The following is a 230,686-nucleotide window of genomic DNA, read 5'->3' as shown; positions in this document are numbered from 1 at the left end:
GGGACGGCTGACCAGTCACACGGGCGCACGGGCGATCGGCTGCATGCGCGCCGGAGGGGAACAGCGTGATCACGAGAACGGCACAAGGTTGACCCCCACGTGCGACGCGCGGCTCCCCCCGCACCGGATGACGCGCACGAGGCATCGGCACGATCTTGGCGCAATGCGGCGAGCCGCACAGCGGCGCCGGCGTTGGGGACATCCGCCGGGTCAGGGCCACGGCCCGCTCGCGATCCTGGACGAAGCCGCCTAAAGGATCGCTGCATGACGACTACCTCGGGCCTCGCCATCGTTACAGGCGCCTCGTCCGGCATCGGCGCGGAGATCGCACGGCAACTCTCGGCGCGCGGGCAGCCGGTGCTCGCAATCGGCAGGCGGGCGCACCGTCTCGAGGAGCTCTCCGCACGGGCGGGCGCCGCCGGGCACGCGCCCATCCACCCGCTCGATCTCGACATCGCCACCGAGGGCGCAGCCCTCCGCATGCGGGATCGGGCGCGCGAGCTGGGCGGCGCTGCTTGGCTCGTCAACAACGCGGGAACGACGCGGCTCGGGCCCTTTCTGGAGGGCGACCCGGCGGCGCTGGCGATGCTGGTGCGGCTCAACTGCGAGAGCGTCGTCGCGCTCTGCGCGGCGATCGTCCCCGACCTGGTGGCCCGCGGCGGAGGGCGCGTGCTCAACGTCGCGTCGCTCGCCGCGTTCCAACCGACCCCGGGTCAGGCGGTGTATGGCGCCACCAAGGCGTTCGTGCTCTCGCTCTCCGAGAGCCTGGCCGCGGAGCTCGTCGGGACCGGCGTTACGGTGACGGCCCTGTGCCCGGGGCCGGTGACCACCGAGATCTTCGACGCAGGCGCGCCTGGCGTGCCGCGCAGGAAGATGCCGTTCGAGCTCACCGCCGAGGAGTGCGCCGCCTACGGCATCGCGGCGGCGGATCGGGGGGATGTGGTCGCCGTCCCGACCGCGTTGAGCAAGGCGACTGCCCAGCTCTCCCGTGTCTTCCCTCGCGCGGTGGTACGCCGGCTCTCGGCGCGGATAGGGCTCTCGATCCTCGGCTATGGCGCTCGGGCGCGAGGCGCTCGATGATAGGAGGCGACCGATTGGTCGGAACAGGGCTCCTGCACGCTGCGTCATCGTGATAGGCTCCGCGCTAGCGTCGGAAATCTCGCCTTGTGGCTTCCGGACGCCTACGAACCCATGCAACGACAAGCACGATCTTACGCGCTCGCTTCCCTCCTCGGCCTGGGCCTGTGCGCCGGCGGGTGCGCGCAGTTCCTCGGTCTCGACGAGTTCTCCGACCAGGCTCCAGGCGGCACGGGGGGGGCCGACGGTCTGGGGGGTTCTGGCCCCACGGGTATCGGCAGCGCGGGAGGCACTGAGGATGAGGAGCCCTCATGCACGCCGGACGTGTCGGAGGTGTGCTACGCCGGACCACTGGGCACCAGGAACAGGGGCGTGTGCCGGGAAGGAATGCACACCTGCGGCGCCGACGGGACCTGGGGCGCCTGCGTGGGCGAGGTGCTGCCCGCGGTGGAGCGCTGCGATGCCGCGGACGATGAGAACTGCGACGGCCTCGAGTGCATCGTGTGGGTGACAGGGTACGAGCAGACCGGCGACGTCCACCCCATGGGCATCGCGAGCGATGCCGAGGGGAACGTATTCGTCAGCGCCGCCTTCTTCAAGACGATCCTCATCGGCGAGGAGACCTTCTCGTCGGCCGATAGCACTGACGTGCTGCTCCTCAAGCTGAGCCCTGCCGGAGAGCTCCTGTGGGCCAAGCAGTTCGGGGACATCAGCGCGGACAACCCGTGGGGTCTCGACGTCGACTCCCATGGAAACCTGGTTGTGGTCGGCGAGACGACCAGCGGGGCCCTCGACCTCGGCGACGGTCCGCTGCCAGCGGGGGCGTTCGTCGCCCAGTTCGACACGTCGGGTGAGCACATCTGGAGCAAAGGTCTGGGAGGGAGCAGCAGGTTCACCGCGGTCTCGATCGCTCCAGATGATGACATTGTCGTGGGGGGACATTTCTACTTTCCAATCGACTTCGGCAGCGGTGCGATCGAGCCTGCCGGCGGCGCGGACATCATCGTGGCGAAGCTCGACGGTGCAACGGGCCTCGTGACCAAGCCGGGCTGTTGGGCACGAAGGTTCGGTGACACGGGATCTGACACCACCAGCGCCGTTGCGGTCGATGCATCGGGGAATATCTTCGTAGCTGGGAGTTCCGACGGGGAGATCGACTTCGGCACGGGTAGCCCGCTCTCTCTCGAGGAGAGGCATTTCGTCATGAAGCTGACACCGAGCGGGAGGACCGATTGGGTCACGAAGCTCGGTGGATCGGGCCTCGTGTCCGCCTCTGGCCTCACTGTGGACGCGTCGGGGCGTTCCGTTGTGGTGGGAGCCTTTTCCGGTGAGCTACGCGTGCAGAATTTCACTCTGACCGAAGCAGATCGCGGAGATGCCTTCCTGGTGCAACTCGAGGCGGATGGCGCGGTTGGCTGGGTGCGCGCATTCCACGGCGCCGGCGCTCAAACGGCATCTGGAGTCGTCGTGGACCAGCTTGGCAATCTCGTCGTCCGTGGATCCGCCGAGAAACAGCTCGATCTCGGGGGCAACCCGCTCGTGGTGAACGACAACCCAGGCTTCATCGTCAAGCTGACGCGCGAAGCCGAGCTCGTATGGCGTCGCCTTCTGCCCGCGCAGACCAACGTGACAGCCGTCGTCAGCTCCCCCGCCGGTGAAACGCTCTTTGCGGGCTGGACCAAAGCGGTGGATGCCGACCTTGGCACAGGCCCCCTTCCCGGAACCAGCGACGGTTACAAGCAGCGCCTCGTCATCGCCAAGCTGGGCCGGTAACAATCGCCAAGCTGGACCGGTAAGAAGCCACCTCCCCGGCGGGCGGATCTCCGCATGGACCGAGGCCTTCGCGTGGCGAAACGCCCCACTGTGGCGCGCGCGCCGAGATGCCCGCTCCCGATCAGGCGGGGCCATCGGCCTCCCGCGCGCAGATCCCCGCCTCCCCTCGGCCATCCGAAATGGCACCCGCGTTGTCGCATGGGACCATCGGTCCCACGCGAGCAGGTCTCGGCCTTCCCTTGGCTGTCCGAGATGGCACCCACGTTGCTTTGCTCGTCGAACACCCCGACACGGGGCCGGAGGTCATTCGATGAGCAAGATTCTGCGTGGGATCGCGGCAGGCTACGGAGCGAAGAAGCTCGGCGGCGGGTGCTTCAGCACCATCCTCATCTTCGTCCTGCTCTGGTGGGTGCTCGGCCACTTCGGCATCTTCCGCTGAGCGCCGCCCGCGCGCCGCTCAGCGCGACCGGCCCTTCTTCCGCTGCGCCTTGCGCGCGAAGAACGCCCTCCGCGCGTCCGACGATTTCGCGCTCTGCCGCTTCTTCACCTTCGGCGGGAGCTTCGCGAGCGGGACGTCGCTCACGACGTCGCTCGCGCCGCGCGGTCCACCGAGGAGGCCGCGCGACGTGAGCGACGCGCGCTGGTACGTGATGAGCTCGCCCGCCTTCTCGAACGAGTCCTCGCGCACGCAGACAAGGCCCGCCCGCACGAGCCCGCCGAGGAGGTGCTCGAAGTCGCGACGCTCGAGCGAGCCGTCGGCGAACGCCTCGCGGTAGAGCCGGCCGGTCGGCTGCTCGCTCTCGCGAAGCGCGGCCAGGATCTTCGCGATCGCCTGCGCCTCGTCGCGGCTCGGCGCCCGGAACTCCCGCGCGGCGCAGGCGGCCGGCGCGCAGACGTCGCAGAGGCCGCAGGGCTCGCCCGTGTCCTCCTGGTCGCCGAAATGGCGGACCAGGTGGAGCATGCGGCAGCCGTGGCCCTCGGTGAACCGCGCCATCTGCACGAGCTCGGCGAGCTTGTGGCGCCGCTGCGCCTCGTAAGGCCCGCGCCACCCCGGCTCGCCCAGGGCGACGCCTCCGTCCGGATCCACGCGCGCGCCGCCGTGGATCCAGAGCTTCTCGAGGGCCTTGTCCGCCACCTCGGGGTCGATGCCGAGATCACCCAGGATCGCCTCCTTCGGGCGGGGCTCTTCCGACAGGACCTCTTCGATCCGCTGGAGCATCGCCGGATCAGGGTAGTCGCGCTCGTGGAAGAACTCGTGCATTCGCCGGTCGACATACGAGTGCATCAGCACGGCGCGCGAGGGGAGCCCGTCGCGGCCAGCCCGGCCGATCTCCTGGTAATACCCCTCGACGCTCCCGGGCAGCCCGGCGTGGACGACCGTGCGGACATCGGGCTTGTCGATGCCCATGCCGAAGGCGATCGTGGCGACGATGATCTCGGTGCTGCCGTCCAGAAAGGCCGCCTGGATCCGGTCGCGCACCGGGGCGGCGAGGCCCGCGTGGTACGCCTCGGCCGGGAGATCCTCCGAGAGGCCGGCGGCGAGCGCCTCGGCGTCCTTCCGCGTCCCGGCGTAGACGATGGCCGGCGTCCGGCCCTCCTGCCCGAGCAGCGCGCGCACCCGGGCGAGGCGCTCTCCCGGGCTGACCTCGAGGATCTCGATACCCAGGTTGCTCCGCCTGAAGCCGTGAATGAACCGCGCCGCGGACGCGAGGCCAAGCTGCTCGACGATGTCGTCCTGCACGACCGGCGTGGCGGTGGCGGTCAGCGCGATGACCGGCGCGGGCCGGAGCGCCGGGAGCCGCTGGCCGAGCATCCGGTAATCAGGGCGGAAGTCGTGGCCCCATTTCGAGATGCAATGGGCCTCGTCGACGGCGACCAGCACGGGCTTCCGGCGGGCGAGCAGCTCGGGGAATCCGGGCACGCGGAGCCGCTCGGGGGCGATGAAGAGGAAATCGAGCGCGCCTTCGAGATAATCAATGCAGGCCTTCCGGGACTCGGCCCGGCTCCGGCCGGAGTGGATCCGCTCGGCGGCGAAGCCGCACGCCCGGAGCTTCGAGGCCTGATCCTCCATGAGCGCGATGAGCGGGCTCACGACGAGCGTCGTGCCGCCTCGGGCGATGCCGGGGAGCTGGTAGCAGAGCGATTTGCCGGCGCCGGTGGGCATGACGAGCAGCACGTCGCTCCCCGCGGCCGCCGTCCGGCAGACGGCCTCCTGGTAGGGGCGGAAGGCGCTGAAGCCGAAGCATTGGTGGAGCAGCTCGACGAGATCCTCCGGCCGGCGCGCTGGAGACGAGGCGACCGCCGGCGAGGACGCCGTGCCCGCCCCACGCACCGGAGAGGACCCGATGGCCGCCGCACGCGCGGGCGACGGCGCTACCACCGCGGCTCGTGCCGGCGGTGACGGCACTGCCACAGATCGCGCGGGTGACGGCTCTACCGCCGCACGTCGCGCCGGCGGCGACGTCACTGCCTCAGATCGCGCGGGTGACGGCTCTACCGCACGTCGCGCCGGCTTCGTCGCTACTACCGCGGGTCGCGCTGGCGACGGCGCCGCCGCCGCACGCGACCGCGCCCGAGCCGGCGCCGATGCTGCAGCCGCCTCCGCGACCGCCTGCAGCGTGCCAGGCGATGCATCGCCCGGGACGACCGCTGCGCTGCTGCCCGGAGCACGGCGAGGCGTCGCCTCGCGGCCTCGACCGGCCCCCGGCGCAGCGGCCGCGGCGCGGCCGCCCTTCCCGCGCGACCGCGCCTCGCTGCGCTCCTGAAACGGCGACGCCCCGGCCTCCGCGGAAAGCGCACCGTCCCCTGCCGTACGCCGCCCCGCGCTCACCTCCGCCACCACCTGGCGCACGTACGACTCGATGCCCGCCATGAACGACGGCAGATCGCCCCCGCCCCGGGCCATGCGGGCGAGCTTCGCCTCCCAGGCGCCGGTCATCGCGGGGCTCTTCACTTCCGCGTGGACGACCTCGATCAGCCCGACGCCCTTGTCGGTCGCGTGCAGCAGCTTGCCCTGACGCACGATGTACTCGCGCCGGAGGAGCGTCTCGATGATCGCGGCCCGCGTGGCCGGCGTGCCTAGGCCCGAGTCCTTCATCGCCTCGGAGAGCTCCTTCTCTTCGAGGCTGCTGCCCGCGTTCTCCATGGCGGTGAGCAGCGTGGCCTCGGTGAAGCGCGGCGGCGGGCGCGTCTTCTTGGCCTGCGCCTCCGCGTCGAGCACGAGCTGCACCTGCCCCTTTGCGAGGCCCGGCGGGAGCCGCTGATCCGCGGTCTCACGCTCGCCCTCCCCGCCCTCCCCGTCGCGCGCATCGCGCGCATCGCGCGCATCGCGCGCATCGCGCCCATCACCGTCCGATTCGCCCTTCTTGCGCGGCTTCGCAGGCGGCTTGCCGAAGCCGATGTCGAGCACCTTCCACCCGACCTTCTCCACGACGCTGCCCGCGCTGTGGTAGCGGTCCACGATCGGCTCGCCACCGCGCGCGCCCGCGCCGCCGCGCGTGGTGATCGCGGTGATGACGGTGGTGATCGAGGTGACGTGATCCTCGTGCCACGCCGAGAGGAGGCGCCGGCAGATGAGGTCGAAGATCTTCTGCTCGTCGGCCGAGAGCTCCGCGCGCGAGGACCGAGCCCCCGTGGGGATGATGGCGTGGTGATCCCCGACCTTGCCGTCATCGACGAAGCGCTTGCCGAGCGGCCGAGCCCCCGTCCCCGGGGCGAGCATCCCCCGATACGAGCCCTCGATCGCCTGCACCACCGCGCCGAGCGTGCCGGCGATCTCCGTCGAGAGGTGCCGGCTGTCGGTGCGTGGATAGCTGATGAGCTTCCTGCGCTCGTACAGCGCCTGGGCCACCTCCAGCGTCTTCTGCGCAGAGAAGCCGAAAAGGCGGTTGGCGTGCCGCTGGAGCTCGGTCAGGTCGTAGAGCAGCGGCGGCGGGAGGCGGCGGGACTCCGATCGGACCGCGTCGATGCGCGCCTCGCCGCGCCGGGCCCGGTCGATGATGCGCCGCGCCTCCTCGCCGTCCGGCGGCAGGCGCCTCCGCGACGGCGCGGTCTCGGGCCGCTCGCCGGCATTCGGCGGCTCGCCGGCGGCCGGCGGCCCGCCGGGCAGCGGTTTGTCGTTGAAATACGTGCCCTTGTAGGACTCGTCGGCCGCGCCCGAGCCGTCCTCCCGGAGCGGGCAGAAGGTCGCGACGACCTCGAGGTACGGCTCGGGGACGAACCGCCGGATCGCGAGCTCGCGCTCGACGACCATGGACAGCGTCGGCGTCTGCACGCGGCCGACCGAGAAATCCTGGTCGAAGACCAGGCTGTAGGCGCGAGAGAGGTTCATGCCGACGAGCCAGTCCGCCCGGCTACGCCCGCGCGCCGCGTCGGCGAGGCCGTCGTAGCCGCGCGCGTCCCGCAGCCGCCGGAGCCCGTCGCGGATGGCGTCGGGCGTGAGGGACGAGATCCAGAGCCGCTCGACCGGCTTCTTGCACCCGGCCGCCTCGTAGATGTACCGGAAGATGAGCTCGCCCTCGCGGCCCGCGTCCGTGGCGCAGACGACGCGCTCGACGTCGCGGCGGCCCAGGACTTTGCGGACGATCTCGAACTGGGCCCGCGTTCCCGGGAGGACGACGAGCGGAAACTGGCCGGGGAGCATCGGGAGGAGGTCGAGGCGCCAGCGCTTCCAGGCGGGGTCGATCTGGTGCGGCTCGGCGATGGCGACGAGGTGCCCGATCGCCCACGTGACGACGTAGCCGCCGCCCTCGAGGAGGCCCTCGGCGCGCTTCGAGGCCCCGAGCACCGCGGCGATGTCGCGGGCGACGGCGGGCTTCTCTGCGACGACGGCGATCATGCGGCGACCAGGCGAAACGTGCGAAACGTGCGAAACGTGCGAAACGTGCGAAGACCGAGGGCGGCGGGCGTCGCCCGCGCCTCACGCAGGTGCGTTGATAGCGCGAGCCGGGGGCGGGCGGTATGGGGAAGCGAGCGGGCAGCGAAGCCCGCGCCCGACCGGCGCCTTGACACGCTGGCGCCGAGCGGGTTCACGTAGTCTCTGGACGCTTTCCGCCGCACGAGGGCGCGACGGCTCAGGGAGAGGGGCATCGAGATGCGAGACCTGAAGGGGATCGTCGAGGTGGAGCTGCTCGTCGAGGAGAGCGGCGCGCTCACGCCGACGCGGGAGTACGTCCATCGAGAGACGACCTATGTCGAGGGGCGGTCAGGCCAGCGCTATGCGCTGCGCGTGCGGAACCTGACGGGCGCGCGCGTCGAGGTGGTGCCCACGGTCGACGGCCTCGACGTGCAGAGCGGCAAGGACGCGTCGTTCGACGCCCGCGGCCTGGTGATCAGGGCGCACGAGTCGTTCGATTTCACCGGGTTCCGCATCAGCCAGTCCGAGGTCGCGACGTTCCGGTTCGGGAGCATCGAGCAGTCGTACGCCGCGCAGATCGGCAAGCCCCGCAACGTGGGAGTCATCGGCCTGGCGGTGTTCGAGGAACTCGCGCCCCTGCCGCCGCCACCCCCGCCGCCCTTCACCCCGCCCCCGCCGGCGTTCGGCGGGCCGCAGGGCGGCGGATTGCCGCCGCCGGCTCCGGGGGGGTATGGAGCGCCCGCGCCCGCTGCTCCGCCGCCAGCCCCCGCGCCGGGCGCCGCGCCCGCTCCCGCAGCGCCGAAGGGGCTGGGCACGACCTTCGGCGAGCGGCGCGAGTCGCGCATCACGTCGACGCAGTTCACCCGGGCGACCCCCAAGCCCGCCGCTGTGCTGGTGATCCGCTACGAGCAGCGCGACGGGCTGAGGGCGCTCGGCATCGACGTGGACGGGCTGCACCAGCGCGAGACCGCCAGCCCCTTCCCCACCGAGACCGGCTTCGCCAAGCCGCCGCCCGGCTGGAAGGGGTGAGTCTGGCTCAGTGCTCGTCGCCGGTCAGCACCCCGGCGCCGGCGCCGGCCGGGACGAGCGTGGGGATCTCCTCGGCGGGATCGGGGGTCCACGCGTAGAACATCGACGGGTCGAACCCCTGCCCGTTCGCGCTGGCGGGATCCGTGTTGAGCAGGACGTTCGTGTCGGTCCACGTGAGGTCGGAGCCGCCGTAATCATCCGTGGCGGCCTCGGCGTCCTGGAGGTAGTTCCCGTCAGCGTAGATGGAGCAGCCAACGCCCTTGCCGATCATGTAGTCGCCGAGCCCGACGGCGAAGTTGTTGAACACGTGGGCGTGCCCGAAGCGGACGCGGGGGTGGCGCTGGTTGCTGTGATCGAACCAGTTGTGGTGATAGGTCACGTGCAATCTGCCCGTGTCCTGCGCGCCGTTGTCGTCGTTGTGGCCGAGCAGCATGGACTTGTCCGTCTCGTGGAAGTGGTTCCACGAAACCGTGACCCAGTCCGAGCCGCGCTTCACGTCGACGGACCCGTCGTGGCTGCGCTCGAACGTGTTGTGATCGATCCACACGTGGTGCGAGAAGCACGGGACGTTGATGGAGTCGTCCGCCGAGTTGACGAACGTGAGGTTCCGGATGATGACGTTCGATACCGGCGTATAGCCCTCGGGCGTGGCGGCCGTGCAGGTCTCGCCCGTGCTGGCCGCGAGCTCCTCCGTCCAGCCGCTCACGTCGAAGCCGAATCCGTCGATGGTCGCGTCCGCGCCCACGCCGATGAGGGTCTTGTTGGAGCGCACGCGCAGCATCGGCGCGCCGCCGCCCACGATGGTGCCCGAGATCCGGACGACCCTCGGCGCGTCGTCTCCGAGGGCGGCGACCAGCTCGGCGTAGGTCGTCACCGTGACGACCTCGCCGCCGGAGCCGCCCGTCGTCGTGGCCAGACCGTCGGCGTTTACGGCCGCGAAGCCGATCAGCGACGCGTCGGCGGGGCCGCCGCCCGTGGACGACGACGTGGTCGCGCTCGCGCCGCTGCCGGACGTCGAGGCGGCGCTCGCGCCGCTGCCGGACGTCGAGGCGGCGCTCGCGCCGCCGCCGGATGTCGAGGCGGCGCGAGCGCCGCCGCCGGATGCCGAGGAGCTCTGGGCGCCGCTCGCGACGCCCCACGCCGTCCCCGTCGACCCCGCCGCGGGCCCGCCGCCGCCTCCGCTCGAGGCCGTGTCCCCTGCCCCGGCGCTGACGCTGCAGCCCGTCGCGATCGCGGCGCATCCGAGCGCCAGCGTCGCCAAGCACAATGTCCTGTTCTTCAAGGGTCCTCCTCTCATGGCCTCAGATCCGCCCGGCCCCCGCGTAGCTCATGACCAGCGCCGGAACGCTCCCCGCCGGGTCCGCGGTGTAGGAGTACATCGCGGCAGGATCGAACGCCGTGCCGCGCGTCTCGCAAACCGGCGTCGCGGGAGGCGGGGGATCGTTCGGGTCCTCCGACGGCGGAGGCGCCATGTTGGTCTCGATGACGTTGTTGCGTTCCACGATGTCCCCCGGCTCGGAGTCCGCATACCCCGCCCGGCACGGGAACCACGTGTTCAAGAAGTAGCTGCCCTCCACGACGACGTCGGCCTCCATGCGCGACGCGACCCCGTAGGAGAGGTTGTTGAGGTAGTAGTTGTTGAACACGTGCACCTGGCCGAAGCGGACGCTCGGATGGCGCGTCTGGGTCCCGTCGAACCAGTTGTGGTGGAGGGTGACCTTGAGGAAGCCGGCGTCCGCCGAGGCCGCGTCGGAGTGCCCGATGAGGATCGTCTTGTGGTGGTTCCTGAAGACGTTCCACGACACGGTCACGTACGACGACTCCCGGACGATATCGAGCAGGCCGTCGGCCGCGTTCATGAACGTACAGTGATCGATCCAGACGTTCGTCGTCTCGGTGGTGATGCCGATGGCGTCCTCGTTCGCGTCCTGGAACGTGATGTTCCGGATGATGACGTTCTTCTCCCGGTACAGGTACAGCCCGCCGCCGACGATCTTCGCGTCGGCGCCGAGGCCGACGATGGTCTTGTTCGAGCCCACGTCGTTCATGCCGGACAGCTCGATGGTCCCGGAGATCTGGATGATGCGCGGCTCGGTGCCCGCCATCGCTTCCAGGAGCGACTCCGCGTCCGAGACCGTCACCACCATTCCACCTTCGCCGCCGGTCGTTCCGCCGTTCAGCGACGCGAACCCGACGGGGCCGTCCTCGGGGTCGGGCGGCGGCGGATCCGGCGGCGGATCGCCGCCGGTCGACGCGCTCGACGTGCCGCTCGCAGCGCTGGAGGCGGAGCCGCCGCCCGTGGCGCCGCTGCCCGCCGTCGCGCCGCTGCCCGCCGTCGCGCCGGTGCCGGCCGGGGGCGAGCCCCCGGAGCCACCGGATCCATCCGCCGCCGGAGAGGTGGCTTCGCCGCCGCCGCACGCGCACAGGCCGAGCGCCAGCAGCGCGAGCGGGAACACGAGAGACCGACCTGACTTGCTGCTTGAGGTCATCATTCAGCTTCACCTCTGCCTCGACTGGGATGCTGGCGTCATCGTGCTATCCGTCGTCGAGGCAACGGACGTCGGACCATCGATGGCTGGCGCTCGCCGGCGGCGCCTCATTCGGGCTTTCGCGGCGCGCCGTGTCTGTCCTGCGCGACGCGCAGCGCGCAGCGCGAAACGCACACGCAACCGTCGTGCCGTTCGCCGCCGTGTCGGCGCCATCACGGCTTAATTAGAATTTCTCCGCGGGAATGGCCGCCATAGCCAGCGCTGACGCGAGCGGCTGTCCACGAGGCGTCGGCGGAGCTCCCGCCGATGGCTGGTGGTCAACGCGCGGTTGACATGGGGCGCGTCGGCGCCGTCAAGCACGTCAACCCGCGGTTGACTCGGCGAGCTCACGGCGCGCTGCGACAAGGGCGTTGACGCCGGAAGCACAGCGCGGTTTCCAGCAGCCCGGAATGCCCGTCGGGGGACGGCTTGGAGAAGGCGGCATCGTAATTGCCTGTCTCCCCTTCACGGACGAGGTGCGGCTCCGGCAGGTCCGGCGGCCGGCACCTCACGCGTGGTCTGGCTGCGCGATGCGCTGGGCGCCACGCCAGGGCGCGCGCGCATCGAGCGCAGCGACGGTGAGCCGCGGTGGGCGGTCGTTGCCCGCCCGAGCTCGGCGCATGGAGCGCCCGGGGGCGGTGGTTCCGTTCGAAAGGGTGTGTTCATGAAAGGCGCTGTTCTCTCGTCGGTCCTCCTGGGTTACACGGTCCTGGTCGGCTGCTCCGGCGCAGCGAGCTCGCCCGGGCCGAGCGACGGGGCGGCCGGACAGGGCGGCGCGGGAGGCGGCGCTCCGGGCGGCACGAGCGGCCAGGGCGGCGGCGCAACATCGAGCGGCCACGGCAGCTCGTCGGGCGCGGGCGGCAACGGCGGGGGCGCTGGCACAGGCGCGGGCGGCCAGGGCGGTGGCGCAACATCGAGCGGCCAGGGCGGTGGCGCAACATCGAGCGGCCAGGGCGGTGGCGGCGGCGCGCCGCCGGTGCTCGGGGACGGGCCGGACGGGTTCGCGAGCGTGGAGGGTGACGGCGTCAGGACGACCACGGGCGGCGCGGGCGGGCCGGTCGTCACGGTCACCACGACCGAGGAGTTCCTCGATTACATCGCGCGCCCTGGGCCGTACGTCGTCCAGGTCTCCGGGACGATCGCGCTGCCCACCGGCACCACCGACGGCATGCACGACGTGACGTCCCACAAGACGATCCTCGGCCTCGGCGCGGACGCGACGCTCACCGGCGGCGGCCTCAAGATCGGCCTGCCGGTGGACAACGCCATCACCTCCCCTCCGCCGGACGCGGTCCACAACATCATCATCCGCAACCTCAAGATCACCGGCGCTTCGGACGATCTCATCAACATCCAGATGTTCTCTCACCACATCTGGATCGATCACTGCGATCTCTCGAACGGGGGCGATGGCGCGCTCGACATCAAGCGGGGCTCGGATCTCATCACCGTGTCGTGGAACCACTTCTACGACCACACGAAGACCTGCCTCCTCGGGCACGACGAGCTAGGCGCCTCTCAGGACATCGGCCGGCTCCGGGTCACCTATCACCACAATTTCTTCGATCGTTCCGATCAACGCAACCCGCGGGTTCGCTTCGGCGAGCCCGTGCACGTCTACAACAACTATTACAACGACAACAGCTATGGAATCGCGTCCACCTGGAACGCCGGGGTGGTCGCCGAAGGCAACTATTTCTTCAGCGTCAACAACCCCGGCCGGGTGATCTTCGAGGACAACAATCCTGGCCGCATGGTCGCTCGGGACAACACCCTCGTCGAGTGCAACCACGAGATCGAGGTGGCTGGCCCGGTCGTCGAGCCGAGCACCTACTACGACTACACGGTGGACAGCAGCGCGGATGTCCCGGCGATCGTGATGGCGGGCGCGGGCGTGGGCAAGATCGACCTTTGAAGCTTCCCTGAAAGGCGGACCTCTCGGAGCGGGGTCCACCTCAACAACGGAGATACCAGTGCAGATTCGACTCCTCCGCGCTCGCCGCGCGTCCGACGCGGCCGCGCTGGCGATGCTCATGATACTTGCGGCATGCTCGACCGATCCCGTTGGAGACACGGCGACCAGCGGCTCGGCAGGCGGCCCCGGCGGCTCTACCATGATCGGCTCGGGCGGCGCCGGCAGTTCCGGCGGCGCCGGCAGCTCCGCCACCACCGGTTCGGGCGGCTCAGGCGGTTCGGGCAGCTCAGGCGGTTCGGGCGGCTCAGGCGGTTCGGACGGCTCGGACGGCTCAGGCGGTTCGGACGGGACGGGCGGCTCGGCCACCGTCGGTTCCGGCGGCTCGGCCACCGTCGGTTCCGGCGCCTCGGGCGGCGCCGGCGGCTCGGGGCCCGTCGAGGACGTGGGCACGGTGATCAAGGTGACGACCCTCGACGCGGACGGCCCGGGATCGCTGCGCGAGGCGATCGAGACGCCGGGGCAGCGCATCATCGTGTTCGAGGTCGGCGGGATCATCGATCTGAACAAGGCCCGCCTCAACATCACCGAGCCGCTCGTCACGATCGCTGGCCAGACAGCGCCCTCGCCGGGCATCACGCTGATCCGCGGCGGGATGAGGATCACGACGCACGACGTGCGAATCCAGCATCTCCGATTCAGGATGGGCGACGCCGGCGCTGCGCCGGCGTCGGGGTTCGAGCCCGACGTCACGACGGACGGCCCCTCCGCGTACAACATCGTGATCGATCATTGCTCGGTGGCGTGGGGTGTGGACGAGAACCTGTCCGTCTCGGGCCCCCGCTTCGACGGCCCCGCCGGCACATCGCACCGCGTAATCCTCAGCAACAACATCATCGCCGAAGGGCTCCACGAATCCGTGCACGCGAAGGGCGCGCACTCGATGGGCACCCTCGTGCACGACTACTGCACCGACGTCACCGTCGTCGGCAATCTCTACGCCCACAACTACGAGAGAAACCCCTGGTTCAAAGGGTTCGCGACGGGGACGATCGTGAACAACGTCGTGTACAATCCCGGGAAATGGGCGATGCGGCTGGGCCCCGTCGTCAGGGAGTGGGAGAGCTCGGGCATCGCGCCGGAGCCTCCCAGGGTCAGCATCGTCGGCAACTACATGCAGCACGGCGTGGACACGCTGCCAGGACTCCCGATGGTGGGCACCAACTCGATGGGCTCGGCGTACCTGGAGGACAACATCGTCGTCGATGCGAGCGGTGAACCGGCGCCGCTCGCCTCCCCCGAGATCGTCATCCTCCCCGAGAAGCCCGTGTGGCCCGACGGCCTCATCGCGCTCCCCGCGGCGTCGGTCGTCGACTCGGTGCTCGCGCACGCGGGCGCGCGCCCCAGAGACCGCGATGAGGTCGACCTGCGCATCATCGAAGACTTCGTGTCTGGCGGCGGCATGCTCGTGAACAGCCAGGACGAGGTGGGCGGCTACCCGGCGGCAGCGCCGACCTCGCGCCCGCTGGTCGTCCCGACCGAGGACATCGAGGGCTGGCTCGAGAGCTTCGCGGACGATCTCGAGTGATGAGCGCTGGCCGTCCCTGGCGGCCGCGGCGATCGCCGGCCGCACCGGGCAGCTTGGAGGCCGCGACGGCTCACAACCGGGCGGCGACGGCGATGGCATCACGCTGCCGGACGGAACGAACAGCCGAATCCTGGTGTCGATCGCCCAGGCGTTCGGCGTCGAGGTCGAGTCGCTCGGCTCCCAGCCCGACCCGAAGCTCACCAAGGGCGAGCTCGCGTGAGCACGCCCGGTCGCGGACGCACCGGCGAGCGTCCACCGTGTCAACCCGCGGTGGACAGCCCCGGGCGACGACGCAGGGCGCCCCGCCACGAGAGATGGGGCGGAAGGAGCCTTTGGGAAGAATATGCCAGTCAGCATGCCACGAGGGCACCCTCGGGCCACCCCGCGCCCCGGGGCACGCGCCTTGCTGCGATGCCCCCGCGAACGGCGCGCAGGCGCCTGAGCCCGCCGCGCGCATCGTGGGAGTTCAGCCAATATTTTGGTGACGCAGGGCGCTCGCTGACGCGCCTGCTGGCTCCTGTCCGGGAGAGCGGGCGCCGGCAGAGCGATCGTGAGGGCGTCACCTGGAGTCTGCTTACGGGAGGTAGCATGCGGAGAGCGTCCTTGGTGTGTTCCGTCGTGACGTTGGCAGCGCTATCGGGCTGCGCGGCGAGCATTGACGGCGACAGCGGTAGAAGCAGCGGCGATACGGGCACGGGGGCCGGCCCCGGAGTTGACGACTTCGGCGGCGCGACGGGGGGCGAGCCCGGAGGCGACTTCACCCCTGACGCCACGACCGGCGGAGAGGAAGTGGACTGCGGGCGTCAGAACTTCAACGTCGAGCGCAAGCCGGCCAGCATCCTGCTGGTCCTCGATCGCTCGGCGTCGATGCAGGACGATCCGAGCGGGGACGAGGGCACGCCGTCGAAATGGGATATCGTCGTGCCCGCCTTGCAGGAGGTGATCGCGGCGACGAACGAGGCGGCCTCCTGGGGACTGAAGGTCTTCCCGCAGGGCGACAGGACAGGCTCCTGCACGGAGGAGAGCTTCCCGCACGATATCCTGATCCCGATCGCGAGCGACAACGCGCCTACGGTGAACCAGGCGATCTCCAGCACGACCCCGGAGGGGGACGGCACGCCGACGGGCGACGCCATCAACAAGGCGGTCGAGTACCTGCAATCGATCCAGAACGACGACCCGAAATACATCCTGCTGGCGACGGACGGCGACCCGTCGTGCCCCACGAGCGACTCGGACGAGTTCGCGGTCCAGTCGGTGACGAACGCGGCTGCCGCCGGATTCCACACGTTCGTGGTCGGGATCGCCTCCCAGGAGAGCAAGGTCAAGGCGCTCAACGGCCTCGCCGTCGCGGGGCTCGAGCCGCGAGCGGACCCGGATCCGCTCGCGCCCAAGTTCTACCTCGCGGCCACGAAGGACCAGCTCGTGACGTCGCTGCTGACGATCACGGGAGAGATCTCGACCTGCCTGTTCCCGTTGAGCGCGCCGCCGCCCAACCCGGACCACGTGGGCGTGTTCGTCGGGGACCAGGCGGTCACGCACGACGCCACGGGCATGAACGGCTGGAACTACACGGGGCCCGACATGACGACCATCCAGCTGTACGGCGCCGCGTGCGAGCAGGTGGCGAGCAGCGGCGCCGGGTCGGTCAAGGTGATCTTCGGCTGCAAGGACGACCCGATCTTCTGAGTTGCCGAGCGCGAGCCGGTCGGGCGCTGCGCTCGGCCGGCTCGCAGATCCGGCTCGTAGATCCCAGAGAAGAGATCGCCGTCGCCTGGGGGCGCCCTCCCCTGGAGCTCCGCGCTCGGATCAAGAGGTCATTCGCGCCTTCCCACGACTACTTGGCGAACCACTTGTTGACCGAGCCGCACTCCCGCTGAAAGCCGGCGCCGAGATCCCAGCAGACACAGCCCCGGGCGCTGCCCGAATCGTCGCCGATGCACGAGGTCCCCTCCTCCGCTGCGGTACAGGGGCTGTTCCGGATCGACGCAGCGCTGCCGTTGCCGCCCACGGCGCTGCAGTCAACCGCGACCGGGTTGATCGGGTACTGCGCAGGATCCGGCGGCAGGCACGGCTCGCAGTCGGCGACGCCGTCCGAGCAGGCACAGGTGCGCGAGCCGAGGTCCTCGATGCCGCACGCCGAGGGGCACATGCCCGTGAAGGCGCACGCGTCGTTGTCATCGAACTCCAGCGGCCCCGGGCACGAGCCCGAGCCGCCGGCCCCGCTCGCGCTGCTGGTCGCGCCCGTCGCGCTGCTTGCGGCGTCGCTCGCGCTGCTGGTCGCGCTCTGATCTGCCCGCGCGCGGAGCGCCTGCGCGTCAACCGCGTTCGTCAACTCTGCCCGCGCGCGGAGCGCCTGCGCGTCAACCGCGTTCGTCAACCGGTGTCGACATCGCGTTGACACGCAGGCCGCAGCGCACGTCCGCGCCGGGGTCCGAAGCTCCGCCGCGCGTCCTGGATCGGCGCTTGCATTCTCCTGGACGCAGAGGCTGGACGCAGAGGCCAGCTGAACGGCGTGAAGCGTGGGTTCGTGGTTGCCCCCTCGACGGGTCGCGTGGCGGGATCGACGCCGCCGGCTGGCGTCGATCGCTTCCGGGCCGCGGGTCGTCCATCGTGATCCAGAACGAGAGGTAGCGAGATGAGATTCGGATTGCAGTCAGCTTTCTCTTTGTTGCTCGTGATCGGCGCCGCTGGCGCCTCCCAGCTCGGCTGTTCGGACGACGCGGCGACGCCGGACGACGGCCAAGGGGGCAGCAGCTCGAGCAGCAGCTCCGTCGCGAGCGGCGGGAGCACGAGCGCCGCGAGCGGCGGCGGCAGCAGCTCGAGCAGCACGACCACGAGCAGCACGTCAGCGAGCAGCACGTCAGCGAGCAGCACGTCAGCGAGCAGCACGGCCGCGAGCACCACGTCGGCGAGCAGCACGGCCGCGAGCACCACGAGCAGCGGCACCGGCGGCACGGGCGGAGAGGAGCCGCTCGGCGACGAGCTCCCGATGGAGATCCCGACGCCCACGAACGGCAACGGCGAGATCAGGAACGCGACGACGGTGCTCAAGAACGCCGCCCACGGCGGGCAGGACGTCTACGACTTCAACAACCAGAAGATCGGCGTGAACAACACGGAGGACTGCGACGACGGCGAGGGCCAGAAGACCGTGTTCGAGGTCGAGGACGGCGTCACCGTGAAGAACCTCATCATCGCCGGCGGCCTCCCCGGCGGCAACGGCATCGTCTGCAAGGGCGACTGCACGCTCGATCACGTCTACTGGGAGGACGTCTGCGAGGACGCGGCGACCAACAGCGCCGACGGGGCGACGATGCACATCAACAGCTCCATCGCCCTGCACTCGGCCGACAAGATCTTCCAGCACAACGCGAAGGGCGGCTCCACGACCATCGTCACGAACTCGTACATCGCCGACTTCGGGAAGCTCTGGCGCTCGTGCGGCGACTGCACCGCGAACGGCGGCCCGCGGCACCTGATCATCGACAACGTCAGGGTGGACCGCGTGAAGACGACGGTCGCCGGCGCGAACCAGAACTACGGGGACACGGTCACGATCACGAACCTCTACGTCAAGGGGGGTTACGACGCGGACGACGACAAGCCGAAGATCTGCCAGGAATACAAGGCCGTCACCGATCACATGGGCGAGTCCGAGAAGCTCCACGGCGGCGCGAGCCAGTGGGACACCGCCACGTGCCGCGTGAGCAAGAGCGACGTGAAGAGCTGGTGATCGCGCAAGGGGCAGGGCTCCCCCCGGCGCGACCCCCCGGCGCGGACCGCTGCGCCCGATCGTGGGGTACTTACCCCACCCTGCCGGAATGATGGAACCGCCAAGGCGCCATAAGACGCCAAGATTTTTGTGTTTTTCTTGGCGTCTTATGGCGCCTTGGCGGTTCAAAAGACCCAACGTACCCCACCACCCCGCGCCCGCGATGACCGCACCATCCCCTGACGAGCCACCGCCGCTCCGCTACGCGCCCGCGTCGAGCTTCCGGCGCAGGTTGTCGCGCGCGCTCGCCTCGAGGCGGGCGTGGAAGTGCGGCGAGAGGAAGATCCGCTCGGTCGCGAGCAGCTTCTCGAAGAAGCGCCGCCGGCCTGCAGCGTAAAACTCGGGCGGCACGGCGCTGTACTCCGCGGCGATCGCCCGGTCGTACGCGTCGAACACCGCCGCGTCGCTGCCCAGGATGGCCATGTCGCAATCGAGGAAGAGGGCCTCCTCCTCGCCGACGTCCGCCGGCCCGAGGGCCCCGTGGCGCGCCGTGAGCAGGATGAGCCGCTCGATGAGGCCCTCGTCGAGCCCCTCACCGGGCAGCCAGCGCGCCACCGCCTCGCGCGCGAGCTCCGCGCTGCGCGCCTCGTTGTCGTGGCGGCCGGGCACGTACACGGCGTCGTGGAAGAGCGCGGCCAGGAACACCTCCCGCGGCCTCCGCCAGCCGACGTCGCGGGCGACCTCGCCCATCCAGCGGAGCACCTCGCGCACGTGCGCCAGGTCGTGGTACGCGCGCCCAGGCTCGCCGTAGGCCGCGCGCACCGCGCCCCACAGCGGCTCGGGCAGGACCAGGCCGCCCGGGGCCTCCGGCGGCGCGTCACCGGAGGCGCGCGCCTCGCCCGCCGCGATCCCACCGTCCGGCCTCACGCGAGCACCAGATCCTCGGGGCGGAACAGCTCCCCGTCGTACGTGGCGACGCTGCCCTTCTCCGTGGCCTTCGCGTGGTTCTTCGCGAGGTTGGCGCGCCCCTGGATCTCGCGATCCGTCAGGAAGCAGTCGACGTCGGCGACGCATAGCCCGGCCGAGATCGTCGGCGACCGCTCGACGCGGCGGTAACGGCGGCGGGCGAGCCGCTCCTGGAGCGCGCGCAGGAAGTCCACCGCCCACGCGCGCGTCGCGTTGGGCAGCGTGATCATGTACTCGTCGCCGCCGAACCGGTACGCGTGCCCGTGCGCGAAGACGTGCGCCTCGATGCTCTCCATGAGCGGCGGGAGCACGTGGAGATCGACCGCGGTCTCGGTGTGCTGGACGTTGAACTCCTTGAAGTCGTCGATGTCGATGAACGCCACGGCGATCGCGGCGCCGCGCAGCGCGCAGCGCGCCCGGTAATGCGCCAGGTCGGGGAGGAAGAGCCCGGGCGCCTCGAGGATGTGGAACTTCTCGTCGAACTCGCGCGGCCGGAGCGGCGGCGCCTCCGGCATCACGGCCTCGGCGTGCCGGATCGACATGTAGTCGGTGAGCTGCGGCACCTTGAGCGCGCGCGTGGCCGCGAACCAGGGCGCGGCCATCAGCTGCTCCAGCCCGTGGACCTCGCGCCGGAGGTGCCGGATCGTCTCGGCGTTCACGGCCTTCTGCAGCGGCTCCTCGATCGCCGTGGCGCTGTCGCGCCGGAGGTCGATCAGGATGCGCTTGAGCAGCGGGCCCTGCGTGTCGTGGATCTGCGCGTGCGGCGGGCGCAGCTCGAGCTGCCGCCCGAGGAGGCTCAGCTGTCCGATGAGCTCCGTCACCTCCGGCGGCTCGTAGCCGCGGAACTCCTGCCGGATCACGTCCGCCACGTCGCGGCGGAACGCCTCCGTGAAGCGGGTGACGCACTGGGACAGGATCTTGGCCTCGGACTGCGTGAACTCGAGCACCTCGCGAGGATATCCTGGCGGCGTGCGTCCAGCGCCCCGGACGCACCGCGCGCTGGAAATCCGCCGAAAATTCGGAGATGCTGCCCCGTCCCCCTCCCGCGCGATCAATGCACGACCCCACCCGGACGATCACGACCCTCCGAAGCGACGCGGTCGAGCTCCCGGACCTGCGCATCCTCGTCACCCCGCAGAAGAGCCCGCCGATCGAGGCCGCCCTCGGCGTCGCGCCGCTGGTGCTCGGAACGAGCGGCGAGTGCGACGTCATCATCCCCGACTCGCGCGTCTCGCGCCGCCACTGCCAGCTCCGGTTCTCGCCGCGCGGGGTCGTCCTCACCGACCTCGGCAGCAAGAACGGCACGTTCATCAACGACGTCCTGATCGTCGAGGGCTTCCTCACCCCGGGCGCCATCGCGTCCCTGGGCGGCGTGCCCCTCACCGTGCGCGTCGGAGGCGCCCCGGTCGTCGTCCCGCTCTCCACCTCGGCCAGCTTCGGCGAGGCCCTCGGCAGCAGCGTCCCCATGCGCGCGCTCTTCGCGCGCCTCGAGCGCGCAGCGGCCACCTCGGAGACGATCCTCCTGCTCGGCGAGTCCGGCACCGGCAAGGAGGTCCTCGCCCGCGCCATCCACGAGGCGAGCCCGCGCAGCGGCGGCCCCTTCGTCGTGTTCGACTGCAGCGCCGTCGCCCCGAACCTCATCGAGGCCGAGCTCTTCGGCTACGCGAAGGGCGCGTTCACGGGCGCCCAGAGCGCGCGCGCCGGCCTGCTCGAGGAGGCGAGCGGCGGCACGCTCTTCCTCGACGAGATCGGCGAGCTCCCGCTCGATCTCCAGCCGAAGCTCCTGCGCGCGCTCGAGGCCCGCCAGGTGCGCCGCGTCGGCGCCGCCGCGTACACGTCCTTCGACGCCCGCGTCATCGCCGCCACGCACCGCGATCTCCAGGGCCGCGTCGCGTCGGGCACGTTCCGCGAGGATCTCTACTACCGGCTCGCCGTCGTGGAGACCGTCGTGCCCCCGCTGCGCGAGCGCAAGGAGGACATCCCGCTGCTCGTCGAGCGCTTCCTCGCGGCGCAGGTGCCGCCGCGCTCGCTCGCCGACCTGCCGCCGAACGCGCTGGAGCTGCTCCGCGGGCACCACTGGCCGGGCAACGTGCGCGAGCTCCGCAACACCGTCGCGCGGCTCATGCTGTTCCCGCACCTCGCCGAGGAGGCGATCGTCAAGGTGGCGCCGCGGCCCGCCGACATGGGCGTCGGCCAGTTCGCCGCGCTGCCGCTCCGCGAGGCGCGCGACATGGTCGTCGAGCAGTTCGAGCGCACGTACATCGCGATGAAGCTCCGGGAGAGCGGCGGCAACGTGGCGCGGGCCGCCGCGTCGATGGGCGTCTCCCGGCAGCTCGTCCACCGGCTGATGGAGCGCTACGGCATCCGCAGCAAGGGCTGACGGGGCGCGCGGCGCTGCGCGGTGCTCGGGACGCGCGGCGCGGCGCTCAGAACGCGCCGCGGAGCGAGAGCCCGGGGCCGCCCGGCGAGAACGAGAAGCTCGCGACCGGCGCGGCGGGCGCGACGGGATCGAGCTGGAAGTAGAGCACCGCGCCCAGGCCGGCCGCGAGGAACCCCACGCCCGCGGAGATCGCGCCGGCCTTCCACGTGAGATCGATCGCCTCGACGTCCTCCGCCGGGCATCCGGGCGCGCACCGCGTGCGGAGCTCGCTCCGATCGAGGTGCCCCTTGACGCCGAGAAACGCGCCCACGCCGAGCCCCGCCGCGCCGACGCCGACGAGCACGAGCGGCCAGCGCTGCCGCACCGGCGGCGCGTCGGCGCCGGCCGCGGGGCGCGACGGCGTCGGCGCAGGCGCAGGGAACCGCACCGCGATCGGCAGCGCCTTGTCGCCCGGCGGCAGCGTGACCACGGTGACGACCCGCGTCCCCGCCGCGTCCTCGAAGGTCAGCGTGTGGCGCCCGGGATCGAGCTCGATCGGGTCCTTCGGGAGCGCGTCGACAAGCGGCGCGCCGTCGAGGAGCACCCGGACCCGGCCCGGCGCGTGGCCGTCCGCGGACGTGGCCGACAGCGCGACGCTGGGCATGTCGCGCTCGACCTGCTCGCTCCAGCTCTGGCAGTCGCGGGCGAGCGTCGCCGGGCACGAGCTCACGCAGACGCGGAGCTCGGCGCGGGCGCGCAGCAGCGCCCTGTCGCGGACGAGCTGCTGCGCCTGCTCGTACGAGGCGGCGCACGTCTCTCCCACACCCTGAGCGCGGGCGCGTGGGCCCGCAAGGAGCGTGGCGGTCGCGGCGAAGGCGGCGAGGAGGCGCCCGTTCATCGCAGCGCAGGCTACACGCTTCCGTCGTTCACAGGCACTCTCGCTTGATCCGCCGGATGCCGTTGGCGTCCAGATAGTAGGGAGGCACGCAGCGCGACCGCGGCCGCGCGCTGCGCGCGGGGGAAGCGGCGCGCACGCCCGCGGCGCGATCCGGCGCGGCCGCGCGCGCGGCCGGCTCCGGCGCCGCGGCGGCGCTCGCGGAGGCCCCCGGCGCGGCTGGCTCCGGCGAGGCCGCGGATGCTCCAGGCGAAGCCACGGACGCTCCAGGCGCCGCCGCGGACGCCGCCGACGAGGCCTCTTTCGCCTCCGCAGCCACCTCCGGCGTCCCCTCGCTCGCGGCAGGCGTCGCCACCGCTGGCGGCGAGGCGACCGACCGCGAGGACTCGCCGGCTCCGGCGCGGTCGGCCTGCGGCGCATCGGGCGCTGGACGCACGCTACAGCTCCTGCCGAGGGCCACGGCGAGCACCAGCGCGCTGGCCCCGAGCGCGAGCGTGGACGCGCGGACGAGCTGCGCGCTCGCCAGCCGCGGCGGCGCCGCCGCGGCGACCGGCGTCGCGAGCGCCGACGCCGCGGGCCGCGCCATGTCCTCGACCGTCCTCGTCATCGTCGGGACCGTCACCGAGGTCCGCAGCGCGCGCCCGCGGCCGCCAGACGGCTGCGCGAGGCGCGTCTCGGCGTCCCGCGGCGACGCGTCGTCCACGACGGCGGGTCTCGTCGGCGGCGGCGCTGGGGCCGCGCTCCGCTGCGACGTCTCGATCGCGGCGAGGCTCTTCGCCCGCGCTTCCAGGAGCGTCCCCGCCGTCGCCTCGACCCACGCCCCGACCGCGCGCGGGCTCGCCGGCGGCAGCGCCTCCTCCAGCGCGGCCGCCATCTCCAGGGCGGTCGCGTAACGCCGGGAGGGATCCCTGTCGAGCCCGCGGAGCACCACCTCGTCGAGCGCCTTCGGCACGTCGCCGTACACGCTCGGCGGCTGGACGACGCCCTCCAGGATCCGCCCGAAGATCTCCGCGTCGCACTCCCCCGTGAACAGCCGCTTCCCTGTGAGCACCTCCCACAGGACCACGGAAGCAGCGTAGATGTCGGCGCGGCGGGTCAGGGGGGCTCCGCGCAGCTGCTCCGGCGCCATATAGCTGAGCTTGCCCTTGAGCTGCCCGACGCGGCTCACCTGGCTCCGCACCGCCGCCCGCGCGATCCCGAAATCGAGCACGCGCGCGATGCCGTCCTCGCCGACGAGGATGTTCTGCGGGGACACGTCGCGGTGGACGATCTGGAGCGCGGCGCCCTCCTCGTCGGTCGCCTCGTGCGCCGCGTGCAGGCCCGCGAGGGCGCCGGCGATGATGGCCGAGCCGATCGGCTGCGGCACCTGGGCCCCTCGCCTTCCGGCCTCGCGCAGCAGGCTCGAGAGCGATTCCCCGGCGATGTACTCCATGACCACGAAGAGCTCGTCGTCGGCCTGCACGCTGTCGAGCGTGGTGACGACGTTCGGGTGGCGGATGCGCACCGCGAGCCGCGCCTCGTCGAGGAGCATCGACGAGAACTCGGGGTCCCTGGCGAACTGCGGGTGCAGGCGCTTGATCGCGACCGTGCGGGCAAAGCCATGGGCGCCCACGAGCCGCCCGAAATGGACGGACGCCATCCCCCCGGAGGCGATCACGCCATGGAGCGTGTACCGATCGAGGGTCCGCCGCTCGCGCTCGTGAGCAGGTGCCATGGTGGCTCTGTTCTACAACATCTCGGCAGCGTTGCCGGACGGTAACCTGCGCGCCGCGCTCGCGTCAGGCGGCCAATGACGCCGGGCGGCGGCGAGGGCGCTCGACGCCGCAGATGGGTGTCTGACCGCCCCTGCCGAGGTGGGACCGATGGAGAAGCAACTGCGTGTGTCCACAGTGTCAACTCACGGTTGACATGGATCGGGCTGGCGGCGCGCGCGCCGGTGGGCGAGGCCGAGCGCGCGGCGCGGCAGGGGCGCGGCGGCCTCGTGCTACTGGGGAACCTCGATCACGCTCTCGCAGGTGAAATCGACGCTCAGCTTCGCCACCGTGTCCGCCTGGACCGTGGTGCACGCGTCGACACACAGCACGATCTGCGTCGGACTCGCGGGCTCGTCGTAGCGCCAGGCGCCCTCGGTGGCGCAGCTCTGGTCGTACACGAGCTCCGTGGTCGCGCTCGATCCGCTCGTGTAGAGCACGCGGACCTTCTCCTTGTCGAAGGAGCTCCCGTCCGGCGGGAGGGGGATCGCCATCGTGCACGAGACCGAGGCGCCGCGGATCCGGTCGACCGCCGCCTTGAAAGCGGCCGTGGTCTGCGACGGATCGCCGGTGTCGATGAGCACGGCGCTCTCCGTGCCGCCGGCCGCGGCGATCTCGTGCAGGTCGTCGAGGGTGTCCGGCGCGCCGTCGATCGGCGGGTTCTCGACCCCGATGACGTAGGTCGGGACCCCCTCCGCCAGCGCCGCCTGGGCGTCGGCCACGACGGCATCGATGGTGTCGGACGCCTCGTCGCAGCCCTGCGGGTAACCGTCCGTCACGAGCACGATCGCGTATTTCCCGGGGTTCTGCTGCCGCTGCGCCTCGATGAACGCGCTCGTGCCCCGCATCACCCACGCGGTCGGCGTGCCGCCGCGCCAGTCGTCCGAGCTCGCCGGCTCGATCGCGTCGATCGCCTCGGTGAAGGCCGCCGAGGGGAGCGGCGTCAGCGGCACGTCCGGCGTCGCGTAGATCTCGGACGAACACTTGTCGTCGTCGGCGGGAAAGAACGAGAGCGAGGCCGTCAGCCCTTCGGACCCGGGATCCGAGAAGAACTGCTTGGTCGCGGCGACCACGGGATCCCACTTGAGCGACTTGTCGTGCCAGTCCTTGTCGCCCTTGCCCATGCTGCCCGACACGTCGAACGCGAATGCCAGGTACACGGGCTGGAGGGACGCCGCCGCCGTCTGGGTGGCGCACGCTCCGCCTCCGCCCGTGGGGCTGGCGCCGCCCGCGCCGCTCGATCCGGGCCCGACCCCGGCGCCGATGTCCAGCGAGCCCCCCTCGCCGGAGCCGGAGCCAGCGCCGGAGCCAGAGCCAGCGCTGCCGCCAGAGCTCGCCGCTTCACCTTCTCCCCCGTCGCTCGGGCTGCTGCCGCACCCGAGCCCGACCGCAGCCACGGTCAGCACCGCCGTGGCAACTCTAAGCAATTTCATGCATCCACTCCTTGCACCACCGCGCGCCGGCACCGCGCCGCCTTCATCAAGCCACCTGGATTGCGCGTGGTTCCAGGCCTCGGCGCTTCCTCTCTAAAGCACACGAGATGCCAGCACACGAGATGCCAGGGCGCGGGGGCTCGGAGGGCGCTCACTTCACGGGCGCAACGTGGGAGATCAGCACGCCCATGTTCTTGATGAACGACTCCACCGAGATGCCCATCGGCGACTCCTCGGCCGGGTACGTCGCCGGCGCCTTGGCCGGGTCGTAGGGCGACGTATCGTTGCGATCGCCGACGTGCGTCGTGGCGTAGGTGTCCTCCACGAACGGCTCGGCGGCGCCGGGACCTTCGTAAGGGTTCGTGATCATGGTGATCTTGGTCGGCCAGTAGCCCTCCGCGCTGAGCTCGCCGACGAGCTTCTGCGCGTCCTCCGCGGTCACCGGCGCGGTCGTCATCATGGCGCCGGCGTACAGGTCCTCGAGCTTCACCTCGCGCAGCGAGAAGTACCGCGGCAGCGCCACCGGCCCCGTGATCTTGAGGGGCGAGCCCGCCGTCAGCGCCTCGGGCGACATCGCCGCGAGCTCCTCGTAGCGGGCGCGCATGGCGTCCACGTCGAGCTTGCGCGCCTGCCCATAGTGCCCGATGGGCTTCGCAGGGTCCTTGTCGAAGTAATACTCGCCGTTGACGACGTTCGAGCCGCGCCGGTGGACGTAGAGCGGAATGTCGGTCCCGATCTCGATGTACGTGGGGTGCGTTCGGTCGGGGAAGATCTCCAGGAGCTCCGGCGGCAGCTCGACCTTGTCCAGCCAGTCCAGCGCCTCGGGCACGCGGGCGATGAACTTCTCGTCCCCGGTCATGTTGTAGAAATTGAGGAGCTGCTGGATGTTGTTGGCCGTCGTGTGTGTGGTCAGCGCCTCCGGCTCGTAGGTGCGCGCCCCGGCCGGCTTGCCGTCCTGCGTGAACTGAAGGCCCCACGCGGGCTGCGGCGCGGGCTGCTGCAACGCGACGAAGTTGTCCATGGCGCGCTCGATGTTCCCGAGCAGCCGCGACTCGCCCAGGGCGAGGTGGCACATGATCAGGAACTTGATGTTCTCCCCAGCCACATCATCGTTGAAGGTGATGTGGCTCGTGTAGTCGGGCTCGCCGCCCTTGCCCATCAGCGGGAAGCGCTGCGGCCAGCCGCCCCCCTCGTACTGGCTCTCGGTGACGAAGCCGATCGCCTTGTAGAGGGGCTCGCGGAACCGCTCATCCTTCTTCTCGAGGTACATGCGCAGGAGGAGCTGCGAGGCCACGGCGGTGCCCGCGTCGTCGAACGTCGCGTTGCCGTAATAATGCTGGAACTCCTCGAGCCGCCAGCCGTTCTTGCCGATGGTGTCGTACCAGTCCTTGAGCGACTCCTCACCGGCGAAGTCATAGATGTAGTTCCAGCCGCCGGCCTCGTGCTGGGCCTCGATCAGGGCGAGCGCGACCTGCTCGGCGGCCTTGTAGTAGAGCTCGTCGCCGGTGGCGTGGTAGGCGTCCAGGTAGAGGTGCCCCATCGACGGCGTGCCGGGCGGCTGCACCCACAGCATGGTGCGCTTCGCCTCCATCTCGCCCCAGCTCCTCGAGAGATCCGGGAGGTAGCTCCACACGTAACCGCCGTTGTACGCGACCTCCTCGCTCATGAAGGTGGCCGCGCGCTTCATCGCGTCGACGTACGGGACCATCTCGGGCGGCACTTCTGGGCCGGGACCAGGCCCCGGCTCGCTGTCCCCCCCGCAGGCAGCCAGCGCGAAGGGCAAGAGGATCGACATCGCGAACGTTCTGCGTTTCATAGGCTCCTCAATCGCACAGGGCCGCTGCGCCGGTCGCAGGGCCCGTCGAAAAGACATGATGATCGTGGTGAACAGGAGAGGCGGATCGGATTCCCGCGCTCAGGACATGTACTCTTCGCGCGCGGGGGTAAACACATCGAGCACGACAGACGGCTCGAACGCCCAGGCCTGGTGCTCGACGCCCCCGCGGACCACGAAGCTGTCCCCGGCCCGCCCCTCGAACTCCTCGTCTCCACACGAGAACTTGAGGTGTCCGGAGATGATATAGACCAGCTGATCGTGGGGGTGGCTGTGGCGCGCCCCGGCCCAGCCGACCTGCATGTGATGCTCGACGAGCATCATGTTGGGGTTGTGGGCCAGCACCCGGCGCCTCAGCCCCGGCTCGGGCGTGAAGAACTCCACCGCATCGCCCGACACGCGAGCCAGGCTCGGGACATCGCTTTTCTTCAGAACACTCATGCTTCCTCCAGCGCTTCGCGGCGGCTCCGCTCAGGCGCGCTTCTCGATCCCGGCCCGCGCGGACCGGACCACAGACAGGAACTCCCGCGCGCGCTCCGTGAGGACCTCGTCGCGGCCGGCCTCGAGCGCGGCCGTGTCGACGAGCTCCCCGCCGACGCCGAGCGCCACGGCGCCGGCCTCGATGAACTCGCGCGCGGTCGCGAGGTTGACCCCGCCGGTCGGCAGCAGCTTCACGTGCGGGAGCGGCCCCCGCAGCGCGCGCAGGTACTTCGCGCCGCCCATCGCGGAGCACGGGAACACCTTCACCGCGTCGGCGCCGGCGCTCCACGCGGCGATCACCTCGGTCGGGGTGAGCGCCCCGGGGAAGACCGCCTTCCCGAGCTCGCGCGCCGCGTGGATGACATCGAGGTTGAGCCCCGGGCTCACGATGAACTGCGCGCCGGCCTCGATGCACCCGCGGGCTGCGTCCGCGGTGAGCACCGTGCCCGCGCCGACGAGGACACGGCTCCCCATCTGCGAGGTGATCTCATGCATGACGGCGAGGGCGTCCGGGACCGTCATCGTGATCTCGAGGACCTCGATCCCTCCGGCGCACAGCGCGCGACCGGCCCGCACGGCGAGCGCGCCGCTCGACGCGCGCACCACGGGGACGACGCCGATCTCCTCGATGCGGCGGACGACGTGCTCTCGGTCCATCGCATGATTCATCGCATGATTCATCGCTTGCTTCATCGCTCGATCCTCGCGCTGGCCCCGCTCATCGCCCGCCGCACCTCGGCGAGCGACGCCATCGAGGTGTCGCCTGGCGTCGACATCGCGAGCGCCCCGTGCGCGACGCCGCACTGGAGCGCCCACTCCGGGCTATGCTCCGAGAGGAGCCCGTAGATGATCCCCGAGGCGAACGAGTCGCCCCCTCCAACGCGGTCGAGGATCTCGATGTCTCGCTGAGCGACCTCGTAGAACTCGCCCTTGCAGTACAGGATGCCTCCCCAGCCGTTGACGCTCGCGCTCCTCGCCGTCCTGAGGCTCGTGGCCACGACCGAGATGTTGGGGTACGTCGCGACGACCTCCGAGATCATCCGGCGGAATCCCGTCGTGTCGAGCTCGCGATAGCCCTCATCGACGCCGGGCACCTCGAAGCCGAGCGCCGCGACGAAGTCCTCCTCGTTGCCGAAGAGGCAATCGACGTACGGCATGAGGGCGCGATTGACCTCGCGCGCCCTCTTCTGGCCGCCGAAGTTCTTCCAGAGCGAGGGCCGGTAGTTGAGATCGTAGGAGATCCGCACGTCGTGCTCGCGCGCGACCTCCATGGCCTCGCGCGCCACGCCGGCGGTGCTCTCCGAGAGCGCGCAGAAGATGCCGCCCGTGTGGAACCAGCGGGCGCCGCGCTCCCCGAAGATGGCCTTCCACGGGAGGTCGCCGGCCTTCAGCCTGGAGGCCGCGCTGTGGCCGCGATCCGAGCACCCCACGGCGGCGCGCGGCCCGAACCCGCGCTCCGTGAAGTTGAGGCCGTTGCGCGCCTCGCGGCCCACGCCGTCGTAATCGACCCAGCGCACGTGGAAGGGGTCGACCCCGCCCTGGAGCATCAGATCCTCGATCAGCCGCCCGACCGGGTTGTCCGCGAGCGCCGTCACGATGGCTGTCCGCAGCCCGAAGCAGCGCCTCAGCCCCCGCGCCACGTTGTACTCTCCCCCGCCCTCCCCGATGTCGAACGTCCGCGCGGTGTGGATCCGCCGCTCTCCCGGATCGAGGCGCAACATGACCTCTCCGAGGCTCACCTGGTCCCACGCACAGCCCTTTGCACTTCGGATCTTCATCTTCACGCTCCTCAACGGCTCATCCACCCGCCGTCGACGACCAGCACGTGGCCGTGGACGTACCTGCTCGCCTCCGAGCACAGGAACAGCGCAGCTCCCGCGATGTCGCTCGGCTCCCCCCAGCGCCCTGCCGGGATGCGATCGAGGATCTGCCGGCTGCGCGCCTCGTCGGCCCTGAGCGCCGCCGTGTTGTCCGTCGTGATGTAGCCCGGGGCGACCGCGTTCACGTTGACGCCCCTCCCGGCCCACTCGTTCGCGAGCGCCTTGGTCAGCTGCGCGATCCCCCCCTTGGACGCCGCGTAGGCCGGCACCAGGATCCCGCCCTGGAACGAGAGCAGCGACGCGATGTTGACGATCCTGCCCGACCCTTGCTCGAGCATCAGCTTCCCGGCGAGCTGCGACAGGCGAAACGCGGACGTCAGGTTGACCTCGATCAAAAGGTCCCAGTCCTCCTCGGAGTACTCGACGGCCGGCGACCTCCGGATGAGACCCGCGTTGTTCACAAGGATGTCGAGGCGCCCGAGCTCTGCCTTCGCCCTCCGGACGAGCTCCGCGTGCGAGGCGCGATCCGCGAGATCCGCGGCCATGCCCGTGGCGCGCCGCCCGAGCTTCCGCACCGCTGCCATGGTGGCCTCGCCCGGCTCGTCCTTGCCGTGACAGGCGATGTCCGCGCCCGCCGCCGCGAGCGCCGTCGCGATCGCGGCGCCGATCCCCGTGGCCGAGCCCGTCACGAGCGCGACCTTGCCGTCCAAACGAAACGGATCGTTCGTCATTGTCTTATCCCTGCTTCAACCGCGCGGGCTCGAGCCGCGGCACGAGCGCGTGAATGATGGCGAGCGCGAGCACGTAGGCAGACGCCGCCATGATGAACAGCGTCGAGTAGCTCCCGGTGAGCTGGAGGACGCGGCCCGCGATCTGCGCGATGAGCATCCCGCCGATGGCCCCGGCCATGCCCCCGAACCCGACGGCCGACCCCACGGCCTGCGACGGGAACATGTCCGTGGTGAGCGTGAACAGGTTCGCCGAGAAGCCCTGGTGCGCGGCGGTGGCGAGGCCCAGGAGCAGCACGGCGACCCACAGCGAGTCGGTGCGCGTCGCGAGGAACACGGGCGCCACGCCGAGCGCGCAGGCGAGCATGGCGGTCTTGCGCGCCGCGTTCGCCGTCCAGCCGCGGCGCATCAGCATCGAGGAGAACCAGCCGCCGGCGATGCTGCCCACGTCGGAGAGCAGGTAGATCGTGACGAGCGGCGGGCCGATCTGGAGGAGGTTCAACCCATGCTTGCGGTTCAGGAAGTCGGGGACCCAGAACAGGTAAAGCCACCAGAACGGATCCGTCATGAACTTGCCGATCGCGAACGCCCACGTCTGCCGGTGCGGGATCAGGCTGAGCCAGCCGATCTTGCCGGGCGCCGGCGACGGCTCGCTCGTGATGTAGGCGCGCTCCTCCGGCGTGACGCGCGGGTTCTCCGCGAGGGGGCGATACAGGATCATCCACGCGACGATCCAGAGCGCGCCGATCGCGCCGGTCAGCGCGAAGGCCGCGCGCCACCCCCAGGCCACCGCGATCCACGGGACCACGAGGGGGCACACGATCGCGCCGATGTTCGTGCCGGAGTTGAAGAGGCCGGTCGCGAGCGCGCGCTCCTTCTTGGGGAACCACTCCGCGATCGTCTTGAGGGCGCCCGGGAACATGCCGGCCTCGCCGATGCCGAGGGCGAACCGCGCCGCGGAGAGCCCCCCGGCGCTCCCGACGAGCGCGTGCGCCGCCGCCGCGAGGCTCCAGAACCCGACGGCGAACGAGAACCCGCGCCGCGTCCCGATGCGATCCATGAGGCGGCCCATCGTCAGCATCCCGATGGCGTAAGCGGCCTGAAACGACGTGACGATGTTGCCGTAATCGATGTCGTTGTAGCCGAGCTCCTTCTGCAGCGTCGTCTTGAGGACGCCGAGGACCTGCCGATCGACGTAGTTGATCGTCGCGGCCGTGAACAAGAGGGCGCAGATCACCCACCGATAACGCCCGATGCCGGCCGAGAGCGACGCGGCGCCGGCGCCCGTGTCGCGCGGCACCTCCGCGGGCGTGTCGGCGATGGCCGTCGTGGACTCCGTATTCATCACCATGAAGCTATCCTCCTGAGTTCGACCCGCCTGACGCTGGCCGACTCCCCCATTGCCTACTTGAGGCTCGCCTCGAGCCCGGAGCCGCGCTGGGCGAACTCCGGCTGGACGTTGACCACGCCGAACACCCGATCTTCGCGCTCGCGGTGCGCGGCCATGAGCCAGACGAAGTTGATGGAGTGCCCAGGCGCCGCGACGTTCGGGTGATACCCCGCCGGCATCAGCACGGCGTCGCCGTCCCGCACCACCGTGACGACCTCGGGCGCCTCGGGAGCCGTGTAGACGAACTGCACGCCGAACGCCGGCGGCGGCATGTCGAAATACACGTACATCTCCTCGAGCAGATCGGTGTGCTCGTGCGGGGGCCAGCTGGTCCAGTGCCCCGGCGCCGAGCGCGTGAAGCCCGCGACGATGCGGCCGGCCTGCACGTTCTTGCCGAGCAGGATGCTGAGCTCGCGCGTCGTGGCGTCGCCGCCCGCCTTGAACTTGAGCGACGGGTTCTGCTCGACGTCCTTGTAGCGGACGACCTGGAGGGGGTAGTCCCCTTCCACCTCGGCGCCGCACTCGACGAGATCGACCGACGAGCTCGTGCGCACCTCGACGGCCGAGCCGCGAGGCACGTAGAGGGCGTCGTACGGCCCGAGCGCGATCACCTCCCCGCCGTTCACCTTCACGGCGCACTCGCCGGCCATGCAGAGGAGCCCTACCTCGCGTCCAGAGGTCTCGAATCGCGCCTCTGGCATGGTCCCGTCGAGCAGGATCCGACCGTAATAAAGGCGCTTCATCGGGCTGTCTGCCGGCGTCACGGAGAGCTTTCGCCCCCTGTGCGACGCCGTCGCGCGGACCACGACCTGCCCAGCGTTCACTGGCTTCATGGACAAAACCTTTCCCTCGCTTCGTTAACGGAATTTACGAATGGACGCGGTGAATCCCCCGAGCCCCGCGGCTGCGTCAGAACGCCGGGCTGGCCTTGATGTTCCACTCGACGTTCAGGCCAATGAAATGCTCCCAGGTGCGCTGGCTGAAGACGTCGTCCTGCGGATAGAGCGCCTTCGCGCCGTCGTCGCGCCGGGTCACGAGCCAGATGAACCGGAATTGAGGGCGCTTGAAATCACCCTTGCCTGCCGCGTTCAGGAACGGCACGAGCCCGAGGCGGACGAGGCCCGCGCTGTGGTGGCTCGCCGCGGGGTGCGCGCCCGCCGCCCCGGGGTCGGCCGGCGGCGGGACCCTCCCCCGCCGCTGCGCCTGGTACGAGGCCTCGACGGCGACGCCTCCCCAGTCACGCAGGTAGAGGTGCGGCCGCACGAGCAAGATGCCCTCGTCCAGATCGGCGAAATCGAACGGCTCGCTGGCGTTGCGGAAGGAGCGCACGTATCCCGCGGCCATGAGGCCGAGCGGCCCCGTCTCGTAGTTGCCGCTCAAGGTGAAGAGGAGCTCATGCGCGCCGGTCGCGGTGCCGTCCGGCGCGGGCTGGGTGGGAGCGCCGAACTCGCCGTGGGCCGCGAGGCCGCCCGCATAGCGGAGGAACAGGTGCAGGTGCCCGTTGTTCACGCCGGTGAACGGGCTGATCTGCGCGCCGACGACGTACCCGGAGTCGCGCGGCAGGCGCTCGACCACGCCGGCCTCCGCCGTCTCGCGCGTGCCCGACGGCAGCTGGTGCAGCTCGCCATACAGGACACCCTTGACGCCGCCCTTCTCCCCGAGCGGGACGGTGTGGCTCGCCTTGACGCTCGCGATGAGCCGCTGGCGATCGAGGAGGTTGACGTTCGCCGCGCCAGGCTGGTTGAGCGCCGGCGGGCGCTCCACCGTCTGGAGGTAATACGGCGAGAGCGGCCTGTTGACGCCTGCGTGCGCCGCGAAGTACGTGCGCTTCGAGGGCAGGTCGTAGCGGACGCCACCGCCCAGCGTGTTGAGCCAGTCGAGCGGCCAGAAATCGAGCAGCTCGGCGTTGTCACCGCGGTACAGGCGCGAGCCGACCCACACGGACAGGCCTTTGACGCCGAGGTCTCGCTCCTCGACGAAGGCGTTGCGCACCGACATGTTGATGTTCCACGGCCGCGCGTTGTTGTAGTGGAGGACGGGGGCGTCCACGACCAGGCGGACGGCGACGCGCGTTGTGGCGCCGGTGGACTCCCAGTGATCCTGCCGCTCCAGGTCCATCTGGATGTACGTGGACTCGTCGAGGCGCGAGCCTCTCCAGACGATATCGGCGTCTCGCCCCGGCCCCATCTCGGCGTCCGTGGCCGCGACGACGCGGCCGACGCCGCCAAAGAAGAAGCCGCTCTCCGGCACTGGCGCCGGTGCGGGAGTCGGAGGGGGCGGCGGCTGCCCGTTCACGGCTGCTGGAGGCGCCTCGGGCGCCGGCGTCGGAGTCGCCGTCGGCTGCCCGTTCACGACCGCTGGAGACACCCAGAGCGCCGCGCCGAGCAGGGCGGAGACTGCGCCGCGCCACGGAGCGCGGCGGGCATCGTGCTCAGCGTCGCAAGAGAGATGGATGATGGGATTCAAGGTGCGCCGATCTCGTGGTGTGTTGGAGCGGCAGCAGCGCAAGCAGCGGGTTGTCGTCAGGGCGAAAGGAGCCCGACGAGCACGCTTGGCGTGGCTCGCTCATCGATTGGAATGCTCGCAGCGGTCGCGCTCAGGCGCGCTTCCCCGCGTCCGTCAACGTTCACAACGGCACCAAGCAAGCGATGGGCCAGGGACGTTCGGCTCGGTCGCAGCGCCACGATCCAGGCGTCCTCGCCGCGGCCAGAGTGCGAATCCAGCTTCAGATGGGCAGCTGCCGTGGAGAGCCCGTAAACCTCGAGTTGACACGGTTGACGTGACCGTCACCAGCGGTTGACGCGCACCTCCCGCGAGGAGCCCGCGCGGCGCGCGGCGATGGCGGCTCCTCGCGCGGGGCGCCGCCGCAGCGGGGGTCGTCGAGCCTCCGGATCCCGCGGGTGGCCAGACCAAGGGGCCGGGGGCGGCGCGGGTGGCCAACGTCTTGCGTTGCCATGGCCTTCGCGGTAAGGGGGCGGCAATGAGTGGTCCCGAACTCGGCCGCCTCATCGACGAGGTCGATCGCACGGTGGACGTCCAGTTCGCCGCAGCCGGCGATCTCGATGAGCTGAACCGCCTGTATGCCAGCCTGCTCGGGCGCCGCGGGTCGCTCAATGCGCTGATGAAGCAGCTGCCCGGCGCGGCGCCCGAGGAGCGCAAGGCGCTCGGCCAGCGCCTCAACGCCGTCAAGGGCCGCGTGGAGCGCGCCCGCGAGGAGGCGACGGCGAGGATCAAGCGCGCTGCGCGCGATCGCGAGCTCTCCGCACCCCCCCTCGATATCACCCTGCCCGGCCGCTGGCGCGCGCCCGGGCGGTCGCACCCGATCATGCGGACCCTCGACGAGATCGTCGATATCTTCGTCGGGCTCGGGTTCGACGTGGCCGAAGGGCCGCAGATCGAGCTGGCGCGCTACAACTTCGATCTCCTCGGGTTCCCGGCGGATCACCCGGCCATGGACATGCACGACACGTTCTACATGGCCGGCGATGCTGGCCAGAACGTGCTCCTCCGGACGCACACGAGCCCGGTCCAGGTGCGCGAGATGCTCTCCCACCCTCCGCCGGTGATGATCGTCGCGCCCGGCGTCGTGTATCGCCGCGACGACGACGCGAGCCACAGCCCCATGTTCGTGCAGATCGAGGGGCTCGTGGTCGACCGCGACGTGTCCCTCGCCGATCTGAAGGGCCTGCTCGAGGTCTACAGCCGCCGGATGTTCGGCGAGGCCACGAGGACGCGCTTCCGGCCGAGCTACTTCCCCTTCACCGAGCCCAGCGCGGAGCTCGACGTGTCCTGCCTCGTCTGTTTCGGTGAGAACCGCGCCTGTCCGCAGTGCAAGGGGACCGGCTGGCTGGAGGTCCTCGGTTGCGGCATGGTCCACCCGACGGTGCTCCGGAACGTCGGGATCGACCCGGAGGAATACACGGGGCTGGCGTTCGGCATCGGCGTGGATCGCACGGCCAACATGAAGTTCGCCGTCGACGATATCCGCGCCTTCTACGAGAACGACGTCCGCTTCCTCGGAAGCCTCTAGGCCACTGCCCCTCGCCCGCAGCCCCGATTCCCCATGTTGATATCCTACAAGTGGCTTCAAGAGATCCTCGGCGCCGATCCCGGCGTCGACGCGGTGACCTCGGCGCTCGGCCGCGGCGGGCTCGAGGTCGACCGCGTGACGCACGTCGGCGCCGCGCTGCGCTCGGTGGTCCTCGCGAGCGTCGTCGCGACGCGGCCGCACCCGGCGGGCAAGAAGGGCCTGACGGTGGTCCGCGTGGACGCGGGCGGAGGCGGCGAAGGCGTGGAGGTCGCGTGCGGCGCGCCCGTCATCCCGGCGGCTCCGGCGCTCGTCTGTTACGCGCCCGTCGGGGCGCAGGTGCTCGACCGCACCGGCGCGCTGGTGACGTTGACCGAGAAGGCGGTCGCCGGCTTCACGTCGCCCGGCATGCTCTGCGCCGAGGACGAGCTCGGGCTCGGGTCGAGCCACGAGGGGCTTCTGACCGTGGAGGGCGGGCGTCCGGGGCAATCGCTGCTCGACTGGGAGCCTCGCCTCGAGGACTGGATCATCGAGCTCAGCGTCACCCCGAACCGGCCCGACGCGCTGGGGCACCTGGGCGTGGCGCGGGACGTGGCTGCGGTGCTCGGCATCCCGTTCCGTCCGCCCGCCGTCGCCGCGCCGCAGGCGAACGGCGCCGGAGCGCCCGCGGCCGTGCAGACACGCGCCGCCGTGGAGGTGCGCGACGGGGATCGCTGCCCCCGGTATGACGGGCAGGTGATCGAGGGGGTCAGCGTGGGCCCCTCGCCGCTCTGGGCGCGGGTGCGGCTCGGCCGCCTCGGCGTCCGGCCGATCAGCAGCATCGTCGACGCGACCAACCTGGTGATGCTCGAGCGGGGGCAACCGCTCCATGCCTTCGATCTCGACACGCTGCGGTTGCCGATCGCGATCCGGAGGGCTCAGCCGGGCGAGGCGTTCGTCGCGCTCGACGGGCAGAAGCTGTCCCTGGACGAGGACGACCTGGTCATCGCCGACGCGGACCGCGTGGTGGCCCTGGCGGGCGTCATCGGCGGCGCGGACAGCGGCGTCACCGCGACGACGAGGCGGGTGTTCCTGGAGTCGGCGTACTTCGAGCCGCGCGGGATCCGCAGGTCGGCGCGCCGGTACGGCTTCCACACCGAGGCGTCCCACCGCTTCGAGCGGGAGGTGGACCTCTCGGGGGTCCCCCTGTCGCGCGACCGCGGGAGCGCGCTCATCTGCGAGCTCGCGGGCGGCGAGGCGGCGGGCGAGCCGATCGACGCGTACGTGGCGCCGCGCGCGCCGCGCCGCCTGACGCTGCGGCTCCCGCGGTACCAGCGGATCATCGGGGCCGAGGCCCCGGCGCGGGCGCGCGAGATCCTGGAGACGCTGGGGCTCTCGGTGCTGGAGCAGAAGGCGGACCGGCTCCTCGTCGAGGTGCCGGAGCACCGGCCCGACATCGCGGAGGAGATCGACCTCATCGAGGAGGTCGCGCGCGTCGCTGGTTATGACCAGATCCCGAGCCGGCTCCCGCGCGTGGGGGCTGCGCCGGCGGGCGCCCGCGGCGATTACCGGCTGCGGCGCAAGGTGCGGCAGATCTGCACGGGGATCGGGCTGCACGAGGCGGTGACGTACTCGTTCCTGTCGCCCCAGGAGCTGAAGGCGGCGCGCTACGACGACGGCTCGCTCCTGCGGCTGCTCAACCCGCTCTCCGAGGAGAAGTCGGTGATGCGGCCGTCGCTGGTCCCTGGGCTGCTCACGGTGGTGCAGCGCTCGCAGCGGTACAACGTGCCGCGGGTGCGGCTGTTCGAGGTGAGCCAGGTGTTCCTGCCGTGGCAGGGCGAGGCGGGCGGCGCGAGCCAGCTGGCGCGGGTCGAGCGGCCGCCGGTGAACGAGCCGACGCGGCTCACGATCTTCCTCGCGGGGCCGCGCGACAGCTACCTGACGCGGCCCGAGGACGTCGATTTCTACGACGGCAAGGGCGCGGTCGAGGCGGTGGTCGCGGAGCTCGCGGGCAGCGTGACGCCGGCGTTCGACCTCGCGGGCGAGGCGCCGCCGTGGGCGCACCCGAAGAAGGGCGCCCGCGTGCTGCTCGACGGCCGCGAGGTCGGGTACGTGGCGGAGCTGCACCCGGACGTCCGCGAGGCGCTGGAGATCACGAGCGGGGCCGTCGTGGCGGAGCTGGATCTCGCGGCGGTGGCGGCGGCGTACAAGGCGCCGGTTGCCGCGAAGCCGAGCCGGTTCCCGGCGATGCGGCACGACGTGGCGCTGCTCTTGCCGCTCGATGTGCCGGCGGGCGAGGTGCTCGAGGTGCTGCGGGCGACCGCGGGCGAGCGCTGCGAGAAGGTCGAGATGTTCGACCGGTACCGCGGCGACGAGCTGCCGGCGGGGACGCACTCGCTGGGGTTTGCGCTGTGGTTCCGGTCGGCCGAGCGGACCTTGACGGACGACGAGGTCGACAAGTGGACGAAGGCCGCGGTGGACGCGGCGAAGGCGCGGTTCGGGGCGCAGCAGCGCTGAGGGCCGGCGGCGGGCGAGGGGCCCCAGACGAGTAAGGGCTCTCAGCGGCTCGGCTCGGCTGAGTCAGGCCAAGGCTGGAGCGAAGCTCAGCGTCGGCACCTTGAGACGGCCACCCACGTCCCTGTCCGGCCCGAGCTCGAAATCGCAGATCGTCACGCTCGCGATAGCGTGTGGGGCAGCGGACCGGGCGATGTGTTCGCTGTGGGCCTGGAGAAAGCGCTCTTGCGCTACGACGGCCAGCGCTGACACAAGATGGAAGTGCCGACGTCGGCATCGCTCTACGGCGTATGGGGGAGCGGATCAAGCGATGTCTTCGCTGTCGGCTCGGGCGGCACGCTCTTACGCTATGACGGCATCTCATGGATGACGCTCAACTCCACGACGAACCTCCAGCTCAACGCCGTGTGGGGCCAGGACCGAATCGCCTTCGTCGTCGGCCAGGACCCCGCTATCTACCGTCACATCGGACCCCCGCCGGCGCGGTTGCAGCGCTGCCTCTCGTTCTGAGGAGGCGCCGGCGCGCGCCTCGACGAGCAGCGGCCCCCGTCCCCTCCTCGGCGCCACGAAGCCGTGTCCGCGACTCGACGCGACCCGACCCCCACCCCCGCGACCTGCGCTCCCGCTACTTCAACGTCTCCCTGATCTTCCCCGCCGTCGGCTCGATCAGCTGCTCCTGCTCGCGCTTGCTCTGCAGCGCCGCCTCGGCCGCATCCCTCGCCTTCCGCTCCTCCTCGGTGGCCTTCACCTGAGCGTGGCGCGCCTCCGCCTCCAACCGCTGCGCCGTGTTTGCGACGCCGACAGCGCGCTGGACGCGAGGACTCCCGTGCTTCCGCTGGTCGTCGAGGGAGGCGCGACGGTGTCATCGCCGGCGAGCCCGGCAGACCCCGGGGGTCCGCCCTGGCTGTGCCCTGGGCTTCGGGGTTGGGCAGGGCGTTCGTCGGAGGACGTTCCCTCGCGGATGTGTCCTCGCGTACATTCGCACCGCGTACGGTGTTCACCATGGCGCTCGCCGGGACGAGCTGCACTGCCGTCGGGCGAGGGAAAGCGAGGGGAGAATGCGGAGGCTGGACATGGAGCTCAATCCGGTGGCCTCGGGCGGACGGCAACGCGGAGGAGCGATTCGTCATGTAGCAGCGATGGTGTTCGTGATGGTGTTGATCGCCATCACGGATGCATGCCTCCAGGGTGGGGTCGAGTGCGGCTACGGTTACGGGTTCTGCCCGATCGGCCTTCGCTGCATCCCTCAGGACGATGGCAGCCGCCTTTGCACCACATGCGGCGACGGCGTCGTCGATGGAGCACGCGGTGAGATCTGCGATTGCGGTACAGGCGACGTCAGGCCCAATGACACGCAGTGCAACGGGCGACAGAATGCGGAGTCTGGCGGATATTGCCGGAGCGACTGCAAGTTACGCTGCGGCGACGGCGAGGTCGCAGCGGATGAAGCCTGCGATACCGACGCGCCCGTTACTGCGTCCTGCGCGGACCTGCGCTACGATTTCGGTCGACCCGGGTGCGCAAGCGCCTGCGATGAGCTATCCGCGACTCCGTGCAAACTCTGGAACTGGCGTCGCAATGACCCCGACACAGGGATTATCGGCTTCGGCATGAGCGGCGTGTGGGGAAGCGGGCCGGACAACGCCTTTGCTGTCGGCGTCAACGGCACGATCGTGCACTACGACGGCCAGAGCTGGCAGACGATGACCTCACCAACATTGGCACATTTCAATGGCGTGTGGGGAAGCGGACCGGACAACGCCTTTGCTGTCGGCATCAACGGCACGATCGTGCACTACGACGGCCAGAGCTGGCAGACGATGACCTCACCAACATCGGTACATCTCGGTGGCGTGTGGGGAAGCGGACCGGACAACGCCTTTGTTGTCGGCGAGGAGGGTACGATCCTGCACTATGACGGCCAGAGCTGGCAGACGATGGCCTCACCGGCATCGGCATGGCTCAATGACGTGTGGGGAAGCAGGCCGGACAACGCCTTTGCTGTCGGCAACGTGGGCACGATCGTGCACTACGACGGCCAGAGCTGGCAGACGATGGCCTCACCAACATCGGCACATCTCAGTGGCGTGTGGGGAAGCGGACCGGACAACGTCTTTGCTGTCGGCATCGACACTGCCACCTTTGAGGGTACGATCCTGCACTACGACGGCCAGAGCTGGCAGACGATGGAATCGCAAACATCCGAACATCTCTATGACGTATGGGGAAGCGGACCGGACAACGTCTTTGCCGTCGGCAGCGGAATCTTGCACTACGACGGCCAGAGCTGGCGGCCGATGAACTCGCCACGAGCGGGAGATGTGTTTGGCGTGTGGGGAAGTGGGCCGGACAACCTCTTTGCTGTCGATGGCGGTGGCGTAGTTATGCGCTACGACGGTCAGAGCTGGCAATTCATGGACTCAAAAACATCCGAATCCCTATCTGACGTATGGGGAAGCGAGCTGGACAACGTCTTTGCTGTCGGCAGCAGGGGCGCGATCGTGCACTACGACGGCCAGAGCTGGCAGACGATGGAATCGCAAACATCCCAATTCCTATTGGACGTGTGGGGAAGCGGGCCGAACAACGTCTTTGCTGTCGGCAGCGGAGGCACGATCGTGCACTACGACGGCCAGAGCTGGCAGACGATGGAATCGCAAACATCGGTAGAGCTCTGGGGCGTGTGGGGAAGCAGGCCGAACAGCGTCTTTGCTGTCGGCAGCGGGGGCACGATCGTGCACTACGACGGCCAGAGCTGGCAGACGATGGAATCGCAAACATCCGAATATCTCTTTGACGTGTGGGGAAGCGGGCCGGACAACGTCTTTGCTGTCGGCGACACGATCATGCACTATGACGGCCAGAGCTGGCAACCAGTGAAATTGCACGCATCGGCACGGCTCGTTGGCGTGTGGGGAAGCAGGCCGGACAACGTCTTTGCTGTCGGCAACACGATCATGCACTATGACGGCCGGAGCTGGCAGACGATGGAATCGCAAACATCGGCAGCCCTCTTTGGCGTGTGGGGAAGCGGACCGGACAACGTCTTTGCTGTCGGCGATGCAGGCGCTCTCTTGCATTACGACGGTAGCTCCTGGCTGAAGCTCAATTCGAGGACAGAATTTCCGCTCCATGCCGTGTGGAGCTCCGGCAGGTACACCTTCGTCGTAGGCGACGGCGGCGCCATCTACCGGCACACCGGGCTGCCATTGAAACGGTAGCGACGCAGCGCCCGTTCAGCGGACGCGCCGGCGCAGCTCCCCGTCAGCCAGCGCTTCCCGGCGCGGCCTCTCGACGCACCTCGACCGCCACGCTGCACCCCCGAGCCGACCCCCCCCACCGCCCGCCCCACGGCGCGCCTCCTACTGCAGCGTCTTCCCGATCTTCCCCACCGTCCGCTCGATCAGCTCCTCCTGCTCGCGCTTGCTCCTCAGCGCCGCCTCCGCCGCCTCCCTCGCCTTCCGCTCCTCCTCGGTAGCCTTGACCTCCGCCTGCCGCGCCTCCGCCTCGGACCGCTGCGCCGTGTCCCGCGCCGTCTGCGCCACGCCCGCCGCCACGCGGGCCCGCTCCGCCTCGGCCTCGGCGCGCTCCCGCGCCTCCTCCGCCTCGCGCTGGATCTGCTCGGCCCGCCGCCGCTGCGCCTCGCTCTCCTGCTGCGCCCGCTCCGCCGCGCTCCGCTGCGCCTCCTCGCTCGCCAGCGCCTTCTTCAGCGTGTCCTCCGCTGTCCGGATCTCGTCCAGCTGCGCCGTGATCACCTGGTTCTGCCGGCTCAGCTTCACGATCCCCGCCCCCGCTGCGACGACCAGCAGCGACAGCGCCGCAATCACCCCGGAGACGGCGCGCCGGCGCCCGCGCTGCGTGTGGTCGGCCAGGTTGAGCACCGCCTCCAGGAACAGCCGCTCCCGCTCTGGCAGCGCTCCCCGGTAGCGCTCGCGAAACGCGCGCGCCTCCTCGGCCACCTTGCCCCGCCAGAGCGTGTCCGCGGCCCGACCGCTCGAGTCCCAGAGCCTCGCTGCCGCGCGCAGCCGGTCGAGGAACGCCGCGTCTTCCTGGTTCTCGTCGAGCCAGCGCCTGAGCGTCGGCCACCGCTCGATGAGCGACTCGTGCACCAGCTCCACCATGCTGCCCGCGCGGTCGCTCCCCGCCTCGATCGCCAGGAGCCGACCGTCGGCAAGCAGCCCCACCACCCGCTCGATCTCCCCTGGATCCCCGGGCAGCTCGCACAGCTCGCCCAGGCTGGCCACGGCCCGCGTCCGCTCCGGCGTCACCAGGCGCTCCAGGACCGCCCGCGCGAGCTGCGCCTGGCGCTTGCTCATCCCGGCCAGCAGCGTGTCCGCGTGGCTGGCCAGGGCGCCGGCCACACCCCCGATCGCCTCGTAGCTCGCCCGCGTGAGCAGCCGGCGCCCCCGATCGCGCATCTCCCACAGCCGGCCCGCGGTGAACTGCAACAGCGGCAGCGCGCCGCGCGTGGGCTCCAGCGCATCGAGGATGCCCTCGACCATCGCCGGATCCTCGATCTCGTGCCGCGCCGCCTCGATCGGCCTCATCAACGCCTCGCGCAGCCCCTCGCGCCCCATCGGCCGAAGGAACACGAGGCCGCGGGTCATCGCCGCCATGAAATGCTCGTGCTCGGCCATCCGCTCGAGGAAATCCGACCGCACCGACAGGACGACCCGGAGCGGCGAGGAGGCGTCGTCGGCGATCCCCTCGAGGCACGCGAGGAACGCCGCGCGCTCGCCGGCCGCGGCGCCGAGCGTGAAGATCTCCTCGAACTGATCGATGAACAGCACGAGGCGCTTCTGCGCGCGGCCGGCCCCCCCGCGCAGCGCGGCGCCGAGCACGCCGGGCTCGGCGCGCAGCCGCTCGATCAGCGCCGCGCGCGTCGCCGAGCCGCCCTGCGGGGCGAGCGCCCGCCAGTCCGTGCTCAGGGTCACGGCGGGGTGGTCGAACAGGTCCGCCAGCACCGCCATCGGCTCGCGCCCGGGCCGCACGACGAGCGCCTCCCAGCCCTCGCCGGAGCGCTTGAGCGCCGGGATCACCCCGGCACGCACGAACGACGACTTCCCCACCCCCGAGACGCCTGCGATCGCGAGCAGCGGCTGATTCCGAAGGCGCGCGACCACGCCCGCGAGATCCTGCGCGCGGCCGAAGAAGCGGTCGGCGTCGGCCTCCTGAAAGGACGAGAGGCCCGCGAACGGGCTCTCGTCCGCGCCGAGGAGGACCTCACGGCGCCCGGGCTGGAGTGGCAACAGCTCGGCCAGGAGCTCCTGCGCGGAGGCGAACCGCTCGGACTTCCGCTTGCGCAGGCAGCGATCGATGATCGCGCCGAGCGCGCCGATCTCCTGGTGGCGCGCGCCGACCTCGGGCATCGGCTCATCGAGGTCCGGCACCGCGAGGAGGTCCATCCTGCTGCACGGAGCGAGCGGGTGGGCGCCGATCACGAGCTCGTGGAGCATGACGCCCACCGCCCAGACATCGCTCGATGGGTCGATGTCGATCCCCCGCCATTGCTCGGGGGACATGTACGCCAGCGTGCCGATGATCGCGCTGTCGCGCGTCAAGCGCGTGTCCCCGGAGACGGCGCGATCGGCCGAGAGGATCGCCTCCTCCTCGAACAGCTTGGCGATGCCGAAATCGACCACCTTGATCGCCCCCGACGCGTCCAGCATGACGTTCTCGGGCTTCAGGTCGCGGTGGACGATGCCGGACGCGTGCGCGCTCGCGAGCGCGCGCACGATGGGGACCACCATGTCGACGGCCAGGCCGGGAGGCACCGGCGCCGTCGACACCTCCTCGCCCGCGTCCACGGGCCTGCGCTGGTTCATCCAGGCGCGGAGGCTCTGCCCATCGATGTACTCGAGCACCATGTACGGGAACCCGTCGTGCTCGTTCACGTCGTGGATCGTCACGATGTGCTCGTGCTTGCAGCGCGCGGTGGCCTGCGCTTCGACCAGGAAGCGCTGGACCCCGGCGCTGCTCAGCACGGTGAGGAGCTTGATCGCGACGAGGCGAGCGAGCCGGGTGTCGCGCGCCAGGAAGACCACGCCCATGCCGCCTCGCCCGAGCTCGCGCAGGAGCTCGTAATGGCCGATGCGCGCGCCGGCCGAAGGCGGCGGCCTGGCCCGCGACAGCAACGAGCGCGGCGGGGCCGCCTCCGCGGTCATCGCGTCGCTCTTCACCTCGCCCTCGCCGGCGCCCGTGACCGCGCCGTCCGCCCTGACCGCCTCCGTGGCGGACAGCCCGGCCCTGTAGAGCGACACGCCGGCGATCGCCGTGCTCGCGTGGGCCTGGTGCTGCTCGCCGGCGCCGCCGCTCGCGCGGACCGGCGCGAGCGCCGTGCTCGCGTGGGCCTGGTCTTCTCGCGGCCCGTCGCTCATCGCAGGGCGCTCTCCCTCATCGCGCGGGGCCGCACGTACATGCGTCGGATGGGCTCCCGGGTGGCCGGATTGACGGACATCTCCCCTCCTTCCTGCGAGACGGCGCGACCCTCGACGTCGCGCTGACGGCCCGCCGCGACGCCAGCCGCCAGCGCCGCCGTGAGAGCATAGCCATTGTCCGTGTGCACCAGCATACCCTTCACGCGCGGCGGCTCACGCCCGCTCCCCTGCGCAGCGCGACCTCCGCGGGGCCACCGGGCTCGGGCGTCCGAGGTAACCGACGGCTCTCTGGAACCGGCCACTTCACGGGCAGACCTGCGCGGGTGTAGTCTCGGCCACAACGTCTGCTCGCCGCACCAGGGGGACCCGGGGCGAGCGCTTGACGAGCGCTCGTTCGAAGCTTCACGGCGGCCTGGAGAGGAAAGGCCGATGGCTGCCATCACGACGACCCGCAAGCGCCCCATTCAGGTCGGCCTCTCCTGCGTGAAGCGCCTCCTGCCCGGCGCTCTCGTGGCCCTGTGCGCCGCGCCTGCGGGAGCCCAGGTGCCGCCGCCGCCAACCGCGGAGCCGTCGCCCCCGTCGCCGTCGCCGGCTCCAGCGCCGCCGCCAACCGCGGCGTCGTCATCGCTGCCGCCATGGCACCGGGGCGTCTCCGAGGAGCGGAAGCAGAAGGCCCAGGCGCTCTTCGAGGAGGCGCGGGAGCTGCACCGGCGCATGATGCTCGCGGAGGCGCGGGCGAAATACGAGCAGGCGCTGGCTTCCTGGGAGCACCCCGAGCTCCGGCTCTACCTGGGACGAACGTTGAAGAGCATCGGCCTGCCGCTCCAGGCCTACGACAACCTGAGCCTGTCCCTGCGATGGGGACCCGGGTTGCTCGCTCCCGAGGTGGAGCAGGAGGCGCGCGAGGCGATGCGCGCGCTCGTGGAGCAGGAGCTCGCCGTCATCCGGATCTACTGCGACGAGCCGGGCGCCGCCGTGCTGCTCGACGGCAAGCCGTGGTTCCACGGCCCGGGCTCCGAATACCGGATGGTGACGCCCGGAGAGCACATCCTCACGGCGAGAAAGGCTGGCTATTTCACGGTCGTCAAGCCCATCGTCGTGCTCGCCGGCAAAGAGGCCTCGGGCCAGCTCGCGCTGAGCGTCGATACCGTCGTCACCAACCAGCGGTGGCCCGCATGGGTCCCTTGGGCCACGCTCGGGGCCGGCGCGGCGCTGGGCGCCGTCGGTGCCGGGCTGAAATGGCATGCCGGAACGGTTCACGATGAAGTGGATACGAAGAACGACTGCACTCCGTCGTGCCCGCCTTCGCCCAACGACAAGTACGAGGGCAGCGTCATTGAGGACCGACTCGCGATTGGCGCGCTCATCGCGGGCGGGGCGACCGCGCTCACGGGGACGGTCCTGCTCTTCATGAACATGCCACAGTCCTACCGCACGGAGGATCGCGGCGGCGTGAAGCTCGAGGTCCGCCCCGCCGCGTCGCTCGCCGCCGCGAGCGTTTCTGCCCGGCTCGTGTTCTGATCGACCGGCTTCCCCGGCACTCGCCGGAACGCGCGGCCCACGCGACGCTGGTCACCGCGGCCCCCCTCCCTTATGCTCGCGACGCCGCGACATAACGACGGGAGGCCTTATGATCCAGCGTCGCCCCAATATCCTCGTCATCATGACCGATGAAGAGCGTTATCCCCCGGTCTACGAGACCGACGCCATCCGAGATTTCCGCCGGACCGAGCTCCCCGGTCAGCAAGCGATCCGCGCCCGGAGCACCGAATTCCACCGCCACTACGCGGCCTCCACGGCCTGCGCTCCGAGCCGCACCAGCCTCTTCACGGGCCACTACCCGACGCTCCACGGGGTGCGAGCCACCGACGGCGCCGCCAAGTCGGCGTTCGATCCAGCCATGTTCTGGCTCGATCCGAGCACCGTCCCCACCATGGGCAATTACTTCCGCAAGGCCGGGTACCGCACGTTCTACCGCGGCAAATGGCATATCTCCCACGCCGACCTCACGGCGCCCGACACGCGCTCGCCCCTGGCCTCGAGCGACGACCAAGGCGCGATCATCGAGCCGATCACCAGGCTCTATCAAGGCGCCGATCGCCTCGCGCCCTTCGGGTTTCAGGGGTGGATCGGCCCCGAGCCTCACGGCATGGCGCGGTCGAACTGCGGCCTCCTCCGCGACCCGCTGTACGGCGATCAAGTCGAGGCGCTCTTCACCGAGCTCGAGGCGAGCGCGGACGACGCGCCGTGGCTCCTGGTCGCGCCGTTCGTGAACCCCCACGATATCGTCCTCTTCGGTGCGCTCTGGCTCTCTTTTGGCTATCCATTTCACGACGACACCGTGCCCGAGATCCCCGAGCCGCCCACCCAGGGCGAGTCCCTCCGCACGAAGCCGAGCTGCCAGGCGGATTACGTCGATAAATATGGCAAGTTCATGGCGCCCCAGCCGCAGATCCCCGCCTATCGACGATTCTATTATTACCTCCACAAGCTCGTCGATCGGGAGGTGCAGCGCGTCTTCCGGCGGCTGCAGGCGTCGCGCTTCCGCGACGACACCATCGTCGTCTACACGTCGGATCATGGCGACATGCTCGGGGCGCACGGGGGGATGCACCAGAAATGGCACAACGCGTACGACGAAGCCCTCCGCGTTCCCCTCCTGATCAGCGGGCCGGGCATCCCGGCGGGCGGGCGCGTCGAGCACCCGACGAGCCACGTCGATCTCCTGCCCACGCTCCTCGGGCTCGCCGGGATCGACGCCGATGCGATCCGCGCGTCGCTCGCCAGAGACCATACGGAAGCTCAGCCGCTCGTGGGCAGGGACCTGTCGGGCGCCCTCCGCGGCGGCGCGCTCAAGGACGATCCGATCTACTTCATGACCGAGGACGAGGTCTCGGAGGGGCTCGATCAGACGACGCTCATCGGCCGGCCGTACGAGGCGGTCCAAGAGCCGGCGAAGGTGGAGGCGGTCGTTGCGCGCCTCGACGCCGGCGACGGGCCGCGGCTCTGGAAATACGCGCGATCGTACACGCGATCGCTCATCGGCGACGCCGCCGCGGAGAGCGCGGGGCGGGATCGATCCGAATACGAGCTGTACGACCTCGACGCCGATCCGCTGGAGACGAACAACCTGGCCCATCGGGGCAACGGGACGCGCACATCTCGCGCCGCCGAGGAGCGCCTCGAGGCGATCCTGTCCGGGCAGCGCGCGGAGAAGGCGCGGCACCCGAAGCATCGATGACGCCTCGGAACCTTCTCGCCCCGCGCATGTCATGAGCGCTATCCACGGAGGTCTTCGTCATGGGTGAAGCTTTCCACATGGGCGGCTGGGGCATGTATCCCACGCTCGTCTTCGGGCTCCTGCTCCTCGCCGCATCCGTCCGTTATGCCATCTCGCCCGAGCGGCGGTTCGTGCCCCTCCAGGTGAGCCTCGGTATCCTGACGCTGGTGGCCGGCGGGCTCGGGTTCGTCAGCGGCACCATCAAATCGCTCACGTACATCGGCGCTGTGGATCCCGACACGCGCTGGATCTGGCTGGTCGGCCTCGGCGAGTCGCTCAACAACATCGGGCTTGCGCTCGCGCTCCTCGTCCTCGCGTCCATCGCCGCCACCGTGGGGGCTTATCGCTTCTCGCAGATGGAGCCTGCTCGCTGACGCGAGAGCGCCTGGCGGCGATGCCATCCTCATCCAGGTGACCACGGCGGCGTCGCCGAGGCGCCACAGGCGAGCCCGGGCGCCGCATGGCGCCGCGGCGCGACGGCTACGGGCGCCCTGCTGCCGCGGGCGCGACGCGCCGCTCGATCCCGAGGAACAGCAGCGGCAGCGCGATCGTAAACACGATCGACAGCCCCGCGACGACCGGCATGCCATCGAGGCGGTGATCCGGCAGCTCGTGGAGCATCCTGGCCGCCGCAAACGCGGCGATCGCGGACGCCATGTGCTGCACGGCCGACTGCATCGAGGTGAAGCGCGCCCGCTCGGCGGGGCGCGGCACCTTCGACGTCAGCGTGTTGTACGAGACGTTGCGGAACGTCATGCCCAGCATGAAGACGATGAAGATCGCGAGCACCGGCAGCCCCGGCGTATACGAGACGAACCCGGCGTAGAGGACGCTCGCGAGCACCACCGCCCCCACCGAGCCCGTCTGAAATGCGCCGAGGCGGTCCACCAAGGGTCCCACGGCCCGCATCGCGGCGAAGCTCACCAGGCCCCCCACGAAATAGAGCAGCCCGAGCCGCTCGCGCGGATACCCCAGATTGTACTGCACGTAAGCAGAGATGTTGGGGATCACCAGGAACGACGCCACCGTCAGGATCGCCGTCGTCGCATACGAGAGCAGCACGATCGGCCGGCCGAGGAGCGCGCCGAGCTCGCCGAGCGCGCTGCCCGACGGCGGCGCGCCGGTCAGGTGCTCCCGCATCGACGGCAGGAGGAAGATGGCGAGCCCGGCGACGAGCAGCCCGAGCGCCGCGACAGCGAAGAACGGCAGGGGAAAGCCCCCGCGGCGCGCGAGCTCCAGCCCGGCGGGGACGCCGAGCACCGAGGCGACCGAGAACGAGCCCATCACGACGCCCATCGCCTTGCCGCGCCGCTCGGGCGGGATGACGTCGGCGACGATCGAGAACGAGACGGACGTCGCGGGCCCGCCGAACGCCCCTGCGAGCACGCGCGCCGCCATGAGGCTCGGGAGCCCCGTCGCGAAGCCCCCGGCCGCCGTGCCGGCGACGAGGCCGAGCATCGCCACGGCGAGCGCGCTGCGCCGGTCGAAGCGGTCGAGGAAGAACGCGCCGGCGAGGCCCGAGACCGCGGCCGCCGCCGTGTAGCTGCCGCCGATGAAGCCGATGCTGGACATCGGGATGCCGAGCGCGACCGCGAAGTCGGGCCCGAGCGGCATCACCATCACGAAGTCGAGGATGTTGATGAACTGGACCGCAGCGACAAGGAAGATGATGCTCGATTCAGAGCGCGGTTTGGACACGAGGGTCGACTCTAATCGACTCCAGGCGCGCCCGCCCCGCCTCGGCACGAAAAAGCGCCGCGACGCGCCGCGCTCACGCCCAGACGCACACCCGCGCCGCTTCCCTGCTCTACTCAGCCTGTGCGGCGGCTCGCACGTTGCGCGCGTTGCTCCCGGCGCAACGCCACGTTGCGCGCTCGCACCGTTGTCCCTCCATGAGGTCCACCTTACGATGAGACGATGAGCCCCATGGATCGCCGCACCGCCCTCGGCGCCCTCGCCGCAACGCCTGTCGTCGCCGCGTGCGACCCCTCCGTGCCTTCACCCGACCGCACCGACGAAGCCGCGCTCGCCGCGGCGGACGTCGTCCGCGACGTCGCGACGCTCGGGTTCCCCTGGGAGACGCTCGATCCCTTCCTGTTCTGCGTCCACCACGACGACGCGTACCCGGCCGGCAACGAGCGGATGGGGCCGGCAGCCTCGCTCGCGGGCCGCGCCATCGGGCGCGACTTCGCGGGCAAGGACGGCTGGCGCATGTACCACGGCGACGTGGTCCCCGGCTTCCCGCAACACCCGCACCGCGGCTTCGAGACCGTGACCGTCGTGCGGCGCGGGCTCGTCGATCACGCGGACTCGCTCGGCGCGGCCGCGCGCTACGGGCGCGGCGACGTCCAGTGGCTCACGGCGGGGGGCGGCATCGTCCACGCGGAGATGTTCCCGCTCGTCGAGAAGGACGGGCCCAACCCGCTCGAGCTCTTCCAGATCTGGCTCAACCTGCCGCGCGCCGACAAGCTCGCCGAACCGCACTTCGTGATGATGTGGGGCGACACGATCCCGAGGCAGATCGCGCGCGACGCCGCGGGCAGGACGACCGAGATCACGATCGTCGCCGGCCGCCTCGGCGAGCTCCGCCCGCCGGCCCCGCCGCCGAGGTCGTGGGCGGCGCGCGCGGCGTCCGACGTGGCGATCTGGACGCTCAAGATGGCCCCGGGCGCGCGGTTCACGCTGCCGGCCGCCTCCCCCGGCACGAACCGCGCGCTCTACTTCTTCCGAGGCGCCGAGCTGCGCGTCGGCGCCCGCCGCGTCCCCGCAAGCCACAGGATCACGCTCCGCGACGGCGCCGCCGCGCTGCTCGAGAACGGCCCCGACGAGGCCGAGCTGCTGCTCCTCCAGGGCCGGCCCATCGGCGAGCCCGTCGCGCAGCAAGGCCCCTTCGTGATGACCTCGATGGCGGAGGTCCAGCAGGCCTTCCTCGACTACCGGCGGACGGGCTTTGGCGGCTGGCCGTGGCCGAGCGACGGCCCCGTCCACGCGCGCACGGACGGCCGCTTCGCCCGCTACCCCGACGGCCGCATCGACAAGGCAGGTTGAGCCCGCCGCCTCCGCGTCCCGGCGCGCCGATCCCTCACCGCGCGTCGAGCTCGGGCTCCTCGCTCCAGCAGTCGTTCGCGCTCGCCCGGTGCCGCGCGCGGTACTCCGAGGGGCTGACGCCCTCGGAGCGCCGGAATTGCTCGGCGAAGCGCGACGCCGAGTCGTAGCCGCAGGCCGTCGCGACCTCCAGCACGCCGTGGCGACCCGAGCGCAGGAGCGCCTTGGCGAGATCGAGGCGCTCCTTCCACAGGAGGGCCCTGAACGAGACACCCTTCGCGCCGAGCCGGCGGCGCAGCGTCGCGTCGCTCACCCCGAGCGCGCGCGCGACCTCCGGGGCCGCCCACGGGCGCGCCGGATCGCGGCGCACCAGCGCCCGCACCGCGAGCGTCGGATCGAGCGCAAGCGTCGAGGCGGCGGCGCGCGCCTCGTCGAGCTGCTCCCGGTGCTGCAAGAGCAGGGTCAGGATGAGATCCTCCAGCCGGTGCTCGATGAGCAGCGCGTGCGCGCCGGGCAAGAGGAGCGTGTTCACGAGGTGGATCAGCGCCTGGATCGACGGCATCGCGGAGCGCAGGAGGTGCGGCCGATCCGCCTCGAAGCCGCCGAGCCCCCGCTGGACGCAGAGCGTGGGATAGCGGCGCTGGAGCCGCTCGTCGACCTCGCTGAGCAGCTCGATCGTGAACGAGCGGTAGGCGCCGCGCTCCGGATCGGGCTCGTTCACGAGCTCGAGGGGGATCCCCTGCGGCACGAGCAGGATCTGCCCCTCCCGGGCGACGAGGCGCGTGTTGCCGTCCGGGCCGTCGAGGAAGATCCGCTTCGCGCCGTCGAGGATGAGCACGACGAGCGGCCGGGAGAGCCGCTGTATCGTGATCCGGTCGCGCGTGCGGGTGAAGACGCCGACCCATCGGGCCAGGCCGGCGCCGCTCGCCGAGGACGTGTGCTCCAGGCGGGAGATGGCCTCTCTGAGCGCGCCCCAGGCCTGGGCTTGATCGGTGGGCTCGAGCAGTCGGGTGAGCTGGGTCTTCATGGTCGTTCCTGATGGAAAAGGGCGCGTCTCTCGCCGCGCAGACACAGCGCAGGGCCGGCCGGGGCGGCGCAGCGTAACCGCGCCGCCCCTGGGCCCAAAGCGCTGTTCCACCGGCTCACTTCACGTCGAGCAGGACGATCTCGCCGTCGTTGAAGAGCGGGACGAGCAGGCGATTTCTCGCGCGATCCCAGCCGAGATCGGCGGGGCTCGGGAGATCTGCGGCGAGCGTGGAGACGCGCGGCGCCGCGTCCCCGGCGGGGTCGATCTCGAAGACGGCGCCCGCGTCCCAGCTCGACACGAGGAGCCGGCCGTCGTCGAGGCGCACGAGGCCGTCCAGCGTGCCAGCGGGCAGGGAGATCTCGCGCTGCGGCAGCCCTGAGGCGTCGAGCGCGTCGACCCGCGCTGCGCCGAGGTAAGCCACCCAGATCTCGCCTTCCGCGCACGCCACGCCGTTCGGGTGCGGCAGCGCGGGATCCGCGATCAACCGGGAGACCTCCCCGCCCGGATCGACCGCGACGAGCGCGTCGGTGCCGATCGAGGCGAACGCGCCGTCCTTGATGGCCACGCCGGAGTCCGAGACCACGATCGACCCGTCGGGCATGGCCGCGACGTCGTTGAGCAGGCCGGCGCCGGACACCTCGATGTCCTCGATGGGCGCGCCGTCGCTCGCATCGAAGACGCGGATCGTGTCGATATCGGCCACATAGAGCCTGCCGCCCGCGATGGCCATGCCCTTCGGGGCGCTCAGCGTCACGCCCTCCGATGCGCCGTCGATCCACGTCAGATCGAGGACCTCGCCGTCCGGCGAGACGCGCGAGATGAACGCGCGGTCGTCCTTCTCGACGGGGGAGCCGACGATGTTCGAGACCAGGTAAACGTCGCGCTCCTCGTCGTGGAGCACGGACTCGGGCGTGCTGAAGCCGCCGACGCGGCGGAGCTCCGGCGCTGCCGGGGCCTCGCTCTCGGCGCACGCCGGGAGGACGGCAGAGAGGCAGGCGAGGACCGCGGCGAGGCGTTTCGGTTGCGTTTTCATGGTGTGCTCTCTCGTGTGAACGGGCCGGCGACGCGCCGGCTGGTGCGCCTACCCTGCGCCCGGTCGCCGCGCGGCGCGCGCCCGCGGCGCTCATTGGTACGCCCGAAACGCTCACGCGCCGCGGTTCGCGCCGCTGCCGGCCAAGACGCAAGGCCTCGCGCAGGCCACGGAGCCACACCCGGCCACGGCGCGTCTCGACCAGGGAAGAACCGATCGTTCAAGGCGTCTCCGTCGTTCCACCCGAACGGGGATCGAAACACGCAAGACAACGAATCTCACGTCCACGTCGCCTTATCGGTCACGCGCGCCGCACATGCATCGTCCGCGCTGAATGAGGCAGACTCCCGGCCTGCGCAGATCCGGTCCTGACGAATGCGCGCGCGTAACGGCGCGTAACGGCGCGTGAGGAGCGCGCTCGCCCTCCGCACAGGCGAGCAACGTCTTGGTCGACATCCACGGCACCTCCCGGCCCACGCCGGCGGCACACGCCGTGAGTCGACAACGGACATCGAGCACTTGACAAGTGTTGCGCCCCCGACAATCATGCGTCCACTGTGGCCCGGCCGACACGTGGTACCCTGTAATGCAGTGTCTTTCAGATTCAGATAGCGAGACGCCGCTGCACGAGCAGGTCGCGGCGCTCCGCAGGCGCGTCGCGGAGCTCGAGCAGGCGCTGGCCGAGGCGCAGCAGCCGGGCTCAGCCGTGCGCGAGGCGCGGCCAGCCGAGCAGGGACATGGGCTCCTGGCCAGCTTCTTCGCGGCGGAGGCCTCCGGGTACGCCGCGATGCTCGACGCGATCCCGGCGATGGTGTTCTTCAAGGATCGAGATCACCGGTATCTCGCGGTCAACAAGGCCTATGCGGAGCACTATCGCCTCTCGGTCGACAGGATCGTCGGCAAGCGCGACGAAGAGATATTCGTCGAGGAGGTCGCGCGTAGCTACCGCGAGAACGACGAGACCATCATGTCGGACGGGATCCCGCGGCTCAACGTGGAGCTCCGGTGGAAGCTCGAGGACGGGAGCGACGGCTGGACGCTGGAGAACAACGTCCCGTTCCGCGACGCGCGCGGGCGTGTGCTCGGGATGGTCGGGGTCGTTGTCGACATGACCGCACGAAAGAGGACGGAAGAGGCGCTGCGGAGCACCGAGGCCGATCTCCTCACCATCCAATCGCGCCTCCTCGAGACGATAGCCGCGCTCTCGACGCCGGTCCTGCCCATCGACCACGGGGTCATCGTCGTGCCGCTCATCGGCCATCTCGACACGATGCGGGGCACCCAGCTCATGGCGGCGCTCCTGCAGGGCGTGGAGCGCCACGACGCCGAGTTCGTGATCGTCGATCTCACAGGCGTCCCGATGATCGACAGCGCCGTCGCGCTCCACCTCGTGCGCGCGGTGCAGGCCGTGGGCCTGCTCGGCGCCGAGAGCGTCCTGGTGGGGATGTCGGCCAGCACCGCCGCGGCGCTCGCGAGCTTCGGCGAGACGCTGGAGGGGATCGTCCTCCTGAGAGATCTCCGGGCCGGCGTGCGTTACGCGATGGCGCGGCGGAAGGGGTTGACCGGCGTGCAGCGGATGGCGCCACCGTAGACGACAGGCGACGTCGAGCGGCGCCGAGAGACCTCCCCCTCGCACCTTGTTCCACGCAGCGGGCGACCTCACGCCCTCTCGAAGTGCTCACGCACCCAGGTCTCGCTTGACCCTCCGGCGAGGCGCCGGCTAAATTCCGTTCAGCCTTTTAGCGCTGCATTCCCGGCTGATGTAGAGACGGTCGGTTCATCACTTCACCACACCTCAGCGAGCTCGACGCGCCCCGTGTCCCCTGCGCGTCGAGCGTCCAGACCAGCGATGACGCCACATATCCGCCCGTTGCCCCTCGACCAGGTCCGCCCCGCCACCACCGCCCTCCTCGTCATCGACATGCAGCGGGACTTCGTCGAGGAGGGCGCGCCCTGCGAGGCGCGCGGGGCGCTCGATATCGTACAGCGCGTCAACGCGCTCGCCGCGTGGGCGAGAGGGCACGGCCTGCCGGTCGTCTTCACCCAGGAGATGCACAGGGCCGATCGGTGCGACTTCGGCATCGAGCTGGAGTTCGAGCCGCTGCACTGCCTCGAGGGATCCCGCGGCGCCGAGATGGTCGATGGGCTGCGGATCGAGCCGCAGGATCATCGGATCTTCACCAAGCGGCGCTACGACTGTTTTCTGGGCACCGACCTCGATCTGCTGCTCAGGTGCAAGCAGGTGGAGAACCTCATCTGCTGCGGCGTGTGCACCAACATCTGCGTGCTCAGCACCGTGCTCACCGCGAGGAACCTGGATTACCGCGTGCTGCTCCCGGTCGACGCCGTGGCCGGGACCTCACGGGAGCTCCACGACGCCGCGATCCTCTGCATGAGCAACGCGTTCGCCTACGTCACCGAGAGCGCCGCGGTGATGCAGCTCTTCGGCTGACGGATGCGCGGCGACCGAGCGCCCCGGCCCCCGTCGCGACAGTGCGAGCGACCACCGCCGCGCTGGCTCGCGCTCGGCCGCCCCGTTCCCGCCCGGGTCCGCCTCGCGCTCGGCGCGGCGAGCTTCCTCGCCACCCTCGCGGCGTACGCCGGGCTCGCGGGCCGCGACGGGGTGAACACCGCCCTCGCTCCCACGCTCGCGAGCATCGGGCAGGCGACTGTCGAGGCGCTCGGCTCGGCGGAGCTCTGGCTCGACGTCCGCCATAGCTTCCTGCGGGTCACGGCCGGGTTCGTGGCCGCCGCGCTCCTCGCGGTCCCGCTCGGCGTGCTCGCCGGCGCGTTCCGATCGATCGCCGCGCTGATCGAGCCGCCGACCGAGTTCCTCCGCTATGTCCCCGTGCCGGCGCTGATCCCGCTCGTCATGATCGTGGCGGGCATCGGCGAGGGCGCGAAGGTCCTCCTCGTCTTCCTGGGGACCTTCTTCCAGCTGCTGCTCATGACCGCGGACGAGGTACGGCGGGTCCCGGCGCCGCTGCTCCAGGTCAGCCAGAGCCTCGGAGCCACCCGGCGGGAGATCGTCTGGCGCGTGCTGGCCCCGGCCGCCCTCCCCGGCATCTGGAGCGCGCTGCGCATGTGCAACGGGTGGGCGTGGAGCTACGTCGTCGTCGCGGAGCTCGTGGCCGCCACCGAGGGCCTCGGCTTCCGCATCCTCAGGTTCTATCGCTTCATCCAGACGCCCAGCATCTACGCGTACCTGGCGGTGCTGGGCGCGATCGGCCTCGGGCTCGACTGGGCGTTCGGCGCAGCGCACCGCCGGCTCTTCCGCTGGGCCAGGGGGCGCGGCGCGTGACGCTCTCCGTGCGCGGCGTCAGCAAGGCGTACGCCGGCCGCCGCGGCGAGACCAGCGCCCTCTGCCCGCTCGACCTCGATGTCGGCGAGGGCGAGTTCGTGAGCCTCGTGGGCCCCTCCGGGTGCGGGAAATCGACCCTGCTGCACATCGTCGCGGGGCTCGAGCCGGCGACCACCGGGACCGTCACGCTCGGCGGCGAACGCGTCCTCGGCCCCGGCGCCGAGCTCGGCGTCGTGTTCCAGCAACAGACGCTCTTCCCGTGGCTCAGCGTGCGGGAGAACGTCCGCTTCCCGCTGACGCTGGCCCGCCACCGCGGCCGGGCGCGGCAGGCCGGCTCCGAGCGAGAGGCGGACCGCGTCGAGCGCCTGCTGCGCCTCGTCGATCTGTGGGACTTCCGCGACAGCGCGCCCGCGGAGCTGAGCGGCGGCATGCAGCAACGCGCCGCGCTGGCGCGGGCGCTCGCCGCGCAGCCGGAGGTGCTGCTGATGGATGAGCCGTTCGGCGCCCTCGACGCCCAGACACGTGAGGAGATGCAGGGGCTCCTGCTCCATGTGATCCAACATCACCGGATCACGACGCTCTTCGTCACCCACGACGTGGATGAGGCCCTGATCCTGTCCGATCGCGTGCTGGTCTTCTCCGAGCGCCCCGGCCGCGTCGTGGCGACCTTCGACGTGCCGGTACCCCGGGCGGATCGCTCGCCCGACCTCAAGCTCGACGAGGCGTTGCTGCGCCTCAAACGGGATATCCTCTCGCTCCTGCGGGGGAAGGCCCGCCCCGAGGAGCAGCGCCGCCGCTTGCTCCTCGGGCTCACGCATACGCCGAGGGGAGAGGATCCATGAACCGTAGGACCGTCGTGCTAGAGCTCGGGGCAGCGCTCGCCTGCCTCCTCCTGTCGCCAGGCTGCTCGAAGAAGGACGAGCCAGCGCGCGAGATGCCCGCCGCCGCCGCGCCGGGCGAGAAGCCCGGGGCCGCGGCGAACGCGCCGGTGAAGCTGACCGTGGGACACGACCTGTGGATCGGCTATGCGGGCGTGTTCATCGCGAACGAGCTCGGGCTGTTCAAGCAGGCTGGCCTCGACGTCGAGCTCAAGCCGTTCTCGAACCCCGGGGACACGCTGCCGGCGCTGGCCGCGGGGAAGCTCGATATCGGCCTGACGACCCTGCAGAACCTGGCCGTGCTGAGCGGCAACGGCGACACGGACGTCGTGGCCATCGCGCTCATCGACAGCTCGAACGGCGCGGACGCGGTGGTGGCGAAGGAGGGGGTCGCGTCCATGGCCGATCTCAAGGGCAAGACGGTCGCCCTCACGCTGGGCGAGGTCAATCACATGCTGTTCCTCGCCGGCCTGAAGAAGTCCGGGCTCTCCACGGACGACGTGAAGGTCACGAGCATGAGCGCAGACGATGCAGGGGCCGCGTTCGTGGCGGGGAAGGTCGACGCCGCGGTCACCTGGGAGCCGTGGATCACCAAGGCGACCAAGGGCGGCGGTCGCGTGATCTTCTCGAGCGCCAGCGTCCCCGACACCATCATGGACGCGGTGGCCGTGCGCCGAGCGCGGCTCGCCGAGTCCGGTGACGCCTGCTCGAGGTTCATCGGCGCCATCGATCAGGGGGTGCGCGTCCTGCGCGGCGAGCCCGACAAGGCGATTCCCATCATCGGCAAGTACTTGAACGCTCCGCCCGAGGACGTGAAGGGCATGCTGGGCGGCGACAAGATCTACGACCTGGCCGACAACAAGCAGCTCTTCGGCACGGCGGAGAAGGCCGGCCCCGTGTACGCGTCGATGAAGGCGGTGGTCGACTTCGCTGTCGAGTCCAAGCTCGTCAAGAAGGCGCCGGCGCCGGAGTCGCTGCTCGATCCGAGGCTCGTCCGATGAGCCGCGACGAGGCGCTCATGGCGCGCGCGCTGGAGCTCGCGCGCGGCGCGCAGCGCGCGGGCGAGCCGCCGTTCGGCGCCCTGGTGGCCGCCCCCGACGGCACCGTCGTGGCCGAGGCGACCGACGAGGTGAACGCCCAGCGCGACTTCACATGGCACGCCGAGGTCGGCGCCGTCCGCCGCGCCTGCGCCGCCGCCGGGCCGGACCTCACGGGCTACACGCTGTACACCACCGTGGAGCCGTGCCCGATGTGCTTCACCGCGGCCTGGCTCGCCCGGGTGAGCCGCGTCGTCTTCGGCTGCACGATGCAGGAGGTCACGGCGGCGACCGGCGGCGCGCAGCGCGAGCTGGCCGTCCCCGCGCGGTGGATGAACGAGAACTCCGGCGCGCCCGTCGATCTCGTCGGCGGCGTCCTCGCCGATCGGTGCCTCGCGCTCTTCGCCCAGCCGGTCTGAGTGTTGCTCAGGAAGCAGCCGCGCTGAATCGGTGCTCGATTCCGAGCAACGCGCGAGCAGGGCGCGCCGGAGAGACGCCGAGATCAGCGGTCAAGGAGCGACATCGGGGCAACGGCGTCAAGGCACGCAGGTTGCAGATTGCCGCGCGCCAGCACGGCCATCGATCCCACACAGGCGACATCGGCGCGCCCAACCCCTTTTCCGGAGTCTTTCATGACTGACCGTATCGCTCGTCTCAAGGCCTCGCCCTCCGTGGCTGTCAAGGAGAAGCTCGATTACCCCGTCATCGACACGGACATCCACACCAACGATTACTCGCCGGCGCTGGAGGATTTCGTCGCCACGTACGGAGGCGCCAAGCTCGTCGACGACCTGCGCAAGGCGCTGAGCTCTCGCCGCCGCAACGCCGAGAACAGCAGCGGCAAGGACTGGTACACCCAGACGCCCGAGGAGCGGCAGCACTACCGCACCGTCAGGTCGCCGTGGTGGGCGCGGGTGACGCGCAACACGCTGGACGTGGCCACGTACCACCTGCCGGAGCTGCTCGCCGAGCGCCTCGAGGAGCAAGGGTCCGATTACTCGGTCCTGTTCCCGAACAACACCCTCGCGCCGCTCGCCGTGAAGGACCCGGCCGCGCGGCAGGCGCTCCAGCGCGCGATCAACCACTACCACGCGGAGCTGTTTCGCAAGTACAGCGACCGCCTCACCCCGGTCGCCGGCATCCCGCTGAACACGCCCGAGGAGGGCATCGAAGAGCTGGAGTTCGCCGTCAAGAAGCTGGGGCTCAAGGCGATCAACATCGCTGGCGGCGTGCGCCGCCCCATCAAGGCGATCGCGGAGAAGTACCCGCCGGCGCACCACCCGGAGATCGCGAAGTACGCGACGTACATCGACTTCTACGGCATCGACAGCGAGCACAACTACGATCCTTTCTGGGCGAAGGTGGTCGAGCTCGGCGTGCCCGTCCTCACCCATTATGGGAGCCAGGGCTGGACGGGGCGCTCGTCGATCAGCAACTACATGAACAACCACGTCGGCCACTTCGCCGACGGCTCGGAGGCGTTCGCCAAGGCGCTGTTCTTCGGCGGCGTCACCCGCCGCTTCCCCGGGCTCCGCATCGGCATGCTCGAGGGCGGGGCGGACTGGGGCGCGCGGGTCTACATCCACCTGGTCGACCGCTTCCAGAAGCGCGGCCCGGAGGGCCTGAAGCATTACGACCCGTCGGCGACCGACCGCGCGCTCTTCACCGAGCTCTTCCGGCGGTACGGCGCGGATCTCGCAAAGCTCGCAAACGGGCGCTCCATCGAGGGCGAGCAGCTGATCGCCGACACGCTGGGCGCCAGCTACACGAGCGACGCCCGCCAGCCTGCGCCGGAGTACCGCAACGACTTCGAGGCCGCGGGCATCGAGAAGATCGAGGACATCCGCGACCGCTGGGTGAACAACTTCTTCTTCGGATCCGAGTCGGACGACCGCACCATCGCGGCCGCGTTCAACAACAAGGCGAACCCGCTCGGCGTGAAGATCAACGCCATCTACTCCTCCGACGTCGGCCACTGGGACGTCCCCGACCTGACCGAGGCGCTCGCGGAGAGCTGGAGCCTCGTGGAGGAGGGCGTCCTCAGCGCCGAGGACTTCAAGGCGTACGTGTTCGAGAACCCGTACAAGCTCTACACCGAGGCCAACGCGAGCTTCTTCAAGGGCACGCGGGTCGAGGAGAAGCTGAAGCGGAAGGCGGGCGCCGGCGACGAGCGGCGCGGCCCGCAACCGGGCGCGAAGAGCGAGGGTCTACCCGGCAAGCCGGTCGAAATACGCGCGTAGCGCCGCCCCGTCGAGCCCTGCCCCGAGCGCGAACATCAGCGCGAGCCTCGCCTTGGGCCCCGAGAGCGCGCCCGCGGCGAGCACCCCGAGGTCCCGGAGCCGCCGCCCGCCGCCGGGCGCGCCGTACGTCGGCGTGACCCGCCCGCCGGGGCAGCGTGAGCTCAGCACCACCGGCGTGCCGGCCTGCACCAGCGCGGCGATCGCCCCCTCCCAGCTCCCGCAGACGTTCCCGGCGCCCGAGCCCTCGATCACCACCCCGCGCGCCCCGGCCTCGAGGATCACGCGCAGCAGGAGATCGTCCATCCCGGACGCCATCTTGACGAGGTAGACCCGCGGCTCGGGCGGCGCGAGCGGCAGCGTCGGCGTCCTCGCGGGGCGCGCGTGGACGCGGACGCCCTCGCCGTCGACCCAGCCGAGCGGCCCCACGCCCGGCGAGGCGAACGTGCCGAGCGCGGTCGTGTGGGTCTTCATCACGCACCGGGCAGCGTGGAGCTCGTCGTTCAGCGCGACGAGCACGCCGAGCCCCCGCGCCGAGGGCTCGACCGCGATCCGTGCGGCCGAGACGAGGTTGCGCGGGCCGTCGGTCCCCGCGGTGCTCGCGTCCCGCATCGCGCCGGTGAGCACCACCGGGGTGTCCCCGTCGAGCAGCAGATCCAGCGCGAACGCCGTCTCCTCGAGGGTGTCCGTGCCGTGGGTGACGACGACGCCGGTCACCTCGGGATCGACCTGGAGATCGCGCACGGCGCGCGCGAGCGCCGCGATCCTGTCCGGGCCGATGTTCCAGCTGCTCTCGAGGCAAAACTCGGTGACCGCGATCTCGGCGACGCGGCCGAGCGCGGGCACGTCGGCGACGAGCTCCTCCGCGCGGACGGCGGGCACGGCGGCGCCCGTCTTCGGATCGACGCGGCTCGCGATGGTGCCGCCGGTGGTGACGAGGTGAACGCGAGGCATGGGGCTCCTTGGCTGCGAACCTCGGGCTCAGGGCGAGCAGGGGCCGGTGCCGTTGTCACTCTCGTACGCCTCGAGAGGCGGCTCGTCGAGGCGCTCCAGGAGCGCCTCGACCTCGCATCGAGGCAAGCTCTCATTCTCGACGATCGCGAGCGAAGCTCTGATCGCTCGAGCCCCCACGCCGCGAAGCGTCGCGAGCGACGGGTTCCGCCGGATGCTGAGGTTGTAGATCACCGACAGGTTCTCCAGTCCGGTCAACCCGGGCAACACCTCATTCTCCTCGATGGCGAGGTAGCTCACGTGGACCAGGCCGCGCAAAGCGCCGATGTCGACGAGCGCGCCGTTGCGTTCGATCCACACCTCCTCGGACGTGCCGTCGCCCATGCTCGACGAGCCGAACCCGTCGAGGCTGGCGAGCGCGGCGTTGTCGCGGATATAGAGGTGGGCTGGCATCTCGAGGAGGCCGGTCAGCTGCCGCAGGCTCGTGAGCCGAGGATTGCCCTCGATCCGCAGAAAATCGACATGAGCGAGCTGCGCGAGCCCCGAGAGGCTCACGAGCCCGGCGTTCTGGTACACGCCGAGGGACGTCACCTCCGTGATACCGGCGAGGAAGGACAGGTCCGTCAGGGAGCTGCACGCCTCGACGATCAGCTCGTCGAGGCGTGTCACCCCGCCAAGGTCGATCCTGGTGACCTTGGGGTTGTCCGAGAGGTAGAAGGCCGAAGGAGCGATCTCCGGATTCGAGGGAACGTGCGCGAGAGCCTCGGCGCGCACCAGCTCGGGGTTCGACACGACCGCGAGCTGCACCACGCCGCGGAGCGATTGCAGGCCTTCCAGGCTCACGATCGCGGCGTTGTTGTAGACGGTGAGCGTCTCGACGCTCTCGAGCGCCGCGAGCCCGGTCAGGTCGAGGAGCTGCTCGTTCGACGAGATCTCGATGGTGGTCGCGCGAACCAGGCCATCGAGGCCGCGCAGCGACCTCAGCCGCCGGTTGTTCGTCAGATCGAGGGAGCCGATCGTCTCGAGCCGCTCGATGCCTTGCAAGCTGACGAGTCCATCGTTCTCGGAGATGCGGAGCATCTCGAGATCATCGACGCTGTCGAGGCCCTCGAGGCTGGTCAGCGCGTCGTTGTCGAGGAGGGTGAGCTGCCCCCGGCGCAGGTTGTTCAGCCCGTCCAGCGTCGCGAGCCGGTCGTTGTCCTCGATCCGGAGATCACCCCCCTCGACGCGCTCGAAGCCTGCCATGGACTCGAGCGATCCGTTGCCGTAGACCAGCCACAGGCGGGCAGGCACCCCAGCGCCGGCGAGGCTCTCCAGGAGCGGGTTGCCAGAGATGTTGACGGCTTCCCCGACCCTCTCCAGGCGCTGAAGCCCGCCGAGGCTGCGCAGCGAGGGGTTCTCCATCACCGTAAGACTCTCCCCGATGACGGTGAGGGAGCCGAGGCCGTCCAGGCCGGCCAACCGTTTGGCCTTGGCGATCTCGAGCCCGCCCTCGATGGTCGTCAGGCAGGAGAGCGGTGACAGGTCTACAACGTCGTAGCCGATGTAGAGCGAGCCTTCGAGCACGGCGACTCCGCGCAGGCCCTCGATATCCCTCTGGCTCGTGGCACCCCAGGAGTCGTGGTACACGCGGTTGGGATCACACCCCTGCTCGGCCCCCCCCGCGCCCGTCTCCGGCTCGTCCGGCGCACCGCCCGCGCCTTGACCGCCTGTGCCAGGGGCCCCCCCGGCGCTCGACGTGCTGGTGGTGCTGACGGCGGAGCTGTCGCCCACGCCGCCGCCCCCGTCCCCCCCGACAGAGCTCGAGGCGACGCTGGCACCGCCGCCGGCGCCCGCGGTGGTCGACCCGACCTCGCCTCCGTCCGCCGGCAGGTCGGACGAGGTCACCTCGATCCTGCCCCCGCACGCCGGCACGAGCGCCATCGAGGCGAGCACGCCCACCCACCATGAATTCTTCATCCCGCGAGGGTGAGCTCACTCCGATTTTGCGTCAATGCCAGTCGGAGCCAACCATGAACGTGCGCGGCAGCGTTCTGGGAATTTTGTAGCAGGTGCGGAGCGCGGCCAGGGCGCGATCACCGCATGTGCGAGAGCGGGAGCCCCGCGACGGGCGCGCGGAACGTGAGGAGATGGGGCATCGCCAGCGATCCCATGTAACACGTGCGGAGATCGGGGCCACCGAACGCGATGCTCGTGGGCAGCTGCAGGGTGCTGCCCGCGCAGGCGCCGAGATCGGCCGGCTCGATGGTGCCGCTCCGCTGCTTCAGGGTCATCGTCTCGAGGACCGCAGGGCGCGGATCCTCGAAGACGGTCTGGTAGCTCCCGTCGGGGAAGATGACCCCGAGGCCGTTGCGACAGACGGCCACCACCCAGATGTTGCCCTCGGCGTCAAAGGCGAAGCCATCCATGTACCCGCCGATGCCGAGGCTGTCGGGCCCGAACTGCTCGGGATCGCCGAGGCTCCCGTCGTCGCGCACCGGGAACCGGAGGAGGCGGCCGGGGACGGTCTCGACGGCGTACAGGAACCGCTCGGCGGCGTCGAGGCGCACCTCGTTCGTCAAGCTGAGGCCGTCGGCCACGACGCGGGCGCCCTTCTCGTCGACGAGCACGATGTACCCATCGCGGATGCTGCCCACGACCGCGGGCCACCACGGGAGGTGCCGTGTCGTGACGGAGATCCAGAGGCGATCCCGCGAGTCGATGAAGCAGAAGTTCACGGCGCCGAGCGGCTTGCCGTCGATGGAGTCGAGGAGGACCTCGGACCGGCCGTCGCGGTGGAGCTTGTGGATCTTGCCGCCGGACATGCTGGCGACGATGAGGTTGCCCTGCCGATCCATCGCCATCCCGTTCGGCTCGGGCACCTCCGGGCCGAGGGTCGCCTGCCTGCCATCGGGCTCGATGCGCGTCGCGATGCCGCGAGCGTCCGAGGTCCAGAGCGTGCCGCCGGGCTCGACGATCACACACTCCGGCCGGACAAGGCCTTGCCCGACGTACTCGATCCGCGACAGCTCGAGGGTGAAACCCCTGACAGATGACATCCAACGACCTCCCGGCACGGCGCCGCGCCGCGCACGCTCGACGCGCGCGAGCATAACACCTCCCTCGACGATGGGGACATCTCGAGCAGGCGCACCGCTTCGGGCCAGCCACCCCGAACCACCCCCGCCCCAACAGGCTCGGGAACGAGACCGCTCAGGAGTTCGCCTTGAGCGCGGTGAACTCGCCTGGATCGTGGATGGTGGGGGGGTTGGTCCCGCCACCGATGAAGTCCTCCGTCCGGTCGTACATACCGAAGTGGGTCACCGGCTCGGAACCGCCCTTTGCCGGGAAACCATCCGGGCCTGCCTTGACCCCGAGGGCGTTCATCAAGCTGCAGTAGTACTTGTTGATCGGCGCGTTGGCGAGCGAAGGATCGGTCCCCGTTTCCTGGGAGATCGCGTCGACCTGGTTCGAAGTGCCGTCGGTACACGTGAACTCGCTGTTGCCGGTCGTGAGATCGGGCGAGCCGTCTTCGACGTTCACGGCCCAGCCGGTCTTGAAATAGCCGCCGGCGCTGCCGGCCTGGATGATCGGCAGGTTGTTGAGGTTACGGGCGCAGCCGTCCGATACGTCCTGGAACCAGACTGCCGCGCAGTTGTCGAGGAGCGTCCCGTCGCCCTCTTCAATTCGGCTCAGCTGGTCGACGAGGTGGGCGAATTTCCTCGCATAGTAGTCGTCGATCCTGAGGAGCATGTCGATCGCACCGGGGACGCAGGTGCCCGTCATGCCCGCGTTGTCCAGGCGACGCGAGAGGCTGGCGCTCTCGAGGTTCACGTCGAGCCCCTTGAAGACGTAGTTACCGGGGTATTTCAGGAAGATGACGGGGTTCGCGTTGCACGCCGCCGCGAGCACGGCGAGGTTCGAACAGAGGTCCGCTCCGTCCAGAGTGTCCGAGATCCGCCGCGTCAGCCTGTCGTCGTCGCCCGGGGGCGTGCCCCACAGGTTGATGTTTTCTTGCGTCGCACCGAGCACCGTGGCGAGGGACGTGTTGCACTGCGCAGAAGCCACCACATTTCCTGTCGAGTTGATGAGCTCCTTCCAGGATGCGAGCTTCTGCTTGTCGGAACGGCTCATGTCGAACCGCTCGAGCCTCTGCAGATCATCCTTCACGATGTCGAGGACGCTCTTGCCGCGCATCGCCGCGTAGGTGTCCGGAGACGTCGGCTTCCCCGGCTCGAAGATGCCCGTGAGGCTGCTGAAGACCTGCGACGCGTTGAGGCCCTTGAAGAGGGTCTCGGCGGCGGAGTAGGAGATCGCCGACTGAGGGCTTTCATTCTGACCAGCCGTGTTCAAGAGCAACGGAGTGCCTTGCGGGCTGAGCTGTCGTGCGATGACGTGGTCCAGCGAGGGACCTGTCGGTTTGGCGTTGAACTTCGTCGCGGAGTCGAAGCTGAACGGGTCGTCGCTGTTGGGGGTGACCGGGTGGCAAGTGAAGTACGACCCGAGCACCTGCGTATGGGGATCGTTCCCCTGCCCCCGCTCCAGCGTCGCCGTCCACTCGTTCATCGCGCGGATGCCTCGGGGCATGAGGAGCTTGTCGGCGTGAGGCGCCAGGTGCTTGAGCGTCGTCGACTGGAGGTCCGCGGCGGTGAGCGGGCCGTGCGACTTCTTCGGAAACCACCGCGTCGTGATGCAGCCATAGGGCGTGAACATCACGATCAGCCGCTTCGGTGGCGTGGCCGGCTGCGCCATCACGGAGCGGTCGAAGATCGAGCCGAGGAACGGCGCCGCGACGCAAGCTCCACCCAGCCCCCGGAGGAAAATTCTTCGGTTCATGCGCTTTGACATGGTCGTATTTTTCCTGCCTCAATGGACACAAACGGCCGGCTGCCACTCGGAACGCCCTCGGGTGCCCGAGTTCGCCACGGCTCCATCGTCCCCATAATCTCCGCGGGCCCGTGAACGTATTTGGAATTCGCTCGGCCGGGCGCGTTGGTCGAGCGGAGAGACGCCACCCCGATCACCGCTCGACGCGGCAGCCCGGCACGTCGCGTCAGTCCTCGAGAGCGATCTCGGGACAGGGCGTCGGGGTGCCCGCGCAGTACTTCCTGGGGAAACAATTGCGCTTACCGCAGACGCCGGCATCGCGCCGTCGCCGCGATCTGTGCGGCGAGGTGCGCCGCGCAAGGTCGCTCAGGGGGCGATCGACGTCACGTCGGGCTGCGCGAGCGGCTCACGCAGCGCCGCGGATCCTCGCGGAGCGCCGGCGCGGGCGCAGGGCAGCGAGCCCCCCGACGAGGACGAGCCATGGGGGTGTACCCTGGATGCCGGGCCCCATCTGGCAATGCGAACCACCGCTGCCGCTGCCTGGCGAGCCGCCGCCAACCCCGCTCTGCGCGCCGGCTCCACCGGCGCTACCTCCTTCGCCCGTCCCGCTGAGAGAGCCTGCGCTCGTGGTCGTGGTGCCGTCGCTGCCGCCAGCACCGCTGGCATCTCCCCCGCTGCCGCCAGCACCGCTCGTAGCATCGCCGGTGCCGCTCACGCCACCGCCGCTGCCACTCGCGCCACTTCCGCTGAGATCGCCCCCGCTGCCGCCAGCACCGCTCGTAGCGTCGCCGCTGCCACCGGTGCCGCTCACGCTACCGCCGCTGCCTCCAGCACCGCTGGTCGCATCGCCGCTGCCGGTGCTGCTCGCATCTCCCCCGCTGCCTCCAGCACCGCTGGTCGCATCGCCGCCGCCGGTGCTGCTCGCATCACCGCCGCTGCCTCCAGCACCGCTGGTCGCGTCGCCGCTGCCGCCGGTGCTGCTCGCATCACCACCGCTGCCGCCGGCGCCGCTTGCATCACCGCCGCTGCCGCCACTGCCGCTCGCATCACCGCCGCTGCCGCCGGCGCCACCCTCTCCGCCTGCGCTCGGCAAGCATACGCCAGTCTGGCACACCCCTGTGCTCGGGCCCTGCCCAGGAACATAGAGGTGCACGAGAGGGGACGGGTAGTATCCACTGCCGAGCGCGCCGCCCGCCATCAGAACACGCCCATCATCCAGCCGCGCCGCCACGCGACGGGTGAGCGGGATGTTCAAGGCTGGCCCCGGCGACCAGATGTCCCTCGCCGGATCGTAAAGCTCGACCGTATAATCGAGCGAATACGGGCCTTCCAGATCACCTGCCACGAGCACCCTGCCGTCGGCAAGGAGCACGGTCCCATTGACATACCGCTGCGCGGCCATCTCCGCCGCTGGCGTCCAGGTGTCGCTCTCCGGATCATAGAGCTCGGCTGTCGTGAGGGCTACGCCCTCGGGGCTGCTCCCCACCACGAGCACCCTGCCGTCCTGGAGCAGCGTGGCCGCATGCGTCGCGCGTGCCTGGCTCATCGAAGCCACAGGCGTCCAGACGTCGGCCGCCGGGTCATACACCTCCGCGCTCGCCGATTGGTTGCCGCCGCCCGTGACGAGCACCCGGCCGTCCTGGAGCAGCGTCGCCGTGTGCTGGAATCGCCGCACATTCAGGGGCGCGACCAGGGTCCAGGCGTTCGCGGCGGGGTCATACACCTCCGCGGATTCGTCGCTGCCGGCCGCGACGAGCACCCTGCCGTCCTGGAGCAGCGTCGCCGTGCCGATACTGTGCTTCCGGAGCATGGGCGCGGCCTGCTGCCATGCGCCCGTGGCCGGGTTGAGCCGGTCCACGCGATCGCCGCTGATCACGAGGACCGTGCCGTCGTGCAGCAGCGTGACGTGCACGATCGACCGCACCTGCGGAGTCCCCCCGATGAGCTGCCATTGGTCCATGCTCGGGTCGTATCGCATCGACCTCCAGCGCACGGGGGAGCTGCTCTCCACCCCGATGACCAGCACGGTGCCGTCCTCCAGCAACCTCGCGATGCCCGCGCTCTTCATCTCGTTCGGCATCCGCGCCGCGGCCTGCCAGGCATCCGGCGTCCCCGCGACATCGCAGCGCGCGCCGTCGGGCTTCTCGGGCGCGGGCCCCGCGCACCCGAGCGCAGGATCGCATACGGGAGGCTCGTGACAGCCGTCCGGCGGCTGGCAGCTCGCCGGGCTCGCCGCGACGCAGGCGCCCGCCTCGCACGCGCTCGTCGCGGAGCACACCTCGGCGTCGTCGCACGGGGTGCCGTCGGGCGCAGGGGCGCCGCCGGCGCAGGTGCCCGCCTCGCAGACGCCGCCCTCGAGGCACGCGTCGGGGTCGTCACAGGGCGCGCCCGAGATCGGCGTGCAGGCGCCGTCCTTCGTGGCGCCCGCCGAGGCCGCACACGCGTCGCACGGCCCGGCACAGGCCGCATCGCAGCAGACCGAATCCGCGCAGAAGCCGCTCGCGCAGTCGCCTCCGGCCTGGCAGGCCGCGCCGAGCGGCGCGCGCTCGTGGAAGAGCAAGGCGGAGCCCGTCGGCACCGGCACGCCGCCGGGCGAGCCGGACGCGACAAGCCCGCCGGCGATCAGGACGCTGCCGTCGGTGAGGCTCGTCGCCGTGTGGTACCCGCGCGCCATCGTCTCCGGCGGCTCCACGTCGAGGGGTACCCAGAACGCCCTCGCCGGATCATACAGCTCCAGCGCGGCGCTGAACTCGCTGTAGCGCCAGTCGTCCAGGTAGGCGCCATTTTCGTCCTGGATTCCGCAGAAGTACGTCACCATGCCTCCTGTCAGGAGGACGCTTCCGCTGGGAAGCAGCGAGACGCCCAGGCCCATATCGTAGTCCCCGGGCGGGTAGCACTCAGGATACGGGTAATAGAACGGGTCATGCCCCGAGATCGCCACCCAGAGGTTGTCCTCGGGGAGGTAAAGCTGCGAGGGGTGCGTGTTCGCGAACGGGTATCCGCCCACGAAGAGGACGTCGCCGCTGGCGAGCCGCGTCGCGGGGTACTCCATGGCCCCGCCGAGATACCCGGCGGCCGGTGTCCACGAATCGGTCTCCGGATCGTAGATATTGGCGCGGCCGCTGCCCGCCGCGAGCACGCGGCCGTCGCGGAGCAACGTGGCGCTCGTGGCGGTCATGCCGCTCAGCGACCGGACGGGCGTCCATGTGCCCGCGGAGTCATCATAGATGCTGCCCGCGAGGGAGCCCGACGCGCGGCCGAGCATCATCAGCTTGCCGCTCGGGAGGGTCACGGCGTGGGGCGCCGTGAGCGCGGGCGTTAGGGGCGCCGCCGCGCTCCACAGTTCGAGCTCAGGAGAATAGACCTCGACATGCTCGCCGTCCGTCGAGAGGGCCAGCCCGCTCGGCAGGACGGCCGTCGCGGCGACCTCGCGGAGCGGGCTGCGAAGCGGCGCTGCGGGCGCCCACGTCTTGCTCGCCGGACCGTAGATCTCGACCTCCCGAATTAGCACGGTCGTGTCGCTGCCGTGGCCCCCCGCCACGAGCACCCGGCCATCCTGGAGCAACGTGGCCGTATGCCCGCTGCGCGGGGTGATCATCGCAGGCAACTGCTCCCAGGACGGCGTTCCATCGGCCCAGACCTCGCCCGCCGGCAACACCACCGCCGTGCAGGCCAGGGCAACGCCCAGGTACCAGCTCGATCGCATCTAGACTCTCCTTCGCCGCCGTCTGATGCTTCCCGGTCGCGGAACATTCAGCTCCTGGAGCACCGCCAGGGCCAACGGACGCAAGGCGAGCTCGAAGATGAACCCAGGGATCAGCGTCCCCGCCGCGCCCATCTCCAATTGCCCAGCAGACCCTGCATCGTCCTCATCTGGGGCAAGCGCGGCTCGAGGCTCGGCCGCGCGAGCGGTCAGAGCGGCGGCGCCGTGTCGGCGGAGGCGACCGGCAGAGGCTCGCCGCGCGTCCAGCCGCGGCGGGACACGGGCGCATTGCATCGAACCACGATTTTTTCCCATGGCACGCCCACCAACCCTGTGAATCGGAGGTCCCAAACAAATTCTGGCAATTCACGGGGTGAATCCGGAATGAGTCACAATCGCTGAATCAGCGGGGCGCTCCCGCCCGGCCAACCGCTTTTTCACCTCACGAAGCGCGAAGACCCTTTTCGTCTCGCCCGGTTGTGCAATGAACCTGCGCGCCGATGCCGCTCGTCTTTCTGCCAGGCGATCTCCGCTTCTTCCTCTGGGAGGACACGGCCCCTCCGCGGCTCGCGGCCCGGCCGCTCGGCGCGACGACCCCAGCAGAGGCGGTCGTCGTCTCCGAGGCGGGCCGCGCTGTGAGGAAGACCGGAGAGGCCGCGGCGCTCCTCGACGGCCTGTCCGCGCTCGCCAGCATGGCCCAGGACGACCTCGGGCGAGCGCCGCCGTCCGTCGCCGCATGGAGCCTGGCAAGCAAGCTCGCGCTCGACCTCGTGGTGCGCGAGCGGATCGTGCCCCGCGTCGTGCCCGCCAGCGCCGCAGGGGGACGCATGGAGGCCCGCTGGGCGGTGTCGCTGGCGGCCCCGGAGGACGCCGCGCGTGTCGCGGCGCTCGCCCGCGCCATGCCGCCGGCCGCGCACGCGGTGCCGGCGGGCGCGCAACAGGCCAGCGGCGACGGCGGCCGACCCCGCGGGCCTCGCGCCGTGGAGGTCTGGTCCGCCGAGGCCCTGCTGCGCGCCTTCCTGGACGCCGCGGCCGACGCGCTCGCGCGCAGCGGCGCCACGGATCGCCCGGCGCGCTCGCCGCGTCCGGCGCACGCCCCGTGGGAGCGCCGGCTGGCGCTCGCCCTGACGGGCCCGCGGCGCGCCTTCGCCGCGGAAGGGCTCGCCGAGCGCGCGCTCGTGGCCGATCTCGACGCGTGGGTCCGCCCCGCGCTCGGCGCCTGCGACGCGCTGCGCGCCTGCTTCCGGCTCGAGCTTCCCCAGGGCGAACGCGGCTTCGTTCTCCGCTTCCTGCTGCAGGCGACCGACGATCCGAGCTTGCTCGTGCCCGCCGCCGAGGTGTGGAAGGCCCAGGGGCGCACGCTGAAGGCGCTCGGGCGCGCGTTCTCCGGCGCCGAGGAGGTCCTCCTCGGCGCGCTCGGCGCCGCAGCGCGGCGCTTCGCGCCGATCGCCCGGGCCCTCGGCGAGGCGCGGCCGGAGCACGTGGACCTCGATCCCGCGGAGGCGTGGGCCTTCCTCGCGCAGGCGGCGCCAGCGCTGGGCGAAGCCGGGTTCGGCGTGGTCGTGCCGGGAGAGCTCCTGGCCTCGGGGCAGCGCCGCCTGCGCCTTCGCATGCGCGTCGGCGCGGCGCGCCACACCGCGGGCGTCGTCGCGGGCAGCGCCGGGCTCGGCCTCGACGAGGCGCTCGATTTCTCGTGGGAAGCGGCGCTCGGCGACGAGGCGCTCTCCGCGCGCGAGCTCGCCGCCCTCGCGCGGCAGAAATCGCCGCTCGTCCGGCACCGCGGGGCCTGGGTGGTCGTGGTCCCCGAGGAGCTCGCCGAGATAGCGCGGCGCCTCGAGGCCGGCGGCGGTCGCATCTCGGCGCGCGAGGCGCTGGAGGGCGCGCTCGCTGGCGAGACCCGCGCCTTCGGCATGGCCGTCCCCGTGGTCGCCGAGGGCGCGCTCGCGCGCGCGATGGAGCGGCTCCGCTCGGGCGCCGAGCGCGCCGCGGCGCCGCCCGCGGGGTTCGTGGGGACGCTGCGCCCCTACCAGGCGCGCGGCGTCGCCTGGCTGCAGACCATGGCGAGCCTCGGCCTGGGCGCCTGCCTGGCCGATGACATGGGCCTGGGCAAGACCGTCCAGCTGCTCGCGTTCCTGGTCGGCCGGCGGGCGGCAGCGCCAGGGGACGCGCGCCCGACGCTGCTCGTCGCCCCGACGTCGGTCGTCGGCAACTGGGAGCGGGAAGCGGCGCGCTTCGCCCCTGCCCTGCCCCTCGTGCGGCACTACGGCGAGGGGCGCGCCCGCTCGGCCGAGGAGCTCGCGTCGCGGGCGTCTGGCGCGAGCGAGCAGCCCGCCGAGGGCGGCGACGGCGGCGCGCGCAGCGCGGGCGGCGGGCTCGTCCTGACCACGTACGGCCTGCTCCGCCGCGACGCCGCGGCGCTCGCCAGCGTGGACTGGGCCGCGGTCGTGCTGGACGAGGCGCAGAACATCAAGAACGCCTCGTCGCGCACCGCCCGCGCCGCGCGCGCGCTCCGCGCCCCGCACCGCGTCGCGCTGACCGGAACGCCCGTCGAGAACCGCCTCGCCGAGCTCTGGTCGATCCTCGAGTTCGCGAACCCCGGACTGCTCGGCCCGCTCGAGGCGTTCCGGCGCGCCTACGCGGTGCCCATCGAGCGCTACGGCGACAGGAAGGCCGCAGAGCGGCTCCGGCGCGTCGCCGGGCCGTTCCTGCTGCGACGCATCAAGAGCGATCCCTCCGTGCTTCAGGACCTGCCGCCGAAGGACGAGGCGAGGGTCTTCTGCACGCTCACGCGCGAGCAGGTGACGCTCTACCAGGCGGCGCTCGACGAGGCGATGCGCCCCATCGAGGAGGCCGAGGGCATCGCGCGGCGCGGGCTCGTGCTCTCGCTGCTGACGGTGCTCAAGCAGATCTGCAACCACCCGGCGCAGTGCCTCGGGGAGGCGGGGCCGCTCGCGGGGCGGTCCGGCAAGCTCGCGCGGCTCACCGAGATGCTCGAGGAGGCGCTCGCCGCGGGCGATCGCGCGCTCGTGTTCACGCAGTTCCGCGAGATGGGCGACCGGCTGGTCCGGCACCTCGCGGCTTCGCTCGACACGGAGGTCCTCTTCCTGCACGGCGGCACGCCGAGGCTCGCGCGCGACGAGATGGTGCGGCGGTTCCAGGACGATCCGCGGGGGCCGCGCGTCTTCGTCCTCTCGCTGAAGGCCGGCGGCGCAGGGCTCAACCTGACGGCGGCGAGCCACGTGTTCCACTTCGATCGCTGGTGGAACCCCGCGGTCGAGGACCAGGCGACGGACCGCGCGCACCGGATCGGGCAGCGGCGGGCGGTGCAGGTCCACAAGCTCGTCTGCGCGGGCACCGTGGAGGAGAAGGTCGACCGGATGCTGGAGCAGAAGCGCGAGCTCGCGGCGCAGGTGGTCGGCCAGGGCGAGGCGTGGATCACCGAGCTCGACGACGCGGCGCTGCGCGAGCTGTTCGCGCTGTCGAGGGACGCCGTGCTCGGCGCAGGCGAGCTGGACGATCGCGAGGAGGCGGCACCGGAACCTGAGGAGGAGCGCAGCGACGCGCTGGACGGGCGCGGCGCGCCGGAAGGCGAGCGCGGCGCGCACGAAGGCGGCCGCGGCGACGCGCCGCGTGCGCGGCAGGTGCGCCGCGCGGAGAGCCGGCGGACGGGCGCGAGGCGCCAGGTGGCCCGAGCGCGGGGAGGAGCGCCCACATGAGCCCGCCGGCGCGATGGGCGCCGTTCCACCGCGAGGCCGGGCCAAAGCCGCCGCCGCCGGCGCGAGGCATCCGGATGAAGCGGGCCGGCACGACCTGGTGGGGCAAGCGCTGGGTGGAGGCGCTGGAGCGGATGGCGCCCGACGACGCGGGCCGCCTCGCGCGCGGGCGCACGTACGCGCGCGCGGGCAGGACGCACGATCTCACGGTGAAGCCCGGCCTCGTGACCGCGCGCGTGACCGGCTCGCAGCCGAGGCCGTACAAGGTGATCCTCACGATCGCGCGGCTCGACGACGCCACCTGGGCGAAGGCGATCGCCGCCATGGCGAAGCGGGCGAGCTTCGCGGCAGAGCTCCTCGCCGGCCAGATGCCGGCAGAGATCGAGGCCGCGTTCCAGAGCGCCGGGACCAGCTTGTTCCCGGAGCGGCCTGAGGACCTCACCACGGCCTGCTCGTGCCCCGACGTGGCGAACCCCTGCAAGCACGTCGCGGCGACGCACTACGTGCTCGGGGAGGCGTTCGACAAGGACCCCTTCCTGCTGTTCGAGCTGCGCGGGCGCACGCGCGAGCAGGTGATCGAGGCGATCCGCGCCGCGCGGGGCGCCCCCGCGCGCGGCAAGCGGGCGGGCGCCCGCCAAGGCGCCCCCTGCGCCGGAGATGCACCGGCGATCGCGACGGTGACGCCCGGCAAGATGGCGGCGAAGGACTACGACGCCTGGCGCGAGGCGCCGCCGGCGCTCGACGTGGCGCTGGAGCCACCCGCGGCGCACGCAGCGCTCCTGTCCCAGCTCGGCGCGCCGCCGGGCTGGAGCGAGGAGCGGTCGCCGGCGGAGCTCTTCGGCCCGCCGATCCGGGCGGCGTCCGAGCGGGCGCGGGAGATCGCGATGGCGGAGGGCGCTCCCCGAGGGGGACGCCGCGGCCCCGCGAGATAGCGCATCGTCGTCCAAGCGCGATTTCCTGGCGGTGAACCGTCGCGCCCCGCCGCCTCCCCCAGGATGAACATTGTCTTGCTTTTGAGCGTCATCCGACTTGATCTCGCAACATAAGACTCGACTTCGTAACCATGGACTCAATTTCGTAATTGAATCTCAACCTCGTACCCACAAACTCGAATTCATCACCGTGGCGAGGCAAGCGGAGCAGCCGACCGACCTTGACGGAAAGTCGAGCCCGCGGATAGCGTGGTGTACGACGAGCGAGGCTGTGGACATTCTGGCCACCACGTCGAAAGGACGAGCCCGTGGAAGAGATTCACACCATGACCATGGTCCTCGAGTCGGAGGGCCAGACGTGGGACCACGTCCGGATCCACAGGCTCTCTGGTCGCGAGGCCATTTCGGAGCTCTTCTCCTTCCATCTCGACGTCGTGTGCGACCCGGGCCAGGATCTCCCTGCCGAGGCCGTGCCCGGCGCCGACATCACCCTCATCATCGAGGTGGGCGGCGTCGAGATCCGCCGCATTCACGGTGTCCTGGGCCCGCTCCAGGACCACCTCGACGTGCTCGACGAGGTCGCGAGCTACGGCCTCCGCATCGTCCCGCACGCCTCCCAGATGACCCTCGTCGAGACGCAGGAGATCTACCTCGACAAGTCCATACCCGACATCATCCGGGCCAAGCTCGGGCGTTACGAGCCATTGCCGTTCGAGTTCCGGCTGATGGGCACGTACCCGGCGCGCGAGTTCGTCGCGCAGTACCAGGAGACCGACCTCGCGTTCGTGAGCCGGCTCGCCGAGCACGTCGGCATCAGCTTCTTCTTCGAGCACGGAGACGGGCACGACAAGATCGTCTTCACCGATCACCTGCCCGGCTTCCCGCTCGCCGACGAGCTGCCCTTCCGGCCGAAAGGCGGCAAGAGGGACCTCTTCGCCCTGGAGCGCACGACCGGCGTCGCGCCCTCGAACTACATCGTACAGGATTACAACTACCGCATGCCGCTCGTCGAGCTCTCGGCGTGCGTCGCGATCGAAGACGGGAACGGCGGCGGCGTCGTCGAGTATGGCAACCACGTCAAGACCCCTGAAGAGGCGGAGCTCATCGCGCGGGTCCGCAGCGAGGAGCGCGCGTGCCGCCTGAAGGTCTACGAGGGCAAGAGCGGCGTCCCGACCCTCTGCGCGGGGACCAAGCCCACGGTCGTCGATCACCCCAAGCTGCCCGAGCCGCTGACGCTGCTCCTCGTCGAGGTCGAGCACGAGGCGACGCTGCCCCACTTCTCGGGGGACGAGCCCGCCGGGGGGGCCTCGTACCTGAACACGCTCCGCGCGGTCCCCGTGAGCGTCCCCTTCCGGCCCGCGCGGAGGACGCCGAGGCCGCGCATCGCCGGCGTGATGACCGGGCTCATCCAGCCGGGACCGCAAGGGGAGACGGGCGGCATCGCCCACATCGACTCTGACGGGCGGTACCTCGTCCAGCTCCATTTCGACACCGCGCCGCCAGGCGAACAGAGGGCCTCGCACCGCATGCGGATGGCGCAGCCCTTCGCCGGGCCCAACTACGGAATCCACATGCCCCTCCGCCGCGGGACAGAGGTGCTGATCGCCTTCACCAACGGAGATCCAGACCGGCCCGTCATCGTGGGCGCGCTCTACAACGCCATCTCGCCGAACCCGGTCGTGACGGCCAACGCGACGCACCACCAGATCAAGTCGAGCTCGGGCGTCCTGTTCCAGATCGGCGCCAAGTCCTGAGGAAAACGGAGCACTCTTGACCGCGACGAAGACTCCCCTGGGGCTCCGCGCCCTCGGCGGCGCCGAGCCCCCTCCCGCGCTCGCGGACGATCTCCGCCGGGTGCTCCGCATGCCCCTCGAGGCGCAGTCGAGGCTCTGGCAAGCGCTCGGCCCTTGCCTCGCGGACAAGCTCACGGAGGACACCGAGAAGCTGCTCGACGTCTTCACCGCCGCCTACCGGATCTCGGGCGACGATCTCGCCCGGGTCATCAAGGCGAGCCGCTTCCTCATCCAGTCCGCCGCGAAGCTCGATGTATCCGCCGACGAGCTCGGGGCCGATCTCGAGGTGATCTGCCCGGACGCGCCGCGGATCCGGGAGATCCTGCTCGCGGGCTACGCGCCGGCAAAGGCGCAGATCCGGCAAGCGCTCGCGACGGCGGCGCTGGTCGAGCACGGCAACCTGCTCGTCCACGCCGCCTGGCGCCTCGACACGATCGAGGGCGCGGCCCAGGGGGCAGAGCTCCGCGTCAGCGTGGCCATGTTGACGCTGCACTACAAGGAAGGGACCGAGATGCGGCGGGTCACGCTCCAGGTCCTGCCCGACATGATGGGGAAGCTCCGGGAGATCTGCGAGCAGGCCCTCCCGCCGGCCTGACACCAACGGACGAGCTGTCTACGAGAGCGAGAGGAGAGCACGGATGGCTACCGACGACGGGTTCACGGCAGGAGACAACAGCAGCGGCACGAGCGGCGAGACCTTCGACGTCGACAAGGTCGAGTACAAATACGCCCAGATGGTGGTGCCGAACTTCGTGGTCGAAGACGCCCTCACCGGCACGGGGGACGTCGCGTGGCTCTCGGCGCCCCAGGTCACGACGTCCTCGACGCCGACCTCGTCGACGAGCACGACCACGACCACGACCTCGGGCGCGACGACGACCACGACGGTGACCGACTCGACCGGCACGACGACGACGACCGTCACGAGGCCGAGCGGCAACTCGTTCCTCCGGCTGGGCTCGTTCCCCGTGGCCGCCTCGGGCAGCTCGGCGTCGAACTACAGCTTGGGCGTGGACACGGCCACGAGCGCCGGCGCGCCGACGGGGTTCTCCGACAGCCTCACGCTCGCCAAGCTCGTGGGTGATCCGAAGGAGGTCGCGACCGCCCAGGCGTCCGACGATTCGACGTCCACGAACGACGACAAGCTCTTCACGAGCGATCCCTTCAAGGGGAACAAGATGCGCGGCTTCGTCGACGATACGCGCATCCGGGACGACAAGAATACGGACGTCCTCTACATCAAAGGGTCGTCCAGCGCGAGCTCGGTCGAGACCAACACGACGGACAACCGCGAGGCCGAGACGCGCCGCCTCCTCACGAAGGGCGGCTGGTGGGATCACTCGGACGGCAACCGCATCTCCACGACCGCGGGGGACAAGATCGAGGTCATTCAGGGCAATTACAAGATGGTCGTCCTCGGGCGCCGGAAGGCGAACGACACCGGCGATTTGCGGGTCGTCGACATCTCGGGCGGGCTCGAGTACACGAAGACGCACGAGTACCTCGAGAGCGAGAATGTCTGGGCCACCTACGAGGAGAGCAGCAAGAAGTACGCGACCAAGCGGTCGAGCGGCAAGGAGATCACGTACTTCGAAGGCACGCTGAAGGAGTCCATCACCGGCAAAGACCCGGACACTGGCGACGTGCTCCCGGACGAGAACAAAGATCCGGTGGTCAGGTCGAAGACGTGGGCGAAGAAGATCGAGACCTACATCGGCACAGAATCAAAGCCCGTGCCGGACGTCATCTCGATATCCCACACGGGAGCCCGGACGGAGGTGACCGCTTCTGGCGCGATCACGAACTTCAGGATCGCCTACGCGACCTTCGTGCAGCTCCAGACGGCGGGCGTATTGATGGCCGACATGAAGGCGACCCTAGGGCCCCTCGTCGAGATCAAGGCGACGGCGACGGCGCTCTTCGATGTGAAGTCGGCGGCCAAGCTCCTGCTCAAGACCGATCTCTCGCCGCTCGTGCACGAGATCAAGGTCGGCAATATCTGTACGTTCAGCACCGCCCAGTCCTACGTCTCTGGCAGCCTTTTTGATTTCAGCCTTTCAAACAAGGCATTTTCCGTCAAAAAGGACCAGATCGACGGCATCAACAATGCGATCGCCTCCCTGCGGACCGATCTCTCGAATACGGTGACCACGGTCCACAACCACACGACCCACGTACACAACAACACACTCCAGATCGACAACGTCGATCTCAGAATCGCCGTGATCCACAATTACATGTGAGATCGCTGCCGCGATCCCGCGCTCGGTGCCTCGTGAAGACCAAGAACCTGACCCCCTTCCCCTTCGCGGCCAAGGTCACCTCCCGGCGCGCCGCGCGGCGCGCGGAGATGGTCTTGATCGTGCGCGCCACGTACGTGATCGCGCCGGACAAACCGCTCGCCCTGCCCGAGACGCCCGGCATCGGGCCCAGCCTGCTCGCGCAGGGTTCCATGTCCGCAGAGACGTACCGCGAAGACGACGAGGAGCGCGCGGGCGAGTGCCTTTACCCGAACGACTTCGCGGACTGGAAGCCCCGCGCCGAGGTGATGCTCCGGGGGACCTGCCATACACCTTTCGGCGAGCCGCTCCCCGAGTGCCCCGTGCGCTTCGAGGTGGGGCGCTGGTCCAAGATCCTCCGCGTCGTGGGGCGGCGGTTCTGGTCCGACGATCTCGCGAGCGCGGTGATGAGCGAGCGGGCTCCGTTCACCAGGATGCCGCTCGGCTACACGCACGCCTTCGGCGGCGCCGGCTACGCCAGAAACCCGGCGGGCAAAGGGTTCGGCGCGCGCGAGCTGCCCAACGTGGAGCACGCCGGCGCGGTGATCCGCACGCACCGCGACGACCCCGGCCCCGCGGGCTTCGGACCCATCAACCCGGCGTGGTCCCAGCGCGCCGCCAAGGTCGGCAAGGAGTACGGCCTGAGCTACCGGAAGGAGCGCTGGCCCTATTTCGCCGCGGACTTCGACTGGTCGTTCTTCAACGCCGCTCCGGCCGACCAGCAGCTCGAGGGGTACCTCCGCGGTGACGAGGCCCTCGTGTTTCAGAACATGCACCCGACCGCGCAGGTCATCGAGACCCGCTTGCCCGGCCTCCGGATCCGCGCCTTCGCCAGCGACAAGAAGCAGCGATTCCGCGAGGTAGCGATGAGCCTCGACACGCTGTTCGCCGATCTCGACGAGGGCAAGCTGTACCTCACCTGGCGCGGCCTCGACGAGATCGAGACCGACGACATGAAGGACGTGGAGACCGTGCTCGTCGGCTCGGAGAAGCTCAGCGACCGGTCCCTCCCGGAGCAGCATTACCGGCGTCTCATGCAGGCGTTCGAGGCCGATCCGCTGGGCATCAAGGATCACGTGCCCGCCGAGCTCCTCGCGCGATTCGATGAGATGCAGCAGCGGGCCAAGGATCGCGCCGAGGGCAAGCTGCCGGTGCCCGAGACGGCGGCGCCGGACCCGCTCACGGCGAGCGTGCGCAGGGGGCTCGACATGCTGCCCGTCGCGGTCCCCGACGCTGCGGAGGTGCAGAGGCAGCTCGGCGAGGGCGTGGCCGCGTGGATGACCTTCAACCCGACGCCGCCCGATCTGGCGGAGCCAGGCGCCTCGATGTACGCGGCCGAGATGGGCAAATTCGACGCCCAGATCGACATGAAGGCGAAGATCGCCGAGGCCGCCGCCGAGATGGACAAAAGCCTCGCTGCTGCGAGCGGCGCCCCGGCGATCCCGCTCCGGCCTGGGGGGCCCCCTCCGGCCTGGGCAGCGAAATCGCTGGCCGATACGCTCGACGGGCTCAAGGAGAGCAAGAAGGCGCTCGACGCGCAGATCAAAGCGATACTCGGCGATCCCGAGCTCGCCGCTGACTTCGGCGCAGATCACGCGAAGATGCTCGACGAGCAGGTCAAGCAGCTCGACGCAGACCTCGCGACGTTCGAAGAACACCCGTTCTTGGCGAACATCCTGAACCGCCCAGCGCCGCAAGAGCCCGGTCCAGGCAAGGATCTCACGGGGCAGGACTACGAGGGTCGGGATCTCCGCGGGGTCGATCTTCGGGGTGCGAACCTCCGTGACGCCAACCTCGCCCGCGCGAACCTGTCTGGAGCGAACCTCGCCGGCGCGAACCTGGATGGGGCCGTGCTGGTGGAAGCCGATCTCACCCGCGCCGATCTCACGGGCGCGAACCTGACGCTCGCCAACCTCACCGGCGCCCGGGCGCCGGGCGCGGTCTTCCATAAGGCCACCCTGAACCGAGCGTTCTTTCAGCAGGCGAACCTGTCGGGGGCGTCGCTCGCGGGAGCCACGGGAGAGTACGCCATCCTCACCGAGACCAACCTCACGGGGATCGATGGGAAAGGCCTCTCGCTCCAGGATTCCCTCTTGCGGAAAGCGGAGCTCGCCGGCGCCGATCTCACGGGCGGGTCGTTCGTACGATGCCAGTTCCTGGAGGCCAGCGCGAAGAGCGCCAATCTCTCGGGCGCGACGCTCAGCCAATCCAGCTTCATGGGGGCCGATCTCCGCGGGGCCAGGCTGATCGAAGCGCGCGGCGCGCGCTCGATCTGGATGAGGGCCACGCTCGACGACGCCGATTTCACGCAGGCGGTCCTCCCGAGCGCCGAGCTGATGGAGGCCTCGGCGTCAAGGGCCTGCTTCCGCCGCGCGAACCTGAAGGAGGCGGGCTGTTACCGGGCGTCGCTCGACCATGCAGACTTCACTGAATCGAACCTCTTTGGCGCCAATCTGTCGAAGGCTGCGATCGCCGGCGTCCGGTTCAAGGGCGCCAACCTGTATGACGCCAAGCTCCTTCAAACCGCCGGCAAAGGCTGCGATTTCTCGGGCGCGAACCTCACGCGCGTGATGGCGGAGGAGCCATGATCCCGGGGCTCACGCCGGACCTGCTCGAGGCGGCGGTGCGCGCGGGGCGCTCGTTCGCCGGCGAGACCTTCTCCGACCTCGATCTGCGCGGGCGCGACCTCACCGGGGCCGACTTCGCAAAGGCGCGGTTCACCGGAACACGCTTCGATGGCGCGAAGTTGGTGGGCGCCAAGCTCGACGAGGCGCAGATCGTCGACTTCCAGGCGAGCGGGGCGAACCTCGAAGGATGCACGTTGCGGGGCGCGATGCTCACCGCAGCCAACCTCGGCGGCGCCCGGCTCAGGGGCGCTGACGCCGAAGGGGCCATGCTCAACCAGGCCAACCTGGTGGGCGCCGACCTCGAGGGCGTCACGCTCCGCCGCGCGCTCCTGAACAACGCCTTGCTCTCGGGGGTGAGCCTCCGGGGCCAGGACCTCGAGGGGGCCTGCCTCGACGGCGCCAAGCTCGACGGCGCGGATCTCTCCGGCGCGTCGATCGTGAAGGCGACGCTCTCCGACGCAGATCTGACGCGCGCCAAGCTCTGCGGCGCGCGCATCCAGGACGCGGCGCTCGCGAGGGCGAAGCTCGGCCACGCCGATTTCACGGGAGCGACGCTCGAGGGCGTGCTGCTCGCGGAGGCGGATCTCCGTGGCGCGGTGCTCCCCAAGAAGATCGATCGGACGCTCTTCGACGGCGCGATCCTCGGAGCTCCGGATCTGCGCGGCGCCACGGTCCAGGGTTCCGACATCGAGGGCATGGATCTCTCGAGGATCGACCTCTCGAACGTGGACCTCACCGGATCATCGCTTCAGGGGACGAAGCTCCGCGGCGCGAGCCTGCGCGGGGCCAACCTCGAGCGGTGCAACCTCAGCAGGTGCGACCTCACCGGCGCGGATCTCACGGGCGCGCGCTTTCCGATGTGCTTGCTCGAGGAGGCCGACCTCTCCGGCGTCGATCTGTCAGGGCTGGAGCTCACGGCCGTGGTGCTGAACCGCGCCGATCTCAGCCGGGCGAACCTCTCCGGCGCCCGGATCGAGCGCTGCACGCTCGAGAAGGCCAACCTCACGAACGCGAACCTCACGCGGGCGACGATCAAGAGCTCCGTGCTGACAGAGGCGATCGTGGAGGGGCTCGTCATCGACAGCGCGGTCTTCGTCGCTGTGGGCTTCTCCGGCGTCGATCTGCGCCGCCTGCGCCTCAAGGGCCTGGCGATGCAGCGGTGTTTCTTCAAGCAGGCGGACATGCAGGGGATGGACCTGCGAGGCTGCGATTTCACGGAGGCGAACTTCACGGGGACCGACCTCCGCCGGGCCAACCTGGAGGCGAGCATCCTCCAGCGCGCGAGCTTCAAGGAAGCCAAGCTCGACCTCGCCAACCTGACCGAGGCCCAGGCCAAGGCCGCCTTCTTTGGCGAGGCGAGCCTCAAGAACGCTCAGCTCGCGAAGGCGAAGCTCCGCAACGCCACGTTCATGGAGGCCGATCTCACGCACGCCCTCCTCAGCGGCGCCGACCTGCGCGAGGCGAACCTCGTCCGTTCCCGGGCCGCAGGCGCCTTCTTCGTCGGGGCGAAGCTCCACCACGCCGATCTGTCCCACGCCGATGTCTCCGGGGCGGACTTCCGGCGCGCTGACCTGTTCACGGCCAACCTGCACGCGGTCATCGACAAGGACGCCTTGTGGGCCGAGGCGAGCCTCGTCGGCGTGAGGCGGACCGACGCCAAGCGCCTCGAGGCCGAGACCTGGATGCCGCCGCACGACTGAAGGAGATCCCATGACCCAGGCAGCACGAAAGATCCGTGAGCTCCCCGTCCCTCGGCCGGACGATCACCTCGGACCCGGGCGCGTGGTCCGCGTCGCGCCGCACGAGCTCGAGGTCGAGCTCCGGGGCGGCGAGCGCGTCACGGCGCAGATGGCGCTCGCGTTCCCGTACGCGCCGGAGGTGGACGACATGCTCCTCGTGATCGGGAGGGGCGACGAGCACTATGTCATCGGCGTCCTCCGCGGCACCGGCAAGACCTCGCTCTCGTTTCAGGGCGCCGTCGACCTCCGCGCCGAGGGCGGGCCGCTCACGCTGTCGAGCGACCAGGGCGTCGCGATCCGCAGCCCCGCGGTCGGGATCGAGGCGGGCAAGCTGCAGATGTTCGCGGGCAGCGTGGTTCAGAAGTTCACGTCGCTCTACCAGCGCGTGCGCGACGCGCTCGACCTGCGCGCCGGGACGGCCCGCACGGTGGTGGACGGGCAGTCCTACCTGACCGCGAAGAACGCATCCATCGTCACGCAAGAGACGATGGCCATCAACGGCAGCGAGATCCACCTCGGCTAGGAGGCCCCGATGTTGCCTGCATCGAACAGAGGCGCGGGGATGAACGTTGGTTTCCCCGATGTCTGCGCGACGCCGCCCGTTGGCGCGCCGATCCCGTATCCGAACATGGCGATGAACGCGACCGCCGTCCCGTTCCCGGTGAAGGTGCTCTTCTCGTTCGTGAACGCGCTCAACATGGGCTCGATGATGCCCGTCACCCTCGGCGATCAGGCGGGAACGATGAGCCCGTTCATGGGGCCGGGCCGGTTCACGACGGGGAATCCGAAGATTTTCCTGGAGGGCCTGCCGGGCATCAACCTGACGTGTCCCGCGACGGGCAACAACATGATCGCCGGGGCCTGCATGGCGGCCGTCCCGAGCGTCAACAATGTGTTCTTCAGCCACGCCGCCACCGTCGTCCCAGGTCGGGTCGACGCCGCTGCGCTCTCGGCGCTCTCCGCGGCGCTCGTGCCCTCGCCGGACGAGGCGATCGACGCCCTGCTCCCCGGCGCCGTCGTTTATGCGCGGATTCCGGTCTTCTCGGCGGGCCTCTCGTCGCGGATCTACGATGTGATCCGCCGGCACGCGGCGCAGGGCATGGCCGCGCTGATCCTCGATCTGCGGGGGTGCGCGGGCGGAGATCTCATGGCGGCCATCGCCCTCGCGGGCGATTTCCTCGACGAGGGCACGGTCATCGCCTCGGTCGTCGACACCGACGGCGACGACACGGTGTACCGCTCGCAGCAGGAGCGCCCTTATAGGTTCCCGCTCGCGCTCCTCGTCGATCGGCGCACCGCGTCCGCCGCCGAGGTGTTCGCCGGCTGCATGAAGGTGCACGGCCGCGCGCTCGTCGTGGGCGAGCGGACGTGGGGCAAGGGCTCGGTGCAGCGGCTCCTCCCCGGGATCGCCGAGCCGGGCGCGTTCTACGCCACCGTGGCGACCGTGAGGTTGCCTGACGGTGCGCCCCTCGACGGACGGGGGGTCGATCCCGACGTGGAGGTCGCGCAGCCCGCGACCTGATCCCCGCCCTGCGCCTCGTCAGCAGTTCCGAACAGCGGCGGCGCCCGCCCGCGTCGCGGCGGCGCGCACGGCCGCCCGCTCCGACTCGGAGAGCACGACGTTCAGCTCGAGCACGTCGCAATCGCCGCTCCGCTCCACGTTCACGCTCACCTGGTCCAGGTCGATCCGCTCGTACTTCGAGATGACCTGGAGCAGCTCCTGCTTCAGCCGCGGCAGGTAGTCTGGCTCGCCCGTCGGGCGCACGCGCTCGCGCGCCACGATGATCTGCAGGCGCTCCTTCGCCACGCTCGCCGACTTCGGCTGCGACTTACGGAAATAATCCATGATCGACATGGCAGAACTCCCTCAGACGGTCGCCGCCTGGCCACCGAAGATTCGGCTGAAGAACCCCTTCTTTGCCGGCTCCAGGAAGCGGTGGGGGCGCTCCGCGCCAAGGAAGCGCTGGACCACATCGAGGTAGGCCTGCGCCGCGTCGCTCGTCGGATCGAGGACCACGGGCGTCCCGGCGTTCGATGCCTGGAGCACCGCCGGCGACTCCGGGATCACGCCGAGCAGCGGGATGCCGAGGAGCTCCAGCACGTCCTGGTGCGCGAGCATCTCGCCCTTGGCGACGCGCGCCGGCGCGTACCGCGTGAGCAGGAGGTGCGTCTTCACCGGCGCCTCGCCGAGCTCCGCCCTGCGGGTCTTCGCGTCCAGGAGGCCGAGCACGCGGTCCGAGTCCCGCACCGAGGAGACCTCGGGGTTCGTCACAACGATCGCCTCGTCGGCGAAATACATCGCCATCTGCGCGCCCCACTCGATGCCCGCCGGCGAGTCGCAGAAGATGTAGTCGAAGCCCGCGCCCCGCAGCTCGTCAAGGATGCGCCCGACGCCGTCGAGCGTGAGGGCGTCCTTGTCCCGCGTCTGCGACGCAGGGAGCACGTAGAGCGAATCGAGCCTCTTGTCGCGGATCACCGCCTGACGGAGCGTCGCCTCTCCGCGGATCACGTTGACCAGATCGTAGACCACGCGCCGCTCGCACCCCATCACGAGATCCAGGTTGCGGAGCCCCACGTCGAAGTCGATGGCGATCGTCTTGCAACCGACAGCCGCGATGCCGGACGCGAGGTTTGCGGTCGTGGTGGTCTTGCCGACTCCGCCTTTGCCCGAGGTGACGACGACTACCTTTGACACCAGAAACCTCCTTAAGATGGTTCGAGAGACGTGGCCTGTCCTACGGCCGAGCCCGCGCGGATGCCCGCCTCTCCCGGCGTTGAGGAGGCGGCGTCGACGTGATGGGAGCTCGGCGCCCACCCGATTCCATTGAGGCCGGGGACGCGCTCGACTGGGTACGTCATCGCGAACCGAACGAACAACTTTTTCGCGACGAAACTTGCAGCGTACCCCGGCCGGCGATCTGGATCCAAATTACCTACATGTAGGTGCACCCTGCCGGCGGTACGTTGTGCCGCCTCCTGAGCAGCCGCCAAGCGGCCTCCAGGCGAAGGCCCGGGGTCGGACTGGCGGCGCTCTGGGCTCCCGCTGCCGCGCGCGCCGCCGTCACGCCCTTCGCCGGCACCGGGGGGGGGGCCGGCCGAGCCCGGGCTACGGCGCGTCGAACGACACGGTGACGCCTTGGTTGCACTGCGCTGAGCTGTCGCACCACGTCCCCGGATGGCCGATGCTCACGTCGTCGTCCTGGTAGGCCTTGATCGCGACGCGATACTCCGACCGCCAGATGATGCCATACGTCGAAGGTGTAACCACGACGCTCGTCTCTCCAACTCCCCAGGGAGGATTCGCGGGATCGTAGGTGCATGTCCCGCTGACGAGCTTTCCGCGCATGAAGCCGCCGCTGACGAAGAACCACTGCCCCGGCGGGTTGCCCACGATCCATGCTCTCTTGTAGAGGCCCCAGCTGAGCGCCGTGTCCTCGCAGTCAAACGCCGACGAGTTCACGTTCAGCAGGTATCGCGGCGTCATCACCTTGTTGTTGGTGCTGTTCTTGAAGTTGATCCAGGTATAACCGAGGCAGTTTTGAGCGCTCTTTCCGAAGGGAATTGTATAACTCGAATCGTTGCCGAGCAACGTGTGGAGATCGTAGTCGGCCGGCAGCAGCCCTGCTTGAAGCTGGGGGAGGCAGCCCTCGATCACATCGGTCATCGCTTGAGCGTGGGCGTTCCGCTCCAGGAAGAGCGTGGGGGCTGCCAGGATAAGGGCCTTCAGGACGATGAGCTTGGCGGATTTCACGTCTTCATCTCTCCTTGATTCAAAGGTTGAACACGTCGAGAGGGTGCGTACCCGCGCCGCGGCCCAGCGTGCGGCCTCTCCCCTCTGCCAGCGGCAGAAGAGCGCGATCAGGTGCGTTCCGGAGGCTCGACGCTGCTGCTCGGCCTCGCCCGGAGGGGCAAAGCACGCCGTATGCCATGCACGGAAACCGCTAGTTCTCTCGATCCATCACGTTTCACGCGCTGGGCGAAGAGTCGCCCGCCGTGAGGCGTGTCACATTCACCCGTGACATGTCACACCGCCAAGCGTGACATGTAATGCCGCGAACCGTGACATGTCACGGTTCACTCTGTGGTTCTCAGGCGCGCCGGGAGAGCACAAGCGGTTGCAGGCGGGAGCTCTTGCGCGCATAAAATGAACCATGGATCGATCACTTGGTTATCATTCTTGCGGGATCATGCTGGCGATGACGCTGGCAGGGGTCGCCGGCTGCACGGGAGACGTAGGAGATCCCGACGCTGGCGGAGGCGGCGTCACGCTGCCCGACGGGACGGAGAGCGCGAGCCTCCTCCCAGCGCGCATCCGCAGGCTCACCAACGCCGAGTATGCCGCCTCGGTGCGCGCGCTGACGGGGACCACCACCAACCCGAGCGAGGGGTTCGCGCCGGATTCGCGGCAGGACGGCTTCACGGTCAACGACGCGCAGCGCGTCGATCCGGTGCTGGCGAAGCAGCTCGCCGCCGCGGCAGAGGCGCTCGCGGCCGAGGTGAAGGGCAAGGCCTCGGTGCTCGCCCCCTGCGCCGATCCGGGGACGCTGGCGGAGAGCTGCGCCAGGACGTTCATCACGTCGTTCGGCGGGCGCGCCTACCGCCGCCCGCTCGACGCGGCGGAGGCCGACGCGCTGCTCGCGGTCTATCGGATCGGCGCGAAGGGCGCGACCTACGCGGACGGCATCGAGCTCGTCGCGCGCGCGGTCCTGCAGTCGCCGGGCTTTCTCTACCTGACCGAGATCGGCGATGGATCCGGCGGAGATGCGCTGGCGCTGACTCCCCATGAGCTGGCGAGCTCCCTCTCCTACCTCATCACCGCTGGCCCGCCCGATGATGCGCTGATGGAGGCCGCCGTCGCGGGCGCGCTGTCGACCCCCGAGGGCCGGGAGGCCGAGGTGCGCCGGCTGCTCCAGACGTCGGCGGCGCGCGAGCGCATCGTGCGGGTCGTCCGCGAGTGGCTCGGCGTCGACCGGATCGCGATGACGGCGAAGGACTCGAACGTCTACGGCGACTTCGCCGGCGCCAGGGCGTCGATGGAGCGCGAGACGGAGGACTTCGTCACGGAGGTCCTGATGAACTCCACCGGGACGGTCGGCGAGCTCCTGGGCGCCGACTGGAGCATCGTCGATGAGCCGCTCTCGAAGGTGTACGGCGCCCCCAGCACAGGACGCGTGTCGTTCTCCGACCGGCGGGGCCTCCTCAACCAGGGCGCGTTCCTCTCCGTGTATGCGCACGCCACGGAGACCGCGCCTGTGCTGCGCGGGGTGACCGTCCTGCGCCGCGTCGCCTGCGTCAACCTCCGGTCGCCCACCGAGCTGAACATCAACGTCGTCCCGCCGGTGCCCGATCCGAGCAAGACGACGCGGCAGCGCTTCGAGATCCACTCCACCGACGGGGCGTGCAAGGGGTGCCACAACAGCATCGATCCGATCGGGTTCTCGTTCGAGCGCTTCGACGGCATGGGCAAGGTCCGCACGCAGGACAACCAACAACCGGTCGACAGCGCGGTCACCGTCGCGATCGGCGCCGACTTCGACGGGGCGTACGCCGACAGCAACGCCCTCGCGCAGGCCCTGTCCACGAGCCCAACGGTGCGCTCGTGCTTCGCCCGCAACGTGTTCCGCGCCTCGGTGGGCCGCAGCGGCGAGGCCGCCGCGGAGAGCGAGGCGTCGTTCTTGAAGGCATGGCAGGCCGTCCCTGAGGCAGAGCAGGGCAAGCTCGTCGAAACGCTGATCACCTACGTCAAGAGCAGTCTCTTCAGCCATCGGAGGCCCCAGTGATGCGCCGGTCGACCCGCCGTACCTTCCTTCGCGCCGTGGGGGCGAGCCTCGCGACGCTTCCTTTCGTCAACATGCTCGCGGACTCCGTCGCCCAGGCGGGCGGCGAGGAGCTGCCGCTCAAGCTCGTCGCCATCTATCACCCCCACGGCATCGCCGCCGAGTACTGGGCCATGCGCGCGGGGGACACGGAGACGAGCTTCGATATCGCGTACGAGAACTGCTCTCTCCAGCCGTTCGATGACCCGGCGACCTACGGCCGGAGCTTCAAGGACAAGATCCTCGTCGTCGAGGGCATCGACCACCTGTCGAACGCCAACGGGCACGACTCGGCCGGCACGATGCTGACCGGCAGCCGCATCGACGGGAAGAAGCCGCTCAACCTCTCGCTCGACCAGTACCTCGCCGTGGAGAAGGGCCTCGGCGCGGACACGCGCATCACGAGCGTCGCGCTCGGCGTCGGCATGGACGGGACCGAGGCCGGGCAGACGCTGTCCTTCGGCGCGGGCGGCGCGCCGCTGCCGAAGATCATCCACCCGGTGGAGGCGTTCAACCTGCTGTTCGCGGGCCTCGTCGTGGGCGACGACCCCGAGGCCCAGGCCCGCGCGGCCCGGCAGCGCGAGCTCGGCCAGAGCGTCATCGACTTCGTGCGCGGCGACGTCAACCGCCTGCGCACGCGCCTCGCGCCCGCCGAGCAGCAGAAGCTCGATCAGCACCTGACGTCGCTCCGCGAGCTGGAGAAGCAGTACGCCGCGCCTTCGGCCGGCGGGCCGTCGTGCGTCGTGCCGCCGCTGCCCGACGCGTCGAAGTTCCCGTCGGTGAAGCAGTACAACGGCGGCGAGCCCTACTTCGACGCCATCACCGACGCGCACGTCGACCTCCTGGCGCAGGCGCTCGCCTGCGGCGTCACGCGCTTCGCCACGCTGTTCATGAACGACCTGGCCTACGCGAACAACCCGCTCGGGTTGCCGGCGGACAACCACGGCTCGGTCGCGCACACATACGACGCCTCGCCGGTCGGCAACAACGGCCGCCCCGGCGCTGGCAAGCCCGAAACCTGGGTGCCGCTCGCGAAGTTCAACCGGTACAGCTACTCGAAGATCGCGCGCCTCATGCAGCGGCTCGACGAGCTCGGCGCCCTCGACAGCACGCTGATCTATGCGTCGAGCGACATGGGGAACCCCTCCCTGCACAGCACGCGCAATGTGCCGACGCTGCTGGCGGGCGGGGCGAACGGGAAGCTCAGGATGGGCCGGCGCATCAAGCTCAAGGCGGATTGCCCTGCCGACGCGCCGTGGTGCGGCGAGGCCGACGCCACGTTCACGCCCGTCACGAACAGCCGGATCCTCGTGTCGATCGCCCAGGCGTTCGGCGTCGAGATCGAGTCGTTCGGCTCCCAGCCCGACCCGGCGCTCACCACGGGCGCGCTCAGCGAGCTCACGTAAGCATTCTCCACCTCCTTCCGCGACGGGCGGCGACCTGCCAGAGGCGCGCCGCCGGGGCGAGGCGAGGAGTGTAATCGTGCTTCCATGGCACCCCTGCGCGTGGTGCCTTCAGCCGAGAGCTCCCACCTCGCCTTCACGCCGCTCCTCATCGGCGATTTTCCGTGCCTATTGACAGCCACTTCGTCGACGTCGTATCTCAAAATTGCAAACATGGGTTTCAGGACGCCCACGACGTTGCAATGCTCCCGTCGAACCGACATGGTGCTCGTTTATCGCAGATGTCGGCTCCACTGTATGGAGACCAGGATGCTTGTGGGACTCGCGTCCCAGATCTCGGCATCGTGCTCGCCGACCGCCGAGGAGGGAATGTCATGAAGATGACGGGAAGACGCTGGATGACCGCCCTCGGGCTCATGGTGATGACGGCGGCGTGCGCAACAGAGGACGCCCCCCAATCGGACGAGCCGACCGAGGAGGTCATCAAGATCAGGCGAGATCGGACCCCGGTCACCCTGTTCACGCCAACGGAGCTCGAGCGGACGATCGACAACCTCGTCGGCGCGATCAACCAGAGCGGGCTCAAGCCGATCCAGATGGTGGTCCTGCTGAAGCACCTCTCCACGTTCTTCGAGCCGATCGCCACCGGCGCCAACCGAGCCATGGGGGAGCTCGAGGCCGTGGGGAACGTGCTCGGTCCGACCACCCAGATGACGACGGACGACGGCATGGCGTCGCAGAACCTCCAGAATCAACAGATCGCGAACGCGATAGAGGACGACGCCCAGGGCGTCGGCGTCTCGCCCTACAGCGTCATCAACGAGGCCGCTATCAATGAAGCCGTGGACAAGGGCCTCCACGTGGTGACGTTCGACACTGATCTGAAGGACTCGAAGCGCACACTCTACGTCGGGGCCATCCAGAAGGAAGCCGGCGCCAGGGCCGCGCACGCCCTCCTCGATCCCAAGATCGGGAATTTGCCTCCCCCACCAGGGACAGTGCTGGTTCACGGCGACACCTCATCGGATTGGTACGATGGCGTCCAGCGAACAGAGGGGGTCCTGGAGGTACTCGGGCAGCTCGGCTACACGACGCCGCCGATCCAGGCCGTCTTCATCAACGACCAGGAAGCGTATGACGTCAATCAGCTGAAGACCGCGATCGAGACCGCGAACCCGCCCGTCGTGGGCATGATCGGCGTGTTCAACATCTCGTATCGGTGCGTGATGGCCGCAGAAGCCGCCGGAAGGCTGGACATCCCCATCATCACGTTCGACTTCGATCCAAAGACCGCCGAATACATGCAGAAGGGGCGCATCAAGGCCACGGTCGTCCAGCGGCAATATTACGAGGGATACCTCGTGCCCTACATCCTCTATGGCATCCAGACATTCGGCCTCGAGCAGACGAAGGGCCTCCTCGGTGATCTGATGTACGACGATCATCGGGTCAACATCGGCGTCGACGTGGTTCCGTCGGGAGATTTCGACAAATACAACGACTTCCTCGATCAGATCGGCTCGATCCAGTAGCGGCGCCGTGGATGGCGGAGGGCTCGGGGCGAGGTTCCACCCCGGCGCCGCGGGGGCGGTGGGGTAGACTGCGCCCATGACCGTCATCCGCTTCTATCGCTCCGGCGACGCTCACGGGTTCTTCTCCAACTTCTCGCGCCACCCGGTCACGCTCAAAGGCAAGGTGTGGCCCACGAGCGAGCACTACTTTCAGGCCCAGAAGTTCCCCGGCACCGAGCACGAGGAGGTGATCCGCAACGCCCCCGGCCCCGGCGAGGCGGCGCGCATGGGCAGGCAGCGGAGCCGCCCGCTGCGCCCCGACTGGGAGCAGGTCAAAGACGACGTCATGCGCGAGGTGGTGCTGGCGAAGTTCACCCAGCATGAGGATCTCCGGCGCGCCCTGCTCGACACCGGGGACGCAGAGCTGATCGAGCACACCGCGAACGACTCCTATTGGGCCGACGGCGGCGACGGGAGCGGGCGGAACATGCTGGGCATCATCCTGATGGAGGTCCGCGCGCAGCTGCGCCGCTGACGCGCCAGGGCAGCTCTCTCTCCTCGGACGGCCGAGATCTCTGGTGATGGGCAGGGCCCGCGTGGCGACCGGGGCACGCGCATCCCTGCCGCTCAGGCGCTTTGGCGGAGACACCTGAGCCGGTCGGGTGTACCACGGCGCACATCCATGAGGAGAACCCCCCTGTCGATGCGCCTCGCCTTTCCCCGACTTCTCGCCGTGACCGGGCTGGTCGCGCTCGCGTCCTGCGGAGGGCCCCCTGCGGCGACGCCGCCGCGCTCGGCCGCGGCCCCAGCGCTCGCAGGGACCGCGCCGCCGAGCGCCCCCGCGATGCCGCGAAGCGTGGAGTCGCTCGTCGACGTCATCCCCAGCGATGCGGCGCTGGTAGCGAGCGTCCCGCAGGCCGGCGCGTTCCTCGCGGCCGCTGCGCCCGCCGTCCGGGAGACGCTCCTCACGGAGGTCACGGCGGTCCTGGCGCGCCAGCCCGGCCTGAGCCCTGACCTCGCTCGCGATCTGATGGCATCGTTCGACGGCGCCACGGTGTTCGTCGGGGGCGAGGCGGCTCCACGCGAATCCCTGGGGGCGATCGTCGAGAACGGCTGCGTGGTGGCGCGATTCAGCGACGGAGCCCCGGTGGAGCGGCTGCTGAAGGAGCTGCCGCGCGAGGCCGGCGAGGGTAGGTTCGCGCTTCGAGGCGACGAGGACAACGTGGTCGCCCACGGCGCGTGGCTCGCCGAGGCGCGGGTCGCGCTCGTCTGCGCCCGGCCAGAGCCGCTATCGAGGGCGCTGCGCGTCGCGGGGCAGCGCGAGCCGTCGTTCAAGACGTCCGCGCTCTTCCAGCCCGAGCGCGCGAAGGATCCCTGGCTCGCGATCGACCTCCACCGGCTGCAAGGCAGCGGCGCGACCGGCCCCGAGCCCGGCTCACGGCTCTTCATCGCCATTCCCATGAGCCAGGACGCGCCCGGGCTCCACGTGGAGCTCGCGCTTTTCGGACCGGAAGTTCCCGCGCTCGGCACGGTGCTCGCGGCGACGGACCATGCCGCCGTGGCGAAGCTGCCCCAGGGGGCGCTTGTGACGTTCGGGCTGTCCCTTCAGCGATCGCCAGGAAAGACGGTGAGCGACGTCCTCGGAACGTTCGACGGGCTCGCCGGCGAGCGCACCGCGGCGGCGGCTGCGGCCGCGCTCGCCGAGGTAGGGCTCGAGCTCGGCGATATCGACAAGGCGCTCGGCGGCGAGGCCTCGGTCGGGATCTACCGCGATCCGAAGCACAAGCTCAACCTCGCAGGCGCCAGGCGCGCCGAGACGCTCAAGCACAGCGCCGTGCTGATCGCGCTGGCGACCGCGGATGAGGCAGCGCAAAAGAAGGTGTTTGGCGCGGTCGCCGCGCACATGAAGCGGACATCAAAGAAGCTCAGGGCCAAGCCTGGATCGCTCGCGCAAGATCTCGAGGACGGCAACGAGCTGAGGGCCGAGACCCGGCCTGGGTTCATCCTGATCGGCGCGGGCGACCGCAGCTACCTCGCTCAGGTCGCCGCGCGCTTCGGGAAAGACAAGGAATCGCTGGCCGCGACCCCTTCGTTCACCGAGGCTCGGGCGCTCGCGAAGGGCGCCTCGCATCTGCAGCTGTACATCGACCGTCAGGCGTTCGCGGGCCTGCTCGACGGCCCTGTGGCGGCGAGCTTCGGCGCGCTCGCCGCATCACCGACGCTGGTCTCGCTCGTGCTCGCGCCGAGCGACCGCGGGCTGGATCTCACGCTGAACGGCCATGGCGGCGTCGAGATCCTCGGCGCGAGCGCGGCGCTCGCCATCGCCGGCGTCAGGCGTTACATCAACTCCGCGAAGGCAGCGCAGGCTGGCGAGCTGGAGTAGCGCGCCGGGGCCGCGCCCGGTGCGCATCGCCCTGGACAGCGAGGCTCCGCTGAAGATGGCAGTCGTGCGGCCGCAGCGTCGTGCTCAGAACTGCGCCACGCCGAACTGCTGCGCGGAGACCGACCCGTCCGGCCCGCTCCCGGTCGGGTGGCTCTCGGCGACCCCGCTGATCGTGCCGGAGACAGCGCCGCTGCTCAGCGCGCCGCTCAGGTACACGGTGACCGCCTTGAACTCCGCGGGATCGACCTCGGTGACCTCGTACGAGCCCTGGAGCGCGGAGAGATCGATCTTGTAAAAGAAGCTGGCGGCGTCGACCCGCGGAACCCTGAGCGTGACCGCGAACGACTCGTCGAACGCGCCGTCCTCGGTCGAGAAGGCCAGCGGGACGTCGATCTGCAGGTGATCCGAGCAATCCACGGCGAGCGCCGGCTCGGCGCCGTTCGAATCGCCCTCTGCCTCTGCCACGGTCGATCGCACGAAGCGCGCGGCGACGAGCTCGCCCACGGAGACGGTCGCCGTCGTGCTGCCGCCCTTCGCCCACGTGAGCGGGACGGAGCGCTCTCCGGAGATCGCCGTGAGCGCCGCTCTCGCAGAGAAGCCCAGCGGGGAGGCGTCGTCTGCGCCGATGTCCTCCTTCTCCTCGTCGCACCCGCCCTCCGCGCCATGGACTCCGCCGATCTGGCCGCCCTGCGGCCCGCCGCCCGCGCCATCAACGCACCCGAAGAGCCCGACGCTCGTCGCCACCGCGACCACCCAAGAAAGCCAACTCCGCTCGCGCATGTTCACGACCTCCTGCGGGCTACCTTGCGTTCGTCGTCGGCGCGACGCCAGGTCAGCTTCGCACATTCTATAGGGCAAATTGGCCTCCACATGTGCGAATCTGCGGTACGTGGACCATGAATCCCTTGCAAAAGAGCTGATTCGCGCCCTGCGCGGCCGGCGCTCGCAGCTGGCCTTCAGCCGCCGGCTCGGCTTCCGCACCAACGTCGTTTACACGTGGGAGTCCGGCAGGCGCTGGCCGACCGCGGCCACCTTCCTCGTCGCCGCGCGGCGCGCGGGGGTCGACGTCGCGGGGGCGGTGAGGCGCTTCTTTCCGTCGCTGCCCGCGTGGCTCGCGCGCACCGATCCGGCGTCGGCCGAGGGCGTCGCGGCGCTCCTCTCGGAGATGCGCTCCATGTCGCCCATCGTCGACGTGGCGCGGCGCGCGGGCAGGAGCCGCTACGCGGTCGCGCGCTGGCTCTCGGGCGAGGCCGAGCCGCGGCTGCCGGACTTCCTGCGGATGGTCGAGGCCTGCTCGCTGCGCCTGCTCGATTTCGTGGCGCTCTTCTCCGACCCGGCGGCGCTCCCGGCGGCGAGCGCGGCGTGGCGCACGCTCGAGGCCCAGCGCCGCGCCGTCTACGAGGAGCCGCTGCTCCCCGCCGTCCTGCTCGCGCTGGAGCTTCCGGCCTACCGGGCGCTACCGCGCCACGAGCCGGGGTGGATCGCGCGGCGGCTCGGGTTCCCCGTCGAGGACGAGGCGCGCTGCCTCGATCGGCTCGCGGAGGCCGGCCAGATCCGGAGGAGCCGCGGGCGGTGGATCGTCGCGCCGATCCGGACGGTGGACACGCGCCCGGACCCGGACGCGGAGCACCGGCTCAAGTGCTTCTGGGCCGGCGTCGGGCTGGCGCGGCTCACGCGCAAGGCCGAGGGGCGCTTCTCGTTCAACGTCTTCACGGTCTCCGCGGCCGATCTCGAGAGGCTCTCCGAGCTCCACGTGAGCTATTTCCAGAACATGCGCGCGGTGATCGCAGAGTCGCGGCCGCCCGAGCGCGTCGTCGCCGTGAACCTGCAGCTCTTCCCGCTCGACGGAGGCTGAGCTCCCCCCGCGGGCGCCGCGACGCCGCGCCCGGGAAGCCCGCGCCTCACCGAGCTTCAACCGAGCGGCCTGCGCGGCTCACAGGATGGCGAACGCCCGGACCGGGAATGTGCCGAAGGCGCGGACCTTCACCGGGACGGCGAAGAGGCGGGCTCCGGCGGCGGGGAGCTGGTCGAGCCCCGTCATGTGCTCGCAGATCGGGATGGCCGCTCCGAGCAGGAGGGAGTGGACTGGCCGCGCGGGATCGGCCGTGTCGTCGATATTGTAGGTGTCGACGCCCACGAACACGGCGCCTGCGCCGGCCAGGAGCCGCGCCGCGTCCCGCGTGAGGTACGGGTGTCCTTCGAAATAGCGGTCTGTGCGCCAGTGAGCGCTCCAGCCCGTGCGCACGAGGACGGCCTTCCCGGCGAGATCGAGCCCGTCGAAGGCGTCGGCGTCGATCGCCCGCCCGGACCGGCCCCGCGCCTCGACCACCACGCTCTCCAGATCGGCCAGCGATTCGAGCGGCAAGCCGGCGAGATCCTTGCCGTTCGCATAACGATGAAACGGGCTGTCCACGTAGGTGCCCGTGTTGGCGACCATGTCGATTCGGCCGATGTGGAATTCGACGCCTTCCGCGTAAATGCCGCGGGACTGCTCGCGCGAGAGGAAATCGCAGACGACGGGCGCTGGCACGCCCTTGTAGGTCGTCATGCCGTGCTCGACGGTGTGGCTCAGGTCGACGAAGGTTCGTGAGACGGGGGTGGTCACGGTCCGCTCCTCGGAAGGGGCTCCGCGCAGCGGAGCCTCCTGTGCGCCCGGTCGGGGGCCCGAGCCGCTGCAAGTTTCGCGGGAGGATGCGAGGAGATCCAGAAATCTGGCGCGAGCCAGTCAAGTTGACATGTGCCCACATGCGCCGATAGAGTGCGAGCGCGGCGACACCTGGCCCGATGGTTCACGGGGGCGAGCGTCGTGCATGGGTGCCTCGGCGGGGGGCCGGGCGTCGTCGCTGGAGTGGTCACGGGAACGGAGCGTCGCGGGGGGGTCGAGATCGCCCGCGTGGAGAGGTGGATGTCTGGGATGAGTCGAACCATGCCGCGCCGCGCGTTCGTCCTGTCGGCGCTGCTGCTGTCCACCTGCGCCGCTGCGGGCTGTCGTTCGAAGAATGGCAGCGAGAACCCATCCCCCGCTCCAGAGCGGGCGGCGGCGCCGGGGGGGTCGGCGCAGCAGGCGGCGGCCGCCTCCGCGCAGCAGCCCCCGCCGAAGCGGGCCGCGGTGGTCACGATTGCGAGGGAGCAGCAGGCCACCTGGGTGCGCAACTTCAACCCCCTGCTCCCCGAGGGGAGCGCGCGGTTCCCGACGGTCGCCGGCATCTACGAGCCGTTGCTCGTCTACAACACGATGCGGAGCGATTACACGCCGTGGCTCGCGACGAGCTACGCGTGGAGCGACGCGAACAAGAAGCTCACCTTCACGACGCGCTCCGGCGTCAAATGGTCGGACGGACAGGCGTTCTCGGCGAGGGACGTCGCGTTCACGTTCGCGCTCATCAAGAAGCACGCGGCGCTCGATCTCGCGGGGGTGTGGCGGTTCCTCGGCGCCGTGACGGCGATCGACGACACCACCGTGGAGTTCATCCTGAGGCGGCCCTATGTGCCCGGGCTCAGCTACATCGGCCACCAGCCGATCGTGCCGGAGCACGTGTGGAAGGACATCGTCGATCCGGTCACGTTCGCCAACGAGAACCCCGTGGCGACAGGGCCCTTCACCGAGGTGAAGGTCTTCCAGAACCAGGTGTACGAGCTCGGCAAGAACCCGCATTACTGGCAGGAGGGCAAGCCGGCGGTCGACGGGCTGCGCTTCCCGGCGTATCCGAGCAACGACCAGGTCACCCTGGCGCTCGTCAACGGTGAGATCGACTGGGCGGGCGCCTTCGTGCCGGACATCGAGCGGGTCTTTGTCGCCAAGGATCCGGCGAACCATCACTACTGGTTTCCGCTCGTCGGGGGCACCGCCACGCTGTACCCGAACGCCACGAAGAAGCCGTTCGACGACGTGCGCGTGCGCAAGGCCATCAGCATGGCGATCGACCGCGACCAGATCGTCAAGCTCGCGGCGGACAACTACACCCACGGCGCGGACGCGACGGGGCTCGACGACTCCTACGAGCGGTTTCGCAACGAGAAGGCGGTGGCGGCGGGGGACTGGGTGAAGTTCGACCCGCAGCGGGCGAACCAGATCCTCGACGAGGCGGGCTACCCGAGGGGCGCGGACGGGATCCGGACGAGGCTCGGCAAGCCGATGCACTTCGAGATCAACGTCGTCAGCGGCTGGTCCGACTGGGTCCGCGCGGTCCAGATCATCACGCAGAACCTGGAGAGCGTGGGCATCGCCGCGTCGATGAAGACGTACGATTTCAGCGCGTTTTACGCGGCGCTGCAGAAGGGCCTGTTCGATCTGTCGATGGGCTGGACCAGCGTCGAGCCCACGCCCTACAACTTCTACCGCGATCTGATGAGCGCAGATCTCGTGAAGCCGCTCGGCGAGGTGGCGCCGCGCAACTGGCACCGTTTCGGCGCCAGGGAGGCCGACGTGCTGTTCCATGCGTTCGAGTCCGCGACGGACCCTGTCGATCAGAAGCGCATCCTGGACGGACTGCAGATGATCTTCGTGCAGGCCGCCCCGGTGATCCCGCTCTTCAACAACCCATCGTGGGGCGAATACAGCACGAAGCGGTTCACCGGCTTCCCGACGATGGAGAACCCGTACGCGAAGCTGACGCCGAACAACCCGCCAGAGTACTTGCTCGTCCTGACCGAGCTCCGCCCAAGGTGACACGCCCTACAGCGGTTTCCTCCCACCTCTGCACCATGCAGAGCAGAGCGGCGGTCTCCCGCACAGGAGACGGGCCCAGATCGGCGTTTTCGGCGCGGAAGCGCACTCCGGTGCGCTGAGCACCGAAAACGCCGAGGTGGGCCCGTATCCGAAGCGGGTGACCGTCGCTCTAGAGGCGTGTGACCACGAGGCCGTCGTTCTGTACCGAGATGCGGGCGGGCTTGCCGCGGTGCTCGTCGGGGATCTCGTCGGCCATGAGGTAGCGGCCGGCGATCGAGACGAACTCGGCCTCCAGGCTCATGCAGAAGATGCTCGCGTCCGCGTTGTTGTGGGCGCCGGCCATGGCGCGGCCGCGGAGCGGGGCATAGACATGGATGTTGTCGTTCGCGATGAGCTCCGCGCCCGAGCTGACCGGCGACAGGACCACGAGGTCGCCGTGGGGCACGTAGATGACCTGCCCGCTGCGCACCGGCTGCCGCACGGTGAGCCCTGCCGGCGGCGGCTCCCCGGCCGCGTCCGGCGCCGGGGTGGCTTCCCTCTGGCGCCGGGCGGGCCCTGCCGCGCCGCGCTCCGCGGCGGTGGCCCCTGGCGCGCCGCGGTCGGGCGCGGGCCCCACCGCCACGGGGCCCGGCGTGGGGGTGCTCCCCTCGGCCGGCGCAGCCTGGCGCGACGAGCGCGTGAGCGGCGTCCGCAGCACGCCGAGGCCGGCGGCGACGGCCCGCTCGCGCTGGGCGTCCGTCGGGTTGCGCACGGCGATGGGCACGAGGTTGTGCTTCCTCAGCAGCCCGGCGAGGGCGCCGAGGTCGACGGGCTCGTCGCCGAGCTCCGCGAGGTCGAGCAGGATCGGCAGGTGCAGGAAGAAGTGCGGCATCTGCGAGATGTGGTCGGCGAGCTGACGCTCGACGGCCGAGACATCCGCCGTCTTCAGACAGAGCATCGTGATGGCAGGCATCGTGCCCTTGAGCGCAAACGCCTGCTGCTCCTGCCGCTTCTCCCCTCGCCTGCCCGACACCATCGCTGTCCTCGCTCGCAAAAAGGTGCTCCCGCGGCGGCACTGTAACCCGGATCTGGGGGCTCGCGCGGGAAAAACCGGTAGCCGTTCCGGGCCTCGCCACGCGGCCGGCGCGTCGCTGCTTGGCTGGCCGCCTCGCGCGGTGCTAACGGTGGTTTGGCCATGCCGACCGCGCGCCGCGCCTCCGTACTGCGGCTCGATCCCCCTCCCGGCTCGCCCTCCGCCTCTCCCTTTCCCGCGCCCCCGCGCGCGACGCCCCGGCCCGTCGACGCGCTCGATCGCCACTTCGCGCTGGAGGTTCCGCGCGTGTTCTCCGAGGCGGAGCGCGCCGCGCTCGTCGCAGGGGTCCGCGCGGCCGGGGCCGAGTGGACTGCCGACTTCGGAGGCGAGCAGTTCTCGCTGGGGCGCGCGTTCTACACGCACCTGGAGCAGGGGCGCTCCCGGGTCTATTTCGCCGACGCGGCGGCCTCCGACGCCCGCGTCGAGCGCCACCTCCCCGGGCTCCAGCGCCGGATGCGCGAGCTCGTCGCGGCGCTCACCGGCGGGCTCGCGCAGCCCCGGCGCGGCTTCTGCGGGCCAGGCGTCCACATCTTCCCTGCGGGGGAGAAGGTCGCGCGCGAGGGCGGCGTCGTCCACTTCGACACGGAGGGGCTGTCCGACTACCACCTTGCCCGCCGGCTCCGCGCGATCACGGTCGTCGTGATGCTGGAGCTCCCGGACGCGGACGGCGGGCTCAAGCTCTGGGACGTCCTCTACGACGGGCGAGACGATCCTGGCGACGAGGCGCTCTCCGCGCAGAGCCTCGTCGCCAGCTACAGCGCTGGTGGAGCGCTGGTCATCGACAGCTACCGCCTGCACCAGATACAGCCGTTCCCGGGCGATCGCGACCGCATCTCCGCGACGGTGCACGCCGCCGAGATCGACAGCGGCCGCTGGGAGACGTGGTTTTAGAGCCGGCTACCTCTCCTTCATGAGCTCGTAGTGGTAGCCGTTGTGGTAGAGCCGGATCGTGTTTCCCCCGTTCGCGTTGTAGACGATCGGCGCGTCGTAATTCACCGAGTAGACCTCGATTCGCCTCCCGAGCGTGAGGCTCAGGGCGGCAATCTCGAGGTCGCCGCCCCACGCGCCGTTCTGACTCATATATCCAAGATAGTCGAGCTGCGCCTTCTTTGAGCCCCACCACGCCGTGTCAAAGTGGAGGAGCATGAAGCTGATGGCCTGGCGCCGCAGGGCAGCCGCGCGCAGATCGAGCGGCTCGAGCCCGGCAAGCGCCTGCGCGATCGCGAGGAAGAGGCAGTTGCCGCCGCCGTCGTTGGGGATCGTCTTCCAGGTGTTCGCGAGCTTGTCCGAGAGCTTCAGCGTCTGCTTCTCGGACTTCGTGGTGGGCTTCGGGAGCCTCTTTGGATCGATCTCTCTCTTGACCTTGGAGATCTCCCCACCGACCTCTTGGATGAGCTTGGTGAGCCACCCCGGCAGCGGCGGCCCGACGCTCCGCCTCCGCGGGGCGAAGGTCAGATCCCGGCCCGAGATCTTGAGCGAGGGCGCGTAGGGATCGCGGTCACGCTCGTAGATGAGGCTCCGGAGATCGGAGAGTTGGGCGAAGTCGATCAGCAGCTCGGCGTTCGTGATCAGCGCGTTCAGCGTGGAGGAGAGCTCATGGTACATCTCCAGCTCGCTCTCCTTGGGCGCCACGACGGCCTTCGCGGCCTTGAGCACCTCGACGAGCTTGCGCTCACCGAGGAACTTTTTGGTCGGACCGCGGTAGATCTCCGCGTAGATCTTCGTCACGGTCGACTGCTGTTCCTCCTCCGTCTTCGGGCGGTTCTTCAGGGCGCGCCGCGCTTCCTTGTATCCGTCGACGTCGCTCTTGGCGACGGTGGGGTCGCCTGTCAGCGCTGGGGCGATGAGCTGCACGGGGCGGACGGCGAAGATGTGGTAGTTGGGCACCTTGATGCCCTTGAACCCCTGCTCGTCGCCGAGATCGAACTTCCCTCCCCGGGGCGTGCCGGCGAGCACGAGCATCCTCTCGAAGCCCGACGAGGTGGTCACCTTGCCGCCCCTCCCCTCGAGCACGTAATCGATGTAAACGGTAGGGATGCCCATGAACGCGGGGGCCTCGAGCATCCCGCTGCGCATGCCGATCATGGTCAGACGGTCGCGGAGCCGGCTGTAGAGGTAGAGGTAACCGTAGAGCTGCTCGTTCAGGGTCAGCGTCGATCCCGTGGTCTCGATGGCGCGATTCCACCACTGCATCATGTCGTGGACGCCCTTCTTCCACACGTTCTTCGGCGTGACCTCGCCCTCGTAGGCGACGTGCTTGAAGACACGATCGCCCAGCAGGAAGATGTGCGGAGGGTTCTTCTGCATGGAGAGGTACTCCACGACCTGCCGGACCATCTGCTTGCGCGTGTCGAGCTCGGGGTGGGCCCCGCCGGGCAGACCGCCGGTCGATCGCAGGAGGAAGAGCACGACGGGCCGATCGCCCCCGTACGCCTCGCCGGCAATCTCGTCGACGACCTTGTGGATCTGCCCCCGGCGGGAGGACGAGACGCCGTCGGTGAAGGTGGGCACGGCGATCCCGTCGCGGAAGGCGGCGAAGCCTAGATCGTCGATGCAGCTCGCCACGACCCGCGTCGCGTCGCTGGCGAGGAGGCACGGGACGGGTAGCTTGCTCCGGCTGACCGCGGCCTCCACGTCGCCCACCTTGAGCAGGCTGATGCGAAACGACTCGATCCCGCAGTCGATGTAGAAGCGGGCCATGTCGAGGGCCTTCTTCTGCATCAGCCCGACCGGCGCCGTCTTTCCCACCTTGCGGTAGGCCTCGGGGTAGTAAGCGTCGTCCCAGCAGATCTCGATCCGTAGCCAGGGCAGGATCTTCAGCGTCAGGGCAATGGCATACCGATCGCCGGACTGGTGGGCCGCCTGGCGAAGGAACATCTGCGGTTGGCGGAGCGGCTGGACCTTCGGCGGCAGCACGAGGAACGCATTCACCGGTGACTCGGCGAGGAGCGGGAGCAACCGCTCGTCCACGCCCAGCGACGAGGGGCGCTCGCCGGGATCCTCGCGCCAGGAGCATTCGATCGTGAGAGAACAGTTCATCCACATGGACGCGATCAACACGGGCCTGGTCCCCGACTCGCGGACGATCGCGTCGGCGATGACGCGATCGGTTGGGGAGAGCTTCACCCCCTGGCACGAGACGCCGCTCACCGTGATGAGGCCCGGCAGGAGACCCGTTGCGTAGATCAAGCCGACGGCGCGGCGGAGGCTGCTCCCGAGATCCCCTGGTTCCAGGTAGATCCGGATCCTGAGCGGTCCCCCCGGGCGGTTCCCGAAGACGGCGACGATCAACATGTGGCTCCGGCCGACTGTAGGGCATCGGCCGAGACCGCGTCCAATGCGCTGCGGAGACACCAGCGCCAGCGCCGCCTGCAGCTCCAGGCTGCGTCCCTTCGACGCGCTGGTGGTGCCCGCAGCGCGGCGGCCATCGCCTGGCAGAGGCGCTGCGCGAGGACGTCCGGGCAGCGGATCCTGCGCAGACCCCGCGCTAGACGATCTTCCGCAGGTAATGGAACTTGGGATCCGTCAGATCGTCGGCCGTCAGCGCCCAGCCCTCGTCCCGCGGGATCAGGTAGATGACATCCGACTTGACGCTGGCGAAGCTCACGTGACCGAGGTTCTGGAGGATGTGGCCAAACACGTCGCGGCGCCACAGGCGTGGCCCGGCGGAGCTCGAAGCTCCTCCACACCGCGTACATCGCGGGGATCATCAGGAGCCTCGGCAGCGTGAGCGACACCAGCCCCCCCGTCGGCGAGCTCGGCCCGCTGCACATCGATTCATTCGGCGTGCTGGTCGCATTCGGGATCTTCGTGGGAGTACAGGTCCTCAAGAGACGCTCGGTCCGCGCGAGGCTCGATGTCGACATCTCCGGCCGGCTGCTCGCTTGGGCGCTCGTCGGTCGCTTCCTCGGCGCGGTCGTGGGCACGGCGCTCGTCCTCCGTCGTCACCGCGCCCGGCTCGGGGGCCGTGCGTGACGTTACGTGGACGCCATCGCCTTGGCCCTCCCGTTCGGCTGGACCGCGGGTCGCCTCGGCTGTTTCCTGGCCTTCGCTCATCCCGGCAAGGTCACGACCTTCTTCCTCGGCCAGCAGTACACGGACGGGCTCATCCGGCACAACCTCGGCCTCGAGGAGGCGCTGTACATGATCCCCGTCACGGCGGTGATCGTCGCGCTGGGGCAGAGGTGACCCCTAGGTCACCGCGCCGCGACCTCACCGGTCACAACTCAGGAGCACCGAGCCGCGCTTCGGTGGACGAGAACTGATGCCGCATGGGGATCGTCTGTGGCCCTGGAACGCACAACGAGGCGGCCGCTTCGCTCCTTCACCGGGGCGATCGAACCTGGCACGGGAACTTCCGTCCTCCCGACGGCCTTAAAGCCCTGGCATGGCGCTTGCGCCGTCATGGGTAGTTGGCCCGGATCGGCCCGAGTAAGGAGCTCACCATGTTCATCCCTCCATCCATTCACGGTTTTCTCCTCCTTTTGTTCGCCTCCTCCGTCCTCGCGGCGGCCTGCGTCGTCGACCCGTCGTCCGGTGCAGGCGAGCCCGTCGGTGATACTTATCAGAGCTTCGATGAATGGAAGGCCAGCCTCCCGCGCGATCCGAACGACGGCGCTTATCTCGTCGACGGCGACATCGGCGTTCACGACGACGTGACCCTGAAGGAACTCTCCGCCGAGTACCAGCAACCGGGGGCGCTCATCGTCAACACGCGCGACGACGGGAGCGATGACCGCTGGAGCGACGAGCAGAAGATGGACCTGACGTATTGCGTCTCTCCGCGCTTCGGCGACGATCATGACGCGGTGGTCGCCGCGACGCTGTCGGCCGGGTCCGCCTGGGCGAGCGCCGCCGCCGTCCGCTTCGTCTACGAGCCCGACCACGACGAGGCCTGCGAGTACGAGGAGCATCCCGTGCTGTTCGAGGTAGTCCCCGCCAGCGGCACCACCTACAACGGGCGAGCTTTCCTTCCGAACATGGTCGCGCGGGGGTATCACCAGGTCTTCATCGATCTACAGAACATCGCTCGGGCCGCCTCGAAGACCCTGACCGGGGTCCTCCGGCACGAGCTCGGGCACGTCCTCGGCTTCCGGCACGAGCACGCCCGGCCGGAGGGCAACGGCGCCTGCACAGAGCGTCCCGGTTGGCGGGCGCTCACGCCTTATGATCCGGGGTCGGTGATGCACTACAACGCGGAGAGCCGGTGCGAGGGCACCAACGAGGGAGACTACGTGCTGACCTGGCTCGACAAGGCAGGGGCGGCGGCGCTGTATGGCGAGCCTTGATGAGCTCCTCCGCGACGGGTGACCGCTGGCGGCCGGTCTCCACGTCGCGCCGCACGCGGCGCGAAGGATGTAACCGATAGGTTTACAATTCATATGACCGATGCGGTTACCCGCAGAGGCGGAGGACCGAAACTCGCGGGCAAATTCGCTGGAATGGCATGGCGTGCACGTTGTCGCACTGTGATCGGGCGGGATGTGGGCGGCGACTCGTGACATCCATGAAGTGAGCGGGGCGCGATGAGGCATGATGGATTGATTGCTCGCTCGGCTGATCGCCGCGAGGGCTGTTTGAATCAGCCTCCACGCCTACGCCGGTGGCCAGCCGTCCCCAGCGAACGCCGGGGCAATGGCAGCGGCCTCGAGCCACTCCCGCGCGAGCTCCAAGATCTGCGCATTCTCGGAGACGTTCCGGAGGAAACCGTCGCGACGGCGGAGATCGTCGATCCGCGCCGCGGTCGCGAGGAGGCGGTCGCGCGCGTCCGCGATGGCGGCGCGCGCTGCCGGGTGATCGCCGGTCGCCTCGAGCGCCCGCGCGTACACGAGGCGGGCGAGCTCCTCGCCCTCCTCGACCTTGCCGAGCGAGGCGAGCAGCGCCATCGCTTCACGCGCCTCGGCGAGCGCCTCGGACGGCCTCCCGCGCGCGAGCATCACCTCGGCCCGCGTGGCTAGGGCAACGACCTGGAACGGCTTCGCCGCCTCGAGCAGCGCCACCGCACGCTGGGCCTCCTTTTCGGCCGCTTCGAGCTCACCCGCGCTCCGCAAGAGCCACCCGAGGTAGGCGCGCGAGACCCCCTCGATGCTCCGCCAGTCGCCTTTCACGGCGGCGGTGACAGCCTCCGACTCGACAGCGAGCCCCTCATCGATCGCGCCGAGGCGGCCGAGGGCGAAGCCCAGGTTGTGCCGGCCCGTGATGACCGCGCGCTCGAGCCCCATGCGCTCGGCGTCGGCAACCGCGCCGCGGAGGAGCGCCACCGCTTCGGCGTAGGCGCCGAGCCTGATCTCGGCCTCCGCGAGGTTGCCGCGGGCGACGCAGGCGTTGCGGACGTCGCCCGTCTGCTCGAAGCAGCGCAGCGAGGCCTCCGTCAGCGCTCGGCAGCGATCGAGGTGGCCGGCGAACTGCGCGCGCACGCTGAGCGCCCGGAAGATCGGCCCGCTCACGGCCGGGTCGCCCGAGAACCGCCCGGCGACGGCCTCGATCCGGGCGTGGAGCAGCTCGGCCCGATCGTAGATGCCCGCGAAGAACAGCCGCACCACCACCCGCGTGGCGGCCATCACCGCCGGGCCGGTCGTCCCGTCATCGGACCAGGCACCCGCGAGCTCATCGGCGAGCGCCACCAGCCGCTCATGATGTCCGAGCCTCCCCGCGGTCTGGCCCACGTCGCCCACGGCCACGTACCAGCGAGCGCTGCCCCTCGGCAGCGACTCCATCGCTACCTGCGCCCAGCGGAGCGCCTCGGCGATGTCCCCGCGCCAGTGATGCGCCTCGGTCCGAACGAGCGCCAGCTCCCCGCGCGCCTCGCCGCTCGCGCCGAGCGCGAGGGCGCGAGCGGTGTGGGAAAACACGGCCTCCAGGTCGTTTCCAGCGAGAGCCTGCGCCGCTGCGCGCCGGTAACCGTCGGCGGCGCGCGCGGGGTCGCCGCCCCGATCGAAGTGCTCGGCGATCACCGCGGCTGCCGGCTCCGACGCCTGCTCGAGCCATGCGCCGGCGAGCTTGTGCCCGAGCGTTCTGTCGCCTTCGGTCAGCGTCGCATACGCCCCCTCGCGGAGGAGCGCGTGCCGGAACGCGAGCTCCTCCTCGCCCGAGAAGCGGCTCTCGCGGCGCCGCACCAGGATCTCGCGTTCCACGAGGGGCGCGAGATCGTGTGCGATCTCGCTCCGGCGCGCCTCTCCGCCCAGGAGCGCGGCGACGCTCCCCACCCAGAAGACCTCGCCGAAGATGCTCGCCGCGCGGAGGAGCCGCCGCGCCCCTTCGTCGAGCTCCCCGAGCCGCGACTCGACCATGGCCACCACCGTCTCCGGCATGTCGGAGCCCTTGCCCTCGGCCGTCCAGCGGATCAGCTCCTCCAGGTAAAAGGCATTTCCCTCCGACAAACGCACGATGCGTGCAATGGTCTCGGCGGCCGCCCGCTCGCCCAGGACGTGCCGCGCGAGGCGCTCGCCGGCCCGCCGGCTCAGCTCCACGAGCCGTAGCTCGTGCAGCCGGCGGCCTTCCCAGAGCTTCGGAAAGACGTCGCGCACCTCGGGGCGCGCCATGGCCAGGACGAAGAGCGGCCGCTCCTCCAGCGTGCGCAACGCCCCGTCGAGGAGCTGTACCGTCGGCCGATCTCCCCAGTGCAGATCCTCCAGCAGGACGAGCACCGGCGCCTTCGCGCAGGCCGCGCCGAGGAACTCGAGGAACGCCGCGCGCACCTGGTCCGCCATGAGCGGCGCGTCACGCCGCGCGGATCGCAGCGCGAGGCTGTCGTCGTCCGGGAAGGGTGCGCCCACGATCTCGCCCAGGAACTCCACAACACGCCGCCGCTCGCCCGGCGCGCTCCACGCTGCCACCTGCGCCAGCAGCTTCTCCCGCCGGCTCTCCGGCGGCTCGCCCTCGTGGATGCCGCACGCGCTCCGCAGCGCCTGGCCGAGCATCTCGAGGGGAGAGCCGGCGCGCAGCGTATCGCCGCGCGCGATCCAGATCGACACCGGCTCATCCCGCGCCCTGAGCTCCTGCAGAAGCTCGTGGGCCAGCCGCGACTTGCCCATGCCCGGCGGCGCCACGACCAGCGCCGCCTGCGGGGTGGCCTCTTCCACGGTCTCGGTGAACAGCGCCCGCAGCATGCCGAGCTCGCGCTCACGCCCCACGCACGGCGTGGCCTTACCCAGGAGCAGCCGTGTACCCTCGGCGACCGCACGCTCGCCATGCAACCCGAAGACCCCGTCGTCCTCGCGCACATCGAAGCGCGCGTCGAGCAGCCCCGCGACCACCTCGTCGATCATCACCGCGCCCGCTGCCGCCGCAGCGTCGCGCGCCATGGTGCCAGAGAGCCGCGCCACCCGGTCGATCGCGGGCCCCAGCGACCGAGCCGAGCGGTCGCTGCGTCCGATGGTGAGGGCGACGCGCCGCCCGCCGGCCTGGGCGCGCAGCGAGAGCGCGCAGCGCGCCGCCTGCGCGGCGAGATCCGTCGCCAGGCTCCTGCCCGCGATCATCACGACCACCGACCCGTCAATCAGACGCTCGCTCGCGCCGCCATGCACCTCGGCCTCGCGCAGGATGACCACATCGTCGGGGGTTAACGTGAGCGTGGAACTTCCATCGAATCGCGGAACCTCGACACCTGGCGGCGCGCTCACGAGGATCACCGCCATCGCGCGCTGCTCGCTGCTCGTCAATGACGGTGTTCCGATGGAGCGTGAACGCAGCCTGACAGGCGGCTCCCCGAGCGCCCGCAGCGCCTCCGCTGTTGCCCTGCCGTCGAGCGGTCGCTCCTCTCTCCCCTTGGACAGCATCCTTCGCAGCAGCGCGTCGAGCGCCTCCGGCACCTCCGGCCGCACGCTCCGCACGCTCGGGGTCTCCTCGAAGAGCACCTTCGTCAGGATTGCCGCCAGGTGCTGGCCGCCGAACGCAGGCTCGCCCGTCAGACATTCGAAGAGCACACACCCGAGCGAGAAGACGTCCGCGCGCGTATCGATGCTCGCCTCGCCCCGCGCCTGCTCAGGCGCCATGTACCCGGGCGTTCCGAGCAGCGTCCCTGCGCACGTCATCGTCGCCGCGTGCTCGAGCCGCGCAATACCGAAGTCGAGCACCTTCGCCTCCTCCAGGCGCTTCCCCGGCAAGAACAGGTTGCTCGGCTTCAGATCGCGGTGGATCACCCCCTGCGCGTGCGCATATGCGAGCACGTCCGCGACCCTCAGGGCGAGGGCGACGCTCTCGTCGATGCCGAGCGGGCCACGCCCGAGCCGAGCGGAGAGATCCTCGCCATCGAGCCACTCCATGACGAGGTAAGGAGCCCCATCGGCGCTCGCGCCGTGCGCCAGGTACCGCACGATGTACGGATGCGAGAGGCCCGCGAGGATCTGCGCCTCTCGCGCGAACCGGGCCGCGTCCTCGAGGGCGCCTCCAAGCAATACCTTGACCGCCACCGGCTCGCCCGCCTCCTGGTCGAGCGCCTTCCACACCTCCCCCATTCCGCCCGCGCCGACACGGCGCTCCAGGCGGTAGCGCTCCGTGAAGGCCGTCGCTGGTTGCACGGGGCGAGTATCGGCGCGCCGGACCGGGGTGTAAAGGCCGGGTCGTCCGGCGGGCGGGCGTCCGCCCTTCAACTCCGCGGAGACATTCTCAGTGCGGCATCCCTCGGTTTACACGATCTTCCGCAGGTAATGGAACTTGGGATCCGTCAGATCGTCGGCCGTCAGCGCCCAGCCCTCGTCCCGCGGGATCAGGTAGATGACATCCGACTTGACGCTGGCGAAGCTCACGTGACCGAGGTTCTGGAGGATGTGGCCAAACACGTCGCGGTGCCACAGGCGGTCCTTGGGGATGTCGCAGACCGTGCGGAGCATCCGATCCGTGGGTGAGCCCTGGATCAGCAGGAACGCCATCGTGAAGGTCAGGTAGCGGGGCTGGCCGCGGTAAGGGTCCGGCGTCCCCGACGGCCCCTTACGCGCGCCCTCCTCCGTGATCATGCCGCGGGACCACATGCCGTAATCGTTGAGCGCCCGGGAGTCGTCGTCGAAGTAGTCCCAGCACCCCTTCTCGATGGCGTGCAGATTGGACAGCAGCGCCATCTGCGCGCGGCGGTACTGGTACCACTTGTATTGCAGGCTCATCTTCTCGAACTGCACCTGGACGGCATCGTGCAGCGCGCGCTGCAGCGTGCTCCCGGGGTCCATGCGCGCGCACACCTCCATCGCGAAGATCGAGTGCTCCACGGTCAGCCTCCGTATCCGCCCGAAGCCCGGTTCCACGAGCCGCTCCGGCTGAGGGCCGCGCCGAGGATCACGCCTGTGCCGAGCGCCACGACGACTGGCACCGTCCCGAAGCCATCCGGGATCGGCGACACCCCGCTCGACGCGCTGCCGCTCGAGAACGCCGTCGCGCGCTGCGTCGGCACGTACAATTTGCCCGGCCTCGGAGCGCTCGGCTCGACCGGCGCCGGGCGTGGGGGCGGCCCCCAGGGATAGTCGTTCCAGAACCAGCCGTGCGACGCGGCGCGGCCGCCATAGTAGTAAGGAGGCCAGTCCTCGGTCTCGTTCGCGGGCTTCGACTCCGCCGGGTCGGCGGCGAAGACGCTCGCGGCTATCAATCCGACGTCGATCCGGCGCGACCGGAACGCAACGAAGTCGTCGTTGAGGTCGTCGGATTCAGTCGTGTCCCGCTCCGTGGGCACGACGACCAGCACATGGCGAACCCCGCGGTCCCAGAGCGCATCGGCGGACGGAAGCCTCGCGACATGCCGGTTGTCGAACTGCGTCGCGTCGTCCGAATAGGGCGAGAGCCGCTGCCGATCGAGGACGAACATCGTCGCGCGGGGGCCGGGAACCGAGCGGGCGAAGAGCGGCTGGTAGTACGCCGCCGCGGCGAGCGTCAGGTGCGCCTTGACGACGCCCCGCGGGTGCGGCCAGTTGTCGAACGTGAACACCGGGTCGAACGCCTCCGCCGCGCCCGCGGCAAAGGCCACCGACTCGGGGCCGTCGAGATCCACGATGACCGCGATGTCGCGGCGCAGCCCGCTGTCCGTCCGGGCGGCGAGGAGCAGCGATGCGAGCGCCTTGCCGCTCCGGTAGGCGCGGTCCATCGCCGGCGTGAAGATCGGCCGGAGCACGTCGCCGAGCGGCGTGATGGGCGCTGGATCCCCCTCGGCGACGAGCGTGGGCACGGCCGACGGCGACTCGAACAGCGCAGGCACGTAGTAGGCGCGCGCGCCCTCATCCGCCGGCCTGAGGTCGGTGGACATCCTCGCGAGGGCAGCCCGGTCGAACGGCTTCTTCGACTCGCCGTCGAACGTCACGCTCTCCTGCGCGGCGCCGAAGCTCCAGCCGAACGTCCGCTGCATGTCGAGCGCCCGCTTCCTCTGCACCGCTGTCTCATCGTCCGAGCACCCATCAGCGGCGACGGCGATCGCGGCCGCCACCCCGACGAGCCCGACCGCGCCGAGCGCGGCCAGGATCGCGTTTCGCCGCGACGCGTCCTTGGGCGCGTCGGTCAGGCCCTTGTGCCACCAGCGCGCCCCGATGATCCCTGGCTTGTCGAGCACCTCGGCGCGCTCGAACGGCTCATCCAGCTGGCTCACGCGGCGGCCTCCCCGGCGCCCTGCGGCGCGCGCTCGGCCGGCGCCGGTGGCGCGGGCGGCGAGGCCCCGGCGCCCCTGGCGTGGTCGCGCCGGAGCGCCTCGATGAACTCCGGCGTGAAGGTGCCGTCGATGCGCACCGAGTACCTGAAGTACGGGTCCGCCTCGACGCCGTGGTAATCGTGATCGTTGAACCAGTAGGCCCGGCCGGCGACTGGCATCTTGCGCCGCGCGCGCTCATCCCACAGGAACAGGCGCTTGTTGCCCGCGGGACAGAGCGTGATGAAGTGATCGGGCTCGCTGTCCGGCGCTCTCCCCTCCCCGTCGTGGTGCACCGTGCCGTGATCGTTGGCCTCGAGACCCATGATGTTGCAGCGCCCTATCGACGAGAACGGCAGGCGCTTCACGTAGGCGATCGTCCTCGGGAAGAACGAGCGCGCCAGGCGGGTGAAGTCCTTGCCTTCACTCCGACTCTTGTCGCTCCAGTACCGGTTCGGGATGAGCTCGACATAGACCTTCCAGGGGAAGTACACCCCATGGCGGAACTTGAGCCACAGCATCTGCCGCCGGGAGAGCGGGATCTCGCGCTCCTCGCCGAACTCGAGCGCGGCGCGCGTGGAGCTTTCGATCGACGAGGGATCGTCGGAGAGGCGCTGAAACGTGGCGAACTCCTCGTCGCCGAGGCCGCGGATCACCTCGCCGTAGTCGGCGAACGCCTCGCCGAGGCGCGACGGCGGCATGATGCCCATCGTGCGGTGGCTGCCACCGGTGTAATCGATCGGCACCTGCGTGAGCCCGAGGCAGATCTCCTCGTGGATCTCGCCGAGCGGGGCGAGGTCGAGGTACGGCTCGAGATCGATATAGGGTCGCGAGAAGATGCCCTGGATACCGGAGTCACAAGGAGGTTCGACCATGGGTCCGCCGCCGGAGCCGGGGCGTCACCGCCCCGCAGGCCTACCCATATCACAAAGCGCGGGGCGCCCCGCAAACCCCGAAACCCGCCTGCGCCTCGCGGCGGCGTGACGCGAGGCTTGGGCTTGTGAGGGCGCGGCGCGTTCTGTAGCGTGGGTCCCATGGATCTGTCCTACGTCATGGGGTTCGGGCTGGGCACCACGCTCGCTCTGCTCGCCCTGCTGCGCATCGGGCAGAGGGTCTTCTCACCGGCGCACACGGTCGCCCGCGATCTCACGGAGAGCAACGCCGCCCGCCGGCTGCTCACGGTGGGCCAGGTCCTCGCGGTGTTCCTCGTCGCCGCGAACGCCGTGAAGAACTGCCTCGAGGGGGAGGGCTTCGCGCGCGACCTCCTCTGGGTGAGCGCGTTCGCCGTCGTGGGCCTGCTCCTCGTGCTCGCGACCGGCCAGCTCGGGATCCGCCTTCTGCTCAGGGCGCGGCTCCCGGCCGAGATCGAGCGCGGCAACGCGGCCGCGGGCCTCGCGGCGGGCGCGCACTACGTGGCGACCGGGCTCATCACCTCGCGCGCGATCGCGGGCAAGGATCTCGGCGATCTCGCGATCTCCCTCGGCTTCTTCGTCCTCGCGCAGATCACGCTGCACGTGTTCATCTCGCTCTTCCGGGCGCTCACCACGTACGATGACGCCGAGCAGATCCAGGGAGAGAACCTCGCCGCCGCGCTGAGCTACGCCGGCGCCTCGATCGCGGTGGCCATCATCATCGCGCGGGCGCTGGAGGGCGACTTCGAGGGTCTCTTCATCTCGCTGAAGGGCTATGGCGGGGTGCTGCTCTATCTGTTCGCCCTCTACCCTGTGCGGCAGCTCCTTGTGCAGAGCGTGCTGCTCGGCGCGCCGCTCGCGCTGCGCGGCGGCCGCCTCGACGCGGGCATCGCGGCCGACCGCAACGAGGGGCTCGGCGCGCTCGAGGCGACGACCTACCTCGCGACCTCGATCGCCATCGCGCGCCTCCTATGACCTCCGCTGACCGCGCCTACGACGCCTTCGCCGCGAAGATCGTCGACACGGGCCTCATCACCGACCCCTGGTTCGACGGGGCCCCGCGCTTCCGTGAGGAACCGGTGTTCGTCACCGCCGCCGAGCAGCGCGCCCTGTACCGCGCCGCCGAGGAGGTCGCGGCGGTCTACAACGAGCTTTGCCTGATCGTGGCAGACGAGCCGGCGCTGCTCGACGACTTCTTCTGTCTGACGCCCTGTCAAAAGGCGATGTGGCTCTCGTCACAGCCGCTGTGGCACGGCATCGCGCGCGCCGACGTCTTCCTGACGGACGAGGGCCCGGCGATCGCCGAGCTGAACTGCGACACGCCGACGGGCGAGGCGGAGGCGGTCGTGCTGAGCGCGCTCGCGGCGCCGGACCACCCGGGCGCGCGCGACCCCAACGGCGAGCTCGGCGCCCGGTTCTGCGCGATGGTGGACGAGGTCGCCCGCGCGCTCCTCGGCGAGGCCGCGACGCGGCGCCTCGGCTTCGTCTATCCGACGGAGTTCACGGAGGACCTCTCGGTCATCCGCCTCTACCAGCGCTGGCTCACGGAGCGCGGGTATTCCGTGGTCCTCGGCTCGCCATACAACCTCGGCCACGACGATCGCGGCCTGTCGCTCTTCGACGTCCCCTTCTCTGTCCTGCTGCGCCACTACAAGACGGACTGGTGGGGAGAGCGCTCGAGCGTGTGGACCGACGAGCAGATCCCCGACGCCGAGCCGCTCGCCGGCCCGCTCGGCGCCGTGCTGTCCGCCGCGGCCGACGGGCGCGCCGCGATCCTGAACCCGCTCGGCGCCGTGCTGCCGCAGAACAAGCGCTCGATGGCGTTCATGTGGGAGCACCTCCATCGCTTCTCGCCGCACGCACAATCGGTGATCCAGCGTCACGTCCCGGTGACGTCGCGGCTGGAGACGGTGCACCCCGAGCTGCTCCTCGCGCAGCGCGAGGAGTGGGTCCTGAAGAGCGATTACGGCGCCGAGGGAGAAGAGGTGATCCTCGGGCGCCACACTCCCGACGACGTCTGGCGCACGTCCCTGGCCAAGGCCCGGGAGGGCCGTTGGATCGCGCAGCGGTACTTCGCCGCCCTGGAGAACGCGCGGCGCGAGTCGGTCAACTACGGCATCTACCTGATCGCCGGCGAGGCGTGCGGCATCTACGCGCGCGTCCAGGCCGGGATGACGGACGCGGCCGCGCTGAGCGCGCCGGCGCTGGTGCGGTAGGAGCGTCCGCGGGGCGGGCGCGCCCGCGGGCGGCTACTTGGCGGCTGGGGCCGGGGGCGCCATGCCGCGCACCGCGCGGAACGCGTCGGCGGTGGCCTGCGTGTTCTGCGTCGTCACGATCTGGAGCCGGTCCCCCTCGCGCCGCGCCACGTGCACCAGGATGCCCTGCATGTCGGGCACGGGCTGGCCATCCGGGGTGACGACGCCCGTCAGCTCCCATGCCCAGCGGACGACCGCGAGCTCGGGCGCGACGAAGCGTGTCTCGACACGCACGCTGGCGAGGCGGCTCTTTGCGAAGACGCTCTTGTGAATGCCGACGTGATTCGCCCGGATCTCCTCCCGCCCATGCCACCACATCCCGAAGATGTTCACGAAATCGGCGTCCTCCGCTTGAAGCGCGGCGAACGCATCCATGTCGTGCCGGTTCCAGGCGTCGTTGAAGGCGGCGACGAGCTGCTCCCCCAGCGCCTGCTGCTCGCGGGCGTCGGGCGCCGCCGCCGCAATGGCCGGCGCTGGCGCCGCCGGCGCAGCGGGCTGTGGCGTCGCGGGGGCGCACGCGAGGACCAGGAGCGGCAGCGCAGCCAGGGCGAGGGTTCTATGCATGGGACGCCACTTACTGCGAACCGGCGCGGGACGTCAACCGGCGGCGCGCTCGATCCTGGCTGCGGGTCAACCCGCTGTCCTCGCGGGCGGTAGAGTAGAGCCGCCTCGATCACGTGGAACAGGCGTTGACCCGCTCGCACCGTCATCGAGGCTCAGCGCTCGGCCGGATCGCCGGTTGCCAGGGCGGCCGCGGATAGGTACGCTTGGTTGTCCGCTGGGTCCGCTCCGCGCACTGCCCAGGATGTCTGAGGAACCCGCCCCCAATTGACATTCCCACGACCGGGGCGCGACGACCCGGCGACCCAGATTGACGGATGAGGAGAGAGATGCATCGATTTGTCTTCAGAACGTGCGGATACCTGGCCACGAGTTGCCTGCTCACGCTCGTGGCTTGCGGTGACGACAAGGCCTCCGACGACACGTCGACGTCGACATCGGGGAGCGGGGGCGCCGGCGCTGCGGGCTCGGCGGCCTCGACAGGCTCGGGCGGCGCTGGCGGGTCAGGTGATGGAGGCGGGGGCAGCGGCGCGACGGGTTGTCCAGAGCTCGTTGGCCGCGTCCCCATGCCGGAGCTCGGTCCGTGGATGTATGGGCCTCATCCCGGACCATGCGCCCAGACGGACACGGAGATGGACACGGAACTGGAGACGTCGATCGTCTACGAATACGACGGCCAGCATGTCATCGGAGCGGTCGAGACGCAGGGCAGCGATACCCACACACACACCTTCGACTACGAGGGCGGTCGAATGATCCGCATGACCCGGACCGGCGCGGCCGACACACGTGTCCTCGAGATCGACTACAACGACGAAGCGCGGGCGATCACCTTCGGCAACGACGACTACTTCGTCCGATACGATCACGATGACCAGGGGCGACCCACGCAGCTGACGTTCGACCGCTTCGCGGATGAGCTGCCGACCATCACGACGGAGATCGTCTACGAGGGTTGTCGTCTCCTCCACCGGACGCAGGGGGTGAGCCCGATCGACGGCACGCCTAGCCCATCGATCCCCGCCTTCACCTACGTGTTCGACGGCGATCTGCTGGTCGAGCGCCTCGGCGACACGTTGCACACGGTTTACGACTACAGCTGCTGGTGATCAGCTCGGCGGGTTCGCCGGCGCGTGGCCGCCGAGCGCGCGCACGTCGTCGGCCGTATCGACGTCGATCGCCCCGCCCGCCCAGTCGATCGCCGCGACGTCCTCGACGCGCAGCAGACGGCCGGCGCCCTGGTCGCCCTGGAGGCGTGAGAGCGCGTCCCAGCGAGATCGGTCGAACACCGCCGGCGCGCCCACGACGCCGCTGAACCGCGACGCGGCGATCGGCGCGCCCGCGAGCCAGGCGTCCCGCAGCGCGGTGAGGTGCTCGACCGTGAGCAGGGGCTGGTCCGCGAGCGCGATCAGGAGCGCGTCGGCCTTCGAGGCCTCCGCCCACCGGACCGCGGCGCGGACCGAGGAGGCGATGCCCTCTTCCCAGCCATCGTTCGCGATGTGCGCGATCTCGAGATCGCCGAGCGCGCGCGCGACCGCGCCGGCGTTGGCGCCGAGCACGACGCCGACCGGTCCGGAGCGAGCCTCGACGCACGTGGTCGCCACGCGCCGGACGAGCGGCGCTCCGTCGAGCTCGACGAGCTGCTTGGGGCGACCGAGGCGACGTGAGCCGCCGGCGGCGAGCACGACCAGCGCCACGCGCGCATGCAGCGGTCGGGCGCGGGCGCGGAGCTTTCCCCCCTGCGCCCGGCGCGCGACGGCCTGGAGCTCGCCCACGATCGAGAGCGCGATCTGCTCGGGCGTCTCGGCGCCGAGATCGAGGCCGATCGGCGCGTGGATCCGCGGATCGTCGCCGGGGTGGCCGATCTCGGCGAGGAGATCGCGCGTGCGGCGCGCGGGCCCGAGGACGCCGATGTAGCGAGCGCGCGACGCGAGGGCGACGGCGAGCGCGTCGCGATCCGGCGTGAGCTGATGGTGCATGATCACGACGTACGGCTCGGCCGCAGCGTCGATGAGCGCGCGGAGGCGATCCGCCGCGCCGCCGGTCGAGACGACGCGATCCGCGGCGCGGAACCGGGACTCCTGGCGGATCGTGGGACCAGCGACCGTGACCCGGAAGCCGACCGACGTCGCGAGCGTGACGATGGACACCGCGTCGTGCCCACCCCCGAGCACGAAGAGCTGCGGCGACGGCGCGATCTTCTCGACGAGCACGGTGATCCCCAGCCCGTCGAGCTCCACGACGCCGGCGGGTCCCCGCGCCGCGGCCTCGATCGCGGAGCGCGCGGCCGGATCGGTCACCGGGTGCGCGAGCGCGCACGGCGGACCGAACGCGAGGCGCGCGCCGACCCGGACCGCGCCGGCCGTCGAGCGGATCACCGTGACCAGCGTGCCGGTGGTCTCTTCGGCGAAGCAGGCCGCGGCGAACGCGAGCGCGTCGTGGGTCGCGCCGGCGGCGACGTGCTCGAGCAGAACATCGACGACGCCGTTGCAGCCGAGCCCCACACCCCACGTCTCTCCGTCCTCAGCGGTCGAGTCGTAAGCGACCACCACGGCACCATCGCGGCACCGGTGTTCTCCGCGGAGCATCACGTCGCCCTCGAGGCAGCCGCCGCTCACACACCCGGATACCCAGCGATCGCCGGCGACCAGCATCCGCGCGCCCGGACGCCGGTACGACGACCCCGACACCCGCACGACCGTCGCGAGCAGAAACGGGGACCGACTTACCACCAATGTCGCCGCTTCGCGCACGATCCGCTCAAGCTCGTTCATGCGCTCGGCATCATTCACCCTTCGTGACGCGCCCGCCAGGGTGTTCGTCATCACTGGACACCACGGATCACCCTCCGGGCCGCTCGATCGCCGTCGGCGTCACAGGACGGCGGCGCGCCGCTGGCCGACGGTGAAGAAAAGATAAGAACATGCGCAGTCGCTTGACGGCGCGCCAGCCCAAAAGTATGGCCTGAACGGCCATGAAGCTCGATGTCAACGGCGTTGTTCGTGACGTGGATGCCAGTCCGGAGATGCCCCTGCTCTGGGTGCTCCGTGATCTGCTGGGATTGACCGGCACAAAATACGGCTGTGGCATGGCCCAGTGCGGCGCCTGCACGGTCCACATTGACGGCAAACCTGCGCGCTCGTGCGTCCTGCCCGTGTCGAGCGTCGGGGCGCGCAAGGTGACGACGATCGAGGGCCTGTCGCCCGACGGGTCGCACGCGGTGCAGCAGGCGTGGGCGCAAGCCGACGTCGTCCAGTGCGGGTACTGCCAGTCCGGGCAGATCATGACGGCGGTCGCCTTGCTCGAACAGAAGCCTGATCCGAGCGACGCCGACATCGACGCTGCGCTGTCCGGCAACGTGTGTCGCTGCGGGACGTACGTTCGTGTGCGCGAAGCGGTGATCCTCGCGTCGAGGCTCAAGCGAGGTGGCAAGTGACCGTCTCCCGGCGTGACTTCTTGCAAGCGACCGCGGGCTCGGCGGCCGGGCTCCTGATCAGCTTCTACGTCCCCCAGGGGGTCCGCGCCGCGCCGAAGGCGGCGCAGCCGCCGCCGCTCTCGCCGAACGCGTTCGTTCGCGTCGGCACCGACGAGTCCGTGACCGTGGTGCTCGCGCACTCCGAGATGGGCCAGGGCATCTGGACCGGGCTCGCGATGCTGATCGCCGAGGAGCTCGAGTGCGACTGGTCGAAGGTGCGGTCGGAGCACGCGCCGACCGCGCCGGTCTACGGCCATCCGGTGTTGCAGTTCCAGATGACCGGGGGGTCGACGACGACGAACAGCGAGTTCGAGCGCTATCGCACCGTCGGCGCGATGGCGAAGGACATGCTGCTGCGCGCGGCGGCCGCCCGGTGGAAGGTCTCGCCCGCGGCGTGCACCGCCGCGAACGGCGTCGTCACCCACGGCAAGGACAAGCTGACCTTTGGCCAGCTCGCCGAGGAGGCGATGAAGCTGGCCCCGCCGGCGAAGGTGAAGCTGAAGGACCCCAAGGACTGGAAGCTGATCGGCACCCTCGTGCGCCGCATCGACACGCCGGAGAAAATCACGGGCAAGGCGCAGTTCGGGCTCGACGTGCACTTCCCCGGGCTCCGCACCGCCGTGGTGCTCCGCCCGCCGGCGTTCGGCGCCAAGCTCGTCAAGTTCGACGCCGCCGACGCCCTCAAGGTGCCCGGCGTCGAGAAGGTCGTCCCCACCGCGAACGGCGTCGCCGTCGTCGCCGCGCATTTCTGGGCCGCCAAGCTCGGGCGCGACGCGCTCCGCGCCGAGTGGGCGCAGCCCGAGGGCGGCGGAGCCGACAGCGCCAAGCTGCTCGCCGAGTTCCACGCGAAGGCGCGGACGCCCGGCACCGTCGCCGCCAGCGTCGGCAAGGTGGAAGACGCGCTCGCCGCGGCCAAATCCCGGCTCGAGGCGGAGTACGACGTACCCTACCTCGCGCACGCGCCGATGGAACCGCTCAACTGTACGGTCAAGATCGACGGCGATCGCTGCGAGATCTGGACCGGCACGCAGTTCCAGACCGGCGACCAGATGGCCGCGGCGAAGATCCTCGGCACGACGCCCGACAAGGTCCAGATCCACACGACCTTCCTCGGCGGCGGCTTCGGGCGGCGCGCCAGCCCGGTGGCGGATTTCGTCGGGGAGGCCGTGATCGTCGCGAAGGCCGCCGGCGTGCCGGTGAAGGTGGTGTGGACGCGGGAGGACGACATGCGCGGCGGCTTTTACCGCCCCGCCTTCGTCCACCGGATCCAGGTCGGCGTCGACGCGCGCGGCCTGCCGGCGGCGTGGGATCAGGTGGTCGTGGGCCAGTCGATCGTCGCCGGCACACCGCTCGAGTCGTTCGTCACGAGGAACGGCGTCGACTTGACCTCGGTGGAAGGGATCGCCGAGTCGCCCTATGTCGAGCGGACGCCCGCGCTCCGCGTGTCGCTGCACTCGCCAAGGACGCCGGTCACCGTGCTGTGGTGGCGCTCGGTCGGCAATACCCACACGGCCTTCGCGGTGGAGAGCATGGTGGACGAGCTGGCGCACGCCGCAGGGCAGGATCCGCTCGCGTACCGCCTCGAGCTGCTCAAGGACAAGCCGCGGCACGCGAACGCGCTGAAGGTCGCCGCCGAGAAGGCCGGCTGGGGCACGGCGCCCGCGCCGGGACGGGCGCGGGGGCTCGCGATGCACGAGTCGTTCGGATCCATCATCGCCGAGGTGGCCGAGGTCTCGATCGAGAAGGGGCGCATCCGCGTCCACTCGGTCACCTGCAGCGTCGATTGCGGGACGGCGGTGAACCCGCTCGGCATCGAGGCGCAGATCCAGGGCAGCGTCGCATTCGGCCTCACGGCTGCGCTCTACGGCAAGATCAACATCGCCGAGGGGAAGGTCCAGGAGAGCAACTTCCACGACTATCCCATGCTCCGGATGTTCGACATGCCGCGCATCGCCGTCCATCTCATCCCGAGCAAGGCCAAGATGGGCGGCATCGGGGAGCCCGCCACCGCGCCGATCGCGCCGGCCGTGGCAAACGCAGTGTTCGCGCTGACCAAGCAGCGGCTGCGCTCCCTTCCGTTTCGCCTCGCGTAGGAACTGACCATGATCCGATCCTCTCTTGTCCTCGCCTCTCTCCTCGCCGCGTGCGGCGGACAGACGCCCGGGGCCTCGCCGGCGCCCTCGCCGTCGCCGGTCAGCCGCGAGACCGCCCTCGCTGCGTTCGAGACCGTGCGCGGCGTGCTCCAGCACCCTCGCTGCCAGAACTGCCACCCTGCCGGCGACGTGCCGCTCCAGGGCGACGAGGGCCGCCTGCACACGCAGTTCGTGCTGCGCGGCCCCACAGGCCACGGCATGCCAGGCGCGGAGTGCACGACGTGCCACGGGCCGACCAACCCGCCGAACAGCTTCGGCACGCACGTGCCGCCGGGCGTCTCGAAGGGCTGGCACATGCCGCCGCCCGAGATGCCGATGGTGTTCGTTGGTGTCGCCCCGGGCGCCCTGTGCGAGCAGATCAAGGATCCGAAGCGCAATGGCGGCAAGGACATGGCGGCGTTGCGTGTCCACCTCGACGATCCCCTCGTGACCTGGGGCTGGAACCCTGGCGCTGGCCGCACGCCCATCCCGACGCCGTACGCCGAGTTCGTCGCTGCATGGGAGACCTGGGCCCGCGCCGGCGCGCCCTGCCCGGGTGGATGATCGACGGTCACGCGCTTCGCCGTCGGGCAGCGCCTGCTCTATGATGCGGCGCATGGGGTCGTCTCCCGCCTCGGCCTTGGGTCTGTGTCGGCGCGCCGGCAGCACGTGGCCAGCTCTCCTTCAGCTTTTCCTGCTCGCAGCGCTCGGCGGATGCAGCGTCGAGGAGCGCCGCTTCGTCGACGGGGGCGGCGGCGCTGGCGGGACAGGCGGCGCGGGCGCGGGCGAGACGAGCAGCAACGCCACATCGAGCAGCGACGCCACGTCGAGCAGCGAGGCCGCGTCGAGCGCCGGTTCCGGCGGCACCTGCACGGGGCCATCGGACTGCCCTGCCCCGCCAGAGCCCTGCCAGATCCCGGCGTGCGTCGCCGGAAGGTGCGGCACGGCGCCGCTGCCAGAAGAGACCGAGATCGCGCCGAAGGAGGGCGACTGCCAGCGCCTCCTCTGCGATGGGCGCGGCGCTCAGGTCGCCGTCGCCGCCGATGAGCCCGAGGATGATCACAACCCGTGCACGGCGGACACCTGCGTGGGGACCACCCCCAAGCACACGCCCCAGCCAGGGTCCTGCCCGGAGGGACGCTGCGACGACGTAGGCAACTGCGTGCCGGCCGAGTGCTCGCGTGACACCGAGTGCGGCACCTCGACGGAATGCCTCCGATACACCTGCAATGCCGGCCTCTGCGCGGCGCAGCCCGCGCCGGCGGGCACCTTCTGCAACTCCCTGCAAGATCAGTGCGACGGCGCCGGCAGGTGCATTGACTGCGTGAACAGCGGCGGGTGCGGAGAATGCTGCGTCTGCTCCGCAGCCCACGTGTGCATCCCGGCGTAAGCCGCTCCCGGAGGCCGCGCCCCGGACCAGGTCAGGCTCGGCGGCGGCCCCTGGCGCACCTGGTCGCCGGGGACGAGCAGATCACCGACGCCATGGGCCTGGGCCCGCTCTGGATTTGACCGAGCCACCCGCGCCGCGGCGCGCTCAGCCGCACCACCCGCTGTGCCCGGCGCTGTCGCCCGACTGGCACCCGAGGCCGACGCTGGCGCAGTCGAACGCGGCGCGCTGGCCGCCCACGCACAGCGAGAGGACGGCGCCGTTGCAGGCGTCGATCCCCGCGTCCGACGGCGCGCACGTGTCCGATGGGCGGGAGCAGCGCGCGCCGCTCCCCTCGGCGACGCACGCGCCCCCGATCGCCCCGCAGTCGATCTCCGACGCGATGGCGCCCGTGCAGATCCGCGCCCGGGTGCCGTCGGGCGAGCACGCCACCGTGCCCGCGCCCTCGCAGGGCAAGATCGCGCCGTTCGCGCCGCAGATCGCGTTCACGCCCTCCGCGCCCTCGGCGCAGGTCAACCCGAGGGTCGTGCAGTCCACGGCGACGCGGAGGCGGCTGCTCGGGTCGCAGGCGATGAGCGTGTTGCCGTTGCAGCGGGCCGGGCCGTGCGTGGCCGGGAGGCACGCGGCGAGGGCGCAGCGCGCGCGGCCGTCCGCGCCGCGCCGGCACGCGCTGCCCGGGCTGAAGCGCGGGGAGGCGCAGCGCTCGAGCGTGTGATCGGCGCAGCGCAGGGCCTCCTCGCCGTCGCAGGCGTCCTCCGAAGCCGACGCGCACCGGGGGTCGGCGGGCGGGAGCGGCTCGACGAAGGAGCACGCGAGCGCCGCCTCGCAGGTCGGCGCGGCGGCGACGCTGGCGAGCAAGGCCGCCTGCACCTCGAAGCCAGCGCGGTCCTCCGGGAGCGGCGCGGCCAACCACGAGACGCAGCGCGAGAAGCTCTGCTCGTCCGCGGGCACGCCGATGGACGTCGCGATGCTCAGGGCGAGGTCCTTGCAGCGGAAGATCTGGCTGCACGCGCGCACCGCGCCGTCGAGGTCGAGGTAGGCCACGCCCTGCGCGCCCTCGCCTGGCGCTGGCGCGGCGGTGAGCCCGTCGAAGACCGTGCACCCAGCGGCGACCGCCGCCGAGAAAACGCCGAGGAGCGCCGCGGCGATCGCGAGGTGGGCGTGGCTTGCGTGGCTCCGTGCGTTCATCGGTAGGGGTTGGCCTGGAGCTCGCGGCGGCGTTGTGGGCGCAAGGCGGGCGCCGACTTCGCGCGGGCGTCGCGCGGGCCGTCCTGCTCGAAGCGGGCGATCGCGGCGCCGCCGCCCTCCAGCGCGACCTCGACGAGGAGGGTGCCGGACCAGGGCGCGACCTCGACCCGCGCGGCGCGCCCTTCGCGGGCCACGCGCAGCAGGCCGGGGGCGCGCACGCCCGCGATCGGCGCGTCGGCCAGAAGGCGCAGCTCGACCGCCGGGGCCGGCGGCGGCTCGGTGGCCGCCGGGGCCGCGGTGGGTGCCGCCGGAAGGCTCGATGGCGGCGCGGGGACCACGGCCTCCGCGCCGGATGGGACGTCCGAGGACGGCATGGCCTCGCCGCTGCGGGCGGCGAGCGCGAGGGCGCCGGCGAGCGCGGCCGGGCCGAGTACCCCGAGCGCCACCAGCGCAGCGCGCCGCCCCCTTGCTGGCGACCCCGCGGTCGCCGTCCTTGCGGCCGCCGGCCCCGCCGGCGCAGCTGCCGCCGCAGGCAGCGGGGCGGCACGCGCGCCCGCAGCCTCCGCCTGCTCCAGCCAGGCCCGCACCGCCTCGCGCCGCGCTGCGAGCGCCGCGCCGCCGTGCCGCTCGACCAGGGCGGCCACCTCCCGGGCCGGCGCGGGCGGCAGCGCCCGCTCGATGGCCTCGAGGAAGTCGGCCGCCGTGGCGAACCGCTCGTCCCGATCCCGGGCGAGGGCCTGGAGCACGATGAGATCGAGCTCGGGCGGCACGTCCGGCGCGCTGGCGGACGGCTCCCGGATCTCGTCGGCGAGGATGCCGAGCAGCACGTCGGCCTCGTCCTGCCCATCGAAGAGCCTGACGCCCGTGAGCGCCTCGTGCAGCACCGCCCCTGCCGCGAAGAGATCGGCGCGGCGGTCCACGTCCCGCGCGCCGCGGAGCTGCTCCGGCGCCATGTACGAGAACGTCCCCTTGAGCACGCCGCTCCGGGTGGCCGTGATGCGGCGCGCGGCCTTGGCGATGCCGAAATCGATGAGCAAGCTGCGGCCGTCCGCGCCGACGAGCACGTTGCGCGGGCTGACGTCGCGGTGGACAACGTCGAGCGGCCGGCCCTGGAGATCCCGGGCTTCGTGGGCCGCGTGCAGGCCGGAGAGCACGTCGGCGAGGACGCGCGAGGCCACGGTGGGCGGCAGCCGCTCGCCGGCGGCCGCGGCGCCCTCGAGGAGCGCTGCCAGCGGCACGGCCTCGACATACGGCATCACCAGCAAGAGCTCCCCGCGCGCCTCGACCACGTCCTCGACCGAGACGACATGGGGGTGGCGGATGAGCGCGGCGAGCCGGGCCTCGTCGCGGAGCATGTCGAGCGCCTCGGGGCTGGCCAGGAGGTGCCGGTGGACCCGCTTGAGGACGACCAGGCGCTCGAGGCCGGCCGCGCCCGCGCGCCGCGCGAGGTAGGTGGTGGCCATGCCGCCGGAGGCGATCTCGAGGAGGACGTCGTACCCGTCGGCGACGGGGGCCTCGCGCGGCGGCCCGTGCTCCCCGCCGGATCCCTGCGGGACGCGGGCTGCGAGCCCCTCGCCCGCGTCCACCTAGAACACCCCTCCAACGGCGATCCCCGTCGGTGCGAGTCCGAGGGCCAGGGCGTGCCGCGCCGGCGCCGATGGTGCAGCGGACGCCCCCCGAGCGACGAGCCAGACGGCGGCGGCGCCGGTGAGCACCCCAAGGCCGATCGAGGCGCCGAGGAGCACGTTGGTGCGGCGCTGCTTGTCGCGGCCCGCGTCGAGGTTCTCCTGGGTCGGCGCGGCGTCGAACGTGTCCCGCGCCGCGAGCGTGTCGAGCCCGGACGCGATCGTGAGGCCAGCGGTGATCGCGGTGAGCGTCGCGCCCGCGATCACGGCGGCGGGCATCAGCGGGCTGGTCGCCGGTGGCGTGCCGGCGTCCGGCGCCGCCCTCTGGCCGAGGGGCGCGGCGGCGTCCGGCGTCGGCCTCGTCGCCGCGGCGCCCTGGGAGCCATCGACCGCGCCGCTGGAGCCGCCCGCGCCGCCGGCGTCGGTCGGGGCGCTGGCCGCGACGAGGGCGACGCTGCGGACCTCACCCGGGCCGATCCCCTCGGTGCGGCGGACGACCTGCGCTCCGACCTGAGCGGCGACGACGTGGCTGCCCGGGTTGACGTAGACGCTGCCGCTCTCGACCGGCACGTCGTCCACGCGCACGTCGCGCGCGCCGGGCGCGTACACGTCGATCCTGCCGAGGCGAGGCGCGATCTGGCCGAGCGCCGCGCCGGCCGCGTCGCGATCCGGGGCGTCGGGCGGCGCCTCGCGGAGGTAGCGCGCGTAGAGGTTCGCCGCGCGGCTGACCTCGCCCGCGCGGTGCCAGGATCGCGCGGCGTTCCAGAGGGGCGACGCATGGGACGCCGCTCGGTAAGCCGCCTCGAAGGCCGCTGCCGCGCGCGCGAAATCGCCGGCGCGGAACGCCCGCTCGCCCTCCTCGAACGCCTGCGCCGCCGCGCGTGCGTCGTCCCCCCGGGGCGGCGCCTCGGCCGGCGCTGGCTTCGCGGGCTCCTCGGCCCGGGCAGGGCCCGTCGCTGCATCCACGCACGTGAGGCCGAGGGCGACGATCACCCCGATGGCCCCTCTGGCTCTCGCGCGACCAGCGCGCGTGCTTGCTCGGCGCGAGGAGACGCGGGTGGGTCGGGGCATCGCGCCGATCGTACCACGGTCGACGATGTGGCCGAAAAGCGCGCGGATCCTCCGACCGAAACCGCGCGGACCCTCCGGCCAAAAAAACGCGCAGACTCCATTTTCCCCTCGGGCCCCTCCGCGTGTCCAAGCAGGTGAGAGGCGCGCGCGACGGCTCGCGGGCGGCCAGATCCGGCCGCCCGCGAGGCACATCGCCGCCGCCCGCTCGCTCCGTCGATCACCGTCGATCACCGCTTGTTCAAAGGAGATTCGCCATGCCCCGATCCATCGTCCTCGCCGCCATCGCCCTCCTGTCGCTCCCTGCCTGCCTCCGAGGCGCGGCAGACGGCTCCGATTCCGACGACGCCTCCGTCGCCGAGGAGGCGAGCGACTCCCTCGACACGGGCGAGGTCGAGGCGGCGCTGCTCGTGGCCTCGACCGACGCCGCGGGCGCGGCGACGAGCGCCGAAGAGGCCGCCGAGGCCGCGGCCGGCGCGGCGGACGCGCATTTTCGTCCCGCCGGCTGCGCCACGGCCGAGGTGCAAGGGACCACCGTCACCTACACGCTGAACGACTGCACTGGGCCGTTCGGGGTCGCGCGCATCGATGGCACGGTCCAGGTGAGCTACAGCCTCGCGGCGGACGGTCTGCACGCGACGCTCGCGGGCGACGGCGTGAGCGCGCGCGGGGCGACGCTCGATCTCGACGCCGAGGCCGTCTACACGGTCAACGGGAGCACGAAGTCGCTCACCGTGACGACGGCGGGCACCGCGGTCGGGCCGCGCGGCCATTCGATCGAGCGCGAGGGGAGCTACGTCGCCCGCTGGGAGGCGGAGCGGTCCTGCCTCTCGCTCGACGGGAGCTGGTCCACGCGCGCAGGCGCCCGCACGTGGAGCACGCAGGTGAGCGGCTTCGAGCGCTGTGTCGCCGAGTGCCCGGCCGCGGGCGGCACGATCGAGCTCACCGGCGGCCGGTCGGGCGTGACCGTCACGATCAATTTCGACGGCAGCGACAGCGCCACGTGGAGCAGCTCCAGCGGCCCGAGCGGCACGCTCGACCTGGCCTGCGGCGGCTAGCGCCGGCGCGCGCGGCGCCTGTCTCGGTCTATCCTCGGTCACTGGAGGACACGCGATGAACCTTGGCCCTGACGCCTCTGCCGACGAGGGCGCGCCCGCCGACGAGGACGCGCCGCTCCTCGATCGGTTCCTCGCGGGCGATCGGGCCGCGTTCGACGAGCTGGTCCTGCGCCACCGCGGCTCGCTGCAGAAGCTGGTCCGGCGCTACGTGCGGAACGAAGAGGACGCCGAGGACGTGACGCAGCGGGCGCTCCTGCGGGCGCTGGAGAAGCTCTCGACCTTCCGGCGGGAGTCGGCGTTCCGCACGTGGATCCATCGGATCGCCGTGCACACGGCGCTGAACCACGTCCGCGGTAAGGACCGCGCCGCGCCCGGGGTCGAGCTCGACGAGCTCCCGGCGTTCACGAACGCGCTGGAGACGAACCGCCTCGTCGCCGCCGAGGTCTGGGCCAAGGTGGCGCGCCGCATCACCGAGCTGCCGCCGAAGCAGCGCCTCGCCGTGGAGCTCAGGTTGTTCCACGAGCTGTCGTTCCAGGAGATCGCGACGCTCTCCGGATGCAGCGAGGACAGCGCGAAGGCGAACTTCCACCACGGGATCAAGCGGCTGCGGGGGTTGATCCCGGATCCGGGGGGCTGATCGCGACGAACTCGATGCTCGTTCCCCGGACGCACTGCCGGGGCCGCAGAACGTCAATCGACGCCGATGCTGGTCACGGCGGTCCAGTCGTTGCGGCCGTCGGCCGAGACGAAGTGAAAGCGGAGCGTGTCCTCGTGGCGAGCGGTCGAGACGATTGCCGCGCAGGCGCCGACGAAGTCGTCCTCACGGCAGGTGTCGCGGAGATCGCCGCCGTCGTCGAGCACGCCGACGCGGACCGGGGCCGCGTGCTCCCGCAGGTAGGGGGCCGCGATGAGCTCGGCCGGGGCCAGCGGCGACGGGACGGGCGCGTCGAGGTCCCAGAGACGAAGGTGCTTTGCGTCGGTGAGGTGGGCGTAGAGCCGCTCTACTTCCTTGCCGGCGTCCTCCTCGACCGCGAGGGCGAGGAGCAGGACGCGGTCGTCCTCGCGGGCCCGAGCGCGGGCCTTGAACGAGAGCGGCGCGCGCAGCGTGACGACGGCGGGGAAGCGGCCCTCCGGCGGGCGGAAGCGGACCAGGGTGCGGCCCAGCGGACGAGGAGGGGTGAGCCCCGCCGGGCCGCTCGAGTCATGGGGAGAGAGGAGGTACGCGGCGAGGAGGAGGACAGGCTCGGGCGCGCCGCGGAGGAGGCCGTCGTGACCGGAGGCGAGCTCGAGGGCGGTGACGTCGAGGCGAAGGCGGAAGGAGCGCACGCGCTTCGCGTTCGCGGGCGGCGCGGCGGCCGCAGGCGACGCGGGAGACACCGGGCGAGGAGCGGACGACGCGCCGCCCTTGCGGGACCTGCCTTTGCGCTTTCGGGCCATCGGGGAGCCGGGAAATACCATGACCGGCGGCGATCGGGCGATCGGCCCGCGTGGCGACAGTGGAGGCGGGCGGCGCCGCTACCGGCCGGCCGGGTCCTGGCAGTAGAACGCCTTCAGCTGCTCGTAGAGCTCCGGGTGCTTCGCCCTGAGCTTCCGAGGCTTCTCGAAGAAGGCCTCGGTGACGACGGCGAAGAACTCGGCCGGGTTCGTCGCGCCGTACGGGTCGATGACCGTGCGCTTGAGGCTCGCTTCGTCGCGGAGGAGGCGCTCGTACTCGCGGCCAAGGATGCGCGCCCACGCCGCGTACATCGAGCGCTCGGGCAGCTCGGGCGCGCCATCGGCGGGGCCTTCCTCCTGGTCGAGCTGGTGCGCGAACTCGTGGAGCACGAGGTTGTGACCGTCGCTCATGTCCGCCGCGCCCGCGAGCACGCCGTCCCAGGCGAGCACGACCGACCCCCGCGACCATGACTCTCCGAGCCGCGCGCGATCGCCCTCGACGACGACGCCCCCCTCCCGCACCTCCCGGCCGCGGGCCACGTAGGTGCTCGGGTAAACGAGGACGACCTCGAGCTCAGGGTAGTAGTCGGTCTCGCGGTGCAAGAGGAGGAGGCACGCCTGCGCCGCCACCGTGACCCGGATCTCGTCGGTGATCTCCAGGCCGCCGCACCCCTCGAACGGCTTCTCGTCCAGAAAGACCTGGATATGCCCGAGGAGCTCCTGCTGGTCCTCGGCCGTAAGGCGGCCGAAGCAGGGCACGTTCCGGTCGAGGATCTCGCGCCACGCGGGCGGAAAGGGCTCGCGGCGGACGGCGTCGCGCCGCCGCTTCCTGAGAAAGGCCAGCATCGACGACCACCTTACCCGCTCGCGTGGCGCTGTCGGAAGAGCGGTGAGCGGTGCTGCGGTGCTAGCGGAGTGTCCGTGCCGCAGCAACGGATCACCACCGGCTGCTGCCATGGCAGCAACGAGGGTCCACGGCGCCGCCCTGAGCAGGCGTACCGCCTGCGGCGGTTCGTCAGAGCCGGCTCTGCGCCTACGCCTGCGCCGTCGCCTGCGCCGCGCCGGCCGCGCGTACGCTCGACACGGGCACCGCCTCCGGCACCGATCCCGCCTGGCTCAAGCGCCGCTTCGCCTCGGCGACGACCTCGCTCGGCAGGGGGCCCTTCTTCGCGAACTGCAGGTTGTCGCGCAGGTGCTTCGGGTTCCGGGTCCCGACGATCGTGGTGCTGAGTCCCGGGTGCGACAGCGTGAAGCGCAGGGTGAACTCGATCCGGGTCTGGCCATCGAGCAGCTCGTCGAGCCTGGCCCGCTCCCACCGGTCCTGCATCGTGGTACCCGGCAGCATGGTATTCGTGCGCTGCCAGTCGGTGGGCGCGCCGCGCGCCACGCCGCCGCGGATGATGGTCCCGGCGCCAGCCTGGGCGGCCTTGCTGATCACCTCTTCGTGCTCGCGCTGCAGCGCGGAGTACGGGATCTGGAAGGCGTCGAAGACGCCGAGCTCGATCTGCTCGATCAGGTTGGGCAGCGTGCCCGAGACGCCGAGGAAGCGCACCTTCCCCTCGCTCTTGAGCTTCAGCGCCTCTTCCAGGGCGCCGTCTTGCTCGAACTCCTGCCGGGTGAGGCTCCGGTGAAACTGCACAAGATCGAGGTGGTCCGTCTTCAGCAGGCGCAAGCTGTTCTCCACGCCGTGCCGGATGTTCTGCGCCGTATGCACGTGCTCGCCCTGGGCTCCGCCGACGACACACCCGCATTTCGAAGCCAGGAAGTACTCGTGCCTGCGGTGCGAGAGGAAGCGCCCGATCCGCTCCTCGCTGCGACCGTAATCGATCGAGGTGTCGATGAAGTTGATCCCGGCGTCCAGCACGTCGTTAAGAATGCGCTCCGTCTCCTCATCCGAAAGCTCAGGGCCCCGCGGGGCGCCTCGCAGTTCCATGGCGCCGAAACCGAGGGTGGTGACGCGGACGCCAGTGCGTCCGAGCAGGCGAGTGGGCAGATCGGTCATGATCGTCCTCCGAGAGCGAACACGGGCTGGTCGCAGCGGCTGGCTGCGCCCCTGAGCGAGGGATGTTGGTATTCCGCGCCACACAAGACGCGTGATCGCGGCAGCGCTGGGCTCCCCCGCAATCTCCATCTGCAGAGTCTGCAAACCGTGAGCCAAGGTCGGGCCAGGCGGAACGCCTCTTGACGCCGCCGCCCCTCGCCGAAACCCTGGCTCCGCTTCCGTGACCCCGCGCCCCGCGACCCAGCCGGCCACGGTCTTCGCGCAGGCGCTCGGCATCGCGGTCGTGACCGCCTCGCAGCGCGACGGCATCGCGCCGCCCGACGTGTGCGCGCGGGCCGGCGTCGATCCTGCGGTGCTCGGCCGCCCCGACGCGCGGGTGACGCACGACGAGCTCTGCCGCGCGTGGACCGCGCTCTCGGCAGCGGACGAGTCGTTCGGCCTGCGCGCCGCGGTGCTCGTCGACGCCGCGCCGCAGTCGCTCGTCGAGTACACGTTCGCGAGCGCGGGCGACGTGCGCGGCGCGGTGCGGGCGTTCCTGCGCTTCCAGCGGCTCATCCACGACGCCGCCGCGCACACGTTCGAGGAGGGGCCGGCCCACGTGACGTTCCGCTTCGCGCTCGCGCCCGGCCACACGGCCCCGAGCGCGGTGTGGGACTACCTCACGGCGACCACCGTCCTGCGCTTCCGGCGCGCCGCGACGCCCCCCCGCGAGCCCACGGTCGTCCGCCTCGTGCGCCCGCCGCCCGCGGACGACGCGCTCGCGCGCAGCGTCTTCCGCGCGCCCATCCGCTACGGCGAGCCGCGCGCCGAGGTCGAGTACCCGAGGGCGCTCCTCGACGCGCGGATGAGCACCACCGACCCGATGCTCTACGCGCTCCTCGCCCAGCAGCTCGAGCGCGCGCTCGGCCTGCCCGCGGGCGAGCACCGCGTGCTGCCGCGCGCCGAGGAGGACGTGCTCGCGCGCGTGCGGCGCGAGCTGCGCACGGCGATCCCGCAGGGCGAGGCCACGCTCGACAACGTCGCGCGCGCCGTCGGCCAGAGCGCGCGCAGCCTCCAGCGCCGCCTGTCCGAGCGCGGGACGAGCTTCCAGGCGATCGTCGACGACGCGCGGCGCGCGATGGCCGAGGAGCTCCTCGCGGCGCACCGCGCGACCGTGACCGAGGCGGCGTTCGCGGTCGGGTTCACCGACGTCGCCGCGTTCACCCGCGCGTTCAAGCGCTGGAACGGCGTGCCGCCCGGCGCGTGGTCCCGCCGCCGCTGAGTTGCTCCGGCGTGGAAGCGGCGTCGAGCGTCTCCGGGCGTTGCAGGCCCCGAGCCACCGCGACCGCTGACGTTCCCCTCGGGACGCCCGTGGCCACGGACACAATGGCAAATTTTTCCTGCCCCCCTACACAACGCTTCGATAAGACCTTACGCAGCCGCGATGGCGGCTGCCCGGCGCGAAGCGCCCCCCATCGAGCGTCCCGTGCTCGTGCTAGGATGCGCCCGCCCGCCCAGAAAGGTACATGATGTGGCTCGATCGGGTCATCAAATCGCTTTTACCTCGTGAAGAGCACTTCTTCGACTTGCTCGAGCGAGGGGCCGACTGCGCGCTGCAGAGCGCCAACGTCCTCTCGGAGTGCTGCAGCGCCCGGAGCGCCAGCGAGAGGCAAGCCCTGGTCTCGCGCATCACCGACATCGAGCACGCCGCCGACGCGGTGATCCGCGACGTCTACGACGCTCTCAACAAGACGTTTGTCACACCGCTTGATCGCTCCGACATCTACGCCCTGGCGACCGACCTCGAGAACGTCTCCGATCGCGTCCACTCCACGATGATGCGGGTCGTGGTCCACGCCATGGAGGATCTCCCGCCGGTGAGCCAGGAGCTCGCCGCCAAGATCCTGGAGGGGTGCACCGAGATTCACAGCGCCGTCAAGCTGCTCCGGGGGATGAAGCGGGTGGCGGAGATCAACCGACATTGCAAGGCCATCGCCAAGCTGGAGCACGACGGCGATCAGATATTCCGCTCGGCGATCGTCGAGCTCTTCAACACCGAGAAGGACGCTATCCACCTCATCAAACACAAGGAGTTCCTCGAGGGGCTCGAGAACACGCTCGACGCCTGCGATGACGTCGCCAACGCGCTGGAAGCGCTGGTGATCAAGAACGCCTGAGGGACGCGCCATGAACACTCTCCTCGTCACGCTGACCCTCGTGATCGTGGTCGCGCTCATCTTCGATTACATCAACGGCTTCCACGACACGGCCAACGCCATCGCCACGGTGGTGAGCACCGGTGTCCTCCCCATCCGCACCGCCGTGCTGCTCGCGGCGCTGTTCAATTTCGGGGGCGCGCTCACCGGCACAGCGGTGGCGAGCACCATCGGGAAAGGGCTCATCGTCCCTTCGGCGGTGACCCAGGTGGTGGTGCTCAGCGCCCTCGTGGGCGCGATCTTCTGGAACCTCTTCACCTGGTATTTCGGTATCCCGTCGTCGTCGTCTCACGCCCTCGTGGGCGGGCTCGTGGGCGCAGGCGCCGGGCGGGCGGGCACCGCGGCCGTGCAGGGGGCGGGGCTCTTGAAGGTGGTCAAGAGCCTGATCATCAGCCCGCTCGTGGGCTTCGCGATCTCCTTCCTCGGGATGATCGCCATCTTCTGGATCGTCCGGCGCACCCGGCCGGCGGTGGTCAATCGGCGCTTCCGGATCCTGCAGATGCTCTCCGCGGGCTTCATGGCGCTCTCGCACGGGAGCAACGACGCCCAGAAGACGATGGGCATCATCACCATGGCGCTGCTCGCGTACGGCGCGATCCCTGCGGGCCACGGCGACTTCCGGGTGCCGCTCTGGGTGGTCTTCGCCTGCGCGACGGCCATGGCCCTTGGCACGGCGGCGGGCGGGGTGCGGATCATCAAGACCATGGGCACCAAGATCATCGACCTCAAGCCGATTCATGGCTTCGCTGCCGAGACCAGCGCGGCGGCGACCATCTTGACCTCATCGTTCCTGGGGATGCCGGTGTCGACCACACACGTGATCACCGGCTGCATCATGGGCGCGGGCGCGAGCCAGCGGGTGAGCGCGGTGCGCTGGGGCGTGACCACGCGCATCCTCTGGGCGTGGGTGCTCACCATCCCGGTGAGCGCCGTGGTGGCCTGGGCCTGCTATCTCGGGCTCTCGTCGATCCTCGGCGGTTGAGCGCCGACGCGCCGCACCGCGCTACCAACGCTGACTGCTGACCGCTTGCCAAGGAGACCCTCCGTGCACCGTCGCCATGCGCTCTGGATCCTGATGCTCTGCCTGGCTCCCCTGCTCGCCGCGTGCGGGCACCCCTGGAAGACCATGCGTGAAGCCGTGCCGAACCCGTTTTACGGCCAGGGGCGCTTCGGGGTCGTCCCGATCGTGTTCTACGGCCTGCAGGTCGGCGACGGCTCCGAGGCCGACTGGATGGCGGAGAAGGACGCCGAGCAGCAGCAGAGCTGGCAGGAGGACAAGGCGGCGATGAACGAGGAGTTCACGGAGGCGCTGATCGCGACGGCGGCGTCGGAGGGCGTCGCCATCGTCAGGGCGAGGAGCGCAGCCGACGCGCCGTTCTTCCTCCGCGCGAACGTGACCTTCTACGAGCCCGGCATCTTCGCGGTCGTGCTCAACAAGAACACGCGCCTCAAGGCGATGGTGCAGCTCACCGATCCGGCCGGGGGCGTGTTCGACGAGTTCTTGATCGACACCGCGGTGCCCGCCTCGTTGACCAACCCATCGAGCGGCGGGCGCGCGCGGACCGCGGCGAGCCAGCTCGGGAAGCTCGCCGCGAGGTACATCATCCACCGCGTCCAGGGCGAGGACTGAGCGCTGCAAGCGTCGCCTCGGCCGACGGCGCGGCGAGCCCTAGCTCCGTCGCTCCGTAGCGCGCGAGCGCCCGGCGGTCTGCCGGCGAGAGCGGCCGCGCGCCGAGCGCCTTCGCCGCCGCGGCGGCGCCCTCAGCACAGGACGCCGGCACGCTCGATCCGTAGCGCAGCGCCCGGTGCGTCCGGATCATCGCGAGCACGTCGAGCGACGCGCCCGCGTAGTGCGCCACCTGATCGAGAAGGAACGTCGCCAGGGGCCGCGGCACGGGCACGCTGTCGAGCGCGTCGGTCAGGCGGAGCTCGTAGACGACACGCTGCTTCGACGGCAGGAACGTGGTCCGGTCGAACGTCGCGTCGCACGAGAGGAAGATCTGCGACGTCGGGACCAGCACGCGGACGGACGGGGCCACGTCCCACGCGGCGATCGTGTGGTTCCACGTCGGCCAGAAGAGGCCGACCCCGCGGACGTCGAGCCGGCGCGCGAGCCCGGCGAAGAGCGCCGAGAGCTCGTCGCACTCCGCCGTCGCCGAGGGCCCGGCCGACGACGCGAGCGGAGGGCTCTGCCTCCACGCGGCCCAGATGTGCCATGCGGTCGGGTTGCGATCGGTGATGCTCCAGCGGAGCCGGAACGGACCGCCGTCACGCGTCATCTCGAAGAGCGTCCGGACGCGCACGTAGTCGCGGACCCGCCCGGCGCCGCATTCGAGCCCGTGCTCCGCGCAGAAGCGCTCGGCGTCGGGGCGCCGCGCGTCGGCGGCGCACGCGTCGATGCGCTCGCCGAGGCGGACGGCGAAGTCGCGCATCGGCAGCGCGTCCGGGAGCGCCTGGCTCTCGGTGGCGGCGCAGGTCTCGGCGCGCGCGGGGGCAGCCGGCGCGGTCAGCGCCGCGGCCAGCGCGAGCGCGAGCAGGTGATGCGGTCCGGGGGACGAGCGGCGGTTCGGCATCCCCCTCCATCGCGCGGCGGCAGCAGAGTGTGACCAGATCGGTCACGGCCGGGCGCCCGCCCTCGGCGCGTGCTCCGTCGCCGGAGCGCCGCGGCGCACGCTGCCCGGCGGCACGCCGAACGCCCGTTTGAACGCCCTGCAGAACGCCGCCTCGGACCCGTAGCCGACGCGCCGCGCGATGTCCGAGAGGGGCTCCGACGTCTGCTGGAGGTGCGCGCGGGCGAGCTGCATCCGCGACTCGGCCAGGTAATGCATCGCGGGCTCGCCGACCAGCTCGGTGAACCGCGCCGCGAACGCCGAGCGGGACATGCGCGCCTCGCGGGCGAGCGACACGAGGCTCCACGGGCGCTCCGGCGAGCGGTGCATCGCGGACAGCGCGCGCCCAACGTGCTCGTCCCGCATGGCGGCGAGCCAGCCGCGGCCCGCTTCGGGCGACGAGCCGAGCCATGACCGGATCGCCTGGACGACGAGGACGTCGGCGAGCCGGGTCATGATCGTCTCCCCGCCCGGGCGGAGGGTGAGCGCCTCACGAGAGATGAGGCGCAGCGTGCTGTGGATCCAGCCGGTATCCTCGTCGTCCCACGTGTCGATGTGCAAGACCCGGGGGAGCTGCGCGACGAGGCGCCGGGCGACGACGTGATCGAAGCGCATCGCGGCGTACGTGACGTGCGTGACCTCGCCGCCTCCGCCGTAGCGCATGATCTCGTATCGATCGCTGACCTGCTCGACAGGGATCTCGAACAGCGGCGCGGTGCGCGCGCGGGCGCTGCTGCGAAAGCGGTGCGGCGTACCATGCGGGATCAGCGTGAGGCTTCCCTGCTGGAGGCGCATCGGCGGCGCCCCGTCGACCTCGAGCCAGCAGTGCCCCGCGGTGATCACCTGGAGCGTCATCAACCCTTCCAGCGAGGGCACGTCGATGCCCCACGGCGCGGAGAGCTCGGCGCGACAGTAGAGGGTGCCCGTCAGCCGCAGCAGGTGCAGCGACTCTCCGAGCGGGTCCGGGGCAGGAACAACGCTGCGAGCGCTCGACACGCGCGACAGCGTGCCCGAGCCTCGACCAGACGTCCATCACTCCTGGACGAACGGCAAATAGTGTCGGACTTCCGATGATTGCTCGTCCCTCCATGGCGCCGCACGTTGGATGAGGCACCACACAGCAAGGAGCATCATGTCCAATCGTCCAGGCACCCTCCTCGTCATCGGCTCGACCGGCAAGACCGGTCGGCGGGTCGTCAACCTGCTCGCGGAGCGCGGCTATCCCGTCAGAGGCGTCTCGCGACGCTCGAACCCGCCGTTCGTCTGGGAAGACCCGTCGACATGGCGGAAGGCGCTCGAGGGCGTCAGCGCCGTGTACATCTCGTACTGCCCGGATCTGGCGGCGCCCGGCGCCCCGGCGACGATCGAGGCGTTGATGTCGACCGCGGTCGACGCGGGCGTCACGAGGCTGGTGCTCCTCTCGGGTCGGGGTGAGACCAACGCGGAGAGATGCGAGAACATCGTGCGGGCTTCGGGCGTGAGCTTCACGATCCTCCGCGCGAGCTGGTTCTCCCAGAACTTCACCGAGGGCCACCTGCTCGAGCCGGTCCATCAGGGCGTGATCGCCCTGCCGGCAGGCGATGTCCAAGAACCGTTCATCGACGTCGACGACATCGCAGACGTCGCGGTGGCTGCGCTCACCGACGGCCGCCACGCTGGCCGGCTCTACGAGCTCACCGGACCGCGCCTCCTGACGTTCGGAGAGGCCGCGGCGGAGATCTCGGCCGCCGCGGGTCGGCAGGTCGACTATGTCGCCATCTCGTCAGACGCCTTTCGTGCCGCCCTCACCGAGACCATCGGGCCTGACGGCGCCGATCTCCTCACGAATCTCTGCGACGAGGTCTTCGACGGCCGCAACGCGTCGCTCGGGAGCGGCGTGCACGATGCCCTGGGCCGGCAGCCCCGCGACTTCGGCGACTTCTGCCGCGCCGCGGCAGCGTCCGGAGCGTGGCAGCGATGAGTCTCCCCGGCGGAGCGGCCCGGGGGGCAATCGCGCCCGGCGTCGCGACGATTCCCATCGCGAAGGGAGCAGCGAACCTGGACGCCCCGCGGCTCGCGACGGCGACGCTGTTCGTCTCCGGCCTGGTGCTCTTCGGGATCGGCGGCGCGTCGCTCGTCGCGCCCGTCGCCTTCCATGCGAGCAGCGGGATCTCGCTCGGCGAGAGCAGCAGCCTGCTCAGCGAGACACGGGCCGTAGGGGGCTCGCTCCTGGGCGCCGGCGCGGTGATCTTGCTCGGTGCGTTCGTCTCACGACTGGCGTTCACCGCGAGCGTGCTCGGCGCGGTGATGTACCTCTCCTACGGCCTCTCCCGCCTGCTCAGCATGGCTGTGGACGGGATGCCGGCGCAGGAGCTCGTGCTGGCGACCGCCGTGGAGCTCATCCTCGGCCTCCTGTGTGTCGCGGCGCTCGTCGCGCATCGCCGACGCGCAGGCGGCCCGACACAGGTTGAGGCGACGCGGGGGTGAGGCGCCCCGCAGGGCCAACCCGGGTCAGGCCGCAGCAACAACGGCAGTTTTTCATTGTGCGGCGCAGACGTGGCAACCGCCCACCGGATCGCCCGAGGGGCAGCTGATCACGCGCAGACGCGCGCGGGTGCTCATCAGAGATCACCAGGCAAGGTTCGGTCTGCATCCACGTCAAAGTCGAGCGGTGCGAGGCTGCTGGACCCGCTACGCGCCGCTTCGACATCCCGATGCTGACCGGCGCTGTCGGACGCCGCGATGAGGGCAAGCTGACCGTGGATCCACCCGATCGAGTAGGGATCCTGGATACGCTGGTAGAGGGCGAGCGACTGCTCGTAATGAGCGCGGGCAGCGTTGGCATCGTTGCGAACGAAGGCGATGGCGCCAAGGCTCATGATGCAGTTCGCCTCGCCGCGCACGTTTCCCACCTGCTGATAGAGCGGCAGCGCCTGGTCGTAGCGCGCCCTCGCCTCCTCGTGTTGCGAGCGCGCCAGCGCGATATCCCCGAGGCCCTGGATGCAGTTCGCCTCGCCGAGCACATTCCCCACGTGCCGGTAGAGCGGCAGGGCCTCGTCGTAGCGCGCCCTCGCCTCGTCGTGCTGCAAGCGCGCCAGCGCGATGTCGCCGAGACGCTTGATGCAGTTGGCCTTGCTCAGCACGGCGCCCACCTGCTGGTAAAGCGGCAGCGCCTGATCGTAGCGCGCCCTCGCCTCGTCGTGCTGCAAGCGCGCCAGCGCGATGTCGCCGAGACGCTTGATGCAGTTGGCCTCGCCGAGCACATCGCCCACCTGCTGATAGAGCGGCAGCGCCTGATCGTAGCGCGCCCTCGCCTCGTCGTGCTGCGAGCGCGCCAGCGCGATATCCCCGAGGCCCTGGATGCAGTTGGCCTCGCCGAGCATATCGCCCACCTTCTGATAGAGCGGCAGCGCCTGGTCGTAGCGCGCGCTCGCATCCTCGTGCTGCGAGCGCGCCAGCGCGATGTCCCCGAGGCTCCGGATGCAGTTGGCCTCGCCGAGCACGTCGAGCAGATTGCCGGCTTGGCGGTAGAGCGGCAGCGCCTGATCGTAGTACGCCCTCGCATCCTCGTGCTGAGAGCGCGCCCGCGCGATGTCTCCGAGGCTCTGGAAGCAGTTGGCCTCGCCGAGCACATGCCCCACCTGGCGGTAGAGCGGCAGCGCCTGGTCGTAGCACACCCTCGCCTCCTCGTGCTGAGAGCGCGCCCGCGCGATGTCTCCGAGGCTCCGGATGCAGTTGGCCTCGCCGAGCGCATGCCCCACCTGCCGGTACAGCGGCAGCGCCTGGTCGTAGCGCGCCCTCGCATCCTCGTGCTGCGAGCGCGCCCGAGCGATGTCCCCGAGGCTCTTGATGCAGTTGGCCTCGCCGAGCACATACCCCACCTGCCGGTAGAGCGGCAGCGCCTGGTCGTAGCGCGCCCTCGCATCCTCGTGCTGCGAGCGCGCCCGAGCGATGTCCCCGAGGCTCTCGATGCATGTCGCCTCTCGCCGCCTGTCGCCGGCGCGCCGCGCCACCTCGAGCGCTCGCCCGAGGGACAACGGCACCGTGTTCCCGGAGAAACGCGCGAAGCGGGTCAATGCTACCGCCGCATCCATCCATCGTTCCGTGCCGGCCTCCTCGAGCCCGCACCGGATCATCGCGTCCACGTTCGCCGTCTCCGCCGCGAGCCGCACCGCGGCCTCCGCGCCGCTGGTTCTCCCTGGCACCGGACCGAGCGTGCGCGCCAGCTCGCCATAGTGCTCCATCGCTCGCCCGTGATCCTCTACGGACGGTTGATGTACCGCCTTCACGTACTCGCGCACGGGCGAGAGCATCTTCAGCCGGCCGCCCTCGAAATAGGCCAGACCCACCTGCGCTAGCGCGCGCGCCGCTGCCGGTCCCGCGCCTGGCTGCAGCGCCGCGAGATCCCGCTGCGCGATCCCGTCCGGGAGCAACGCCAGGACCGACAGCAGGCGGCGCGCCCCAGCCGTCATCCTTGGAGACCCAAGCGATAGCTCCAGCGAGGCCTTCCAGCTCCGGAGCCGGTTGCGCGCTCCGCTGTCGCGCTCCAGCACCGCCGTCCGGCGCGCCTCCCACTCCTCTTGCAGGTTGATCAGGTCGTTGCCCTGGGCCGCGTGCGCGAGCAGCGCGATCGCCAGTGGAACGCCCTCCTGCAGTGAAAGGAGCGCCGAGAGCCCCGGCTTCCGCCGGTGCATCTCGCCCGCGATCGCGCAGAACATCTCCTCGGCCTCGGCCGCGTTGAGCGGCCGTAGCTCCAGCGGAGGGGTCCAAGCGACCCGGCCAGGGCGGCCCGCGCCCCGCACCGACACCACGAGGGCCAGCTCCGGCAGCGCCGCGAGGTCCGCGAGCAGCGCTTCGGTCCCGGCCTGGTCCTCGCCGTCCCAGGGGGTCTCCAGGTTGTCCAGCACCAGCACTGCCGGCTCCGCGGCGAGAAACGACAGCGCTCGCTGCCAGACATCCGGTCCAGAAGCGACGCGCACCGCGGCGGCGAGCGCCGCGGTAGCCGCCTCCGCGTCCGGCGCGGCGTCGAGCGGCACGAAGAAGCGCCGCTCCCCGAAATGGGCCACGATCTTGGGCTGGTGCAGGACCGCCAGGCTGACCGTGCTCTTGCCGATCCCCGCTGGTCCGAGGAGCAAGATGCGCTCGGGCGGCTCGCGCAGGAGCGCCGCGCCGAGGGTCTCGACGACGGCGTCGCGGCCGATGCACCGCTCGGCGCGCGGCAGCCCCGCTGCCAGCGTGCGGCGGCCGCCGGCGGACGGCCGCCGCCCGACGACGCCCTCGGCCACCGCGCGCAGGCCCCGCGCGACCTCCGTCCAGGCCTGGTTCCGGTCCGGAAAGGCGCCGACCGGCGCTTGCCTGGGCAGCGGGATGAGCTTGCCGAACTCGGTCCATTCCCAGGTGCAGTGCTGGACGAGCACCGGCACGACCTCGACCTCGCCCGCAGCGCGCCGGGCCAGCGCTCGCGCCGCCTCTTCGTGGACGTGGCGATCCGAGGCCAGGAACGCAGGGCTCACCAGCAGCACCACGACCTCCGCCGCCTCGAGCCTCGCCAGCGCCTCGGTCGCCGGCTCTCCGCCGGCGTGGACCCGGCCGTCGTGCCAGACCTCGACGACCCTCTGCCGTTCCAGGGGCTTCAGGTGGGCCACGAGCTCCGCACACAGCGCGGCGTCCGCGGCGGCAGAGGAGAGGAACAGACGAACCGGTGCCGACATTGCGCGCAGGCCTGCGGCCTGCGCTGGCGAGCTTACGGAGTTCGCGGTGGGCTGAATAGGTGCGGCAGCGCCCGACCGAGTCGCCCGGGCAACTCGCTGGCCGAGGGCAGACGCCGCGACCCGACCCACGTTGGGGTGGTACCGCGAGAAATGCCCGGCCGCAGGGAGGCTCCAGCGCTTCGAGCTTGCCGACAGGAGCGGCCACCGGCCGAGGCCGGTCTCCCCGCGCGGAGGAGGCGGGAGAGCAGCCCGGGCTGGTCAACGCATCAGCGCCGGCCGCGCGGGTGAGCGTCGGGCGACCCCTGAGAGCGGCGCCAGGGCCGGGCGCGACCGGCCGCGCTCACTCGATGGTCGACGCCGTGACCATGATCGGCGTGTCGTCGTGGTTCGAGATCTGCGGATAGGTCGGGTACCACGACCCGCCGATGTTGTTGGTGATCACCGACCGGTCGATGACGATGTTTCCGGTGTGATCGTTGCTCACGAAGAAGATCGCGCTCCCGTACGCGTTCACCTCGTTTCGCTCGATCCGGGTCCCGCAGAGCGTGAGCGTCATCGTGTTGCCGTCGTTGTAGATGGCCCCGCCGCTGCCGCCGCCCGGCGTCCCGTCCTCCGCGGGGTTGCCGCCGTCGCCGAGCGCGCGGTTGTGGGAGAACAGGCTGTTGATGACCGTCCAGGAGACGCCGATGCTGCTGATCCCGCCGCCGTTCGCGCACTCGTTCCCGTAGCCTTCGGCGCCGCCGAAGGTGCTGTTCACCACGTAGAGCGGAAGGCCGTTGTACTGCATGAACGCCCGGATCCCGGCGCCGCCGAGGTCAGGGCCGGTCGGATCACACACGTTGTTGAAGAAGCGTGAGTTGACGACCTTCAGGCGCCCGCCTTGCGCGAAGATGGCTCCGCCGCCCTCGTCGTCATCGTTCGTCGAGTTGCCCCCGAGGAACGTGAGGTTCTGGACCGTCAGGCGCGGGTGGTCCTGATTGTCGCAGTTCGGCGTCGTCCAGACCTGCGCCTCGTCGCAGGTGTTCATGTAGAGGATCCGCCGCTGCCCGCCGCCGCTCAAGGTCACGAGCCCGCCGCCGTCGATCACGATCTCGGGGCCGGTATCGTTGAAGATCTTCGCCGTCTCCTCGAGCGTGATGGTGATCGGCTCCGGGCCGCAATTGAATGTGATGATGCCGCCAGCCGCGACGGCGCTGACGACCGCCTCCGAGGTGCAGCTCTCCGGCGTCCCGTCGCCGATCACCGTCGTCGGTGACGAGGTGTCGACAGCCTGAGCCTCGGCCGGAACAGCGCAGCTCCCCTCCGGGTTGCCTGCCGCGGGGCCATCGCCTTCGTGCACCGGAGGCTCCGGGGTCGAGCCGCCCGAGCCCGGGCCGGCTCCCGAGGAGCTCACGCCAGGCCCCGAGGAGCTTGTCGCTCCGGCGCCACCCGTGCCTGGCCCCCCGTCACCCCCATGCAGGTCGTCCCCGCAAGCCGCAACCACGGTCGCCATCGACAAGCACAAGATCAGTCCCAGCGATCGCCGCATCACGCCCTCCTCGATCCGAAAGGTTTTGCTCAGCGGCGTGGACACCTCTCGGGCCGCTCGCTCCTCGCGTGGCCAGTCGCCAGCATCATCGCAGGGTACCTCCGTCGCGCGGCGGTCCGCTCATCGATCCCACAGCGACCAAAGAGCCCATGGCACACCCGCGACACGGATGTCCCCCGAGATCAGCCGATGCGCCCTGTGAGGTTGGGGGCACACACCAGGCACACACGTTGCAGTGAGAGCTCACCGGAGGGACGAGATGCACAACACGGCGTGGATGGTCGCGGCGGTCCTGGTGGTCGGCTGTGGCGGGGCGGACTTGCCCGAGGGCTGGGAGGATGCGGAGGCGATCGAGGGCCTCACCCAGAGCGAGTGCAAGGCGGGCGCGTACGACGAGACGGTGCAGGAGGCGCTCGTGGCTACGCCCGAGCGCGGCGCTGTTCACCTCGAGTACCGCGCCGCGCAGTTCCGATGCGATCAGGAGGTGGAAGGGTTCGTCCGGATCGCCGACAGCAGGGTGGATGTGCTCGTGCAGCCCGTGGACATGGACCCCGGATCCGTGGCCGGGTGCGACTGCCGCTATGACATCGGTATGGCGATCGAGGGCCTGAGCAAGGGGGCTTTTGCCGTCGAGCTGTACCGCCGCTGGGACAACATCAACGATCCCAACGATCCGAAGAAGATCAGCTCTACCGAGGTGGAGATCCCCTGAGATCACAGCGTCCCATCGAGGGCGAGGCGGCGCCTCGCGCCGTCGGCGGTGTCCCTGCTCGCCTGCGGCGGAGCATTCAGGCGTCGCGCGGGCCGGACCGCTCCCCCTCGAGCTCCACCTCGAGCCCGCCTGGCTCCGACGGCCGCAAGCTGAGGCGGAAGCCGTGGAGCTCCGCCGCGCGGTAAGCGATGTGCAGCCCGAGCCCCTGCCCGTCCGGCGCGCGCGTGCGCGCCTGATCCGCGCGCGCCCCCCGCTCCACGAGCCTCGATAGCGCGCCGGGATCGATGCCCGGTCCATCGTCGAGCACCCGCAGCGAGAAGCGATCGGGCGGGGTCGGCTCGAGGATGACGGCAACATGCCCGCCCGGCCGGTTGTAGCGGACGGCGTTGTACGCGACATTGCTCACCGCCTGCTCGATCAACGTCACGTCCGCCTGGACGATGAGCGGCTCGGGGGGCACGGCGCCCTCGATCGCCACGCCGGCCTGGCGCGCGATCGGGCGGTGGCGGCCGATGACCCGCAGCACGAGCGCGTTGAGGTCCACGTCGCTCCGCTGGAGCGCGGCCTCCGCCGCGTCGAGGCGCGCCACGGTCGCGAGGTTGTGCACGAGCGACGCCATGTAGTGCGCCTCGTCCATCGCCGAGACGATCACGCCCACGTCGACGGGCTGGCCCTCGGCCGCGCGCTGCCGGAGCGTCGCGAGGTGTCCCTGCAGCACGGTCAGCGGGATCATCACGTCGTGCGTCGTGTTGGCGAGGAAGTGGCGCAGCGCCTCCTCGCGCCGGTCCTTCTCCCTGAGCTGCGCGCGGATCTCACCGCCCGCTGCGTTGAACGCCCGCGCGAGCTCGCCGATCTCGTCGCGGCCGTCGACCTCGACGGCGCTCCCGTAGCTCGTGGAGGCCGAGCGCCGCACGGCCTCGGTGAGCTTGCGGATGCGCCGCACGACGGGGCCCGCGGCGAGGAGCACCGCGCCGAGCACGACGGCCATGGGGAGGAGCCAGAGCTCGGTCGCGGGGAGGATGGATCCCCACGCCGGGTCGGTTGTCCCGCGCGCCAGGACGAACGCGCAGGGCCCCGCGCTCCAGGGCATGCGCACGAGCACCTCGACCTCGTCGCTCCCCCACGCGAACGGCTGGACCGCGACGTCGTCCTGCTGGATCGTCGCTGCGAGCGCCTCATCGATGGCGGGCGCGGCCGGGTTTTGCGCGCGGAGCTGCGCGTCGTACGCGAACAGCACGGCCGGCCGCGCGCGAGGTCGCTTCCCGAACCCATCCGGCGGGGGCGGCGGCGGGGGCGGACGCTCGGCGGGCGGCGGGCCCTCGTCCCCCGGGCGCTCCCCCGGCGGAGGCCCGCGGCGCGGTGGAGGTCCGCCTGGCGGGCCAGGGCGGCCTGGGCGCGCGCCCGGGCCGGGGCCGCGCGGGGTCTCGCCGCCCCAGGACGCCGGAGCCGCCTCGCATTCCTCGCGCCCCGCGGCCATGCGCGCGTGGACGAACTCGGTGAGGATCCGCTCCGCGGCGCGGTGCTGCAGGACCGCGTCGTACCAGGAGAGCGCGAGCATCACCGGGAGCACCGCGGCGATGGTCGTGACGGCGAGCCGCTGGCGGAGCTTCACGCTTCCTGCTCGGCGACCAGCCGGTAGCCGATCCCCCAGACGGTCTCGATGAACGTTCCGCGCCCGAGCTTCTTGCGCAGCCGCGAGACGTGGACATCGAGCGTGCGCTCGGTGCCGTCGCGCTCCGGATCGAGGGCGCGCTCCACGAGCCACCGTCGCGTCGCGGCCGCGCCTGGCCGCTCCGCCAGCGCGGCGAGCAGGCTGAACTCCACGCGGGTGAGCTCGACGCGCTCGCCCCGCACGTGGACCTCGCGCCCCGCGCGATCGATGCGCAGCGGACCGACCTCGATGACATCGCCGCGCTCGAGCGCCGGGCGGCGGAGGCGCGCGCGCACGCGCTCGACCAGCTCCTCGGGCCAGAACGGCTTGGTCATGTAGTCGTCCGCGCCGAGCTTCAGCGCGCGGACCTTGTCCGCCGTATCGTTGCGGGCGCTGAGCACCAGGACCGGCACATCCGAGCGCTCGCGCAGGTCCTTGAGCATGTCCATCCCGTGGGCGCCCGGGAGCATCAGATCCAGCACGACGAGCTCGACCTCCGGCAGCGCGCCCGGCGGAAGGCGGCGGCCCTCTCTCCACCACGTCGGCTCGTACCCGGCGTCCCGCAGGCGCTGGACGACCTGCGCGCCGAGGTCCTGATCGTCCTCGATCACCAGCACACGCTTCGACATCGCCTTCCTCGCGCCCCGCGCTCGTCCGGAACGCGGACGATCCTAGAGCGACAAGCGGATCAAAACCGCCAGAAAAGAGCAGAAATTCGAACCGCCAAGCGCGCCAAGAACGCCAAAGACGCCAACATAGTGTTCTGTTCTTGGCGGCCTTGGCGCCTTGGCGGCTCATTTCACGCTCGATCCACGAGTTCGATGTTCTAGCGCGCCAAGGACTCCTGCGCAGCGCGTGCGGACATCGCCGTCGTGACGTTCACGACCGGCGCTTCAGAGTTCCTTAAGAGATGCGTTCCATGCTGCGGAGGTGTCGAGGAGCGGCGCACGCAGCGCGCACGCTCGGACACCCACCATCGAGGAAGGAGCCACGATGACGAGCGACGCGATGAATGACCCCTCACACCCCTTCACGCGCCGGACCCTCCTGCAGGGCCTCGGCGCGGGCCTGGCGCTCGCGCCGCTCGGCGCGCTCCCCGCCTGCGGAGACGCCGACTCGACCCCGGGGACGGGCGGCGCCGGCGGAGCGGGCGGCGGCGCTGGCGAAGCGGGCACCGGCGGCGAAGCCGGCGTCGGCGGCCAGGCGGGCGCTGACAGCGAGGCGGGTGCCGGCGGCCAGGCGGGCGCCGGCGGCGGGGGTGACTGGGCTTCGGGTGGCACCGGCTCGCTCTCGGAAGATTACCGGGATCCGTTCACCGACGACCAAGGCGCCGCCTGTGCTCTGACGTGCGCGATGACGCTGGGTCCCTGTTACGCGCAGACGATCGAGCGCAAGGACATCAGCGAGGGCTACCCCGGTTTGCCCGTCCGGCTCGCGCTGCGCGTCGTGGACGAGGCGTGCTCTCCCATCGAGGGGGCCACCGTGGACATCTGGCACACGCGGAACACCGGGCTCTACTCGGGCGACGACTCGGTGGACATGTGCACGAGTGGGGATGAAGACGCCCTGAGCCACAGGTACTTCCGCGGCGTGCAGCCGACAGACGCGCAGGGACGGGTCGATTTCGATACCTGCTATCCGGGATGGTACTCCGGTCGCGCCATCCATATCCACTTCACCGTGCGCGTCGGAGGCGAAGAGTACGTGACGTCTCAGCTCTTCTTCCCGGAAGCGCTGACCGCCGAGCTCTTCGCGGGCCACCCCGATTATGCGGCGCTCGGACAGCCGGACACGACGAACGCCAGCGACTCCATCTATGGGGGCGAGGAGTACGTCCTGTCGACCGAAAAGCAGGCGGACGGATCGCTGCTCGCCTGGAAGACGCTCGTGGTCCGCTCCTCGCTCGCGGACGAGCTCTGCTCGACAGGCGGTATGGGAGGGCCGCCAGGCGGCGGCATGGGCCCGCCTCCCGGCGGCTGATCCAGGCGCCGAGGCCGCCTGGGCGCAGCCATGACGCCAGGTGAGCCCGACCTGGTCCGCGTGCGCCCACGGGAGCGGCCATGCAGACTGGTCCGCGCGCCGTGTGCGAGCCGCGTTCGATCGGCTGGTCGGCCGTCAGCCCGCGGCAGCGCGTGCCCCGCGCGCGCGCCGCACCCGGTCGACGGCGACGGCGACCACGATGATCGCGCCCGTCGCGATCTCCTGCACCCAGCTCGGCAACCCGAGGTGGACGCCGCCGGTCCGGATGACCGTGATGAGCAGCGCCCCGATCACGCTCCCCGCGACGCTCCCCTCGCCGCCCGACAGCGGCGCGCCGCCGATGACCACCGCCGCGATGACCTCGAGCTCCAGGCCGATCGAGTCGGTCGGGTCGCCCACCGTCAGCGTCGAGAACTCCATCACCCCCGCGACGCCGGCGAGGAGGCTCGACAGCGTGTACACCGCGATCTTCACCCGCCCCGTGTCGATGCCGCACAGGCGCGCTGCGGCCTCGTTGCTGCCGACCGCGAACACGTGCCGCCCGAAGCGCGTGAACAGGAGCACGGCGAAGACCAGGATCGCCAGCGCCGCCGTGATCCACAGCCCGGGCGCGGTGAGGTCGGCCGACAGCAGCGCGTCGAGCCCGCGCGGATCCGCGTCGATCTTCTGCTCGGACGCGAGCCCCTTCGCGGCGCCGCGCAGCGCGCTCATCGTGCCCAGCGTCACGACGAAGGGCACCATCCGCGCCCGCCCCACGAGCGTCCCGACGAAGGCGCCCACGAGGCCCGCCGCCGCCGCGGCGACGAGCGCCGCCGGGAGCGCCGGCACCCCCGCGCGCAGGAGCTTCGCGAGGACGACCGTCGTGAACGCGACGAGCGAGCCCGTGGAGAGGTCGATCCCGCCGGTCGCGATGACGAGCGTCATGCCGACGGCGCAGATGCCGACCACCACCGTCTGCCGCGCCATCGTGAGCAGGTTCTGGCTGCGCAGGAACGTGTCGGGCGTCAGCGCCGCGAAGAGCGCGTAGACGAGCAGCAGCGCGACGAGCGGCCCTACCCACGGCGGACGCTTCTTCACGACGATGCCTCCAGGAGGAGCGACGCCTCGGTCCACGACGACGCGGGCCGCGGCGGGTCGAGGGTCCCCCGGCGGAGGACCGCGATGCGATCGCAGGTCGTGACGAGCTCGTCGAGCTGGCTCGACACGAGCACGATCGCCTTGCCGGCGCGCGCCAGATCGCGCAGCAGCGCCAGCACCTGCGCCTTGCTCGCCACGTCGACGCCGCGCGTCGGCTCGTCGACGAGGAGCACGTCGAAGTCCTCGCGGAGCAGCCGCGCGAGCTGGACCTTCTGCTGGTTGCCGCCCGAGAGCTCGCCGACGCGCTGCTCCGGCCCTCCTGCGCGGATCGCGAGCCTCTCGATCCAGCGCGCCCCCTCCGAGAGGAGCGACCTCGGCCTGGCGAAGCGCGGAGCGCGCGGCGAGAGCCAGACGTTCTCGGCGAGCGAGCGGCCGAGCATCAACCCTTCGCCGCCGCGATCCTCGCTCAGCAGGCCGATCCCGCGAGGAGCGCGCAGCGCGACCGTCCCGCCGCGCCTCGGATCGAGCCCCGCGAGGATGCGGAGGAGCTCTGTCCTCCCCGAGCCGACGAGGCCGGCGATGCCCAGGATCTCCCCCCGGCGCAGCGTCAGCGACGCGCGCTTCGGCCGCTTCACGCCGGAGACGCCCTCGGCCTCGAGAACCACCTCGCCGCCGTCCGGACGCGCCGCCTCGGACACCGCGCTCGCGCGTGTGTCGGCGCTCGCGCGCGTGTCCTCGAGCGCCCGGCCCAGCATCTCGCGGACGATCTGCGCCGGCTCGGTCTCGCGCGGATCGCCTTCGCCCGCGACGCGGCCGTCGCGGAGCACCGTGTAGCGATCGGCGTGCGCGCGCACGTCCGAGAGGAAGTGGGTCACGAGCAGCACCGCGAGGCCGGCGTCTCGCAGGGCGCGGACGCGCTCGAACAGGCGCGCGGCGTCCGACTGGCCCAGGCTCGATGTCGGCTCATCGAGGACGAGGAGCCGCGCCGCGAGCCGCCCGTCCTCGCGGAGGCCGCCCTGCGCGAGCGCCCGCGCGATCTCGACGAGCTGCTGATCGGCGACGCCGAGCTCTCCGGCCCGCGCGTCGAGCGGCACGCGCCCCGGATCGGCGGTGACGAGCGCGATCGCCGCCCGCGCCACGGCGCGCGCGCGCGAGCGGTCCCGGATCCCGAGCCGCGCGCGCGCGAGCGGCTCGATCCCGAGCACCACGTTGTCGACGACCGTGAGGTGGGCGCAGAGCGTCCGCTCTTGCGGCACCAGGACGACGCCCGCGCGGCGCGCCTCCTCGGCCGACGCCGGCGCATACCGCGCTCCTCCGAGCAGGATCGCGCCTGCGTCCGCGCGCTCCATGCCGAGCAGGACGCGCGCCAGCGTGCTCTTGCCCGCGCCGTTCTCGCCGAGCAGCGCGTGGATGCTCGCGGGCGCTACCCGCAGCGAGACATCGCGCAGCACCGGGTTCGGGCCGAACGCCTTCGCGAGGCCCGTCACCTCCAGGAGGGGCGCGCGCTCTCCGGCCACGGGCCGCTCACTCCCCGAGCCACCTGGCGAGGTCGGGCCGCACGATCTCCTGCACCGCCGGGTCGTCGAGGTCCTGCCTCGTGACGACGCGCGAGCCCGTGTCGATGCGCGCCTCGACCTTCTCTCCGTGGAGGTGCGCCACCATCGTCTTGATCGCGACGTACCCCATGTTGAACGGGTTCTGCACGACGAGCGCCTCGATGTCGCCCTCGCGCAGCGCGCCGAGGAGCTTCTCCGACGCGTCGAAGCCGACGAACTTCACCTTCCTCGCGACGTTCGTCTTGCGGAGCGCCTGCAGCATCCCGAACGTCGTCGACTCGTTCGGCGTGAACACCCCGGCGATGGCCCCTTCCGCCGCCCTCTGCGCGAGCAGCAGGCTCTCGCTCTTGTGGAACGCCGACTCCGTGGTGGCGCCGCCATACTGGTTCTCGCTCGCGACCGTGACGCCGGGCATCGCGCGGATCGCGTCGAGGAACCCCTTCTCGCGGTGCTGCGTGCTCGCCGAGCCCTCCTGGTAACGGAGCACGACGACCTTGCCGTTCTCGCCGATCGCCTTGCCGAGGTGCTCTCCGGCGAGCCTGCCGGCCGCCTCGTTGTCGGTGGCGACGAAGCTCACGTGATCGTCGCTGGCGAGATCGGAGTCGAACACGACAACCGGGATCTTCGCCTGCGCCGCCGCCCGCACCGGCGCCCTCAGCGCCGTGTCGTCGAGCGGCGCGAGCACGATGCCGGACACGCCCTGCGCGACGAAGCTCGAGACCACATCGACCTGCGCCTTGAGGTCGTCCTCCCGGAGCGGCCCCTTCCACACGATGTCGACGTCGAGCTCGCGCGACGCCTTCACCGCGCCTGCGTGCACGCTCTTCCAGAACTCGTGTGTCGTCCCCTTCGGCACGACAGCGATGCGGAGGCGCGCGCCGCCCCCCGCGCCCGGGCCCGCATCCGTCGACGTCGTCACCGATGACGATGTCTTGGAGCACGCGGCGAGGACGGCAATCGCGAACGCGCACACGACGACATGGACGCTCATGGGCGCGAGAGGATAGTCGACGGATCGCGGCCACGCTCGCGCGGGCAAGCACGTCGCCGGCGGAGATCCGTCCGACAAGCACCATGGGAGTTCTCGGCTGCACCCGGCGCAGGCAAGCTCATCCCAGCGCGACGCTCGCCTGCAGCTCGTCATTCACCCGGGTCGAACCGACGAGCGGGCGCGCAGATCGACCCGGGTCGGACTGTGCTGCTCAGTCAGCCCGGCGGCGCCGCCTTCGACTCGACGATCTGCTTCATCGCCCCGAGCCCCTTCTCGAAGTCGGCGCCGACCATCTTGTCCATATCCATGAACATACCGAATGCCTTGCCGAGGAAGCCGTTCTCCCCCTCCATCGCCCACGTCACCTTCGTGCCGGATGGCGCCGGAACGAACGTGAACAATGCGGTGTTCGTCGCCTCGAACGGCTTGATGAACTCGACCCGGACCGTGACGTTCGACGGTTGCTCTGCGCCCGTGATCGTCATCTTCCCCTCGCCCACCTCGTCGTTGCCCGACCACGCGTACGACGCGCCGGGGCCGGCCGCAGGCCCTTCGTAGGTCCGCTTCAGGGCCGGGTCGAGCCCCTCCCACGGCGACCACCGCGCCCAGGCGTGGAAGTCGGCGACCTGGGCGTACACGGCCTCTGGAGGCGCCGCCACGGTCGCGGAACGCTCGACGCGGAACGTAGAAGGCCGCGTCATCACCACGATCACGAACAGGAGGACGACCGCCACGAGCCCGAGCCCAACGCGCTTGAGTACCTTCATGCGCGAATCCTACACCCTGCACGCAGGGCTTGAAACCCCTCGCGGCGCGCCTCAGAGGCCGAGGAGCTCCTGGAGAAACACGCCGCCCTTCCCTGCCCCTGCGTGCGTGAAGAACAGGCGCCCCGCCTCGAAGTCACCCCCCTCCGCGACCCACTCGGCCGCATGAGCGCGCAGCCGGGCAATGGCGTGCGGCGGGAACGCGAACGGCGAGCGCGCGCGGTAGACGAACGTTGCGTCGTAGTCGACAGGGTAGCTCGTGACCGTCAGGTAAAACCACCCTTTCCGCTCGAACACGAACGGCGACTCGGTATAACCGCTGTTGCGCATCGCCGTCTCCGGCCCGAGCGTGAGCGCCATGGCCGGCGGGCTCCAGTGGAGAAGATCCAGCGACGTGCGGTAGGCGACGCCGCTCAGGGGCGACGCGATCGACGCGCAGCGCGTATAGTACACAACCCACAGATCGCCGAGCCGGGCGAGCATCGGATCGCGGGCGACGCAGATGTCCTCGAAGAGCGTCCCCCCCTCGCGGCCCCAGGCAAAACCGTCGCGGGAGCGCGCGATCCGGAAGCCGGATCGGTCGGGGTCGTGCGTGCCCACATGAAAGATCATCACCAGGCTGCCGTCCCGGTCCCGGACCATGTGCGGGGCCCAGATCCAGCGCTCGTCAGAGAGGGCGCGAATCGAGAAGCGCTCCGGCGCCAGCGTGAGGCTCGGTGAGACGGATTCCATCCAGCTCACTGGCCCGGGTCCAGGCGCGGTGGCGAGGACGAACTCGCGCTCGGTGTCCGGTCGATAAGGCTCGTGGTGAAAGATCCCGGTGAGGATCCAGCGGCCGTCGTCGAGCTGGATCATCGAGTGATCGTTCACATAGAACGGGCCCCCGGGGATGCTCTTCGCGTCGAAGATCTCCACCGCGGGCCCCTGCGTGAGCTGAGGCGCGGGAGGTCCGGAGAAGAACCGCAGCGTGTAGCCCCGCGCGCTCCAGGGCGCCGGGGAGTGGGTCGCGTCGATCTCGAGGACCGGGCGCCTGCCTGCGCCGCACTGTTCGGGGAGGAGGTCGATCCAGAGCGCGTCCTCGGCGAGCGACCGGACAGGGTTCGCCTGCATCTCGTGGAGCACGCCGACCTCCCGCCCGTCGAGCCTGACGCGCGCCGTCTGCGGGGCTTTCGCCGCGGAGTACGCGCGGAGCAGCAACAGGCCGCGCGCATCGGGCGGGCATGCGACCTCGATCCGGGTGATCCCGCGGCCCTCGTTGGACCAGGATCGCCGCCGGAGCTCCAGCCGCTCGGCGTCGACGGCCGAATGCACGAGCCGCCGCCTCCCGGGCGCACGGACCTTCTGCTCACCGATCACCTGATGATCCGAGAATGCGTAAGAGAGGCCCAGCGAGCGCACCCGCAGCGGCGTGTAGGCGCCGGTCGGCCCGGCCTCGACGCCGAAGCGCAGACCGGAGCGGCTCACGATGGGATCGGCCACGTGCAGGCGGTACAGGGAATGCACGAACGTGGCGTTCCTCCATCCATCCTCGGGATCGATGACAAGGAAACGGAGCAGCCCGCTGAAGGGGTTATGGTGCGCGCCCAGGAAATAGAAGCCTCCATTGAAGTAGTCCTCGGTGCCGGTCCCTATCTGCAGCGGGTGCGACATCCCGTCGGTCCGGACCATCTCGTCGCCCTCGAGGTACGTCCGATCGTTCGGCCGGCCGCCGCTGATCTCCTCGAGGAGCGCGACGAGCTGGAGCGGCTCATCGCTCTCGAAGAGGGGCATCGTCGTCTCGCGTCCGGGGGCCATCTGATCGCGGTATTGCGCGATCAGCCGCACGCCTCGGCGGGCGGGCGCGAGGTCGACGGCCGCCTCGACGCCCGCGATCTCCTGCCCGGGCGCGGCCTCGAGCGAGAGCACCTCCCCTTCGGCCAGCGGGATCGGCAGGCGCGTCGCGAGCCTGCCCGCCCCTGCGGCGTCGGGCGTCCAGGCGGCGTGCAGCGCGCTCCGGAAGGTCGTCCATCCGCCGTCGGCGTCGGTGCCCGAGCTGGCGAGGCCGAAGAAGAACGACGCGGGTATGGGCGGCTGTCCGCCGATCCTCACCGAGAGATCGTTCAAGCTCCCCGCCGGGATGTGAACGTCGACCCCGGATACGGTCGCGGGGCCTGTCGCGAGGACGAGCGGCGCGCTGGCCCTCAGGCTCTCCCGGCGCAACGGGGCAGGCAGGGTCGCTGTCCAGTCCTCCGTCATGAACCGCGAGAGCTCCTCGGGCGTCGGTCCCGATGCGGCCCCGGGGCCCTCGCGGTACGTGACCTGGTAATAGATGGGAACGCCCCGGAAGCGGACCTTGGCCTCGCTCGACCAGGCGAAGGGGACATAGCTGGTGTACGCGCCCGAGCTCGCGTCCACGTCGAGCACGAGAGGTGATCTCCAGGAGCCCCTACCTCCGAAGAAATCGCCGGGCGACCCGCGAAACGCGGTGCGTCCGTCGATCTCGATCCAGATCTCCTGGTCCGGCCTCTCGAGCTCCGCGCGGGGGGCGGTCATCCAGATCCGCGCGATTCTCCCCTCCCCACGGGCATGGAACAGGACCCGGTGGTCCCCCTCGAGCGCGACCCCCGGGCGATACCCATCATCGTTGCCCCCTGAAGGATCATGCGTGGTCACGCTCCGTGTCATCCACCCCGGATGAAAGGAGAGGAGATCCTCCAGCACCGGCGTGATGGACGCGGCGCCCGGCGCGATGGCCAGGGACGCGCCGAGGAGATGGCGGGCCGCGCTCGAGACAAGGCGGTCCAGGAACGCGCCCGCGCCGCGCCCATTGAGACTTCCGGCGTTCATGATCGAAACGTAATGGCGCGGACAGCGCCAGGGGAGCGGGCTCGGCGAGGCACCTCGCTTGCACCGCCACGGAGCGAGAGCATGCGCGACGCACCGATCGCGCACTCGAGAGGGGTAATTCATGCGCACCCGCCGCGATCGACGCCCTGTCGAAGGCTCACCCCGCACCGGGCCACGCGCATGCGCGCGCGGCCTCCTGCTCGCGCTCCTCTCGCTATCGCCGCTCGCGGGCGCCGGCGACGCGCCGCGCCGCGCGCACGCCGCTCCCATGGAGCAACGGGACACGCCGGGAATGTCCCCGAGGCCGCGGCTCCAGCTCGATCGCGCAGCCTACGCCGAGCGGCTCCGCGCGATGTGGATTGGCGCGTGCATCGCCAACTGGACAGGGCTTCGCACGGAGGGCGTCCGCATCGAGCGCCCCTTCTTCACCGACGCTGACTGGGGAAAGCCCCTGGGGCGCGACGGAGCGCCGATCGACTTCGTCCTCCTCGACCCCTGCCCGGCCGACGATGACACGGACATCGAGTATGTTTACCTCCACCTCATGACCGAGGCGGGGACCCTCTTGCTCTCCCCCGAGCAAATCCGGGACGGATGGCGCGCGCACATCAACGATTTCATCTGGGTCTCCAACCGGCGGGCGCGCGATCTCCTCGAGCGCGGCGTGCTGCCCCCCGCGACGAGCGATCCGGCGCTCAATCCGGACGCGCTCCAGATCGACGCCCAGCTCACCACGGAGATCTTCGGCGCCCTCGCGCCCGGCATGCCGGAGCTGGCGCTGCGGATCGCCGACCTCCCCATCCGGACCACCGCGCGCGATCACGCGGCGCACGCCGCGCAGTTCCATGTTCTCCTCTTCTCGCTCGCCGCGACCGTCGATCTGGAGAAGCCGCGGCGACAGGAGATCGTGCGCATCGTCCGTGAGGCCAGGAGCTACCTGCCGGCGGAGTCCAAGGCCGCCGATGTCATCGACTTCGTGCTGTCCGCCTATCTATCGACCAGCGATCGCGACGACTGGGAGCGCGTCCGCGATGCCATTGCGGAGCGCTACCAGGAGCGGGCCTCGGCGTATGGCTTCGTCTATCGGGGGTTCACGGAATCCGCGATCAACCTGGCGACCTCGACGCTGGCCCTCCTGTTCGGTGAGGGGAGCTTCCGGCGGACCGTACAGATCGGCACCCTGTCCGGCTGGGACTCCGACAACGGCACGGCGACCATGGGCTCGCTCGTCGCGCTGATCGGTGGGATGGAGGAGCTGCGCCGCGCCTTCCCTGGCGCGCCCCTGTCCGACCGTTATCGTATCCACCGCACGCGCCCCACCCTGCCGGACCGGCTTCCGCAGGATCGCGAGGCCGAGGACACCTTCACGGATGTGGCGAGGAGGATGGCCGCGCTGGTCGACCTGGCCGTGCGGCAGGGAGGCGGCCAGGTCGAGCCGACCCGGTGGGTCGTCCCTCCTCGCCCCCGCGATGGCACAGGAGCCAGCGCGCGCGCCACCCCCGGCTCCGAGCCGCGGTCCCGCGCACCTCGCTCGGTGAGATGACCTGGCGCTCAGGGCGCCTCGGGCCAGCCTGTCGTCGTGAATCTGCTGTCCACGGTCATGCTGTGGACGTTGCGAATCGTGCCGTCGATCAGCCGGAAGAAGTGCGCATCGAGCAACCCGGAGCTCTCGCCGCCGAAGAGCACGATGCCCACCGAGACGCCGGCCTCCACATCGGCGAGGTAACGCCGGTTGCCGATGACGACGCCGTCCGGGATCCCGACGGGACACGGAGCGGTCGCCTGGCCGCCTTCCAGGCGCTCGCAGCCCTCGCCGAACGGCGGCTTCACCGACTTGTCGTTGAAGACGTCGAAGTACGCCTTGGCCGCGGCGAGCAGCTGTTCCCGCGTGCTGCGCTGATCTTCAGGCAACACGTCCCATGTCTGGTCCTTCGAGTCGAGGTACCCCTGGGCGTCGAACAGCCAATCGCCATCCCGGGTGATGATGGCCTCGGCCTCCGTGATGCCACCGGACTCGACCTTCAGCCTCAACCCCATGATCACGTCCACCCCGTCTTCCGGGAGCACGACCTCGGACATCGTTCCACATTGCTCGGTGTCGACGAGGTACCGGTGCAGCTTGATCGGTCCGGCGGTCTTCCAGAGGCCCTCTCCGATCGCCACCTCCTCGGTATTCTCGGTGTACTTTGCGCTCGACGTGACCGGCGCCCCCGCCGGATCGTGCGTCGACAGCGCCGCGAGATACGCCTGGGTGGCTGCTGCGAGCCCCGCGCGGGTGCAGCTCACCGGGTCCCCCGCGCCCTCGCCTGTCGTCCCGCCTCCCGCCGTGGTGCTGCTCGCCGTGATCGTCGTGCTCGCCCCCACGCTCGAGCTGGCGCTGCTGGAGCTCGTGGCGCCGCCTCCGGCCCCGCTCGAAGCGCCTGTTGTCGCGCTCGTGGCGCCGCCGCTCTCCGAAGCGGCTTGCTCGGTGACCGCGCCGCCAGAACACGCGAGAAGCAACGAGAAGCTCGCGAACCCGAATCGCATCTTCATGAGCCCTCCGCGAGGTACCCTTCGGTTCACCATCGATCAGCGTGCTCTCCGCAAGGAAGCCCCTTGCCAGCACACGGCGGAATCTTGCCTCGAATCGTCGCGGACGTCGATACGCTGCTTGGGAAAACACTCGAGTTCGCTCCCAGCACGCCGCAGCGCGATCGGCGCAATTCGATACGTGGATGAATCTTTGGCTGTGGTCGATTTTCCAGAGGGCGACCGGATCACACGCGAGCTGCTCTGACCGACCGGCGCGTGCAGCGTCGCTGCACGACGAAGACGTCCACTGCAAGGAGCTCCGGCGACATTTCTGTCACCCCCGACAAGCGACCTTTGCACGCGGCGCGGCACGGGCCACCGCGCGGGGCGCTCTGCGATGTCCAGGACCGCGGCCTTGCCCCTCGGATCCCGGCGGCCTCTGCGCCACGAGGGCGCGCGGCCCTCCCGCGCCGCTGGGGCCCGCGCCATCAGGGACGGCGCGGCCCAGCACCCACGACGTCGGATGTGAGATTTCACGCCGACGACCGTGCTGATTGCGTGACCGGGGTCGCATTGCGCGATGACGGCCGCGACGCGACGCCGCGTCTTTTCAGACCGTATCCCGCGCAAAGATCACCGTCATCGACTATACTAGTCATCGATCCCGAGGCTCCGGCGAGGCATATCACTGGAAAATTCCGCCTCTGGAGACCTCACGTTGCTAACTAACTTCGTGCCCGCGGACCGCGCTGGCACGCGTTCCAGAAGGAGTCGGCTCATGAGATTGCCTAGGATAGCCATTGCATGGCCAATGGTGGCTTTGATCGGCGCGGCGTGCGGCGGGGCCAACGATGGCAGCGGGGACAGCGCTAGCTCGCAGAGCGGCGCCGGCGCCGGCTCCGGGTCCGGCTCCGGCAACAGCACCAGCACCGGCTTCGACGACACCTTCGGCGAGGGAAGCGGCGAAGGATCGAGCGGGAGCTCCGACCCGACCGGCAGCAGCAGCGGGGGCTCGACGGGCGCGGGGGAGGCGTGCGCCACCCAGTCGTCCCAGGCCGGGTTTCAACAGGTGTACCTCGTGTTTGCGTTCGACGTATCGGCCAGCATGACCGCGAGCGACGTGGAGTGGCGCAGGAAGGATCTCAAGTGGGATCCCGTCGTGGCCGCGACGAAGCAGTTCTTTCTGGATCCCGCGTCCGAGGGGTTCAGGGCGTCGCTCACGTTCTTCCCAGGCGCGGCTCAGGTGTTTCAGGCGTGCGAGGGCACCATCTACTCGACCCCGAATGTCCCGATGACGCCGCTGCCCTCCCCGGCGTTCGGCGAGGCGATCGATGTCATCGAGCCGGAGATAAGCGCCATGGGCACGTGGCGCACCAGCACGCCGACGGCATTCGCGGTCGAAGGCCTCACCGCTTACATCGAAGCGCAGCGCCAGCAGAACCCCGGGAAATATGCGATCGTGCTCGTGACCGACGGCTATCCGGAGGGGTGCCGACAAGGCGGCAACGCGCTCCAGGACGTCGTGAGCAACGTCGAGGCTGCACGCGCCAACAACATCTCGACCTTCGTGATCGGGGTCGACAGTCCGCAGGGGGACGGCGCGCCGCCCAGCCTCACCAACCTGCACGAGATCGCCGCTGCAGGCGGCACGGGAGAGGCGTCCATGCTGAACACCGGCGATCCCACGCAGACGACGGCCGCGTTCAAGACCGCGATCGAGAAGATCCGCGGCGCCGCCGTCTCGTGCACGATCCCGATCCCGCCGGCGCCCGACGGGAGGACGTTCGACAAGCAAAAGGTCAACGTGACCTACACGAGCGCCCAGACCAACATGCCGACGACCCTCTCGTATGACCAGGCCTGCTCGGCCGCGGGGACATGGCGTTACGACGAGCCTGCGAACCCGACGGCGATCATCCTCTGCGATGACACCTGCGCCGTGGTCCAAGCCGACGTCGAGGTCTCTCTGGGTGTCGACTTCACCTGCGAGGACGTGATCCAAGTGCCCCTGTGATCGACGACGCTCGCTGGCCGACACGGGTCTTCGCGAGGAGGCGCCGGCCAGCTGCTCGTCTCCCGGTACGCAGCCGGCGAGTGGGTACACCTCACTCGCCTGCCTGGCGCCCGAGCCCGCATCACACGAATCCACACCCCGCTTCAGGCCAAAGAGACCGACGCAGACCTGGAGAGAGCGCACCAGCATCCGTACGAGATGCCGGCGCGCCCGAGCTCCTCCGATTGAGGGAGCTCGTCCAGCTCAGTGCGTCAGCGCTGCGTCAATTACCACGCTCCAGGAAGTCCATCAGCCACGTCATGGCCGGCCGCATGGTGCCGTTCTCCTGCTGGAGGCCGGTGCCGTTCCTCCACGTCTTGCCGACGATGTAACCCCACAGGGTGATCCCCGGGATCTTGGGGTGATTCCAGAACATGGTGAATTGCTCCTCCATGATCTGCTTCTGCCGGTTGTCGTTCGCCTCGCCGATATCGTACTCGGTGATGTACACGGGCTTGCCCAGCTCGGCGAGCGAGTCGATGTACCCCTTGACCGTGTTGGTGTTGATCTTGAACGCGTCGTGCGCCTGCGCGCCGAGGGCGTCGACCGGGGCGCCCGCGTCGATCACCTTCTTCGCGATGTCCTTGAAGTGCCTGTGCTCGTTTTCGTACTCGATGTTGTTGTAGTCGTTGAGGATGAGCTTGGCGTTCGGACAGAACTCGCGAGCCCACTTGAAGGCGTTGACGATCCAGTCCCAGCCGCTGGCGCCGTTACCGCCGAGGCCGGCCGTGTACGAAGGCGTCGTGTGGGGCGGCGGCTCGTTGACGACGTCGATGTACTTCGTGTCCGGGTAGCGCTTGCAGAACTCCTCCATCCAGCTCCGCACAGCCTTCTTCTGCTCATCCGGCGAGAGGCTACCGACCCAGGAGGGTTGCTGGCTGCCCCACACGAAGACGTGGTGCTTGAAGATGATCTTGTTGTCCTGCGCGTACTTGTACGTCCTGTCGAGCGAGCTCCAGTTCTTGTTCCCGCGGGAGCTCTCGACGGAGCCCCACTTGCCCTCGTTCTCGGGCGTGATCTGGTTCCAGTACTTCGCGAAGCCGTCGCGCACGGCGCCGCTCGTCGTGATGTTGCCGACGAACTTCCCCTCGGGCTCGGAGCCGCCGGCCCCCGTGGACGCGCTGGTCGACGCGCTGGTCGAAGCGTCCCCACCGCCGACCCCCGTGGTCGCGGCGCCGGAGCTGGAGCTGGTCGTCCCGGGATCGCCCGAGCTGCTGCTGGTGGCAGGGCCGACGCCGGTCGTCGTGTTGGCGCTGGAGCTGCTGTTCGTGCTGTTGCTGGAGCTCGTGCTGGCGCTGGTGCCGGTGCTCCCCGCTCCGCCCGAGCCGCCCACGCCGTCGTCAACCCCGTCGCTCCCATCCCCGCATCCAAAGAGGGTCGCCATTCCGAGCGCGATCCAAGCGGTGCTGCACAGCAAACGAGAAGAACGCTTCTTATTCATGTTGGACTTCCGCAAGTTGGACGATTGTAGTTGTTGAAGCTGGGAGCGGGAAAGCCGATGGGCAGCAGCACGAACGGCAGCGCCCACGCTCAGCGATACGCACGCCGTGCAACTCGCGACGGATGATTCCCGCCACACCTGGAAGTGATCACGACACGCGCGCGAAGCGTACTACATTTAACGTTCCCGGATGAGAGGAAACATGCATCGACAGCGCGCATTGCAACCATGAAGCAACTTTGCAATTCAAGCGGTAGCCCAGCTCGTACCCTGTTGTGCCCGCTTCGCCAGGACGAGCGACCTGCCCGAGATTCGTGTCGCCTCGGAACAGAGAAAGCGGCCCAGGGACGAAGGGGCGAATCAGAGGTCTCGGGGGCGGGGTCGCCCCACGGGGGTTGAGCCGAGCCCGACGGCCGGGGCTATCGGGAGGCGTTCAATCACACGTCAAAATTCGAGCTCGAATGCACCACGCGCGACGATGACCGCGTTTCCCCCGACCTCTACCCGTTCCAGCCTGTCGGCGCTGCCGATCACGCGCGCATGGAGCGTGGAGGGCCGCGCGAGCTCGACCCCTTGCTCGATCACGACCTCGGCGCCAAACGGCGTACGGCCGTGGCGAGCCAGGTGCAGCGCGAGCGGCCCGGCGGCAGCGCCCGTCGCGGGGTCCTCCGGGATGCCTTCGCCCGGCGCGAACACGCGACATTTCCAGCGCTCTCCATGGCGCGCAAAGGCCGTCACCGCGATGCTGCCGAGCGCGGCCAGGCGCTGCATGTCCGGGCGCAATGCGGCGACCACGTCCGGCCCGCCAAGCTCGACCAGCACGTAGTGCGGACCGTTGTCGTAGAGCTCGATCGGCGAGGCGGGCTCCTTGGCCCCCAGGGCGGCCAGCACCTCTCGCGCCGGCTCGAAGCGCGCGATCAGCGGCAGCGGCTGGGTCATCCATCCAAAGCCGAGGCCTCGATCGTCCCGCGAGAGGCGCACGTCGGACACGCCACGCTGCGTCTCGAGCCGGATCAGGCTCGCGCTGCCGGTCCAGGGCTCGGCCAGCACGAACGCGGTCCCCAGCGTCGGATGCCCGGCGAACGGAAGCTCCATGGTCGGCGTGAAGATCCGAATCCGAGCGTGTGTCTCTGGCGACGTCGGCGGGAGCACGAACGCGCTCTCCGAGAGGTTCATCTCGCGCGCCAGCGTCTGCATCGTCGCGGCGTCCAGCCGGGCGGCGTCTGTGAACACCGCGAGCGGGTTGCCAGCGAAAGGCCGGTCCGTGAACACATCGACGATGCGGTAGGGCAGCGCGCGCATGGTCTCACCGGCGCCGGGGGACGGCCGTGCTCTTGCGCACGACGAGCTCGGTCTCGACCACGACCCGCGACCACGAGCGCTGGCCGCTCTCGACCTGCCCGAGCAGGACGTGGAGGCACCGGCGCCCGAGCTCGGAGAAGTCCTGGCGAACGGTGGTGAGCGGCGGCGTGAAGTAGGCCGCTTCCGGGATGTCGTCGAAGCCGACGATGCTGATGTCCCGCGGCGTCTCGCGCCCGTTCTCGTGGAGAAAGCGGAGGAGGCCGAGCGCCATCTGGTCGTTGGCGACGAACACGGCGGTGACGCCCGGCGTGCGCACCAGCTGCGGGGCGAGCTCGTAGCCGGAGCGCGCGCTCCAGTCGCCCCGCAGGAGCGGCGGGACCTCGGCGCCGGCCGCCTGGAGCGCCGAGCGCCAGCCGTCGATGCGCTGGTCGGCCTCGAGCCAGTCGGTCGGGCCGGCGATGTGCCACACGGTCCTGTGGCCCAGATCGAGCAGGTGGCGGGTCGCGGACACGGCGCCCCCGTGCTGGTCGACCGCGACCACCGGCACCGAGTCGTCGGGACCGCCCTCGACCGCGACCACCGGCACGTCGGAGGTGACGTGCCGGAGCGCGTCCACCGCCGACCGCTGCGGGGCGATCACGACGATGCCGTCGGCCCCCTGGTTGCGCAGCCGCTGCACGGCCTCCAGCACCGGCGCGCGGCTGAACGACTTCAAGCTGGCGATGCTCACGCCATAGCCCGCGTCGTGTGCCGCCTCCTCGAGCCCGAGGAGCGTCGACGCCGGACCGTAGAGCGTCGTGTCGAAGCTGACCACACCGAGCGTCCGCGACCGACCGGTGACGAGCGCCTGCGCCACCGAGCTCGGCCGGTAGTCGAGCTGGCGGATCGCATCCAGCACCCGCTCCCTCGTGTCGCGGCGCACGTGGGGGCTGTCGTGCAGGACCCTCGAGACCGTCTGATACGAGACGCCAGCGAGCTTGGCCACGTCGACCATGACCGCGGCCCGCCGCCCGCCGCCCTTCTTGACGCGGCGCTCCGGAAGAGATTTGTCAGCCATCGGTGCGCGAGGATAGTCGCGGGCCGGTCGATTGGAACGGAGTTCTTCAACGTGAACGTTCACATGATGTTCGGGGTTCTTCATTTCACTCGGCTTTCGCGTCACTGGGCGGGTGCGCGCCGGGGATCGTCGCCATCGGGATCGAGCGCGGCACCGACGCTGTTCGTCCGTCGTCGTGGATGCCATTCCCGGTGGGCTCGAGATCGATCCCACAGACTCCACGCCGGCTCTCGCGTCTGGCGTCTACCGCCTGGTCCCTAGCATATGCGAACGGCATGCCGGCCGCTGCCGGCGAGCATAGCCCCCGTCGACCAGGTCCGCAGCCCCGCCTCTCCTCCCCGTGAGGGCGACGCTTCGAGGAGCGCCGCCAGCACTCGTGCTCAACCGGTTCATAAATCGTTGGGGGCCGGTCGATTCCAATTGACGTTGATGATGTGAACGATCACAGTTCGGGACACATCCTTAGGCATTGCGCCGGCTGGGTCATCGTCGTACGCACGTGGGCGTTCGTCATCGGTGACAGCGCGAGGAGAAGCGGCGGGGCTGACCTGCTGCGCGGTGCGCTCGCGTCGCGCGCCACCGCCCATTCGGGTCGGCCGCGCGGCAGCGGCGGTACGTGAAGGTGTTACGCGGCGCGGCGCCGGCTCATCTACCGCAGCCCCAGACGTCAGGAAGGCACCTTTTCACACAGCAGGCGGACTCACAGGAGGGATCGTGTGAAACTATCTTCGTTTTTGGCGGCCGCCTTGGGGCGCGCGCCCCACAAAGCGCCGAGGTGGCTCGATGGCCGAGGTCGCGCAGCTGGAGCCATGAAATCTTCCATTCACAACAGCGGTCCAAACGCCGCATGCGATCGATGGGAAGTGGAAACATTCACTCACAGCGTGGCGGCCTCCCGGCTGCTGCGAGCGGCCGCGTGCGCTTCGCTCCTCGTTGCAGGGTGCGTGGGTGATATCGGCAGCAACCCGAGCTCTTCCTCCTCGGACTCCTCGGGCGCCGGCGCGAACCCGACGGGCGGCGGCACGAGCTCCTCGGGCGGCGGAGACGCCTTGTGCAACCCGCGGCTCGAACGGCGGGTCGTGCTGCTCGCCGACCTGCAGTTCATGAACGCCATCCGGGATCTCCTGGGGGACGAGGCCATCGAGGCGGAGCAGGCGCCGGACGCGCGGATGAAGCCGTTTGCCAAGAAGGGCCTTGTCGTGGGGACCTCCCTTGTGCATACGCGGCTCTCGCGGGCTGCCTACGCGGCCGAGAGCATCTCGGAGCGCTTCGAGCAGGTGACGGGGTGCGCCCCCGACGGAGACGACGCCTGCGCCAAGACGTTCCTGACAAAGTTCGCGCAGCGGGCGTTCCGCCGGCCCGTGGACCAGACGGAGCTTGACAACCTGTGGTCGGTCTATGCGCTCGGGAAAGAGGAGAGCTACGAGCGCGGCGTCTCGCTCGCGGTCGAGGCGCTCATCGCGTCCCCCTCGTTCTCCTACCGCACCGAGCTCGGCGGCGACGCGGACGGTGACGTGGTGAAGCTCGCCGCCCACGAGGTCGCGAGCGAGCTCTCGTTCTTCTTGACGGACAGCCTGCCGGACGAGGAGCTCGCCGCCGCCGCCGACTCCGGGGCCCTGAACGATCCGGAGGAGCTGACGCGCCAGGCCGAGCGGCTGCTCGAGAAGCCCGAGACGCGCAGCAGCCTGAACACCACGCTGATCGCGGCGTGGGGGCTCAGCAACCTGTTCGGCACGGTGAAGGATCCAGGGCTCTTCCCGGAGTACACCCCCGCGCTCCAGGCGAGCATGTTCCACGAGACCGAGCTGCTCCTGGACGACCTCCTGTGGAAGAGCGGAGCCGACGTTTCGGCCCTGCTCACCACGAGGGAGACGTTCGTGAACGGCGTGCTCGCGGAGGTCTACGGCGTGGAGCACACGGGCTCGAGCCCGGAGGAGTTCACGAAGGTCGAGCTGCCGGCCGAGGAGCGCGCCGGCATCCTCACGCAGCCCGGCCTGCTCGCGGCGCTGTCCCGGACCGACAACACGAGCGTCGTGGCGCGAGGGCTCTTCGTGCGCGGCGCGCTGCTCTGCCTCGGGAAGATCCCGTCGCCCCCGGAGTCGCTCTCGGACGCGATCAAGGAGCTGCTCGAGGCCGACATGACCGAGCGCGAGCGCGCCGACGCGCGCGCTGCGAACTCCACCTGCGCCGGGTGCCACGCCCAGTTCGACGCGTTCGGCCTGCTGCTCGAGAACTACGATCCCGTCGGCCGGTACCGCGACACGCTCGACGGGGAGCCGATCGACGCGCGCGTCGACCTCGCCAACATCGCCGACGTCGGGGGGAGCTACGCGAGCGCCGTCGAGTTCGCCGAGGCCGTCGCGCAGAACGATGGGTTCGCCGCCTGCATCACACGGCACCTGCTGACCTATGGCACGGACGATGAGACGCTCGGGGCCCGCGACTGCCAGGTCGGGCGCGTGATCGAGACGCTGCCGGAGGGCCAGCGGACGCTGGCCAACGTCGTGAAAGCCATCGTGACGTCGCCCGCGCTGACCGAGCGCGCCAAGGAGGAATGACCGTGGGCTACAACCTTTCTTATGGATGGTCTCGCCGCCGCTTCCTGCAAGGCATCGGCGCCGCCGCGGGTCTCGTCACGGTGCTCAAGGGCCTCGAGTCGGCGGCCGAGGGCGCGGCGCCGCCGAGGCGCCTGCTGATCGTGCAGCGCCCCGTGGGCACCGTGTACGAGAACTACTGGCCGCAAGGGAACGGGACCAACTTCACGCTCTCCCGCATCCTGACCCCGTTCGAGGCCATGAAGGATCGGATGATCGTGATGCGCGATCTGAAGCTGCCGCACGAGGGGTCCGTCGGCGGCGGCCACGAGCGCGGGACGGTGCTGATGTGCACGGGGACGCGGACCAAGCAGCTGTACCCGGGCAACGGCGGCGACGATCCGATGGCCGAGGCGCCGAGCATCGACCAGCTGCTCGTGAAGCAGTCGGCCGAGCTCCAGGGCACGCCCATCGCCTCGCTCCAGGTCTCCTGCGACAACCGCGCCGACACGCCCGAGGTGTCGACCCGCCACATGTCCTATTCGGGCGCGCGCGCGCCGATGAAGCCCTACTACCAGCCGCTCGAGGTGTACAGGCGGGTGTTCGGCACGCTCATGCCGGGCGGCCCGACGGACGATAACCTGGACGCTCTGGCGCGGGCGCGCCTCCAGAAGAAGAGCGTGCTCGACTTCGCGCTGAAGGACCTGAAGCGCCTTCAGGACCTCGCGCCGAGCTCGCAGCGAGAGGCGCTGGAGGGGCACGCCGCCGCCATCCGCGAGGTGGAGAAGGAGTTCGACGCCGACCCGAGGGATCCCGCGTCTTGCGGGGTGCCGGAGGAGCCCGAGACGATCCAGGTGAGCGGTCACATCGATCCCTACGACAGCTCGCACGTCGTGAACGAGCGCGATGACGTCAAGCACGCGCGCATCGGCGCCCTGCATTTCGCCGTGATCAAGGCCGCTTTCCGCTGCGACCTGACGCGCGTGGTCACGTTCCAGTGGTCCCCTGGCACGAACCACGTGAGCTTCGGCGAGCTGTGGCCGCCCAACTCCGCCATCTTCAAGGTGCACCACACCACGAGCCACGATCCCGATACGGCCGACACGCTCGAGTTCCTCACGCGGGTGGAAGAGTTCTATGCCGGCTACGTCGCCGGCTTCCTGAAGGAGCTCGCGGAGACCCAGGACGTGAGCGGCGGGACGCTGCTCGACACCACGCTGGTCCCGTACATCACGGAGGTCGGCACGCGGCACCACAACTGGGACAAGATGGCGTGGGTGCTGTTCGGCGGCGAGGGCACCACGCTGCGCGGCGGGCAGGTGTGGAACAACGGCAACCGCGGCGGGCGCTCCACCAACGACCTGTGGATGGCGATCGCGGGCTCCTTCGGGGTTCCGGATCTCGTGATGGGGGATAGCGACCTGCACACCACCGCGATCGAGGGCCTGTTCGGTTGACCGTGAGCCGGACGTAGGCGTCAACCAAGTCTCGCGCCACGTCCTCCCACCTCCCCAACGTGGACGTTTACGTGAACGTGGACGTGGACGTGGACGTTTACGTGGACGTTTACGTGGACGTGGACGTTTACGTGAACGTGGTCGTGGTCGTGGTCGTGGTCGTGGTCGTCAACGATAGGCCGTGAACGACCACGACCACGACCACGTAAACGTCCACGTCCACGTTTACGTTTACGTTTACGTTTACGTTTGCGTTTGCGTAAACGTTCACATGGGTGACCGATGGTGGGTGAAGGGGGCGGGTTTGGTGCCCTGAACGTGACCGAACGAGCTTGGTTAACACCTATGGATCCTCGGGGATGGGATACGGTAGTGCCTGGCGTGGATGCCGTCTGCGAAAGGTCGTGAGGTGAACATGATGAAGTCGAGCTGTACCCTGCACGTCTTGAGCCTCGTGGCGCTCTGCGCCTGCGGCGAGGCAGCGGACAACCCCGCGGCGACGTCCGACGGCGGCGGCACATCGGAGGGCAGCACCTCCGCGTCCGGCGGCTCTGGCAACAGCGGAGCAACAGGCAGCGGAGCAACAGGCAGCGGAACTCCGGGCTCCAGCGGCGCAGGCGGCGCAGGCGGCGCGGCGCAGAGCGGGTCCGCCGGCACGGGCGCCGGGGGGACCTTCGTGCCCGGCGGCACAGGAGGAGGCGACTCCGCTTACGTGCTCGATTGCGGCGAGAACGGCGTGGCCATCGAGAGCGCGGGTCCACCTGAAAACCGCATCAATTACGTCATCGTGGGCGACGGCTACGACGCCACGACCGTGAACACCACGTACCTCGAGCACATCGAGGAGGCGATGGGCAAGCGCTTCAGCAGCCCGATCGGCGAGCCGTACGGCAGGTACCGCAAGTTCGTCAACATCTGCGCCATCAAGCTGGTCAGCCCCTCGAACGGCATCCCTGGAGCGCTCGATTGCACGGGCGATGACGAGAGCCGCCTCGCAGAGTGCGATACCCGCAAGGCGGATCAGGCGCTCAAGGCGAACCTCCCCGAGGACTTCGAGGTCGACTGGCACGCCATCGTGTTGAACAACGATCGCTGGTGGAACACGGGCTCGGCCTGGATGCTCTGGTCCGGCGGGCATGGGGACGCCGCCGGAGCGGCCCTGCACGAAGGTGGCCACGGCTTCCATCAGCTCGCCGACGAGTATTGCGCCAAGGCGACGGGCGCTGCCTGCGGCGGGAACATGTGCAGCGGCAGCGGCACGGAGTACGTCGAGGTGAACACCACGGGCAACTGCTCGACGACGGCGGGCAAATGGGACAAGTGGCTGGAGTACGACGCCGCCGACGCCACGGGGGTGCAGGGCACGTTCGTCGGCAGCCGCTACGTCGATAGCGGGCAGTACCGCCCGTCCTCGAACTCGATGATGAACAGCCTGTTCGGAAACAACAAGAACACGAGCTTCAACCCGGTCTCGCGCGAGAAGATGATCATGGACATCTGGATGCGCATCAAGCCGGTCGACTCGGCCGATCCGCCCGCAGGGGCCGTCACGGATCCGGCGACGCTCGCGGTCAACGTGATCGATCCCGACGTCATCAGCGTGGATTGGACGCTCGACGGCGAGGTGATCGCGACGGACGGCGGCCCCGTGTACAACGTCGCCGCGGCGGGCCTCGCTTCGGGCACCCACACCATCGTCGCCAAGGCCTACGACAACGCCGGCGAAGAGCTGGTGCGCTACCGCAGCGGCGAGTGCCTCGATCCTCCTCCCTCGACCAACCCCCGCTACATCGATCCCTGCTGGGGTCGCGACAACTGGCCCCGCTCGCAAGAGACGGTGACGTGGACGGTCACGATTCCATGAGATCGATGCGCAGGCGCTGGTCCATCGCCGCGCTGCTGCTCCTCGGCGCGGCGCTGTACCTCGTGCATCGCTGGCGAGAGCCCGACGCGCGCCAGCTGCCTTCCTCTCGGCAAGAGACGTCGCGAGAGGAGCCGCCGCGCGAGGCAGCGCCGCGCCGTGGGTCGAACGACCCCCCCGCGTCGGCCGGCAACACCGTGCTCGCCGCGGCGATCGACGACCTGCCCGTCATGGGGCCGAGCCCCGACGACCGACACGAGGGCCCCGCACACCCCCACCCCATCACGCAGCGCCACGTCGAGATCCAGCATGAGAACGGTATGATCGCGCTGCTGAACGACGCGATGAGCGCGCGGAACGGCGCGCGCATGCGGGAGCTCGTGCGCGAATATCGCCGCACGCATCCCGGCGACCCGAACCATCTCCAGGACGGCTACGAGATCATCGCGGACTGCCTCGACGCGCCAGGCGAGGCGTCGAGGGCGGCCGCGGAGGGCTACTACGCCGAGCATCGCGCCTCGACCGTGAGGCGCTTCGTGCGCAGGATCTGCCTCGAAGGCGGCTGAGCCGCGTCCCCACAGGCGTCAGCCAAGCTCGTTCGGTCACGCTCAGGGCCCGAAGCCCCCTTCCACCACCATCGGTCACCAACGTGAGCGTTCACGTGAACGTTTACGTGAACGTTTACGTGAACGTTTACGTGGACGTTTACGTGGTCGTGGTCGTGGTCGTTCACGGCCTACCGTTGACGACCACGACCACGACCACGTCCACGTCCACGTCCACGTCCACGTAAACGTAAACGTTCGGATGTAGGAGAACGCGGTGTGAAGCTTGGTTAACGCGGCTCGGGACGGGAGAAGCGTCGCGAGTCTGCAAATTGTGATTGACAGCTGCAATGTGAACGTTCACATTGAACGCGGGTCACATCCTTACTTGCTTCGCCCGGCCAACGGATCGTCATGCGCAGGGGAACCTTCGTTATTGGGATCGATTTCGGAACCGACTCCGTTCGCGCGGTCGTCGCGGACGCGCGGAACGGCGAGCTCGCGGGGGCCTCGGTCGCGCCCTACCCGCGCTGGGCGCAGGGCCTCTATTGCGACGCGCGCGCGCACCGGTTCCGCCAGCATCCGCTCGACTACCTGCATGCCATGGAGGCGTCCATCCGCGCGGCCCTGGGCCAGGCGGGCAGCGATATCGCCGCGAACGTGCGCGGGATCGCGGTCGATACGACCGGATCCACGCCGGTCCTGGCCGACGCGAAGGGCAGACCTCTCGCGCTCTGCCCACGCTTCGAGGAGGACCCGGACGCGATGTTCATCCTCTGGAAGGACCACACCGCGGTGGCCGAGGCGGCGCGGATCAACAGCGTGGCGCGGACCTGGGGCGGCGTGGACTACACGAAGTACGAGGGCGGGGTGTACTCGTCCGAGTGGTTCTGGGCCAAGGTGCTCCACGTCATCGAGACCAATCCGGCGGTCGCGCGCGCGGCGGTCACCGTCCTGGAGCACTGCGACTGGATCCCCGCCGTCCTGACCGGCACCGACGACCTCCGGCAGATCCGGCGGAGCCGCTGCGCCGCCGGGCACAAGGCGATGTGGCACCCGGAGTTCGACGGTTATCCCTCGAACGAGTTCCTGGCGACGCTGAACCCGCGCCTGCCCGCGCTCAAGGCCACCCTCGGCTCGCAGACCTGGACCGCGGACGTGCCCTTCGGGACGATCTCGCCCGGGTGGGCCGCGACGCTCGGGGTCCCGGACGACGCCGTCGTCGCCGTCGGCGCCTTCGACGCGCACGTGGGCGCGGTCGGCGGCAATATCCAGCCGAACCGCCTGCTCAAGGTCATGGGCACGAGCACGTGCGATATGCTCGTCGTCCCGAAGACCGGCGCGCCAGAGGTCCTCGTCGCCGGGATCTGCGGCCAGGTCGATGGCTCGATCCTCCCGGGCGCGGTCGGCTACGAGGCGGGGCAGTCCGCCTTCGGTGACGTCTTTGCCTGGTTCAAGCAGCTCCTTAGCTGGCCGCTCCTCGCCATCCTCCCTGCCCTGCCCGGCGCCGGCCACTCGCTCCGGACGACGCTGGCCGACGTGACGCTCGCCGACGCGGCGATCGAGCGGATCATCCCCGAGCTGGAGAGAGCGGCCGCGGAGATCCCGCCGGCGCGGAGCTCCGTGCTGGCGCTCGACTGGCTGAACGGGCGCAGGACCCCGGACGCGGACCAGCGGCTCAAGGGCGCCATCGTCGGCCTCGATCTGGGCACGGACGCGCCGCGGATCTACCGCGCGCTCGTGGAGGGGATCGCCTTCGGATCGCGCGCCATCGTCGAGCGGTTCCGATCCGAGGGGCTCCGCATCGACGGCATCATCGGTGTCGGCGGCGTCGCGCGCAAGAGCCCACTCACCATGCAGGTCCTCTCGGACGTGCTTGACATGACGGTCGAGGTCCGCGCCGGCGAGCAGCCGGTCGCGCTGGGCGCGGCGATGTTCGCCGCGACCGCCGCCGGCCTTCACGCCACCGTCGAGGACGCGCAGCGCGCGATGTCGCCTGGGACCGAGGCCCGGTATCTGCCGGATGCCACGCGCGCCAGGCTCTATGACGCGCTGTATCGAGATTACGTCGCGCTGGGATCGTTTGTTGAGAGGGAGTTGACGCAATGAGCGGTATCGCCATGCAGGATCTTCGAGAAGGCTTCGAGGTGTGGTTCTTGACCGGCAGTCAGGACCTCTACGGTGAGGACGCGCTGAGGCAGGTCGCCGAACACGCGCGGGAGATCGCCGGGTACCTCGACGCCTCGGGCAAGCTCCCGGTCAGGGTCGTCTGGAAGCCCACGCTCAAGAGCGCCGAGGCGATCCTCGCCGTCTGTCGCGAGGCCAACGCGTCGCCGCGCTGCGCCGGCGTGATCACGTGGATGCACACGTTCTCGCCCGCGAAGATGTGGATCGCGGGGCTCAAGCGCCTGGAGAAGCCGATCGCGCACCTGCACACGCAGTATGGCCGCGAGCTCCCCTGGGACAGCATCGATATGGACTTCATGAACCTGAACCAGTCCGCCCACGGGGACCGCGAGTTCGGGTACATCGGCGCTCGCCTGCGCATCGACCGGAGGGTCGTCGTCGGCCACTGGACGGACGGCGACGTCCTCGCCAAGCTCGACATCTGGGCGCGCGCCGCCTGCGCCATCCTCGACGCGCGGCGGCTCAAGATCGCGCGCTTCGGCGGCATGAACATGAGAGAGGTGGCCGTCACCGGAGGCGACCGCGTCGAGGCGCAGGTCAAGTTCGGTTGGTCGGTGAACGGCTATGGCGTGGGCGATCTCGTGGGGCGCATCGCCGACGTCGACGAGCGCGAGGTCGATCGCCTGGTGGTGGAGTACGACGAGGCCTATACCGTCGCCCCCGCCCTGAGGAGGGGCGGAGATCGCCACGGCGAGCTGCGGTACGCGGCGAGGCAGGAGGCGGCGATGCGGTCCTTCCTGAGGGAGGGCGGCTTCGGCGGCTTCACCACGACCTTCGAGGATCTGCACGGGCTCAAGCAGCTCCCCGGCCTCGCGGTGCAGCGGCTCATGGACGACGGCTACGGCTTCGGGGCGGAGGGCGACTGGAAGTCCTGCGGCCTGGTCCGCGCCCTGAAGGTCATGGCGACGGGCCTGCGCGGGGGCGTCTCCTTCATGGAGGACTACACGTATCACCTGGTCCCGGGGCAAGAGCGCGTCCTCGGCGCCCACATGCTGGAGATCTGCCCGTCGATCGCGGCCGGGAGGCCGTCGCTGGAGATCCACCCGCTCTCCATCGGAGGCAAGGCGGACCCGTGCCGGCTCGTCTTCGACGCCGGGGCCGGGCCCGCTGTGAACGTTGCCATGATCGACATGGGCGGCCGCATGCGGATCGTCGCCAACGAGCTCGAGTCGGTGCCGCCCGACAAGGCGATGCCGAAGCTGCCTGTGGCGCGCGCGGTGTGGATCCCGAAGCCCGATTTCAGGCTCGCCTGCGAGGCGTGGATCCTGGCTGGGGGCGCCCATCACTGCGCCCACAGCCGCGCCGTGAACATGGCGCACGTGGAGGATTTCGCCTCCATCGCCGGCGTGGAGCTGGTCCGCATCGGCGAAGGGACCGACATCCGCTCGCTCAAGAACGAGCTCCGCTGGAACGATCTCGCCTACCGGCTCGCGCACTGAGGGCCATGACGTGAGCGCGACCTATCGAGAGCTGCGCGAGCGCGCCTTCACGGCGAACATGGAGATCCCGCGCCGGGGGCTCGCTATCTACACGTTCGGCAACGTCTCGGCGTTCGATCGCGACAGGGGCGTCCTGGCCATCAAGCCGAGCGGCGTCCCGTACGATCGGCTGTCGGCCGACGACATGGTCGTGGTCGATCTGGACGGGAAGGTGGTGGAAGGACACCTCCGCCCCTCCTCGGATACCAGGACACATATCGTTCTCTACGCGAGCTTCCGCGGGGTGGGTGGCGTCGTACACACGCACTCGACCTACGCGACGAGCTGGGCGCAGACGGGCACGCCGATCCCGATCTACGGTACGACGCACGCGGATCACCTGGCCGAGGACGTGCCCTGCACCGAGGTGATGCGGCCGGACGCCGTGGAGGGCGACTACGAGACGGAGACCGGGAAGCAGATCGTCGAGTGCTTCAGGGATCGTAGCCCGCTTCACACACCGATGGTGCTGGTGGCGGGACACGGCCCCTTCGCGTGGGGAGAGGACGCCGAGAAGGCGGTGTACAATGCGGCGGTGCTCGAGGAGATCGCGAGGATGGCGTTCATCACCCGCACGATCCACCCGGGCTCCGCGCGCCTACCGGACGCGCTCGTGCGCAAGCACTTCGACCGGAAGCACGGGAAAAAGGCGTACTACGGGCAGAAGTGACGCCGTACGTCGGGGGACGACGGCGAGGATGAGCGAGGTGCCTCATGGAACGAGGCGATGGACAAGAGGAGAGGAGCTGCGCCATGAAGAGGAGAAACTTTGTCACCACGGGGATGGTGGCGCTGGCAGGGCTGGCGCTGATCCTGGTCGGGCAGGGCTGTCAAAAGGAAAACAAGCAGATCACGCTCGGGTTCTCCCAGATCGGCGCGGAGAGCGAGTGGCGGACCGCGAACACGAAGTCGATCGAGGAGTCCGCCAAGGCGGCCGGGATCGATCTCAAGCTCTCCGACGCGCAGCAGAAGCAGGAGAACCAGATCAAGGCCATCCGGTCGTTCATCGCCCAGAAGGTCGACGTCATCGCCTTCTCGCCCGTGGTTGAGACCGGCTGGGAGCCCGTCCTGCGCGAGGCCAAGGCGGCGAAGATCCCCGTCATCCTGACCGATCGCTCCGTGGATACGAAGGACGACAGCCTCTGGGTCAGCTTCATGGGGTCGGACTTCGTCGAGGAGGGCCGCCGCGCGGCGAAGTGGCTGGTCGAGAAGACGAAGGACCAGAAGGACCCGATCAACATCGTCGAGCTGCAGGGCACCGTCGGCTCGGCCCCCGCGATCGATCGCAAGAAGGGGTTCGAGGAGATCCTCAAGGACAAGCCCCAGTTCAAGATCCTCCGCTCGCAGACGGGCGACTTCACGCGCGCCAAGGGCAAGGAGGTCATGGAGGCGTTCCTCAAGGCGGAGGGCAAGAACATCCACGTCCTCTATGCCCACAACGACGACATGGCGATCGGCGCGATCCAGGCCATCGAGGAGGCGGGGCTCCGCCCCGGCAAGGACATCCTCATCATCTCGATCGACGCGGTGAAGGGCGCGTTCGAGGCGATGATGGCCGGCAAGCTCAACGTGACGGTCGAGTGCAGCCCCCTCCTCGGGCCGCAGCTGATGAGCGCTGTGAACGACCTGATGGCGGGCAAGCAGCTGCCGAAGCGCATCGTCACCGAGGAAGGCGTCTTCCCGATGGAGACCGCCGCCCAGGAGTTCCCGAAGCGCAAGTACTGAGCGCGCGCAGCGGTGGCGCGGCGGAGACCGCCGGGGAGGACGTGAGCGATGCAGAGCGGAGCCGTGCCCGTGCTCGAAATGAAGCGGATCTCCAAGCGATTTCCTGGCGTGCAGGCGCTCTCGTCGGTCGATTTTCGCCTGCTGCCCGGGGAAGTGCACACGCTCATGGGGCAGAACGGCGCGGGCAAATCGACGCTGGTCAAGGTCCTGACCGGCGTCCACCCCCCGGATGACGGGCAGATCCTGCTCGAGGGCCGGGAGATCAGGCCCTCGAGCCCGCAGGGCGCGCAGGCGCTCGGCATCAGCGCCGTGTTCCAGGAGGTGAACCTCTGCACCAACCTCTCCGTGGCCGAGAACATCTTCCTCGGGCGCGAGGACGCCGGTGTCTTCGCGATCCGGTGGGGGGAGATGCGCCGGAAGGCGAGCGCCCTGCTCGCGGACCTCCATATCCACGTCGACGTCGCCGCGCCGCTCTCGACCTTCTCCATCGCCGTGCAGCAGATCGTCGCGATCGCCCGCGCGCTCTGCGCCCGGGCGAAGATCCTCGTCCTCGACGAGCCGACCTCGAGCCTGGCCGAGGACGAGGTGAAGACGCTCTTCTCGGTCATCCGGCGGCTCAAGGCGCAAGGGATGGCGATCCTTTTCATCTCGCACTTCCTCGACCAGGTATTCGAGATCTCCGACCGGATCACGGTGCTGAGGAACGGTCAGCTGGTCGGCGAAGCTCCCGCCGCCGAGCTGTCGCGCATGGAGCTCGTCACGCGGATGGTCGGGCGCGAGGTCGCGGAGGACGGCCCGGTCCGGGCCGAGCGCGCGCGGGCGCCGAGATCGGCGGGCGGGCAAGCGCCCCTGTTGCGGGCGCGAGGGCTCGGCAAGAAGGGCTCGGTCAGCGAGGTCGATCTCGACGTGCAGCGCGGTGAAGCGCTCGGCCTCGCCGGCCTCCTGGGCGCCGGAAAGACGGAGACGGCGCGGCTCCTGTTCGGGATCGACGGGGCGGACCAGGGATCCATCGAGATCGACGGGGAACCGGCGCGCATCGGCTCGCCGCTCGACGCGATCGCGCGCGGCCTCGGCTTCTGCCCCGAGGACCGGAAGGTCGAGGGGATCCTCGGCGACCTGTCGCTGCGCGAGAACATCGTCGTCGCCCTCCAGGCCAAGCGCGGCATCTTCCGCACCCTGTCCCGGGACCGGCAGGACGCCATCGCCCGCCGCTACATCCAGCGGCTCGGCATCGTGGCCGCCGACGCGGAGGTGCCCATCTCCAAGCTGAGCGGCGGCAACCAGCAGAAGGCGCTCCTGGCCCGCTGGCTGGCGACCGATCCGCGCATGCTCATCCTCGACGAGCCGACCCGCGGCATCGACGTGGCGGCCAAGGGCGAGATCATGGGCCAGGTCATGGATCTCTGCGATCAGGGCATGGCGGTGGTGATCGTCTCCTCGGAGATGGCCGAGGCGCTGCGCTACTCGGATCAGGTCGTCGTCCTGCGCGACCGGCGCAAGGTGGCGGAGCTCGCCGCGGACGAGACCGACGAGCAGGCGGTGTACCAGATCATCGCAGGAGGTCAGCCGTGAGCGCGGCCGCCGCCTCCCTGCGCCGGCTCGCCAGCGGGAGCACGTTCTGGCCGCTGGCGATGCTCGGCTTCCTTCTGCTGTTCAATCTCGTCAGCAATCCGCAGTTCTTCGCCATCACGGTCAAGGACGGGCACCTCTACGGCAGCGTCATCGACATCCTGAACCGCGCATCGCCGCTCATGATCATCACCATGGGGCTCACCCTGGTGATCGCCACCCGCGGCATCGACATCTCGGTCGGCGCGGTCGTGGCCATCTCGGGCGCGGTCGCGGCGGTGCTGATCGGCGGCGAGCTCTCGTCGAGCGGCGGGACGGGCATGGCGGACGCGACGCGTGTTCCGCTGCCGATCGTCGTCTGGAGCGCGCTGGGCGTGGCGCTGGCGCTCGGCATGTGGAACGGAGCGCTGGTTTCGTTCTTTGGCATGCAGCCGATCATCGCGACCCTGATCCTGCTCGTCACGGGGCGAGGCATCGCCCAGCTCATCACGGGCGGCCAGATCATCACCATCTACTACAGCCCGTATCACGTCATCGGGAACGGCTTCCTCCTGGGGATCCCGGTCTCGCTGTTCATCGTGGCGGGCCTGAGCGCCGTCCTCTGGGCCCTGACCCGCAAGACCGCGCTCGGCATGTTCATCGAGGCGATCGGGGTGAACCCGATCGCCTCACGGCTGGCCGGGATCCGCGCGCGCTCGATCACCTTCGCCTGTTATGCCGTGTGCGGCCTGTGCGCCGGCATCGCCGGGCTCATCGTGAGCTCGAACGTCAAGAGCGCCGACGGGAACAACGCGGGCCTCCTCTTCGAGCTCGACGCCATCCTGGCCGTGGTCCTGGGCGGGACATCGCTCTCCGGGGGCAAATTCACGCTGGCGGGGAGCGTCATCGGGGCCCTGATCATCCAGACGCTCACCACCACCATCTACTCCGCCGGCGTGCCGCCCGAGGTCAACCTGGTGGTGAAGGCGCTCGTCGTCTTCCTGATCACCATCCTGCAATCGCAGAAGGTCAGGGATCTCATCGCAAAGCAACGGACGAGGAGGGTGGCCACACCATGATCGACACCGCCGCCGTGACCGGACGGAGCGGCACCATCGCCGCGACCGGACGGAGCGGCACCGCCGCCGCGACCGGGCGCTCCGTCCGGATCGACCCGAGGCACCTGCCGCTCGCGGTCACCAGCAGCCTGTTCGTGCTCATGTTCCTGGCCGGGTCGTACCTGTTCGAGGGGTTCTTCTCGCTGCAGGTGTTCCTCAACTTCTTCATCGACAATGCGTTCCTTTTGATCACCGCCATCGGGATGACCTTCGTCATCCTCTCCGGCGGGATCGACCTCTCGGTCGGCTCGGTCATCGCGCTGACGACGATGGTCTCTGCGTCGCTCGTCGAGAAGCACGGCTTGAGCCCGGCGGTGGTCATCCCGCTCGTGCTGGCCATGGGCGCGGGCATCGGCCTCGTGATGGGGGTCGTCATCCAGTACTTCAAGGTGCAGCCCTTCATCGTCACCCTGGCAGGCATGTTCCTGGCGCGCGGGCTCTGTTACCTCATCAGCATCGACTCCATCACGATCCAGAACGGTTTCTACGTCGACGTCTCGTCGCACCGCATCCCGTTCCTGTTCGACACCTCGATCACCTGGAATGTGGTCATCGCGCTCGCGCTGTTCGCCGCGGCCGTCTACATCGCGCATTACACGAGCTTCGGCCGCACGGTCTATGCGATCGGCGGCGGCGAACAATCCGCCCTGCTCATGGGCCTGCCGGTGCCGTGGACCAAGGTGCTCATCTACACCTGGAGCGGGTTCTGCTCGGCGCTGGCGGGCGTCGCCTTCACGTTCTACATGGTGTCCGGCTACGCGCTGCACGCCGGCGGAATGGAGATGGACGCCATCGCCGCCGTCGTCATCGGCGGGACCCTGCTGACGGGCGGCCACGGTACCGTCGTCGGCACCCTGTTCGGAGTGCTCATCCACGGCACCATCCAGACCCTCATCATGTTCGAGGGCACGCTCAGCTCCTGGTGGACCAAGATCGTCATCGGGCTGCTCCTTCTGGTCGCCTGCCTGCTGCAGCGGATCTTCGAGCGGCGCACCCGTACGGCGTGACACGAGGGGGATGAAGGGCGTGCCGCCAGGGCCCGTGGGGCAGCCATAGGCACGTTCGTGCCCGTTCATGGATCGTTTCGGAAGCCCTCGATAATTCAAACGTTCACAACAAGGAACTGGGAGGTCATCGTGCGCTCCTCTGCGGCAGGGATTGTCACTTTTGTTGGATTGATCGCGATGGGGTGCGGCTCGTCCGAGCCAGATCCCACCCCGGCGGGATCGAGCACCTCGTCCGGATCAACCTCGGGAAGCTCCGCGGGTCAGGGCGGATCCGGAGGTGGAACTGGATCTGGAACGGGCGGCGACGGTGGTTCCGGGGGCACGGGTGGCTCTCCGAACGCCGGCGGCGGTGGGGCGGGCGGCGACGGCGACGCGGCCTTCGAGGGGACGACCTACCAGAATCCCGTCCTGCCCGGCGATCACCCGGACATGAACATCTACCGGGAAGGCGACGACTTCTACCTGGTCGGGTCGAATTTCCACATGATGCCCGCCTTCGAGATCCTGCACTCGACGGATCTCCTTCACTGGGAGCGCATGAACCGGGTGGTCCACTCCACCGCTCCCGCGTTGGAGGCGCAGCTCGGCCCGGGCCAGGGCACCTGGGGCGGCTTCATCGTCAAGGCCGGCGATGTGTACCGGGTCTATTACTCCATCGGGGCCACCCAGCATTTCTCCTCGGCGCCGAGCCTCGAGGGCCCGTGGTCAGAGCCCACCAAGGTCGACATCTTCCCCTACACGCCGCCCGGCAGCGAGACCTCGTACGAACGAGGGACCGGCTCCGACAATTCGGTCTTCGTCGATCCCGACAGCAAAAAGACCTACATGATCATCAAGAACGGCCTGTGCAAATGGGACGCGGATCACCCGAACGACTTCGGTATCAACCTGGTCACCGAGATCGATCCCGACACAGGGATGCTGCTGCCCGAGTCGAGCATCGACATGAGCTTCATCAACTGGGACCAGGAGACCGGCGGCTGCGGCGACTTCACGAATCCTGACTGGAGCAAGTGGGCCGAGGGGCCGACGATGGTCAAGCGCGGCGACTGGTACTACTACTTCGTCTCGACGCACACGGCCTGCGGCGGCCAGCTGCACGCCTGGGCTTCGAAGAAGCTCGTCGGCAGCACCCCCGCGGACTGGACCTGGCTCGGCTATGTCCTTACCGGCGAGGAGCCGTACGCCGGCGTCCAGCACACCACCGCGCCGATCGGGCTGAAGGACGACTCGTGGTGGGTCTTTGCCCACTCGTACGACTGCAGCAACGTGGGCACCGACGACACCAAGACCGCGAAGAACGGCGACTGGCAGGGGCTTGGCCGCGAGGGGCTGCTGCTGGAGGTGACCTGGGTCGACCAAGAGGTGAACGGGAAGACGATCCCGGTCCCGCGATACCCGACCAAGAAGGGCGATCTGTCCGCGCCCAAGCTGCCGCAGAGCGGCGTGCCCTTCCTGCTGCCCGTGAACGACGATTTCTCGTCGGCCACGATCAACTCCGCGTGGACCACCTACGGCGCGTCGGAGGACAAGTACTCGGTGGCGGATCGCCCGGGGTGGCTGCGGATCACGCCGGGGACCGGAGGGACCGCGTGGGTCGTTCAGAAGGACACGCTGCGCTCGAGCAGCATGGTCGCGAGGGTCGAGTTCACGCCCGCGGCCGACGGGGACGCGGCCGGCATCCGCGTGGGCAACGGCTACTGGCAGGACGAGCAGGTGCTTTCCTGCCCGACGTGGATGAACGACAGCGAGAAGTTCAGGCTCCCCGCCATCATGGACGTCTCGGTGGCGCGGGTCATGGAGGGCGAGGAAGACAGGATTCGCTTCTCCTTCCGGTCGCGCTCGGTGCAGGCCCCGGCCGAGGCGGGGGCCGCGTACACCGAGCTCGCCGAGCCGGTCGTGGAGGGCGCGTCGGTCCCCGCACCCTCCGGGAAAGCGGTCTGGCTGAAGCTGGTCCGCTCCGAGCACAAGGCGACGGGCTGGTTCAGCGCGGATGGAGTCGAATGGACCCAGGTAGGCCCCGAGATCGACATCTCCACGCTCGACGGGTTCTATGCCATGGCTCACACCTGGATTGGCAACCAGGCCGGCATGTTCGCGACCAATAGCCGTGCCTACTTCGACCTGTTCACCTACCGTGACGGATTCACCCCGATCCCGGCCGCGGAGGCGGACCAGCAGTCCGGCGCCCAGGTCGTGTCGAGCACGTCGGCGGGACCGGTGCTCGGTGAGCTGGAGAGCGGCGATTGGGCCATGTTCGGGAGCGTCGACCTCGGCAGCGGGGGTGTAAAGTCGAAGGCCATCGCGCTGGAGGCCTCGAGCGCCGGGGACGGCGGCACCGTGGAGGTCTGGATCGATCCGCTGGCAGGCGGCTCGATGATCGGCACCTGCGCCCTCCCCGGTACCGACGGCTGGGAGAAGTGGACGACGACGACGTGCAATGTGGCGCCCACGTCGGGCACGCACGAGGTCTACTTGAAGGTGAAGGGCGGCCAGGGCGAGCTCGTGCGCCTCGCATCGCTGCGTTTCGTGCCCGCCAACTGACCTGCCCGCCACGGGTAGCAAAGCCATCGGCGGAGTCATCGACGGCGGCCCCCTCCCGGCCGGCCTGACGGCCACGAGCAGCGAGGGGGGCTGCGGCTGGTCCTCCACCTACGAGAAATGTGGCGCGGTCCCGTGCGCCCTCTGGAGCTGGCGCGGGAGGGTACAACGGACCTGCCGCCCTCGCCGTGACAGGCGTGATCAGATCGGCGCGCTCCGGGCATTTCCGAGCCTGACCAGCGGGCTGCGTGTCTGGACCCCCGCAGTCTCGCCTCGTACGCGACAGCAAGTGAGGGCTGCGTGCTCGTGTCTGTGCCTGCTCAGGCGCATCTCACGCATCCGCCGGCGGTCGTCGTCCATTCGCCTGAACAGCCGGGAAAGGCCACAGATGGCACACATCAATAGCGAGCGCAGAGCCAACAAGTTGACGCAATCCCAGGGGGGAGCCATCAACGCGCAGCGCGTCGATCGTCCCTGTACCGGCCGAGGCAGGCGAACGCTCCGCGCGCTCTGGGCCACCTGGGGGCCCATGGTGCGGATGGGGATCCTCTGCGGGGTACTGCCCCTCTCGCTGTCCGCGCTGGGGGCTGGTTGTTCGGGATCGGACGAAGCGTCGCCGCAGCCCGGCGATCCGGGGGCGACGGCGGGAGCAGGCGCGGGCTCACCGGCAGGAGGAGGCGCAGGCTCTCCGACCGGAGGAGGCGCAGGCTCTCCGACCGGAGGAGGCGCAGGCTCTCCGACCGGAGGAGGCGCAGGCCCGCCGACGGACGATCCGGACCCGCCCCACCCGGAGGATCCGGAGAAGTACGTCGCGTTCGAGCCCGCCGCCGACCGCTTCACCTTGGCCGCCGAGGGCAAGGCCGCGCCGCTCGTCGTGAGCTCGAGCGATTTCCCGGGCGTCATCCGGGTTGTGAACGATCTCAAGGCCGACATCGGCCGGGTCACCCAGATCGAACCGCAGGTCTCGCTCGACGAGATCCCGGCCGCGGACGACGTGGTGATCATCGGGACCCTGGGCAAGAGCCCGCTCGTGGACCAGCTGGTGAGCGCGAACAAGCTCGACGTCACCGGGATCGAGGGCAGGTGGGAGACATCCCTCCTGCAGGTCGTGAGCGACCCGGCGCCGGGCGTTCGCCGCGCGTTCGTGATCGCCGGCAGCGACCAGCGCGGGACGATCTTCGGCGCCTACGACGTCTCGAGGAACATCGGCGTGTCCCCCTGGTACTACTGGGACGACGTCCCGGCGCACAAGCACCCTGCGCTGTACATCCTGCCGGGGAGCTACTCGCAGGGGGAGCCGAAGGTGAAGTACCGCGGCTTCTTCATCAACGACGAGAACCCCGCCCTGGGCACCTGGGCCCGCAACACGTTCGGCCCCGCGCCCAACGCGAGCCACCAGGACGGCTTCGACCACGAGCTCTACGCCAAGGTCTATGAGGTGATGCTCCGCCTCAAGGCGAACTACCTGTGGCCGGCCGTGTGGGGCAGGTCGCTCTTCGACGACGATCCCGAGAACCAGAAGCTGGCCGCCGAGTACGGGATCGTGATGGGGACCTCTCACGAGGCCCCGATGATGCGGGCGCAGGACGAGTGGAACCGCTTTGGAAGCGGTCAGTTCAATTTCGACCAGAACACGGAGTTCCTCAAGAAGTACTGGACCGACGGCATCAAGCGGATGGGGAACTACGAGAGCGTGGTGACCGTCGGGATGCGCGGCAACGGCGACCTCCCCATCGACAACGGCGGCAACATCGATCTGATGCAGCGGATCGTGAAGACGCAGCGGGAGATCCTGGGCCAGGTCACGGGCAAGGACGTCACCACCATCCCGCAGGTCTGGACGCTCTACAAGGAGGTCCAGGCCTTCTGGGACGACGGCATGCGGGCGCCGGACGACGTGATCATCAACTGGTGCGATGACAACTGGGGCAACATGCGCGAGCTGCCCGATCTGTCCGCGCAGCCGCGGTCCGGCGGGTACGGGCTCTACTACCACTTCGATTACGTGGGCGGCGGCCGCAACTACAAGTGGGTGGACACCAACCTCCTCCCGAACATCTGGGAGCAGCTCCACCTGTCGTACCGCTACGGCGTCGATCGGCTCTGGATGGTGAACGTGGGCGACATGAAGAACGAGGAGCACCCGCTCGAGTTCTTCCTGGACTACGCGTGGAACCCCGAGCGATGGCCGATCGAGCGGCTCCCCGTGTGGGAGAGGAAGTGGGCGGCGCAGCAGTTCGGGCCGGAGCACGCGGCCGAGATCGCCGAGGTCCTGACCATGTACTCGAAGCTCCAGTCGCGCCGGAAGCCCGAGCTGCTCAACCGGCTCATCACCGTCAGGGCCGGCGCCAATATCGCCCAGGACCCGAACAACGCCATCGTCTATTCCGACGGCAGCCCCTTCAGCCTGACCAATTACAGCGAGGCGGAGCGGGTCGTCGCGGAGTGGCAGGCGCTCGCGGCCGAGGCGGAGCGCCTCAACCAGGAGCTGCCGGAGGAGGTCCGGGACGCCTACTACCAGCTCGTGCTCTATCAGGTGAAGGCCAGCGCCAACCTGTACGAGCTCCGCCTGGCCGGGTTCAAGAACATCCTCTACGCCGCTCAGGGGCGCGCCGCGACCGGCGAGATGGCCGCGGCCGCCGAGGCTCGGCTCGCCGACGACAAGGCGATGTCGCGCTACTACAACGAGACGCTGGCGGGCGGGAAGTGGAAGGGCTTCCAGACGCAGCCCAAGATCGGCTATGGCGGGAGCTATCCGGACTCGGGCTGGCAGCAGCCGGAGAGGAACGGCAGCGTCCTGGAGGACTTCATCTGGCCGTCGCTCAAGCAGCTCAACGTGCCGAGCAACGCGAGCATGGGCGTGGCCATCGACGGGTCCGACAAGTACTGGCCCGCAGAGCGGACGGCCGCGGTGCTGCCCGAGTTCAGCCCGTTCCAGACCCACCCGACGCAGTACATCGAGGTCTTCAACCGCGGCCAGCAGGCCTTTGACTACACGATCGAGTCGTCGGTGCCGTGGGTGAAGATCACGCCGAACAACGGCAAGATCGAGAAGGAGGTGCGCGCCAGCGTGAGCGTCGACTGGACCGCTGCGCCCGACGGGACCACGGAGGTGCCCATCACCGTGACGGGCCCGAGCGGCAGCAGCGTGGTCGTGCAAGCCATTGTCAAGAATCCGGCCGTGAACCTCGCAGAGTTCGAAGGGTTCGTGGAGAGCAACGGTTACGTCTCCATCGAGGCCGAGCACTTCACCCGCGCCGTGAGCGCGGATCCGATCACCTGGCAGCTCATCCCGCACATCGGCCGGACGGAGTCGGGCATGACGCCCTTCCCGGTCACCTCGGCCAGGCAGACGCCCGGCGGAGAGAGCCCGCGCCTCGAGTACAAGATGAACCTCTTCACGAGCGGGAAGGTGACGGTCTGGGCCTACCTGTCGCCGAGGAACAACGTGCGGCACTCCGACGGCCTGAAGTACGCCGTGTCGATCGACGACGGGCAGCCGCAGATCGTGAACACCACCACGGCGCTCAACGGCATTCCCATGAACAAGTCCTGGGAGAGGAACACGTCCGACAACGTGAACCTCACGTCGACAACGCACACCATCGCTCAGCCGGGCGAGCACGTGCTGAAGTTCTGGATGGTCGACCCGACGGTGGTGGTGCAGAAGCTCGTGGTGGACACGGGTGGGCTCAAGCCGAGCTACCTGGGTCCGCCGGAGAGCTACCGCGGGACGAAGTAGCAAGACGCGCGGGCGCGCGCCTCAGGGATCCCCCTTCCGAGCCGCGGCTCGTCGACCCGGGTTGGGCCGATTCCCAACCTGGGTCGGGGCGACGCATTCTTGCCACACTGAGACACTCCGCGACGTCCGCGACGTTCGCGCACGGCTCGACAGCGCGCTGGGCCGCGGTCATGTCGCGAGCGCCGAGCCGCAGGCCTGGCATACAGCTTGCGAGCCTTGCGATCGCGAGCTGAGGCCGACACGATCGAGGCCGCTCAACCCACCATGACCAATCGCTTCGACAGTCTGATCGCGCGCCTGCGCAGCGCATGGAAGCGGACCAAGCAGCCCACCGCCCCGCGCGCCTACCGCTGCCAGTGCGAGAGACCGGTGTTCTTCCGCAACAGCGAATGCCTGGCCTGCAAGACGCCGCTCGGTTACGAGCCCGAGCGCGCCCAGGTCCTGCCGCTCAAGGCCGGACCGGCCGAGGGCACCTGGCAGATCTGGCACGACACGGCGGACCCGCCGCGGCTCTACAAGCGCTGCGGCAACTTCGACCTGGCGTCGGGCTGCAACTGGCTCATCCCGGCGGCGGCCGAGGCGCCGGCGCTCTGCGCTGCGTGCCGGCTCAACCGCACGATCCCAGACCTCTCCGTCGCCGAGCACCAGGCGCAGTGGCGCCTGCTCGAGACGGCCAAACGGCGGCTCGTGTCGCAGCTCCTGGCGCTGAACCTGCCGGTGAAGTCCAAGATCGGCGAGGATCCGGAGCGCGGCCTGTGCTTCGACTTCCTCGCGTCGCCGCCCGACGGGCCCAGGGTGATGACCGGCCACGCCGACGGCGTGATCACGCTGAACATCGAGGAGGCGGACGACGCCACGCGCGAGCGCACCCGCGCCGCGATGCGCGAGCCCTACCGCACGCTGCTCGGGCACTTCCGGCACGAGGTCGGCCATTATTACTGGGACCGCCTGGTGCGCGACACCGGGTGGCTGGCGCCGTTCCGGGAGCTGTTCGGCGACGAGCAGCAGGACTACGCCGCCGCGCTGAAGGCCAACTACGAGCAGGGGCCGCCGGCCGACTGGCCGCAACGCTTCGTCAGCGCCTACGCCAGCATGCACCCGTGGGAAGACTGGGCCGAGACCTGGGCCCACTATCTCCACATGGTCGATACCGTCGATACGGCGCTCAGCTTCGGCATCGACGCCGACGAGGTGGAGCTCGACGTCGAGCCATGGGGCGCGGACGCGCTGTGGCGGCCGGACGACCGAGGGGCCGAGACCTTCCTGGGCTTCTTGAACGCCTGGGTCGAGCTGACGGCCGTGCTCAACGAGATGTCGCGCAGCATGGGCCAGCACGACTTCTACCCGTTCGTGCTGCCGCGCCCCGCCGTGGCGAAGCTGCAGTTCATCCACCTCGTGGTGAACGGCGCTCCCCCCGCGTCTGCCGCCACGCCGCCCGCAGCTGCCGCGGTGCCATAGAAGATCCTATCCCGGCACGGCCCCCGCAGCCGAGCGGCCGCTGTGAGGTGCGCGCGGTACCACGATCGTGCTAGGTTCCAGTGCACCATGTCGCAGCATGAGAGCGATCTACTGGCCAAGGTCCTGCGGCTCCCGCCATCCGTCCGCGCACAGTTCGCGCACGAGATCCTCGCCAGCCTGGACGACCCGGCAGAGACAGAGGTCGAGGGGCGCTGGGCGGCTGAGATCGAGCGTCGGGCGGATGAGGTCCTTTCCGGACTGGCCGAGCTGGAAGACGCGGACCTCGTCCATGAACAACTCGCCGCGCGACTCGGCGCCACTCGCCGGTGAAGGCGCACTACCACCGCGAAGCGCGCGAGGAGCTCACGGCCGCGGCGGAGTGGTACGAGGCCCGGCAGCCGGGATTGGGGCTGGATTCGTCGCCGAGGTCGCCCGAGCAGTAGCAGCGATCCGCGAGTCTCCCGAGGCGTGGCCCCGCTGGCAGGGGCTCAAGACCTCCGTCCCGACTCGTAAGTTCGTCCTGCAACGATTCCCTTTTTCTCTTCCGTACCTGGTGCATGACAAGACCATCGTCGTGCTCGCCATCGCGCACGGACGGCGCAGGCCGGGATACTGGCGTGCAAGGCTGCGGAGCCTGGACGCGCCCTGAGGCCGACCTCCAGGAAGCGGTTGGCGATGCGCCGCACTTCGCGGCGGTACGTTCCCGTCGCCTCCGCCACAGGCTCGCGGTGGTACTCAGCTGCTCCCTTGCCCGCGCCTACCGGCCGTACAGGCGCTGGAGCCGCTTCACGAACTCCGGCTTGAACACGCCGTCCACGCGGATCGAGTACCGAAAGAACGGGTCCGGCTCGACCCCATGGTAATCCATGTCGTTGAACCAGTAGATGGGCGCGCGGACGATCGTGCGCTCCTCCCCTTCCCTGTCGCAGAGATAGAACCGCTTGTCGCCGCGCGGGTCGAACGAGATGGACTGCGCCGCGCCGATGGCGCTCCCCGGCTCGGTGTCCCGGTGCGCGGGCGCGTGATCGTTCGCCTCGAGGCCGAAGATGACGCACCGCCCGATCTCGACGAACGGTAGGCTACGGATGAACTCGACCGTCCGGGGGAACACCGCCTTGGCCTCCGCCGAGAAGTCCTTGCCGGCGCCCGAGTGCTTGTCTTCCCAGCGGTCGTTCTCGAGGAGGTGATAGCAGACCTTCCAGGGGAAATAGACGCCGTAACGGTACTTCAGGTACAGCATCTGCGCCCGCGTGAGCGGGTGATCGGTCTCGTCTCCGAACGTGTACTCGCGCCGCCGGTCGGGATCGAAGGCGGACGGGTCGGCGCCGAGCGCGATGAAGTCGCAGAACTCGTCGCGCGAGAAGCCGCCGATGACCTCACCGTAATCCACGTACGGGTCGTCGTGCACCCAGGGCGCGACCACGCCCATCCATTTCAGGCTGCCGCCGGTGTACGAGGGCTCGACGCGGCAGAGGCCGCGCACGATCTCGCGATCGAGCTCGGGGAAGCACGCCGCGTCGAGCAGCGGCGACAGGTCGATGTACGGGCGGCCCCACAGGCCGCAGAGCTTGCTCATGCCGTCCTCGCTCCGAGCGGTACCTGCGCGCGACCATGCCGTCAAACGTGTGGGCGCCCTCCTCCACCATGGCGTAGGTCGACGGGGCGTAGCCCGGCGCGCGGATCCGGCGCTGCTGGCGCTCGCAGATGGCGCGGTCTTCCCGGTTCACGGCGTCCCGGAAGGCGAACACGTCGCCCGGATCGAAGCCTGGCGTGAACACCGCCGGGTGGAACAACGTACCGGCGATCACGAGCGTCCGGCGGGGCGCACGCGTGACCCGACCGACGCTCGCGACCGAACGCCGCGGGGGACTCCCAGAAGGCCGGGTCGTGGCGCAGACACCGATTTCGACTCTCGCCCGAATTGTTCAGTCCACCAACATGAACATGACGCCTCGCATCGAGCATAGGCGAGTATGCCTATACATCGAGTCAGCTGGCTTGGGTACGACGTCGTGGCAGTCACCTGCATCGGGCGAACGCGGCCCCTTCGATGCACGGATGAATCGTCAATACAAGGCGATGAGGGTCTTTCACCGCTTGAAACCTCGGCGCCAAGCGGACACTGGAGAAATAAAATGAGGTCGATACGTCGCTACGTTGCCACGAAACTGAGCGTTCTCGGTCTCCTGAGCATCGGCATCTGGGCCTGTGGTGAGGCGAATGACGGTGGTACGTCCTCGACCGGCGGAGGCGCCCCTGACGGGGCCACCACCAGCAGCGCGGAGGTCACGGTCGGCACGGGCGGTGTGGCCACCAGCGGTGCCGGAGGCGCAGCAGCCGGGAGCACCTCGAGCAGCAGCAGCGCAAGCACCGCGCAGGCCAGCAGCTCGGCCAGCGGAGGAGAGACGGTCGGCACAGGCGGGGACCCGGGCGAGTGCGTCAAGGGTCAGACCAGGGGAAATCAAGTCGCGGTCATCGGAGAATCGTTCATCGCCGCAACTCACGGGATCACGCAGCAGATCGAAAAGCAGGCCAAGGCCAACGGCTCCCTCGCCGAGAACGAGCGCTATGTCGACAACTCGGTCAGCGGCACGACGTTGGCCAACGATCAAATCCCCAGCCAGTACCGCCAGGCCGCGGAGAACGGCATGATCAAGTACGTGCTGATGGATGGGGGCGGAAACGACTGCTTGCTGAGAGGGGACGGCGACGCGGCCCTCGCGGCGGCGGAGTCGCTGTTCGAGACCATGGAGAAGGACAACGTCGAAAAGGTGGTCTATTTCTTCTATCCAGACCCCATCGGAAACCAGTTCGCTTCGCTCAAGACCTGCCTTGATGCGCTCCGACCGAAGATGAAGGAATTGTGCGACGGGCTCACGTCGCCGAAGTGCACCTGGTTGGACCTTCGTCCGACCTGGAACGGACACAACGAGTATACACAAGACGGGATCCACCCCACCTCTGCCGGTAGCATCGCCACCGGAGATGCAGTCTGGGAAGTGATGAAGACGAACTGCGTCGCGCAGTGACGAGAGGTCGACGTACGGGCGACCCCACCGGCCGCAGCGCTAGCTCATGCCGTCGTCGCGCGGAGCGCCGAGAGGTACCTGCGCGCGACCATGCCGTCGAAGGCGTGGACGCCGTCTTCCACCATGGCGTAGGTCGAGGGTGCGTAGCCCGGCGCGCGGATCCCGCGCTGCTGGCGCTCGCAGATGGCGCGGTCTTCCCGGTTCACGGCGTCCCAGAAGGTGAACACGTCGCCCGGATCGAAGCCTGGCGTGAACGCCGCAGGGTGGAAGTACGTGTCGGCGACCACGAGCGTCCTGTCGGGCGCGCGCGGGGCGAGCCGGTACGTGAGCAGGTAGTCGGGCTGGAGGCTCGTGAGCAGGCCCGGGAAGAGCATGGCGTCGCGCACGCGCCGCCGCTCCGCCTCGGGGACGATGAGCGGCCGCGCGCCGGGCGTCGCGCTGGCCGAGACCGTGTCGGCGCCGGGCACGAGGTCCATGATGCCGCCGAGCCACGGGCCGCCCCGGCCCCAGGACACGGCGTTGTCGCACGGGGTCAGCCGCTCGAGCGCGGGGTGTACGCGCGGGAAATGGTGAGACTCCTGGAAGTTCTCCGCGCAGAGCTTCCAGTTCGCGGCGACCTCGTACTCCACCCGCCTGCCCCGCCGGAGCGAGCGCAGCCCGGGGCGCGAGAGCCACGGCGGCGCCTCGCCGATCGCGCTCTCGAGCGGCGGCGCGCCGGGATCGAGCGTCACGAAGAGGAAGCCGAAGAGGGCGCCGGCGCGCGCCGGGAGGAGCCCGTGGGCGCCGCGGTCGAAGCCGGGCGGCGCGTGGGGCGCGGCGCGCAGCGCGCCGGAGAGCTCGTAGGTCCAGCCGTGGTACGGGCACTCGAGGTGCGCGAGGCGGCCGCACGGGCCGTCGAGCAGCGTCGCCGCCCGGTGGCGGCAGACGTTGTGGAACGCGCGGATCTCCAGATCGGCGCCGCGGAGGACGACGACGCCCGCCGGCGTGAGGGGGGCGAGCAGCCACTCTCCGGGGCGGGCGATCTCGTCCTCACGGCCGACACAGAGCCAGGAGCGCCCGAAGATCTCGGCCTGCTCGAAGGCAAAGACGTCCTCGTCCCAGTACGCGCGCGCGGGCAGCGGCCGGGCGCTGGGGAGCGGCGCGAGCACTGCGTCGAGATCTGCAGGGGTGAGAGGGAGCTCCGGCAAGGCGGGCGATGCTACCAGAACGAGGGCGCGGATCGCGCCGCCAGGGAGCGGCTCAGGGGGCCGGCTGCGCGTCGACGCCGAAGGCCAGATCCGCGTCGTCGATCTCGACGCCGCGGAAGCGCTGCACGTCGACGCACGGCACGTCGACGTGAGGCGGGCACAGATCGCCCTCGCACGTCTTCGTGGTCCTGCGCGTGACGATACCGCTGACCGTCGATCCGTCGACGGTCATGGAGATGTCCACGTGGAGCGTGGAGGTCACCTTCGTGTCGCTCACGATCTCCCCGAACCTGTCCTCGTCCCCGTCGTTGTCGGCATCGACGAACTCATCCACGGCCTCCTCGCGGTCGTCCCGCTTGTCGCCATCGGTGTCGACCTCGGCGTCGGTCTCCATGTCCGTGTCGGCATCACCGTCCTTGTCGGCGTCGACGAACGGGTCAATGCCGTCCGCGATGCCGTCTCGATCGGCGTCGAGGACCAGGACGCTGAAGGGGAAGTCGACGTCCTCGGACTCGCCGGTGAAGGTGTAGGGGTCGTCGTCCGTGGAGCCCCTCAGCACGAGCCCGCCGGTGTCGAGCATCGCCGCGTCGTCGGTCGGGAGATAGAGGAGCAAGGTCTGGCCGTTCCGGAACGTGGTGGCGTCGTACTTCTCGGCGAGGCTCGGCCTGTCCTCGGGGAAACAGCCGGGCTCCTGCTCGGGCGCCTCGAGGGCGACGCGGTATACCACGTAATCGCCGGCGGAGAGGCCTCCGCACGAGGCGGCGCCGGCCAGGGAGGCCAGGAGGGCGGCGCGGGCCGAGAGCCCACGAACGTTTCGTCGTTCAAGCATGTTCATCTCCTCCGCAGCGCTCGGATAAGCCACGGATCAGCACCCGAGGATGCTGGCGTTGCCGCACGAGTAATAACACTCATCGCAGTTCACGCAGGTGTCGTAGTTGAGATAGAGCTGCACTCCATCCGGATGTTTGTCCATGCACGCGGTGAGACAGGCGTCGTCCCCGTCCGCGCAGGTCACGACGCACTGAGCGAACAGGAGGCAGTCGTCGTCGATGGTGCACGCGTCGAGCTCATCGGCGCAGCTCCCCTGGATGGCGCATCCGATGCACCCGCTCGTGTCGCTGCCGCACTCGTCGAGGTCGTCGCAGGCCAGGGTGGCGTTGCAATCGGCGATGTCCGTGCCCTCCTCGCAGAGGCCGGTGCCCTCGGGCTCGTCGCACTCGCCGTTGTTCGTGGAAGCGCACGGCTCGCCCGCCGCGCAGTCCGCGACGTCCGTGCCCTCCTCGCAGAGACCGGTGCCCTCGGGCTCGTCGCAGACGCCGTTGTTCGCCTCAGGGCAGGTCGTGACCGCGCAGTCCGCGACGTCCGTGCCCTCCTCGCACTCACCCGTGCCCTCGGGCTCGTCGCAGACGCCGTCCTGCACGCGGTCGCACGGCGCGAGCTTGCAGTCGTCGACGTCCGTGCCCGCCGGACACCGGCCCGTGCCCTCGGGCTCGTCGCAGGTGCCGTTGCCGGTCAAGGGACAGTAAGAGAGGCAGTCGGCGGGGTCGGTCCCGGCCGGGCAGTTGCCGGTGCCCTGGGGCTCGTCGCAGATGCCATCACCCGCGCTGGGACAGTGGCCCGTGGGATCGAGACAGCCCAGGAGGGCCGCCGCATGGACGTTGCAAACCTCCGCCAGGTGATGACCGTCCACGCACCGGCCTTCCAGTCGGACACAGTCGACGTACGCCGTGTGCTCGTCCTGACAGCGCTTCTCGGCTCGCTTGGCGATGGCTTCCTCCTCAGCCTCACACAGGCCCTCTTTGTCGCCAGAGCAGTCCTCGCAGGCGCAGCGGGCCTCGCAGACCGTCCCGTAGACCGGCTGATCGGTGTTGCCATCATCGCTCTCCGAGCTGGCGCAGGCCGCGAATAGACCGGCGATCGCGGCTGTGATCATCACGTGTCGGACACGCATGGGGTCTCCTCATCCTCTGGCTGAAATGAGAGGTCGTCCGCCGAGGCGCAGGGCGCCGACGCGACGCGGCAAGGGCAAGACGACATGGCTGGCACTGGAAGCACCAGGGCACCCTTCACTTGCGCACACCGCGCTCGACCGCCTTTCGCTTCGGCTGTGACTGAAAAATTCAACTCAAAGAAAACGGCTACCTATACCAGCTCCGATGGCGGCCGGTCAATCATCGCGAGGCGACGCGGACCGGTGGTGGGCTGGGCGGCTGGGCGGCTGGGCAGCGGCCGCCGCTGCGCTCAGGGCCACAGGGGCGGAATGGCCGAAGCTTCACGGAACTCAGGAGGTGCGCTCGGGCTTGCCGGCGAGCTGAGGAGCAGACGCCCGAAACCTCATGGACATGGGGAGGTGCGCTCAGGCTCGGGAAGGTGCTGAGGAGAAGAGAAACGCGCAGGTCGGCAAGGAGGGCTCGCGCGACGGGTGGAACGGGTGGAACGGGTAGAAGCGAGTGGAAACGAGTGGAGAAGAGGGCGTCGCGACCTCCAAAACGGGCTCCACAAGCGTGGAGCGGACGCGACAATCGCGCGCGCTCGGCCGTCGAAAAGCTGCTGCGTTCGTCGTTGGCCCGGGGCGAGGATGAGCGTGGACGAGGTAGGATGCGGAGAGCGCGGGCGCCCTCCGCCCGAAAGCGCCATGAACGAGTAAAGAGGCGTTGGCATCCGCGCCGTTTCGACAGAAGATGCGTGCGCGCGGTTCGCGCTGCGGCTCCTCGCCTCCGACGGCCGGCGCCGCGTCACTGGACCCCTACCGGCTGGAGAGCAGCGGATGAAGATGCGATCTTTGGTGTGTCTCTTCGTTCTTGGACTGATGACGACGACGGCGTGCGGCGACGACGACTCGACGGTCATCGGGACTGGGGGCGGCGGGGGTACGGGCGGCGGCACGGGCGGCGAAGGCGCCACCTCGGCCAGCAGCACGACAGGAAACGGCGGCAACGATACGGGCGGCGGCGGTACAGGCGGCACCGGTGGCACCGGCGGCGGCGACACCGGCGGCGGCGGTGCGGGCGGCACCGGCGGCACCGGCGGCGGCGACACCGGCGGCGGCGGTGCGGGCGGCACCGGCGGCACCGGCGGCGGCGACACCGGCGGCGGCGGTGCGGGCGGCGGCACCACCTCGAGCTCGGCCTCATCGAGCAGCGCCTCCTCGAGCTCGGCCGCGGCCACGACGGGCGCTGGCGGCGACGGCGGCGGCAGCGTCACCTCGACCTCGGCCGCATCCACGACGGGCGCGGGCGGCGACGGCGGCGGCAGCGTCACCTCCACGACCTCGGTCACCACCGGCGCGGGCGGCGACGGCGGCGGCAGCGTCACCTCCACGACCTCGGTCACCACCGGCGCGGGCGGCGACGGCGGCGGCAGCGTCACCTCCACGACCTCGGTCACCACCGGCGGCGGCGGCAGCGTCACCTCCACGACGGCGGTCACCACCACCACCGGCGGCGGCGGCGAGCTCGGTGGCCCCGGCGCTGCCTGCGCCAGCGATGCGATGTGCGCCAGCGACATCTGCCTCGCGGAGAGCGAGAGCGGCTGGCCTTCCGGCTACTGTACCGCCGGCTGCCTGTCGGACGACGACTGTGGCGACGGCGTCTGCGTCCAGGTGAGCGATGAACTCGCCATCTGCATGGCCGCGTGCGAGACGTCGGCGGACTGCCGCGACGGCTATGTGTGCGACGGCGGGTCCTGCTGGCTGGGCTGCACCAGCGATGATCAGTGCACGGAGGTGGGCTCGTGCCACGAGGCGTCGGGCGGCTGCTACCTCCCGGACGGCAGCCCTTGCGAGACGGACGCCCAGTGCGGTAGCTACCTCTGCGCCACCGAGTTCGTGGACGGTTATCCGGGCGGCTTCTGCACGGGCGAATGCGGCGACGACGACGACTGCGACGGTGGCGTCTGCGGCGCCTCAGGCTTCTGCGTCGTCGAGTGCGCGACGTCGGCCGACTGCCGTGACGGCTATGCGTGCACGGACGGGCTCTGCACTGCGGCCTGCACCAGCGACGCTCAGTGCACGCTCGACGGGGCTACCTGCGTTGCGGACGTGGGTCGTTGCCTCCCGCCGCCCGGCGAGGGTGCCGACGGTGCACCTTGCATCGCGGACGGCGACTGCGCCGGCCTCTTCTGCGTCCTCGAGGAGTGGGGCTGGCCCGGCGGCTACTGCTCGGGCTACTGTGACGAATCGACTCCCTGCGCCGGCGACGGGGTCTGCGCATCGGACTACACCTGCAACAGCGCGTGCGCGACGTCGGCCGACTGCCGCGCGGGCTATGAGTGCACGTCGGAGGGCTGCTACCCGGCGCCGGCCACTGGCGCCGACGGCGACCCTTGCACCGCCAACAGCGAGTGCGCCAGCGGCATCTGCTACGCCCCCTGGCCTGGCGGCTCCTGCACGGGCATCTGCGGGACGGATGCCGACTGCGCCGAGGGCGGCATCTGCGCCGCATCGGACGGCACCTGCAACCACGCGTGCACGACGGATGAGGACTGCCGCAGCGGCTATGTGTGCACGGTGGAGGACGGCTGCGTCCCGGAATGATGACCCGATGACGGGCAGGCTCGCAGGCGGGTCCGTACGACCTGACGACGGACCCCTGCGCCTCCCCTGACACGATGAACCTCCGCGTCGCCATGAGAGGCGACGACGAGGCCTCTCCCACGAAGCGCGGCGCGGCTGCTCCACCACGCGTGGCGCAGCCGGCGCCCTCGCCCCTCCCCGCTCTACCAGCTCTCCACGAAGCGCCGCTCGGCGCTCAGCCCTGCCCGTGCCCGCGCGAGCGGCGCAGGCGCAGGCCCGCGAACGCGACCAGCGCGAGCGCTGCCGCCGCCGTCCCGGCGCCCTGGCCGGCGGCGGTCCGGCAGCCGCAGCCGCCGCTCCCGCCGGTGGTCCCGGGCGCGACCCCGCCCGAGCTGGCCGCGGCCTCGGCGCTGCCCATCGCCGCCGCGCTCCCGCTCGATACGGCCGTGGCGCCCCTTCCTCCCTCGCCTGCGCTCCCGGCGCCGCCCGCCGCCGCCGTGCTCCCGCTCGATGCGGCGGTGGCGCCGCCTCCCGTGGCGCCCCCTCCCGTGGCGCCCCCTCCCCCTGCGGCCGCGCTCGCGGTGCTGCTCGCCGACGACGCGCTCGACGAGCCTTCCTCGCGGACCAGCGCGAGGTACGCGTCGGCGAAGCGCTCGCCGAGGAGCTGGTACGCGGCGGAGTCGAAGTGATACGTGTCGTCGGGCGCTCGCGCGGTGAAGTCGTCGGTGTCGACCCAGGCGACCCGCGGGTCCTCCTCGGCCACGGTCACCTGCGCCGCGCGCACGGCGTCGATGTTCGCCTCCTTTCCGGCGGCGATGGGCCCGCCGTTCGCGGGATAGAGGTTGTCGCTGATCCTGCCGAGCACGACCGGGAGCCCAGGGACGCGGAGGTCCGCGCGGATCGCCGCGATGAAGCCACGCAGCGTGTCGCCATAGGAGAACGCGGCCGACCACCCCGCCTCGTTCTCGCCCTGCATCCAGACGAGCGCGGCGATCTCGTACGGCTGCCCCTCCGACTCGAGCCGCGCCAGGGCGCCGTCGAGCCGCGTCACCTCCTCGGGGTAACGGAGGGCGCGGTCGCCCTCGTACGTCGCGGAGTCCAGCTTGCCGAGGAGCGCGTGGTAGAGCTGCGATTTGTGGAGCACCTCGGGATCCGGGGCGAGGCCGCGCCCCCAGTGATCGACGAGGTTGGTGCCCCCCTGCGCCATCTTCACGATCGCGATCCGGTGCTCCGGGTACGCCGCGGCGATCGCGCGGCCGAACGTGATCTCGGGCCCGTAGCGGCGGGCTTCACCCTTCGGCTCGAGCGGCCCCCAGTCGGCGCTCGTCGCCTGGGCGTACGGCCCTCCCTCGCGCGCGTCGGGGTTGTAGTGGTCGTACCAGATGTCCGGCTGGCTCTGGAGCTCGACCGGGAGCTGGCGGCCCACGCCGTAGCCGACCATGTTCGACTGGCCCGCGAGGACGAACACCTTCACTGGCTGCGCGATCGCGGGAGCGGAGACGGACAGCACGAAAGCCGCCAGGGCGATGCAAGACCGCTTCATGGCGCTGTGTATCCCCCGCGCGCGGTGGAACGTCAACACGGCGGGATCGCGATCGACCGGAGAGAGCGCGCAGCGCTCCGGCGCCGTGGCGATCGAGGAGAGTGCGCGGAGAGACCACAACGCACGAGGATGGGAGCCTTGTTTACCAGGCGCTCGCCTGGCGTCCTCAGGACACCTATCGGGCGTTTGTGTGCCTGGTAGGCGCGCGGTTCCGTCCGCGCGCTGGGCTCTTCGCGCGAGCCGACGGCGAGCTCCTCTCGCGAGCGCCGTGAGCGGTCTCCTCGCCAGGCGGCCCGCATCCGTTTCGCCGCGGCGCAAACGGCGCGTGGAGGCGCAGACCTGGCCGCGGCGGGCCAGGGCAGCCGCAGCGCGCCGGGGATCTCGCGTGCGTGGCACGGACGATGCTCATCCCATGACGCGCCTCGAGCGAAGAACGCAGAGGCGAACGGGAGACGACGATGACAACCCTTGGACCTACCGGCGGAGAGCGCCAGATCCCGCACCACACGATCCGCAGCGCACACATCGTTGGAGACGACGGCGAGGAATCGGTCCTGGCGACCGTCTACTGTCCGTTGCGGGAGCGCTCGGCCACGGTGCGCGAGTGCGAGTCGTGCCGTCGCTTCCATGCGCTGCACTTCGACAAGATCTCGCGCACGACGGCGGTCGTCTGCGATGCCAGCCCGGCGGCGTCGGGCACCGCGGACGCCGATCCGCTGCGCAGCGTGGGCGTGGACGTGCCCGTGAACCCGGAGGCGCCGCTCGCCGAGATCATGACCAAAGACGTCATCTGCATCCGATCGGAGGTCTCCCTCGACGACATCACGGCCCTGCTCGTCCGCTACGAGATCAGCGGGATGCCCGTGGTGGACGCGGCGGGCAGGCCGGTCGGCATGGTGTCGCGGGCCGACGTGCTCCGGGCAGCCGAGGAGCGCGGCGACACCGAGGAGGCGCAGCGAGTGGCCGTGCGGTCGGGCGAGGCCGCGCCGCTCGATATGGAGCAGGGCTTCCATGTGGTCGAGCCCGTCAGGGTCACCGCGCGCAACGTGATGACGCCCGTGGTGGTGCAGCTTCATGAGAGCGCCAGCATCCGGCAGGCCGCGTCGCTCATGGCGTACGAGGGCGTGCACCGGCTGCCGGTCGTCTCGGACGACGGCAAGGTCGTCGGCATCGTGTCGTCGCTCGACGTGCTGCGGTGGTTCGGGCGGTGCTGCGGGTACCTGATCCCGCTCTCGCGCAAGCGGGCCTGAGGGGATCCCCCGCCGGTGAGGCTCGCGCGCCGCACACCCGCCGAGGATCGCAGCGCGAGCGCCGCGCCCGGCGGCCTGCATCGCGCGAGTCCACATCGTCGCCAATCGTGCCCGATCGTGGCAAACCGAGCTCGTTCGAAGGACGCCGTATCGAGCAGATCGGATCGATCACATCACGAACCTCCAGCGCCGGAGGAGGCCCCATGAGCTCTTCGACCATTCGCATCCAGGACTGCATGACCCGAAGCCCACACTCCATCGGCGCCGATCAGAAGGTCGGCCTCGCCCGCGCGCTCATGCGCGGACATCGCATACGGCACCTGCCGGTGCTGAGCGGCGGCCGGCTGGTCGGTATCCTCTCCGAGCGGGACATCTACTGGATAGAGACGCTCAAGGAGCAAGCGGGAGATGAGCTCGCCGTCAGCGAGGCCATGTCGCCGTGCCCCTACGCCGTCGCGCCGAGCGCGCCGCTCTCCGAGGTGGTCCGCGAGATGGCCGAGCACAAGTACGGCTCGGCGGTGGTGCTGAACGGCGCACAGGTCGTCGGCGTCTTCACGACGACCGACGCGCTCGCCGTGCTGGCCGCCGTGCTCACCGAGAACGAGACGTCCTGACGGCGAACCGGTCGAGCTGGGCGCGGGTTGCCTGCCCGCGCGCGGTGAACGCCCATCGCGGCGTGGGGCTGCAGACCCGGACCGCGCAGCGCCGCGGGCCGAGCCTCGTGCCGCGCCCCACACGCCGGCGCGCGCCTCGCCGGGCGCGCGAGGTGCGCCCCCGGATCCTGCCATGATATAGAGCGGCTCGCCCGTCCATGAGCCCTCTTGATCACAACGATGTCGCCGTGAAGCCCTCCGCCCTCGTGCCCTCGCTCGACGATCCGCTCGACGAGGGATCCGGGCCGCCGGCCGCGCCTGCCTCGGCGTATGACGCGGCGCTCCGGGAGGCAGAGGAGCTCCGAAAGCGCCCCTATGTCTCCGCGGGCCCGGAGAGCATCATCCGGCAGCACAGCAAAGGCCGGATGACGATCTGGGAGCGCATCCGGGTGCTCACGCCCGAGCCGCCGCGGGTCGTCTTCGAGAACTGGGGGCCCAACCTGGACGGCGCCTCGCTGGTCACCGCGATCCTGCGCATCGGCAGCCGCGACGTGGCGCTGTACGGCCACGATTTCACGATCCGCGCCGGGTCGATGGACGCGACGAACGGCCGCAAGCTCGCGCGGCTGTTCCAGCTCGCGGGAGAGCGAGGGATCCCGCTCATCGGCCTCAACGACAGCGCCGGCGCCTACGTCCCTGCAGGCGTCGGCGGGCTCGACGGCTACGCCGAGGCGTTCGCGGCGCTGCGCAAGATCAGCGGCGTGGTCCCGAGCATCATGTGCATGTTCGGGTTCAACGCGGGCGGCGGCTCCTACCTGCCGCGGCAAGGCAGCTTCGTCATCCAGCCGGGCGGGACGTTCTTCGGCCTGACCGGGGCGGCGGTCGTCAAATCGGTCCTCGGCGAGGTGGTCTCGCCCGACGACCTCGGCGGCCCGCGCGTCCACGGCGCCTCGGGGGTGGCCGATCTCACGGTGCCAGACGAGGTCGGCGCGCTGCGCACCACCGTCCGGCTGCTCGGTTACCTGCCGAGCAACAACCGCGAGAGCGCGCCTTTCCAGCGGACGAGCGATCCGGTGGGCCGGGAGACGACCGAGATCGACACGCTCCTCCGCAGGACGATCTCGTCGCCGACGGGCTACAACACGCCGCTCGATATCAACATCATCATCCAGCGCATCTGCGATCACGGCGACTACTTCGAGGTGCAGCCGCAGCGCGCGCGCAACACGATCACCGCGTTCGGGCGGGTCGGCGGGCGCGTCGTCGGCTTCGTGGCGAACAACAGCGCGGTCGCGTCGGGTCAGATCGACGTGGCGGCCGCGTACAAGAACGCGCGCTTCATCCGCTTCTGCAACCTCTACAACGTCCCGCTCCTCTTCATGGAGGACACCACCGGGTTCCTCCCGGGCAGGGAGCAAGAGGCGATGGGCATCGTGCAGGCCGGCCGGGCCATGCTCGACGCGATCATCGACGTGCGCACCCCGCGCATCCTGCTGCTCGTGCGCAACGCGTTCGGCGGCGCCTATGCCTCGTTCAACAACTACGCGACCGGCGCGGACGTCGTGCTCGCGCTCCCCACGACGCGCGTCGCGGTGATGGGCCCCGCCGGCAAGGAGTTCGTCTACAAGGACGAGCTCCGCAAGGTGCGCGCGCAGGCGAGCGCCAGGGAGAAGGCCGGCGTCAAGGAGCGGCTCGCCCGCGGCCTCGACGAGGCGAAGGCGAAGGCGGAGGCCCGCGACGAGGCCGCGGCGTGGCTGAAGGCGAGAGAGGCCGAGTTCAGCGCGCGGTATGAGCGGGAGCTCATGAACCCGCGCGAGGGGCTCAGCCTGGGCTCCATCTCGCGGCTCGTGATGCCGCGCGAGCTCCGCTCGGTGATCGCAGAGAACCTCGAGTTCCTGCTGCGGCACTACCAGCCAGGGCCGTTCACCGGTGTTCAGCGGGAGTTCCATTGATCATGGATGGATTCGAGACCAAGCGAGGTTACGACCACAACCCGAGGGTGGTGCGCGACCGCAGGCTCGGCCGTTCGGCCTCGGCGTGGGCGCGCTCCTTCGCCGCCGACGACGTGCGACCGCTGATCGTCTGCCGGGGCCCGATCCGGAAAGAGGCGATGGATGTCTTCGCCCAGATGGGGATCGAGCATTACGGCATCCTCCTGTCGGAGAAGGACTCGATCGTCTACACGCACGCCCTGGCGCCTGAGCTGCGCTGCATCCACCCGGCGCACGTGCACCGCGTGAAGGACTATACCGGCGCCACCAAGGACGAGCGCGTCAAGCTGATGCAGGAGATCGTCGCGATCGCCCGGGCCGGCGGCTATACACACGTGTTCGCGGGCTACGGCTTCATGGCCGAAGACGAGGAGTTCGTGCGCACGCTCGAGGAGGCGGGGCTCGTCTTCATCGGCCCGCGCTCGTCGGTGCAGCGCGCGGCCGGGCTCAAGGACGAGGCGAAGCGGACGGCGCTCGCGACCGCGGTCAGCGTGACGCCCGGCATCGACGACGCGACCCGGCGGATCGTGCTCCGCAGGTGGCCCGATCACGCGGCGCTGCGCGCGGCCGCGGCAGACCGCGGGCTGCTCGTCGAGGGCGCCGCGGGCGCGCGGCTCGCCGACGGGATCCCGCTCGCCGAGGCGGCGGACGCCCTGCTCGCGGCGGCGTACGCGCGGCGCGTGGATCTCTACACGACCGACGAGCTCTGCGAGGAGCTCGAGCGAGGCGCGGCCGAGCTCCTCGCCCGCCACCCGGGGCGGCGGATCCGGCTCAAGGCCATCGGCGGCGGCGGCGGCAAGGGGCAGCGGCTCCTCGCCGGCATCGCGCCCGACGCGGCGCCCCCCGAGGCCGCGGCGCGGGCGCGGGCGGCCGAGGTCCCCGCGCTGGCGCGGGAGGTCCTCGCGGAGGTGAAGGCCGCGGGCGTCGGCGACAACAAGAACATCCTGCTCGAGCTCAACGTCGAGGAGACGCGGCACAACGAGATCCAGCTGATCGGCAATGGCGCGTGGTGCGTCGCGCTGGGCGGGCGCGACTGCTCGCTGCAGATGCACGAGCAGAAGCTGCTCGAGGTGGCGATGACGCAGGAGGGGCTGCTCGAGGCGATCGAGCGGGCGCGCACGGCCGGCGAGGCGCCGCGCGCGGCGTCGCTCGAGCGCGAGCGCGCGTCGCTCGCCCGGATGGAGGCCGAGGCGGAGCGGTTCGGGCAGGCGGTGGGGCTGAACTCGGCCTCGACGTTCGAGTGCATCGTCGAGGGGGATCATCACTACTTCATGGAGGTCAACACCCGGATCCAGGTCGAGCACCGGGTGTCGGAGCTCTGTTATGCCCTCCGCTTCGAGAACCCGGCCGATCCGGCCGACGCGTTCGAGGTGACGTCGCTCGTCGAGTGCATGGTCCTCCTCGCGCGCCACGGCGAGCGGCTGCCCCGGCCGATCCGCGTCCGGCGGGAAGGGTCCGCGGTGGAGGCGCGCCTCAACGCGACGAACGGCGCGCTGGAGCCCCACGCGGCCGGCGTCATCGTGTCCTGGAGCGCTCCGCACCCGCACGAGATCCGCGACGATCAGGGCATCTGCGTGAAGAACCCCGACACGGGGGTGTTCATGCATTACCGGGTCGCCGGCGCCTACGACAGCAACATCGCGCTCCTCGTGACCTACGGCGCCTCGCGCGAGGAGGCCTACCAGCGGATCTGCGAGATCCTCCGCACGACCACGCTGCGCGGCAGCGATCTTCACACGAACCTCCTGTTTCATTACGGGCTCGTGCACTGGTTCCTCGCGCGGAGCGTGTGGGCGAAGCCGACGACGGGCTTCGTGGTCCCGTACCTCACGCAGGTCGGCCTGCTCGCGGTGGAGCTCGGGGGGCTCGATTTCGACGCGATGTGGGCCGAGCTCGGCGCCCGCCACGAGCGCCGCCTCGCGGCGCGGGCCGGGGCCGCGGACGCGACCGGCGGAGGAGCGCTGAAGAAGGTCCTCACGCTGAAGGACACGCTGGTGCGCCGCCCCGTGGAGAAGATCTGCGCGGAGCCGCACCTCCTGTCGGCGTGGCTCAGCCGGAGCATGGGGTCGTTCGAGATCCGGTCGGGGCGGGTGCGCTGGCTCAAGAACCCGATCGAGGTGCTCGCGGACACGTACTGGCTGCTCAACATGACGGCTCATCCGCACGCGCCCGCGGCCCATGTGATCTGGGATCACGACCAGGAGGTGCTCTCGCGGGCGCTCGGCTTCTACCGGCGCGTCGGCGAGCGGATGGGCCAGGCGGGCGGCGCGCCTTCGTGGCCCGAGCTGCGAGCGCACCTGTCCGGGAATACGGCGCCTCACGGCTACGACGCCGAGCTCTGGGGGCGGGTTCGCGGCTCCCACCTCGGCTTCCAGGCGGGCCTGGAGCTCCTCGACGCGCTGGTCCTCGCGGGGGACGCCGCGCGCTTCTTCGAGCTCCGCGCGCGGGAGGACGGCACGGTCGCCATCCCCGAGCGCCTGCTCGATCGCGAGCTCTCGGCCCGCATGCGCAAGGTCCTCGCGCCGCCGCCCGCCATGCGGGCCAACGAGATCGTCGCGGTCACCGGCGGCATGTTCTACGCGCAGGAGGCGCCGGACCGGCCCCCGTTCGTGACGAAGGGCAGCCGCTTCGCCGCCGGCGATCCGCTCTACGTGATCGAGGTCATGAAGATGTTCAACAAGGTGCTCGCGCCGTGCTCCGGCACCATCGAGGAGGTGCTCATCGACGGCGGCGAGGGGACGATCGTGCAGAAGGGCCAGCCGCTCTTCCGCGTGAAGCCCGACGAGGTGTTCGTGGAGGAGGACTCGGCCGAGCGCGCGCGCCGCCGGCGCGAGACGACGCTGCGGTACATCGACGCGATCTTCGACGCCGAGGGCCCCTGAGGCCGCCGCGAGCACGACAACCTGCTCACGCCGCGGGAGGCGGGGGCGCCGGCCCTGCGCAGGGAAGCTCGACGATGAAGGTGGCTCCGGCGCCAGGCTGGCTGTCGCACCGGATCGAGCCACCGTGGTCCTCCACGATCTTGCGGCAGATGTACAGTCCGAGGCCCAGCCCGCCGTAGTGCCGCTCCGAGACGGCGCGCTCGAAGCGCTCGAAAATGCGGCTGCACTGCGCCGAATCGATGCCGATGCCGTGGTCCCGGACGGCGAGCCGGGCCACGCCGTTCTCGGCGCCCACGGCGATCTCGATCGGCTTGCCGGCGCCGAACTTGATCGCGTTGCCGAGGAGGTTGGTGACGACCTGGTCGAGGCGGGATCGATCCCAGCGCCCCACGACCGGCACATCGCCGCGGATCGAGATCGCGCACCGGGCCCTCGCCAGATCGGCCTCGAAGCGCGCAACCACCGCGCGGACGAGGGCCCCGAGGTCGACGTCGCTGAGCTCCAGCGCGCGGGGCCTCGACTCGATGCGCGAGACGTCGAGCAGATCGTTGATGAGCCGGGTCAGCCGGGTGGTCTGCCGCGAGAGGCGCTCGAGCCTCTGATCCATGACCTGCGGATCCACAGGGCGCCCCACGCCTACCGCGCGGCGAAGGGATTGCACCGAGAGCGTGAGCGAGGTCAGCGGCGTATTCAGCTCGTGGGTCGCGACGGAGAGGAACTCGCTGCGGGCGCGAACGGCCTCCTGGGAGGCGCGGTAGAGCCGGGCGTTGTCGATCGCGATCGCCGCGCGATGCGCGACCTCCTGCGCCAGATCGAGGTCGGCGCGCCCGTAGCGGCGCCCCGACGCGCCCGAGGAGAGGGTGATCGCCCCGAGCCTCTGGCCGCGCACAACGAGCGGCACCGAGAGCCCGGTCCGCGTGCCGAGCTCCCGGAGTAATCGAAAGTGCTCCTCGTCAACGCACATCGTTCGCAGGATCTCGTCTGGCAGCTCGGGCATGAGGAGCGGCGCTCCGGTACGGAGGACCGTACTCGACGGGTGGGGTGAGCCCCAGCGCGGCGGATACCGGAGCTGAAGCTCCTTGAGGACAGGCTCCTTCTCGGGGTCTCTGTGCGCGCCAGCCAGGCGGCGGAGCTCTCCGTCTTCCACGATATCGATCGAGCACCAGTCGGCCAGGGTCTGCACGCAGACCTCTCCGAGGCGGGCGAAGGTCGCCTCGTAGTCGAGCGATTCCGACAGGACGACGCCGGCCTCGGCGAGGAACGCGGATCGGCGCTCGGCCTCCTCGGCCGCCGCCCTCGCCGTCCGCTCCCTGGCGAGAAGCCGCGCGTTCTCCAGGGAAATCGCCGCTTGCGTGGCGAGCAGCTCCAGGGCGGCGAGCCGATCAGGGGTGAAGGCGCCGGAGAGGAGGTTGTTTTCGAGGTAAAGCAGCCCGACCGCCTCGGCCTGCCTGAGGATGGGCATGCAGAGGACCGACCTGGGCCGGCTCCGAGCGAAGTAGCCGTCGCTCGCGAACTTGCCCGCATGGGCGGCGGCGTCGCTCAGGATGACCCGCTCCTTGGTCCGGTTCGCGTAGTGGATGAGCGACGCAGGGACGCGCGGCGAGCCGTCCAACGGCTCCGAGCCGAGGAGGGTCGTCGTCGCCCCGCGCTCTCCGAGGCTCGCCTCCGCCTCGATCGAGATGCCCTGGTCCTGGCACAGGAGGAGGCAGGCCCTCTCCGCGCCTCCCTGCTCTAGCACGATCCGGAGCAGCGTGCGGATGAGCTCGTCGAGCACGATCTCACCGGAGATGGTCTGCGAGGCCTTGGTCACCGAGGAGAGGTCTAGCTGATCGGAGCCCACCGTAACGGTGGCGGTGGGCGGGGGAGACCGCCGCTCGACGAGGTGGGGATTCTGCCGGTCGAGCTGCCTCACCTTGCCGTGCGCGCCCCAGCGGGCGTAACAGGCACGGGCGTTGCGGAGGTACAGATCGGCGAACTCCTCGAGCCCCCGCGCTCGGTAGAACCGCGACGCGACCTCATAGGCCACGGCTTCGTTCTGCACGAAGCCATTGTCGCGCGCCGAGCGGACGGCCTCCTCGAAGAGGCGCTCGGCGTCGAGATGGCGGCCCTCGATCCGGGCGACCTCGGCCTGGACGAGGGCGTGGCGGTTCTGGAAGTTCGCGGCGCAGTGCTCTGCCCAAAACGAGATCTTCCGCGATTGCACCTCGAGCAGCTCTGCGAATTGCCGTTGTTCCACGGCAGGTGCATCTGCGTACATCGCCGTCAGCGTGAGCGCGTAGTAGAAGTGGTGCGTCGTCTCGTTGGCCAGGGCCATCACTTCGCGCAGCATCGGCGCAGCGCGGGCCGCGGCCTGCAGCGCTTCGGCATATCGCCCATCGATGAACGCCGCGACCTGCTTCATGATGTGAAAGAAGGCGACCCCGATCCCGAAGCCGGCCTTCTCCATCGCGAGGACACACTCCACCTCGTCATAGGTCTCGTCGTTGAAGCTCGTGGACGCCTGTGTCACCCCACTCAAGCTCGCCGCGAACTGCTCCTCGGTCCGGAGGAGGCCGCACACCAGGCCGTTGTGGCTCTTCTCGGCGAACGCCTGGTACCTCCGCGAGACCTCGATGACATGCTCGATCCGGGCGCCGCTCTCCACGACAAGCCACACCTGGTTGAAGGAAGAATAACCGGCAAAGACAAAATCACCGACATCGCAGCAAGCGGCATAAGCCTGCTCCATCATGGGAAGGAGCGCCGCGAAGGGCATGCACCAGACGCTGACGAGGGCCGCGTGGTGAAAGAGCAGCCTCCCCTTCAGCGCCACACCGTTGAACCTCTCATTCAGCCTGAGCGCCATCTCGGAGAACTGGAACCCCCATGGGATGTTGCCGTACCTCGACACCAGCAGGGCGGCGTAACAGTTGTAGGCGAAGGAGGACTCTTCGCAGTTTCCGTACTGCAGGGAGAAGCTCAAGGCCTTCGCGATGACCAGGGGCCAGTACGCCGGTCGCGTGCTGTACGTCGGCGCCATCGCCTCGACGAGCAATCGGATGACGGCCCGCACACGTTCATCCGTGGCCGTGGGCGCGAGCGCGAGGTCGGCGATGGATCGCCCTTGCAGAAGGACCGGGATCTTCTGGAGCTCGGCCTCCACCGCGGCCTGGATCTCGTCTTCGGATCCCGGAAAGGTCACCCCGAGAAGGCGCACCGCCTCGAACATGGTGCTCACGGCGTCACGGAATCGCCCGGCGATCTGGTAGAGGCGCACGCGGAGCCGATGCGCCTTGGCGCGGTCGAGAGGGGAACGGGCGCGCGCGAGGATCAGGTCGAACCGAGCGTCGGCCCGCTGGAAGTCACCGAGGAGGCACTCGCATTCGGCGAGCTCCAGGTGGATCGCGAACGTCTCCTCGTACTGCCTGCTCCAGGCGTCCTCGGGCAAGAGGGATGAAGCCTGGGCGAGGTAACTCTGCGCAGACGCATAGGCGATCGCAGCCTTCGCCTTTGTCCCTGCCAGGAAGTCGAGCCGGCAGAGCGCCTCCTTTTCGCGCGGATCGGTGACGAGATGGGCGCCGCGGTTCCACTGGTTCGCGACATCGAAGATCCGCTCCGCGATCGCGTCCTCGGGCAACCGCGACGCGAGCAGCCGGCCGATCCGGAGGTGCTCTGCGGCCCGCTGCTCCTCCGGCACCAGCGAGTAGGCCGCTTCCTGGACCCGGTCGTGGAGGAACTTGCACGTGCCGTCCAGGTCGAGGACCAGCCCCGCCCGGATGGCCTCCCAGAGGTCCGCGCGCGTGCCCTCTTCCAGGCCGCCGTGGACCATCGCGAGGAGCGCGATCTCCGCGGTGTTCCCCAGACAGGCGAGCTGTTTCAACGCCTCCTGCGTCGCCGGGGGCAGCCTCCGGAGCTTTGCGACCATCAGGTCGACCACGTTGTCCGTGAAGCCCTTCTCACGGATCCTCGCGACGTCCCACCGGAACCGGCCGCTCAGCTCATCGCGCTCGATCAGGCGCTCTTCGTGGAGCGCGGTGAGGAACTGGATAGCAAAGAAGGGATTGCCCGCCGTCTTGTCCTGGATCAGCTCGGCGAGCGGCGCGACGTCCTCGACGGCGCAGTGGAGGGCCTCGCCGACGAACGCGGCGAGCGCCGCGGGCGGGATGGGACCGAGCACGATGTCCGAGACGCGGGCGCCCGCCTGCCGCACCTCGGAGAGGCTCCGCAGGAGCGGGTGAGCGGCGGACACCTCGTTGTCGCGGTACGCGCCGATGACGAGGACGTCCTGCACCTCCGCGTGGGTCAAGATCTCCTGGAGCAGCCCAAGGCTGGCCGAGTCGGCCCACTGCAGGTCGTCGAGGAACAGCGCGAGGGGGCGCTCGTGCCGGGCGAACACCCCGATGAAGCGCTGGAACACCCTGCGGAACCGGTTTTGCGCTTCGACCGGCGGCAGCTCCGGGGCCGGCGGTGGCCGCCCGATGGCGAGCGCGACCTCCGGGATCACGTCGACGATGAGCTGGGCGTTGATCCCGAAGGCCTCGAGGAGCAGCTGCCTCCAGGCGGCGATCTGCTCCTCGCTCTCTGCGAGGATCCAGCGCACGAGCTCCCGAAAAGCCTGGACGAGCGTGGCATAGGGGATATCGCGCTTGTACTGGTCGAACTTCCCCGAGATGAAAAAGCCCCCCTGCCGGACGACCGGCGCCTCGATCTCATGGACAAGCCCGCTCTTGCCGACGCCGGAGTACCCGGAGACGAGCACGAGCTCCGGTGTCCCCGACGCCGCCACGCGGTCGAACGCCTCCTTCAGGACGGCGATCTCCGCGTCCCGCCCGTAGAGCTTCTGGGGGATCTGAAGCTGATCGGACACGTCGCGCTCCCCCGGTGTGAACGGCTCGATCGCCCCGCTCTGGGTCCACGCGGCGAGGCATCTCTCCAGATCGCGCCGGAGGCCGCGAGCGCTCTGATAGCGGTCCTCGGGCGTCTTGGAGAGGAGCTTCAGGACGATCTGCGCGACAGCGTCGGGCACCTCGGGGGCGACCTCCGAGGGGTTGGGCGGGGCGTGGGCGACGTGACAGTGGACCCACGCCACGGGATCATTCGCCTCGAAGGGGAGCCTCCCGGTGAGCATCTGAAAGAAGGTGACGCCGAGCGAGTAGAGATCGGCGCGGCTGTCGATCGCCCGGTTGGTCCGCCCCGTCTGCTCCGGCGCGAGGTAGGGCAGCGAGCCCTCGATGAGGCGCGCCGGCTGCGTGGGCCGGTGCTCCCGGGGGAGACGGGACGCGAGGCCGAAGTCGGTGATCTTCACCTCGCCGCTCGCGGGGCTCACGAGGATGTTCTGGGGCTTCAGATCCTTGTGGAGGATGTCCTTGTCGTGGATCTCCGCGACCGCGCCGGCGATGCGGATGGCGACCGGGAGGAACCGATCCATCGGCATCGGCTCGCCGAGCAGGCCATCGAGTGAGTCAGCGCCGTCGTCCTCAAGGACGAGGGCGGGCATCCCTTGGTACGTCTCGAGGGCAAGCGGCCTGACGACGGCGGGGGTGTCGAACAGCGCTCCGATCTCGTACTCGCGCCTGAGCTGCTCGATCTCCTTCGGTCCGCTGCGCCGCGGGTCGAGCACCTTGAGGAGGACCGAGTGGCCGTCGGCGTCCCTCCGCGCGCGATGAACGACCGCCCTCCCCTCGCCGGAGAGCGTCTCAAGGATCGTGTACCGGGCGGCTGGAGTCATGAATGAGGACCTGAGGGGGCGAGGCTCCACGTCGCTCTGGGCCATGGCTGCAGGTGCCGCCCCCATGAACTCCTCTCCTGGGTGGTGGCCCGATCAGGCGGGGCCATCCGGAAGGCGGGCCGCGCGAAAGCCGCGCGAAAATCGAACGGCTCGGGCTGCACCATGTGGGAGGCGATTGTACTCTTCAATACCGGTGAGGAGGGCAACAATGTGGCCTGCCCCCGCGGCATGCGGTACCCTCATTGCCGAGGGCGCTCGCGCGAGGGGATGACCGACGAACCGAAGGTCAAGGGGGTGGCGTTTCGCTCCGTGGTTGTGAGCTTTGGCAAGCTACGCGGCGAGCCTGTCCAGAAGCTCAGCCTGGATGAGATGTGCGAGCCGCTGCGCGACGGCATCCGTTACGGCAGCCTCGTCTCCACCGGCTGGTACCCGATCGCCTGGTACAAGGACCTGTTCCAGGCCATCCGGCGCACCACCGGCGAAGGCAAAGAGCTCATCCATCAGATTGGCCGCCAGTGCACGCACGACGACATGAGCGGCATCTACAAGGTCATCGCGGGCCTCATCTCCCCTTCCACCCTCTTCTCCCTCAGCCAGCGCGTCTTCTCCAACTACTATTCCGCCGGCCACGTCCGTGTCCTCGAATCCCGCCGCGGCTTCACCCGCGCTCTCTGGATCGGCTGCCAAGGCTTCGACGAGAACATGTGGACCGAAGTCATAGGCTCCTGCGAGCAGCTCCTCATGATCGGCGGCGCCAGCCACGTCCGCCAGCGCATCATCGCCGGCGGCGGCGACAACGACGATCACCTCGAGTTGACCGCACACTGGAGCTGAGGCTCCGCTCGCTCGCGAAGAAACATCGCTGAAACATCGCCGCCTGACACGGAATTGACATACCCACGAGAGGCTCTCTCCCCTATCCTCGCTCGGCCGAGGAGCTCGCGATCCAGCGATCCATCCAGCGGGCGCTCGATCCCCTGAACCTCATGAACCCCGGAAAGCGCCTCGAGGTCTAGGTTCTGTCGAGCGAACGTCGCGAGCGAGCCGTTCCTGGGGCGAGCGGGCGCGGGGCTGTGTCGCTGCTCTGCGCATGCGCCGCGCTCGCGCCTGCCGCGGCGCACGCCGAGTGCGCGCGCGGGGCCGCGGACGTGTCATGGGTCCGCCTGGAGGGGGCCGCGGAGCGGTGCCCCTCGGCGCGACAGGTCCGCGCCGAGATCGCGCGGCGGCTCGGGCGGGAGCTCGCCACGACAGGCGGCGGCGCCTCGATTGAAGCCGTGGTGAAGGGAACCCCCGGGGCATGGTCGGCCGAGATCCGGAGCGTCGGGTGCGACGGGGCGCCGCTCACGGCGCGCAAGCTCGAGAGCAGCGCGGCGACCTGCGAGGCGATCACCAGCGCAGCAACGCTGGTGATCGCCCTCGCCGTCGATCCCACGGCCCCCCTCGCCGCCCCCGCCGCGCCTCCTCCGGCCCAAGGCTCGCCCTCGCCGGGGCCACCGGAAGCCCCGCCGCCAGGAGCCCCGCGACCGGAGCCGCCCCGACGCGCCCCGGCAGAGCCCGCGACGCAGGTGGACGCCCCGCGCCCCGCGCCCCCGCCGCTCCCCGACGCGGAGCAGGCGCCACGCCCTGGGCTCTCGGTCACGCTGCGCGGGCTCGCCACCACGGGCATCCTCCCGGTGGTCTGGCCCGGCGTCGCATGGTCGGCCGGATGGTCCGTCGCGCCACGCTGGACCATCACCTCGGGAATGCTGTGGCTTCCGGAGCAGCGCGCACCCGATCCGGCCTTCGCGTTCGGCCTCACCGCGGGCTGGCTCGGCGTGTGTGCGGAGGCGCTCCGGACCGGGCGGCTCTCGCTTGGCGCGTGTGTCCACGTGCTTGGGGGCGCCGTCCACGCTGTCATCCACGAACACCCGACCGTGCTCCCCGTCGACCCGGGAGCCCGGCTCTGGGTCAGCCCCAGCGTGGGCACGCGCCTCGCCGTGCGCGCCGTCGGTCCGCTCCGCCTCGAGACCGGGATCGATGTTCACTTTCCGCTGACGCGATACCGCTTCCAGCTCCAGGGGAACGAGCGGCCAGCCTTCGAGCAGCCGGTGATGGCCGGCGCGCTCTTCGGTGGGGCCGGGATCGCGTTTTGATGAAGGACCCGCCGGACGCCGGCATTCAGACGAGCGTGGAGCAATGTCTGGACGCAGAGGTCCGCGCCGGACCCAGGCCGCCCCGTGGCTTCGCCGCCGTGCACGCCGAGCACGCCGGCTTCGTGTGGGCCACGTTGCAGCGGTTCGGTGTTCATCCGCCGGACCTCGAGGACGCGTTCCAGGACGTCTTCGTCGTGGTCCAGCGGCGTCTCCCCGCCTTCGACTGGGCCTGTCCGGTCACGACATGGCTCTTCGCCATCTGCCGGCGCGTCGCCGCCTCGCACCGCCGGCGCGCGCAGCGCTCGCCCGTCGGCGAGGACGTCCACGGCGTCGCGGATCCCGCGTCGGGCCCCGAGGAGATCGCCTCCGGGAAGCAGGCGAGAGAGCGGCTCGAGCGCATCCTCCAGGCGATGGACCTCGATCGGCGCGCCGTCTTCGTGATGTTCGAGATCGAGGAGATGCCATGCGGCGAGATCGCCGAGCTGATCGGCATCCCCTTGGGCACTGTCTACTCGCGCCTTCACGCGGCGCGGAAAGAGTTTGCGGCGCTGCTGAAGAGGACCGAGGCCGAGCGCTCGCGACGAGGGGGCATATGAGCGAACCGAAGCGGTGGATCGAAGAGGACGGAGGCGCCCCGGCCGGGGCGCGCGAGCTGCTGCGTTCGGCCGTGCGCCCGCGGCCGATGACGCCCGTCGAGGCGGCGCGCACGGCGGCCCGCGTGGCGCCGCTCGGGGCGGCCCCGAGCGGCGGCGCCGCGCTGCCCATGTGGGCGAAGGGCCTGCTCGTCGTGGCGGGGCTCGGGGCCGGCGGCCTCGCCCTCCACAGCGCCGTTCGCCAAGGCCAGCGCGACGCCGCGCTGGCCCAGCCGCCGCCTCGGCTGGAGCACCTGCCGGCGGAGCGCCTCCTCTCGAACGCGCGGGGCGCCCTGCGCCCCAGGGAGACGGCGCCAGCTGCCTCTGCGCTGGAGCCGCCGTCCGCGGCCGCTGACGCACCCCGTCCGGCCGCGTCCGCCCCTCGCCGGGAGCCGCCGCGCGACGTCGGCCAGGACGTCCGGCAGAGCGAGCCCGCGCCGCCTCCTGCGCCGGCCGGGAGCGCGGCGTCCGACAGCGACGACCTGCTCCGGGAGGCGACGCGCCTGGAGCAAGCCAGGGCGCTGCTCGCGCGGTCGCCGGGGGCCTCCCTCGCGGCGCTGGACGAGCACAGGCGCGAGTTTCCGAGAGGCCAGCTCACGGCAGAGCGGGAGTTCATCGCTATCGAAGCGCTGGTGCGGCTCGGCCGCACGGAGGAGGCGCATGCGCGCGCGGAGGCGTTTCTCACGAGGCATGCGTCGAACCCCTATGCCGAGCGGGTGCGCCGCCTCGTCGGCAGCGCCCCTTCAGGCAGCGCCCCTTGAAACGGCGCGTTCACATGAGTTTGCCTGCAGGACCGGCAAGCTCGGAGGCATCCATGCGACAGGAGACGATCTCGATGAAGCTAGCCCAGCCCACGGCGGCCACCTGCGCGGGAACCCCGCGCTTCCTGGCCGTCCTTCTCTCGACGGGCACGGCGCTCGCGGGGTGCACCACCGAGATCGCCGTCATCGGTCGCGACCTCGGCGCCACGACATCGTCTTCGCCCGCCTCGTCCTCGTCCTCGTCCACCGCCGGCGGTGATGACCCCGGTATCCTCGATCCCGGCGCTGGCGGCGGCTCTCCCCAAGGCACCACCGGCGCTGGCGGGGACGAGCATTGCGAGCCGAAGCTCGCGGGGGTGCTGCGCGACTTCAAGGCCTGGAACTCTGACGGCGGGCACCCCGACTTCGAGTGGTTCTCGGGCGACGGCCTGAAAGGCATCGTCCAGGCCGAGCTCGGCCCCGACGACAAGCCGGTCTATGCCCATGAGGGCGGCACGGAGCACACCACCGGGCCGGAGGCGTTCTATCAGTGGTATCACGACGACCCCACGGTCAACGTATCGTTCCGGTACGACGTCCCTCTCCAGGTGAGCGAACGCGGCCTCGGGAGCTTCTTGGGAAACCAGTTCTTCCCCCTCGACGATCGGGGGTGGGGCAACGAGGGGAACATCCACAACTTCGGCTTCACGTACGAGCTCCACATGACGTTCGACTACCAGCCCGGCGGCGTCTTCTTCTTCAACGGTGACGACGATCTCTGGGTGTTCATCAACAGGCGCCTCGCGATCGACATGGGCGGGCTCCACGTCCCGACCACGGCGCTCCTCGATCTCGACGCGCACGCCGAGGAGCTCGGCATCGAGGTCGGCAAGGAGTATCCGCTCGACTTCTTCTACGCGGAGCGCCGCGGCGGCAGCGCGGTGTTCACGATAGTGACGTCGTTCAAGTTCACGAACTGCAAGCCGATCCTGAGGTAGCGCCGAGAGCGCGCCGCGCGCCAGCTCAGGATCATCCGATGGAACCCAGGGAAGTGGGCTCGGTGGGGCGTACGGCTCGGCGGCAAGAGCGAGCGCGTCGCACACGCGATGGACGGATCACTTGAGGATGTGCAACTGTGAGTGCCTCAGGTCGAGGTAGCACTTCATTCTGTGTATCTCGACACCGACATTGATACCCTTCGCCTTCAGCTTCGATACACTGATCTCCTTCACCTCATTGGGGGCTTTCTTGAATGCCAGCCCATCGATCCTCTCGTACTTTGTCCCTTTAATCCTCTCGACCCGCCTCCCAATCTCCGTTTTATATAGACCATTCACCACGCTGGTGGCATTACCTGTGACAGTGCTCTTCCTCCACGCATTCACCGTAGAGGTAACTCCGCCGTTGAACGTACTGGTGGTCCTGCCTGTGATCTGCGTGACGCTCCCCCCCTTGTGAATGGTGGTCGTTCTCCCTGCGTACAAGTCGGTCGTGGCGCGACCACGGATCTCCGTTGCCCTCGTACCCTGAACGGTCGTCTTGCTATTGCCTCGAATCGTCGTTTCGTTGTCTCCAATGACCGTCGTCTCGCGATCATCGCGAAAGATGCCGGTGTCCTTGCCTTGGATGGTAGTGGTGCGGGTCTTGTCTACGTACAATCGGCTATGGCCATCGATCTCGACATTGCGATTGGCCTTGAGCGTGGTCTTGTCGTCGCCATTGACGGTCGTGGTCCGCTTCCCCTTGATGAGGGTCTCTCGGTACCCGCGCACGGTCGTCTTGTCGTAACCAAAGATGTTTGTCCTGCGCCAGCCCCCGACCACGCTGTCTGAGTATCCACCGACGACGCTGCATGAGTAGAGCCCGGTCACAGACAGACCGAAGCCTAACACCACATTCTGGGAGAACCCCCCGGTGACCGTCGTTCGGTTGAGGCCCACGATGTTCTCGGCGGAGAGCCCGACGAACGCGAACGCGTTACCCCACGTCTTCGACTCGAGCGTCGCTCCAAAGTTGGGCGCCCCCATCCGGATGTAGGTGTTCGAATGGGGCGTCGACAGCGTGATCCGCTCTTGCCCCGCCTGGTCTTCCAGCTCGAGGCGATTGCGCCCGCCCGTCTGGATCACGTTCCGCGTGCTGTTTCCCGCCGTGACGGGGCTCGGCGTCAGCGCGTTGGGCGCGACCCCGACGATGGCCGGCCTGTCGGGATCGCCTCCCGCGAAGGCGCACATGACCTCGACGCCAGCTCGGAGCGGGAAATGGAAGCCCTCGATGCCACCGCCATGGGGCTGAAGCATCCGAACCCAGGTCGACGCCTTCCCCCCGCTCAGGTCGCTCTCGTCGAAGTGGAACTTGACCCGGTAGCGACCATGGCTGTCGATCTGGGCGTAGTCGCTGACCGCCGCTCCATCGACGATCGCGGTCTCGGTACCGTAGATGCGCGGCCACTCGGTGACCTGCGGCGCGCGGAACTGCACCGTCGCGGCGATGGCCCTGGCCTCGATGCGGTAGTTCTCCTCCCACGGCGCGAGCTCCCGGAGCTCGGGGACGCCCGAGGCCTGGCTCGCCCAGTGCTCGATCTCGGTCGTCAAATACTTCGTGTTGAACGCGGCCCGAGGATGATCGTCGAGCTCGAACGTGAACCCGGGGATCAGCGTCCCCGCCGCGCCCATCGCCTGGTAGACGACGCCGCCGGCGGAGAGGCTCTCCGCCTTGATCCGCGCCAGCCGCGCCCCTTCGCCCGGCGAGAAGAACCGCGCGCCGTACAGGCTGACCTCGCCGAAGCCATTGGCGCAAACGGACGCCTGCCCGGCGACCGCCACGGCCGGATTGGTGTAGTCATAGTCCTTGAGGCGGACCGAGCCGGGCGTGGCGCCATGCCGGCACGTGAAGGCGCGGAAGGCGTCTCTCGCCGTGGTGACGCCGCCGCTTTGCGGGTAATAACGGACCGGCTTGTCACCATGGGGCTGATGGACCGACCGATCGTCGACCAGCACCAGCGTCTCGCCGCCCTCCCCGTGCTCGAAGTAATAGTAGATGCCTTCGCGCTCCATCCACCGGGCGATGAAGTCATAGTCGCTCTCGCGGTACTGGCAGACGTGCTCCTCGGCGCCGTAGGCGCCCCGCAGCTGGAACGCGCAGTCCGTGACGCCGCCCTTTTGCAGGACGTCTTGAATGATCGTCGGGATCGTCTGCCCGCTGAAGACACGGCTGTGAAGCGACAAGGTGAGCAGAGCGAGGCGCGGAACCATGACGGCCCGGAAGACGCACCTACCGGCAAGATCATTGACCAGCTCGATGCTTTCAAGCACGCCGGTTCGGAGGAACCGCGCGCCGCCGTCGCTCCGGTCGAGGGAGAGGGTCACCGGCTTGCCCACGGCGGCGGCCATATCCAGATCATGGCCGACGTCATTGGTCATCGTCAGGTAGAGCTCGAAGCGATAGAGCTTCGAGATGCCCTCGGTGCCATGAAAAGCTACGAGTTTGGTGGAAGAGGGCAAGGCGCTCGAGTGAACGACAAACATATCGGACATGAGGGAACCTCACGGGTGAGTAGGAGCGGCCGGCACAAAAAAAAATGGTGTACGGCTTGGCCCGCTCGCTCGCGCCTGGTGAATGCTCGGGTGACGGGCCGTCCTTCACCAAATCGTAGGCGGTCATCTCTTTTTCGAAGGAAGCCTCCTGACACGCTGGCGATCTCGAGTGCCTCAGGCCGGAGCTCGCGGAGCTCCTCGAGCTACGTGGCGGGAGCCCGCGCGGCAGGGTCGGAGGTGACGCGCGCGGCGCCAGCAGGAGCGCCAGCAGCGCGGCGACGCGTTCGCCGGCCGCCTCGTGCGGCTAGAACACCGGTTACGTTGAAACCCGGAGAATTTTCACAGGGAGGCGGGGAGGCGGGGAGGAAGAAAAAAATAATGAATTTCTCCCTCTTGCCGTCTCTTGCTCCCCGCCTCCCCGCCTCCCTGTGAAATTCCTGCTTCTTCTTGTGGTTTCAACCCGTTTGTCGCTCTAGCTGGGATCGATCAGGAGGCCCCCCACGCTCGTCACCATCTCGCGTAGACGGGACTCGAATCGGTATAGCAGCCGTCGCCGTGATTGTAGCAGGCCGCAACCCAGTTCTGGCAGGCCCAGAGGGCATCGGATCGCGTATGGCCCCACCAGATCGTGACACGGCCGACTTCCTTCCAATACCCCCACCACTGCTTGCAAACCCACGTAGATTCAAGCGCTTGTTGCGCCGCTCCAACCGCCTCCGCCGCGTCGGGGTCGATCGCGTCCGCTGACTCGGACTGGGGCGCCTGTGCGTCATCGCCTTCGAGGGGAACCTCACCGACGCAGCCGCCGAGCACGGCTGCGGCGCCGAGGAGCGTGAACGGGAGGACCACGTTGCTGAACAAGCTCATCTTTATATTCTCCTGGGAGTTTTTTGTTGGAGGGGACCGCTCGCATCCCGGTCTCCCTCGCGTCTGGTGGATGCTCCGGTGGCGGGCTGCCCTTCACCAAATCGTCCGCGGCCGTCTCTTCATCGCCGGTCCCCCTCGCTCGCCGCCCGATGCACCGCTCGATCCGGCACCGGCCGGCGAAGATGGCTCCGAGAGGGAGGTTCAATGACACCTGTGTTACTTTTCTCAGCGTGCGTCGGCGTGGTGAGCCCGTGACGATGCGTAAAATTGCGCTGCCCAGGGCTTGACCTCGCGGCCGACCCTCCGGCAGACTCCCGCGCCTCGAGCACCTATGCCGCACAAATTCTGTGTCGCCACGCCGTTCGCGCTGGCGTCCGCCTTGCTCCTCCAGGCCGGAGTCGTCCGTGCGTCGGGCGCGCTCGAGATCACCGGCGCTCCCACGAGCGCCAACGGGCTGAACGCACGGGCGCTCGCGCGGGGACCGGAAGCCGCGTTCTTCAACCCCGCGCTCCTGCCGTACGCGGCGGCGACGACGCAAGCGGGCTTCTTCGTGCTCGTCACGCACGGCGACATCACCCTCGCCCCACGCCCTCCGGGCGTCGATGTGCCCGAGTCGGTGTACGATGGCCAGATCCGGAATCCGGACGGCTCGACCTCTCGGCTCACCCACCGGCCCATGCCGGGGTCGAAGCTCCCGAGCCCGCGCGGCGATACGCGCGACCGGCAGACCAACACGTACGCGACCCTCGGGTTCGTGAGGCCGCTCTACGAGGACCGCCTCGTCCTGGGCTTCTACGCCCTCTTGCCCCTCAGGAGCTTCCAGGAGCAGCGGGCCTTCTTCGCCGACGAGCGCGCGCAGTACTTCTCGAATCGGCTGGAGTTCGAGCTGCTGGGAGATCGGTTGTCGGTCACCAGCCTGGCCGTGTCGGTGGCCGGCCGGATCACCCGCTGGCTATCCGTGGGGGCAGGCGTCGACGTCACGATCGGCACCAGCGCGCGGACCGCCGTTCACGTGCCCGACGCGAGCGACCAGCGGACCGCCCTCATCAACCCCGACGTGGAGGTCGAGAGCGTCTTCGCTCCTTACTTCGCCTTCGCGACCAGCCCAGCCCCCTGGCTGCGCCTCTCGGCCACGCTCCACCTCGCCTCGGCGTCGGACACCGACGGCGAGAACAGGATCCGCTTCTGGAACTACACCTATCCGGAGGGCGAGACCTCGGTCCCCCAGGCCTACCGCTTGACGCTCGGGCACCAGCCGACCCGCGTCGGCGTCGGGGCCTCGGTCATGGGCCCGCCAAGCGAGGACCGATGGGGCGAGCGCGCCGCTGGCTCGAAGAGCCCGGCGCTGCCCTCCTGGGAGATCGGCGGGCACGCGCTCCTGACGCGGTGGTCAGAGTACCGCGATCGGCACGCGGAGACCCCGCCCGACCCGTGGTCGAGCACGGTGTCCGTGGGGCTCGGCGGCGCGGTCGTGCTGGGGAGCCGCAGGCTCTCTGCCGACGTCGCCTTCACGCCGTCTCCCGTGCCGGACCAGACCGGCAGGACCAACTACGTTGACAACTCGCGCCTCGCGGTCAGCGCCTCGTTCGAGACGCCGGTGTCGCTCTTCGGCGCCGACTTCGGCGTGGGAGCGTTCCTGCACGGCCAGCTGCTCTTGCCACGGGAGGTGTCGAAGAGCCCGTCCGCCAGGAACCCCGTGATCGACGAGGTCCCCGACAACCTTGTCGACATCGTGAGCGGCGAGCCGCTCGACGGCGTGGAGGGGCTGCAGACGAACAACCCAGGTTATCCCGGCTTCTCCAGCGGCGGCTGGCTGGCCGGCGCCGGCTTCGTCCTGCGGCTGCCTGAGTGAGCAGCGCAGCGAAGCCGGCGTCCTCTCGATCGGAGGCCCGGAGGCGCTCGGTCACGCGGGGCGCCGCGACCGCCGGGAGGGGCTTTACTGGAAGAGCGTGTCGGCCCTCTCGTTGATCCAGGCGCAGTCCGCGTCGTCAGGGGTACGGACCATCACGAAGGTGCTGCTGCACTCCTCCGGATCGGGATACGTCCTCGAGGCGGCCATGGTCGCCTTGAGGCTCGAAGGATCCGTTTCGAGCACGCTCTGCTCCGACACGAAGCCGAGCCGACCCTCGATGCGATAGGTCGCGACCGCCACGCCGTCGAGCTCGGTCCGCGCCCGCTCGGCCACGTACACCGACCCGTCGATGAGCCCCTGGAGCTGAACTGTCATCCCCGGGTGTCCGTCCTCGTCCTGATCGACGACGCGAGCGTCCGCCGGATCCGTGGGCAGCTCGTCCTGCGCCGGGTCGTCGAGCGCCGCGCCGATCACCTCGTGGAGGGGCCCGAGCTTGTAGCGGAGCCCCCCTTCGCTCGCGGCAAACGTGCCCTCACGGGTCACCGGCGCGAGCGCCTCGCGGAAGCTGTCCGGGATGACGGCGTGCACGATCGCGTCCGGGTCCTCGGTGTAATGGTCGCAATACGTGCCCTGCAAGGAGATGGCGTCTCCATTCTGCTGCTGCGTGATGAGCATCACGCTGACGATGCGCGTCTGGAACGGCGGGAGACCCTGCGCCTGGGTGAGCTGCGACCCGATGGCGCGGTACGCCCACGTACCGGAGACATCGGTGACGTCCGGCGCCGCGGTCGGAGCGCAGCCCGGCGACTCCCCGCCGGCACCTCCCGTCCCCGCGGAGCCCGTGCTCGTCGTCGCGCCCGTCGTCGTCGCGCCCGTCGTTGTCGCGCCCGCATCGTCAGCAGGATCCGATCCGCACCCCAGGAGGGGCAAGGCAAGCAATCCAACGAACAGGTAGTACCTCATTCAAAGCTCCATGCATCGCCGGCCCACGAGTCGAGGCGGCCGTGAGGATGGCCGCCTTCGGTCGTCCATGGCCAGCTCGTCTGCGTTCGGACGACCGGCGCGGTTGTTAGCATGAGCGCGCGCGCTGGAGGTGCGCCGACGCGCCTGCTCCTCATTTTTTTCGTCGCATCCCGAAGCGCACGGTGAAGAGCAGCGCGAGGAGCGCTGCGTAGACCACAGGCCCCGTCGCGTCCTCTTCGCGCGGAGGAAGCCCCGAGCACCTTCACATGCCACCCCGCCAGGGAGCCGTGTTTCCGGCAGGGACCGCGCCAGAGCTTCGCACGCGACACCGACCTGCGCATCCAGCGACTCACCTTCGTCATGGGATCTTCGTTCTCTCGCTAAAGAGATGGCCTCCGACGATTTGGCGAAGGACGGCCCGCCATCGCAGCATTCAGAAGGCGCGAGAGACCGCAACGGCTGGGCCCCTGAGGACCGCGAGGCGGCTCATCGTAGATTCTCACAGAAGCACCACGGAGGCGCTCCGTGTGCCGATCACGCTGTCCGCCTCGGGCCGCGCAAACCTGGCGATCTCAGCGAGATTTCAGGCACGGAAGCCCTCGCTGCTCGAGCGGAGCCGAATGGCACAACTACTTCCCCCAATGAGCCCACTCAGCCCAGCAGGTTCCCTTGCACGCGCTTATCCATTCGTTGCAGGCCCACCTGGCATCATAATCATGATGGCCCCACCAGATGGTGACCCCGCCTTTTCGGCTGTCAGCACCTCCATAGAGGGTCATCTCAGTACGCCAGCACGACCATGTGCTATTGCTATAATCCGGAGCCGCTTGCTGTGCGGCTCCAACCTCCTCTGCCGCGTCGGGGTCGATCGCGTCCGCTGACTCGGGATCAACCGCCGGCGCCTCGGGCTGGGTCTCCTGCTCGCCATCGCCTTCGAGGGAAGCGTCGCCAACGCAGCCACCGAGCACGGCTGCGGCGCCGAGGAGCGTCAACGGGAGGACCCTCTTGCTGAACAAGCTCATTTTCAATCTCCTCAGAAATTCCTACTGGAGGGGCCGTTCGCATCCCTCTCTCTCGGGTGCTGGATGCGCCGGTGGCGCGCAATCCTTCACCCAATCGTGTGCGGCCGCCTCTTTTTCGAACGAAGCCTCCTGTAGCGCCGGCAAGCTCGCTCTCCGCAAGCCGAAGCTCGCGGTGACCCTCGATCCAGTTCCGCGCGTCGCGAATCCCGCCAGAAATCATGGCGAATTCGGCATCCTTCGGCTGTTTTGCCACCAAGGGCAGCTCCGGCGTGGCCCGACGGGCCCCCTCCGCCGCCGCGCCAGCCAATGTCCGGTGCCCGCGGCATGATGGGTCGGTATCGGCACCTCGCCCCGATCGGGTCACGAAGATCGGCCGGGAGGCCGTCGCCAGCGCGATAGGAGGCTTCTCTGGAAAAAGAGAGGGCCGCACACGATTGGGTGAAGGACGGCCCCCCACCGGAGCATCCAGTTCGGCAAGAGCGGGATGCGAATGGCCGCTCCAGGTAAAATTCTCAGGAGAGTAAAGAGATGAGTTTGTTCAGCAAGAGGGTCCTCCCGTTGACGCTCCTCGGTGCCGCAGCCGTGCTCGGTGGCTGCGTTGGCGACGCTTCCCTCGAAGGCGATGGCGAGCAGGCGACCCAGCCCGACGTGGCGGCGGCTGATCCCGAGTCGGCGGACGCGATCGACCCCGACGCGGCGGAGGCGGTTGGAACCACGCAGCAAGCGGCAAAAGCCAACTGGACGTGCAAGGTTCATGATGATGACTGGAATTCGGGGTGGGGTCCCAAAATCGCCGGTTATGTCACGATCTGGTGGGGCTATCAGCAAAGTGATGCCACATGGGCCTGCAACGCTTGGCGCTCGGCGTGCGGTGGGCAGTGCTGGGCAGAATAAGGCTGGTAGCCTGAAGATTCCGCCAATGTAGTTGTCGCCTTCGGTTCCGCTCGAGCAGCGAGCGCTTCCCTGCCTGGAATCTCGCTGAGGTCGCCAGGTTTGCGCGGCCCGAGGCGGACAGCACCCACCGGTGGAGGCGGCCATCACGCTCCGCGGGTTCCGCTCCTGCGCTGGATCCGCGCGAGCAAGCGCGCCGCAGACGAGGCGCCGGTCGCCCTGTGGTGGAGAGGTCGCCGCGACACCACGAGAGCGCTCCGCTCCTCACCGAGCGGCGGCGCGATGGCGCTCGCGCTCTGCGCGGCGGAGCCGGGCGCCGCGTTGGAGTGGCACCTCGCGTGCGTGCTCCAGCCAGGCGGGCGCTGGGCCGCGATCACCCCTCGCCGGGACGGTATGAGAAGGGAAGATTCATACCTGAGCGACCACGGCGCTGGCCCGCTCGCGAGCGGGCAGATCGCGATCGTGCGCGGCCTCCCCATCACCGCCATCCCTGACAAGGAGGTGCTCGTGTCGGCGGACGCGGGTCGATCGTGGACGTCCATCGAGGTCCCCGCCCGCGCGAAGGCGGCGCTCCTGCGCGCGGACGACGCCCCGCTGGACGACCCCAGGCGGTACGCCATCAACGAGATCGGCCTGAAGCTCGGCGGGTTCCTCCGCATCGGCTGGGAGCCGGCGGGCGCGCCTCCTGCGCCGGCCGAGCTCGACGCCGAGCCCGCGCCGCTCGCGGGGCCGCTGCTCGAGCGCCGGCAAAAGCATGAGCGACGCCGCGCCGCCGGCCGCGACGTGGACGCTGCGCTGGCTCGATCTCACGGCGGCGCACGGTCGGATCCGGACGTGGACCGGCCCCGCGCCGAAGGACACGCTCGGCCCCGCGAGGCTCGCGTTCATGGCGGCGCGCGGCGATCGAGCCGTCTTCGTGGTGGAGACGTCCGGCCGCAAGTTCGGCATCCGGACAAAGCCGGGCGGCGTGGACATCGAGTGGATGACGGTCAGGGCGCCTGACACGTCCGACGCGCAGGTCGTGTTCAGCGAGGATCCTGGCGGGCCTGTCGCATGGCTGAGCGGCGTCTCGATCATGGCGTGGTTCGCCGGCGAGCGGTCGCGCGAGATCGCGTCGCTGGCGACCGTCGCGTCGAACGCGCGGCGCGCGCTCGGGCAGCCTACGGGCGCCGGTGTTCCGCTGCTGGTCAGCTTCGCCGGCCTCACGCTCTCGCGCACGGTGCCGTTCCCTCCGCCCAAGGATGCCCGTGGGCTCAGCAAGGCCCCTGAGCCGCTGCCGGTCGACGGCTGGGAGCGCGCCGTGGATCTCCACCGCGCGGCTCGTTCTGAGCCACGGCGGATCCACGCTCCCGGTCCGACGACATCGCTTCAAAGAAGCGCCAGCGCTGCAGTCACACATAGATCGCGAGATTGCCGCGCGCTCTTAACACAACAGGGGGTACTCACCTGTGAGGCGATTCATGGTGCCGAGGCGAGCCATGGCCGGGAGCGGTTGTCGGAGAGCACGATCATGAGCGCGCTCCCGCGCGGCGCCGTGACGCCGCTGAAAGGCGCCGCGGCCGCCGCGATCGCCTGGCGCACACAAGGCCGGCACTACATCACCGTCATCGCCAAGGCGAGCTTCGCCTTTGCGATCGATGCGGTGATGTGGCGGACCGATCCGCAGGAGATCCTCGGCGCCGAGGTCCACCATGGCAAAAACCCGGCGCGGAGCGTCCGCTGGAGCGGGGACCTCGCGCCCTACCTCGGTCGCGCCGATGTCGTCTTCACCGGAGACGCGCATGCGCCACGCGGCACCGAGGTCCAGTCCTTGCCGGTGCGGCTCGCGGTCTACAGCGCGGGTGGCTGGGTGCTCGACAAGCGCCTCCTCGTCCGCGACAAGGGGCCCTTCCGGCAGATACCCCTCGTGTACGAGAGGGCGGTTTGCGGCGCGAACGGGTGGGAGAATCCGTTCGATGGGGAGCCGATGGACGGCCCGGCCAACATCCTCGACCTCCAGGATCCCGCACGCCTCGCTGGCTTCGCGCCGCTCGCGCGCACCTCGCCGGTGCGCCGCCGGCTGCTCGGCAGCACGCCTCGCAAGGCGCTCGAGGGGCCGAACGCCGATATCCCTGCGGGCTTCGACTGGTCGTACTTCCAGGCGGCGCCCGCGGATCAGCGGATCGAATTCCTGCAAGGCGACGAGTGGATCGTGCTCGAGCACGTGAATCCGGCGGCTCCACGGCTTCAGATGCGCTTGCCCGGGGCGCGCGGGGTGGCGCGGATCCGGGGGCTCGCCGACTCCGCCCCGGCAGACGGCGAGCTGCTCGAGCTCAACGCCGACACGCTTCGCATCGACGGCGTCGAGCAGCGCTGCACGGTCGTGTGGCGCCGGGTCTTCCCCGTCTCCGGCGAGGACGCCCTCGCGGCCGTGCGGATCGTGGCCGGCGTCGAGATCGAAGGCGAGGAGATCGCATGGCCCGACGTGCGCCTCGAGGAGCAGGATCGCGCGCAGCCGGCGCATCCGCCTTCCCTCCGCCTGGGCTCCCAGGAGACCGCCCGGATGAAGGACGCGCCCGACGGTGCGGGTGAGGCGCGGCTCGCCCCGGAGCTCCCGATCAGCCTCTCCGCCGAGGACGTCGAGCTCGTCGATCCTCCGCTGTCCGCCGCGTCGCTCTTTCGAACGCTCGCGCTCGTGGAGCCGGACGAGCCGTCGATGCACGCGCCGGCGCTCCCCTTCGGGCCCGCAGCCCCTGCGCCGGCGGAGCAGGGCGAGCCTGGGCCGGTCGCCGCGCAAATCCCTGCCCTCTTCACCAGCACCACGCTCCTGTCGAGCGAGGACGAGGCGCGGATCACCGATCAGCCCGCGACGCCGTTTCCTGCCGCGCCGCCGCTTCCGCCGCGCGTCGCGCCCGAGCTGCCGATCCCTGGCGCGCCCTGGTCCGGCGAGCGCGCTCCGCGGGCGCCTTCCGCGCCCGCGGAGCCCCCGACCTCCGCGCCGACGGCGGCGGCGCCCGCGGGCTTCGAGGCTCCCCTCGACGCCACCGCGGTCCCGGGGCTCGCCTCGGAAGCGTCCGAGCAGCCGGCCGCGTCTCGCTTTTTCCCCGAGCTCCGACGCGAGGGCGGCGCGGTCCCGGGGCCGCTCCCGCCGCTCGGCGAGGGCGACGAGGTCAGCGTCGAGCGGTGCGCGATCATCGCGGCGGAGCTCGCGGAGCGGCCGGTCCCCCGGGCCGACGTGCTCCGCGCGCACGACCTCTCCGATGAGCGCTGGGAGCAGGCCGAGACGCGATGGCAAGAGGCGATGGCGGAGGAGGCCCAACGCCGCGAGCGACCGCTCCGCGATCGGTTCGATGCAGCCTATCTCGCCGCCTGGGAGGCCATCCGCGGCGTTGTGCGTCCGACCGATTATGCGCGGCTGGTCGTCGCGACCGAGCGCGACGGCGCGGCCGCGGCGCTCGATCCGCTCGCCATTCGACGCACCGTGTGGGCGCAGATGAAGCGGCTCTGGGCCAGGCGGCTCGCCGGCGATCCGCGCCTGAGAGCGCACGTCGAGGCCGAGATCGCAACGCTGCGCGGAGCGCCGCGGCAGCCCGCGGACAGCAATGCCACCGCGGCGCAGGCCGGTTGATCCGCGCGATGCGATGTCAGGTGTGCGGATCACACGATGCACACGACGGCGACGCGCCGTCGTGACATGCAATCATCGCTTTGCTTTCCAGGGATCGCCTCTATAGTCGACGTTCTTCCGGCGCCAGGAGCTAACGCGCACCGATAACGGGGATTACAACCATGCAAGATGCGTTCACCGTCAGCGCCAGCGCGCTCCCTGCCGCCACGCGGGTCGTTGGCTTTCGAGGGACAGAGGGGCTGTCGAAACCGTACGTCTTCGAGATTTATCTCGTGATGACGAACTACGTGGGCCAGGATCTCGACCTCGCCGACGCTGTGGGTACGAAGGCGACACTCCGCCTCTCCCCGTCGGACGGCGGGGCTCCCTTCCTCGTGAACGGCATCTTCGCGACGGTGGAGCTCGTCCACGCGTTTGGCGAGCGCACCGTCTTCCGCGCTGTGCTCGTGCCGCAGCTCTGGAAGCTCACCCTCTCCCTGCATAGCCGGGTCTTCACCGACCAGACGGTGCCCGAGATCATCAAGACGGTGCTCTCGGGCGCTGGGGTCTCGGATGTCGAGCTCAGGCTGATCGGCAGCTACAAGCCGCAGGAGCACGTGTGCCAGTACGGCGAGAGCGACTTCGACTTCATCTCGCGGTGGATGGAGCGCGAGGGGCTCTATTATTACTTCGAGCAAGGGGACGGCGGGGAGACGCTCATCATCACCGACGACAAGGGCGTCCACGTCCCGCTCGGTGAGAAGGCGGTCCGCTACGTCCCGCAGTTCGACGAGCACAAGGCCAAGGGGGAGCTGCTCTGGACCTTCACGTGCCGGCACACGTCGATGCCGTCCAGGGTCCGCATGAGCGACTATGATTACAACAATCCCGCGATCGAGATCTCCGGCAGGGCGTCCGTCGCGGCGAACGGGCTCGGCGAGATCAGCGTCCACGGCGCGCGTTTCTTCACGCCGGCCGAGGGCAGCCGCCTCGCGGCCGTGAAGGCGCAGGAGCTGCTCGCGGGCCAGGTCGTCTACCACGGCACCGGGGCGGCGCTCACCATGCGCCCCGGGTACACGTTCGAGCTCGAAGAGCACCCGAAGCCGGCGTTCAATACGGTTTATCTGGCCACCGAGGTCGAGCACTGGGGCAACCAGACGGGCTGGGCGCCCGAGCTGATGCAGATCATCGGGCTCACCTGGGACGATGTGTATCGGATGGAGGTCAAGGCCGTCTCCTCGACCGTCCAGTACCGGGCGCCGCAGCGGACGCCGTGGCCTCGCATCTACGGGACCGAGCACGCCGTCGTCGACGGCCCGGCGGACAGCGAGTACGCCCAGATCGACCTGCACGGTCGCTACGCGGTCAAGCTGAGCTTCGATGAAAGCGACCTCCGGGGCGGCAAGGCCTCGACCTGGGTGCGCATGCTCCAGCCGCACGGCGGCGGCACCGAGGGGTTCCATTTCCCCCTGCGCAAGGGCACCGAGGTGATGTGCACCTTCCTCGGCGGGGATCCGGACCGCCCCGTCATCGCCGGCGTCGCCCCCAACGCGCACACGCCGAGCCCCGTCACTTCGGCCAACAGGACGAGGAACGTCATCCAGACCGGGGGCAGGAACCGCATCGAGCTCGAGGACCAGGCGGGCTCGCAGCGCATCACCGTCAGCACGCCGACCGAGAACACGATGCTGCGCATGGGCGCGCCCAACGATGACCACAATTTCATCTCCAGGACGGACGGTACCGCCCTCATCAAGACGGGCAAGTCGCTCGAGATCCAGGTGGGCACCTGGAGGAAAGACAACGTCGGCGATCAGCTGGAGACCGAGGTCGGCGGTTACCTGAAAGAGACCGTCACCGGCTCCGTCACCCTCGAGTACAAGGACACGAAGAACGAGACCGTCACGAAGGCCGTCACGGAGATCTACAAGGACACGAAGAACGAGACGGTCACCAAGCCCGTCACGGAAACCTATCTGGACACCCAGACCACCACGGTCACCAACCTGCGCAAATCCGAGCACGGCAGCGAGGAGACGACCGTCCACGGGAAGGTCACGGAGCGGTACGAGGGCCATCACGAGACGAAGGTGACGACGGGCGGCCGGTACGAGGAGACCACCGGCCTTCACCACGGGAAGTTCAACAACGGCTGGAAGGTCGAGATCCCGGGCGGCAACGTCGAGCACATCGCTGCGGGTGACTACATTATCCAGGCAGAGCACTTCAGAGCGAAGGCCAAATCCGATTACCGCGAGATTCAGGGCCTCAGAATTCAAAACACCTTCGGCGGCCTGATCAACCTCACCTACGGCTTCGGCACCCTGAACGTCGTCGCCCCGCAAAGGACGGAGCTGGTCGGGGGATTGAAGCTGGATGTCATCGTCGGGATCAAGGCGGAGGCGGTCCTCGGCCTCAACGTCAAGAACGCAAAATTGGTGGTCAACAAAAACTACCTCGAGGTCTGGCAGAAGAGCGTCGAGCTGGGTAGCTCAGCGGTGACGGTCACCAGGCATGCTGCGGCGAGGGTGACCTCGACCGGGGCTCAGGTCTGGCAATCCTTCATCCACATGTTCCACTAGCGCGGCGCCCAGCAGAAGACCGCGGGAGCCTGCTGCGAACCTCATGAAGACGATCAAGCCGAACCGGCTGGGGCTGCTCACCAAGGTGTTCGAGAACGACGGCGAGCCGTACCTCGTCGTGACGCTCCTCGTCTTCTTCCCGTTCGAGGCGCCGAGGCGCCTTCTCTACGAGCAGAGCCTCTGGAGGTTCGCCGGCGCCGAGCTGGGGAGCGACGCCATCCTCGACGAGTGCATGCCGAAGCTCCGGGGAGAGCTGCTCGTGAACGGCCGCTGCTTCACCGCGGGCGCCGTGCCGCGCCCTGCATGCTCGGTGCGGGTTCAGATCGGGGCCATCGACAAGACGCTCTATGTCGTCGGAAATCGTCGCTTCGGGCTCCTGGGGATGACCGAGCCAGAGCCGTTCACCGAGATGCCGATCACCTGGCAGAACGCCTTCGGCGGCGAGGGCTACGCGCCGAACCCGGTCGGCAAAGGCTTCGCGCCGGTGCGCGGCGAGAACGGCTCGGTCCATCCGTTGCCCAACATCGAGGATCCGCGCCGCCTCGTCCGGTCGTCCGGCGATCGGCCCCCGCCCGCGGGGTTCGGGAGCTACGATCCGACCTGGCCACAGCGCTTCTCCAAGGTCGGGACGTATGATGAAGCGTGGCTCAAGGAGCGCTTTCCCGAGCTCGCCAGGGACCTCGACTGGAGCTTCTTCAACACCGCGCCGCCGGACCAGCAGATCGAGGGGTATTTCCGGGGCGACGAGGCGTTCGTCATCGAGAACATGCACCCCGGGAAGCCCCGGATCGAAGGGGCGCTGCCGGGGGTGGCGACGCGGTGCTTCATCAACCAGAAGACCGGCGAGGGGGAGTCCTTCCGGGAGATCGCGACCCGCCTCGACACGGTCCGGCTCTTCCCCCACCACGAGCGCGGGGTCCTCGTCTATCGCGGGGCGCTCAAGATCCGCGAAGACGACGCCGCCGACGTGCTCCACATCGTCGCGGGCTGCGAGGCGATGGGCGAGCCCAGGCCGGTCGAGCATTACCGGACCGTCATGGCCCAGCGACTCGACAAGGAGCAAGGGCACCTGTTCCTGCTGCGCGACGCGGACCTGATGCCGCCTCCGGAGCCGGGCGCGGGGCCGCTGCCGGACGACCCTCAGGCGGAGATGACAAGGCTGCTCCAGTCGGAACGGCTCTGGCAGAAACGCGCCCGCGCCAAGATGGAGCGGGACATCGAGCAGCTCAAGGCGAAGATCCGGGCGCAGGGGCTCGATCCGGAGCCGCTCGTCGCGCCGCTGCCGCCGGACGAGGACGTGCTCGAGCCCAGCCTGGACGAGCTGCCGGCGTACGTCGAGCGGGCGATGACCGAGGCCGAGAAGGCCAAGGCGGACGCGGAGGCACGCCGCGCGGCCGAGGAGCAGAGGGCGCGCGCCGAGTGCGCGAAGCACGGATTTGATTATGACGCGATCATGGGCGAGCGGCAGAAGGAAGCCGGCGGCCCGCCCCGGTTCTCGGCCAAGAAGGAGATCGAGCGGCTCGAGGACGTGGCCCAGATGGCGCGGAACGGCGGGGTCGAGTGGCCCGAGATCGAGGCACAGGTCGGTGATCCGGAGCTCGTGGCGCGCCTCTTCGAGGTCGAGGAGCAGATGCGCTCTGCCTACAGGAAGTTCGCACACCACTACCCGGCGGCCTCCCGGCTGGGCGGCGAGGAGGCCGCTCGCGTGCGGGAAGAGGTGATCGCCGGGCACCGGGCCGGGGAGAGCTTCGCAGGGCGCGATCTCACGGGCGCCGATCTCTCGCACCTCGACCTGTCGGGCATCGATCTCGAGGGCGCGCTGCTCGAGGCCGCGGTCCTCACGGGCACCCGGCTGTGCGGCGCGAACATCGCCGGCGCGGTCCTGGCAAAGGCCAATCTCCTCGGCGCAGATCTCACCGGGGCGAACCTCGCCGGCGCGAACTTCGGCGGAGCGAACCTCTCCGACGTGAAGATGGGCGGCGGGCTCGACCTCACCGGCGCCGTGCTGGCGAAGGCCAACCTGTCGGGCGCCAACCTGACCGGTGCGCGCCTGTCGGACGCCGACCTGTCCGAGGCGACCTTCGATGGGGCCGACTTCAGCCACGTGACCGCGCGCAACCTCATCTTTATCAACACCAACCTCTCCGGCGCCCAGCTCTCCGGCGCAGACCTCGAGAAATGCACCTTCATCGAGGCCAACGTGGAGGGCGTCGACTTTCGCGGCGCGAACCTCCGCGCGTCGGTGTTCATCACCGGCAAGGGCGACGGCGCCGTCTTCCGCGGCGCCAAGCTCGACAACATCCGCATCATCGCAGGCTCGTCGTTCGCCGGCGCCGACTTCCGCGGCGCTTCGCTCGAGCAGGCCAACCTTCGGGGCACCTGCCTCCGAGGGAGCGACTTCACCGAGGCCAACCTGCGGAGCTCCGATCTCAGCGAGTGCGACCTCACGGGCGCTCGCCTGGATCGCGCCGTCGCGGTGGGCGCCCTGCTCACGCGGGCAGACCTCTCGGGCGCCTCGCTGTCCGGCATCGATCTGATGGAGGCCGTGCTGCAGAAGGCGAAGGTCGACGACGCGAACTTCGAGAGGGCCAACCTGTTCCGCGTCGACGCCACGAAAATGCGCGGAAACGCCGCGACGAGCCTGAAGGGGGCCAATGTGAAGTACGTGCGCTTCGTCGCGCCGCCGGAGAACCATGGACAGAAGTGATCTGGTCGAGCTGGTCCAGGGCGGCGAGATCATCTCCGACGTCGACCTCTCGGGCGTCGACCTCTCGGGCGCCGACCTCTCCGGCGCGATCTTCGACAAGGTGAGCTTCGCCGGCGCGGACCTCTCGGGCGCTCGGCTGAAGGAGTCGACCGCCACCGGCTGCAGCTTCAGCGGCGCGCGCCTGTCCGGCGCCAACCTGCACCTCGCGGCGATCGTGGACTGTGATCTCACGGGGGCGAAGCTGGACGGCGCCTCCCTGATCGCAGCGCAGCTCACCGGCGGCGATCTCTCCTCGATCGATCTGAGCGGAGCAGACCTGACCCTCGCGAGCGTGATCAACACGAGCCTCTCGGGCGCCCGGCTCGCGCGCGCCAACCTGGACCGCG

General features: G+C 70.0%; 169 protein-coding genes and 1 pseudogene (1 of these 170 only partly in view). 97 read left to right on the top strand and 73 right to left on the bottom strand.

Annotation, left to right across the window (positions count from 1 at the left end):
* Positions 1 to 264: 264 nt before the first annotated feature.
* From WME79_RS19330 to WME79_RS19320, 3 genes are all read left to right on the top strand, one after another.
* Entirely contained in the window at positions 265 to 1,080 is an 816-nt protein-coding gene (locus WME79_RS19330; protein WP_437537940.1) for an SDR family NAD(P)-dependent oxidoreductase, read from the top strand.
* A gap of 384 nt (positions 1,081 to 1,464) precedes the next feature.
* Complete coding sequence (locus WME79_RS19325) at positions 1,465 to 2,850, top strand: SBBP repeat-containing protein (RefSeq protein WP_437537937.1); 1,386 nt, start codon at positions 1,465 to 1,467, stop codon at positions 2,848 to 2,850.
* 310 nt (positions 2,851 to 3,160) lie between these two features.
* On the top strand, positions 3,161 to 3,289 hold the full coding sequence (locus WME79_RS19320) for a hypothetical protein (RefSeq protein ID WP_020736078.1): 129 nt from the start codon (positions 3,161 to 3,163) through the stop codon (positions 3,287 to 3,289).
* A gap of 18 nt (positions 3,290 to 3,307) precedes the next feature.
* On the opposite strand, the gene WME79_RS19315 is transcribed toward WME79_RS19320, so the two are convergent.
* Positions 3,308 to 7,687, bottom strand: coding sequence for a DNA topoisomerase 3 (locus WME79_RS19315; protein WP_437537934.1), 4,380 nt, complete (start codon positions 7,685 to 7,687; stop codon positions 3,308 to 3,310).
* Positions 7,688 to 7,942: 255 nt separating this feature from the next.
* On the opposite strand from WME79_RS19315, the gene WME79_RS19310 reads away from it, so the two are divergent.
* Positions 7,943 to 8,734 carry a hypothetical protein gene (locus WME79_RS19310; protein ID WP_437537932.1) on the top strand — a complete coding sequence of 264 codons (792 nt, stop codon included), beginning with the start codon at positions 7,943 to 7,945 and terminating at the stop codon, positions 8,732 to 8,734.
* A gap of 7 nt (positions 8,735 to 8,741) precedes the next feature.
* On the opposite strand, the gene WME79_RS19305 is transcribed toward WME79_RS19310, so the two are convergent.
* Together WME79_RS19305 and WME79_RS19300 are read right to left on the bottom strand one after the other, a co-directional pair.
* Positions 8,742 to 10,016, bottom strand: a complete 1,275-nt coding sequence (locus tag WME79_RS19305) for a pectate lyase family protein (protein WP_437537929.1) — start codon at positions 10,014 to 10,016, stop codon at positions 8,742 to 8,744.
* Between the two features lie 19 nt (positions 10,017 to 10,035).
* The gene (locus tag WME79_RS19300) at positions 10,036 to 11,226 is read right to left on the bottom strand and encodes a pectate lyase family protein (RefSeq protein WP_437537927.1); all 1,191 of its coding nucleotides are present in this window, start codon (positions 11,224 to 11,226) and stop codon (positions 10,036 to 10,038) included.
* Between the two features lie 700 nt (positions 11,227 to 11,926).
* On the opposite strand from WME79_RS19300, the gene WME79_RS19295 reads away from it, so the two are divergent.
* From WME79_RS19295 to WME79_RS19285, 3 genes are all read left to right on the top strand, one after another.
* On the top strand, positions 11,927 to 13,177 hold the full coding sequence (locus WME79_RS19295; RefSeq protein WP_437537924.1) for a pectate lyase family protein: 1,251 nt from the start codon (positions 11,927 to 11,929) through the stop codon (positions 13,175 to 13,177).
* Positions 13,178 to 13,235: 58 nt separating this feature from the next.
* Positions 13,236 to 14,762, top strand: a complete 1,527-nt coding sequence (locus tag WME79_RS19290; RefSeq protein ID WP_437537921.1) for a pectate lyase family protein — start codon at positions 13,236 to 13,238, stop codon at positions 14,760 to 14,762.
* A gap of 618 nt (positions 14,763 to 15,380) precedes the next feature.
* On the top strand, positions 15,381 to 16,451 hold the full coding sequence (locus tag WME79_RS19285; RefSeq protein ID WP_437537918.1) for a vWA domain-containing protein: 1,071 nt from the start codon (positions 15,381 to 15,383) through the stop codon (positions 16,449 to 16,451).
* A gap of 148 nt (positions 16,452 to 16,599) precedes the next feature.
* Here the strand turns inward: WME79_RS19285 and WME79_RS19280 are convergent, their stop codons facing one another.
* Both WME79_RS19280 and WME79_RS19275 read right to left on the bottom strand, forming a co-directional pair.
* The gene (locus WME79_RS19280; protein ID WP_437537915.1) at positions 16,600 to 17,142 is read right to left on the bottom strand and encodes a hypothetical protein; all 543 of its coding nucleotides are present in this window, start codon (positions 17,140 to 17,142) and stop codon (positions 16,600 to 16,602) included.
* The gene (locus tag WME79_RS19275; protein ID WP_437537913.1) at positions 17,139 to 17,816 is read right to left on the bottom strand and encodes a hypothetical protein; all 678 of its coding nucleotides are present in this window, start codon (positions 17,814 to 17,816) and stop codon (positions 17,139 to 17,141) included. Before WME79_RS19275 ends, WME79_RS19280 begins: the two co-directional genes overlap by 4 nt.
* Here WME79_RS19275 and WME79_RS19270 point away from each other — a divergent pair.
* A complete protein-coding gene (locus tag WME79_RS19270) occupies positions 17,755 to 18,498 on the top strand; it encodes a pectate lyase (protein ID WP_437537910.1) in 744 nt (247 codons plus the stop codon). The genes WME79_RS19275 and WME79_RS19270 overlap by 62 nt on opposite strands.
* 240 nt (positions 18,499 to 18,738) lie before the next feature.
* Here the strand turns inward: WME79_RS19270 and WME79_RS19265 are convergent, their stop codons facing one another.
* On the bottom strand, positions 18,739 to 19,386 hold the full coding sequence (locus WME79_RS19265) for an HD domain-containing protein (RefSeq protein ID WP_437539885.1): 648 nt from the start codon (positions 19,384 to 19,386) through the stop codon (positions 18,739 to 18,741).
* Between the two features lie 14 nt (positions 19,387 to 19,400).
* Positions 19,401 to 20,390 carry a diguanylate cyclase gene (locus WME79_RS19260; protein ID WP_437537907.1) on the bottom strand — a complete coding sequence of 330 codons (990 nt, stop codon included), beginning with the start codon at positions 20,388 to 20,390 and terminating at the stop codon, positions 19,401 to 19,403.
* 107 nt (positions 20,391 to 20,497) lie between these two features.
* Between WME79_RS19260 and WME79_RS19255 the strand changes: the two genes are divergently transcribed.
* Entirely contained in the window at positions 20,498 to 21,823 is a 1,326-nt protein-coding gene (locus WME79_RS19255) for a sigma 54-interacting transcriptional regulator (RefSeq protein ID WP_437537904.1), read from the top strand.
* A gap of 46 nt (positions 21,824 to 21,869) precedes the next feature.
* On the opposite strand, the gene WME79_RS19250 is transcribed toward WME79_RS19255, so the two are convergent.
* The 11 genes from WME79_RS19250 to WME79_RS19200 form a co-directional block, all read right to left on the bottom strand.
* Positions 21,870 to 22,700: a hypothetical protein gene (locus tag WME79_RS19250; RefSeq protein ID WP_437537901.1), complete on the bottom strand. Its 831-nt coding sequence runs from the start codon at positions 22,698 to 22,700 to the stop codon at positions 21,870 to 21,872.
* A 28-nt stretch (positions 22,701 to 22,728) separates the two neighbouring features.
* A complete protein-coding gene (locus WME79_RS19245) occupies positions 22,729 to 24,411 on the bottom strand; it encodes a serine/threonine-protein kinase (protein ID WP_437537898.1) in 1,683 nt (560 codons plus the stop codon).
* Positions 24,412 to 24,681: 270 nt separating this feature from the next.
* On the bottom strand, positions 24,682 to 25,881 hold the full coding sequence (locus WME79_RS19240; RefSeq protein ID WP_437537896.1) for a vWA domain-containing protein: 1,200 nt from the start codon (positions 25,879 to 25,881) through the stop codon (positions 24,682 to 24,684).
* A 151-nt stretch (positions 25,882 to 26,032) separates the two neighbouring features.
* Positions 26,033 to 27,697 carry a pectate lyase gene (locus WME79_RS19235; RefSeq protein ID WP_437537893.1) on the bottom strand — a complete coding sequence of 555 codons (1,665 nt, stop codon included), beginning with the start codon at positions 27,695 to 27,697 and terminating at the stop codon, positions 26,033 to 26,035.
* A gap of 99 nt (positions 27,698 to 27,796) precedes the next feature.
* On the bottom strand, positions 27,797 to 28,156 hold the full coding sequence (locus WME79_RS19230; protein WP_437537890.1) for a cupin domain-containing protein: 360 nt from the start codon (positions 28,154 to 28,156) through the stop codon (positions 27,797 to 27,799).
* 30 nt (positions 28,157 to 28,186) lie between these two features.
* Positions 28,187 to 28,852, bottom strand: coding sequence for a bifunctional 4-hydroxy-2-oxoglutarate aldolase/2-dehydro-3-deoxy-phosphogluconate aldolase (locus WME79_RS19225; RefSeq protein ID WP_437539883.1), 666 nt, complete (start codon positions 28,850 to 28,852; stop codon positions 28,187 to 28,189).
* Between the two features lie 32 nt (positions 28,853 to 28,884).
* On the bottom strand, positions 28,885 to 29,973 hold the full coding sequence (locus WME79_RS19220; protein WP_437537887.1) for a PfkB family carbohydrate kinase: 1,089 nt from the start codon (positions 29,971 to 29,973) through the stop codon (positions 28,885 to 28,887).
* Positions 29,974 to 29,984: 11 nt separating this feature from the next.
* Complete coding sequence (gene kduD / locus WME79_RS19215) at positions 29,985 to 30,746, bottom strand: 2-dehydro-3-deoxy-D-gluconate 5-dehydrogenase KduD (protein WP_437537884.1); 762 nt, start codon at positions 30,744 to 30,746, stop codon at positions 29,985 to 29,987.
* A gap of 4 nt (positions 30,747 to 30,750) precedes the next feature.
* Positions 30,751 to 32,064, bottom strand: a complete 1,314-nt coding sequence (locus WME79_RS19210) for an MFS transporter (RefSeq protein WP_437539881.1) — start codon at positions 32,062 to 32,064, stop codon at positions 30,751 to 30,753.
* 83 nt (positions 32,065 to 32,147) lie between these two features.
* The gene (locus WME79_RS19205) at positions 32,148 to 32,966 is read right to left on the bottom strand and encodes a 5-deoxy-glucuronate isomerase (RefSeq protein WP_437537881.1); all 819 of its coding nucleotides are present in this window, start codon (positions 32,964 to 32,966) and stop codon (positions 32,148 to 32,150) included.
* A gap of 76 nt (positions 32,967 to 33,042) precedes the next feature.
* Positions 33,043 to 34,599 carry a carbohydrate porin gene (locus WME79_RS19200; RefSeq protein WP_437537878.1) on the bottom strand — a complete coding sequence of 519 codons (1,557 nt, stop codon included), beginning with the start codon at positions 34,597 to 34,599 and terminating at the stop codon, positions 33,043 to 33,045.
* 514 nt (positions 34,600 to 35,113) lie between these two features.
* Here WME79_RS19200 and pheS point away from each other — a divergent pair.
* The 3 genes from pheS (at position 35,114) to WME79_RS19185 (ending at position 39,163) form a co-directional block, all read left to right on the top strand.
* Entirely contained in the window at positions 35,114 to 36,163 is a 1,050-nt protein-coding gene (gene pheS, locus WME79_RS19195; RefSeq protein WP_437537875.1) for a phenylalanine--tRNA ligase subunit alpha, read from the top strand.
* Between the two features lie 33 nt (positions 36,164 to 36,196).
* Positions 36,197 to 38,656, top strand: a complete 2,460-nt coding sequence (gene pheT / locus WME79_RS19190; RefSeq protein WP_437537872.1) for a phenylalanine--tRNA ligase subunit beta — start codon at positions 36,197 to 36,199, stop codon at positions 38,654 to 38,656.
* Positions 38,657 to 38,908: 252 nt separating this feature from the next.
* Complete coding sequence (locus WME79_RS19185) at positions 38,909 to 39,163, top strand: hypothetical protein (protein ID WP_437537869.1); 255 nt, start codon at positions 38,909 to 38,911, stop codon at positions 39,161 to 39,163.
* A gap of 115 nt (positions 39,164 to 39,278) precedes the next feature.
* On the opposite strand, the gene WME79_RS19180 is transcribed toward WME79_RS19185, so the two are convergent.
* Positions 39,279 to 39,401 (bottom strand): hypothetical protein, encoded by a 123-nt coding sequence (locus tag WME79_RS19180; protein ID WP_437537866.1) that lies wholly within the window; start codon positions 39,399 to 39,401, stop codon positions 39,279 to 39,281.
* 325 nt (positions 39,402 to 39,726) lie between these two features.
* On the opposite strand from WME79_RS19180, the gene WME79_RS19175 reads away from it, so the two are divergent.
* Positions 39,727 to 41,874 (top strand): WD40/YVTN/BNR-like repeat-containing protein, encoded by a 2,148-nt coding sequence (locus WME79_RS19175; RefSeq protein WP_437537863.1) that lies wholly within the window; start codon positions 39,727 to 39,729, stop codon positions 41,872 to 41,874.
* A gap of 141 nt (positions 41,875 to 42,015) precedes the next feature.
* On the opposite strand, the gene WME79_RS19170 is transcribed toward WME79_RS19175, so the two are convergent.
* Positions 42,016 to 45,030, bottom strand: coding sequence for an nSTAND1 domain-containing NTPase (locus WME79_RS19170; RefSeq protein WP_437537860.1), 3,015 nt, complete (start codon positions 45,028 to 45,030; stop codon positions 42,016 to 42,018).
* A gap of 429 nt (positions 45,031 to 45,459) precedes the next feature.
* Here WME79_RS19170 and WME79_RS19165 point away from each other — a divergent pair, with 429 nt between their 5' ends.
* The 3 genes from WME79_RS19165 (at position 45,460) to WME79_RS19155 (ending at position 48,684) form a co-directional block, all read left to right on the top strand.
* The gene (locus WME79_RS19165; protein WP_437537857.1) at positions 45,460 to 46,551 is read left to right on the top strand and encodes a hypothetical protein; all 1,092 of its coding nucleotides are present in this window, start codon (positions 45,460 to 45,462) and stop codon (positions 46,549 to 46,551) included.
* Positions 46,552 to 46,660: 109 nt separating this feature from the next.
* Positions 46,661 to 48,271, top strand: coding sequence for a sulfatase-like hydrolase/transferase (locus WME79_RS19160; RefSeq protein ID WP_437537854.1), 1,611 nt, complete (start codon positions 46,661 to 46,663; stop codon positions 48,269 to 48,271).
* A 59-nt stretch (positions 48,272 to 48,330) separates the two neighbouring features.
* Complete coding sequence (locus WME79_RS19155; protein ID WP_437537851.1) at positions 48,331 to 48,684, top strand: hypothetical protein; 354 nt, start codon at positions 48,331 to 48,333, stop codon at positions 48,682 to 48,684.
* A gap of 106 nt (positions 48,685 to 48,790) precedes the next feature.
* On the opposite strand, the gene WME79_RS19150 is transcribed toward WME79_RS19155, so the two are convergent.
* On the bottom strand, positions 48,791 to 50,008 hold the full coding sequence (locus WME79_RS19150) for an MFS transporter (protein ID WP_437537849.1): 1,218 nt from the start codon (positions 50,006 to 50,008) through the stop codon (positions 48,791 to 48,793).
* Between the two features lie 219 nt (positions 50,009 to 50,227).
* Here WME79_RS19150 and WME79_RS19145 point away from each other — a divergent pair, with 219 nt between their 5' ends.
* On the top strand, positions 50,228 to 51,358 hold the full coding sequence (locus WME79_RS19145; protein ID WP_437537846.1) for a pirin family protein: 1,131 nt from the start codon (positions 50,228 to 50,230) through the stop codon (positions 51,356 to 51,358).
* A gap of 34 nt (positions 51,359 to 51,392) precedes the next feature.
* Here WME79_RS19145 and WME79_RS19140 read toward each other — a convergent pair whose 3' ends face one another.
* The gene (locus tag WME79_RS19140; protein WP_437537843.1) at positions 51,393 to 52,382 is read right to left on the bottom strand and encodes a helix-turn-helix transcriptional regulator; all 990 of its coding nucleotides are present in this window, start codon (positions 52,380 to 52,382) and stop codon (positions 51,393 to 51,395) included.
* A gap of 115 nt (positions 52,383 to 52,497) precedes the next feature.
* Entirely contained in the window at positions 52,498 to 53,415 is a 918-nt protein-coding gene (locus WME79_RS19135) for an SMP-30/gluconolactonase/LRE family protein (RefSeq protein WP_437537840.1), read from the bottom strand.
* Positions 53,416 to 53,998: 583 nt separating this feature from the next.
* Here WME79_RS19135 and WME79_RS19130 point away from each other — a divergent pair.
* The 7 genes from WME79_RS19130 to WME79_RS19100 all read left to right on the top strand — a co-directional run bounded on the left by WME79_RS19130 (position 53,999) and on the right by WME79_RS19100 (position 60,868).
* Positions 53,999 to 55,003: a PAS domain-containing protein gene (locus tag WME79_RS19130; RefSeq protein WP_437537837.1), complete on the top strand. Its 1,005-nt coding sequence runs from the start codon at positions 53,999 to 54,001 to the stop codon at positions 55,001 to 55,003.
* Between the two features lie 258 nt (positions 55,004 to 55,261).
* On the top strand, positions 55,262 to 55,864 hold the full coding sequence (locus tag WME79_RS19125) for a cysteine hydrolase family protein (protein WP_437537834.1): 603 nt from the start codon (positions 55,262 to 55,264) through the stop codon (positions 55,862 to 55,864).
* Positions 55,865 to 55,867: 3 nt separating this feature from the next.
* Positions 55,868 to 56,713 carry an ABC transporter permease gene (locus WME79_RS19120; RefSeq protein ID WP_437537831.1) on the top strand — a complete coding sequence of 282 codons (846 nt, stop codon included), beginning with the start codon at positions 55,868 to 55,870 and terminating at the stop codon, positions 56,711 to 56,713.
* Entirely contained in the window at positions 56,710 to 57,555 is an 846-nt protein-coding gene (locus WME79_RS19115; RefSeq protein ID WP_437537829.1) for an ABC transporter ATP-binding protein, read from the top strand. Before WME79_RS19120 ends, WME79_RS19115 begins: the two co-directional genes overlap by 4 nt.
* Positions 57,552 to 58,592 (top strand): aliphatic sulfonate ABC transporter substrate-binding protein, encoded by a 1,041-nt coding sequence (locus WME79_RS19110; RefSeq protein ID WP_437537826.1) that lies wholly within the window; start codon positions 57,552 to 57,554, stop codon positions 58,590 to 58,592. Before WME79_RS19115 ends, WME79_RS19110 begins: the two co-directional genes overlap by 4 nt.
* The gene (locus tag WME79_RS19105) at positions 58,589 to 59,047 is read left to right on the top strand and encodes a nucleoside deaminase (protein ID WP_437537823.1); all 459 of its coding nucleotides are present in this window, start codon (positions 58,589 to 58,591) and stop codon (positions 59,045 to 59,047) included. Before WME79_RS19110 ends, WME79_RS19105 begins: the two co-directional genes overlap by 4 nt.
* Positions 59,048 to 59,260: 213 nt before the next feature.
* Positions 59,261 to 60,868, top strand: a complete 1,608-nt coding sequence (locus WME79_RS19100) for an amidohydrolase family protein (protein ID WP_437537820.1) — start codon at positions 59,261 to 59,263, stop codon at positions 60,866 to 60,868.
* On the opposite strand, the gene WME79_RS19095 is transcribed toward WME79_RS19100, so the two are convergent.
* From WME79_RS19095 to WME79_RS19075, 5 genes are all read right to left on the bottom strand, one after another.
* On the bottom strand, positions 60,836 to 61,819 hold the full coding sequence (locus WME79_RS19095) for an asparaginase (protein ID WP_437537817.1): 984 nt from the start codon (positions 61,817 to 61,819) through the stop codon (positions 60,836 to 60,838). The genes WME79_RS19100 and WME79_RS19095 overlap by 33 nt on opposite strands.
* A 27-nt stretch (positions 61,820 to 61,846) precedes the next feature.
* On the bottom strand, positions 61,847 to 63,775 hold the full coding sequence (locus WME79_RS19090; RefSeq protein ID WP_437537814.1) for a leucine-rich repeat domain-containing protein: 1,929 nt from the start codon (positions 63,773 to 63,775) through the stop codon (positions 61,847 to 61,849).
* A 116-nt stretch (positions 63,776 to 63,891) separates the two neighbouring features.
* Positions 63,892 to 64,854 carry an SMP-30/gluconolactonase/LRE family protein gene (locus tag WME79_RS19085; protein ID WP_437537811.1) on the bottom strand — a complete coding sequence of 321 codons (963 nt, stop codon included), beginning with the start codon at positions 64,852 to 64,854 and terminating at the stop codon, positions 63,892 to 63,894.
* Between the two features lie 154 nt (positions 64,855 to 65,008).
* Positions 65,009 to 66,631, bottom strand: coding sequence for a DUF1552 domain-containing protein (locus tag WME79_RS19080; RefSeq protein WP_437537808.1), 1,623 nt, complete (start codon positions 66,629 to 66,631; stop codon positions 65,009 to 65,011).
* 397 nt (positions 66,632 to 67,028) lie between these two features.
* Positions 67,029 to 70,328, bottom strand: coding sequence for a kelch repeat-containing protein (locus WME79_RS19075; protein WP_437537805.1), 3,300 nt, complete (start codon positions 70,326 to 70,328; stop codon positions 67,029 to 67,031).
* Between the two features lie 497 nt (positions 70,329 to 70,825).
* Here WME79_RS19075 and WME79_RS19070 point away from each other — a divergent pair, with 497 nt between their 5' ends.
* From WME79_RS19070 to WME79_RS19030, 9 genes are all read left to right on the top strand, one after another.
* Positions 70,826 to 74,041, top strand: a complete 3,216-nt coding sequence (locus WME79_RS19070; protein WP_437537803.1) for an SNF2-related protein — start codon at positions 70,826 to 70,828, stop codon at positions 74,039 to 74,041.
* Positions 74,038 to 74,970: an SWIM zinc finger family protein gene (locus WME79_RS19065; RefSeq protein ID WP_437537800.1), complete on the top strand. Its 933-nt coding sequence runs from the start codon at positions 74,038 to 74,040 to the stop codon at positions 74,968 to 74,970. Before WME79_RS19070 ends, WME79_RS19065 begins: the two co-directional genes overlap by 4 nt.
* Before the next feature lie 308 nt (positions 74,971 to 75,278).
* The gene (locus tag WME79_RS19060; RefSeq protein WP_437537797.1) at positions 75,279 to 76,724 is read left to right on the top strand and encodes a type VI secretion system Vgr family protein; all 1,446 of its coding nucleotides are present in this window, start codon (positions 75,279 to 75,281) and stop codon (positions 76,722 to 76,724) included.
* Between the two features lie 16 nt (positions 76,725 to 76,740).
* Complete coding sequence (locus WME79_RS19055; RefSeq protein WP_437537794.1) at positions 76,741 to 77,358, top strand: COMM domain-containing protein; 618 nt, start codon at positions 76,741 to 76,743, stop codon at positions 77,356 to 77,358.
* A gap of 43 nt (positions 77,359 to 77,401) precedes the next feature.
* Positions 77,402 to 79,006: a hypothetical protein gene (locus WME79_RS19050; RefSeq protein WP_437537792.1), complete on the top strand. Its 1,605-nt coding sequence runs from the start codon at positions 77,402 to 77,404 to the stop codon at positions 79,004 to 79,006.
* Positions 79,007 to 79,038: 32 nt separating this feature from the next.
* Positions 79,039 to 81,630, top strand: coding sequence for a DUF2169 family type VI secretion system accessory protein (locus tag WME79_RS19045; protein WP_437537789.1), 2,592 nt, complete (start codon positions 79,039 to 79,041; stop codon positions 81,628 to 81,630).
* Positions 81,627 to 83,369, top strand: a complete 1,743-nt coding sequence (locus tag WME79_RS19040) for a pentapeptide repeat-containing protein (RefSeq protein ID WP_437537786.1) — start codon at positions 81,627 to 81,629, stop codon at positions 83,367 to 83,369. Before WME79_RS19045 ends, WME79_RS19040 begins: the two co-directional genes overlap by 4 nt.
* Positions 83,370 to 83,379: 10 nt before the next feature.
* On the top strand, positions 83,380 to 83,931 hold the full coding sequence (locus WME79_RS19035; RefSeq protein ID WP_437537783.1) for a DUF3540 domain-containing protein: 552 nt from the start codon (positions 83,380 to 83,382) through the stop codon (positions 83,929 to 83,931).
* A gap of 39 nt (positions 83,932 to 83,970) precedes the next feature.
* Positions 83,971 to 84,930, top strand: a complete 960-nt coding sequence (locus WME79_RS19030) for a S41 family peptidase (protein ID WP_437537781.1) — start codon at positions 83,971 to 83,973, stop codon at positions 84,928 to 84,930.
* An 18-nt stretch (positions 84,931 to 84,948) separates the two neighbouring features.
* Here WME79_RS19030 and minE read toward each other — a convergent pair whose 3' ends face one another.
* The 3 genes from minE to WME79_RS19015 form a co-directional block, all read right to left on the bottom strand.
* Entirely contained in the window at positions 84,949 to 85,263 is a 315-nt protein-coding gene (gene minE, locus WME79_RS19025) for a cell division topological specificity factor MinE (RefSeq protein WP_437537778.1), read from the bottom strand.
* 12 nt (positions 85,264 to 85,275) lie between these two features.
* Positions 85,276 to 86,103 carry a septum site-determining protein MinD gene (gene minD / locus WME79_RS19020; protein ID WP_437537775.1) on the bottom strand — a complete coding sequence of 276 codons (828 nt, stop codon included), beginning with the start codon at positions 86,101 to 86,103 and terminating at the stop codon, positions 85,276 to 85,278.
* Between the two features lie 411 nt (positions 86,104 to 86,514).
* Positions 86,515 to 87,159: a hypothetical protein gene (locus WME79_RS19015; protein ID WP_437537772.1), complete on the bottom strand. Its 645-nt coding sequence runs from the start codon at positions 87,157 to 87,159 to the stop codon at positions 86,515 to 86,517.
* A gap of 400 nt (positions 87,160 to 87,559) precedes the next feature.
* On the opposite strand from WME79_RS19015, the gene WME79_RS19010 reads away from it, so the two are divergent.
* The 5 genes from WME79_RS19010 to WME79_RS18990 all read left to right on the top strand — a co-directional run bounded on the left by WME79_RS19010 (position 87,560) and on the right by WME79_RS18990 (position 94,521).
* Positions 87,560 to 89,188, top strand: a complete 1,629-nt coding sequence (locus WME79_RS19010) for a DUF1592 domain-containing protein (protein ID WP_437537769.1) — start codon at positions 87,560 to 87,562, stop codon at positions 89,186 to 89,188.
* Positions 89,188 to 90,630: a DUF1552 domain-containing protein gene (locus WME79_RS19005; protein WP_437537767.1), complete on the top strand. Its 1,443-nt coding sequence runs from the start codon at positions 89,188 to 89,190 to the stop codon at positions 90,628 to 90,630. The genes WME79_RS19010 and WME79_RS19005 overlap by 1 nt, the downstream gene beginning before the upstream one ends.
* A 371-nt stretch (positions 90,631 to 91,001) precedes the next feature.
* Positions 91,002 to 92,159 (top strand): sugar ABC transporter substrate-binding protein, encoded by a 1,158-nt coding sequence (locus tag WME79_RS19000; RefSeq protein WP_437537764.1) that lies wholly within the window; start codon positions 91,002 to 91,004, stop codon positions 92,157 to 92,159.
* A gap of 76 nt (positions 92,160 to 92,235) precedes the next feature.
* Positions 92,236 to 92,673, top strand: a complete 438-nt coding sequence (locus WME79_RS18995; RefSeq protein WP_437537760.1) for an NADAR family protein — start codon at positions 92,236 to 92,238, stop codon at positions 92,671 to 92,673.
* Positions 92,674 to 92,820: 147 nt separating this feature from the next.
* Entirely contained in the window at positions 92,821 to 94,521 is a 1,701-nt protein-coding gene (locus WME79_RS18990; RefSeq protein WP_437537757.1) for a hypothetical protein, read from the top strand.
* 84 nt (positions 94,522 to 94,605) lie between these two features.
* Here the strand turns inward: WME79_RS18990 and WME79_RS18985 are convergent, their stop codons facing one another.
* Positions 94,606 to 95,301 (bottom strand): hypothetical protein, encoded by a 696-nt coding sequence (locus WME79_RS18985; RefSeq protein WP_437537755.1) that lies wholly within the window; start codon positions 95,299 to 95,301, stop codon positions 94,606 to 94,608.
* Between the two features lie 109 nt (positions 95,302 to 95,410).
* Between WME79_RS18985 and WME79_RS18980 the strand changes: the two genes are divergently transcribed.
* Entirely contained in the window at positions 95,411 to 96,376 is a 966-nt protein-coding gene (locus WME79_RS18980) for a DUF4423 domain-containing protein (protein WP_437537752.1), read from the top strand.
* 78 nt (positions 96,377 to 96,454) lie between these two features.
* On the opposite strand, the gene WME79_RS18975 is transcribed toward WME79_RS18980, so the two are convergent.
* A complete protein-coding gene (locus WME79_RS18975) occupies positions 96,455 to 97,126 on the bottom strand; it encodes a cyclase family protein (protein ID WP_437537749.1) in 672 nt (223 codons plus the stop codon).
* A gap of 321 nt (positions 97,127 to 97,447) precedes the next feature.
* Between WME79_RS18975 and WME79_RS18970 the strand changes: the two genes are divergently transcribed.
* The gene (locus WME79_RS18970) at positions 97,448 to 99,190 is read left to right on the top strand and encodes an ABC transporter substrate-binding protein (protein ID WP_437539879.1); all 1,743 of its coding nucleotides are present in this window, start codon (positions 97,448 to 97,450) and stop codon (positions 99,188 to 99,190) included.
* Positions 99,191 to 99,359: 169 nt separating this feature from the next.
* Here the strand turns inward: WME79_RS18970 and minC are convergent, their stop codons facing one another.
* Positions 99,360 to 100,205: a septum site-determining protein MinC gene (gene minC, locus WME79_RS18965; protein ID WP_437537746.1), complete on the bottom strand. Its 846-nt coding sequence runs from the start codon at positions 100,203 to 100,205 to the stop codon at positions 99,360 to 99,362.
* A 159-nt stretch (positions 100,206 to 100,364) separates the two neighbouring features.
* Between minC and WME79_RS18960 the strand changes: the two genes are divergently transcribed.
* Positions 100,365 to 101,153, top strand: coding sequence for a hypothetical protein (locus WME79_RS18960; protein WP_437537743.1), 789 nt, complete (start codon positions 100,365 to 100,367; stop codon positions 101,151 to 101,153).
* Positions 101,154 to 101,159: 6 nt separating this feature from the next.
* Here the strand turns inward: WME79_RS18960 and WME79_RS18955 are convergent, their stop codons facing one another.
* Positions 101,160 to 103,556, bottom strand: a complete 2,397-nt coding sequence (locus WME79_RS18955) for an OTU domain-containing protein (protein WP_437537740.1) — start codon at positions 103,554 to 103,556, stop codon at positions 101,160 to 101,162.
* A 193-nt stretch (positions 103,557 to 103,749) separates the two neighbouring features.
* Positions 103,750 to 103,902 (bottom strand): hypothetical protein, encoded by a 153-nt coding sequence (locus WME79_RS18950; protein WP_437537738.1) that lies wholly within the window; start codon positions 103,900 to 103,902, stop codon positions 103,750 to 103,752.
* Between the two features lie 17 nt (positions 103,903 to 103,919).
* Here WME79_RS18950 and WME79_RS18945 point away from each other — a divergent pair, with 17 nt between their 5' ends.
* The 3 genes from WME79_RS18945 (at position 103,920) to WME79_RS18935 (ending at position 105,550) form a co-directional block, all read left to right on the top strand.
* Positions 103,920 to 104,237 carry a hypothetical protein gene (locus WME79_RS18945; protein ID WP_437537735.1) on the top strand — a complete coding sequence of 106 codons (318 nt, stop codon included), beginning with the start codon at positions 103,920 to 103,922 and terminating at the stop codon, positions 104,235 to 104,237.
* Positions 104,238 to 104,258: 21 nt separating this feature from the next.
* On the top strand, positions 104,259 to 104,450 hold the full coding sequence (locus tag WME79_RS18940) for a hypothetical protein (RefSeq protein ID WP_437537733.1): 192 nt from the start codon (positions 104,259 to 104,261) through the stop codon (positions 104,448 to 104,450).
* Between the two features lie 257 nt (positions 104,451 to 104,707).
* Positions 104,708 to 105,550, top strand: a complete 843-nt coding sequence (locus WME79_RS18935; protein WP_437537730.1) for a hypothetical protein — start codon at positions 104,708 to 104,710, stop codon at positions 105,548 to 105,550.
* A 306-nt stretch (positions 105,551 to 105,856) separates the two neighbouring features.
* Here the strand turns inward: WME79_RS18935 and WME79_RS18930 are convergent, their stop codons facing one another.
* From WME79_RS18930 to WME79_RS18915, 4 genes are all read right to left on the bottom strand, one after another.
* A complete protein-coding gene (locus WME79_RS18930; protein WP_437537727.1) occupies positions 105,857 to 109,780 on the bottom strand; it encodes a protein kinase domain-containing protein in 3,924 nt (1,307 codons plus the stop codon).
* A gap of 108 nt (positions 109,781 to 109,888) precedes the next feature.
* Positions 109,889 to 110,461, bottom strand: a complete 573-nt coding sequence (locus WME79_RS18925; protein WP_437537724.1) for a hypothetical protein — start codon at positions 110,459 to 110,461, stop codon at positions 109,889 to 109,891.
* Between the two features lie 2 nt (positions 110,462 to 110,463).
* Complete coding sequence (locus WME79_RS18920; protein WP_437537721.1) at positions 110,464 to 111,822, bottom strand: hypothetical protein; 1,359 nt, start codon at positions 111,820 to 111,822, stop codon at positions 110,464 to 110,466.
* On the bottom strand, positions 111,819 to 112,733 hold the full coding sequence (locus WME79_RS18915; protein WP_437537719.1) for a hypothetical protein: 915 nt from the start codon (positions 112,731 to 112,733) through the stop codon (positions 111,819 to 111,821). Before WME79_RS18915 ends, WME79_RS18920 begins: the two co-directional genes overlap by 4 nt.
* A 159-nt stretch (positions 112,734 to 112,892) precedes the next feature.
* Between WME79_RS18915 and WME79_RS18910 the strand changes: the two genes are divergently transcribed.
* On the top strand, positions 112,893 to 113,744 hold the full coding sequence (locus WME79_RS18910) for a DUF350 domain-containing protein (RefSeq protein ID WP_437537716.1): 852 nt from the start codon (positions 112,893 to 112,895) through the stop codon (positions 113,742 to 113,744).
* A complete protein-coding gene (locus WME79_RS18905) occupies positions 113,741 to 114,985 on the top strand; it encodes a glutathionylspermidine synthase family protein (protein ID WP_437537713.1) in 1,245 nt (414 codons plus the stop codon). Before WME79_RS18910 ends, WME79_RS18905 begins: the two co-directional genes overlap by 4 nt.
* Positions 114,986 to 115,018: 33 nt before the next feature.
* Here the strand turns inward: WME79_RS18905 and WME79_RS18900 are convergent, their stop codons facing one another.
* Complete coding sequence (locus WME79_RS18900; RefSeq protein WP_437537710.1) at positions 115,019 to 115,588, bottom strand: SgcJ/EcaC family oxidoreductase; 570 nt, start codon at positions 115,586 to 115,588, stop codon at positions 115,019 to 115,021.
* A 629-nt stretch (positions 115,589 to 116,217) separates the two neighbouring features.
* Between WME79_RS18900 and WME79_RS18895 the strand changes: the two genes are divergently transcribed.
* Positions 116,218 to 116,694: a hypothetical protein gene (locus WME79_RS18895; RefSeq protein WP_437537708.1), complete on the top strand. Its 477-nt coding sequence runs from the start codon at positions 116,218 to 116,220 to the stop codon at positions 116,692 to 116,694.
* Here the strand turns inward: WME79_RS18895 and WME79_RS18890 are convergent, their stop codons facing one another.
* Positions 116,695 to 118,410 (bottom strand): NTP transferase domain-containing protein, encoded by a 1,716-nt coding sequence (locus WME79_RS18890; protein ID WP_437537706.1) that lies wholly within the window; start codon positions 118,408 to 118,410, stop codon positions 116,695 to 116,697.
* A 149-nt stretch (positions 118,411 to 118,559) separates the two neighbouring features.
* Between WME79_RS18890 and WME79_RS18885 the strand changes: the two genes are divergently transcribed.
* The 4 genes from WME79_RS18885 to WME79_RS18870 are packed head-to-tail and all read left to right on the top strand — an operon-like array spanning position 118,560 to position 122,582.
* Positions 118,560 to 119,021 (top strand): (2Fe-2S)-binding protein, encoded by a 462-nt coding sequence (locus WME79_RS18885; protein ID WP_437537703.1) that lies wholly within the window; start codon positions 118,560 to 118,562, stop codon positions 119,019 to 119,021.
* Positions 119,018 to 121,153, top strand: a complete 2,136-nt coding sequence (locus WME79_RS18880; RefSeq protein ID WP_437537700.1) for a molybdopterin cofactor-binding domain-containing protein — start codon at positions 119,018 to 119,020, stop codon at positions 121,151 to 121,153. Before WME79_RS18885 ends, WME79_RS18880 begins: the two co-directional genes overlap by 4 nt.
* Before the next feature lie 9 nt (positions 121,154 to 121,162).
* Positions 121,163 to 121,756 (top strand): hypothetical protein, encoded by a 594-nt coding sequence (locus WME79_RS18875; RefSeq protein WP_437537697.1) that lies wholly within the window; start codon positions 121,163 to 121,165, stop codon positions 121,754 to 121,756.
* Positions 121,757 to 121,808: 52 nt separating this feature from the next.
* Positions 121,809 to 122,582: a hypothetical protein gene (locus tag WME79_RS18870; RefSeq protein WP_437537694.1), complete on the top strand. Its 774-nt coding sequence runs from the start codon at positions 121,809 to 121,811 to the stop codon at positions 122,580 to 122,582.
* Positions 122,583 to 122,726: 144 nt separating this feature from the next.
* Here the strand turns inward: WME79_RS18870 and WME79_RS18865 are convergent, their stop codons facing one another.
* From WME79_RS18865 to WME79_RS18855, 3 genes are read right to left on the bottom strand one after another with little or no spacing between them, the layout of a single operon-like run.
* A complete protein-coding gene (locus tag WME79_RS18865) occupies positions 122,727 to 123,767 on the bottom strand; it encodes a hypothetical protein (protein WP_437537691.1) in 1,041 nt (346 codons plus the stop codon).
* Positions 123,764 to 125,353 (bottom strand): protein kinase domain-containing protein, encoded by a 1,590-nt coding sequence (locus WME79_RS18860; protein ID WP_437537688.1) that lies wholly within the window; start codon positions 125,351 to 125,353, stop codon positions 123,764 to 123,766. Before WME79_RS18860 ends, WME79_RS18865 begins: the two co-directional genes overlap by 4 nt.
* Complete coding sequence (locus WME79_RS18855; RefSeq protein WP_437537685.1) at positions 125,354 to 126,385, bottom strand: hypothetical protein; 1,032 nt, start codon at positions 126,383 to 126,385, stop codon at positions 125,354 to 125,356.
* A gap of 332 nt (positions 126,386 to 126,717) precedes the next feature.
* On the opposite strand from WME79_RS18855, the gene WME79_RS18850 reads away from it, so the two are divergent.
* Both WME79_RS18850 and WME79_RS18845 read left to right on the top strand, forming a co-directional pair.
* The gene (locus tag WME79_RS18850; RefSeq protein WP_437537682.1) at positions 126,718 to 127,518 is read left to right on the top strand and encodes a hypothetical protein; all 801 of its coding nucleotides are present in this window, start codon (positions 126,718 to 126,720) and stop codon (positions 127,516 to 127,518) included.
* A gap of 55 nt (positions 127,519 to 127,573) precedes the next feature.
* The gene (locus tag WME79_RS18845) at positions 127,574 to 128,155 is read left to right on the top strand and encodes an RNA polymerase sigma factor (protein WP_437537679.1); all 582 of its coding nucleotides are present in this window, start codon (positions 127,574 to 127,576) and stop codon (positions 128,153 to 128,155) included.
* 53 nt (positions 128,156 to 128,208) lie between these two features.
* Here the strand turns inward: WME79_RS18845 and WME79_RS18840 are convergent, their stop codons facing one another.
* The 3 genes from WME79_RS18840 to WME79_RS18830 all read right to left on the bottom strand — a co-directional run bounded on the left by WME79_RS18840 (position 128,209) and on the right by WME79_RS18830 (position 130,954).
* On the bottom strand, positions 128,209 to 128,844 hold the full coding sequence (locus WME79_RS18840; RefSeq protein WP_437537677.1) for a hypothetical protein: 636 nt from the start codon (positions 128,842 to 128,844) through the stop codon (positions 128,209 to 128,211).
* 189 nt (positions 128,845 to 129,033) lie between these two features.
* Complete coding sequence (locus WME79_RS18835; protein WP_437537674.1) at positions 129,034 to 129,798, bottom strand: zinc-dependent peptidase; 765 nt, start codon at positions 129,796 to 129,798, stop codon at positions 129,034 to 129,036.
* A gap of 187 nt (positions 129,799 to 129,985) precedes the next feature.
* Positions 129,986 to 130,954 carry an aldo/keto reductase gene (locus tag WME79_RS18830; RefSeq protein WP_437537671.1) on the bottom strand — a complete coding sequence of 323 codons (969 nt, stop codon included), beginning with the start codon at positions 130,952 to 130,954 and terminating at the stop codon, positions 129,986 to 129,988.
* 220 nt (positions 130,955 to 131,174) lie between these two features.
* Here WME79_RS18830 and WME79_RS18825 point away from each other — a divergent pair, with 220 nt between their 5' ends.
* The 4 genes from WME79_RS18825 (at position 131,175) to WME79_RS18810 (ending at position 134,779) form a co-directional block, all read left to right on the top strand.
* Positions 131,175 to 132,215 (top strand): AraC family transcriptional regulator, encoded by a 1,041-nt coding sequence (locus WME79_RS18825; protein WP_437537668.1) that lies wholly within the window; start codon positions 131,175 to 131,177, stop codon positions 132,213 to 132,215.
* Positions 132,216 to 132,459: 244 nt separating this feature from the next.
* Positions 132,460 to 133,110: a DUF47 domain-containing protein gene (locus WME79_RS18820; RefSeq protein WP_437537665.1), complete on the top strand. Its 651-nt coding sequence runs from the start codon at positions 132,460 to 132,462 to the stop codon at positions 133,108 to 133,110.
* Between the two features lie 10 nt (positions 133,111 to 133,120).
* Positions 133,121 to 134,131, top strand: a complete 1,011-nt coding sequence (locus WME79_RS18815; RefSeq protein ID WP_437537662.1) for an anion permease — start codon at positions 133,121 to 133,123, stop codon at positions 134,129 to 134,131.
* 63 nt (positions 134,132 to 134,194) lie between these two features.
* Positions 134,195 to 134,779 carry a hypothetical protein gene (locus WME79_RS18810; protein ID WP_437537659.1) on the top strand — a complete coding sequence of 195 codons (585 nt, stop codon included), beginning with the start codon at positions 134,195 to 134,197 and terminating at the stop codon, positions 134,777 to 134,779.
* On the opposite strand, the gene WME79_RS18805 is transcribed toward WME79_RS18810, so the two are convergent.
* Both WME79_RS18805 and WME79_RS18800 read right to left on the bottom strand, forming a co-directional pair.
* Entirely contained in the window at positions 134,751 to 135,722 is a 972-nt protein-coding gene (locus WME79_RS18805) for a hypothetical protein (protein ID WP_437537657.1), read from the bottom strand. The genes WME79_RS18810 and WME79_RS18805 overlap by 29 nt on opposite strands.
* A gap of 42 nt (positions 135,723 to 135,764) precedes the next feature.
* Positions 135,765 to 136,763: a cupin domain-containing protein gene (locus WME79_RS18800; protein ID WP_437539877.1), complete on the bottom strand. Its 999-nt coding sequence runs from the start codon at positions 136,761 to 136,763 to the stop codon at positions 135,765 to 135,767.
* Between the two features lie 127 nt (positions 136,764 to 136,890).
* Here WME79_RS18800 and WME79_RS18795 point away from each other — a divergent pair, with 127 nt between their 5' ends.
* Complete coding sequence (locus tag WME79_RS18795; protein ID WP_437537653.1) at positions 136,891 to 137,718, top strand: SDR family oxidoreductase; 828 nt, start codon at positions 136,891 to 136,893, stop codon at positions 137,716 to 137,718.
* Positions 137,715 to 138,224 (top strand): DUF4345 domain-containing protein, encoded by a 510-nt coding sequence (locus WME79_RS18790; RefSeq protein ID WP_437537650.1) that lies wholly within the window; start codon positions 137,715 to 137,717, stop codon positions 138,222 to 138,224. Before WME79_RS18795 ends, WME79_RS18790 begins: the two co-directional genes overlap by 4 nt.
* 134 nt (positions 138,225 to 138,358) lie before the next feature.
* Here the strand turns inward: WME79_RS18790 and WME79_RS18785 are convergent, their stop codons facing one another.
* Both WME79_RS18785 and WME79_RS18780 read right to left on the bottom strand, forming a co-directional pair.
* A complete protein-coding gene (locus WME79_RS18785; RefSeq protein ID WP_437537647.1) occupies positions 138,359 to 141,448 on the bottom strand; it encodes a tetratricopeptide repeat protein in 3,090 nt (1,029 codons plus the stop codon).
* Positions 141,449 to 141,788: 340 nt separating this feature from the next.
* On the bottom strand, positions 141,789 to 142,976 hold the full coding sequence (locus WME79_RS18780) for a hypothetical protein (protein ID WP_437537645.1): 1,188 nt from the start codon (positions 142,974 to 142,976) through the stop codon (positions 141,789 to 141,791).
* A 259-nt stretch (positions 142,977 to 143,235) separates the two neighbouring features.
* On the opposite strand from WME79_RS18780, the gene WME79_RS18775 reads away from it, so the two are divergent.
* Positions 143,236 to 143,688, top strand: a complete 453-nt coding sequence (locus WME79_RS18775; protein WP_437537642.1) for a hypothetical protein — start codon at positions 143,236 to 143,238, stop codon at positions 143,686 to 143,688.
* A gap of 76 nt (positions 143,689 to 143,764) precedes the next feature.
* Here the strand turns inward: WME79_RS18775 and WME79_RS18770 are convergent, their stop codons facing one another.
* Together WME79_RS18770 and WME79_RS18765 are read right to left on the bottom strand one after the other, a co-directional pair.
* Complete coding sequence (locus tag WME79_RS18770) at positions 143,765 to 145,300, bottom strand: sensor histidine kinase (RefSeq protein WP_437537639.1); 1,536 nt, start codon at positions 145,298 to 145,300, stop codon at positions 143,765 to 143,767.
* Positions 145,297 to 145,968 (bottom strand): response regulator transcription factor, encoded by a 672-nt coding sequence (locus tag WME79_RS18765; RefSeq protein WP_437537636.1) that lies wholly within the window; start codon positions 145,966 to 145,968, stop codon positions 145,297 to 145,299. Before WME79_RS18765 ends, WME79_RS18770 begins: the two co-directional genes overlap by 4 nt.
* Positions 145,969 to 146,347: 379 nt before the next feature.
* On the opposite strand from WME79_RS18765, the gene WME79_RS18760 reads away from it, so the two are divergent.
* Positions 146,348 to 147,319: a protocatechuate 3,4-dioxygenase gene (locus WME79_RS18760; RefSeq protein WP_437537633.1), complete on the top strand. Its 972-nt coding sequence runs from the start codon at positions 146,348 to 146,350 to the stop codon at positions 147,317 to 147,319.
* A 135-nt stretch (positions 147,320 to 147,454) separates the two neighbouring features.
* Here the strand turns inward: WME79_RS18760 and WME79_RS18755 are convergent, their stop codons facing one another.
* The 5 genes from WME79_RS18755 to WME79_RS18735 all read right to left on the bottom strand — a co-directional run bounded on the left by WME79_RS18755 (position 147,455) and on the right by WME79_RS18735 (position 154,533).
* A complete protein-coding gene (locus tag WME79_RS18755) occupies positions 147,455 to 148,396 on the bottom strand; it encodes an ABC transporter permease (protein WP_437537630.1) in 942 nt (313 codons plus the stop codon).
* Positions 148,393 to 149,913, bottom strand: coding sequence for a sugar ABC transporter ATP-binding protein (locus WME79_RS18750; RefSeq protein ID WP_437537627.1), 1,521 nt, complete (start codon positions 149,911 to 149,913; stop codon positions 148,393 to 148,395). Before WME79_RS18750 ends, WME79_RS18755 begins: the two co-directional genes overlap by 4 nt.
* A 7-nt stretch (positions 149,914 to 149,920) precedes the next feature.
* Positions 149,921 to 150,943: an ABC transporter substrate-binding protein gene (locus WME79_RS18745; RefSeq protein WP_437537624.1), complete on the bottom strand. Its 1,023-nt coding sequence runs from the start codon at positions 150,941 to 150,943 to the stop codon at positions 149,921 to 149,923.
* 215 nt (positions 150,944 to 151,158) lie between these two features.
* Entirely contained in the window at positions 151,159 to 151,710 is a 552-nt protein-coding gene (locus WME79_RS18740) for an SRPBCC family protein (protein WP_437537621.1), read from the bottom strand.
* A 51-nt stretch (positions 151,711 to 151,761) separates the two neighbouring features.
* Positions 151,762 to 154,533 (bottom strand): DUF2961 domain-containing protein, encoded by a 2,772-nt coding sequence (locus WME79_RS18735; RefSeq protein ID WP_437537619.1) that lies wholly within the window; start codon positions 154,531 to 154,533, stop codon positions 151,762 to 151,764.
* 292 nt (positions 154,534 to 154,825) lie between these two features.
* Between WME79_RS18735 and WME79_RS18730 the strand changes: the two genes are divergently transcribed.
* Positions 154,826 to 156,076 (top strand): ADP-ribosylglycohydrolase family protein, encoded by a 1,251-nt coding sequence (locus tag WME79_RS18730; RefSeq protein ID WP_437537616.1) that lies wholly within the window; start codon positions 154,826 to 154,828, stop codon positions 156,074 to 156,076.
* An 8-nt stretch (positions 156,077 to 156,084) separates the two neighbouring features.
* On the opposite strand, the gene WME79_RS18725 is transcribed toward WME79_RS18730, so the two are convergent.
* Positions 156,085 to 157,065: a hypothetical protein gene (locus WME79_RS18725; RefSeq protein WP_437537613.1), complete on the bottom strand. Its 981-nt coding sequence runs from the start codon at positions 157,063 to 157,065 to the stop codon at positions 156,085 to 156,087.
* Positions 157,066 to 157,855: 790 nt separating this feature from the next.
* Here WME79_RS18725 and WME79_RS18720 point away from each other — a divergent pair.
* On the top strand, positions 157,856 to 159,058 hold the full coding sequence (locus WME79_RS18720; RefSeq protein ID WP_437537610.1) for a vWA domain-containing protein: 1,203 nt from the start codon (positions 157,856 to 157,858) through the stop codon (positions 159,056 to 159,058).
* A 262-nt stretch (positions 159,059 to 159,320) separates the two neighbouring features.
* Here the strand turns inward: WME79_RS18720 and WME79_RS18715 are convergent, their stop codons facing one another.
* The 3 genes from WME79_RS18715 to WME79_RS18705 form a co-directional block, all read right to left on the bottom strand.
* Positions 159,321 to 160,481: an endo-1,4-beta-xylanase gene (locus WME79_RS18715; RefSeq protein WP_437537607.1), complete on the bottom strand. Its 1,161-nt coding sequence runs from the start codon at positions 160,479 to 160,481 to the stop codon at positions 159,321 to 159,323.
* Between the two features lie 501 nt (positions 160,482 to 160,982).
* The gene (locus WME79_RS18710; protein WP_437537604.1) at positions 160,983 to 161,840 is read right to left on the bottom strand and encodes a PhzF family phenazine biosynthesis protein; all 858 of its coding nucleotides are present in this window, start codon (positions 161,838 to 161,840) and stop codon (positions 160,983 to 160,985) included.
* Positions 161,841 to 161,844: 4 nt separating this feature from the next.
* Positions 161,845 to 162,897, bottom strand: a complete 1,053-nt coding sequence (locus WME79_RS18705) for a LacI family DNA-binding transcriptional regulator (RefSeq protein WP_437537601.1) — start codon at positions 162,895 to 162,897, stop codon at positions 161,845 to 161,847.
* An 863-nt stretch (positions 162,898 to 163,760) separates the two neighbouring features.
* On the opposite strand from WME79_RS18705, the gene WME79_RS18700 reads away from it, so the two are divergent.
* The 16 genes from WME79_RS18700 to WME79_RS18625 all read left to right on the top strand — a co-directional run bounded on the left by WME79_RS18700 (position 163,761) and on the right by WME79_RS18625 (position 186,428).
* Positions 163,761 to 165,455, top strand: a complete 1,695-nt coding sequence (locus tag WME79_RS18700; RefSeq protein ID WP_437537598.1) for a DUF1592 domain-containing protein — start codon at positions 163,761 to 163,763, stop codon at positions 165,453 to 165,455.
* On the top strand, positions 165,452 to 166,888 hold the full coding sequence (locus tag WME79_RS18695; RefSeq protein ID WP_437537595.1) for a DUF1552 domain-containing protein: 1,437 nt from the start codon (positions 165,452 to 165,454) through the stop codon (positions 166,886 to 166,888). Before WME79_RS18700 ends, WME79_RS18695 begins: the two co-directional genes overlap by 4 nt.
* A gap of 415 nt (positions 166,889 to 167,303) precedes the next feature.
* Positions 167,304 to 168,752 carry a M64 family metallopeptidase gene (locus tag WME79_RS18690; RefSeq protein ID WP_437539875.1) on the top strand — a complete coding sequence of 483 codons (1,449 nt, stop codon included), beginning with the start codon at positions 167,304 to 167,306 and terminating at the stop codon, positions 168,750 to 168,752.
* On the top strand, positions 168,749 to 169,315 hold the full coding sequence (locus WME79_RS18685; RefSeq protein WP_437537593.1) for a hypothetical protein: 567 nt from the start codon (positions 168,749 to 168,751) through the stop codon (positions 169,313 to 169,315). Before WME79_RS18690 ends, WME79_RS18685 begins: the two co-directional genes overlap by 4 nt.
* A 95-nt stretch (positions 169,316 to 169,410) precedes the next feature.
* On the top strand, positions 169,411 to 169,542 hold the full coding sequence (locus WME79_RS18680) for a hypothetical protein (protein WP_437537590.1): 132 nt from the start codon (positions 169,411 to 169,413) through the stop codon (positions 169,540 to 169,542).
* A 166-nt stretch (positions 169,543 to 169,708) separates the two neighbouring features.
* Entirely contained in the window at positions 169,709 to 171,403 is a 1,695-nt protein-coding gene (locus tag WME79_RS18675; protein ID WP_437537587.1) for a ribulokinase, read from the top strand.
* Positions 171,404 to 171,414: 11 nt separating this feature from the next.
* Positions 171,415 to 172,920: an L-arabinose isomerase gene (gene araA, locus WME79_RS18670; RefSeq protein WP_437537584.1), complete on the top strand. Its 1,506-nt coding sequence runs from the start codon at positions 171,415 to 171,417 to the stop codon at positions 172,918 to 172,920.
* 10 nt (positions 172,921 to 172,930) lie between these two features.
* The gene (locus WME79_RS18665; protein WP_437537581.1) at positions 172,931 to 173,629 is read left to right on the top strand and encodes an L-ribulose-5-phosphate 4-epimerase; all 699 of its coding nucleotides are present in this window, start codon (positions 172,931 to 172,933) and stop codon (positions 173,627 to 173,629) included.
* A gap of 83 nt (positions 173,630 to 173,712) precedes the next feature.
* Positions 173,713 to 174,684 (top strand): ABC transporter substrate-binding protein, encoded by a 972-nt coding sequence (locus WME79_RS18660; protein ID WP_437537578.1) that lies wholly within the window; start codon positions 173,713 to 173,715, stop codon positions 174,682 to 174,684.
* Positions 174,685 to 174,732: 48 nt separating this feature from the next.
* On the top strand, positions 174,733 to 176,256 hold the full coding sequence (locus WME79_RS18655) for a sugar ABC transporter ATP-binding protein (RefSeq protein ID WP_437537575.1): 1,524 nt from the start codon (positions 174,733 to 174,735) through the stop codon (positions 176,254 to 176,256).
* Entirely contained in the window at positions 176,253 to 177,311 is a 1,059-nt protein-coding gene (locus WME79_RS18650) for an ABC transporter permease (RefSeq protein WP_437537572.1), read from the top strand. Before WME79_RS18655 ends, WME79_RS18650 begins: the two co-directional genes overlap by 4 nt.
* Complete coding sequence (gene yjfF, locus WME79_RS18645) at positions 177,308 to 178,357, top strand: galactofuranose ABC transporter, permease protein YjfF (RefSeq protein WP_437537569.1); 1,050 nt, start codon at positions 177,308 to 177,310, stop codon at positions 178,355 to 178,357. Before WME79_RS18650 ends, yjfF begins: the two co-directional genes overlap by 4 nt.
* Positions 178,358 to 178,534: 177 nt before the next feature.
* Positions 178,535 to 180,901 (top strand): family 43 glycosylhydrolase, encoded by a 2,367-nt coding sequence (locus WME79_RS18640; protein ID WP_437537566.1) that lies wholly within the window; start codon positions 178,535 to 178,537, stop codon positions 180,899 to 180,901.
* A gap of 385 nt (positions 180,902 to 181,286) precedes the next feature.
* A complete protein-coding gene (locus WME79_RS18635) occupies positions 181,287 to 184,640 on the top strand; it encodes a glycosyl hydrolase 115 family protein (protein WP_437537563.1) in 3,354 nt (1,117 codons plus the stop codon).
* A gap of 264 nt (positions 184,641 to 184,904) precedes the next feature.
* The gene (locus tag WME79_RS18630) at positions 184,905 to 186,098 is read left to right on the top strand and encodes a zinc-binding metallopeptidase family protein (RefSeq protein ID WP_437537561.1); all 1,194 of its coding nucleotides are present in this window, start codon (positions 184,905 to 184,907) and stop codon (positions 186,096 to 186,098) included.
* An 87-nt stretch (positions 186,099 to 186,185) separates the two neighbouring features.
* Entirely contained in the window at positions 186,186 to 186,428 is a 243-nt protein-coding gene (locus WME79_RS18625) for an addiction module protein (RefSeq protein WP_437537559.1), read from the top strand.
* Positions 186,429 to 186,855: 427 nt separating this feature from the next.
* Here the strand turns inward: WME79_RS18625 and WME79_RS18620 are convergent, their stop codons facing one another.
* Both WME79_RS18620 and WME79_RS18615 read right to left on the bottom strand, forming a co-directional pair.
* A complete protein-coding gene (locus WME79_RS18620; protein WP_437537556.1) occupies positions 186,856 to 187,674 on the bottom strand; it encodes a hypothetical protein in 819 nt (272 codons plus the stop codon).
* 76 nt (positions 187,675 to 187,750) lie between these two features.
* A pseudogene (locus WME79_RS18615) lies at positions 187,751 to 187,876 on the bottom strand (aromatic ring-hydroxylating oxygenase subunit alpha); the annotation flags it as partial.
* Between the two features lie 357 nt (positions 187,877 to 188,233).
* Between WME79_RS18615 and WME79_RS18610 the strand changes: the two are divergent.
* On the top strand, positions 188,234 to 189,127 hold the full coding sequence (locus tag WME79_RS18610; RefSeq protein WP_437537554.1) for an SGNH/GDSL hydrolase family protein: 894 nt from the start codon (positions 188,234 to 188,236) through the stop codon (positions 189,125 to 189,127).
* 44 nt (positions 189,128 to 189,171) lie between these two features.
* On the opposite strand, the gene WME79_RS18605 is transcribed toward WME79_RS18610, so the two are convergent.
* From WME79_RS18605 to WME79_RS18595, 3 genes are read right to left on the bottom strand one after another with little or no spacing between them, the layout of a single operon-like run.
* Positions 189,172 to 190,314: an aromatic ring-hydroxylating oxygenase subunit alpha gene (locus tag WME79_RS18605; RefSeq protein ID WP_437537551.1), complete on the bottom strand. Its 1,143-nt coding sequence runs from the start codon at positions 190,312 to 190,314 to the stop codon at positions 189,172 to 189,174.
* A gap of 52 nt (positions 190,315 to 190,366) precedes the next feature.
* On the bottom strand, positions 190,367 to 191,143 hold the full coding sequence (locus WME79_RS18600) for a hypothetical protein (protein WP_437537548.1): 777 nt from the start codon (positions 191,141 to 191,143) through the stop codon (positions 190,367 to 190,369).
* 36 nt (positions 191,144 to 191,179) lie between these two features.
* The gene (locus tag WME79_RS18595; RefSeq protein ID WP_437537546.1) at positions 191,180 to 192,265 is read right to left on the bottom strand and encodes a latent transforming growth factor beta-binding protein; all 1,086 of its coding nucleotides are present in this window, start codon (positions 192,263 to 192,265) and stop codon (positions 191,180 to 191,182) included.
* 816 nt (positions 192,266 to 193,081) lie between these two features.
* Here WME79_RS18595 and WME79_RS18590 point away from each other — a divergent pair.
* On the top strand, positions 193,082 to 194,848 hold the full coding sequence (locus WME79_RS18590) for a hypothetical protein (protein ID WP_437537544.1): 1,767 nt from the start codon (positions 193,082 to 193,084) through the stop codon (positions 194,846 to 194,848).
* Positions 194,849 to 195,062: 214 nt separating this feature from the next.
* On the opposite strand, the gene WME79_RS18585 is transcribed toward WME79_RS18590, so the two are convergent.
* Positions 195,063 to 196,370 (bottom strand): sialate O-acetylesterase, encoded by a 1,308-nt coding sequence (locus tag WME79_RS18585; RefSeq protein ID WP_437537541.1) that lies wholly within the window; start codon positions 196,368 to 196,370, stop codon positions 195,063 to 195,065.
* A gap of 458 nt (positions 196,371 to 196,828) precedes the next feature.
* Between WME79_RS18585 and WME79_RS18580 the strand changes: the two genes are divergently transcribed.
* The 4 genes from WME79_RS18580 (at position 196,829) to WME79_RS18565 (ending at position 203,086) form a co-directional block, all read left to right on the top strand.
* The gene (locus tag WME79_RS18580) at positions 196,829 to 197,620 is read left to right on the top strand and encodes a CBS domain-containing protein (RefSeq protein WP_437537538.1); all 792 of its coding nucleotides are present in this window, start codon (positions 196,829 to 196,831) and stop codon (positions 197,618 to 197,620) included.
* A gap of 203 nt (positions 197,621 to 197,823) precedes the next feature.
* Complete coding sequence (locus tag WME79_RS18575) at positions 197,824 to 198,234, top strand: CBS domain-containing protein (protein ID WP_437537535.1); 411 nt, start codon at positions 197,824 to 197,826, stop codon at positions 198,232 to 198,234.
* A 197-nt stretch (positions 198,235 to 198,431) separates the two neighbouring features.
* Positions 198,432 to 200,165 (top strand): acyl-CoA carboxylase subunit beta, encoded by a 1,734-nt coding sequence (locus WME79_RS18570; RefSeq protein WP_437537532.1) that lies wholly within the window; start codon positions 198,432 to 198,434, stop codon positions 200,163 to 200,165.
* Between the two features lie 2 nt (positions 200,166 to 200,167).
* Positions 200,168 to 203,086 carry a biotin carboxylase N-terminal domain-containing protein gene (locus WME79_RS18565; protein ID WP_437537529.1) on the top strand — a complete coding sequence of 973 codons (2,919 nt, stop codon included), beginning with the start codon at positions 200,168 to 200,170 and terminating at the stop codon, positions 203,084 to 203,086.
* A 25-nt stretch (positions 203,087 to 203,111) separates the two neighbouring features.
* On the opposite strand, the gene WME79_RS18560 is transcribed toward WME79_RS18565, so the two are convergent.
* Positions 203,112 to 208,793 carry an AAA family ATPase gene (locus tag WME79_RS18560; RefSeq protein WP_437537527.1) on the bottom strand — a complete coding sequence of 1,894 codons (5,682 nt, stop codon included), beginning with the start codon at positions 208,791 to 208,793 and terminating at the stop codon, positions 203,112 to 203,114.
* Between the two features lie 267 nt (positions 208,794 to 209,060).
* Here WME79_RS18560 and WME79_RS18555 point away from each other — a divergent pair, with 267 nt between their 5' ends.
* From WME79_RS18555 to WME79_RS18530, 6 genes are read left to right on the top strand one after another with little or no spacing between them, the layout of a single operon-like run.
* The gene (locus tag WME79_RS18555) at positions 209,061 to 209,627 is read left to right on the top strand and encodes a hypothetical protein (protein ID WP_437537524.1); all 567 of its coding nucleotides are present in this window, start codon (positions 209,061 to 209,063) and stop codon (positions 209,625 to 209,627) included.
* 53 nt (positions 209,628 to 209,680) lie between these two features.
* Positions 209,681 to 209,809 (top strand): FAD-linked oxidase C-terminal domain-containing protein, encoded by a 129-nt coding sequence (locus WME79_RS18550; RefSeq protein ID WP_437539873.1) that lies wholly within the window; start codon positions 209,681 to 209,683, stop codon positions 209,807 to 209,809.
* Between the two features lie 57 nt (positions 209,810 to 209,866).
* Positions 209,867 to 210,925 carry a hypothetical protein gene (locus WME79_RS18545; RefSeq protein WP_437537521.1) on the top strand — a complete coding sequence of 353 codons (1,059 nt, stop codon included), beginning with the start codon at positions 209,867 to 209,869 and terminating at the stop codon, positions 210,923 to 210,925.
* Positions 210,925 to 211,521 carry an RNA polymerase sigma factor gene (locus WME79_RS18540; RefSeq protein ID WP_437537518.1) on the top strand — a complete coding sequence of 199 codons (597 nt, stop codon included), beginning with the start codon at positions 210,925 to 210,927 and terminating at the stop codon, positions 211,519 to 211,521. Before WME79_RS18545 ends, WME79_RS18540 begins: the two co-directional genes overlap by 1 nt.
* Complete coding sequence (locus tag WME79_RS18535) at positions 211,518 to 212,318, top strand: hypothetical protein (protein ID WP_437537516.1); 801 nt, start codon at positions 211,518 to 211,520, stop codon at positions 212,316 to 212,318. The genes WME79_RS18540 and WME79_RS18535 overlap by 4 nt, the downstream gene beginning before the upstream one ends.
* A gap of 53 nt (positions 212,319 to 212,371) precedes the next feature.
* A complete protein-coding gene (locus WME79_RS18530; protein ID WP_437537513.1) occupies positions 212,372 to 213,295 on the top strand; it encodes a fibro-slime domain-containing protein in 924 nt (307 codons plus the stop codon).
* Positions 213,296 to 213,412: 117 nt separating this feature from the next.
* Here WME79_RS18530 and WME79_RS18525 read toward each other — a convergent pair whose 3' ends face one another.
* Positions 213,413 to 215,830, bottom strand: coding sequence for a type VI secretion system Vgr family protein (locus WME79_RS18525; RefSeq protein ID WP_437537510.1), 2,418 nt, complete (start codon positions 215,828 to 215,830; stop codon positions 213,413 to 213,415).
* Between the two features lie 507 nt (positions 215,831 to 216,337).
* Positions 216,338 to 216,697 carry a hypothetical protein gene (locus WME79_RS18520; protein ID WP_437537507.1) on the bottom strand — a complete coding sequence of 120 codons (360 nt, stop codon included), beginning with the start codon at positions 216,695 to 216,697 and terminating at the stop codon, positions 216,338 to 216,340.
* A 331-nt stretch (positions 216,698 to 217,028) separates the two neighbouring features.
* Between WME79_RS18520 and WME79_RS18515 the strand changes: the two genes are divergently transcribed.
* Entirely contained in the window at positions 217,029 to 218,549 is a 1,521-nt protein-coding gene (locus WME79_RS18515; protein ID WP_437537505.1) for a hypothetical protein, read from the top strand.
* A gap of 84 nt (positions 218,550 to 218,633) precedes the next feature.
* On the opposite strand, the gene WME79_RS18510 is transcribed toward WME79_RS18515, so the two are convergent.
* A complete protein-coding gene (locus WME79_RS18510; protein ID WP_437537502.1) occupies positions 218,634 to 219,512 on the bottom strand; it encodes a hypothetical protein in 879 nt (292 codons plus the stop codon).
* A gap of 1,550 nt (positions 219,513 to 221,062) precedes the next feature.
* Here WME79_RS18510 and WME79_RS18505 point away from each other — a divergent pair.
* The 5 genes from WME79_RS18505 to WME79_RS18485 form a co-directional block, all read left to right on the top strand.
* Positions 221,063 to 221,428 carry a hypothetical protein gene (locus WME79_RS18505; protein WP_437537499.1) on the top strand — a complete coding sequence of 122 codons (366 nt, stop codon included), beginning with the start codon at positions 221,063 to 221,065 and terminating at the stop codon, positions 221,426 to 221,428.
* Between the two features lie 751 nt (positions 221,429 to 222,179).
* Positions 222,180 to 225,032 carry a DUF2169 domain-containing protein gene (locus WME79_RS18500; RefSeq protein ID WP_437537496.1) on the top strand — a complete coding sequence of 951 codons (2,853 nt, stop codon included), beginning with the start codon at positions 222,180 to 222,182 and terminating at the stop codon, positions 225,030 to 225,032.
* Positions 225,033 to 225,193: 161 nt separating this feature from the next.
* Positions 225,194 to 227,593, top strand: a complete 2,400-nt coding sequence (locus WME79_RS18495; protein WP_437537493.1) for a type VI secretion system Vgr family protein — start codon at positions 225,194 to 225,196, stop codon at positions 227,591 to 227,593.
* 43 nt (positions 227,594 to 227,636) lie between these two features.
* Positions 227,637 to 230,300, top strand: coding sequence for a DUF2169 domain-containing protein (locus WME79_RS18490; protein ID WP_437537490.1), 2,664 nt, complete (start codon positions 227,637 to 227,639; stop codon positions 230,298 to 230,300).
* A protein-coding gene (locus WME79_RS18485) for a pentapeptide repeat-containing protein (protein WP_437537488.1) crosses the window boundary here: on the top strand, positions 230,287 to 230,686 show its start. Its footprint extends 710 nt past the window's final position; 400 of the gene's 1,110 nt are visible here — the first part of the coding sequence; its start codon is at positions 230,287 to 230,289; its stop codon lies beyond the right edge, outside the window. The genes WME79_RS18490 and WME79_RS18485 overlap by 14 nt, the downstream gene beginning before the upstream one ends.

The sequence above is a fragment of the Sorangium sp. So ce726 genome (assembly GCF_051521405.1).
Classification (GTDB): domain Bacteria; phylum Myxococcota_A; class Polyangia; order Polyangiales; family Polyangiaceae; genus Sorangium.
Note: the sequence above shows the minus strand (reverse complement) of the source record. Positions and strands in the feature narration are given on the sequence as shown.

Bases quoted from the DNA above. Each gene is read 5' to 3' on its own strand.
- WME79_RS18835 (WP_437537674.1), bottom strand. From the start codon at position 129,798: ATGCTGGCCTTTCTCAGGAAGCGGCGGCGCGACGCCGTCCGCCGCGAG.
- WME79_RS19065 (WP_437537800.1), top strand. From the start codon at position 74,038: ATGAGCCCGCCGGCGCGATGGGCGCCGTTCCACCGCGAGGCCGGGCCA.
- WME79_RS19140 (WP_437537843.1), bottom strand. From the start codon at position 52,382: ATGAAGACCCAGCTCACCCGACTGCTCGAGCCCACCGATCAAGCCCAG.
- WME79_RS19095 (WP_437537817.1), bottom strand. From the start codon at position 61,819: ATGCCTCGCGTTCACCTCGTCACCACCGGCGGCACCATCGCGAGCCGC.
- WME79_RS19120 (WP_437537831.1), top strand. From the start codon at position 55,868: ATGCGCGGCGACCGAGCGCCCCGGCCCCCGTCGCGACAGTGCGAGCGA.
- WME79_RS19250 (WP_437537901.1), bottom strand. From the start codon at position 22,700: ATGAACGGGCGCCTCCTCGCCGCCTTCGCCGCGACCGCCACGCTCCTT.
- WME79_RS18565 (WP_437537529.1), top strand. From the start codon at position 200,168: ATGGATGGATTCGAGACCAAGCGAGGTTACGACCACAACCCGAGGGTG.
- WME79_RS18710 (WP_437537604.1), bottom strand. From the start codon at position 161,840: ATGCGCGCGCTGCCCTACCGCATCGTCGATGTGTTCACGGACCGGCCT.
- WME79_RS19110 (WP_437537826.1), top strand. From the start codon at position 57,552: ATGAACCGTAGGACCGTCGTGCTAGAGCTCGGGGCAGCGCTCGCCTGC.
- WME79_RS18990 (WP_437537757.1), top strand. From the start codon at position 92,821: ATGAGGAGAACCCCCCTGTCGATGCGCCTCGCCTTTCCCCGACTTCTC.
- WME79_RS19160 (WP_437537854.1), top strand. From the start codon at position 46,661: ATGATCCAGCGTCGCCCCAATATCCTCGTCATCATGACCGATGAAGAG.
- WME79_RS18985 (WP_437537755.1), bottom strand. From the start codon at position 95,301: ATGCGCGAGCGGAGTTGGCTTTCTTGGGTGGTCGCGGTGGCGACGAGC.
- WME79_RS18500 (WP_437537496.1), top strand. From the start codon at position 222,180: ATGAGCGACGCCGCGCCGCCGGCCGCGACGTGGACGCTGCGCTGGCTC.
- WME79_RS18585 (WP_437537541.1), bottom strand. From the start codon at position 196,370: ATGAAGCGGTCTTGCATCGCCCTGGCGGCTTTCGTGCTGTCCGTCTCC.
- WME79_RS18630 (WP_437537561.1), top strand. From the start codon at position 184,905: ATGACCAATCGCTTCGACAGTCTGATCGCGCGCCTGCGCAGCGCATGG.
- WME79_RS19030 (WP_437537781.1), top strand. From the start codon at position 83,971: ATGAACGTTGGTTTCCCCGATGTCTGCGCGACGCCGCCCGTTGGCGCG.
- WME79_RS19135 (WP_437537840.1), bottom strand. From the start codon at position 53,415: ATGAAAACGCAACCGAAACGCCTCGCCGCGGTCCTCGCCTGCCTCTCT.
- WME79_RS18510 (WP_437537502.1), bottom strand. From the start codon at position 219,512: ATGAGGTACTACCTGTTCGTTGGATTGCTTGCCTTGCCCCTCCTGGGG.
- WME79_RS19100 (WP_437537820.1), top strand. From the start codon at position 59,261: ATGACTGACCGTATCGCTCGTCTCAAGGCCTCGCCCTCCGTGGCTGTC.
- WME79_RS19125 (WP_437537834.1), top strand. From the start codon at position 55,262: ATGACGCCACATATCCGCCCGTTGCCCCTCGACCAGGTCCGCCCCGCC.
- WME79_RS18850 (WP_437537682.1), top strand. From the start codon at position 126,718: ATGCCCCGATCCATCGTCCTCGCCGCCATCGCCCTCCTGTCGCTCCCT.
- WME79_RS19320 (WP_020736078.1), top strand. From the start codon at position 3,161: ATGAGCAAGATTCTGCGTGGGATCGCGGCAGGCTACGGAGCGAAGAAG.
- WME79_RS18830 (WP_437537671.1), bottom strand. From the start codon at position 130,954: ATGACCGATCTGCCCACTCGCCTGCTCGGACGCACTGGCGTCCGCGTC.
- WME79_RS19105 (WP_437537823.1), top strand. From the start codon at position 58,589: ATGAGCCGCGACGAGGCGCTCATGGCGCGCGCGCTGGAGCTCGCGCGC.
- minC (WP_437537746.1), bottom strand. From the start codon at position 100,205: ATGGTGTCGGGCAGGCGAGGGGAGAAGCGGCAGGAGCAGCAGGCGTTT.
- WME79_RS19085 (WP_437537811.1), bottom strand. From the start codon at position 64,854: ATGTCATCTGTCAGGGGTTTCACCCTCGAGCTGTCGCGGATCGAGTAC.
- WME79_RS18490 (WP_437537490.1), top strand. From the start codon at position 227,637: ATGAAGACGATCAAGCCGAACCGGCTGGGGCTGCTCACCAAGGTGTTC.
- WME79_RS18525 (WP_437537510.1), bottom strand. From the start codon at position 215,830: ATGTCCGATATGTTTGTCGTTCACTCGAGCGCCTTGCCCTCTTCCACC.
- WME79_RS19270 (WP_437537910.1), top strand. From the start codon at position 17,755: ATGGAGATCCCGACGCCCACGAACGGCAACGGCGAGATCAGGAACGCG.
- WME79_RS19325 (WP_437537937.1), top strand. From the start codon at position 1,465: ATGCACACCTGCGGCGCCGACGGGACCTGGGGCGCCTGCGTGGGCGAG.
- WME79_RS18730 (WP_437537616.1), top strand. From the start codon at position 154,826: ATGTCCCCGAGGCCGCGGCTCCAGCTCGATCGCGCAGCCTACGCCGAG.
- WME79_RS19225 (WP_437539883.1), bottom strand. From the start codon at position 28,852: ATGGACCGAGAGCACGTCGTCCGCCGCATCGAGGAGATCGGCGTCGTC.
- WME79_RS18570 (WP_437537532.1), top strand. From the start codon at position 198,432: ATGAGCCCTCTTGATCACAACGATGTCGCCGTGAAGCCCTCCGCCCTC.
- WME79_RS18625 (WP_437537559.1), top strand. From the start codon at position 186,186: ATGTCGCAGCATGAGAGCGATCTACTGGCCAAGGTCCTGCGGCTCCCG.
- WME79_RS19080 (WP_437537808.1), bottom strand. From the start codon at position 66,631: ATGAACCGAAGAATTTTCCTCCGGGGGCTGGGTGGAGCTTGCGTCGCG.
- WME79_RS19245 (WP_437537898.1), bottom strand. From the start codon at position 24,411: ATGGCACCTGCTCACGAGCGCGAGCGGCGGACCCTCGATCGGTACACG.
- WME79_RS19005 (WP_437537767.1), top strand. From the start codon at position 89,188: ATGCGCCGGTCGACCCGCCGTACCTTCCTTCGCGCCGTGGGGGCGAGC.
- WME79_RS19295 (WP_437537924.1), top strand. From the start codon at position 11,927: ATGAAAGGCGCTGTTCTCTCGTCGGTCCTCCTGGGTTACACGGTCCTG.
- pheS (WP_437537875.1), top strand. From the start codon at position 35,114: ATGAGTGGTCCCGAACTCGGCCGCCTCATCGACGAGGTCGATCGCACG.
- WME79_RS19070 (WP_437537803.1), top strand. From the start codon at position 70,826: ATGCCGCTCGTCTTTCTGCCAGGCGATCTCCGCTTCTTCCTCTGGGAG.
- WME79_RS18900 (WP_437537710.1), bottom strand. From the start codon at position 115,588: ATGCATAGAACCCTCGCCCTGGCTGCGCTGCCGCTCCTGGTCCTCGCG.
- WME79_RS18560 (WP_437537527.1), bottom strand. From the start codon at position 208,793: ATGACTCCAGCCGCCCGGTACACGATCCTTGAGACGCTCTCCGGCGAG.
- WME79_RS18870 (WP_437537694.1), top strand. From the start codon at position 121,809: ATGGGGTCGTCTCCCGCCTCGGCCTTGGGTCTGTGTCGGCGCGCCGGC.
- WME79_RS18765 (WP_437537636.1), bottom strand. From the start codon at position 145,968: ATGTCGAAGCGTGTGCTGGTGATCGAGGACGATCAGGACCTCGGCGCG.
- WME79_RS18935 (WP_437537730.1), top strand. From the start codon at position 104,708: ATGTTCATCCCTCCATCCATTCACGGTTTTCTCCTCCTTTTGTTCGCC.
- WME79_RS18865 (WP_437537691.1), bottom strand. From the start codon at position 123,767: ATGAACGCACGGAGCCACGCAAGCCACGCCCACCTCGCGATCGCCGCG.
- araA (WP_437537584.1), top strand. From the start codon at position 171,415: ATGCAGGATCTTCGAGAAGGCTTCGAGGTGTGGTTCTTGACCGGCAGT.
- WME79_RS19050 (WP_437537792.1), top strand. From the start codon at position 77,402: ATGGCTACCGACGACGGGTTCACGGCAGGAGACAACAGCAGCGGCACG.
- WME79_RS19000 (WP_437537764.1), top strand. From the start codon at position 91,002: ATGAAGATGACGGGAAGACGCTGGATGACCGCCCTCGGGCTCATGGTG.
- WME79_RS18580 (WP_437537538.1), top strand. From the start codon at position 196,829: ATGACAACCCTTGGACCTACCGGCGGAGAGCGCCAGATCCCGCACCAC.
- WME79_RS18735 (WP_437537619.1), bottom strand. From the start codon at position 154,533: ATGAACGCCGGAAGTCTCAATGGGCGCGGCGCGGGCGCGTTCCTGGAC.
- WME79_RS18785 (WP_437537647.1), bottom strand. From the start codon at position 141,448: ATGTCGGCACCGGTTCGTCTGTTCCTCTCCTCTGCCGCCGCGGACGCC.
- WME79_RS19035 (WP_437537783.1), top strand. From the start codon at position 83,380: ATGACCCAGGCAGCACGAAAGATCCGTGAGCTCCCCGTCCCTCGGCCG.
- WME79_RS19205 (WP_437537881.1), bottom strand. From the start codon at position 32,966: ATGAAGCCAGTGAACGCTGGGCAGGTCGTGGTCCGCGCGACGGCGTCG.
- WME79_RS18905 (WP_437537713.1), top strand. From the start codon at position 113,741: ATGACCTCCGCTGACCGCGCCTACGACGCCTTCGCCGCGAAGATCGTC.
- WME79_RS18685 (WP_437537593.1), top strand. From the start codon at position 168,749: ATGAGATCGATGCGCAGGCGCTGGTCCATCGCCGCGCTGCTGCTCCTC.
- minE (WP_437537778.1), bottom strand. From the start codon at position 85,263: ATGTCGATCATGGATTATTTCCGTAAGTCGCAGCCGAAGTCGGCGAGC.
- WME79_RS18575 (WP_437537535.1), top strand. From the start codon at position 197,824: ATGAGCTCTTCGACCATTCGCATCCAGGACTGCATGACCCGAAGCCCA.
- WME79_RS18555 (WP_437537524.1), top strand. From the start codon at position 209,061: ATGACCGACGAACCGAAGGTCAAGGGGGTGGCGTTTCGCTCCGTGGTT.
- WME79_RS19330 (WP_437537940.1), top strand. From the start codon at position 265: ATGACGACTACCTCGGGCCTCGCCATCGTTACAGGCGCCTCGTCCGGC.
- WME79_RS19130 (WP_437537837.1), top strand. From the start codon at position 53,999: ATGCAGTGTCTTTCAGATTCAGATAGCGAGACGCCGCTGCACGAGCAG.
- WME79_RS18790 (WP_437537650.1), top strand. From the start codon at position 137,715: ATGAGTCTCCCCGGCGGAGCGGCCCGGGGGGCAATCGCGCCCGGCGTC.
- WME79_RS18620 (WP_437537556.1), bottom strand. From the start codon at position 187,674: ATGAGCAAGCTCTGCGGCCTGTGGGGCCGCCCGTACATCGACCTGTCG.
- WME79_RS18505 (WP_437537499.1), top strand. From the start codon at position 221,063: ATGAGTTTGTTCAGCAAGAGGGTCCTCCCGTTGACGCTCCTCGGTGCC.
- WME79_RS18915 (WP_437537719.1), bottom strand. From the start codon at position 112,733: ATGGTCGAACCTCCTTGTGACTCCGGTATCCAGGGCATCTTCTCGCGA.
- yjfF (WP_437537569.1), top strand. From the start codon at position 177,308: ATGATCGACACCGCCGCCGTGACCGGACGGAGCGGCACCATCGCCGCG.
- WME79_RS18910 (WP_437537716.1), top strand. From the start codon at position 112,893: ATGGATCTGTCCTACGTCATGGGGTTCGGGCTGGGCACCACGCTCGCT.
- WME79_RS18635 (WP_437537563.1), top strand. From the start codon at position 181,287: ATGGCACACATCAATAGCGAGCGCAGAGCCAACAAGTTGACGCAATCC.
- WME79_RS19315 (WP_437537934.1), bottom strand. From the start codon at position 7,687: ATGATCGCCGTCGTCGCAGAGAAGCCCGCCGTCGCCCGCGACATCGCC.
- WME79_RS19075 (WP_437537805.1), bottom strand. From the start codon at position 70,328: ATGCGATCGAGCTGGTACCTGGGCGTTGCCCTGGCCTGCACGGCGGTG.
- WME79_RS18600 (WP_437537548.1), bottom strand. From the start codon at position 191,143: ATGCTTGAACGACGAAACGTTCGTGGGCTCTCGGCCCGCGCCGCCCTC.
- WME79_RS18995 (WP_437537760.1), top strand. From the start codon at position 92,236: ATGACCGTCATCCGCTTCTATCGCTCCGGCGACGCTCACGGGTTCTTC.
- WME79_RS19220 (WP_437537887.1), bottom strand. From the start codon at position 29,973: ATGAAGATCCGAAGTGCAAAGGGCTGTGCGTGGGACCAGGTGAGCCTC.
- WME79_RS19010 (WP_437537769.1), top strand. From the start codon at position 87,560: ATGGATCGATCACTTGGTTATCATTCTTGCGGGATCATGCTGGCGATG.
- WME79_RS18795 (WP_437537653.1), top strand. From the start codon at position 136,891: ATGTCCAATCGTCCAGGCACCCTCCTCGTCATCGGCTCGACCGGCAAG.
- WME79_RS18540 (WP_437537518.1), top strand. From the start codon at position 210,925: ATGAAGGACCCGCCGGACGCCGGCATTCAGACGAGCGTGGAGCAATGT.
- WME79_RS18845 (WP_437537679.1), top strand. From the start codon at position 127,574: ATGAACCTTGGCCCTGACGCCTCTGCCGACGAGGGCGCGCCCGCCGAC.
- WME79_RS18885 (WP_437537703.1), top strand. From the start codon at position 118,560: ATGAAGCTCGATGTCAACGGCGTTGTTCGTGACGTGGATGCCAGTCCG.
- WME79_RS18610 (WP_437537554.1), top strand. From the start codon at position 188,234: ATGAGGTCGATACGTCGCTACGTTGCCACGAAACTGAGCGTTCTCGGT.
- WME79_RS18535 (WP_437537516.1), top strand. From the start codon at position 211,518: ATGAGCGAACCGAAGCGGTGGATCGAAGAGGACGGAGGCGCCCCGGCC.
- WME79_RS18590 (WP_437537544.1), top strand. From the start codon at position 193,082: ATGAAGATGCGATCTTTGGTGTGTCTCTTCGTTCTTGGACTGATGACG.
- WME79_RS19170 (WP_437537860.1), bottom strand. From the start codon at position 45,030: ATGAGCGACGGGCCGCGAGAAGACCAGGCCCACGCGAGCACGGCGCTC.
- WME79_RS18895 (WP_437537708.1), top strand. From the start codon at position 116,218: ATGGACACGGAACTGGAGACGTCGATCGTCTACGAATACGACGGCCAG.
- WME79_RS18775 (WP_437537642.1), top strand. From the start codon at position 143,236: ATGCACAACACGGCGTGGATGGTCGCGGCGGTCCTGGTGGTCGGCTGT.
- WME79_RS18890 (WP_437537706.1), bottom strand. From the start codon at position 118,410: ATGACGAACACCCTGGCGGGCGCGTCACGAAGGGTGAATGATGCCGAG.
- WME79_RS18705 (WP_437537601.1), bottom strand. From the start codon at position 162,897: ATGGCTGACAAATCTCTTCCGGAGCGCCGCGTCAAGAAGGGCGGCGGG.
- WME79_RS18720 (WP_437537610.1), top strand. From the start codon at position 157,856: ATGGTGGCTTTGATCGGCGCGGCGTGCGGCGGGGCCAACGATGGCAGC.
- WME79_RS19165 (WP_437537857.1), top strand. From the start codon at position 45,460: ATGGCTGCCATCACGACGACCCGCAAGCGCCCCATTCAGGTCGGCCTC.
- WME79_RS18740 (WP_437537621.1), bottom strand. From the start codon at position 151,710: ATGAAGGTACTCAAGCGCGTTGGGCTCGGGCTCGTGGCGGTCGTCCTC.
- WME79_RS18660 (WP_437537578.1), top strand. From the start codon at position 173,713: ATGAAGAGGAGAAACTTTGTCACCACGGGGATGGTGGCGCTGGCAGGG.
- WME79_RS18515 (WP_437537505.1), top strand. From the start codon at position 217,029: ATGCCGCACAAATTCTGTGTCGCCACGCCGTTCGCGCTGGCGTCCGCC.
- WME79_RS18805 (WP_437537657.1), bottom strand. From the start codon at position 135,722: ATGCCGAACCGCCGCTCGTCCCCCGGACCGCATCACCTGCTCGCGCTC.
- WME79_RS18745 (WP_437537624.1), bottom strand. From the start codon at position 150,943: ATGAGCGTCCATGTCGTCGTGTGCGCGTTCGCGATTGCCGTCCTCGCC.
- WME79_RS18875 (WP_437537697.1), top strand. From the start codon at position 121,163: ATGATCCGATCCTCTCTTGTCCTCGCCTCTCTCCTCGCCGCGTGCGGC.
- WME79_RS19175 (WP_437537863.1), top strand. From the start codon at position 39,727: ATGGAGCTCAATCCGGTGGCCTCGGGCGGACGGCAACGCGGAGGAGCG.
- WME79_RS18640 (WP_437537566.1), top strand. From the start codon at position 178,535: ATGGGGTGCGGCTCGTCCGAGCCAGATCCCACCCCGGCGGGATCGAGC.
- WME79_RS19230 (WP_437537890.1), bottom strand. From the start codon at position 28,156: ATGAGTGTTCTGAAGAAAAGCGATGTCCCGAGCCTGGCTCGCGTGTCG.
- WME79_RS19155 (WP_437537851.1), top strand. From the start codon at position 48,331: ATGGGTGAAGCTTTCCACATGGGCGGCTGGGGCATGTATCCCACGCTC.
- WME79_RS18530 (WP_437537513.1), top strand. From the start codon at position 212,372: ATGCGACAGGAGACGATCTCGATGAAGCTAGCCCAGCCCACGGCGGCC.
- WME79_RS19145 (WP_437537846.1), top strand. From the start codon at position 50,228: ATGAGCCCCATGGATCGCCGCACCGCCCTCGGCGCCCTCGCCGCAACG.
- WME79_RS18960 (WP_437537743.1), top strand. From the start codon at position 100,365: ATGCCGACCGCGCGCCGCGCCTCCGTACTGCGGCTCGATCCCCCTCCC.
- WME79_RS19040 (WP_437537786.1), top strand. From the start codon at position 81,627: ATGATCCCGGGGCTCACGCCGGACCTGCTCGAGGCGGCGGTGCGCGCG.
- pheT (WP_437537872.1), top strand. From the start codon at position 36,197: ATGTTGATATCCTACAAGTGGCTTCAAGAGATCCTCGGCGCCGATCCC.
- WME79_RS19255 (WP_437537904.1), top strand. From the start codon at position 20,498: ATGCACGACCCCACCCGGACGATCACGACCCTCCGAAGCGACGCGGTC.
- WME79_RS18690 (WP_437539875.1), top strand. From the start codon at position 167,304: ATGATGAAGTCGAGCTGTACCCTGCACGTCTTGAGCCTCGTGGCGCTC.
- WME79_RS19310 (WP_437537932.1), top strand. From the start codon at position 7,943: ATGCGAGACCTGAAGGGGATCGTCGAGGTGGAGCTGCTCGTCGAGGAG.
- WME79_RS18675 (WP_437537587.1), top strand. From the start codon at position 169,709: ATGCGCAGGGGAACCTTCGTTATTGGGATCGATTTCGGAACCGACTCC.
- WME79_RS19090 (WP_437537814.1), bottom strand. From the start codon at position 63,775: ATGAAGAATTCATGGTGGGTGGGCGTGCTCGCCTCGATGGCGCTCGTG.
- WME79_RS18970 (WP_437539879.1), top strand. From the start codon at position 97,448: ATGCCGCGCCGCGCGTTCGTCCTGTCGGCGCTGCTGCTGTCCACCTGC.
- kduD (WP_437537884.1), bottom strand. From the start codon at position 30,746: ATGACGAACGATCCGTTTCGTTTGGACGGCAAGGTCGCGCTCGTGACG.
- WME79_RS19240 (WP_437537896.1), bottom strand. From the start codon at position 25,881: ATGAAATTGCTTAGAGTTGCCACGGCGGTGCTGACCGTGGCTGCGGTC.
- WME79_RS18820 (WP_437537665.1), top strand. From the start codon at position 132,460: ATGATGTGGCTCGATCGGGTCATCAAATCGCTTTTACCTCGTGAAGAG.
- WME79_RS18695 (WP_437537595.1), top strand. From the start codon at position 165,452: ATGACCGTGGGCTACAACCTTTCTTATGGATGGTCTCGCCGCCGCTTC.
- WME79_RS18595 (WP_437537546.1), bottom strand. From the start codon at position 192,265: ATGCGTGTCCGACACGTGATGATCACAGCCGCGATCGCCGGTCTATTC.
- WME79_RS18520 (WP_437537507.1), bottom strand. From the start codon at position 216,697: ATGAGCTTGTTCAGCAACGTGGTCCTCCCGTTCACGCTCCTCGGCGCC.
- WME79_RS19300 (WP_437537927.1), bottom strand. From the start codon at position 11,226: ATGATGACCTCAAGCAGCAAGTCAGGTCGGTCTCTCGTGTTCCCGCTC.
- WME79_RS18760 (WP_437537633.1), top strand. From the start codon at position 146,348: ATGAATGACCCCTCACACCCCTTCACGCGCCGGACCCTCCTGCAGGGC.
- WME79_RS18955 (WP_437537740.1), bottom strand. From the start codon at position 103,556: ATGTTGATCGTCGCCGTCTTCGGGAACCGCCCGGGGGGACCGCTCAGG.
- WME79_RS18715 (WP_437537607.1), bottom strand. From the start codon at position 160,481: ATGGCGACCCTCTTTGGATGCGGGGATGGGAGCGACGGGGTTGACGAC.
- WME79_RS18815 (WP_437537662.1), top strand. From the start codon at position 133,121: ATGAACACTCTCCTCGTCACGCTGACCCTCGTGATCGTGGTCGCGCTC.
- WME79_RS18725 (WP_437537613.1), bottom strand. From the start codon at position 157,065: ATGAAGATGCGATTCGGGTTCGCGAGCTTCTCGTTGCTTCTCGCGTGT.
- WME79_RS18495 (WP_437537493.1), top strand. From the start codon at position 225,194: ATGCAAGATGCGTTCACCGTCAGCGCCAGCGCGCTCCCTGCCGCCACG.
- WME79_RS19185 (WP_437537869.1), top strand. From the start codon at position 38,909: ATGGAAGTGCCGACGTCGGCATCGCTCTACGGCGTATGGGGGAGCGGA.
- WME79_RS19235 (WP_437537893.1), bottom strand. From the start codon at position 27,697: ATGAAACGCAGAACGTTCGCGATGTCGATCCTCTTGCCCTTCGCGCTG.
- WME79_RS18780 (WP_437537645.1), bottom strand. From the start codon at position 142,976: ATGCGGCGATCGCTGGGACTGATCTTGTGCTTGTCGATGGCGACCGTG.
- WME79_RS18655 (WP_437537575.1), top strand. From the start codon at position 174,733: ATGCAGAGCGGAGCCGTGCCCGTGCTCGAAATGAAGCGGATCTCCAAG.